Source organism: Prolixibacter denitrificans (genome assembly GCF_003014495.1).
GTDB classification, from domain to species: domain Bacteria; phylum Bacteroidota; class Bacteroidia; order Bacteroidales; family Prolixibacteraceae; genus Prolixibacter; species Prolixibacter denitrificans.
In genome coordinates this window covers 576714-746294 of sequence record NZ_PYGC01000002.1, presented here as the reverse complement: position 1 = coordinate 746294, position 169581 = coordinate 576714, and the positions used below count along the sequence as shown (strand labels likewise).

Below are 169581 nucleotides of genomic sequence, written 5' to 3'. Positions count from 1 at the left end.
GCGTTGCAAAGATAGAAATCTTTTCGCGTTATCTCCAAATCTTTTTTCGCCTTTTTCTCAAAGCTTCAGTACCCGGAAATCAACGCCCGTTTTTTCAAACGTGGCGGCAAAGATAAAACCTTTTATCCCGACTTTCCAAATACTTTTTCAAGATTTTTTTCAGTGATGTTTTCGATGCGTAACCCGGCTCTTTCCTGCCAGGATTATCTCGCCATCCCGGTTGGACTCCCAAACAGTGAAAAAACCTTTCACGTGGTCCGAAACATCTCTTTTCATCACCTTCTGAACGCTGCCTCCCTTTCGGAAAGCGGATGCAAAGAAAGCGTATTTTTTCGTATTACTCCAAACCTTTTTACAGTCTTTTTTGACATAAAATCTCAAGTGCCTGATTAGATGGACTAATTTATTTCAAAAAAATACTTAAATGATGTTGCACAGGGGAAGGTGGTGGGGAAAACGGCTTACAGAAACGAAGGGATTTAAAACCCGGGACAATCCACTTCAACCGGTGCGCAAATGAAGACTGTTTAGTACTCTATCCCTACTGTATCTGTACTTAAAATCTACTTTGGGGGTACTTTTCCGTTGCCGGGCATGCTTCAGGAAACTGTGTGCGGCGCAACAGCGTCTTTTTTTATTCAACTCCGTTGGAGTTGCTTTCTATTCAGGTTGCCAATCCTCCGGCTTCGCCGAAGGTGATGAACATCTTTCCCTGGCGGGAAACTCTTTGACCGGCCAACCCGCTTTTCGCCTGACGGCGAAGTGGGGGGCGAACCTTATTGGAAGACTTTTTCCTTATTGGAGAACAAACAACAGAAACATTTCCAACAATAGGAACAACAGAAACCGCGAAGCGCAACCCGGAACTTGAAATTTTGAAACCTGAAACCGAACTTACCCAATCACCACATCCAGTTGGCGGCCTTCTTCAAATTGCTGATCATCGGTTTGTAGTATGCACACTTGCTATAGCATCATAAGTCCAACGAGGATTATTTTGTATCCCTGTTTTTAAAGTAATGCTCTGATTTTCCCCATAACCTTCCGGCTTTCCGAAAAAGCTTTTTTGTGGCATTTTCAACAGATTTGTTTGCTTTCCGGTACGTTTCGCTCTCATGTATTTTGTCTGCGGTATCGTCCATAAATTCTTCCGCTTTATCGATCCATTGCTCTGCTTTATCCTGAAAAGTCTTCTCTTCAGGTTTCTTGTTTTCGTCGTTTTCCATAGTTTGCTTTTTTTTTCCAATAAATTCTTCTACATCTCACTGCCCTGCCATTGCATCGTGTGGTACTTAAGATACAATTGAGGAGCAACTGAGGCTACAAACCGAATCTGCCGATGCTTATTCTTCCTCATCCGGACCTTCAAACGGCTGCACCGTGCATTCATATTCCAGGTTCACAAAATCGTCTTTGGTCAGCCACTTTTCTGAAATCGTCATCGAGTAAGCATCGTCTCCCTCATTTTGCAAGCTCCACACAATTCCTTCAGCCTCGGGAAAGGATGTTCGTCCCTCCAGTTGGTCGCTTAGTAAGCGGTTGAGCAAATTATTGTCTGAAAGGCCGTAACTTAGCGCCTTCAACGCAATTTCCTTTGTGAGTTCCTCAGAGCCATTGTCTTCGCCCTTTATTTCGAATTGTACGATGTTCACTTTGCCCGGGGGGAACTTTCCGTTGTAGGCTTGGTAAAGCAATTGATTAATGTTGAACAGATCCTGGTGAAGGTCGATCTCAGAATAATTTTCAAAGACTTTTACCCTTAGCATCTCGTGCGAAAGATTATCAATTTGCCCTTCAGCAAGTACATCCGAAAGTTTGTAGTCGAGAAGAATCGCAGCCGCCTCATTGGGTTCGAAGTCCGAAATGGCCATAAAAAGAAATTCCTTCAATTCGGTTGGTTTTAATTGCTCCGCATCGGGGTACTCAAATCTTGCCAGCAACTCCTTATAGTCGTCGTTGTTCCAGGCTCCTTCCAGCTCGTCGGTCGATTTTACATCGTTTATCTTTACGAAATATTTCATTCAACTTGTTTTTTGGTCTCTACTCTACTTAACTCCCGGCTAGGATAATTGTTTCATTTTTATTGAAATCCAACAACTTCTGCTCGCAGACCCGCTAATCGGGATTGTTTCTCTATTCGGGGACGGCCTCTCCTGACGGAGGCGGAAGATGCATCTTCAGAGAAGGACAACAGAAACAATTCCAACAATAGGAACGACAGAAACCACAAAGCGCAACCTGAAACTTGAAATGTTGAAACCTGAAACCAACTCCCGCGGCCGGGCGAAGGCCGACAGCCGGACGAAGCGGGACCGGTTGGACGAACGGGAGTGACGGGGCGATTGGAATGAGCCCCCGGAACGACCGGTGAGACCCCAGGACTGCGAGTACGCTACAGGCCGCAGACCTTGAAGCCGCCCTAAACACTTTCTGTCTCGGTAGCATACCGTAACCGGTCGCGCAACATGCCGGGCGTTACATTTTCGAGTTGTCTGAAGGCGCGGGACATGGATACGTTGGAACCAAAACCGGAACGGATGGCCACTTCCTCGAGCAAGAGGATGGGCTGACTGGAGAGCAGTCGCTTGGCTTCATCGACGCGGTACTGGTTAACGAAGGTGTTAAAGTTCACGCCGTAACTGCGGTTGATGGCCTGCGACACATACGTGCGGTTGGTTCCCAGCTCAAGGCACAGGTCGGCCAGCTTGAAATCGTTGTTCAACCAGGGCTTTTGCTCCTGAAAAATCGTTCTGATTTTTTTGATGATGACCGAATCGGGTTCATCGTGCCCCTCCAGTCTTACGGCCAGGCGGTCGCGTTCATCGAAGAGCGGCTTTTGGCGGAACCCCAACACACCCAGCGCCCAGATAAGCAATCCCAGCAAAAACAGCGGGATGACCAGGTAGCGGTCGTCGCCAAATAATTTAACCGGATTGACGGAATAGAAGAAAATGCTGAGAATGGCCATGCCGAAAAAGAGTCCGTTGAACAACCACATCCACTTGAGGCCGATTTTCCCGTAGTCGGCAAACCAGTTGACGGCTTCGTAGCGATGCTTTCGAAGCAGCCGGAACGACAAAACAAAGTAGAGGAAGATTTGCACAAAGAGGCAAACGATATTGAGGAAACGAACCACCAACAGGTAATTCATCAGCGGATTGGAAAAATCGGGGGCAAAGCGGTACTCCGACATGAACTGTACCCGCTCCTGCACATCGAGCATGAGATAGAAAACCGGCGCACTCAGGAAAAAGAAAACAATGGACGGCAGGAAATGAATCCAGGCACGCACCTTTTTCCCGGGAGGCGATGTGAGTTTTAATATGTACGTGTAGATGAACGGGTAAGCCGCCAGCACCGACGAAATGTGCAAACTGTGCAGATAAGTATAGATTTCGTAATGCTTCTGGAAATAAAAGTAGTTGGCCAGAAACAGGAAAGCTGCATTGAGCATGCCCCATCCCAGCCACACCTTGCTGTGATCATCTTTTCCGGCCGAAAAGAAAAGAACGACCGACAAAATCAACGGCACATAAACCGGGCTTAACAAACCGAGGTCTCGAAAAAGTTCCAAAGGCTATCAGGTTAATCGTTTCGATAAAAATACTAAAAAACGTTAATCACAGTCCAATACCCCGCTTCGAACCACAAAGAATAATCTTATCTTTACCGGACACAAAAAAAGTTTAATTGTGCCAGACAGCGTAGTAATTATTCCTACATACAACGAGAAAGAGAATATCGAGCGGATGGTCCGCACGGTATTAGGCCTCGAGCATCCATTCCATCTGTTGATTATTGATGACAATTCGCCCGATGGAACTGCCGACATTATTAAACGTTTGATGCCAGACTACGATGGCCGCCTGCACCTGCTTCAACGAGAAGGGAAGCTAGGGCTTGGAACCGCCTACATTACCGGTTTTCACTGGGCCATCGAACACGGCTACAACTATGTTTTCGAGATGGATGCCGATTTTTCGCACGACCCGAAAGATTTGCTCAGGCTGCATGACGCCTGTGCCAACAAGGGTGCCGATGTCGCCATTGGCTCGCGCTACATTACCGGAATTAACGTGATTAACTGGCCGCTGGGCCGTGTACTGATGTCGTATTTTGCATCGGTGTATGTGCGCACGGTTACCCGAATGCCGGTGATGGATACGACTGCCGGGTTTAAGTGTTACCGGCGCGAAGTGTTGGAAACCATCAGGCTCGATAAAGTCAGGATGAAAGGTTACGGATTTCAGATTGAAATGAAATTCACTGCCTGGAAATTCGGCTTCAACATCGTGGAAGTTCCCATTATTTTCACCGAAAGGCAGGAAGGATCGTCGAAAATGAGCGGCGGCATCTTCGGAGAAGCCTTTTTCGGGGTGATGAAGATGAAGATGAGGAGCTGGTTCCGAAGTTACAAACGAACTTAAATTGCTTAAGATACAGGACAAGAGCAGCTCGCGAGGTTGCTCTTTTTTATGCCACGCAATAAAATAAAGGAGAAAATAGTTTTAAATTGGAAGCTCGTCATGACAACTGATTAAATCAGGCGCTTTCAAATCCATCGAAAAATGCTTACTTTCAACCGACAACCAGTGGAACACATGCCACTACCAAATAATTAAAAACAAAATCAATCAAACTCAAAAATGAAGGACATTGTCATCAGGGATGCCAAGGTAGTGAATGAAGGAAAAATCATGAAAGGGACAAGCATCCTGATTCGAAACGGAAACATTGAGAAAATCTTTCGCAACGAAGTACCGGAAAGCGTGTTGGCGAAAGCTGAAGTCATTGATGCTTCCGGAAAACTACTCCTACCTGGCGCTATCGATGACCAGGTTCATTTCCGGGAACCCGGGCTCACTCACAAAGCCGAAATCGCCACCGAATCGAGAGCGGCTGTAGCCGGCGGCATCACCTCGTTTATGGAAATGCCCAACACCGTTCCGCAAGCCACCACGCAGGAATTACTCGAACAAAAATATGCCCGCGCCGCCGAAGTTTCGATGGCCAACTACTCGTTTTACATGGGCGCCACCAACGACAACATCGACGAAGTACTGAAAACCGACCCGGAAAAGGTTTGCGGAGTGAAAGTCTTCATGGGTTCGTCCACCGGGAATATGCTGGTTGACAATCCCGAGACGCTGGCCAATCTGTTCAGCAAATCGAAAATGCTGATTGCCACGCACTGTGAGGACGAGCCAACCATTCAGGCCAACCTCGCTTCCGCCAAAGAAAAATACGGCGAAGACATTCCGATTAGCGAACACCCGAAAATCCGTAGTGCCGAAGCCTGCTTCCTGAGCACTTCCAAAGCGGTTGAACTGGCGAAAAAGAACGGAGCCCGGCTACACGTGCTACACCTTTCTACCGCCAAAGAGATGGCGCTGTTCGATAATAACATCCCGTTGAAGGATAAGAAAATCACGGCGGAAGCTTGTGTGCATCACCTTTGGTTCAGCGATGCCGATTACGAAAAGTACGGCACACGCATCAAATGGAACCCGGCGGTAAAAACTGCCGACGACCGCGAGGCCATTTTAAAGGCTGTGAACGAAGGCCGCATCGACGTGATTGCCACCGACCATGCCCCGCACACCGAAGAGGAAAAAAATAACAAGTACCTGAAAGCGCCATCCGGCGGACCGCTGGTGCAACACGCGCTGGTTGCCATGCTGGAACTGCACCGAAGAGGCAAAATCAGTATCGAAAAAGTTGTCGAGAAGATGTGTCATGCCCCGGCCGAACTGTTTGGCGTGCAAAAGCGCGGCTACATCCGGAAAGGCTACAAAGCCGACTTGGTGTTGGTAGAACCCTCGCGCTGGACCGTTTCGAAGGATAACCTCTTCTACAAATGTCAATGGTCGCCTTTCGAAGGTGAATCATTCTCTTACCAGGTCACCCACACCTTTGTGAATGGCAACCTGGTGTACGAGAATACCAATGCCGACGGAAAAGGAAAATTCAACGAAGAATTCCGTGGCGAACGTCTAACTTTTGACCGAAGATAAGTGAAAAGAAGCCTCTTCATTCTTGCTGCTCTTGTACTCATCTTTTCAGGATGCAAACAGGAGAAGAAAGAACAACAAACAGCGGCGACGCCTGCCCCCCAAGGTGCGTCGATGGGAAAGATTACGTATGATACCATCATACTGAATCCGAACAAAGATGACACGTGGACGACGGAATGCCTGAGCAAGTTCGAACGGAAGAAACTCATCGATGACATCTTCGATGCCGTTTATGCCGGCAAACTGACGGCCATGGATTATTTTACCCGGAAGAAGTATTCTATACAGGAAGTGAAAGCGATGGAAGCTTCCGGCGAATTTACCCGCGATAAAATCGGGAAAATACAGTTCGACGAGCAGTGGTACTGGGACGAGAAGAACGACCGGTTACGAAAGAAAGTCACCGCGATGACACTCGGTTACGAAGTTTGGAATAACGACAGTACCCTCCGTGGTCACAAACCGGTTTTCCGGATAGAGTTTAACTGAAATTGAATAATTCAAATAGAATAAAGAATCCCGGCGATTGCCGGGATTTTTTTATGATGATGGTTGGGCTAAAGCCCTTACATGCCCGCCATTTATTCCGGCTTTAGCCTAAGGTCTGAAATCCCAAAGCCCGGGGCAATACTCCGGGTAAAAGACCAATAGACGTATGGAAGCCTGAAGGGCTTCAAGCATCAGATCCTGAGAATTGGTACGGATGTGCCAGCCCTACAGGCTGATTGGTTGTATTATACGCCTTTGTCCCGGGCGTTGCCCCAAGTTCTGGAATCGGAGCCTTTCAGGCTCAAAAAAGACTACTGCGGGGACGTACATCCTCACGATACCATCTTTCTAACAACATGCCACCCCTTCCCGAATGGAATATTCATCAACTCCGGATGATAATTGAAGATAATCGGGAACTCAACCCGAATCATCTTTCCCTTAGCTCCACGCATCCAGTCGTTCCCTCCAATCTGAATTAGTAATATTTTAACGCGACAATCTGATTTAGCATTCGGTTTTTCGGCTACTTTTGCAGCTTACTTCCAGAAATCGATGCAGAGCATTTTCAAACCCAAATTCTTTACCATCCTGAAAGGTGGTTATTCCCGGCAAACGATTGTGAACGATCTGTTGGCCGGTGTGATTGTTGGTATTGTGGCGATTCCGTTGGCCATTGCCTTCGCGGTTGCTTCGGGCGTTTCGCCTGAAAAAGGATTGGCAACAGCTATCATAGCGGGTTTCCTGATTTCCTTTTTAGGTGGGAGTCGCGTGCAGATTGGCGGGCCTACCGGAGCGTTTATCGTTGTGGTGGCCGGTATTGTCGGAACCTATGGCATCGAAGGCCTGGCCATCTCGACAATGATGGCGGGCGTTATACTCATTTTGTTTGGATTGCTCCGGTTGGGAGCCGTACTGAAGTTTATTCCGCGACCGCTAACGGTTGGCTTTACCTCCGGTATTGCCCTGGTGATTTTCACCACGCAGGTGAAAGATGCCCTGGGACTGCATCCCGAACATTTACCAGCCGGCTTCTTGCCGAAATGGGGTGTGTATCTGACATCACTCAACCAGGTAAACCCGGCTGCAGTCATCATTACCATAACCACTATATTGATCACCATATATGGGGGGAAGCTTCTGAAACGAATTCCCGGTTCATTCCTGGCGATTCTGATCATTACGCCCATTGTGGCGCTGTTCCATCTCCCTGTTCATACCATTGAGAGCGTGTTCGGCGAAATCCAGGGAAGCATTTCATTCCAAATTCCACATTTGGACTGGTCGAACCTACAAAACTATGTTCAGCCTGCTTTGACCATTGCTATGCTGGGTGCTATTGAGTCGCTGTTGTCGGCGGTGGTAGCTGATGGAATGATTGGCGGACATCACCGTTCGAACACCGAACTGATTGCGCAGGGAATTGCCAACCTGGCATCACCGCTCTTTGGCGGAATTCCGGCTACCGGAGCCATTGCCCGGACAGCTACCAATGTAAAAAACGGTGGACGCACGCCGTTGGCGGGAATGATTCATGCAGTCACATTGTTGCTCATCATGCTTTTCTTTGGGAAGTGGGCCAAACTGATTCCCATGCCGGTGCTGGCCGGTATTCTGATGGTAGTGGCATATAACATGAGCGAATGGCGTTCATTTCGTTCGGTATTGAAAGGCTCGAAATACGATGTGTTGGTATTGCTGACGGTTTTCTTCCTGACCGTATTGGTCGATCTGACGGTTGCCATCGAGGTCGGGATTGTGCTTTCAGCCTTGCTCTTTATGCAGCGGATGGGCAAATTGTCGTCGGTGGAACCGATGGAGCAGGATACCGATGTGATTGAGAACTATTCGGCCTTGCCCCGCGGTGTGGATGTATACGAAATCAGTGGCCCGTTCTTCTTCGCGGCGGCACAGGAATACCGCGATGCATTGCGAAATATTCATTATAAATCAAACGTGTTGATTCTACGGATGCGACATGTGCCTTTCATCGATTCGACCGGGATTCACAATTTCGTTGAGCTGTTGAAGGAGATGGAGAAACGGGGTATCCGGGTCATCCTGTCCGGAGTAAAACCGGAAGTACGCAGAGAACTGGGCTTGTTTGGTATCGATGAGATGGTGGGCGAAGAGTACATTTGCGAAACCTTTGCCAACGCACTTAAACAGGCCGGACTGCATATCGCTTTCACCGAGATGCCGCACGTGCGTCAGGTGATGAAGTAAAAGTACACACCAAAAGCAATCAGCAGTAATGCGGCTTCCCAACGATCGAGCTTGCGTACCTTACCGGTGAACATGGCAATGAACAGGAAGAGCGTTCCGCCGATGAGCAACAGAATGTCGCGGTTGAAGGAAACGTCGAAATGAATGGGGCGAATGAGTGAACTGATGGCCAGGATGAAGAAGATGTTGAAGATGTTCGACCCGATAACGTTCCCCACAGCAATGTCATTGTTCTTGCGTATAGCGGCTACCACCGATGTAGCTAACTCAGGCAGTGATGTTCCCGCGGCAACAATCGTCAGGCTGATGATTTGCTCGCTAATTTGGTAATGCCGGGCAATATTCACCGCGCTATTGACGATCACCTTTCCACCAATGATAAGGATGACCAGCCCACCCAAAATATAGGCTGCCATCTTCCAGTTACTCATCGAAGAGGTTTCGGGTTCTGCGGGTGAACTGAGTCGTTCTTTTTTCACCTGCCGGAAAAGATAGAGCCAGAACAAAGCGAAAAAAAGAAGTAGAATTATGCCATCCGTTCGCGAAATCACATCGATTGCATGCCCGGTCCATTGGTCGTTGGCTAAAATCAATAATACCAGTGCAGCCAGCAACGAGAAGGGAATCTCTTTCCACACGGTGGTGCTTTGTACGCTTAGCGGAAGAATCAATCCCGAAATTCCGAGGATGAGAAACAGGTTGAAGTTGTTACTCCCGATGATGTTCCCCAAAACAATGTCCGGGTGATTCTGGAACGCGGCGAAACTATTAACAACCAGCTCGGGTGCCGATGTTCCGAATGAAACAATGGTTAGCCCGATAACCAGATCAGGAATGCGGAAACGGCGCGCCAGGGCAGATGCCCCGAATACCAGCCAGTCGGCACCTTTGATAAGAAATACCAAACCGAGAATCAATAGCAAAAAACTGGTTGTCATGAGCTGTGTGTATTACTTTTTGTGTGAAACAATCTTTTCTGCCGAAAGGCTCAAAAAGCAAGGCAATTTTATAAAATCTTTTTATGCTTACCGTAAGCCAAACAATAAGTTACCACTGACAGGGACACTTCTTCTGGTACGCATTTGGTCATCCTAAGCGAAACAAATTGGTTTACAAGCCATAAATCATCCTATTCCGGTATGATATCGTAATGAAATATCTTTCAAATAATAAACGTTTTCTATACATTTGTTGCAATTTTCCGCCATCCACCTATTTCGAGCTAACTATGAAAAAAGGGTCTATTCCGTTTTTACTGTATTTTATTGCACTTTTTCTGCTGGTTGTTCCTCTTCAGCGGGTTGTTGGGAAGGAGCTTCCCGGTAAGGGAAGAAAAGAAGGTCCGGTGCGTTTGTACCTGGAAGGAAATATCGTTGATTTTAATTACATCCGCCGAAATATTTCGTTTGTCGATTTTGTAAACGACCCGAATGCTGCCGATGTGCATGTAATTGTCAAGAAGCGGACCACCGGAAGTGGCGGTGCCAACTACTCCATGGCTTTCTACAGCGTCATGTTCGACCAAATTGGCGATTTTACTTTGAACTGCAATACCTACCCGTCGCAAACCTGGAACCAGGTGCGTGATGTTTTTCTTCGTACCCTGAAAATGGGCGTAATGCCATTTGTGAATGAAGCAACCGGCGCTGAATCGGTGAATATCAAAGGAAATAAAAAAGATACCGCTTTCGCGGACACCAAACCATTGGTTGACCCGTGGCACAACTGGGTGTTTCGCATCCAGGGAAACGGCGGGCTGAGCATGGAGGAACGGAAGAAGAACTTCGACTACTCGTTCTCAGGACGTGCCTCTAAAGTGACCGAGGAATGGCGGGTGCGGAATAACATCAATTACTCCAGCCACATCCGCGAGTATAAAAAAACGGTAGAAACCGATACCTCAACCTACGATGAGACGGTCCGAACAGAAAATATTTACAAGGGTTTTTCATCCAGTGTTGTCAGGAGTTTATCGGACCGTTGGTCGTTCGGCGGATTCTTCAATCTGTATTCCAGCACCTATCGTAATATCAAGTATTCCTACAGCCTGAAACCGGCAGTTGAGTATAACTTCTTTCCGTGGGACGAAGCGGATAAACGCACCTTCACGGTTGCTTATTATGCCGGCGGCGAAACGGTGGGCTACAATGAAAAGACCATTTTCGATAAAACAAAGGAGTGGTTGTGGAAACATACCCTCGCGGTCGATTTCGAGATGGTGCAACAATGGGGCGGCATCGAAGCACGGGTGCGGGGAAATCAATACCTGGAAATGCCCGAGAAGTACAGTCTGCAATTCAATACCGGCATTAATTTCCGGGTGGCCAAGGGCCTTTCGGTGAATTTCGGTTTCAATGCCGAAAGCATTCATGACCAGTTGTATCTGCCGTTAGGTGATATTTCAGACGAGGACTTATTACTGAACACGCGCAAACTGCCCACATCGTTCGAGATTTCGAGCGGCATCGGGCTACGTTACCAGTTCGGTTCGATATTCAACAGTGTAGTAAATACCCGGCTGTAGTGGAGCCGGGTTATATGTGTGGGCAAACAGCTTATTCTCCCTTATTGAGAAACTTTTCGTAAACCTCCATGTTGCGGTTAATGTGTGCCTGCATACGTTCCGAAGCACGTTCACCGTCTTTTTCCCGGATAGCATTCACAATTTCCTTGTGATAACCCAGGGTGATTTCCTTCTCCCCTTCGATACTACCATAAATCAGGTTACGCATACGCGGAAGCAAGTTGTGAATGGGCTCCATGGTAACGATAGCAATCGGGTTACCGGTGGCACGGGCCAACAGAATATGGAACCGGTTATCGATATCCGATTCTAACTGGGTATTATCCGGATCGCACTTATCGAACTCAAGCAGGTTCTTCTCCATCTGTTTGAGATCTTCTTCCGTCCGGTTTTGGGCAGCCATCATCGTAATCTGGGGTTCGAATGCTTTTCTCACTTCGATGATCTGCTTGATAAGGTTATTGTCGAACTTCAGGTCGTAATACAGATTCAGCGATTGAATAGCATCCTGCATTCCCAGCTTTGTCACATACATACCGCTACCTTTCCGGATTTCGAGGAGACCACGGGCACTTAAACGTCTCAACGCTTCACGCAAAGCCGTACGGCTGACAGCAAACATTTCGCATAATTCACGCTCGGAGGGAAGACGGGAACCAACTTCCAGTTTCTTATCACGGATAGCCTTCTCTATATTCCGTTCGATCTTCTGACTGAGGGTCTGAGTTGTTCCAATCTTTTTAAAAATCTCGTCCATGGTTCGGTTTTAGTGAGAATACAAAGTTACTCAAAATATAACATACATATGACCAGTTACTAAATGCAGCAAAAATTATTGCATTAATTTAAATTCAGTCCCGTTTATCTGTATGAGTGGCGAAAGAGCACTTTCGTTGTTCAATCTGTCGATGGTTGATACGCGGAAACACTCGTCAACCAGCTTCTTACGCATAGACGGAGGGATAAACAGCTGACGTTGTTCCGTTACTTCAAAAACGTCAGTTATCGGATTGTTTCCCGTCGTATCTTTTTTTACACGATAGACTACATAATGGACACGATCGTCATTATAGTTAGCCGGCAGCTTCCATTTCAGCCAGGTTCCATTAATGGTCGACTCGAGCCTGAAATGGCCCGGAACGGGTGGAGGAACACTATCGAGCCAGGCCATCTTGGGAACAATAGCCGGTTCTTCTTTTAGCTCCTGCCGTAAGCGGCTAACCTGCTCCTGGCTCAAATCGAGCAAATGCGAAGCGCTGAAAAAGGCAAAGCCACGGGCATTGTTCATCTGCCGGGCAATATCGATTTGTTTTTCAATTTCGTTGGGGTCTTGCCATCCGGGTGCCGAGCTGGCAGCCTTATAAAGTGCTTGCCCGAAATACAGATGTCGCTTATCGACATTGTTGTTCCACCAGCGGGCCAGCGTATCGAAATCGCCGTAAGCATTTCCTCTCTCCCAGTACAACTGGGGAATGATGTAATCCACCCAGCCGTTCTTCACCCATGTACGGGCATCGGCGTATAAATCGTCGTAGGAGGATAATCCGCATTTCCCGGCGGAGCCATCCGGATCAAGCGCCAGGTTCCGCCATACCCCAAAAGGGCTGACGCCCAGTTTGACCCAACTCTTTTCCTCTTTTATCTTCTCATTTAACTCACTGATGAACAGGTTAACGTTGTTCCGGCGCCATTCTTTCAACTGGTTGGGGTAATCATTGCCACCGTATTTTTTAAAAGAAGCTTCGTCATCAAAGGTCAGTGATTTTACCGGATAGGGATAAAAATAGTCGTCGAGGTGAACGGCATCGATGTCGTAGCGTTTCACCACATCCATTATGATGTTAATGACATATTCGCGGACTTCCGGAATGCCGGGGTCGAGATAGCTCTTTCCGTTATATTTGACTATCCAGTTACTGTTTTTCCGCAAGGGATGATTAGGAGCCAGATGGAGATAACTGCTGGCCGTTACCCGGAATGGATTGAACCAGGCGTGAAATTCGAGTCCGCGCTGATGGCAAAGATTAATCGCAAAACGCAGTGGATCGTAATAAGGCGTGGGCGCTTTGCCTTGTTCGCCGGTTAAATAATACGACCAGGGTTCAGTAGGTGATGGATAGATGGCGTCGGCAGCCGGCCTGACCTGAAGAATTACCGCGTTTAATCCGGTATTCTCAATCCGGTCAATCAGATGAATCAGTTCCTTTTGTTGTTGGTCTGCAGGCAGACCCGGTTTAGATGGCCAGTCAGTGTTGTTTACCGTCGCAATCCATATCCCTCTGAACTCCTCTTTCACCAATGGTTTCGCCATTCGGGGGTTCCGGCCCGCTGCCTGAAATGCAATGACCAGAACCAGCAGGAGTGTGGGAAAAGCTTGCCGGGGTTTCATTGTTCTAATTGATAATCATAATTTAAACAAATGTAACGAAATATAAAGGTACAAAAAAAGCCTTCCCCGAAAGGAAGGCTGAAACTTATCAACGGATCGTTGAAATCTCTCACGGATAGTATTTAACAAAGGCTTCCATGGCTTCGTACTCGGCCATTCCCAGCTGATCGTAAAGGCTTGCTGTTGCCCTGTTTCGCTGTTCGGCACGTTGCCAGAATTCCCGCTCGTCTTCGCCCATAAACATGGCACCCTCTTTTTGAGATTGGTGGCGCAAAATGGCTTCGCGTTTCCGGGCCAGCTCAATTGGACTAATGGGAACAGCCATCTCGATTTCGTCGGCTTCCCACTCGGCCCAGGCACCACGGTAGAGCCAAACCCAGCAGGTTTTCATCCAATCTTTATCGGTCCGCAAGTGCTCGAGTGCGATAAAAATGGTATCGAGACAAACCCTGTGTGTTCCGTGTGGATCGGACAAATCGCCGGCGGCAAAAATCTGGTGCGGTTCTACCTCATTCAGCAGGTTCATGACGATTTTGACATCTTCTTCGCCAACCGGATTTTTCTGACGTCTTCCACTTTCATAAAAAGGAAGATCGAGGAAATGGATATGCGAATCGGGAATACCGAAATACCGCAAAGCGGAACGCGCTTCCATCCGGCGAATCAAACCTTTGGCTTTCCGAACGTCCATGATGTCCACTTCATCGTCCTTTTTATTTTTCAGGAACGAAAGAACTTTCTCTTTCTGTTCTTTGGCTTTTTCGTTTCCCGGATTATAGAACTCAGCATATTCGTGATGGAAATCGAGGTAACGTGAAATGTATTCATCCGCTACCGCGAAATTACCCGATACCTGGTAAGCCACGTGTACATCGTGGCCCTGTTCCACCAGGCGAAGCAGTGTTCCTCCCATCGAGATGACATCATCGTCGGGGTGGGGACTGAAAATGACAATTCGTTTTTTCGCTGGTTCGGCTCTCTCGGGACGGTTCGAGTCGTCGACCTCCGGTTTTCCGCCGGGCCACCCGGTGATGGTATGCTGCAAGTCGTTAAATACCTTGATATTGATTCGGTAAGCCGAACCGACCGTGGCCAGCAAATCACTCAGGCCAAAATCGTTGTAGTCCTTACCGGTCAGCTTCAGGATGGGCTTCTTTGCTTGTTTACACAACCAAACCACCGCTTTCCGTACCAATCTGTCGTCGTTCCAGTCCATGTTGTCGACCAGCCATGGCGTGCGTACCCTAACGAGTTGTGAACTCGCACCACTGTCGAGCACCACTTTTACATCGTGGTGTTCTTGAATGAAGGATGCGGGAACATCACTATCCGGATCTTCTTCCACGGTTTTCTGGATGACACTGGCTTTCGATTCGCCTAAGGCTACCAATATAATTTTCCGGGACTCCAGAATGGTATCAACTCCCATCGTAATGGCGCGTCGGGGTACGTTGATGAAACCCTGAAATTCGGTGGCTTCTTCCTGTCGGGTGACCGGATCGAGCGTGATAATCCGGGTGCGGGTATTCCGTCCCGAACCGGGCTCGTTGAAACCAATGTGACCGGTACGCCCAATACCCAACAGCATTAAATCGATGCCGCCAGCCTCCTTGATCATCTTTTCGTATTCACGACAGTAATCGTGCACCGAGTCGAACATGATCGTGCCATCCGGAATATGAATATTTTCTTCCGGAATGTCGACATGCTCATAAAGATGACGCTGCATGTAGTTGTTGTAACTGTGGATGGAATGCGGAGACATCGGGTAGTACTCGTCAATGTTGAAGGTAACAACATTGCTAAAGCTCAGGCCTTCTTCCCTGTGCTTACGCACCAGTTCGGCATAAATCCCCAACTGCGTCGAACCGGTAGGCAGCCCCAAAACACATTTTTCCCCTTTCTTTTGTTTCTCTTTAATGAAATCGGCAATCTCGTCAGCTACTGCCTGCGAAACATCTTTTCCTTCAGGATAAATGTACGTGGGAGCTTTTTCATATTTCGTGAGCATGTCCCTGTGGGTGAGGTTGGTTGGGGCATACTCGCCAAATCCGTAAAAAACCGGATTGTCGCTCTGCAACTTTTTACTTAAGTCCATGATAGGCTTTCTGGTTTATTTTGAACTAGTAAAAATAAGCGAATCCGGACGTAAAAAAAAAGTTCTTAAAAAGTTTTAATAAGTGATTTTACTTTCTGTTAATGAAACTCTCCGGCTTCGTACCGGCGAAGGATATGTTCGAGCATGGCATCCTCTTCCGGATCGAAATCCGATTTCAGGCTGGAACCCGTTAGAAACGCCAGCGAGTTCCACAGAAAGGCCTGTCCGCCGCCGCGGTACTCTTTCAGCAAATCGTAAGCTGTTTCGCCTGTTTCCCGGTCGATGAGTTTAAGCAACAGCCTCCCCTGGCGCAGATTCAACGTCTTCAGGGTATCCATGTAAGTCTCCTTGATGTAATGCTGGTACCATTTCATGTATTTCTTCCGGCGGGCGGGGGAAGTATAAACCTGGTCGAGTTCTTTTTTCACGCGGTTCAGCTCTTTGCTGACAATCATGGCCAGCGGATACGTCTTCTTCACATCCTCCACCAACTCATCATATTTCTTTTCCTGATGATGGTTCTTGAATTTAAACGGAGGAATAATGTCAATCGATTTCAGATTGACGTGCAACAGACTATCACTGGTCAAATCATTTTTAGTCAATACGGTATCAACGTGAGCCGAATAGCTTGTAGCCAAACTATCCTGCGCTGATACCCTGCTGAACAAACCGGTGCTCAGAATCAGACAGACTGTAGAGGTCAGTATTAATTGGTGTATGCGATGCATCGTGGTCTTTTTCTTTGGGGGACAAAGTTAATGGATTCTGGTGGATGTGTAACGCTAAAGGCTTAATTAACAATTTTTATCAATTGGCTTTTACCCGTTCGGGGATGACACTTTCTGCAATTTCACTTAACAGCGTAACGGCATGTTGAATGGAAGTTACCTCGCTGAAGATAATGCTGAGTTTTCCCTTCGACTCCTTTATCCGGCATTTCTTCGGATGGGTCTGAAGCCATTGCAGGATATTCCCGAAAAGGCCCGTCTGGTAAAACGGCGATTGCTGGTCAGACGGAAAATAGCAAATCATCTTTTTGTTCTTCAGAATGATCTTCTCGAGGTTTAGTTCGATGGCTGTCCAGCGGAGGCGAACCACTTCCAGCAACTCAATCGTCGAGTCGGGCAGTTTGCCAAAGCGGTCGATGAGCTGTGCGCGGAACTGTTCCAAAGCATCGTTGTCCTCGATATTGTCCAGTTCGCGGTAGAGCAACATGCGCTCCGAAATGCTGGAGATGTAGCTTTCGGGGAAGAGCAGTTCCAGATCGGTGTCCACCTGGCAATCATTCACAAAACGCAGGTTCAGGAAAGCTTCGTTGGCTTCGCGCGATTCTTCCTCTTTGTACAGTTGCTGGAATTCTTCGTGCTTCAATTCCTGAATCGCTTCATTGAGGATGCGGTGGTACGTCTCGAAACCGATATCGGCAATGAAACCGCTTTGTTCGGCTCCCAGCAGGTTTCCGGCTCCCCGGATATCCAAATCCTGCATGGCAATGCTGAATCCGCTACCCAAATCGGAGAACTCTTCGATGGCCTGTAGCCGTCGCCTTGCTTCAGGGGTCATGCTGGTCATCGGCGGTGCGAGCAGGTAGCAGAACGCTTTTTTGTTGGAACGTCCCACGCGTCCGCGCAACTGGTGCAGCTCGCTCAAACCAAAGTTATGCGCCTGGTTGATGATGATGGTATTGGCATTCGGAATATCCAGTCCCGATTCGATGATGGTCGTAGCGATGAGCACATCGAACTCGCCGTTGATGAAGTCGAGCATCACTTTCTCCAGCTGCGAACCTTCCATCTGGCCGTGGCCAACTACGGTACGCACGCCCGGCACAATCCGTTTGATGAGCGCCTCGACCTCGTAAATATTTTGAACGCGATTATTGATGAAGAAAACCTGACCACCACGTGCTACCTCGTAGGTAATTGCCTCGCGGATGATATCTTCGTTGAAACCGTGTACTTCGGTGTTGATGGGGAACCGGTTGGGCGGCGGTGTATTGATGATGGACAAATCGCGCGCTCCCATCAGTGAAAACTGCAGTGTTCTCGGAATCGGTGTCGCGGTCAGCGTCAGTGTGTCCACATTCACTTTCAGGTGCTTCAGTTTTTCCTTCACGGACACCCCGAATTTCTGCTCCTCATCGATAACCAACAGCCCGAGGTCCTTGAATTTGACATCCTTCCCTACCAGCCGATGCGTTCCAATCACAATATCCACTTTCCCTTCGGCCACCTCTTTCAGAATGTGCCGTACCTCGGCAGGCTTACGCAGCCGGCTGATGTACTCAATGCGGCAGGGAAAATCGCTCAGGCGTTCATTGAATGTTTTGAAATGCTGAAACGCCAGAATCGTGGTCGGAACCAAAACGGCAACCTGCTTGCTGTCGGTGACCGCTTTGAAGGCAGCCCGGATAGCTACTTCGGTTTTACCGAAGCCAACGTCGCCACAAATAAGCCGGTCCATGGGCATGGTTTTCTCCATGTCCTCCTTAGTGGCAACCGTAGCTTTCAACTGGTCCGGCGTATCTTCGTAGATAAAGCTGGCTTCCAGCTCCTGCTGCAGGTACGAGTCGCGGGCAAAAGCAAAACCGTCTTCCGCTTTACGGTGTGCATACAAACCAATCAGCTCGCGGGCAATGTCCTTAACCTTCTTCTTGGTTTTGTTCTTCAGATTTTGCCAGGCAGCCGTTCCCAGCTTGTTGATCTTCGGTTCGGTGCCGTCCTTCCCTTTGTATTTCGAAATGCGGTGCAGCGAATGAATGCTCACCAGCAACGAATCGTTATCACGATAAATGAGCCGGATAGCTTCCTGTGTTTTGCCATCCTCCTCGGTTCTTACCAAACCCGCAAATTTCCCGATACCGTGATCGACGTGAACCACATAGTCGCCCGGATGCAACTTGGCCAATTCCTTAAGTGTAATGGCCTGCCGCGCCGATTTCTTCGAACGCAGTTTGAAACGGTGGTACCGTTCGAAAATCTGGTGGTCGGTATAGCAGCAAAGTTTCAGATCGTGATCGATGAAACCTTCCTTCAGTGCAAACGGAAGATGATCGAACTCCTGGGGATCGCCTTTGTCTTCGAAAATAGCGTGGAGGCGTTCCACCTGCTTCTCGCTCGACGACAGGATAATATTGATGTAACCCAGCTGGGAATTTTCACGAAGATTATCGCCCAACAGGTTGAAATTCTTGTTGAAAACCGGTTGCGGTTTGATGTGAAACGGAATCTCTTCCGATTTGAAATGCGCTTTCGGCCCAATTTCGATGCAGGTCAATGCTTCAGCCCGTTCCAACAGGGCGTTTCCACTAATGACCAAATCGTCTACCAGTAAGTCGGTTTCCAGATTTTTCTCCCGGGCACTTTTGTACATTTCGGTCATTCGCTCGGCGCTGAAACGCAGATCGTCGGTGATCAGCAAGGTATCATCCTTCAGGAATTCGAAAAATGAAATCCGCTCTTCCTCCTGCAATCCTTCCTGGATATTCGGAATGATGGAGATCTTTTTCAGGGCGTCCTTCGAAATCTGGTTCTCAATGTCAAACGTGCGGATAGTCTCCACCTCATCGCCGAAGAAATCGATACGGTACGGGTCCTCGTGCGCAAAAGAGAAAATGTCGACAATGGAACCGCGGATGGAATATTGCCCCGGCTCATACACAAAATCAACCCGCTCGAAACCATATTCGAACAGCACTTCGTTGACAAACGAGATGGAGAGCTTTTCACCTACACGAACGGTCAGGGTGTGTTTTTCCAGTCCCTTTCCGGAGATGACCTTCTCCATCACCGCTTCCGGGTACGAAACCACGATGAACCGCTCTTCGGCTTCCACCAGTTGGTTCAGCACATCAGTCCGCAAAATGATATTTTCGCTCTCGATTTTTTCGTATTGAACGCTGCGCTTGTACGACGACGGAAAAAAGAGGACGTGCTCTTCCAGGCCCAACGTCTGCAAATCGTCGTAAAAGTAGGCTGCCTCTTCGCGGTCGCTCAGGAGCATCAGGGCGCCAAACGGTTTCTTCTGAAAGAGCGCTGCCATGGCCACCGACGGCGCCGAACCGTTCAGGCCTTTCGCGTGTAGCTTTTGTCCGAAAGGCGTAGCAAGTTGCCCCGCCAGGGCTTGCACCCCCGGATGTTGCGCATAAAAATCAATTAACTGTTCGCGTTTCAATACGATGCTGTTTCGTTATCCGGATGCAAAAATATAAAAAACTACACCGGATGGAGAATAACGGCTCCCGGGCTTAACAATCTTTAATTTTAACTTAAGCTGTAGTCAATGTCTTTATGCCCAATCCTCCCCCTTTGATTCCCCCTCCAAAGGGGGACAGCCCGCCAACCGGGGAGCCAGATTAAGTTATTTTACGTTCATCAATCGTGTAAACCTATTTCAGGACACGACACCCCTACGGGGCAATCGGAGTCTACCGTTTAGTCGAAGCCCATCCGTGTGAATCCGTGGATAAAATCCGCGGGAATCCTTTTTCCCCTTCTTGCCGAATTCTCCCGATTTTTCTATCTTCCATCTTTTCATAACTAATCATTATGCTGACAATCCGAATGGCGTCGGGGGCTGATGTGCCCGCCATAACCCGCATTTACAATCATGCCGTGCTGCATTCGACGACTACCTTCGATACGGTTCCCCTGTCGGAAGAGGAGCGACGTATGTGGCTGGCCCTGCACAACGAAAATTATCCTGTGCTGGTGGCCGAGGTCGATGAGGAGGTGGTGGGTTATGCGTCGCTGTCGAAATGGTCGGAGAAGCAGGCATACGACAAAACGGTGCAGTTTTCCATCTACCTCGATGAGAACTTTCGGGGGCAGGGCATTGGGCTGCGGCTAAGCGAAGCCATCCTGAAATATGCGAAAGAGCAAGGAATTCATTGTGTTGTTTCTCTCATATCGGAAGGAAACGAAGTGAGCTTCGCGCTGCATCGGAAGCTGGGATTTCAGTTAATGGGCATAATGAAAGAGGCCGGCCGGAAATTCGACCGGTACATCGATGTACACTTTTATCAACTCCTTTTTTGAGAAAATTTCCTGAATACAAATCGTTGCAGAAAACGAATTAACCAGCATATTTGCAGAACAAAGACCAGCAAAAATTTAGTTGAATGACCAGTAGAAAAGTTCGTTTTGGTATAGCGCTTAGTGGTGGAGGAGCCCGTGGATTTGCACACATCGGGGCATTGAAGGCGCTTGAAGAATTCGGCCTGCAGCCTGACGTGGTTTCCGGGACGAGCATGGGGGCGCTGGTGGGCGTTTTGTACGCGGCCGGTTATGCTCCCGATGAGATTTCGGAAATGATCCGCCATGAAAAGTTCTACCGGCTCATCGATATCCGGTTACGGAAAGGCGGGCTGCTGAACCTGAAGAAAGTGCAGGACTTGCTCACCGAGAAGATTGAAGAGAACGACTTTTCAGCGCTGAAGAAACCGTTTTATGTATCGGTGGCCAACCTGAATACCGGGGCGAACGAAGTCCGGCATAGTGGCCGCCTGTTCGAGTTCGTGATTGCCTCCAGCTCCATTCCGCTCGTTTTCACGCCGCAAAAAATCGACGGTCAAACCTATGTGGACGGTGGGCTGTTCAATAACTTGCCGGCCGACGCCATTCGCGACAAGGTGGATGTGGTTGTTGGCATTCATGCGAACCACAATTCGCCGGTGGAAGAGATAAGCGGCACCCGCGAAATTGCCGAACGGTGCTTCCAGTTGAGCATTGCGCAAAATGTGGCGAAGAGCCGGGAACTGTGCGATTATTTTATCGATCCGCCGGAGGCACGCCGGTTCGGAACGTTCGACTTTCCGCAAATTGACCAGATTATGGAGGTCGGTTACCAGGAAGCTGTGCGGGTGCTGAAGGAGGAAATCGTGCCCGACGGCTGGCTTCCGGTGATGAGAGAGGAACTGTCAGCAAAGCAAAACGATTTGCCGGCAAACAAACAGAGAGGGTGATATGATTATTTGTTTTTTACCCCACCCCGAGAATTCGGGGCCTGAAGGGGCTTAAGGGTAGTGCAAGCGTGCAATTGCAGTGCGCTTATCTAATGAGGATGAAATTTTTGATATTTTGCTGAATCCATCATCGAAGAGATTGAGAAGGGGCTCACTGCAAAATTAAAACTTACAAATTGCAACCGGACCTTCCGTTTACCCCTCCAAACCTCCCCTAAAGGGGCGGCTTAAAGTCCCCTTTAGGGGATTTAGGGGTGAAATTCTGATGGTTACTTTCAATTTGATAGTTTTTAAATGTTTGATCTCTTTTTCGGAACCCCTCTTTAGGGGTGAAGTAGCAAAAGCATCGTTTTATAGTGAAGTACCTTTAGGGCTCCAGTAATTCGGGGTTCGGGTGACAAAAACCTTAGGGAAATGAAAATATTCAAATTTGGTGGTGCCTCGGTGAAAGATGCCGCGGCCATTCGTAACCTGGCAACTATTTTACAATCCTTCCGCGACGAAGAGCTGGTGGTAGTCGTTTCGGCCATTGGGAAAACGACCAATGCGCTGGAACAAGTGGTGCGCACCTATTTTTCGGGCGACGAAGCGTTGTGGGAGCACATCGAAACCATCAAATCGGAGCACTTCGCCATTATCGACGAGCTGTTCCCCGACACGGAAAGCCCCGTACGCAACGAGGTAAACGACGAATTCGAGCGGCTGGTCAGCAGTGTTTCAGTACCGCCTTCGCTAAATTACGATTACGAATACGACCAGATTGTCTCGTTTGGTGAGTTGTTGTCGACCCGCGTTGTCAGTGCGTACCTGAACGAGAACGGATTTCCCTGTCGCTGGATGGATGCGCGTGGTTGCATCCGCACGGACGACACCTGGCGGAAGGCTGTCATCGATTACGAGCTGTCGGAAGAGCTGACCAAAGAGATGGTTAATTTCCAAGATGAGGAATGTTACGTCACCCAGGGTTTCATCGGGTCAACCACTTCGAATCTGACGACTACGCTCGGGCGGGAAGGTTCCGACTTTACGGCGGCTATCTTCGGTCATCTGCTCGATGCCGAAAGTGTGACCATCTGGAAAGATGTGCCGGGTATCCTGAATGCCGACCCGCAGTATTTCGATGCCACGCTGAAGCTGGAGCGGTTAACCTACCGGGAAGCGGTGGAGTTGACTTATTTCGGTGCGAAGGTGATTCACCCGAAAACCATGAAGCCGCTGTTCGAGAAGAATATTCCGTTGTACGTGCGGTCGTTCCTGCAGGCCGGCGAAATCGGGACGGTGATTGGCGGCGAAATGCATCCCGATGAACACACCCCGATTTTCATTCTGAAACGAAACCAGGTGCTGCTCACCATCTCGCCCAAGGACTTTTCCTTTATGGGCGAGGCTTCCATCGGCCACATCTACTCCACGCTGGCCGGCTACCGCATCGAGGTGAACATGGTACAGCAGTCGGCGCTGAGTTTGTCGGTGGCGGTGACCAAGCCCGACCACGACTTTGAAACCCTGATGGAAGAGCTGGAGGAAGATTTTGACGTGCGCTACAACAACGGCCTCGATCTACTCACCATCCGGAATTACACCGACGAGGAAATCGAGCGGCACACCTCCGGGCGCAGTATTTTTGTGGAGCAGCGCAGCAGAAGGACCGCGAGGTTTTTACTGAAATAAGTTGTTTACCCCTTGCTGAGGGGTGATTCGTCTGAGCGCATAAAATGAACGGTAGTGGAAAATTGTCCGATTTTCCGCTGTGGCATTGAGTTTTATTAATTTGAATTAATATCCGAATAGGAAAATCTGAGGTAATTATTTATTTAAGCTGTTTGGCGCTTGCCAATCTAGGATTCAGTACTTTCATTCAGGATTTCTCTCATTTCGTTAATTGGTAAGAAGACATTAGTATACAGAATGACTTCTCCTTTTGAGTTTTTCTTGATATCGCGAGCTAAAAAAACCATTCCTCTTTCACTACTTTTATTTTCTATCATACACAAAACTTCTTTCAAGGGTAGTGAAAAGCTTTTCCTAATGTCTTTTTCTACCACTTCCGCAACTTTTAAAATGGAATCAGTCATTTGTTCTATAATTGACATTAAGGGAAATGTTCTTTTTTCTCTGAGTAAATCATCCTCAACAACGCCCCAATCTGAATATTTTGTTAATAACTCGTCTCTATCGAAATATGGTGTAAGAGTTCTTCGGATTTCTTGACTTTTCATAACTCTTTGAGTTTCATATCCAATTTTTGAAATTGGAAGCTCAATATGTTGGGCGTAATTCCTCAGTTTATAAATAAACCTATAAGCAAATTTATTATCATAAAGCTTATTTGTACTCTTTTTAAAATTGTCAAATTCTGAAGAAGACTTACCATACCTTTTTTTCAACTTAGTTTCAGAATGATCTAGGTATGTCCGGATGGATGAAAGATAATTCATTAGTAATCGATTCAATTCTATTTTTACAAACTCGACATCTGTACTTTTGATATAATCTACTGAAAACTTAACCTCCGTTATTTTTTTAGGAGAATTATCTAGAAAAGCAGTTATTTCCTTAAAATTTAAGACAACAAATTCTTTTAATCTTTTATAATATCGAAATTCACTTACTAAATTTAATGAAGTCTCAATTTTATGGTAATCTTCATCGGATAAAGGTTCGTAAAATTCTACATGAGTTTCTTCCTCTGGTAGATAATAATGCATCTTTGCAAGACAACTTAGCATATTTTAGTCTTATTTCCAGCTTGCACCTAACTTATTTGTAACCCAGCTAGGTTGAATTATCTTCGTTTTTGTCTCAATACTTCTTCTAATAGTTCTGCGGGCAAGGCGTCTAACAGGACCGCTAATTGATTTTCAGAATTTTCATCTGCAAATTCAATAATTCCATGTTTGATAGTACGATCCAATGTCATAAAATATTCGTCAAGAATAAGAATCATCCCATGCACACATCTCATTAATTGTTTTTTTGTCAATGTGGAATCTTCAATGGGAAATTCAATAATTGGTCTAACCTCTCCGTCAGTATTGTCGTACTCGAATTGGATAAGTTTGGTTTTCCACTGAATCATTCCACATACTTGGGCAAATAACGATGCCTTATCTTGGGGAACTAAGAATGCGTTTGGGGCAAAAATTTTAATGTATTTGCCATCCTCTTCGAGTTTCACTACCATTAATAGATTTTTCTCCCCATCTGGATTGATATAATTTGAAGTTGCAAATCCAGAGATGATCGAATTATCATTTTGATTTGTTTTGAAGCGCAAATCTTCTTCATAAAAGAATCTTGAGATTTCATTTAAGTTACTTGCCATTTTTACCCGGTTTTACTTTTGTTAGTTAATTTTTCGTATTAGACACAATTGCATGTTGCAATCAATAGTCTTGTCAAAGAAAATTGTGTATAAATTTCCTGATAGTAGTAAGTTCAAGCTATATTTGCTGTACTTTTCAGTCAAAAGTTTTATAATTTAACGCTTTACTCCTTTCTTTTCGTATTTACTTTTCAACACTTTTCAGTTGATAGCCAAATTTGAGACTGAAAACTCCCATAAACAGCGGCCATATCCTATCCCACCTAGCCAAAAACTGCTTCAAAACATAAGAAACCCTTTATCCTTACGAATGTCTGTTTCGGACCTCTCAAAGCTATTCTCAAAGTGGGTTCTTCAAAAGACACTTATTGTTAAATCAAGCATGGTAGCTCCGACGAAGGAAGAACGAAGGAACGACGAAGCTACAGCCTACCTCCAAATACAACATTACGTAAAATAGAGGGAGCGAAATTTTAAAATTCTGATGGTGTTTTTTCATCCCGGATGGGATGTTATGTTGTTAAAAAACGGAACAGGAAATCGATGTGCGACCCCGGCTGGGGTCGAATGTTTGTCGAGAACGAATGGATTCTAACAATATGGGACTCCGGAGGAGTCTTTCCGGCTTCTGAATGATTAGGCTAAAGCCAAAGAAAAATTTAATGCTCCCAATACCCCCGACTAAAGTCAGGGGCAATTCAAGTTTTCTGAAAGGAGAACTGTTTCGATGTATTGAATCAATTGCCCCCGGATTCATCCGGGGGTGAAAAGGATGCCTTTGTATTGAAGGGCTTTAGCCTAATCTGTCGAGCCTGAAAGGCTCCAAATCCATAGCTTGGGGCAACGCCCCAAGACAAAGGTGTATGATATAAACAACCAGCCTGTAGGGCTGGTATGGTCTGTGTGATTCCAAACCTGACAGGTTCTCGAAAACCTGTCAGGGTTTTTTGTGCCTGTTGCAACCACCACCGTCAGGGTTTTTAACCACTGACGGGGTTGTCCGAAACCACAAACATGTTACCCTGAAAAGGATGACATGGTCTCAATACTTGGCGTCGCTTTTTGATATCATCTTGGTTATTCCTTTTTTCCCAAGATTGGCATGTCGGACGTAGGCCCGTAAATGGCCTTTGCTAACATAGTTTTTATACCCCAAACCATTATCCTCGGCACCAACACTGAGAAGTTGACCATTTTCGCAATTAACCACGTACTGACTCATTATGCCGTTGGCGTATCCAAAGGGCGCTAATTCTACAAAAGCATCGTCCTTATTTCGGGACAAATAGGCTTGCTCTATCTCCTTTTGATCGACTATTTTAAATGGATACGGATAGGTGTCACGAATGTCTTGTTCAGTTAATTTTTTATCCATATCCTTTCTGGCAATGAGTAAGGTTTTGGTGGCCAGTTTTCCAGAGTTGGCAAGAGGTTCCCAGGCAATCGTCAATCGCTGCTTTCCTTCGAAGCGAGCAATGAGGTGATTCTGAATTTGATCCAATGCAAACAGAATCTCCTTGTCATCCAAATCAAATGGGTGCTCCGCCTTATCCCTCTTGAATAGCTTGACTTTTTTTGATTGCCGGTCTTCATCGGAATAGGCAACATCTTGATAATATACCGCTCTCCTTTTATTCAGTTTTTCGCCCAGCTTGATTGAAAAACGAATAAATTTATTTCTGAATACGGGTTGACCCCATTTGTTCGTTTCTGTTACTAGCACTCTATTAATCAGCAATACTGCGTACTTTGTCTCCTTCTCATTGAGCGTTTTTTTCAGGTCATCGGATGCGACAAATACAATATTTCTGCTAAATGTCCAGTATTTATGAACTACGTAATTAATCTTTTGGTCAAAGTCCGGATTATCGGTTAAGACCACGAGTAGCGTACGGTCTTTAATCATTTTGGCATCTTCTATTTTGGCCTGCCGGGAAGGGCCTTCTGTGGTTCTCGAAGTTTGTCCGTATGCTACGGCTGTTGAACTTACTGAAAAGACTACAAGAGTAAGCAAGTAAATTAGATTCTTTTTCATTTTCATGGTAATGCATTTTCGCTAAAGAGCGCGTTTGATTTGAGTTATGTTGTTGTTTGCCAATTATTGGTATAAATAGCTTCGGCATTATTTTTATAATACCTAAAGAGCTGGTTGCGCGTTGTTAATCGACGGACTGTAGGCATGTTTGGTCTGATCCCAGATTACTCTTAATACTTATCCGGGTTTTTTTATGTTAACGATCATCCTTCTTCGATTCGTATATTTTTCTTTGATTTTATGTTCAGAAGTTTTCAACAGAAGGAAGTTGATATCGGAATAGCAGGCGGGAATAGTAGTGAAGAAGGGGGTATTAAATACCGGTTTAGTGGGTTAGTAAAATTGAATCCCGGCGGGTTATAATAGCCTGTCGGGATTTTTTGTGCTACCCTGTCGGTGGTTGGAAACCCCGACAGTGGTTTTCATACTGGGCGAGTTTGGATAAATATCCGGCAGGATGAGCCTGAAAGGCTCACATCACAAAGCTTGGGACAACGCCCCAAGACAAAGGCGTATGATATAAACAACCAGCCTGTAGGGCTGGGACTTTCTTCGAATTCGTTTCGAGATGTTGAAGCCCTTCAGGCTTCGAATTGCATTATCGTCCTTTACCCGGGGCGTTGCCCCGGGCTGTGGAATTCCAGACCTTCGGCCTGTGTTGCCCCACCTGTCAGCATGGTTACAAACCTGACAGGTTCTCAAAAACCTGTCAGGTTTTTTGTGTCCGTTGCAACAACCACCGTCAGGGTTTTTAACCGCTGACGGGGTGTTTAGCTCGCACTATATGAAATTCAAATCCTTCAGGCACGAATGGATCAAATTGTACGTGCTTTCGATATCGTGATCCAGGCCTACCGAGAAACGAACCAGGCCGGGCGACATGCCCATAGCATGCTGCACCTCTTCGGGCACTTCGCTGCTGGTGATTTACCGGAATTGCTGAACAGGGTTTTGAAATAGCCCAGGCTGACGGCATGATAACCAACGCCTCGTTGCTGCATCAACTCCATGAGACTGGCTGCCCGCTCGGCCGTTTCCATATCGATGGCAATCATACCGCCGTAGCCAAATTCTTCATTCCGGATGCTGTTGATGAGTTCATGGTCGGGATGTTCGGGCAAGCCCGGGTAGCTGAATTTCAAACCAATTTCCCGGAACCGTTTGGCCAGGTACATGGCGTTTTTGCTGTGTTGCATCATCCGCACATGGAGTGTATGCAGGTTTTTCAGGATACTGGAAGAACGCATCGGGTCCAACACCGGCCCCAGCAACATGGCGGTTCCGTCGTTCACATCGCTAATGGCTTTGATGAACTCATTGCTGGCACAGATAGCCCCGGCAACGCCATCGTTTTTCCCGTTGATAAACTTGGTCATCGAATAGACGACAATATCGGCTCCCAACAGGAACGGGGAGAGAATCATCGGGGTAAACGTGTTATCGACGACCAGTTGGATGTCGTGCTTTTTGGTTATCTCGCTCAGTTTGGGAATGTCGGAAACCTGCAACATCGGGTTGGTCACACTTTCGGTGTAAATCAATTTCGTGTTGGGGCGAATGGCCGCTTCCACCGATTCCAAATCGGAGATATTCACGAACGTAACGTCGATATTGAATTTGGGCAGGTAGTTTTTCAGAAAAGCATAGGTTCCTCCGTACGTGGTGACACTGGTCACGATGTGATCGCCGGCATTGCACAACTGCAGCAGAACGGTGGTAATGGCACTCATCCCCGAGCCGGTTACCCAGGCGCCTTCGGTGCCTTCCATAGCCGCCACAGCATCCGATAAAGCTTTGTTGCTGGGATTCCAGTGGCGCGAATATAAAAAGCAGCCTTCGGTTTCACCATGAAAAGTATCTAACATGGTTTGCGCATCCATAAAGGTAAACGTGCTGCTATCGGTAATGGAAGGATTGACGCCTCCGAACTCACCAAAATTCTCCAGCCGCTGAATCCGGGTAGCCGGATCAAATTTCTTATTTCCCATTCAGTTTGAATTTAATGGAACCAAATACGGGAATGTATTCAGTTCGTCCTGTTCGTTTATTGCTTTCGTTTTATTGGTGCCCTTTTAAACAAGCCTGATATGGGTTTAGTTTCGCTGAATCCCGCGTATTCCGGTAGTTGTATAACATACAGACTATGACATTTTGAGGGTATTGACAGTGAGTCATTTTATTTCTTTGGGATATAAACTGATCGTAGTTTTATGCCTGACAACGTCGAAAAGGCTTGAGGAAATTGTTTTTATGTCCTTTTGTCTTGACACAAAAGAACCAAAAGGTCAAGTCAAAGTGATCCTTCAGCCCGCGTCATGGTTTTGCTTTGCGAGCCCACATCCCTGAATTCCCGCGCAAAACCATTCCCGCTCTCTCCGGCCCGGGCGACTTTGACGGGCCCGCACACTTATCGCCTATCGGCGATTTTGGGATTTCAAACCTTCGGTCTGAGTCGGGTTTCGCCGGAGTAATGAACATATCATCGCTTAGGGATAACGACCTCTGCCCAACCACTGTCGGGGTTTGCAACCACCGACAGGGTTTCCTTTCTAAACGCCGATAGGTCTCAGGACACTGTCAGGTTGGCGAATTTACAACGTCACTAAAACTTTTCCTACGGTTCGGCCACTTTCAACCTGCCGATGGGCATCGGCCAGCTGGTCGAACGGGAAGGTATGTGAGATATGGGGTTTGAGTCGCCCTTTTTCGAGCATATCGGCAATGACCTGCATATCTTCGCGGCCCGAAAAAACCTGCATAAAGAAACTGCCCTGAAGCTGTTTATCCTGCGCCTTTTGTTTCTCCTCTTCAGTCAATCCGGAAGGAAGATTGACAATGGTCCCGCCTTGTTTTACCACTTCTACCGAACGCCCGAAATTTCCCCTTCCCATGGCTTCGAGGCAAAAGTCGATGTCTGACACCACCTTCTCAAAGGGCTGTTCACGGTAGTCGATGTGTTCATCGGCGCCCAATTGCAACACAAAATCGCGGTTTGGCGCCGAAGAGGTTCCAATCACATAAGCGCCCAGGTATTTGGCTATCTGAACGGCAAAATGACCGACACCGCCCGATGCGGCATGAATCAGGGCACGGTCGCCTTTTTTTAATTTCCCGAAATGGGTAAAAGCCTGCCAGGCGGTGAGGGCCGCCAAGCAACTGGCCGCTGCTTCGCTGTGAGAAATCCCTTTGGGCTTCTTCACGAGGTGCGCAGCCGGAGCTGCCACATATTCGGCGTACGCCTTGCCATGTCCCATAAAATTGACCATTCCGAAGACCTCATCTCCTATCCCGAACTGGTCAACTCCCGAGCCGGTTTTGACCACCACACCGGAGATATCCCATCCCAGTATAACCGGTTTGCATTTGGACAAGATGGAATTCAGTGAATAACCTTTCCGGGCCTTTACATCCACCGGGTTAATGCTAATGGCCTTCACCTGGACCAGTACTTCGTCCCAGGCAACGGTCGGAGTCGGTATATCCACCATTTTCAGGTTCTCCACTCCTCCGAATTCTTCTAATATCATTGCTTTCATATGCGTCGAAATTAAATTGAGCATTCATTCGGCTAAAGCCCGAAGAAAACCGGTTATCGTTATCGGCAACCACAACCGGTAATCACTCCTCCCATGAAATTGGGAAGGGTGACTAACTTTTAACAGCGTACGCCCGAAACGGGTTGAATTATTCCGGATGAATAGTTGAATTTTCCTGATTCAGATCCTCCGGGTTGTTTTCCGGTCTGGTTAGCTATTCGACCGATCTCGGAACAAACTACTGTCGGGGTTTGAAACCACCGACAGGGTTTCCTTTCTAAACGCTGACAGGTCTTCCGACGCTGTCAGGTGGGTAGTGCTACACTCTTCGGTTTCCACTTCTCCCATTCTCCGTTTCTCACCTTCTCACTACTTCACCTCTTTGATATCCATATGATAGTTCCACTGATCGAAGTATAAATTGCCACCGCTCCATTCCACTTCGCCGCGCTGGAAATCGATGGGTTCGCTGCGGGGAAATTCCTTGGCGGGTGTGAAAGGCTGACTGAAACCGTCATTGACAATCATCCTGTAGCCATCGTAACCGCCGAAGTAGAAATTCTGAACTGCTTCCTGCGGTACGTTCAACCGACCGAAAGACGGGTCAACCGGCACCCAGCCGATTCCTTCGAAATAGACTTCGCACCAATCATGCAGGTTCAGCTCCACCGGATAGATCATCCAGCCACTCTGCCATTTGGCCGGAACACCGGCGAACCGCGCCATCGTCATGAAGAGCAACGTTTGCATGCCACAATCGCCATGACGGTATTTCAGCACATATTCGGGAATGTTGTCGAACGTGGAATATTCAAGCGCACTCGCCCAGGGGATGTTGCTGTCAATCCAGTTAAAAATATCTCTCGCTTTTACGATGGGATTGGTTTCGTCGCCCACAATTTGGTTCGTCAGTTTCCGGATATCATCACTGAAAATAATTTGCGGTAGCCGCTGGGCGGTGTAGTTCCGGTAAAGTGCACTGGTGGTATCGTACGGTTCGGCTTCCGCCGGATTGAGCGAAACCAATTGCGTATGCGTATCAAACGAAGCTTTGTAGCTAAAAACCACCGGTGAATCCTGCCGGGCAAATTGCTCCATGTAGAGTGAGCGTTGCAGGTTGTCCTTATTCACGGCCAGTTGAAAATCCTTCTGTGAAGTGGATATCAGCTTCACATCATCCTGCCGCGGCTCCGAAATGCGTGGGAAAGGCAGCCAGCAACGAACGACCTGACCGCACGGAACCTCATTCGGCTTGACCGTTATGGTGTAGGTGAACTCGAAATGTTTGGTAAGCGGTTTTCCTGCCTCCACTATTTTCTTGTCATAAACCTTGCAGAATTCGCGGGTTGCATCGATAGCCGGGCCATCCACTTTTAGCTTCACTTTCGCTTCCGCAGAATCGATGCGAAACAGGTTGGGCACGGCATTCCGGAAGAATCGCTTTTGTCCGTCAATGCGGCGCATCTCCAGCGCACCTGTTTGCTCCCAGGCATTCATCTGGCTGTCGGTCAGTGATGGATAGTAACGCTGTAGCTCACTTCGCACCTGTTCTTCGTTCTTTGAGAAGTCCAATTTAATTCGATGCATCAAATCTTTCAGGTAAACCGCTTTCGCGGAATCTTTTCCTGTCAGGGCACCCGACTTCACCAACGAATCAATCATCGAGGATGCTTTTTTGAAGTGCCCCTCGTGTACCATCTGTTTCAAATCCTTCACTTCAACTTTTTTTTGAACAGGTGTCTGGCAGGCTGAAGCCATCACAGTCAACACCAACAGGAAAAGAAGTTTTTGCATAATGCTATTGTTTATTCCTTTTAAAGATAAAAAAACGGGCGCAAGGTAATGCTCAATACTACCCCGCGCCCTCTCAATTAACCCCAAAAAAAGATCTTATATCTCGATGTCAGAAAAATTTGTCACCCCTAAATCCCCTAAAGGGGACTTAAATTAGCATCCATTCTCAACAGGTTCTCCTTTAGTAGTTTAGATGCGCTATTAAAATTGATGCATCATACTCCCGGCTTATACAAATCCTAAATATCGATATCAGAGACTTTTTGAATGCCAATACCCGGCGCGTCAGGCAGAACAATTTTTCCATTCTCCACTTTCAGGCCTTCGAACACATCGTTTTTGATGAGCAGGTTACCGTCCAGATCGGCCCAATCGACAAACGGCGAAAGCTGTGCACCGGCAGTCACCGCACATGAAGTAGCCGTCATACAGCCAATCATCACCTTCATATCGAGGGTGCGGGCTGTGTTCATCATCATGTGTGCATGACGCAAACCGCCGCATTTCTCGAGCTTGATGTTCACGCCGGAATAGACGCCGTATATTTTTTTCATGTCAGCCAGGTCCTGAACTGCCTCATCCGCCATAATCGGCAACGGGCTGTTGGCCGTTAACCAGGCCACATCGTCCGGTTGATCCTTCGGCATTGGTTGTTCGACAAACACGCAGCCGTTCTCATTCAGAAAATGAACCATATCGAGCGCTTCCTGCTTGTCTTTCCACCCTTGATTCACATCAACACAAACCGGCACATCGGTTACCGAGCGCACCGCTTTGATGATTTCGCGATCGGTTCCGCGCCCCAATTTTATCTTCAGGATATTGAAGCCGGCGGCCTCACGGGTTTTTTCCTTCACCACTTCCGGTGTATCAATACCAATGGTAAAAGAGGTAGACGGCGCTTTTTCCTTCGAAAATCCCCACAAGCGGTACCACGGCTCGTCGAGCATCTTCCCAACCAAATCGTGCAATGCGATATCGATGGAACACTTGGCCGCATGGTTTCCGGGAGCGATGTTATCGACATAATCGATAATCTCCTCCATCCGCATCGGGTCGTTGAACTGCGTCAGATTTAACTTGCGATAGAAGGCAGCAGCCGTTTCGTGCGATTCGCCCAGGTACGGCGGCATCGATGCTTCGCCATAGCCCACGTAATCACCAAACCGGATTTTCGTCAGCATCACCGGGGTAGTGGTCCGCGACGAAGAAGCCAGCGTAAATACGTGTTTCAGCTGCAATTCGTATGGTTGAAAACTAAATTCAAGTCGGTCACCAGGCTTCATGTTATTTCTCTTTTCAGTTGACTGGCACGACTGCAAAACGGGAGCAGCTGCTACGCCGGCTCCGGTCAGCAATCCCGCCTTTAGAAAGTTACGACGGTTCGTTTGCATTAGACGTTTTTTTGTTAGTTGGTTTGAACGATTAATACCAGGGATGGTTTTTTACAGAAACAATCCCTTTGGTATCAATGGAATCAATCACATCGCGCATACCGACCATGTAACCGGGAGCGTATGTGAAGTAATTGCTTTTGGTGCTGTCGAGACTATTTAAGCGTACCCGACCCGCGGAATGCTCGATATTCATATCACCCAGATACAATCCGGTATGAGTAACGCGCGGTCCTTTTTTCCCGTGGTATCCGAAGAAAAGCAGGTCTCCCGGCTTAGCGTTTTTCAGTGTAACTGGTTTGCCATGCCTAACCATCAGCGATGCGTCGCGGGCCAGAATGATACCGAAATTAAAGTAGACGGTTTTCACAAATCCACTGCAATCCATCGCTTTGGGTGAAGTTCCTCCCCACAGGTACGGACGCCCGACAAACAGGTGTGCCAGCTTGCAAATCGCAGCCCGGTCGGGCTTGACAGTATTTTCCCATTCGGTGAAATTTCTTAATTCGGACTGCGGCAAATATCCTTTTCTTCCATCCGGGAAACTCACCTCTGCATACTTGCCGTTTGTTGCCGTTTGTTCCAAAATACAGCCCATTACCACATCCGAAACCGGCTGACTGGTTGCATCGGGTTGGGTGCGTATCAAACCATAATCAGCGGTAAAGATGACCCGTTTGGCATTTCGCCACTGGTTCATCCCGGCTTCGTTTTCACGATGAATGCCCCAACTGTCGACCCATCCCAGGTAGTTATCAGGTGTTTGGATGTAATACCATCCATGGTGTTTTTTCAGTACCCTGACCGGCGTTCCTAAAAGCGCCTGTGTGGCTAATTCCGCCGAGTGTCTCGGGTTACTGCGAATATTCGCCACCGACAGATTGACCAGCGCCCAATTGCGATCGCCCAACTGTTTTTGCGGAAGCACCTCGATGGAATCGACCGTTTTCACTCCGTTATCACCGAGCGTGTTCATCAATTCGAACTTCGCATCGGGTAAATTCGTTTCCCCTTTTAAAATGACCTCATCACCTTTCTTTTCCGAAGTCACCTGAAAAAGCGCCTCCCGGTGATCGGGCGCATATTTTTCCTGTACCGAGGAAATTATTTTTTGCACATTCTCCTGTTCAGCAGGAGAAGAACAAGCGGCCAAAAAGGCCAGCAAAAGGATAAACCAAAATTTGTTCATTGTATCTAATTATTTCTTCCGTAAATAACCAAGTATCTCTTTCATCACCACAGCACGTTGCTCCGGAGTCGTAATCGTTTCAAACGGGAAGCCGAGCGTCACTACCCGATAACCTTTATCGCAGGCTACTGCCGCACTCTTATTGTTGGCAACATACCGCAGAATGGTCGTTCCGGTGCTGTCGGCCGGTTCGATGGCATCGGGCGATTCCACCCGGTACATATCCGGACGGTATTCCATATTGAATCCAAACTTGCCGTCGAATGCCGGAAGCGGGCTGCCTGTAGTGGCTTTCACCAGAGGTGAATCTGTAGCATGATCGGTTCGTCCAAAGTAGCCGAGGACATTTCGTACAAAATTCTTCTCCTCTTCGGTCACATCGCGGTGTTCCGACTCGAATGAGTCACTTCCCACATAGGCGCCACTGATGAACAAGCGGGCCGATGGCGAACTGCAATAATCGGTCAGTGCTTTCTGCATTTCGGGCGTAAACAACGTATATTTTTCAACGCCACCCGGTTTTTCGGTGGTTTTCTCTTCACCAAAAATCACGTCAACCATTGGATATCCCGTGAGGGAAACGGTTCCGTTTTCCAATGTTTTTCGGCTGCAGGAAACGAAATTGTAACCGGCTTCCTGAATGGCAACTCCATGACTGTACACATGATCGAAATTATTTCCCAGCGGTAACATCGCCGTACGGTTCTGGTAACTGGCACCATGTCCCGGCTCATCGTTATCGATCCACGGCATCAATTGATTGAAATTGTATTGTGAACCGATGGTCGAAAGGTCATTACCCCAGGCCACACCTTCGTCAAGCCATCCGGCAAAACCGGTAAAGTTACCTTGATTGATCACTTCCGGGGCCGAAACGCGATCGAATGCATCGACCACCATCACGGTCGTATCACTTCCATTGTTACAAACCGACAGGATGTTGGAAGGGAAGCTCTCGCCTCCTTCGTTCACTGCGGTGATTTTGTAACTATAAATTTTGCCCTGCTCCAAAGCCGGCGTTTTGTATTCCGGCTGATCGACCAGCACACCGTTATCCCATCCACTGTCGCCAATTCGGGTATACACCACATACTGTTTCGGCTTGGCTGTCGGCTCCAACGGATCGTCCACCGGGTGCCACGAAAGTTCTGTTTTACCGCTATCCAGTTTGGCACTGAAAGCATCAACCGGCAACGGCTGCACGATATATGGAACTTCGTGATAAGTCGCCAGGAATTTCAGCATCGATTTGTAAATGGCGCGTGCCACCACAAACCGGAATTCCGGGTCATTTCCTGAAATCATGTCACCCAGGTTTTGGTGCGACAGCAGTTCCAACAATGCTGACGGAATCGTTGCATAGGTAGCTTCGCTGTACCGTTTGTCCCACAACTCACGCTGCGTCCAGTTGGGCTGCTCGTTCGCCCGGATATCACTCACAATCTGAGTGGACAACATATCGGCAAAGTCGCGATTCGTCAACCGGCTGCGACCGTCGGGATACTTCTTATTAAATTCTGCGTCACGGGTGCTGTAAATGGCGAGTGTTCCCACAATGGTATCTGTTCCCAGGTGATGACCGGCATCGGTATGGAAAGCCAGGCTCAAATCGATTGGGATGTGTTCACCCGGAACGTTTTTCTCTTTCGTAATCCAGGGCTCCATGTATTTTCCGCCGTGCAGGTAATTTACCCAACGGGCGCGACTGCGGTAATCATCCACATAATCGTTCTGTCCTTCGTTGAAGCTATAGGTCAACGAATCCGGGAAACCGCAATACTGCAGATAATAGCGGGCGCCTTCCGTCCAGCGGGGACGACCACTCACTTTCCCGCCACGCGCAACATTTCCCATTCCCCCGCCAAAACGGACAGCGTCTGCCGTAAGGACTTCGCCTTTTACACCATTCGCAAGTAAAGTTACGCTACCTTGTGCCGGGTCCGTTCCTTTTTTAAACTGAAAAGTTCCGAGGTACACCCAGGTACTTCCGCCCATTTGCTGGTCGACAACAAAGTGAGTGGTTCCGCCTGCATGGCGCACCTCGTAATGCGCTTTATCCGAACTATTCGGTAACGTTTTATAGGAAACATACACGGCATACTTCCCTTCAGCGGGAATATTGGGTGTCCAGCTGACTTGCGCTTTTGAACCGGGTTCGAGATTTAAAACTCTGTAATCCCCTTTCTGAAATGGATTTTGTCCTGCTACATAAGGCGGTGTTCCTACACCAAATCCGGTTCCTTCGCCGGTTGTAAATTTATTTTGGTAAGCCTCTTCCCGGTAGGAAGAGTCCTGATTATCGACAATAACCTCATGAGGTTGCGTATCGCGCTCTCGCGGAAGGTACACATTGGCGCCTGCATTTTCGAGCATCGGAACGAGAAACGGAAGCACAAATGATGTTGGTAGCACGTCTTCTACGGTCGTAAACACCGGTGCGCGCTGCCATTCCCAACGATCCTTTTTGTTATTGTAATACCATCCGTGACTGTTCCACAAAGCAATGTGGCGATGGTTCAATCCTTCAGTAATGCGGTAGGGTTTCGAAATATCCTGAACATGGATGGGTTGATTTAGACTGTCAGGCATTAGTCGCAAAGGATCTTTGTCTTCACGGTAGTAATTGGGCACCAGGCGCGAAAGTTGGTAGCCTTTCACCACCACTTTTACGGGATGGCGCCGGGCCAATCCTCTCAGCTTATCGTCCAGCTGAGCATAAATATCTTTCACCTGCAAAGTACGCAGGGTTTTGTAACCAAATTCATCTTTGAATTGAATAACGAGTGTATCGCCACTAAAGAAGAGGGTATCAATTTTCGAACGTTCAGGCGGGGTATATTTGAAGTCACCTTTGACCGCATCGTCGAGGTAACGGCTGGTCCGGCGATAAGCTCTTTTCACCTTACCAGGCAAGGTGTTAACTTTCTCCTTGTTGTAATATGACTGCGCCCTGGCGGGAACAATCATAAAGAAAATCAGCGTGCTAAGCAGAAGAATTTTCATGCGTTGGTAACTTTATTTGTTACAAGCTTCCGGCGATTTCAGCGAGCTGGCAGAAAAACTCAACCGCCGTGAGATAAAGGGAATTGATACGGTTTATTCAAATATCGCAGAAAAAGAGCAATCATAAAAGACAAACCTCCTTTTCCTCAACGACTTAATTGCTTAAAAAAAGCCGGAAGCGGCAGATAGTATAAGCCTGCCTGCCATCCCCCGGCTTTTATTTCATCTATGAAAAAACGTTAAACTATTTTAGTTACCACCAGTCGTATAACCTGGGTTCTGAGGAACATCACCTGATGTAATATCCACCTCAGCCTGTGGTACCGGCCAGTATTCGTGTGCTTTTGTCCAGTTGGGCAAAATGTTGGCACGTCCGGTACGAACCAAATCAGGATACCGGTCGTTTTCCATCGCCAGTTCGAGACGACGCTCAGTGTAAATGGCCTGGAGCAGTGCATCGCCTGATACATTCTTATCAGGAAGATTCACCCGTTCGCGAACCATATTCATTTTCGCCAATGCTTCAGATTCATTTCCTAAATGATATTCTGCTTCAGCATACATTAACAGAACCTCAGCGTAACGCATCACGCGGGTATTGTTTCCATTGTTACGGATATGGACAGCGCGATGTGCCGGATCTACATAAATCTTCTGGTTGTAGAAACCGGTACGGTCGAAAGTGAGCTTGGTTTTTCCAGCAGCCAAATCAGCTTGTGCCTGGTCGATAGCCGCCTGGTCACCGCTTTGTTCAGCCTGATCGAGAGCTGTGTACAGATCAGCCAGCTCGTTGTGGAATACCTCTGTTGTATCCAACAACGTTGCCTGCATACGAACTGTATCGTTTTCAGCCATGAAGGCGTTGTACAAGTTCTTAGTCGGCTGGTTGATACCGTAACCGTAGGTGATGTTACGCGGCAGCTGGAACAGTGTCTGGAAGTTACCGTTGTTACGATACGCCGAAGTTTCGGTTGGTGAATCGTAGAACTGGATTTCGAAAATCGATTCCATTCCGTTTTCGCCATCGAAAGAGAACTGATGCGCATAGTTGGGATCCAACTGGTATTCGCCGGAATCGATGATCTTTTTCGACCATTTAGCTGCATCTGCCCAGTTTTTCCGGTAAAGATTCACCTTTGCCAGGAAAGCGTCGGCAGCACCTTTGGTTGCACGGCCAATGTCAGAGGCAGCATATTCGCTCTTCAGCGGAAGATCGGCTTCAGCAGCTTCCAGGTCCGATGCGATAAAATCGTATACATCCGAAATAGAAGAAGGAGCAATCTTCTCATCTGCTGTTTTAATCAGGTGATCCACAATCGGAACTTTTCCAAATGCAATGACCAGATTCCAGTGATAGTAAGCGCGAAGGAAACGTGCTTCTGCAATCAGTCGTTTTTTCAGGCCCGGCGTGGTGAACAAGTCGTCGTTCATCGCCTGGATTCCTTCGATAGCCTGATTGGATTTGTTAATTCCGCGGTAGCACAACTCCCACTTATACCGAACCTGATACATGTCGGCCGTACCATTGAAATCTTTCAATGGCTGGAACCCGCCACTATCGCCGTCAGAACCACTGTAGATGGCATTATCACTCAATGTTTCACCGAAGGCCCACTGAAACCAACCGAAACGATAGTCTTTCAAGTCGGAATAGGCAGCCGTAACGGAGTGGATAGCTTTATCCTGGCTGTTGAAGTAAACCTCAGAGGTTTCCTGTCCCAGCTTTTTCTTGTCGAGAAAGTCCGAACAACTCATGACCGACAAGCTAAGGCATCCAATAAGCAATGCCTTTGTATATGTCTTTAATGAAATTTTCATAACAATAAATCCTTATTCAATTAGAATCCCAGTTTTACACCGAATACATAGGTCTGCGCCTGCGGGTAGGTACCAATATCAACACCGCGACTCAGATAGTTCGTAGTTGAATTCTGTCCGATTTCCGGATCCGCACCTGAATAGTTGGTAATGGTAACCAGGTTCTGACCTGACACATAGAACCGCAATGAAGCAATACCTGCTTTCTGAACCAACGATTTAGGAAGTGTGTATCCCAGCGTGATGTTCTTCAGACGGGCATATGAACCATCTTCCACAAACCGGTCAGAAGTACGGTTGGTGTTGTTCTTGTCATTACCGTTCAGACGAGGCATATCCGTGTTGGTATTGCTCGGAGTCCATGAGTTCAGCATATCTGTCGACTTATTTGTTTCGTCGAAGTTATACAGGTGTGTCTTCATTGCATTGAAGATTTTATTACCCTGTGATCCCTGAACAAATGCGCTAAGATCAAAAGCTCCGTATGTAATACCCAGGTTGAAACCATAAGTAAATTTCGGAATCGGGCTTCCCAGATAAGTTTTATCCTCATCGTTTACAACACCATCTCCGTTCACATCGACAAACTTCAGGTCACCGGGTTTCAAATCTTCATTGCTACTTCCTTCCTGAACCGGTGCATTGTTAATTTCCTGCTGTGACTGGAAAACGCCATCGGTTTTATATCCGTAGAAGTATCCGATAGGCTCGCCTTCTTCCGTGCGGGTTGCGTTACCACCATAATAGTAACCTCCGGCAATTGGCTCACCATTACCCAGACTGAGTACTTCATTCTTCACGGTAGCAATGTTGAAGCCTACATTGTAAGAAAGCTTGTTTGAAATCCGATCGCGATAGCTCACAGAAACCTCAAGACCGTTGTTTTTCACCGAACCTACGTTAGAAGTCGGTCCGCTCTCGTAACCATAGTAGTAAGGAATCGGCACGTTAACGAGCATGTCCTTGGTTTTCTTGTTATACCAGTCGATGGTTGTTTGCAAACGGTCGTCGAAGAATGATGCATCAACACCAAAGTTCAATGATTCAACCGTTTCCCATTTGATAGACTGGTCAACCATTCCGGTTACAACATAACCCTGATCGATGGTCGGAGTCATTCCGAAGAGGTAGCGGTACTGTGAGTTACCGTTCATTGTTTCCTGATAAGGATAGCTTCCGATATTCTGGTTACCAATTTGTCCCCAACCGGCACGCAGTTTCAGGTTGGTCAACCAGGTTGCATTCTCCAGGAAAGACTCTTTTGAGATTTTCCATCCAAGTGCTACAGACGGGAAATATCCCCAACGATTTTCTTTCGGGAACTTAGAAGAAGCATCAGCACGGAAGTTTACCGTTGCCAGATATTTGTTGTCATACGAATAGTTGATACGTCCGAGGAAAGACATCATGGAAACGGACGATGCACTACCGGATGCCAAATCGCCGTCGGCTGCAGCATCGAGATACCACATCGAAGGATCTTCGTTCGGAATATTGGTTTTCGAAGCAGAGAACCATTCGTAGTTTCCTTCTTCCATGGTGTAACCAGCCAGTGCTGACAGGCTGTGTTTTCCAAACGTACCATCGTAGTTCAGGGTGTTTTCCCATGACCAGTAATCGCCACGGTTGTAACCCCGATACACTTTGTTAACCAGATTCTGCTGGTTAATGTTGACCGAGTAAACCGGAGTGAAGTTGTAGGAATCGGTCCGGTAGCTACTCTGACCAAAACTGGTTTTTGCCTTCAAACCTTTCGCCAGTTCCAGCTCACCATACACGTTTCCTACCAGCTGCAGTTTTTCTGAATGACTGTTGTCATACTGAATCGCTGCTACCGGGTTCGGATAGTCGGTAAACTTGGAATAATCATACACATGATTGGCTTTGTCCTTCCATACCGGAATTACCGGCTCAATCTTAATCGCTGTATTAATTACTCCCACGTGGTAGTTTTCCTCGCTGATGGAGTATTTCTTACTGTGCTCGATATTCAGGTTTGTACCGATTTTAAATCGTTTAGAAACCTGGTAATCGACATTCAATTTACCGGTCGTACGTTCGAAGCTACTTCCTTCAACCGTACCTTCCTGGTTCAGGTGACCGATGCTCAGCGCGTAAGTCATTGCCTTGCTACCTCCGGTTACACCGAAATTGTAGTTCTGCATAGGAGCTACACGTGTAATGGCATTGAACCAATCGGTGTTCTGGTTTTTGTCGACCAGTGAAAGATCGATAGGGCTGGTACGCGTCTTGTTCAGCTCTTGCTGAATGCTGTACCACTCCGGACCGGTAGTGGTTTTCCAGTTGTTGATTACTTTCTGTACACCATAGTAAACATCAAGATTTACACTGGCTTTAGAATTCAACTTACCTTTTTTCGTGGTAATCAAAACCACACCGTTAGCACCTCTTGAACCATAAATAGCAGAAGCCGAAGCATCTTTCAAAATTTCTACCGAAGCAATATCATTCGGGTTCAAAAAGTTGATGTTACCAACAGGAAGGCCATCGACAACGTACAACGGATCGGCATCGTTAATCGTTCCGATTCCGCGAACGCGGACAGAAATAGAACCACCGGGAGCTCCGGAATTGGAGGTAATCTGAACGCCGGCTACGCGTCCCTGGAGAGCCTGGTCAACTGAAGAGACCGGCTGGCCTTTAAGGTCATCAGCGCTCACCGAAGCCACAGCCCCGGTAATGTCACTTTTTTTCTGGGTACCATAACCGACGACCACAACTTCGTCGAGTGATTTGGTATCCTCTTTCAGTTGTACGTTAATCACACTGTTGGAGGCAGGAATTTCCTGAGGAATATATCCCAGGAATGAGAATTTCAGTACATCCGATGCTTTCGCATCCAACTGATACTTACCATCAAAGTCGGTGATGGTACCATTAGTGGTGCCCTTGACGACAATGTTTACACCGGGAAGCGGCGCACCGCTTTGGTCAGTGACCATCCCGGTTACAGTCCTCTTTTGGGCAACCGATGAGAAGGCAACCATCATGGCTGCCACAAGCAATAGAAAACGTCTCATGGTACTAGTAGTTTAGATTTTAAAATTTAGCCTAGGGGTATATTTCTCCCTCCGTCCTTTCATGAAAAGGCATATAACTCACCCTTTCCGGAGGATTACACCCTTCGGACTGATTAAAAATGAGAACTCAAAAAACTTTCAAACTATAAGTCAAAATATAACCTAGCTATTTACGGTATTCGTCGAGCGCTTTCTTCACAGAACCGTGTATGAGCAAGAGATTCCTGGCTTTATCCTGTTCCAGTCCTAACTCTTCCATAATCATTCGGGTTCCGCGCTCTATCAGTTTTTTATTGGTTAATTGCATATTAACCATCTTGTTACCTTTCACTTTTCCCAGCTGAATCATCAGCGTGGTTGTGATCATATTCAGAATTAATTTTTGTGCTGTACCGGATTTCATGCGGGTGCTTCCGGTTACGAACTCAGGGCCAACAACGGCTTCAATCGCAATATCGGCATGCTTAGCCATCTCGCTGTTGGGATTACTGGTTACGCAAGCAGTAAGAATATTGTTTTCGCGCGCTTTTTTCAAAGCACCTACTACATAAGGTGTTCTTCCGGAGGCGGCGATACCTACAATGGTATCCATTTCGGTGAGGTGATATTTTTGCAAATCTTCCCAGCCCATCGCCTCGTTATCTTCAGCTGACTCCACAGCTTTGCGAATGGCTGTATCTCCTCCGGCAATCAAACCGATAACCAAATCATAACCAACCCCGTAAGTTGGGGGAATTTCCGACGCATCGAGAATACCCAACCGTCCACTGGTTCCGGCTCCGACATAAAACAATCGGCCACCTTTTTTCATTCGCGGAGCAACCGCCGTTACTAACGCTTCGATTTGTGGAATGGTTTTCTGTACAGCCGGGAGAACCTTGCGATCCTCTTCATGAATTGACTCCAGCAACTCACGCACACTCTTCTTTTCAAGATCGTTATAAAGCGATTCTGATTCCGTTATACTCATTTTCGTTTTTTTCAATCCCGGAATTAAGCCAGGTAAAGCAAATTTTTAACTATGATAATCAACCAATGCCTCAATCGGATCGCGCACAATGCGTCCCGGGTTAAGGCCCTCTTCTTTTAAAACTTTCTCCAGTTGCTCGGAGAAATACCAGGCAACCGACCCGGCAAAATTCACCGGCAAACTCTTGTAGTTAGGATAATGCACCAGGTTTCGCTGAACAAATTCACGAAAACTCTCCTCTACAAGCTGACTGCAATAAGGTTCTGTAATGTTTTCACTCAAAAAACGGGTAAACTGAGCGAGAAAACGATTAGGATAGGGTTTTCGATAGACCCGATCCATAATTTCAGGAGCTGAAAGATGATACATTTCTTCGAACTTTTCCCTAAGATAGCCCGGCATCATCTCCTTCAAATAATCGGCAACCACTTTCCGACCAATTACACCGCCGCTTCCTTCGTCTCCCAGAATCAATCCCAGTGGAGAAACATTTAGCTTCACTTCTTCTCCATCGTAGTAACACGAGTTCGAGCCCGTTCCCAAGATGCAGGCAATCCCCGATTCATGTCCGCAGACAGCGTGAGCCGCGCCAACCAAATCGCTGGCAACTTCGATAGTTGAACCGGGAAAAACTTCGCGTAATGCGTTGCTTACGATGGCACATTTTTCCTCATTTGCACATCCTGCGCCATAAAAAAACACTTCATTCACCCGTCCTTTTATATATGGGAGCAAACTTTCCTTCAATGTGGCGACCATTTCTGCCGACTCCTGATAAAAAGGATTCAATCCCTCGGTTTCAACCGATTGAACTCCTCCTTCTGCGTCAATCAGGCGCCAGGCTGTTTTTGTCGATCCACTGTCTGCAATCATTTTCATGCACCAAATATATAATAAAAAAATAATACATTAAGACATATTATATAACATGTATTACCAATCTTGCATCAATCATCAATTGATTATATTTTTGAAACTCATTTAAATTTAAGAAAGAAACCATGGACTTAAGCAAGAAACTTCAATCACCCGACAGTCTTTTTGCAGACGAAAATCTATTTCCCGCTGAAAATCCAACAGAGAGAGAACTTCTGACCAAATATGAGAATGCCCCGGCATATATTTACAAAGAAGCAACAGACGCTTCTGTCGCTGTGGCGAAAGAAATCGCAACCCTTATTAAGGAAAAACAAGCTGAAAATAAACAATGTATTTTAGGATTGGCCACAGGCTCGACACCGCTTGGCGTATATAAAGAGCTGGTCAGGATGCACAAAGAAGAGGGACTCAGTTTTCAAAATGTCGTATCGTTCAACCTGGACGAATATTTCCCGATGGACCCGTCTTCTAGTCATAGCTATCACCACTTCATGCACAAAAACCTGTTCGACCATATCGATATCCTACCGGAAAACATTCACATCCCGGCAGGAAACATTCCGCTCGACCAGGTACACGATTTCTGCATGAAATACGAAGAAAAGATTAAGAATGCCGGCGGCATCGATATACAGTTATTAGGAATTGGACGCACGGGTCACATCGGATTCAATGAGCCGGGAGCCCGTTCCAATTCGCGCACACGCATCATTGTACTGGATACACTGACACGCCGCGATGCAGCTAACTCCTTCAACGGCATCCGGAATGTACCGCAACGGGCCATTACGATGGGAGTTAGCACGATTATGAATGCGAAGAAAGTAATCTTGGTTGCACTGGGCGAGAATAAGGCCTCCATCATCAAAAAAGCAGTGGAAGGCAACGTGACACCATTGTTACCGGCTTCTTTCCTGCAAAATCATCCCGAAGCGAAATTCATTCTCGATTCCAGCGCGGCAAGCGAACTTATCCGGGTAAAAACTCCGTGGTTAGTAGGTTCGTGCGATTGGGACGATGAACGCCTGGTTCGCAAAGCAGTGGTATGGTTATGCCAGAAAACGGAAAAGCCCATTCTGAAGCTGACTGATAAAGATTACAACGATAATGGTTTAAGTGATTTGATTGTCATTTTCGGCTCAGCCTATGGATTAAATATCAAGGTGTTCAACGACCTGCAGTCAACCATCACCGGTTGGCCCGGAGGAAAACCCAACGCCGACGATTCGCGCCGGCCCGAAAGAGCCGAACCAGCTCAAAAACGCGTAGTTGTTTTCAGTCCGCACCCCGACGACGACGTAATTTCCATGGGCGGAACGCTAATTCGTCTGGCTGACCAGGGCCACGATGTGCATGTCGCTTACCAGGTTTCCGGTAATGTGGCTGTTTCCGATGAATATGCCACCCGGTTCATCTCGTTCCATAATTCTTTCTCCAACTACATCGACGAGGGCAACGAAAAACAAAAAGCGATGTACGATAAACTCGTTACTCATCTAAACGAAAAAGAGGAAGGTGACATCGACCTGCCCGAACTTCGAAAACTGAAAAGTCTTATACGGCGGATGGAAGCAAAAGCCGCCTGTCGTTATTCAGGGGTACGAAGCAAAAATGTTCACTTCCTCGATCTTCCGTTTTACGAAACCGGAAAAGCCCAGAAAGCACCTATCGGGGAAAAGGATGTACGCATCGTGATGGATTACCTCAACGAAATCAAGCCCCACCAGATATTTGCCGCCGGCGACCTGTCGGACCCACACGGAACGCACCGGGTCTGCCTCGACGCTATCCTGATTGCACTGGAGCAGTTGAAAGACGAAGATTGGATGCAGGAATGCTGGATCTGGTTGTACCGCGGTGCCTGGGCTGAATGGGATATCGACCAGATTGAAATGGCTGTGCCTATCAGCCCGCAGGAGTTGCTCAAAAAGCGGGAAGCGATTTTCCGTCACCAGTCGCAAAAAGAAGGGGCGATGTTCATGGGAAATGACGACCGCGAATTCTGGCAACGTGCCGAAGACCGGAACCATGCCACAGCCGAACTATACAATCAGTTGGGAATGGCCGAATACGAAGCCATCGAAGCTTTCGTTCGCTACTATCCGTGATTTCAGCGGTTCGACCGGGCAGTTACGGGGTAAGTTGATTAATTTGCATAACGAAACAATAACCAACCATGGGAAAAACCAAACGATTAGTTGCTCTGGATGTTTTGCGCGGATTCACCGTCGCTCTGATGATTACCGTTAATAATCCGGGAAGCTGGAGTCACATCTATGCCCCGCTTGAACATTCCAAGTGGAATGGCTGTACCCCGACCGACCTGGTCTTTCCGTTCTTCCTATTTGCGGTAGGAACGGCCATGTGGTTTGCTTTCAAAAAGTTCAATCACAACCTGAGCGGAGACGCGACAAAGAAAGTGCTGAAACGGACGGTGCTCATATTTCTGATTGGATTGGGCCTAAATGCCTTCCCAATCTTCGGCATCGACTATAGTCACCTGCGAATTATGGGCGTACTGCAACGCATTGCGCTGGCCTATGGTATCGCCTCATTCATTGCCCTTGCCGGGAAACGAACCGGAGTCTGGATTGCACTTCCTATTCTGCTACTTGGTTATTGGGGCCTACTGATGCTGGGTGGTGAAGGAGCGTTATCGTTGCAGGGCAACATTGTTAGAACCGTGGATTTGGCCATTTTCGGTGTTAACCACATTTATCATGGCTACGGCATCCCATTCGATCCCGAAGGCTTACTCAGTACCATTCCGGCCATCGGCACCGTGTTGATAGGTTACCTGGTGGGCAGGCAAGTTGATGTAAGAGCCGACAAATCGCGCGCTGTCAAAGATTTAATTCTGGTAGGTGCAGCGATGACGCTTGCCGGGGTGAGTTGGAGTTTCGTTTTTCCGCTCAATAAACCCATCTGGAGCAGTTCGTATGTGCTTTACACAGCCGGATTAGCAACCATCTTGCTTGCCTTCTTCATTTGGATCATCGATATTCGCGGATACAAGAAATGGTCGAAGCCAGCGCTCGTTTTTGGAATGAACCCGCTGTTTATTTTTGTCCTTTCGGGAATAGTCGGACGGCTGTTGTTTATGATCAAATTTTCCGCCAGAGGCGAAACGGTTACGCTCAAAGGATGGATTTACGAACACCTTTTTGCATCGTGGGCCGGCAACCTGAACGGCTCGCTGCTTTTCGCGTTAACGCTGATTTTCTTATACTGGATACTGGCCGACGTACTGTATCGCAAAAAAATATTCATCAAAATCTGACCTGTCAAATGAAACCTTGTCGACACGCATTTATTCTGTTTATCGCTGTTCTCCTGTCTATCCCGGCTTTTGCCGGAAATAGGAACCCGGAAACACCGGTACCACCTAAAAGAGAATTCCGGGGCGTTTGGGTTGCCACGGTCGCTAACATCGATTGGCCTTCTAAACCGGGTCTTCCGGTTGCCAAACAAAAACAGGAGATCATCGATCTGCTGAACATGAACAAAAGGAACGGCATGAATGCTGTTATTGTGCAGATCAGGCCGTCGGCTGATGCCTTTTACCCGTCTGAACTCGAGCCATGGTCGAAATACCTCGAAGGAACACAGGGCGTAGCGCCAAAGCCTTTTTATGACCCGCTGGCCTTTTTCATCAAAGAGGCACACAAACGCGGTATGGAGTTTCATGCGTGGCTGAATCCCTATCGGGTAAAGAACGACACGCTCGATACGCTGGCCGCATCCAACATCGTCAACCAACATCCGGACTGGGCGTGGAACTACGGCAAGAAGATGTATTTCGATCCTGGAAATCCACACGTACGCGATTTTGTTACGGCGGTTGTTCGCGATATTGTGAAACGATACGATGTAGATGCGATTCACTTTGATGATTATTTCTATCCGTACCGCGTGGCGAACCAGGAATTTCCTGATTCGACTACTTTCAAAAAATATCCGCGTGGATTTGCACCCGACCAGATTGATGATTGGCGGCGCGACAATGTTGATTTGATTATTCAGCAGCTGAGCAAAGCCATTAAAGAGGTGAAGCCGTGGGTGAAATTTGGCATCAGCCCGTTCGGGGTGTGGAGAAACAAAAAAGACGATCCGGATGGTTCGAACACCAATGCCGGAACCACTAATTACGACGGTTTGTATGCCGATATTATCAAATGGCAGCGCGAGGGTTGGATTGATTACACGTTACCGCAGCTTTACTGGCGCATTGGTCACCCGCTGGTCGATTTTGACGAACTGGCGCACTGGTGGGCACGTCACACCTATGGTCGCAGCATGTACATTGGTCAGGCCGTTTACCGGCTCGATAAACACTCAAAAATTCCGGATTGGCGAACTCCCGCTGAACTGACCAACCAGATTAAAATGATTCGCTCCATTCCCGGACTGGAAGGAAGCGCCTGGTTTAGTTCCAAACATTTTGCGCGTCATCTCGAGGGCTTTCAAAAAGAACTTAGGGACGACTACTATAGAACTCCGGCGATTGTTCCCGCTATGCCATGGATTGACGATAAAGCGCCCGATGCACCTTCAAATCTGCAGGTAGAAAAAGTAAAACACGGTCGTGAAATTACCTGGAAAGCACCGCAAACAGACGACGAGATGAATAAAGCACGCTTTTTCGCGGTGTACCGTTGTGGGAAAAATGACAGCATCGATGTCAGCAACCCGGAATATTTGATCGATGTGACAGGTGAAGATGGATACTTTGTGAAACGTCGCTTTCTGCACATTTTCCGTAAGAAATATTACTACAAAGTAACCACACTCGACCGCCTCAACAACGAGAGCGTCCCGAGTGAACGAATGATGTTCAAACAATAATTCAGAAATTTTTAAATCAAAGCATAAAAATGAAAACCGATATTTTTCTCGCTTTTAGCGGAGAAGAGGCAACAAAAAAATCAGTGGCCGAACTGAAAGAAGCCACAAATGTGAATACCATTTACGTGCTCGCTCCCGAAGGTGCAGTCATTCCGGAAGGAACCGAAGCCATTACCGTGAAAAGCATCCATGGAACCGAAGCCATGAAAGCCATAGCCGGCAAAGCCGAAGCTGAATTTACCCTGCTTTCGCTGAAAGATACCGAGCTCGAAATGGGCCAGTTTGGATTGGAGCGCCTGACACAGGCAGCAACGTTCACCAACGCAGCGATGGTTTACGCCGACTATTACGAAATCAAAAACGAAACACGTTCTGTGCATCCAACCATTGATTACCAGGTTGGCTCTTTGCGCGACGATTTCAACTTCGGGCCGGTACAACTTATCCGCACCACTGACCTGAAAGAGTGGGCTGCATGGGAAACAACCAATTATGATGCAGCCGGATTCTATTCGCTGCGTTTGTTCGTTTCCCAGAAAGGAGAATTCATCCGCGTACCGGAACCGCTTTTCACGATGGTGGAATCGGACACCCGGAAATCGGGCGAGAAGCAGTTCGACTACGTAAGCGGAGCTGCCCGTGCTACTCAGATTGAGATGGAAAAAGCGTGCACTGTTCACCTGAAAGAGATTGGCGCTTATCTGAAACCTGAATTCAAAGCCGTTGATTTTGAAGAAGGATTCCCGGTAGAAGCATCTGTTATTATTCCGGTGTTCAACCGCGTAAAAACAATCCGCGATGCCGTTGAATCAGTACTAAAGCAGAAGACAGACTTTCCGTTTAACCTGATTGTGGTCGATAACTATTCTACCGATGGAACAACCGAGGTATTAAACGATTTCGCGGGAAGCGATAAACTCATTCACGTTATTCCGGATAAAAAAGGATTGGGAATTGGCGGTTGCTGGAACGTCGGAATTTTTCACGAGCAGTGTGGCCGTTTCGCCGTTCAGCTCGACAGCGATGACATGTACAGCGACGAAAATACACTGCAAACCATCGTCGATAAATTCCACGCCGACAAGTGTGCCATGGTGATTGGCTCGTACCAGATGACCAACTTCCAGCTGGAAGAAATTCCCCCGGGCATCATCGATCACAAGGAATGGACCGACGATAATGGCCCAAACAATGCATTGCGCATTAACGGACTGGGCGCACCGCGTGCCTTCTACACACCGGTGTTGCGCGACCTGCGGGTTCCCAACTCCAGCTATGGTGAAGATTACGCGCTGGGTATCGCGATTTCGCGCGAGTATAAAATCGGCCGCATCTTTACGCCGGTATACCTGTGCCGTCGCTGGGAAGACAACTCGGATGCATCGCTCGATATCAACAAAATGAATGTGCACAACAGCTATAAAGACCGCCTGCGGACACTGGAACTAAAAGCACGAATTCTGAAAAACCAAAACGAACAATGAGCAATTCGGTAAACCTGGATGACATAATTATTTCAAAGCGTGCGCTCAATCTGTCGGAAGACAGTTCACTGGATCAAATGGCCGACGCCCTGCAAAAACAACAGCAGGGCGTTTGGCCGCTTTACGCCGACAATGCCAAAGGGCTGGAACAAGTGCAAGTGAAGACGTTTCACTACGCCCAATGCGACGTGAAAGTCCAGTTCAATCCGGCACGTATCAAATCGTCAGCGGCCAAAGTCGACAACAAAAGCATCAGTGAGCGCAAATGCTTTCTTTGTACCGACGCTCTTCCGCCGCAACAAAAAGGAATCCCGTTCAACGACGAATACCTGATTCTGGTTAATCCATATCCCATTTTTCCGCGCCACCTCACGATTCCCAGGTTGGAACATGTCCCGCAGCTCATCGAGCCCTATTTCCGGGATATGCTGGAGCTGAGCCGCGCGCTCGAAACCTACACGGTATTTTACAACGGCCCAAAATGCGGTGCATCGGCTCCCGATCACATGCATTTTCAGGCTGGAAACAAAGGATTCCTTCCGGTAGAAACCGAATACAACAAACTAAAAGTTACCACCAACCGGAAGTTATTCAGCAACGATCACCTGGAAATATTCGCGGTAAGCGATTACATGCGGAAATTCATCGCCATCGAATCGGGCGATATTACGTTGCTGCATACTGCATTTGGATGGCTTCACGAACTGCTGGAACAGCGCCAGCAAGAACCAGAGCCCATGCTCAATATCCTTTCGGGATACGAAAATGGGAAATGGCGTGTGTTGGTCTTTCCGCGTGACAAGCACCGTCCGGACCAGTATTTTGCTGAAGGAGATGAGAACATTTTGCTCAGCCCGGCATCAGTCGATTTTGGAGGCGTTTGTATCACTCCCCAGGAAAAGGATTTCCATAAAATTAAAGCGGCTGATCTGACCGATATTTTCGCTCAGGTTTCAGTTAACAATAGCTACTTCGACGAGCTCTGCACTGCTTACGCGAAACGCATGGTGGAGTGAGCGAACAAGAATGGGAGAAGATGAGAGGGTGAGAAGTGGAGAAAATGTGATAGGGAGCCGGTTGCGATAATCCGGAATCAGTTGGAACTACTCACCGAATCGTTGGAACATCACGGTGAGCGGTTGGAAGAACTCCGCAAGTGGTTGGAACAACTAATCTGGGCCTTGGAACTACCCGTCCACTCGTTGGAACATCACGGCGAGCGGTTGGAAGAACTTCAGTGGAAGTTGGAAACAGTTCCGCTTGTGTTGGAACTCTTCTGCAATAGCTGGAAGAACAACCCGGTTAGCGGGAACTACTCCGGGCACAGCGGGATGAACTTGCCGGGTGACGGAAAGTCAGTCGCGACTGCCGGAATTTCGGTCTGCTATAAAGGAATGAACACAGCATACAGCGGAAACATATTCATCGGCAACGGAAACACGATCGCATAGAGCGGAAACTACTTCCGAGTCAGCGGGAAGATGATCGTATGCGGAGGAAACAACTTCAGCAGGAGCGGAATGGTCACGGCGAGGGTCGGAAGAGTAAATCACCCCTCCAAACCTCCCCTAAAGGGGCGGCTTAAAGTCCCCTTCAGGGGATTTAGGGGTAAAAAAATATAGAAGTTACTTACATGTTGGCAACTTGTTATAAAACTTTTTGATAGGAGCTCCGAATCTCTTTTAGAAAGAAGAGCACAAAACGATTAAACTCGTAAAATATTAAACCAGGCATCATGCAATACAACAACGGCAACGAACCCGATATCCGCGTGGGCATTATGGCGGAGAAAACCATTGAAATCGAACTCGAAGGGGTTTACCAATGTGGAAGCAAGGAAGTCACCGGCAAAGGCTCGGCTTTCTTTTCCGGTAACGAGATCCATGTGAAATTCGACTCAGGTATTTCTTTCGAAGGCGAAAAGCTGGTATTCCAACCAACCGATCGCGAGGCTTGCAGTTTGCTGCTCCACGACGTGACCATTGGTATCAACTTCCACTGGGAGCGCAAGGAAGACCAGAAATTCCGCGGAGGTTTGGAGCTCATTCGAGAAGGCGAAAACATCCGGGCCATTAATTTAGTACCGGTTGAACAGTATCTCGTTAGTGTTATTTCATCGGAAATGAGCGCCACCAGCAGCATGGACCTCTTGAAAGCTCACGCTGTAATTTCGCGCAGCTGGTTACTAGCCCAGGTAGATAAGCATGATGAGCTGCAAAGCGAAGCAGAAAAATATGTGACCACGCTTGAAACCGATGATGAACTGATCAGATGGTACGATCGGGAAGATCACACCGACTTCGACGTCTGCGCCGACGATCATTGTCAGCGTTACCAGGGAATCACCCGGGTGGTATCGGAAAATGCCGCTACCGCCATCCGCGAAACCTTCGGCGAAGCGCTCACTTCGAACGAACGCATTGCTGACGCGCGTTTCTCGAAGTCTTGCGGCGGAATATCCGAATCATTCGAGAATTGCTGGGAACCGGTGCATCATCCGTACCTGGTAAAAATTATCGATAATCCGGAAACGCCCGAAGGATTTGATCTTGACCTTACGGTGGAAATCAATGCCGAGCGTTGGATTCGGTCCAATCCGCCAGCTTTCTGTAACACCACCGATGCAAAGGTGCTAAGCCAGGTTTTGAACAATTACGACCAGGAAACCACCGATTTCTATCGCTGGAAAGTAGAGTACAGCCAGGAAGAAATCAGTGCGCTCATCAAAAAACGCACGGGCATCGATTTTGGAAACATTAAAGCATTGGTGCCGGTAGAACGGGGCGATTCAGCCCGTCTGATCAAGCTGCGCATCGAGGGAACAAAGAAAACGCTGACCATTGGCAAGGAGTTGGAAATCCGGAAAGCGCTGTCTACATCGCACTTGTACAGCTCGGCTTTTGTGGTGGATACCGAAGGAGAAGAAAACGGCCTTCCGGCGAAGTTTATCCTGACCGGAGCCGGTTGGGGACACGGCGTTGGTCTCTGCCAAATTGGTGCGGCCGTCATGGGAGAGAAAGGTTACACTTACCAGGAAATTCTGGCGCACTATTTCAAAGACGCTCTGCTCGAAAAAGTCTATTCGTAAACCAAACCATACCAAACCATGAACCGATATCTGCTAATTCTGAGTTTCCTATTGCTGGCTTTCGCCGGAACAACACAGGCGCGCGGAGTTATCCGCGTCAACCAACTGGGGTATCTCCCCGATGACATCAAAGTGGCTGTTTTTCTTTCACCGGAAGGAGATTTGCCCCACGAATTCGAGTTGGTTAATTCCCTCACCGGGAAGACAGTCTACATGGGGCAACCGGAATTGGCAGATGGCAAACCCTGGGGAATGCCCAGCGCTGCCCGGCTCAACTTTAGCAGTTATACCAGGCCTGGTGGTTATTTTCTCCGCATCGGGAAACTGGAATCACCGCAATTCAGCATTTCTGAACATGTGTACGACGGCACCGCCGACTACATCCTGAAATATATGCGGCAGCAGCGGTGCGGGTTTAATCCGTTCCTCGATGATTCGTGTCACACGCACGACGGTATCATTGTCGATCATCCAACCCGTTCAGGTCAGTTCATCAATGTCACCGGCGGCTGGCACGATGCCACCGATTATCTGCAGTATGTCACCACTTCGGCAAATGCAGTAGCTCAAATGCTGTTTGCCTACCGGGAAAATCCGGAAGTGTACGGCGACCATTACAAGGCGAACGGTTTGCCCGGTTCGAATGGTGTTCCCGACATTCTGGACGAAGCACGCTGGGGCATCGACTGGTTGCTAAAAATGAATCCCTCGGATAACGTGATGTTCAACCAGATTGCCGACGACCGCGATCACATTGGTTTTCGGCTTCCTGACAAGGACACCGCTAACTATGGACTGGGCAAATGCCGCCCGGTTTATTTCGTTACCGGAAAACCGCAGGGATTGGGCGAGTTCAAAAATCGCACGACCGGAGTAGCTTCTACGGCCGGAAAGTTTGCATCCGCTTTCGCGTTAGCCGCCGACATTTACAAAAAATCCGATCCGGCTTTCGCTGACACATTGATTCGAAAAGCCAAAGCCGCCTTTCAATTCGGGGTATCGGAGCCCGGAGCCTGTCAAACGGCTTGCTATGTTTCGCCCTATTTCTACGAGGAAGACAATTACGTCGACGACCTGGAGCTGGCGGCAGCAGCCCTCAACGAGGCGACCGGAAAGAAAAAATATTTGCAGGATGCAGCTTACTGGGGAAAACTGGAGCCGGTGACTCCGTGGATGGAACTGAACCGCGCCCGGCATTACCAGTTCTACCCTTTCATGAACTTAGGCCATGTCTACCTGGCCGCTCACGGCGATTCCTCGCAAGCGAAAGCCTTTGCTTCCGACCTGAAGCAAGGACTGGCCGACATCTACGCCCGGGCAAAAAAAGACCCGTTCCTCATGGGTATACCGTTTATCTGGTGCTCCAACAACCTGGTCACGGCAGCGGCCACACAGGCCCGGTTGTATCGCCAAATCACCGGCGACCAAACCTACCGGGAAATGGAAGCGGCATTGCGCGACTGGCTCTTCGGATGCAACCCCTGGGGAACATCGATGGTCGTAGGCTTGCCGGCTGGTGGCGATTATCCGGTCAATCCGCACTCATCCTATAAAGTGATTTTAGGAAAGCTGACTTATGGCGGATTGGTTGACGGTCCCGTTTATACGTCGATTTACAAAAACCTGCGCGGCATCCAATTACTGCACAACGATGACTACGCCGCCTTCCAGAATGGGCGCGCTGTGTATCACGACGACGAAGGCGACTACTCGACCAACGAACCTACTATGGACGGAACGGCCAGTCTTAGCTATCTTCTCTCCTCGCTTCAGAAAGAGGGCATGAAGAGCAAGACTTACGAAAATGTCAAGAAGATTCAGGGCGGCATTGTCCGGATGGATTCGCTGAAATCGACCGTTTACCTCGTTTTTTCAGCACACGACACCAACGATGGCGGAAAGACCATTGAGAAAATATTACGCCGGAATCATGTAAAAGCTTCGTTCTTTTTCACCGGCGACTTTTACCGGAATCCGGACAACCGGAAACTTATTGAGCGTCTCCGCGAAGACGGCCAGTATCTTGGCCCGCATTCCGACAAACACCTGCTGTATGCCGACTGGACCAACCGCGATTCGTTGCTGGTGACCCACGATGAGTTTACCGACGATTTGCGCAACAACATCAAAGCGATGGAAGCCGCCGGCATTCCGGCCAAAGAAGTAACCACGTTCATGCCGCCTTACGAGTGGTACAACCGGGCCATTGCCGACTGGAGCCGTGATTTGGGGCTGACGCTCGTCGATTTCACGCCGGGCATTCGCACCAATGCCGATTACACCACACCCGACATGAAAAATTACCGCAGTTCGGACCAGTTGTACAACGATTTAGTGAAGTTCGACCAAAGCAATCCGGGAGGACTGAATGGCTGCATAATCCTCATTCATCTCGGAACATCGCCGGACAGGAAGGACAAGTTTTATGAACAGCTCGGCAAAGTCATCCATTTTCTGAAGGAAAACAATTATCAACCCAATAGATTCTAACGCATGCGACAAAATGCAACACCAACCAAAAGAAATCCGTGGGCGTGGATTCCCACACTTTATTTCGCAGAAGGGCTTCCCTACGTTATCGTAATGACGGTTTCGGTCATCATGTACAAACGACTGGGAATTTCCAATACCGACATCGCTTTGTACACCAGCTGGCTCTATTTGCCGTGGGTTATCAAGCCGTTGTGGAGTCCGGTGGTCGACGTGTTGCGCACCAAGCGCTGGTGGATTGTTATCATGCAGTTGTTGGTCGGTGCCGGCCTGGCTGGTGTAGCCCTGACGATTCCCATGCCTAACTTTTTCCGCTATTCACTGGCATTCTTATGGCTCGTGGCGTTCAGTTCGGCCACACATGACATTGCTGCCGACGGCTTTTACATGATGGGCCTCAACCAGTACGAGCAAACCTATTTCGTAGGCATCCGCAATACCTTTTACCGTTTTGCCATGCTCACCGGACAAGGCCTGCTGGTGATTCTGGCCGGTTACCTCGAAACAGCCACCGGTCTTCCGGAAACGAATATCGCCTTTCATTCCGTACCTGGAAAAGAGACAACGATACAATTCCAACCCAGTAATATCAGTTTTCCGGAAACGAAAAGCAGCGATTACGTTTTAGTTCCTTCTAAAAAAGACATTCAAATCGGCACTCTTCCGGTTTCCCGGGAAAAAGCCGACAGCATCTTCACGGCAGTGAAAGAATGGAACATCAGCCATGGATTCTATTCGGAAAAAACTTCGCTCAAAGGAACACCCGATGGTTCAAACGGCACAACATCCGGGTTTGCCCTGGTAGCTTACAAACTGAGCCAGCCACCGAAAGACGGCAAGGAAGTGGTGTTGAATTTCGGCATGAACTCAGGCAACAAAAGCTTTCACCTGAAGGAAGGAACCCGTTTTGTTTTCACCGACAAGAACTGGAACGAACCAGCATTTGCCATCGTGCAGGTTGATCCGAAGTTGACGAAGAAAGCGGAAGCTACGTTCTCCGGACGAGCCGGTAATATTCCGCTGGCCTGGAGTCTGACCTTTATGGTGCTGGGCGGATTGTTCATCTTGTTCTTCCTGTGGCACCGGTTCATTCTTCCCCGTCCGGCTGAAGATACCGACAAGCACGAAAAAACCTCCTTATCCCGAGTGATGCACGAAGTGCTCGAAACATTCGCCTCGTTCTTCCGCAAGAAAAACATTTGGGCCGGACTTGCCTTTTTGCTGCTCTTCCGCCTGGGCGAATCGCAGTTGGTTAAACTCGCCTCACCATTCATGCTCGACGGACGCGCTGAAGGAGGACTGGGACTGACCACCGGTGACATCGGTTTGATTTACGGAACCATCGGCATGATTGCCCTGACTGTCGGTGGAATTTTAGGTGGCTTTGTGGCCGCCAAATGGGGCCTGAAGAAAACCATCTGGTGGATGGCCGTAGCAATGAACCTGCCCAACCTGGTGTATGTGTACCTGGCCTATGTGCAACCGGACACCATGCTGCCCATTGTAACGTCGGTCGGCATTGAGCAATTCGGCTACGGCTTTGGATTTACTGCCTACATGTTGTACATGATCTACATTTCGGACGGCGAACACAAAACGGCTCACTATGCGTTGTGTACCGGTTTTATGGCCCTGGGCATGATGCTTCCTGGCATGGTCAGTGGCTGGATTCAAGAAACGGTCGGCTACCAGCATTTTTTCGTTTGGGTCATGCTCTGTACCATTCCAGGGTTCATTCTCATATCGCTACTAAAAATCGATCCGAAGTTCGGAACCAAAGCAAAAGCATAAAAACAAGTCCCCGCTTTCCGGCGGGGATTTTTTTGTCCTAACTTTATTTCTCAAACGGGAAATAATGAAAACAACAACACCGGCAACACTGGAAGAATGGAGACAATGGCTAAAGGAAAACCATGTAAAAGAGACCGAAGTATGGCTGGTTTACCACAAGAAACATACTGGCCAGTCCTCCGTTGCATACGAAGATTCGGTTCAGGAAGCACTGTGCTGGGGCTGGATTGACAGTCTGATTAAGCGGTTGGATGAAGATCGGTATGCACGGAAATTCACCCCCCGGAAACCGGACAGCCAATGGTCAGCATCCAATATCAAGCGGATTCAGTTACTCAAAACCACAAAAAGGCTACAACCAGCCGGTTTGGATGTTATTCCTGAAAAAGTGATGAAAGGTGAAATACCGGAACAAGAATCCAAAACGGAAATGTGCCTGGAATTCCGGGAAGCGCTATCGCAAAGTCCCAAAGCCCGCGAGCATTTTGAGAACCTGACTGAAAAGCAGAAAGACCTTTTTGTCCGTTGGATTGCTTCGGGCAAACAAAGCGCAACAAGGCAGAAACGATCAACAGAAGCCATCAATTTATTAACAAAAGGTAAAAAGCTGGGAATGAAATGAATCTTCTATGATGCAATTTTCGTAAATTGTGTAGAACAAATAAAAATAACCCCGATGCGCCTCTTTCTCTATATAGCCGGATACTTCCTGATGCTGCTGGCCCTCATTGCTGCATTACTGTTTTTATCCGTTTGCCTCGAAAGAATACACCTCAGTAAAGCCATGATTGCCACTCTCCTCTTTGTAGCTCTCTTTTTCTCCGATCATGGACGTTATTTGATCCATCGTGAGCATCGGTCCCGCGAATAAATTCACTCCTCGATCTCTATTCATCCCATTTTTTCGACATTTCTGTTTTTGGAACAATAACACACCCAGACATTTCAGATACCAACATCCCTTTTTGTTGGATTTTTTAATTTTCTGATTAAACCAATTCCTCTTTTTACCATCCAAAGAACCGTGAAACAAAACGACAGGAAATTCTCTCTATGAAAAAGATATTACTCATTAGCATAGTCATTACAGGACTCACATTTCAGTTATATGCCCAACCGGCTCCTGCCCCCGGTGCTGCAGGGAATCCGCCTGCAACATTTCCGGGAGTCGTAAAGGGAAAAATCGTGGAAGCCGGCACCAAAACCCCTATGGAATATGCCAATGTGGCTATATATTCACAACAGGATTCCTCGATTGTTGGAGGAATTATGACACAAGCCGATGGGTCGTTCCAGATAAAAAACGTTCCCCCGGGGAACTACTATCTTCAGGCCAACTTCATAGGTTATGAAAAACATACCCTTCCGGGAATTAGTATCAATCGTTCCGGTTCAGTCGCCGATATTGGTACACTGGAACTGAAACCGGCTTCAAAAGAACTGGAAGGTGTGGACGTGGTGGCCGATAAAGCCCGGGTGGAATTTAAACTCGACCGGCGCGTGGTGAACGTTAGTCAGGAAATCAGTGCTGCCGGAGGTTCGGCTGTCGATGCGCTGGCCAATACCCCATCAGTGGATGTTGACATCGAAGGGAACGTATCGGTTCGCGGCAGTTCCGATTTCACCGTACTCATCGATGGTAAGCCCAGTGTGCTGGATGGTAGCGATGCATTGAAGCAGATTCCGGCCAGCGATATCGAAAGGATAGAAGTTATCACCAATCCTTCGGCCAAATATGACCCCGAGGGCGTCGCAGGAATCATCAACGTGGTGATGAAGAAACACATCAAAGGGTCGTTCAGCGGCGTTGCCAACCTCAGCGCGAGTAACACGAATAAAACCCGTGGAGATTTGACCCTGAACTACCGAAATGACAAGTGGACATTTATGCTGGGAGGGGATTTCCAAAACATGGTTTTTAGTGGCGAAAGAAATGTACATCAGGAATTGTATAACGCCGACACAACGACGGTTATCAACTCGGTTGGTAACATGGACCGAACCTGGAAAGGAAAAGGAGTGCGCGGCGGTATCGATTATCACATTTCTGATAAAACGACACTTAGTATGAGCGGACGCGTTGGCGACTATACTTTCCAGCGGAACAGTCTGTCTACGCAGCACACCTACGACAATTTTGGCACCGACAATTACATTTTCGAGGATAATACTTCTGCCCGAAAGGGGAACTACTGGAATTCCGATTTCACTTACAGCCATAATTTTAACAAAGACGGACATAAGTTAATCGCTACTTTCTATGCCAGTGGTCGTCAAGGTCCGGATAATGAGTACCAAATTCGGTATCCCAGCGACGCCAATGGTAATCCTATTGACCAGAATCCGGACAAAATCCGGACAGTCGAAGCATCGAATGACAATGAATACCGGCTTAAAGCCGATTATACCCTTCCGGTAAACGACGAAAATAAATTCGAAGCCGGATACCAGGGACGTGTCAACCGGGAATCAGAAGATTACCTTTTCGAAAATTTTGACTACACTAGTGATAGCTGGGTCAATAATCCGAATTTCAGTAGTGCTTTCGATTTTAGCCGCGATATCCATGCGCTTTATGCAATCTGGTCACACTCGACCAAATCGTTCTCCTGGCAAACCGGATTAAGAGCGGAATATACCAAGCGCGAAATGGATCACACGGCCTCTTCCGATCCGTATATCATCGACCGGGTTGATTGGTTTCCGTCTGTCCATCTGTCTCAAAAATTCGGAAGGGATATCGAATTGCAATCCAGTTACAGCCGACGCATCAGTCGCCCGAGAGGCTGGGATTTGGAACCATTCCCATCCTACATGGACCCGTACAATATCCGGGTAGGAAATCCGGCTCTGGAGCCTGAATACACCGATTCATATGAATTATCGGTATTAAAGCGCATCAAAAAATCATTCATCTCGCTGGAAGGCTATTATCGCCGTACCAATAACCTGATTACCCGTATTCAGGAGTTACACAGCGATGGAATCATTTACCACACACGGGCGAATATGAACAGCGACCAATCGTTGGGAAGTGAATTGATGGCGAACCTCGATCTCTATCCCTGGCTTCGGATAATCGCCAGCGGAACCGTTTTCTATTACCGCCTGGAAGGAAGCGTAAACGGAGAGAGTGTCGACCGGAACAGCACCAACTTTAACTCCCGCTTAACAGCTGATGTCAAATTCACTCCAACTACCCGCTTTCAGTTGATGTCTATCTATCGCGGTCCTTCCGTTTCGGCGCAGGGAGAGTACAACGGAATGGCATTCGCCAATGCATCATTGAAGCAGGAACTGTTCAACAAGAAACTATCTGCAACCTTGCAGGTTCGTGACATTTTCGGCACGATGAAACGAAGCGGGACATCGTATGGCGATGGTTTCAAAACCGATTTTGAATTCAAGAGAGAACCAAGGGTATTTCAGTTAACTCTAAGCTACATTATCAATAATTACCGGTCGAAGTCGAGAAACGGCGGTGGACAGGAAGGCGGCGGCGACGACATGGGCTCAGAATACTAATTGTAAATCAAACTAACTAATAGGGGCATCCGTCATGGATGCCTTTTTCTTTTCCGGCAACCAGATAAAATTTAGAAACTGTCTAAACAACAATAAGCCAATCTGCGAAGTCTTTCAAAAATCAGCCTGGCATACCGACAACACCAGTGAATTGTTGCCGAGTCAACTGACCTTGTGAGCTAAAGAATACTTCAATTTTGAAAATCCATGAATTAAAAATTATATTTAGAGACCAATATCCGACTTCATACTAAAACTAATTAAAATGACAAAAGCTAAAAAGAACCAAAGCAACGTTTCCCGACGTGCTTTTCTCGGCACGTCCGCAGCGGCCGCTGCAGGATTTACTATTCTTCCCAGTAACACCATCGCCGGTTTGGGGCACAAAGCGCCCAGCGATAAGCTGAACATTGCCGGAATTGGTGTGGGCGGAATGGGCCGTACCAACCTGAAAAACATGAATACGGAGAATATCGTTGCATTGGCCGATGTTGACTGGAAATACGCCGGTAAAACATTCAACGATTATCCAAACGCGGTCCGTTACAAAGATTTCCGCGAATTGCTCGACAAGCAGAAGGATATTGACGCCGTGATGGTCGCTACTCCTGACCACGTGCATGCCCTGGCTGCTTACGAAGCCATGAAACTAGGTAAACATGTGTACGTTCAGAAGCCGTTAACCCACTCGGTTTACGAATCGCGCCTGCTGACCAATACGGCTAACGAAATGGGCGTAGCCACCCAAATGGGAAACCAGGGTAACTCAGGCGAAGGAATTCGTGAAATTTGTGAATGGATTTGGGCCGGAACTATCGGCGACATCAAGGAAGTACATGCCTGGACCAACCGTCCAATCTGGCCTCAAGGTCTCGAGCGTCCTACTGAAAAAGTCCGCGTACCCAGAACCCTCGATTGGGATCTGTTCCTCGGCCCGGCAGCTTACCGTCCGTACAACCCCATCTACACACCGTGGAACTGGCGTGGCTGGTGGGACTTTGGAACCGGAGCATTAGGCGACATGGCCTGCCACATTCTCGACCCGGTATTCAAAGCACTGAAGCTGAAATACCCGACTGCTGTTGAAGGCAGTTCTACGCAAATCAATACCGAGTCGGCTCCTGAGGCACAAAAAGTGACTTACTGGTTCCCCGAAAGGGATAACTTACCCAAAGTAGCCATGCCGGCTGTTAAAGTTACCTGGTACGACGGCGGTCTGTTACCCGAACGTCCTGAAGAGCTGGAAGACGGCGAAATGATGGGCGACTGGGGTGGCGGTGTCATCTTCGTTGGTTCGAAAGGAAAAATTATGTGCGGTACGTATGCACGTAATCCGCAATTGCTTCCTACCAAGAAGATGGAAACCTTCAAACAACCTGAAAAAACATTGCGTCGTATCCCGAAAGCAATGGAAGGTGGCCACGAGCAAGATTGGATTCGCGCTTGTAAGGAAGACAAGAGCAACCGTCTGGAAGCCTCGTCCAACTTCAACTATTCAGGACCGCTGAACGAGATGGTGGTAATGGGTGTGTTGGCTGTTCGTCTACAGGATCTGAAACGTCGTCTCGAGTGGGATGGTGAAAACATGAAGTTTACCAACATTGGCGATAATGACCAGATTCGCGTGGTAACCTCCGACAAATTCGAAGTAGTTGATGGCGACCCGAAATTTGATACCAAGTACGATACCATGAATGCCAAGAAAGCAGCGGAAGAGTGGATTCGTCACCACTACCGTGAAGGCTGGCAACAGATTTGATTCGTATAAATTTATTTCGAGGATGAGGTTGTTTCTGAAAAGAGGCAACCTCTTTTTTTGTATGAAATACAATTTAAAATTTTTGTAGAAACCGGTAAATAAAAATAAATTTAGAAATCCTAGTTATAACCAATTAATTAACCAGATTTATGAATCGAAAGAATAATGTCTCCCGTCGGAGATTTTTGGGAACATCCGCTGCCGCTGCTGCAGGGATAACCATCCTTCCCTCGAACACCATCGCAGGACTTGGACACAAAGCACCAAGTGACAAACTGAACATTGCTGCTGTAGGAATCGGCGGAATGGGTTTTGCCAACCTGAAGAACATGGAAACCGAGAATATCGTAGCTCTCTGCGATGTCGACTGGGGGTACAGTAAACGGGTTTTTGATTATTTCCCTAACGCCAAGCGTTATAAGGACTGGCGCAAGATGTACGATGAAATGAGCGATCAGTTTGATGCTGTTCTGGTGGCTACCGCCGACCATTCACACGCTGCTGCTGCTGCGCACGCCATCACATTGGGCAAACATGTTTACGTGCAAAAACCGCTAACTCACTCGGTTTACGAGTCTCGTCTGCTAACCAAGCTGGCCGATAAATACAAAGTTGCGACCCAGATGGGTAACCAGGGTTCGTCAGGCGAAGGCGTTCGCCAGGCTTGCGAATGGATGTGGAACGGAGAAATTGGTGATATCACGAAAGTGGAAGCTTTCACCGACCGGCCCATTTGGCCGCAAGGACTGAACCGTCCCAAAGAAGTAATGCCTGTTCCGGATACGCTGGATTGGGATCTTTTTATCGGCCCGGCTGCTTTCCGTGAATACAATTCCATTTACACGCCATGGAACTGGCGCGGATGGTGGGATTTCGGAACCGGCGCACTGGGTGATATGGCCTGCCACGTTTTGCACCCGGTATTTATGGGACTGAAACTCGGATACCCGACAAAAGCACAGGGAAGTTCCACATTGTTGCTGACGGATTGTGCGCCTAATGCGCAAATGGTTAACCTGACCTTCCCCGAAAGGGAAAAACCAAAAGATGTAAAAATGAATCTTCCGGAAGTGGAAGTTACCTGGTACGATGGCGGTCTTCAACCGAAGAAGCCGGAAGGTTGGCCGGAAGGCAAGAACATGAACGATGCCGGCGGTGGCGTGATTTTCCATGGAACCAAGGATAAACTGATTTGTGGTTGTTACGGAAAAGACCCGTGGCTGCTTTCAGGAAGAACGCCGAATGTTCCGAAAACGCTTCGTCGCGTAGAGAACGCTATGCAAGGCGGTCACGAACAGGATTGGATTCGCGCCTGTAAAGAAAGTCCCGAAAACCGGGTTCAACCTTCCTCTCCGTTCAGCGAAGCCGGGCCATTCAACGAAATGGTTGTGATGGGCGTACTCGCCGTTCGTCTGCAGGGTCTGAACAAAGAACTGGATTGGGATGGCGCCAATATGCAATTCACGAACATTGGTGATACTGACTCATTGCGCATCTGCGTTGAAGATAATTTCACCATTAAAGATGGCGACCCGACCTTCAACAGGGTATGGACGGATCCAATGAACGCAAAAGCTTTTGCCAATGAATTGATTAAGCATACTTATCGTGAAGGTTTTACTTTACCTGACATGCCTGCTTAATCTGCATTGATTGATTTATAGGTTATGAAAAGAAAGGGGCGACCTTATTGGTTACCCCTTTTTTCATTTTAGGCAATTTAGCTATTACTGTTACTTCGTTTCTTTCGATTGAAATTCAAACTCCTGCACCTTCTCATCCTTTGGAACTTTGCGGATAATAGTAATCTTCTCCCGTCCGTTACTCAGCTTCTTCCGCTGGTAAGAAATAACATTCTTATCGCCTGAATCGAAAGAATAACGGTCGAAATGAAAACCATGCATCATCACTTTCGGTGGCATAGGCGGGAGTTTGGGCATCGGTGGAACCGGTGGAATGTTAATTTCCCCATTCCAAACGATGACATCGCTGTCATTTTTTCCTTTATGCACAAACACCTTCATCGAATCTCCTTCAACAACTTCGACCCGGTATTGAAGCAAGGAATCTCTCAATGCCTTGTCATGGAATACCCGAATGTGAGACTTCGGCATACTTTTCTGCATGATGATTATTTCCTTTCTCAGCGAATCGATTCGGGGTTTCATCATCGATTTCATCGAATCGGCAAAAAATTTCATCTGCACATTGAATTCCTTTTTCGCCACATCATGCTCCTGCATGAATTTGTCGACCTCCTGTTGGATTTCTTCATCCGTCATTCCGGTGAAAACCGTGTCCAGCTTAGCTGTTTTTCCGTTTTCGTCCACCTTAATCGTTACATGGCGGGTAACTTCTTTCTTCTGCGGTTGAAACGCCTCCTCCGGCATTGGAGCAGACGCACTAAAAGTAAAAGCAGAAAGAATCAAAATCACGGCTGCTCCGGTTGGTAAAAACATCAATTTCCTTTTCATATCTATGGTTATTAGTGAATGGCACTTGTTGATACATCTTTCACAATCAAAATTACGAACAGACTGACGAATAGCCGGTTAATGCCTTGTGAAAAACAGTTAAGGAAAAGTTAAAGCCAAATTTCGGCTGCAGATATTGACTATCTTTACGTTATGAACAAGAAGCGATTTATCGGTTTGGTTGTATTAATGGGAATCTCCCTGCTAGGAATTGTTGCCGTACAGTATTATTGGTTTCACAGTGCGGCCAAGGTCCGCAATGAGCTTTTCGACCGTTCGGTGAATGAAGCTTTAACCAGCGCTTCGAAGCGGTTGCAAACCATGCAGGATTATCCGATAGTCAACCAATACTTTTTCAACGATTCGCTCCAATGGACTCCCGATCCCCCACCTCCACCTCCTCCACTTCCGAAGCATAAAATACATGCGCGGGGAACCACCAGCTATCGAATAAAGATCGAACCGAAGATGAACAAAATTGAGAATGAAATTCAGGTGTTTACGTCGAAACGGGATTCGATTATAACCTTACATAAAACCCATGTAAACGACAGCCTGATACAGTTTATCACGCAAAAAAAAATTGAGAAAAGTATACAGGACAGCAACCTGGCCAGAATTATTGTGAAAGACTCGATGATACTTCGTCCGGAGTTTGAAAAACGAATTGAAGACAAGGCTAAGCAATTAAAAGATCTGGCCAAACAGATGGTGGTTGAAATCAAAGATTGGCATGCAGGCCGCGATCTGGACATGAAACAAATCCATCATGTACTGAAAGAAGAATTCGAACGAAAGGATATTCCCATCGATTTCCATTTCACAGTCTTGGCCAATGACAGCGTGATTGGCGGCGATTTGCCTGAAAATGTCATCCCGGAAAATGCGCAAACCTATCAGACGGGATTATTCCCCTACGATGTATTCAGGCAAAACCTGAAACTAACTGTATTCTTTCCTGACAAGGATTCATTTGTGGGCCGCAACATGTTTTGGCTGCTGGGGCTTTCGCTTCTTTTCACCATCGTCATCTTGCTGACTTTTACCTTGAGCATCCTTTTCATTCTAAGGCAGAAGAAAATTTCTGAAATGAAATCGGACTTCATCAATAACATGACACACGAATTTAAAACACCTATAGCCACCATCGGGGTTGCAGCTGATTCCATCGTGAATGAAAAAGTGATTTCGGACGAAGAGAAGCTGCGTTATTTCGCCGGGATGATCAAGAAAGAAAACCGCCGGATGAACTCGCAAGTCGAGAAAATCCTCCAGATTGCCCGCATGGATCGCAATAACGGCGATTATCACTTCGAAGCAGTCAACGCACACGAACTGATTGAAAAAGCGATCCAGAGTATTTCCCTGCAAATTGAAAAACGCAAGGGACAGATTGACACCTACCTGAAAGCTTCCAATCCGGTGGTGGTGACGGACGCAACGCATTTCACCAATGTGATATACAACCTGCTGGATAATGCCGTTAAATACTCATCCGATAAACCGGAGATCGTTTTACGAACCTCCTCGGTCAGCAAAGGGATTTCCATAACGGTAGAAGATCACGGTATTGGAATGAACCGCGCTGTTCAGGCAAAAATATTCGAGCGCTTTTACCGGCAACCTACCGGGAATATTCACAACACCAAAGGTTTTGGACTGGGGCTCAGCTACGTAAAAGCTGTTGTCGATGCCAACAAGGGAACCATTACAGTTCACAGTGAAGCCGGCAAAGGCAGCCGCTTCGTCATTTTCATTCCTTATACGCTGGAAAATGGATGAGAAGAAACACATATTTTTCGTTGAAGACGATCTGAGTTTCGGAGCCGTTCTGAAATCCTACCTGGAAATCAACAACTACGATGTGACCTGGGTGGATGATGGCAAGTACGCCGTCGAAAAATTTCACAGCGGCGATTATCAATTGTGCATCCTCGATGTAATGCTACCCAACGTGGATGGTTTTTCCATTGGCCGGGAAATTCGCACCCTTTCTCCGACAGTGCCGATGATTTATCTAACCGCCAAGGCACTCAAAGAGGACATCCTCAACGGATACAAAATCGGGGCCGACGATTACATCACCAAACCATTCGATACGGAAGTGCTGCTCTGTAAAATAGAAGCCATCCTGAAAAGGGGAAATGAACGAACCACCGACCCCGATCAGGCACTATCGATTGGCCAGTACGTTTTCGATCCACATCTGCGAACCATCGACCTCAACGGAGATATTCGCCAGTTATCGCCCAAAGAATCGGCGCTGCTCCATCTACTTTGCGAACATAAAAACCAACTTCTTCCAAGAGAAGTGGCATTGAAAAGGATTTGGGGAGAAGATGGTTACTTTACCACCCGCAGCATGGATGTATTTGTCACGAAATTAAGGAAATACCTGAAAGACGATCCGTCCATCGAAATCAAAAATATTCACGGAAGTGGGTTCATTATTACGGACGAATAGGTATTTCTTTTACTGAAAATACATTAACTTTATCACAGCGTTTTATGCTATTCTATCATTATTAATCATTCGTCACGTCACGTGTAATTAGTCGGATTTAATATCATAAAACATGGAAAACGTTGAAAATGAAAAAGCTTTAACGGAAGCCATAACTGCCTGTACCAATGAAGATGGATGGGCAAACTTGGCAGAAATCGGAGGCGTACTGAGAGAGAATGGAGTTAAATACGGCAAATTATCCAAATTCATCTCCCGGTTCCCCGAATTAGTTGAGACCCGTATTGATGAAAGCCGGCAACCGCCTGTGGTTTACGCCCGGCTGATAAATCAGACTTAAAAGAACAAACCCGGCTGTTGTCAGCCGGGTTTGTTCTTTTAAGCCAACAGCCTTTTAGTTAGACTGCGCCCCCTCTGTTTCGCCGTATTCCGAAATAATTCCACCGGTAATTCTCATCAGTGAAACATCCGACTCAATCAGATTGTAAACGGCCTGTAACTGACTCAGTGCTGCATTGGCATATATAAGCTGCACATCACGATAGTTAAACGAATTGATGGCACCGTTCCGAAACTTTTCGCCGGCAATCTGCATATTCAGTTTAGCCGCGTCGAGTGCTTCGTTCGCTACCGTCATCAACTCGTTGCGAACATTGTAATATTCGTACAAATTAAGCAGCTGGTTAACCAAACTGTGTTTCAGCGATTCGACATCAATCTGTCCCAAATCCTGGTTGATTTTGGCAATCTGCAATGCCCGGTGACGCACTCCGCCATTATACAGGTTATAGCTCAGGGTCAGGTTACCATAGTAACTCCACGAATTGGATGTGCTTTCGCCCTGCGCATCGTAATTCCTCCGGTTGTGGTTTCCGTCGATTCCGCTGCTAAGCGACAACCTCGGAAAATACCCTGCTTTGGCAAGTGCCACTTCGCGTTCCAGCAATGACTGGTTCAGGAATTGATTTTTCAGGGTATTGTTATCGCTCAACATCTTTTCTTCCAGATCGCCCAGTTGATAAGCCTTCGTTTCCGGTTCAAATTTGTCTGTCAGCTTCCAGTGTTTCTGTGCTTCCACGCCCATCAGGTAATTCAAATCACGCAAAGCACTGCGATAGGCCACCTCCTGGCTCATGTAATTGGCTTTGTCGACCAGGTAAGCGTTTTGCGCCTGCAACACGTCGAAGGTCACCGAACTGCCGATTTCCTGTTTTGTTTTCTCGTAATTATACCGGTCTTCCGAAAGCTTCATAACGCTTTTCAGTACATCCAACTGTTTCCGGGCCAACAGTACTCTGTAGTAACCCAAAATAATCGACTGAATGGTCCCTTCAACCACCACTGCTGTATTCCCGGCTGACAGTTGTTCTAAATCCCCCAACCGGGCTTTCGAAATATTAACCGTAAATCCGTTAAACAAGACCCAATTTAGCGCAACGCCGCCACTAAGCGTATTCTGCGTATAATCGTCCTGCTCATTATTATTCCGCTGATTGAGGGAATTGGCACTGAAGCTAATCGTTGGGTACCGTCCCGCAGTTCCCCAGCGATTACGCAACGCGGCAATTTGCTGGTCACCTTTAATCAGGCGGATATCGTAGTTCTTTTCCAGGGCAACCTGAATCGCGCTGGTCAGGCTCAACGAATCTTGCGCCTGTGCCGGCAATATCTGCGAAATCAAAAGCAGGAAAAGTAAACCAACTGTGTATTTATGTATGTTCATTTTCATGATGAAACGTCAAACTAATTAATGATTACTCCAATTCGAGGTCACCGACCACTTTATTCACATCCGGTGCTTCATCTTCTCCGTCAATACGTCGCTGACTGTGAATAAGCGCAATTTCCACTTCTTCCCGCTCCGGTTTCACTCCATTCCACAAATGATACCGTGCTACGCGCAGGTCATTCAGGATAAGAATCAAAGCCGGGAAGAAAATCAGAATAAAGAATGTTCCGATAGCTACACCATACGCCAGCGAAATCGCCATAGGAATCAGGAACTGTGCCTGGAAACTCTTTTCCAGAATCAACGGATATAATCCTACGGTAGTCGTAATGGTCGTCAGCAAAATCGGGCGTAACCTCGATTTACCAGCCTCGATGATGGCTTCCTTCACGGGAAGTTTTTGTAACAACAAATCGTTGTACCGCGACAGGAAGACGACAGCATCGTTGATGATTACCCCCGACAGGGCCACCATTCCCCACATCGATAACATGGATACCGGTTTTCCGACGATTCCGTGTCCCCAAACTGCACCGAGCAACGACATCGGAATCATCGCTAATACCAGAAGTGGCTGTTCGAAAGACTTAAAGTGAATCATCAGGATCATGACAATGATGAAGAAAGCAATACCGTAGTAAAGGAAGATAACCTGCATGGCTTCGCGCCCTTCTCGTTGCTGTCCTTGCGCCACCATTCTAACACCCGGGAATTTGGCATGCAATTCCGGCAAAATCTCGTTCTCCACCTGATTGAGGATGTCTGTTACCGATGCGTTCCGGTCTACCACATCTGCTTCCACCCGAATTTCGCGCATGCCATTATACCGCTTGATGGCAACCGGTCCACGCTCCATTTTATAAGTTGCCAGCTCATTCAACGGATATTCGCCCTGTGGCGTCATGATCTTCATGTTCTCCAACTGACCAATTTTCTCGCGGTCTTTCCTGGGGAAACGCACCCAAATACGCAATTCGTCGCGACCTTCCTGCAGACGCTGTGCCTGACCGCCGTAAAATCCCTGGCGAACCTGGTTAGCAATGGTCATTTCGTTGAGTCCTAACAAATAGGCTTTCGGCTTCAGTTTCAACCTGATTTCCTGCTTACCCATGGCATTGTTATCGACAATATCCTTGAGCTGCGGCATGTCGCCCAGCTTTTGGAACATGAAATCGCGGGCCTGTTCCAATTCGTCAATATTCCTTCCCAATAAGGATAAAGAAACCGGTTTCCCGAACATTACCCTTCCGGCGACCGTCATTTTCTCTGCCTCCGGAACTTGTCCGATTTTTTCCCGGACACGGTTGATTATTTCGTATGAACTGATTCCTGTACCCTCCAGGTTTCGCGGGAATACCGAAACCTGTCCGGCATGAGCCCCACTCTCCAGTCCATCGAAGGCCGAGCCCAGATTGACGAAGGTATGATCGATGAAAGTGTGAGCTGTATCAATTTTATTTCCGGTGAGTTTGCTCCACAAGGTCGGTTTGACATCATCAAAAGCGTGGGGATACTCTTTCAGCATGTCATCGTTTACTTCCCAGACGGCTTTTTCAAATTTCTTCAGATAAGCCATCGTCTGTTTTTCGCCCGAACCTGGTGTAAACGCAATGTTTATCTCGAAACTGTCAAACTCCATTGCCGGGAATATCGTGGTCCGGATTTTTCCTGAGCCCAATAATCCGATGGTAATCAGGAACAGTGCAACAGGCACGCCCAACATCAGGTACCGGTAATGCAGAATCCATTTCAGAGCTCGTTGATAAACCCGATCACGAAGCCAGCGAATAGCATTCTCCAGGTACTTTTTCAAGCCTCGACTCTCGTTGGTTATCGCTCGCGGATTAAGGACCCGCGGATTGGAAAGGTGCGCAGGAAGTACGAAGAAAGCTTCCAGCAACGAGAATAAAAGACTCAGAATAACAACGATAGCCATTTCGCGCATTCGCTCCATCTGGTTCCTTAGGAAGAGAAGCGGCATAAAAGCAACGATGGTCGTTGTCACCGATGTAACAACAGCCGGCATTACCTCCATTGTACCATCAACCGCCGATCGCATGGGAGACTTCCCTCGCTCGAAGTGCTGGTAAATATTTTCCCCGATTACAATTCCATCATCCACTAGAATACCAATCACCAGGATCATCCCGAAAAGGGAAATCATGTTCATGGTGATGCCAATCTGGTTGGCAACGATAAACATGGCCAGGAACGATGAAGGAATTCCCCAGGCAACCCAAAGTGACAAGCGGAAGTTAAGGAAAAGTGCCAGTGAAATAATAACCATGATCAGTCCGGTCATTCCGTTATAAAGCAACAGGTCCAAACGACTTCTCAACAAATCGAGGAACGAAAATTCGACTGACATTTCCACTCCATTATTCCGGGCATTGAAACTTTTTGCGTAGTCCTCGCAATACTGGGTAATCTCTTCCAGGTCTTCCGAGTTCAGCTTACTGACCCGAAGTGAAACAACCGGCTTTCCTTTTTTCAGCGACTTCTGCGGAACATCGGCAAACTGTTTTTTCACTGTTGCCACATCGCGGATGCGGATGTAACCTCCATCCGGCGTTCCCCGCAAAATGATGTTTCCAATTTTATCGGGATCGGCACTTCGCGACCGTAAGCGTATCAGAATATCCTCATCTTCTGACCGAATTTGTCCTCCTGATATATCCCGGTTGTTCGCCGAAATCGCCTGCATAATCTGGTCGAAAGTGATACCGTAGCGAACCAGGTTATCCTCGTCAACCTCTACCGAAATTTCAGGGGATGGATAACCGGACAAGGACACCTGACTGACAATTCCGGAATTCAGAAAATCTTCCTCGACCCTTTGTCCGTATTCTTTCAGGGTCATCAAATCGACATCTCCCGAAAGGGACATAAAAAGGGCCATACTGGTCGTTCGTTGTTTATACACAATCGGACGTTCGGCCGCCGTTGGAAAAGATGAAATACCATCGACGGCATTTTTCACCTCCATCAATGTTTCATCGATATCGTATTCACCTGTCGTTTCAATACGAACACTGGTCATGTTCTCCGACGAGGTGGAAGTGGTTTCTTTAATACCAACAATCCCCCGAATGGCTTCCTCAATGCGGGTAGTCACCCCCTCTTCCATCTCCAGCGGTGACGCTCCGGGATAAAACACCGTGACATAGATGTAACGGGACTTTACTTCGGGAAAGAAAGACTTCTTCATGGTCATGATGCTGATACCACCGGCCAGAAGAAGTGATGCTATGATTAGGTTGGCGTAAAACGGAAACTTGACAAATTGTGATACAAGTTTTTTCATGTGCTTACAAATTAATTAGGCTCACATGAAACGCGCCGTCGCAAGCGGTTAGCTGTAGTGAAATAATTGCTTTGGCTCGTTTCAATGAATAACAGGTTCAGCTTTGGTGTTTACCTGATAATCTCTACCTCGGTTTTTTCCTTCGCATTAATTAATGGTTCCACCACGAGTTCAGTTCCCGGTTCCAAACCGTTGAACACAATTGTCTCCTCGTTGTACTTAATCAGGTTGATAGGTTCCTTTTTTAACCGCCCGTCCACTACCGTGAAAACGATATTGGAATTGAAAACGGCGCTTCGCTGAATCTCCATGGCATCGGGAATTTCCTGTCCTTTAAATTCCACATCCAGGTATTCGCCCGAAAGAACATCGCGTGCATTATCCGGATCGACCTTTACAAAGATGCTCCTTGACTGTGTACTAGAAGCGACAAAATCCGCTTTGCGAACTACGTGCCCCTGCCAGTTTTTATTGCGGCTGGTTGAGTGAATAATGGCCGGAGAGCCCACTTTAATCCATTCACTCTGTCGGTTTTCCACCGGCACTTCAACCTCCAGATTGTTTGTACTAATCATTTTTGCCAGTTGCGTGCCCATATTCACAAAAGCGCCCACTTCAAAATTCACTTGCGTAAATGTTCCGTCAAACGGAGCATACAGCGTGTAACGCTTCAGCGCCATCTCATCTTTCTTAATGGAATAGTAATCGCTCAGAATATTCCGACTGGCCAGGAAAACTTTTAACTGCTCATTATTCCCGATAGCCACGGTAGGCAGATTCGGCAAATCGCGGTCCAGGCGAACTGATGAGAAAAATTGCTGGAATTGATCATAAAAATCAGGATAGTCAATTTTAATATCCGGAAGCATATTGGCCAGGCTATTCAGGAATTGAGATTTTCGCGAACGCAGTGCCATCTCGGCCTCATCTTTATAGATATTCAATAGTTTCTGCCCTTTCCGAAAACGGGCTCCTTTCTTCAGGGCTACTTCGCCCGGTTCAATCCGCCCCGAAGCTTCAGCAACCAACATCACTTCCTTTGTTGCCAGTACCCGTCCCGGTGCTTTCACCGAAGCAGTAACCGTGTGGTAGGCAACTGGTTTAGCCTTCACAAATCTTTTCACAACTTCCTCGGCTTTTCTCGGAGGTTCAGGTTTCATTCCCACCAAAACCTGCATCAGGACAAACGAAAAGCCCAAAAGTACAATCAGGCCAACGCTGACAATTATTATTCTTCTCTTCGACATGGTTAATTTGATTATGAGGAATTTAAATCAGTTACAATCGTTAGTTTCTATTCTTACAGAAAAACAAGCAATCCTTCCGGCAGCTACGTATCAGTATAACCTGAGCTGTTTCAGTTACAGGCTATAACAAAAAAATACGCCGAACTCCGGATTGGTATTCGGATTCACAGAAAAACAACTATTCAGAGAAGGAGCTTTTAGCGACTGGTCAAAAAACGGAAAAGCAAGCCGACCACTCCAACTTCTTCATAAACAATCGCAACTGAATCTCTCTCCTTATTGGAGAGTCTGCAGAATGCGAAAGCATACGGGAGACAAATTACTACAATTTAGTCTGGTTATTTCAATTGCAAATGTAGTGTTTTATGCCCCTAAAAAATGTTGTTCATTGCCAAAAAAACAAACACCCCACCCACTTCATGTGTTGATAAAGAGAGAAGGTTCATTTTTTTATTCCCTGCTTGGATACAAAAAAGACGCATTGGTTTAAAACTGTTGCAGAAATGTTATTTTTGTCGGGCGTTGATTTGGATGACCTTAAAGCAATTGCATGAAGACCCTTGAATTTGATTTTGTTATTATTGGCAGCGGACTGGCCGGATTAATTTCTGCTTATCATGCTGCTAACCATGGAACTGTTGCTTTAATTTCCAAATCAGAGCTGGATGTGAGTAATTCATATCACGCTCAGGGAGGAATTGCTGTAGCCATTGACAAAGACGACCGCCCTGAGAACCACTTTCAGGACACGCTGACTGCCGGCAGAGGCCTTTGCGATCACGATGCTGTGGACATTTTAGTCAGAGAGGGCCAACAGTGCATTCAAGAGATCATTTCCTGTGGAATGGAATTCGACCACGATGAAAGCGGCGAATTATTTCTGGGTCTGGAAGGAGGTCACACGCACCGGCGGATTTTGCATGCCGGCGGTGATGCTACCGGAAAAATGATGACCAGCTTCATGCTGAAAAAAGTCCTCGAGAAGAAAAATATTTCCACTTTCGAATACACAGCAGCTGTTCGCATTCTGGTCGACGAAAATCGTTGCCACGGAGTACAGACACTACAGTTCATCAATGGCGAGAATATTCTCTTTAAGGGGAAAGCTACCGTGATGGCTACAGGCGGATTGTCCCGCCTTTACACCCGATCAACCAATCCACATACAGCAACCGGAGACGGAATCGCGTTGGCATGGCGCGCCGGAGTAAAAGTGGCTGATATGGAGTTCATCCAGTTTCATCCATCTGCTCTTTCCCTTCCGGGAGAAGACGCCTTCCTGGTAAGTGAAGCAGTTCGTGGCGAAGGTGCCAGGCTACTCGATGTGAATGGCGAACGGTTTATGGAAGGAATTCACCCATTGGCAGAACTGGCACCACGCGATGTAGTAGCAGCGGCCATCTTCCGGCAGATGAAAAAAACAGATTCCTCCTATGTTTATTTGAGTCTGAAACACCTCGATGCTGAATACATTCGCAACCGGTTCCACTCCATCGATGCGCATCTCACCAAATTGGGAATCGATATGACCCGGGATTTAATTCCGGTAGCACCGGCTGCTCATTATATGGTTGGCGGTATTCGCACCGATTTGTGGGGACAAACCAGTCTGTCCGGTCTATATGCGTGTGGTGAGGTGGCTTCAACGGGTGTGATGGGGGCAAATCGGTTGGCAAGCAACTCTCTTCTCGAATGTCTCGTCTATGGAAAGAGAGCCATCGAAAAAGCACGAAGAAATTTGCAGGAAATCAAAACAACAGAAGATCCGGCCCCCATCTTTCTGAACAAGGAAACAGATCAGGAATTCCTTTCGGTGAAAAATGAGCTGGCTGATTTAATGAATTCGCATGTAGGCATTTTGCGCAACCACGAAGGTCTGAAGTCAGCTCTTGAAGAGGTCAACCAATTGTCGTCGAAGTACGATAGCCCGTCAAATGACTACAATCACCATAAGATTAAGAATCTGACAGACATCTGCCGGTTAATCATTCAATCGGCAATCCTGAGAAAAGAGAGCAGAGGTGGTCACATTCGTGAAGATCATCCGGAAGAAGTTGCAGAACAGGCAAAACACATCATTCAGCAATTAGGAAAAGATATCCAATACGAACCTGTAAGAATAAAAAAGTGAAATGAGTATACTGAATTTTGACGTCATCGATCCCAGCATTGACTATGCGCTAAATGAGGATATCGGTGACGGCGATATTACCACAAATGCAGTGATACCCGGAGAAATGCAGACAACTGCGACCATGACAGCCAAAGCGGATGGTGTGGTTGCCGGGCTTCCTGTTGCTGAAAGGGTATTTCGTAAACTGAATCCGGATATTGAATGGACCACTTACATTGAAGATGGCAGTTTTGTGAAGAAAGGCGATGTACTCGTTCAGGTAAAAGGTTCTTTTCGTGCCCTGTTGACCGGAGAAAGGCTCGCTCTTAACTTCCTGCAACGGATGAGCGGAATTGCTAGCGAAACATCCAGGTATGTAAAAGCCGTGGAAGAATACAAGACCGAAATTCTCGATACCCGGAAAACAGTTCCCGGACTCAGATTACTGGATAAATACGCTGTAAAAATGGGTGGCGGCACCAATCACCGCATTGGTTTATACGACATGGTGATGATTAAAGACAATCATATCAAGGTAGCCGGAGGAATTACCGAGGCAGTTGAAGCCATCAGACCAACCATTTCCGACAACATTAAAATAGAGGTCGAAACCACCAATCTCGAAGAAGTGAAAGAAGCCATTGCCGCCGGTGCCGATATCATCATGCTGGACAACATGGACAACGAAACGATGAAGCGCGCCGTGGAACTGGTCAATGGCCGGGCCAAAGTAGAAGCTTCGGGTAATATGACACTGGAACGGTTGAAAGGAGTTGCCGCTACCGGAGTCGATTTTATTTCCATCGGAGCCCTGACCCACAGTGTGACCGCACTGGATATTAGTATGAATATCGATGTAAATCAAAAATAAAGCTCCTGTTGAATCTGGTAATCGACATAGGAAATAGTCGCACCAAACTGGCCGTGTTTGACCAGGACAAGTTGGTTGAAACTGTTCAACTGGAAGAGTTCGACCGGGAAGTGATTTCTCAACTGAAGACCAAGTACTCGCAGTTGGACAAAGCTATTCTTTCGTCGGTAACCCAACATGATTCAGCGCTACTTCAACTCCTGCAAACGGAGTTCTCTTATTTTTTGGAACTTTCAGCGACAACGCCTGTACCAATCAAGAACAATTACCGGTCAAAAGCAACACTCGGTCTCGACCGTTTGGCTGCAGCCGTAGGTGCGGTTACTTTGTTTCCTGGTAAGGATCTATTGATCATCGACGCAGGAACCGCCATTACCTACGATGTAGTCGACAAGGAGAAAGGCTTCCTTGGTGGAAATATCTCACCGGGCCTGCGAACCCGGTTCCGTTCGTTGCACCATTTCACCGGGCGCCTTCCGTTACTCGCGCCAACAGACCAATGGCCCGACATCGGCACAACAACTGAAGAAGCCATTCACAGCGGGGTTCAAACCGGTATTATTTCGGAAGTGGAAAGCGTGATTAACAAGGTGAAATCCAGCTGGCCGGATTTAAGAATAATTATGACCGGGGGCGATGCTGAATTCTTTGATAAAAAGTTAAAAAGTTCCATCTTTGTAAAATTTGAAATTACCCTGCTGGGGTTGAACCGAATCCTCGAATATAATGTCAAAAACGATTAGAATAGTAGCTACGGTTGTTGTTGTATTTGTAACCTCTGTTGCCGCAATGGCACAACAAAATAATGACACCAGCTCTCCGTATTCAAGGTACGGATTGGGAAAACTGCGTGATTATGGGCAGGGGCGCTCCTCTGCCATGGGCGGGATTGGAATTGGAACACGTTTTTCCGATCAGATTAATACGGCCAACCCGGCTTCGTACACCGCCATTGATAGTATGACCTTCCTAATGGACTTTGGACTTAGTTCGCGCCATACTGAATTCAAATCAGCGACGAGTAAAAACGGTGATAACAATACCAACTTAAGCAACATTGACATCTCATTTCCGATTACGCACTGGTGGGCGACCGTATTGGGTATCATGCCTTATTCCGACAAAGGCTACCAGGTTAATCTCACTTCCGAGGTTGAAGGCAATCAGATTGCGACAGATTTCAACGGCAAAGGAACCCTTACTAAAGTATTCTGGGGAAATGGTTTTAATATTACTCCAAATTTCTCGTTAGGCTTTAACGCATGGTACCTGTTTGGAACCTTAAGCGACAATATTTACCGAAATTACCTTACGGACCCGAATATGTACGATTACTCTGAAGTTAAAAGCCTGATGATTCACGACTATGGTTTCAATCTCGGAGTACAATATCATTTCAAAACCAAGAGCAATAACCAATGGGTAGTGGGAGGTACTTTTGAGCCTTCTCAGAAATACCAGTCAAAATATACGCTTCACCAGGAAAAAGCCCTTTTCCGCGGAACATCCAATCAAATCACCGATACACTTACCCATATCGAGGATCGTTCACAACTAACGAAATTACCCGTAACATATGGAGCCGGAGTTTCTTATGTTATCAAGAATAAAATCACGCTGGGTGCCGATTATTATCACCAGTCGTGGTCGCAGGCCACTGTATTCGGGCAAACACCGTCCTACTTAACCGACAGGAATCGTTATTCAGCCGGTGTTGAATGGAACCCGAACCAGTATTCTATCAGAAGTTACTGGAATCGAGCCTACTATCGCATGGGAATGTTTTACGAGAATTCCTATCTTTACCTCAACGGGACACAGATTAACAGTTATGGCATGACCTTTGGTATAGGTTTACCACTGAGCCGTTCCCGGTCTACCCTGAACCTTTCAGCTGAATTCGGAAGATTAGGAACGACGAGCAATAACTTGTTGAAAGAAGACTATGCGAAACTGACTTTGCATTTCTTGCTTAACGAACGATGGTTTATTAAACGTAAATTCGATTAACAATTACACACATATTGGTATGGATATGAAGACGATTATCAGAACAGCTTTAGTACTCATCCTGACCTACACGTTGGGAATCGCTGGCGCAATGGCACAGCGAACGGTTACTGGTACGGTATATATTGATGGTAAACCCGCTGCGGGTGTTACTGTTACTGCCAACCGTACAAACGATTCATTCTTTACAAGTTTCGACGGCAAATACAAACTGCAGATAAGTGACAAGACCAAATATCTGAAATTCAGTTATCCTGCCGGCGAAGAAAAACTGGACATCGAAGGAAACAATAAAGATGTCATCAACATGTACATCGGTAAAAAGCCGGACAAAACAGAAGAAAATGAAGCCGGAGTTGACCTTCGTACTCAATCGCAGCTGATTAAAGCCAAGGACAAGGATTACATGAGTAGCTACTCATTGTATGACCAGTTCTACCAGATGAAAGACTATAAATCGGCACTTAAGCCATGGGAACATATTTACAAGAAGTATCCTAAATCATCTGTCAATGTCTACATCGTAGGTATCAAGATGTACGAGGATATGCTTTCCAAGGCTTCCGATTCAGAAAAACCGGCTTTGCTTGACAAGTTGCTGTCTATCTACGACAAGCGAATGAAGTACTTCGATGACAAAGGATTCCTGTTGGGACGTAAAGCCACTACATACCTGAAATACAAACTTGAACACGCAGATGAGCTAACAGACGACCAATTGAATGAAATTTACAAAACCGGTTACGATTGGTTGCAACAGTCGTTGGAGCTGCAGGGTAATAAAACAGAAGCAGCGGTGCTGGTTCAGTTGATGCAGGGTACTTCTGTTCTTTTCAAAACCGGTGAATTCCAGTCGGATAAAGTAATGGAGGTGTATGACAAAACGTTGGCTGTAGCCAATGCAAACCTGGCTAAAGACCCCAACGACAAGGCATACCAGATAGCTGCGGATAATATTAATACCATCTTCGAAAACTCAGGTGCTGCCGATTGCGAAACCCTGATCAAGCTGTATACGCCGAAATTCGAGAAAAATCCGAATGATGTTGACATGCTGCGCAAGATGTTGTATTTGCTGAACAGTGAAAACTGTACCGACAGCAAGCTTTACGAAAATGCAGCCGATAAGCTTTATCAATTGGAGCCGTCTGCACAGTCTGCATTCTCAATGGCACGTTTGTACATCAAAACAGAGGACTTTGCCAAAGCCATAAAGTATTACAAAGAGGCTATCTCGCTGGAAAAAGATGCGAAACAAAAAGCACTTGACCTGTACGAACTGGGTACTGTTGAGCTGAGCCAGAAACAATACCAGGCTGCACGGAATGATGCTCGCGAAGCCATCAAGCTGGAACCGAACAACGGTAAGCCTTACCTGTTGATGGGAAGCATTTATGCTGCTTCAGCGAAAACTTTCAGCGATAAGGACTTTGAAAAAGCAATGGTATTTGTATTGGCGGTTGACTACTTTGAAAAAGCAAAAGCAGTAGACCCGTCAGTTGCGGCAGAAGCCAATAAGAATATCAACATTTACAAACAATATTTCCCGAACAAGGAGAATGCTTTCTTCCAGGGATACAATGCCGGAGATACTTACAAAGTAGGAGGCTGGATTAATGAAACAACAAAAGTACGACTCCGTTAATACTACGGCATACAAATTTAAAATACTGATTAAGTCAAGCATTGCTGCCCTTTCATTAGGAGCAGCAATGCTTCTTTTGTCTTGTCAGTCTAAGGTTGAAGCTGACCTCCCGTCAAAACTGATCGAGCAGGAGGAATTACCGACAGTTGATGCCAACAATTTCGAGATGACTTACACTGACTCAGGCGTGGTGCGTTACCGACTGACAACCCCGCGTTTGCTTCAGTACGACAATAAAAAAGAACCTTACACCGAATTTCCTGACGGCTTTCATATTGTTGAGTTCGATAAGAACGAGAAGATTACTTCCGGCATTTCAGCCAACTACGGCAAACATTTCGAAAAAGAGCAGAAATGGGTGGCTATTGGTAATGTGGTGGCAGTGAATGCTGACGGGGATACGTTGAAGACCGAAAAACTAACCTGGCTGCAAAAAGAAAAACGTATTTTCTCCGATAAATATGTTCGCATCATCCGAAGTGACCAGGTGATTACTGGTATCGGTCTCGAGTCGGATGAAAATCTAAAAAACTGGAAAATCCTTCAACCGAAAGGAACACTTTACGTAAACGAAGATCAATAATTGCTGAACCTGCCTAACATGAACGTTTTTCTAATCATATTTGGAACACTTGCCGCTTCCGCCTTTTTTTCAGGGATGGAAATGGCATTTGTATCTTCCGATAAGCTACGCCTTGAGTTAGAAAAAAACAGGAACTTTTTAAACAGCAGGTTACTCACTCTGTATACCCGGAAACCAGGGCATTACATCGCCACGATGCTTCTTGGCAACAACGTGGCACTGGTCGTTTACGGTATCGCATTTGCCAAAATGCTGGATCCCATCGTCACTCCCATTGTTACCAACGACACGCTCTCGTTAATAACTCAGACACTCCTCTCAACTCTCGTTATTCTTTTCGTGGCTGAATTCCTGCCCAAAACGCTTTTTCGGTTAAAACCGAACCTAGCCCTTAACATTTTCGCCATCCCGGTAGGTATTTTTTACCTCCTTTTCTATCCAATCACCTGGTTCACCATGGAGATATCCAGGTTACTGCTCAGGAAAGTATTCAAAACAGAGATTGTACAAGAGCAGGAGCAATTGGTATTTGGCCGCGTCGATCTGAATAAATTCATCGGTGAAAGCGAAGCTTCGGCAGGGGAAGTTTCCGAAACAGTTGAAAATGAAATCAAGCTATTCAAAAATGCACTCGATTTTTCGAAAGTAAAATTGAGAGAATGCCTTGTACCGCGACCTGAAATTGAAGCAGTAGAAGTTGATACGCCAATGGATGATCTGCGCCAGCGTTTCATCGAAACAGGTTTTTCCAAAATCATTGTTTTCAACGAAAGCATCGATAATGTCATCGGCTACTTCCATTCATCTGACCTCTTTCACAATCAGGAAAACATTAAAACTTCTCTCCGAAAAGTCATCTTTGTACCGGAAACCATGGAAGCCAGCAAGCTGCTAACGAAATTTCTGCATGAGCACAAAAGCCTGGCCGTTGTAGTTGATGAGTTTGGAGGAACCGCAGGCATCGTTACCACCGAAGATATTTTGGAAGAAATTTTTGGAGAGATTGAAGATGAGCACGACACCGTTGAGTTGGTCGAACGCAAGATTGACGACAAGCATTACATCTTTTCGGGTAGAATGAAAATCGACCAGATCAACGAAAAATATTTCCTCGGTTTACCGGTTGACGACAACTACGAAACCATCGCCGGATACATTCTGCATCAGTACGGAAGTATTCCCACCATGAATACCATTATAGACATCGACAAATTTCAGTTTAAAGTATTGAGAGGATCCAAGACGAGAATTGAGCTCATTGAACTGAAAATATTGGATAACACGTAATTTTGATTCCATCAAAAGCGATGGGTACTCTAAAATTATTATCTTCGTAGCCCAAAGAATTAAACAAAAGATTTTAATAAATAACCTGAACATTAATGGCAACATTACAGAAAATTAGGAACCAGGCTGGTGTTCTGGTTGCAGTAATTATTGGTTTGGCTCTGTTGGCGTTCATTCTGGGCGATATGCTTCGTTCCGGACGTTCCCTTTTGCGGGGAAAACAGATGGAAATTGCTGAGATTGCCGGAAAAAGTATCGACTACAAAGAGTTCCAGCAGAAACTTGACGAACTGACCGAGATTTACAAAATGAATTCGGGAACGAATTCCGTTGATCAAAAAACACTGGATCAGATTCGTGAGCAAACCTGGCAAAACATGGTCCGTCACTACGTGATGACCGGTATTTATAAAGACCTGGGAATCGGTGTAAGTTCTGATGAACTTTTCGATATGGTTCAGGGAAATAACATTAGTCCCATTGTTCAACAGCTTTTCCGCGATCCGCAAACCGGCCAGGTAAACCGTTCGGCTGTCCTTCAATTCCTGAAACATCTGGAAACGAATGGAACAGCACAGCAAAAAGCATATTGGCTGTTCATGGAAAAACAAATTGTTTCGCAACGTGAATTCACGAAGTACAACGATTTGGTATCAAAGGGACTTTATGTTACCACCGGAGAAGCGAAGCAAGATGTAGCCAACAAAAATCATCAGGTTGACATCAATTTTATTGCAAAAACATACGCATCCGTACCCGATAGTGCTGTCACTGTATCCGATGCTGCAATGCAGACCTACTACAACAATCATCAGGAATTGTACAAGCAGGATGCTGCGCGCCGGATCGAATATGTGGTCTTCCCTGTCGAGCCCTCAGAATCGGATAAGGCAAGTACTCACCAATGGATTGAGAAAATCAAAAGTGAATTTGCCAGTGCCAACGATGACGTGGCATTTGTCAATGTCAATTCCGATGTTCCGTTCGATGATTCCTATTACAAGAAAGATGAATTGTCACCAGAACTGGGTGATTTCGCTTTCAGCGGAAAAGTAGGTGATATTTACGGTCCGTATAAAGAGGGCGAAACCTGGAAACTGACCAAAATCGAAAAATTTGAAAATCTTCCCGATTCAGTTAGGGCTCGTCACATTTTAATTCGTGTTACCAGTCAGGCTGACGCGCCTAAAGCACAGGCTTTGGCCGACAGTTTGAAAACATTGATTCAGAAAGGTGCCAACTTCGCTACGCTGGCAGAGAAATACTCACAGGACCCGGGTTCTGCCAACAATGGTGGAGACCTTGGTTGGTTCCGTCGCGGAACAATGGTGAAAGCCTTTAATGATGTAGCCTTCTCAGCTAAAGTAAACGACGTGAACGAAGTGAAAACACAGTATGGTATTCATTTGCTTCAGGTTACCAAGCGCGGGAAAACAGCTCCAAACGTTCAGTTGGCCACTATCAGCCGTAAAATTGAGCCGAGTAGCCAGACTTACCAGAATGTTTACTCCCAGGCTTCAAAATTCGCTGGAGAGAACCAAACAGAAGATGCTTTTAACAAGGCTGTCGCTAAAGAAGGACTGGATAAACGATATGCAACCATCAAAGAGGACCAGCAAAATATCAATGGCCTCAAAGACGCCCGTATACTGGTTCGTTCAGCATTTAACAATTCCGACGTAGGAAAACTCATTGTCAGCTACGAAGGAACACCAATCTTCGAACTGGGTGACAATTTCGTTATCGCTGTAGTTACAGGAATCCAGGAAAAAGGTATTGCTCCTTTCTCGGCTGTAAAAGACCGTGTTGAACTCGCCGTAAGGAAGCAGATGAAAGGTGACTACATCGCTAAGCAAATGGAAGGCAAATCCAACCTGGTAGCGTTAGCAGCTGCATTAAATGTGAACGAGAAACAGGCTCAGAACCTGACCTTCAATTCATATTCAGTTCCGGGTGCCGGTGTTGAACCTGCAGTCATCGGAGCAGCTACCACACTTGGTCTGCACAAAGTTTCGAATCCGATTAAAGGTAACAACGGCGTGTATATGCTGGAAGTGACCAATATTAAGCAGGGTACGGATACTGACGTTGCCGGAGACAAAGCTCAGATGATGATGACTCAGAGCTACCAGGCAAATACGCAGGCTTTCGAAACACTGAAGAAAGAATCTGACATCGTTGACAAACGGTCGAAATTCTATTAATGAAATTTCTTCCGGACAACCGGAAAACATAGATATAAAAGAAAACCCCGCAATTACTTGCGGGGTTTTCTTTTTATCAACTCCGGAATAAAAAAGCTGCGAAACTACGATTCCCGGAGGAAAGAAAGGTATGGTTAATAAAACAGACGATGGCTGACAATCATCAGGAAAGCAGACTTTTCACTTTAGTCGCAATATCTTTTCCTTCAGCACGTCCAGCCAGCTTCGCATTCGCAGCTCCCATAACTTTTCCCATGTCTTTCATCGATTCGGCACCAAGTTCAACGATAATTTCCTTCACGGCAGCCGTCAATTCCTCATCGCTCATCTTCGACGGAAGATAAGCTTCAAACACCTTCACCTGCTCCATTTCCTGGTCATACAGGTCTTGCCGATTCTGTCCTTTGTAGATTTCGGCAGAATCTTTTCCCTGCTTAGCCAACTTGGCAATGGCTTTCAAAGCAACATCATCCGACAGTTCTTCCTGTCCTGCTTTTGCAGTTTTGGCTTCAAGGAGTACTTTTTTTATGTTCCGCAAAGCTTCCAGCTTCGCCTTCTCGCGGGCAAGCATAGCCGCTTTAATATCGGCATTGATTTGATCGAACAAACTCATGATTATTGGGTATTAATGCGTTAATTAATCAGCTTTGTCATGTAAGAAAGAGTTGTTTCGCCGCAGCTTGGGCCCTTCATCTTTATTATCCGAAAGCGAAAAGCGGGAAACCTCGGCCGCCTTTCTCTTTTTCTCATTCTCCAGGCGCATCATTCGGCGCACATAGGCAGGCTCGTTACTTATCTTGTCAATCTCATCATCCGAAAGCGTAGAAAAATCGACCTGCATTACTTGCTTACGTTGCTCCACGACACGGCTGTTTCCGGGCTTTTTTTCCTTCTGAGAAGGTCCATATAACGGCGCGAACTCATCTTCCGGTTCACCTTCAAAAACCGGGGTGCTTGATTTCTTCAAATCCTTATCATCATCCGACAATCCTACCTGACCAGTAATATTGGTGGGTACTTTTTCCTTTTCGTCCCGCAAGGAAACTTTTTCAGCTGGTTCTTTCTTATCAGTCCTCAACTCAGGAATCGAGCTCGTTTTAAATCCGGTAGCAATCACCGTCACCGAAATAGAATCTTCCAACGATGGTTCGATAGCTACACCATAAATCAAATCAGCTGAATTCCCGGCTTTTTCCTGCACATATTCGTTGATCAGGTTCATCTCGTCCATCGTCACCTCTTGCTTGTCGCCGGAAGTAATATTCACCAGAATATTGCGTGCGCCCCGAATGTCATTATTATTCAGCAACGGCGAATTCAAAGCTCCCTGAGCCGCTCTTAAAGCTCTCTCTTCTCCGGTTGCCCGGAATGAGCCCATTACGGCAACACCTGACTCTTTCATCACCGTTTTCACATCCTCGAAGTCCACGTTGATAAAACCGTGATACGTAATGATTTCAGCAATACCTTTGGCGGCAATGGCCAACACATCGTCGGCTTTGGAAAAGGCTTTTGAAATAGGAAAATCACCATACATCTCACGGATTCGCTCGTTGTTAATGACCAGCAACGAATCTACATTGCCTTCCATTTCCCGAATGCCTTTAATGGCCTGCTCAATACGTCTTCTTCCCTCATTCCGGAAAGGAATCGTCACAATACCAACCGTCAGCAAATTCAGCTTCCGTGCTGCTTCGGCAATTACCGGAGCAGCTCCCGTTCCGGTACCACCGCCCATACCAGCGGTAATAAAGACCATCTTTGTACCATGCGAAAGAATCTCTTCCACCTCTTTTATATTCTCCCGGGCAGCTTCCCGCCCCACGTCGGGTTTGTTACCAGCGCCGCGTCCTTCGGTCAGCGAAGCACCCAGTTGTACTTGTGTAGGTACCGGGCTGCTCGACAATGCCTGTGCATCGGTATTACAAACAGCAAAATCTACATCTTTTATCCCTTCCCGGAACATGTGGTTGACCGCATTTCCACCGCCTCCTCCAACACCTATTACCTTAATGATGCAATTCTGCTTCTCCGGCAATTCAAAATTCATCAGTTCGGCCATATCTCACTCTTTTAGTTTAATTCTACCTAATTCAAATATTATTCATCCATTTCCATATCGTTGTCACTGAAGAACGTATTGAACTGCTTGACAAACCAATTGGTAATGGGTTCTGCTGTCACTTCTTCCTTCTCTTTTTTGCTGCGATGCTTCTTCTCATCGCTCTTCTTCCGCTGGTTCTTCTTCTGATAGGAAGGTCTCTCCGGTTCATCTCGAAAATCATTTTCTACCTGAAGATCATCTTCATCGAGATAACTTTTTTGCCTTGACACCGGTTCAAAAATTTCCCCCTCCGGCTCGATGTGTTTTTCCTCGATAAGCGGAAGTTTCATCTCCCCGCTTGTGGATTCAGTTTTTGCATCCTGCAACGAAACTTTTGTAGGTTCCTGTTCCGGATCCATCCGACGATTCGGGTTTGTTTGGAAACCGGTAGCAATCAGTGTTACACAAATCTTAGAGCCCAGTTTTTCATCCCGACCGTTACCCCAGATAATATTGGCGTCATCGCCCGCTGCATCCTGTAGGTAATCGATGATCTGCCCGATCTCGCCCATCAGGATTTCCTCATCACCTGAAGTAATATTCAGTAGTATATTTTCTGTTCCATAAATATCATTGCTATCCAGAAGCGGAGAAATCAACGCCTCCTTCACCGCCCGCATGGCCCGGTCCTCACCATCGGCAATTCCCGACCCCATGATGAAGACGCCACTGCCGCGCATCACGGTATTCACATCGGCAAAATCAATGTTGATATTACCATGCAGGGTGATGATCTCGGCACAACCTTTCACGGCTGTCGCCAGAATATTATCCGCCTGGGCGAATGCTTTTGATGCTGGTAGATCGCCGTAAATCTTATGCAGATTCTCGTTGCTGATCACCAACAAGCTGTCTACGAATTTCTTCAGTTTGCCAACACCGGCCATAGCTTGATCAAACCGTCGCTTTCCCTCTTTTTCCGACGGAAGTGTCACTACTGCAATGGTGAGAATATCCATCTCACGAGCCAGCTGAGCAATTACCGGGGCAGCACCCGTTCCGGTTCCACCTCCCATTCCAGCGGTTACAAAAACCATCCGGGTATTATTCGCCAGCACCTTCCGAATATCAGCCAGGTTTTCGATGGCAGCCTGTTCACCCTGCTCGGGTTTGTTACCTGCCCCACGCCCTTCGGTCAGCGAGACTCCCAGCTGAACCTTTACGGGAACAGGACTATTCTCCAGCGCCTGCGCATCGGTGTTGCAAATGATGAAATCGACGCCGCTGATTCCATTCCGGTACATGTAGTTCAGCGCGTTTCCACCGCCTCCACCAACACCTATGACCTTAATAATGGAATCCTGGTTATGCTTAAAACCAAAATTGAGCAGATCTTCTTCTGATGACATACCGTATTGCTTTTGGTTGTTTTACCTCCTAGTCTAATTCATTTCCATATCTTCATCCGAGATCAGGTTTCCGAGACCATCCCGGGCTTTTTCGAACAGATTGTTGAATACGCCTTTAAATCCGTTTCCATTCTGCCTGTGTTGCTGACGATGGTTGGTTGGTCTTTCCTCTTCTTCGTCTTCATGAATAACCATCGCATCGACGTTACGCATTCCTTCGCGCTTCTTCAATCCCTTCACCAACAGACCGAGAATATTAGCCGCTTCCGGTCCATTCACCTGTTCAGCAAAAAGTAGTTCTTTCATCGGAATCACCGGGCGTCCAAAACGAACATCCAGACCAGTTTTAAAGCTGATGAGCTTCTCCATATCGGCCATTCCTGCTCCACCTCCGGTTATCACGATTCCTGCCCCTAGCTTATGCATCAGTCCTGTTGATTCGATCTGGTAACTGATACCTTCCAGAATTTCTTCCATCCGGGCCTGAATGATATGAGAAAGGTTCTTGAAACTCACTTCCTTGGCAGGCCATCCGTCCGATTCTGGAATCTGCACGACTTTATTGTCGGGTGCCAGCTCAGCCAGTGCTCGTCCAAACTGTACCTTTAAAAGCTCAGCGTGCCGGGCAATAATGTTGCATCCTTCTTTGATATCGCGGGTAACGACGGCACCACCAAAAGGCAGTTCAGCGGCCAGTCGGAGTCTGTTCTCATAGTATACTGAAACGCCAGTCGTTCCGGCACCAAAATCAACCAAAACAACACCGGCTTCTTTCTCGTCCTCGGTGAGATAAGCCTCTCCCTGCACAAAAGGATTGACAAATACACCGGCCAGCTCGAAACCAGCTTTTTCGGCACAACGACGGAGATTGATACGGTAAGAATCGGGAGCCAGAATCAGATTGAACATGGCATCGATGCGATTACCGGCCATCCCAACAGGTTGCTGAATTCCCATTTCTCCATCCACAATGAATTCCTGGGGAACCACGTGAAAGATCTTTTCGCCGGGCTGAAGAGAGTATCGTCCCACTTCTTCGTACAGCGATGACACCAGTTCGCGGGTAACTTCACCATCCTCATCAATCATCCGGTAGCCGCTGGCCGACCGGGTACGAATCTTCTGTCCCGACAAACCGGCATAAATGCTACGAACTTTCAGTTTCAATCCGCGGCAAGCCACATCCACCGCTTCACGTATCGATTGTCCGGCTTCTTCAATATTCACCACAACGCCATTCCTGACACCGCGGGTATCCGTACTTCCATAGCCAACGACCTCCAGTTTCCGATCAATGGTATAGCGACCAATGATGGCAGTCGTTTTCGCAGTACCTATATCTACTGCAGCGGTCATTTCTTTCATTGAACTCATAGGAAGTTATTTTTTTGTGCACACTATCTGATTTCTGTATTTGAGGTTAATGGTTTTGTATTTCGACCATCCTCCATGTCGAAAACCTTCAGTATATAGCGCCTTCAGATTCCTGAACTTAATCCGGTAATCATCGGCTTTTCCAAATTCAATTCGTTGCTCACCAATTCGTGGAATCAAGGTCAAATCGCTGTCATCATCCACGTAAATCTGGTCAATCTGGGCTTTCAGGAAATCATCCGAATCGATGTACGACACCAACGGAACCAAGGTCTCCTTGGCAAATTTCCGGGTAACCGAACCGCCCACCAGGATAACCCTTGCCGTATATTTGGGTGTCCAGTTCATCACATTTCCTTCTTTGTCCATATAGTAATCCAGACCGCTGGTAAACACTCTGAAAATGGGGCGACGCTGCTCGATATGCACAACCAGCGAACCGCCTTTGTCTCCTGTATTGCTCGACAAAGTCGTATACACCTGCGCCTTCCCAATGGCTTGCAACTTCTCCAAGCCATCCTCAATTGTCCGGGTGTTGATGGAATCGAGCCGTTTACCAAAAACCCCGTTATATTTCTTTTGTATCCATCTCTCCACATCATCATTGTCGATGAACCGGTACTGAGCCGAATCACTCACATCGACCACCAGCCCGACACAACGCGTCTGCTTGTATTTTCGTGCGGAAAACCCCAGCGAAAAGACAATGAGCACAATAGCCGCGCCCCACAGAATGATATGCAGAAACTTCTTAAACATCTTCTTTCTTCTTCAATACTTCCACAATCGGTTCTACCCACTGGTCGATATCGCCGGCGCCCAACGTCAGTAAAACACCGGTTTCGAGTTTTTCAACTACTTCGGGTAATTCCTCTTTATGGCAAAGTATTTTATCTTTTATCGTTACTTTTTCCAGTATTAATTGCGAATCCACCCCCGGAATCGGTTCTTCCCTTGCGGGATAGATATCGAGCAAAATCAATTCGTCCAACAAACTCAAACTCGCGGTAAAGTCTTCTGCCAAATCCCGTGTCCGGGAATAAAGGTGTGGCTGAAAAATCCCTGTCACTTTCTTATCAGGAAACATATCCTGAACCGAATGAATCGTCGCCTCCAGCTCTTTCGGATGATGCGCGTAATCGTCTATGTATACCACCTTCTTTCCGCGAAAACGAATATCGAAACGACGAACAACACCCACATAGCTGGCTAACGCTTCCCGAATTTCATCACCGGTCACACCGGAAAGCAAAGCCAATCCGCAAGCGGCCACCGCGTTCTCCACATTCATCAGTCCCGGGTAAGCCAGTCGCAAATCGGCAAATTCACCGAAAGGTGTCACCAAATCAAAATGATAGGCTCCGTCTTCCACCCGGATATTCGTCCCATAAAAATCGGCTTTCCCTTTAATGGAATACGTGTAGAACTTAGCCTCCTCATTCCAGGCTGCCTCTACCGGAAGTCCCTTTTTGTACAATACCTCTCCGCATTTGTTCACCTGCCCGACAAAACTTTTGAATGCATCGAGCAGATGCGAAAAGTCGCCGTAAATATCCAGGTGATCCGGATCGATTGAGGTAATCACTGCCCTTTGCGGGAACAACCGTAAAAAGGACCGATCGAACTCATCAGCTTCAGCCACTACCACATTGGTTTCCTTTTCGGGAAGGATGAGGTTGGTATGGTAGTTCCTCGAAATTCCTCCCATAAAAGAGGTGCAACCAACGGATGACTGATGCAGCAAATGAGCGGTCATGGTTGTTACCGATGTTTTGCCATGTGTTCCGCTTACTGCGATGCACTGACTCTCGGCAGCAATAATGCCCAACACCTGAGAACGTTTGTATATCGCCGTTCCGGTTTTCCGGAAGAACTGTAACTCAATGTTTGATTCCGGGATAGCAGGCGTATAAATCACCAGCGTATTATCCAATGCGTTAAATGGCGGTACATATTTTAAGTCGGCCTCGTAGTGAACGTAAATTCCCTCCTCTTCCAACTCACGGGTCAACTCCGTTTCGGTGCGATCGTAACCTTCCACGCGCATTCCGTGAAAACGGAAATAACGTGCCAGGGCACTCATCCCGATGCCGCCGATACCCAGCAGATAAACCCTATGTACCTTCTCCAGATTCATGACTCTCTTTTTTCGAGCAATTCAGCAATAACCTCTACAATATCGCGGGTCGCATTGGGCAAAGCCATTTTTGTGCTGTTCGCTGCCAGTTTCTCCAACTGGAGCTTATCAGTGATCAACTTCAAAGCCTCAGGAACCAGCTTCTCTTTTGCTTCGCTGTCTTTAACCAATACGGCCGCTTCTTTTTCTACCAACGCCATGGCGTTTCGGGTCTGGTGATCCTCTGCCACGTTAGGCGACGGAACCAGAATGGATGGTTTGCCTACCAGACAAAGTTCAGATATCGTTCCCGCTCCGGCCCGTGAGATGACCAAATCGGCCACAGCATAAGCCAAATCCATTCGCGGGATAAATTCCATCAGATGAATGTGGCCGGGAAGTTTTCCTTCCAGCTTTTCGCTGATGGTTTTATAATAGAATTTTCCTGTTTGCCAGATCACCTCTATTCCGGAATCTTTCAATGCATCAAACTGCACCAGCAAACTGTCGTTGATGGAACGGGCTCCCAAACTTCCGCCGACAATCAACAGAACGGGTTTGTTTTCTTCCAACTGGAAAAATTTCCGCGCCTCCTCAATATTCTTCTGCCCTTCAAGCAGGTTGCTTCGTATTGGATTTCCGGTGAAAACAATCTTCCCGGCCGGGAAAAAGCGCTCCATCTTATCGTAGGCCACGCAAATCTTATCGACTTTCTTCGCCAGAATTTTGTTGGTCACACCCGCAAAAGAATTCTGTTCCTGAATAACTGTAGGCAATCCTTTGTTGGTGGCAACCCTGAGCACCGGGCCGCTGGCATAACCACCTACGCCAATCACACAATCGGGGCGAAACGAAGTGACAATTTTACGTGCTTTCATCATCGAACGAAGCAACTTGAACGGAAACGACAGGTTGCGCCAAATCTCGCCGCGATGGAAACCCGCTACCCGCAGACCTTCGATGGTGTAACCAGCCGCCGGAACTTTCTCCATCTCCATTTTGTGCTCAGCTCCCACAAACAGGATCTCACAATCCGGATACCGTTGCTTCAGACCGTCGGCAATGGAAATTGCCGGAAAAATATGACCTCCGGTTCCGCCTCCGCTAATGATGAATTTGTATGTTTTCATTTTCTTCCGATTCAAAAAACTTATTCCCGGCAGGAAACAGTTAAACCGTTTCTTCTTTCAACTGCACATCCTCATCAGGCAAATCTTCCGTCGAGTGGAACTTGTGCTCAATCTCCTCACGACGTTCTTTGTTATTTTGGGAGCTTACGCTCAGCAATAGTCCAAAAGCAATGGCCGTAAACAGCTGTGATGTTCCTCCCCAGCTTATCCAAGGCAACGGCTGTCCGGTTACGGGCAAAATCCCCACCGACACCCCCATATTGATCATGGCCTGCATAAACAGCAGCACTGTTATTCCGGTAGCCAGAAAAGCCGGGAACGTCCGGTTACTCTTCTTCAGCAAAATTCCTCCCCTCGTCAGCAACATGATGTAAAACAACAGAATGACTCCTCCGCCAAACATTCCATATTCCTCAATAATAATGGAATAAACGAAGTCATTATAGGCCGCACTCATAAAATTACTCACCGTGCTATTTCCGGTACCTACACCGCCAAATCCACCGCGGTGAATCGCAATTTTTGCAAAATCGGCCTGCGTCAATCCTTTCTCCGAGCGTTTATCGCCGTGTATGTAGCGCTCAATCCGGGCCCGCACGGTTTTGATACGTCCTGAACGACCTCCATCGGGAAGATGAGGCGCAATAAAATATAGTATAGCTACCAACGCGACTCCGGCCATAGCAAGCAGCATCATGTATTTGAAAGGAACGCGCCCAACAAACATCATGATGACCACTGTTGTAAAAAGCAGGCCGGCAGTTGAAAAGTCGGCCACGGCAATCGGGGCACAAATGGCGGCTGCCCCCAACAATGTTTTTCCAAACGCTTTTTTCAAGCTCTCTTTACTGGTCTGGTTGTTGGCCAGAATACGGGACACCCAAATAACCAGCGCCACTTTCGCCAGCTCGGCTGGCTGGAAAGTGATAAATCCAAGCGGCAAGGTACGTCCTGTTCCACCACTAGCCCGGCCAAAAACCAATCCCATGATGATGAAAAAGAACGCGGTTAGCATACCTAAATTCGCAGTCCGGTTGTAAAACTTAACAGGAATGATATTGACCATCACCAGGATAATTCCAAATCCGAGCAAGTGCATCAACGTCTGGCGAATCAGGTAGTGAGCGGTGTTTCCACCTGCTACACGAAAAGCCAGTGCTCCCGTCGAGCTGTAAATAATCAGCATGGAAGCTATGGAGAGCGCCACCAGCACTGCCCAGATGATGTTATCGCCTTTGAAATATTTCCGGTAAACGCCAAATCCCATCTTTCAATCCGGTTAAAGGTTTCGTACAGCCTGTTTGAACATCTGGCCGCGTTCTTCATAATTCTGAAACAGGTCGAAACTGGCACAAGCCGGGGACAACAAAACGGTGTCACCTTCGCCGGCCAGGAAATATGCATTCCGAACCGCTTCTTCCATGCTATCCGTGTCGATAACGTCTTTTACCATACCGCTGAATGCATCGACAATCTTCCGATTGTCTTTTCCGAGGCAAACAATGGCTTTCACTTTGGCCTTCACCAAATCGTAGAGCATCGAATAATCGTTGCCTTTGTCGACTCCGCCAACGATCCATACTACCTGCGTATTCATGCTTTCCAGCGCATACCAGGTTGAGTTGATGTTGGTGGCCTTCGAATCGTTGATGAATTCGATACCATGTACCCTGATGAAGCGTTCGAGCCGGTGTTCCACTCCCTGAAAGTCGGTGAGACACTGGCGAATCTTCTCTTTTCGTAACCGGAAAACGACTCCCGACAAACCTGCCGCCATGGAGTTGTACATGTTGTGTTTTCCTTGTAAAGCCAAATCGAATATGGACATTGCGAATGAATTATGATTAATGCTAACTTTTAGTTCATTGTCTTCAATCCAGGCCCCGAAGGCCAGTTTATTTTGAATGGAAAACGGAATCATCTGTGCGTGAATATCCCGATCTTCAATCTCGGAAGTGATGTTCTCATCATCGGCACAATAGATGAAATAGTCTTCCGGCCGCTGGTTTTGCAAAATGCGGAACTTCGAATTCACGTAATTCTGCATCTTGTAATTATAGCGGTCGAGGTGGTCGGGAGTGATGTTCAGAAGAATCGCCACATCAGCCCGGAATTCATACATCCCGTCAAGCTGAAAGCTGGAAAGCTCAATCACATACAGGTCGAAATTTTCTTCAGCGACCTGCCACGCAAAGCTTTTACCCATATTTCCGGCAACGCCTACATTCAATCCTGCCCTTTTCATCATATCGTAAATGAGCAGGGTAGTGGTTGTTTTTCCGTTGCTTCCGGTAATGCAGATGGTTTTTGCCTGCGTATACCTTCCGGCGAATTCAATTTCTGAAATGACCGGAACTCCTTTTTCCACCAGTTTTTGCACCAATGGTACCTTTTCGGGAATACCCGGACTTTTCATCACCAAATCGGCCGACAGGATTTCAGTCTCAGTATGCTGCTTTTCCTCCCACCGGATTCCATTCTCGTAAAGAACGCTTTTGTATTTATTTTTTATCGTTCCGCTATCCGAAACGAACACGTCAAATCCTTTCTTCTGACCGAGAATTGCAGAACCAATTCCGCTCTCGCCTGCGCCTAATATGACCAGTTTTTTTGGGGTCATGATTAACGCATTTTCAATGTTGCCACGGTCAGTACAGCCAGTAAAATCCCGATAATCCAGAACCGCGTAACGATTTTGGCTTCAGGAATGCCTTTTTTCTGATAATGATGATGAAGCGGCGACATCAGGAAAACTCTGCGCCCTTCACCGTATTTCCGTTTCGTATGTTTGAAATAAGCCACCTGGATCATTACCGACAGGTTCTCGACCAAGAAAACACCGCACAACAGCGGGATCAGAATTTCCTTCCGGACGATGATGGCGAACACGGCCAGAATTCCTCCCATGGCCAGACTTCCTGTATCGCCCATGAAAACCTGCGCCGGGAAAGAGTTATACCACAAAAATCCGATAGCCGCACCGATGAAGGCTGCCATAAAAACGGTCAGCTCACCAACCTGTGGTATATACATAATATTCAAGTAATCGGCATATATCAGGTTACCACTGAGGTAGGCAAACACCCCAAGCGTTGTCCCGCTTATCGCGGAAGTCCCTGTCGCCAGACCATCCAGACCGTCGGTGAGATTGGCACCGTTCGACACAGCGGTTATAATAAAAATGATGACCAGGGCATAAACGAGCCAGCCCCACTCAGAAGCTTTATTGCCCATGAACCAAACCAGCCATTTGTAATTGAATTCGTGATTCTTCACAAATGGGATCGTAGTTTTAGTCGATTTCACATCGCGGGTTACCTGGCTGACCTGTTGTTCACCCGTCATACTGTTCACCAGAATTTCTGTTTTTACCTTTCCATCAGGATTCATTACCCGCTCTCGGATGACCACGTCCTTGCTGAAATAGAGCGTAGCTGCTACAATTAATCCCAGTGAAACCTGTCCCAGAATCTTAAATTTGCCGGCTAAACCTTCTTTATCTTTCAGGAATACCTTGATGTAATCGTCTACAAAACCGATGAAGCCAAGCCATACGGTTGTGATAATCATCAGCAGGATGTAAACATTATCAAGCTTGGCGAACAAAAGCACCGGCACCAACAACGACGATAGGATAATAATTCCACCCATGGTCGGCGTTCCCCGTTTCTGCAATTGTCCCTCGAGACCCAGGTCGCGAATTTCCTCGCCAATTTGCTGGCGCTGCAGAATGCGGATGATTTTCTTTCCCACGAAAGTGGAAAACAACAGGGCGGTGATGATCGCCAGGGCCGACCGAAACGAAAGATACTCGAACATCCCCGCACCCGGGAAATTCAACGATTCAAGATATTTAAACAGGTAATAGAGCATATTAAATTAGTTTTGTCCGGTTACACCGAATATTTCCCGAATAACTTCACGATCATCAAAATGGTGTTTCACTCCTTTAATTTCCTGGTACGTTTCGTGTCCTTTCCCGGCCACCAGGATAATATCGCCGGGCCGCGCCATCATGGCCGCTGTGCGAATCGCCTCTTTCCGATTCGATATCGCCAACACTTTGTTTCGTTGATGTGCTTCCACACCGGTCATCATATCGGCGATAATTGCTTCCGGATCTTCCGAACGCGGATTGTCGGCCGTCAGAATTACACGGTCACTGGCAGAAGCTGCTTCCTGGGCCATCTCGGGCCGCTTCGTCTTATCGCGATTTCCTCCGGCTCCCACTACCGTGAAAAGCGTTTCATTCCGGGTACGAATTTCATTGATCGACGAGAGCACATTCTTCAAGGCATCGGGCGTGTGCGCGTAATCGACTATGGCGAAAACACCCAGCGGAGAACGAATAATTTCAAATCGACCATCCACTGGTTTCAGCAAACTCATTTGCTGCAATACTTCGTCTTTCCCCGCCCCCAGCGAAACAGCGGTTCCATATACAGCCAGCAAATTCATTGCATTGAAGTTGCCGATAAAATGCGACCAAACTTCCGTTCCGTCTACACTCAACAACATCCCATCGAAATGACTTTCGAGTACTTTCACCCGAAAATCAGCCAACGAACGCATCGAGTACGTCAGCTTCTGCGCATCGGTATTCTGAAGCATCACCATACCATTCTTATCGTCAGAGTTGGTCAATGCAAATGCTTCTTTACTCAGTCCATCGAAAAACATTTTCTTGGCGTTCCGGTATTCGATGAATGTTTTGTGATAATCGAGATGATCGTGTGTCAGGTTTGTAAAAATTCCTCCATCGAATTGAATGCCGGCAATGCGCTGCTGGTGAATAGCGTGCGAACTCACCTCCATAAAGCAATAGTTGCAACCGGCTTCTACCATTTCCGCCATCAGCTCGTGAATCTGAACCGGATCGGGCGTGGTATGCGTCGATGGTCGCTTTTCATCACCCACATAATTGCAGATAGTTGAAAGCAAACCCGTTTTATAACCGAGCATTCCGAAAAGCTGATACAACAATGTCGCGATAGTGGTTTTCCCATTTGTCCCGGTTACGCCTACCACCTTCATTTGCGCCGATGGTTCTCCATAAAAACGAGAAGCAACTTTACCCAACACCCTGGCAGAATTTTCACATTGAATCCATGCCACATCCGGATTCTGCTTCTCCGGCAAACGCTCACAAATAATAGCTACCGCTCCATCAGCGATGGCATTTTCAATAAACTGATGGCCATCTACCTGTGTTCCGGGTACAGCAACAAACAAAAACCCCGGCTTCACTTTACGTGAATCAAAAGCAACGCCAGCAACCGGAATATCCGTGAATCCGGAAACTTCCAGCCCGCTTAACCCCGATAATATTTCGTTTAAATTCTTCATTTATTCTCCTAATCTTAATCTCACCGACTGCCCGGTTTGGTATTTCGTTCCAGCCGGTATCGACTGCATCAGCACTTTACCACGACCGGAAACAGAAACACGCAGGCCCCGGTTTTCCAAAATGTAAACAGCATCCGATGCACCCATGCCTGTCACTTTGGGCATCACGCCCGGAACAACCTTCAACGGATTCAGCTCCACATCATGGTTGGTGGTATCCATTTCGGCCCATTCGCTGCTACCGTGAAACCAGCCATGCAGTAAATCGGCATCATCCAGCACCTCTTCCAAATCTTTTCGTTTACCCGAAACTTCTCCGGGATAGTCCTGTTTTCCGGCGAAAGCCGAAATATCCAAATCATCGTGCATCCGCAGGTCGCTGGCGTACACGTTGTCCGAGATTTCGCGGAAAACCGGTCCGGCAACCGAGCCACCGTAATAAGCGCCTTTCGGGCCATTGATGACCACAATACACGAGTACCGCGGTTTATCAGCCGGAAAATATCCCACGAATGACGCCTGGTAAATCCGTCCCGAAGCATGGAAGTATCCTTCGCTTTGGTTTGCCACTTGTGCTGTACCTGTTTTTCCCGCAATTTCGTACGCCGGTGTATTCAACGATTTGGCCGTTCCCCGCACCACGACGCCGCGCAACATATCGTGCACCTTATTAAGCGTTTCGGAAGAACAGATTTTCGGATTCATCACCTTCGTTTTAAATTCCTTGACCTCACGTCCGTTTCTCTCGATTGCCTGCACCAACCGTGGCTCGACCATCCGTCCGTTATTGGCAACGGCATTATAAAAAGTCAGCATCTGCAACGGAGTCAATTTCAGCTCATACCCAAACGACATCCAGGCCAGTGTAACTCCAGACCAGCCATTACCGCCACCGGGATACTTGATGAATGGCTTCGCCTCCCCTTTGATGCCCAAATCGACGGGCTGATTCAAGCCAAAACTGTAAATCCGGTCAACGAAATCCCGTTCGTGACCGGCATAAGCCTTGGTAATGATTTTGGCAACCCCAACATTCGACGACAACTCGAAGACCTGTTTCATGGTAATTTTTCCATGTCCTCCGTGTCGCCAGTCACTGTCGTACACCGTTCGGTCCTTATATTTCCACACACCGTTTCCGGTGTCCACTATCGTCGATGTATCGACTTTTCCATCTTCCAGCGCCGCCATCAGCGATACCAGCTTGAAAGTCGATCCTGGTTCAGCATTTCCGGAATTACCGATGGCATAATTTTGATAGCCCTCAACCAAATCGCCATTGTCATCTCGCCCGTAATTCGCAATCGCCTTAATATCGCCGGTTTTGACATCCATCAGAACGGCCGTTCCATATTTAGCCCTACTATCAACCATCTCTTTCTTCAAGGCATGCATCACCATATCCTGAAAATTGACATTGATGGTTGTTATCAAGTTGTAACCATCCTGTGGATCTTCCTTGCTCACGTACAACCATCTTCCCGACAAATTGCGTTTCAAAGCCAGACCGTCTTCACCTTTCAGGTAACTTTCGTACGCTTCTTCCAGTCCGTAGTAACCAACGCTTCCATGGGTTCCACCATACACCGTACTACTCATTCGTCCCAGCGTTCTTGTAGCCATATTCCCAAAAGGGTAAACCCGAAGATTTTCCTGCTCGGCGATTAGGCCACCCCGGTTTCGTCCGCGACGGAAAATGGGGAACTTCTCAATTTTTTGCAGCTCCAGGTAATTCACTTTTCGTGGATTGATCAGATGATAGCGGGCTCCCTGACGATAAGCTGAGCGCAATTCGTGCCGGTAAGCTGCTTCCGATTTATCCTTGAAAAAGTGGGCCAGGCAATAAGCCAACGAATCAACCTTCGCGTTGAAGACCTCTTTCACACCCGGCGCCGCTAAATCCATTCGCAACTCATAATAAGGAACCGATGTAGCCAGTGGCCTCCCGTCGTCGGCACAAATATCACCTCGCCGGGCCGGGATTGTCACCTCTTTTACGTCAAGCCGCTCACCTTTCTGATCCCAGCTTTTATCCTGCTGAATAATAAAAATATTGCCCATCAGAAGGAGGGCAAAAATTATTGCAGCCACGTAAAACAGGCTAAATCGGGTTAGTATGGTTTTCCGGATTTCCATCCACCACTATTCTTTATCTACATACAATCTTCTGGGAGGTTCCTTCGATACCTCGAGCCCCAGGTTACTTTTCTCCACTCGGTCCATCACTTCCGAAGGCCGGCTCATTTTCATCAGCTCCGCGGCCACCGCAACAGATTCAGAACGCAATTCCTTCAGCGAATCCTGAAGGGCGGTAATATGCCTAATGGTTTTCTCCGACTTATACCGAATGGAGATATTAACCAGCAACATGACCACCACGACAAAAATCAACAACCGGTTTCTCCTCAGCCAGTCACTTTCCAGGATACGGCCATTCAAAATGGTCCGTAACGAAACTCGGTATCTCTTTCGGTTGTTCTTTTCCGGCATAATTATATTCTTTCTGCAATCCGCAATTTGGCACTTCGCGCCCGCGGATTATCGTTTATCTCATCTTCATCCGGCACAATCGGCTTCCGGTTGACCGCCTTCACCGGGACTTCATAATTTCCGTACAAGTCCTTCTCAATCGTTCCTTCTACCTTGCCACTCCTGACAAAGTTCTTCACCATCCGGTCTTCCAGCGAATGATATGTGATGGCAACGAACCGACCTCCGGGATTCAACACTTCAGGAATGGCTTCCAAAAAATCTCTCAGCACATCCATCTCCCGGTTTACCTCAATTCGAAGCGCTTGAAATACCTGCGCCAGGTATTTTTTCTCAGTTTTCGCCGGCACACAAGGTTCAATCACTTTCAGAAACTGACCAATCGTATTAACCGGCTCCTCTGATCTTGCATTTGTGATTAATGAAACCAACCTTCTGGCATTTTTAACTTCTCCGTAGGTTCTGAAAATTCGCATCAACTCACTCTCCTCATACTCATTCACAATCGATGCCGCATCTTTTTCAGCGGTTTGATTCATCCGCATATCGAGTTTTCCGTCGAAGCGAAAGGAAAAACCGCGATCTGCCTCATCGAATTCATGCGACGAAACGCCCAAATCGGCCAATATCCCATCCACTTTCTCCAATCCGTAGTAGCGGAGGAAATTCTTCAGAAACCGAAAATTATGCTGAACAAATATGAGACGATCGTCATCAATGAGGTTTTGCCGGGCGTCCACATCCTGGTCGAAAGCCAGCAGCTTGCCGCCCTCCAGTTTTTCCAGAATTCTGCGCGAGTGTCCTCCTCCGCCAAACGTCACATCCACATATACGCCACCCGGTTTCAGCGCCAAACCATCAACACTTGCATCCAACAACACGGGTACATGGTATTCACTCATCACTCAGCAATTTGAAGGGTCAAAAACTATCGGCCGGACCACCGAGCAACTCTTTGTAAAGCCGCACAAAGTCTTCGTCAGAAATCCGTGAAGCTTCATGTCTGGCAGGTTCCCACAATCTCATCCGTTCGCCCTGACCGGCAAAAATGGCTTCTTTGCCGATTCCTGCATAGTCCAGCATTTCGTTGGGAACATTGAGCCTTCCGTTATCAGCCATATTTACTTTCACCACTTCTTCGAAATAACGGGAAAGCATTTTGCTATGAAGCGGATCGTCCATATTAACCCGCTGACGAAGTTTATCCACTTTCCGGCGCCAGGCCGAGAGCGGATAAACGTTCAGGCATTTGTCATAGATATCCTTCTCGACCACGTACACCACCTCCAACGCGTCTCCCATCTCCTTCTTGAAAGGAGCCGGAAGCACGACACGGCCTTTACCGTCAACATTTACAGGATATACGCTGGTGAAAGAGATCATGGCTCAAATTACCTACATTTTCATGTAAAGGTATCTTTTTTACACTATCTGACAAAGTATGACACATTGAGACACTTAGCAAATTTGTCAACATTTTGTTGACATCAATGTTCATAACCATGTTGATAAACACCTTGCAATTGTTGAAATCTTAAAGTTGAGAGAGGTTTTTCTGTCTTTGGATTTCAAAGATACACTTCATTTGGGAAATCCATTCTACAACGGCTTTAAATTGTCGACCATTCTTCGCACGATCAATTTTTTAGTAAATTTCGCCACAGTTGAACGACAATTCCTATGGAGCAAAGAGAACCGGTTCAAAAGTTGAAACCGATTGTACTAAAAGAGCTTATCGCGGATAAAAGCCCTAAACTGGCGTCCCGGATTCCGGGATTTGTGTATCGTTATCTGAACTACAAATTACATATTAAGGAGGTCAACCAGATCATCCGGGATTATGGACACCTGACAGGAGTAGAATTCTGTGATGCCGTTATCAGTGATTTTAAAATCAAATTCGATTTTCACGGACTCAATAATCTTCCCGGGGAAGGACGATACATTTTTGCATCGAATCATCCACTGGGTGGCTTCGACGGACTGCTACTCCTTAGCCAGGTAACGCACCAAATGGGACCTTCCAAATTCCTGGTAAGAGATGAGCTAACAAAGATTCCACCGCTGGCTCCTGTTTTTGTCCCGATCAACAAACACGGCAGTCAGCGAAAAGCCGCCAAAGTGATACAGGATGCGTATGAATCGGACAACCAAATACTTATTTTTCCATCAGGACTGGCTTCGAGACGAATCAATGGGAAAGTAGTCGATTTGGCATGGCACAAACACTTCATACAAAAATCGATTCAGTATCAGCGAGATGTGATACCGGTTCACATTTCCGGCCGAAATTCCGGATTTTTTTACCGATTCGCCAATTTCCGCAAGTTCATCGGTTTGAAATTCAATATCGAAATGTTTTTTTTGCCTGACGAAACATTCAAGCAGAGGGGAAAAGAGGTAAGTATTACATTCGGCGAACCCATTTCGTGGCAAACTTTTTCAAAAGAAAAGTCGCAAAACAATTGGGCAGCCTGGGTAAAATCGAAGGTTTACGATATGGCACCGAGTACTCAAAAATAAGTGTACTTTACACATATCCTGTCTATTATTTCTTATTTTTGAAACCTTAAATCAAATGTTCGAAACATGAAGGAAATCATTCCTCCCGTTCCACGGGAGCTAATTGAGTCGGAACTTACCGAGGATAAATTCCAACGCAAGACGAACAAAGCCGGGAACGAGATTTACATATTCACCTATCACGAGGCTCCGAACACGATGAAGGAGATAGGTCGACTGAGGGAACTTACTTTCAGACAAGCAGGGGGCGGAACCGGCAAAGAAATTGATATTGACGATTACGATACCTGTGAAAATAATCCCTACAAGCAATTGATTGTTTGGGATCCCGTCAGAAGAGAAATCCTGGGAGGCTACCGTTACATTCACTGTAAAGGTCTGCCGCGCGATGAGAATGGTGAAGTACAACTGGCAACAGCCCGTCTTTTCCGTTTTTCAGAGAAGTTTATCGACGAGTACCTGCCCCATGTAATTGAACTGGGCCGCTCATTTGTGCAACCCGATTACCAGTCGAGCAAAGCAGGGGCCAAAGGTTTGTTTGCGCTCGATAACCTGTGGGACGGACTTGGCGCCCTGACGGTAGACCATCCGGAAATCAAGTACTTTTTCGGAAAAGTAACGATGTACACGCACTTCAACACGGAAGCGCGCAACCTGATACTTCACTTCTTCGAGACCTATTTCGCCGACCCGGATGAACTGGTACGGCCTAAAAAACCGATGCCGACCCATCGGAATATCGAAGCACTGAATGCGTTGTTCGAAGGAAAAGAATATCAGGAAGCGTATAAAATCCTTTCACAGGAGGTGCGTAATTACGGCGAAAATATTCCGCCGCTCATCAATGCTTACATGAATCTTTCTCCATCGATGAGGACATTCGGTACAGTTGTCAACGACCATTTTGGTGACGTGGAAGAGACCGGCATCATGATCAACATTGACGAGATGTACGACGCCAAAATCGACCGGCACGTTTCAACTTACCTCGAAGAGCTGGTTGAAAAGGGAGAAGATCCGAAAGTAAGATTCCAGTAAAAGAAACAGAATCAACGAATACACAATAAAGCCTTCTGAAATTTCAGGAGGCTTTTCTTTTTGCCATCAAACCCCTAACAGAAAGGAAACTATAGCATTCCGTATTTGTATCTACTATTTTCTTAGTAGAATTTCTAAGAAAATAGTAGGAATTAACAAACACATCTACTATGTTTGTAGTAGACTTTGAAGTAAACGTGTATCCTCATGGAAATAAAACAGCTGACAAATGCCGAAGAGCAAGTGATGCAGATTGTATGGCGACTAAAGGAAGTAGTGGTAAAGGATGTGGTTGAGCAATTCGACGAACCCAAACCCGCGTACACAACGGTGGCCACAGTACTAACTGTTTTGGAGAAAAAGGGATTTGTGGAAAAACGAAAAATCGGGAATACCAATTTATTCTTTCCGCTGGTTAACAAAGCCGAATACACCAAATTCCAATTTACGTCGCTGCTGAAAAACTATTTCAACGGTTCGTTTCCGAAGATGGCTACATTTTTCGCTCGCGAGAACCAACTGGATATTCAGGACCTGGAATCGATCATGAAACAGGCCGAAGAGGAACTCAGAAAAGACCAATCTAACACCGATTCGTAATGGAAAACTGGTTCGACTTTTTATTTCATGCCTCTGTTGGCCTCAGTCTCTTCTTCGTTGTATACTGGCTGTTACTACGGCAATCAACGCATTTCACGGCCAACCGGATCTACTTGGTGCTTTCGGTATTGCTGGCACTGATAATTGCTGCTTTTCCGTTTCACTATACGGTAACACTCACACCATCTGCGAGCACTCCCCTGTCCAATTTATCGGGTATTCTTAGCCACCAGATCATTTCCGGAAGCAAGCATATTCCTGAAAATAATGGAGTCAGTTGGTCCACGGTTTTACTTTACGCCTACCTGACCGGTACTGCTCTTTTCGCGTTGCGACTACTCATTCAAACATGGAGACCGCTTCGGGTTATCTACTCTTCAGAACCGAAAATACGGGATGGCTATTACATTCATGAAAATGACAAATACGCCCTTCCATTTTCGTTCTTCAACCATATATTAATCAATCCGAAATACCTGAAACAGGGAGAAATCAGTGAAATTCTTTCTCACGAACAAGTGCACATTCGCGAGCGTCACTGGGTCGACCTGCTTATCATAGAACTGTTGACAGTCGTTTTCTGGTTCAATCCATTCATTTGGTTATTTGAACTGGCTATTAAACAAAATCACGAGTACCTGGCCGATCAAGGTGTGATATCCCGGGGCCACTCACCCGTCAGGTACCAGGCATTATTAGTTAATCAGCTAATGGGCATGCAGGTCATTGGAATCACCAACAATCTGAATTTTGCCCTTGGCCCAACCCGTTTAAACATGATGAAAAGACAAAAAACATCGAAAAAGAAGCTGTTCCATATGGCTTGGGGAATTCCCGTCCTGGCTTTTATGCTGGTGGCATTCGCCGAACCTCAATATGAAAAAGCTGCTCCTGCGACCAATACAGCCCAGTCAGAAGCAACCAAAACAATTCATGGAACAGTTGTCAATGAAAAAGGAGAACCATTGACCGGGGCAACCGTTTTAATACGGCATACGACCAAAGGAACCGTAGTAGATCGAAGTGGAAAATTTTCACTTGAAATCCCTGTAGATGGATGTGAGTTAGTCATTTCTTTTGTAGGCTACGAAACAATTGTCAAAAAAGTCTCACCGAAAAAAGACAACCTGAGATTCCGGATGGAAAGGACGATAATCGCTATTGATCCGGGAAGTAGCCAGGCAAAGAAAGAAGTGCCTGCTTCACCGCCGCCAGCAGATTTAAAACAAGCTGACAGCAAGGCCCAAAAAGATGGCCCGGTTTTCTTTGTCGTAGAGGATATGCCAAAGTATCCAGGTGGCGATGAAGCATTAAAAGAATACATTGAAAGCAAAAAGGAAGAAATGCTTAAACAAGCGGAATCCGAAGGAAAAACACTAAAAGGGAAAGTCTACGTTAATTTTGTCGTTCAAACCGATGGTTCCGTTGCAGAAGTAAAAATTGTAAGAAGTAGCGGCTCCCAATATCTCGATGAAAATGGGATCGGAATTGTTAAGGGAATGCCAAAATGGACTCCCGGAAAACAGAGAGGCAAGCCTGTATCAGTTAGCTATACGCTTCCGATTACCTTTTAGATAGCACAAATTTCAAAAAAAAGAAGGATGTCGTTTCTACATCCTTCTTTTATATTTTAGCAAGGTCCGGTTTAATAGGCCCGACCTTTGATTCCTTCGATATAATTAATGAATGAGGTATTCACTACTTTGTTTCCACCGGGTGTTGGATAATCGCCGGTGAAATACCAATCTCCCAAATCGTTCGGGCACGCCTTGTGGAGATTATCCACCGTTTGGTAAACGATATCCACTTCCGCATTACAATCGACCGGCTTCAACAACTGGGCGATTTTATCCGAGACCTCCTGATCGGTAAAGGGACGATAAATTTCCTTCACATAGTTCACAATCTCTTCCTTCGGCAAGTGTTGCTGCTCTTTACATTTCTTGTAGGTCTCATCAATCACGTGTCCTCTGCCAGTTTCCTTGAGCAACGTGATGGCCGCTTCAAAAGCAATGAACTTGCCAAGCTCCGCCATGTCGATTCCGTAACAATCGGGATACCGAATCTGCGGTGCCGACGAGATAATGACAATCCGTTTCGGATGCAACCGGTCGAGAATACGCAGGATACTTCGCTTGAGTGTCGTCCCCCGAACGATGGAGTCGTCGATGACTACCAGTGTATCCTTCTCATTCTTAACAACGCCATAAGTAACGTCGTACACGTGACCTACCAAATCATCCCGGCTGGAATCATCCGTGATGAAGGTTCGCATCTTCACGTCCTTAATGGCAATCTTTTCAATACGAGGCTCAACCGAGATAATTTCAGCAATGGCTTCTTCCGTCATGTTCTCGCCAAGCGCGTGAATCTTCTCTTTTTTCCACTCCAACAGCAGGTCGCGAATGCCCTCCATCATTCCCGAAAAGGCGGTTTCAGCCGTGTTGGGGATATACGAGAAAACTGTATTCTCCAGGTCGCCATCCACAGCATCCATAATGGTTGGTGCCAACAAGTGCCCCAACTTTTTTCGCTCGAGGTAGATATCGCGATCGGAACCACGGGAAAAGTAAATCCGCTCGAAAGAACACGATTTCCGCTCCTGCGGAACACGGACCATTTCTTCGGACAAGGTTCCGTCTTTCTTCACAATCAACGCAGATCCGGGCTTCACTTCCTGAACACTTTTCCAGGAGACGTTCATCACGGTTTGAATCACCGGACGCTCAGAAGCTACCACCACAATTTCATCGTCGGCATAGTAATACGCCGGCCGGATTCCCCACGGGTCGCGCAGCACGAAAGCATCGCCGTGGCCAATGATTCCACCAATAGCGTATCCTCCGTCCCAATCGCGACTGGAACGTTCCAGCGTTTGTCTCAAATCGAGGTTTCGTTCGATCAGCGGAGATATTTCTTTATTGGAGTGACCTTCGTTTTTATACTTGCGGAAAAGCAATTCATTCTCTTCATCCAGAAAATGGCCTACTTTCTCCAGGACAGTCACCGTATCGGTATACGCTTTCGGATGCTGCCCCAAATCGACCAGCAGATCGAACAACTCATCGACGTTGGTCAGGTTGAAGTTACCAGCCAGCACCAGGTTCCGCGAACGCCAGTTATTTTGCCGCATCACGGGGTGGGTAAATTCCACACTGTTTCGACCGAACGTACCATACCGCAAGTGCCCCAGGTAAAGCTCGCTGACAAAGGGCAGGTTATTTTTGGCCCAGGCCGGATCATGATATGTTTTCGGGAAATTGGTTTTAGCATGGTTGAATTCGCCAAAAACATTGTCGAACACATCTTTAATCGGATTCGCATCCACCGAACGGTGACGATGAATGTAATCCTGTCCCGCCGCCATGTCAATCTTCACACTAACGACTCCGGCTCCGTCCTGTCCCCTGTTGTGTTGCTTTTCCATCAACAGGTAAAGCTTGTTCAAACCGTACTGCCAGGTTCCGTATTTTACTTTGTAATACTCAAGCGGTTTGCGAAGCCTTATCATCGCTATACCACACTCATGTTTTATTAGCTCGCTCATCTCAGCTTATTCTGCTTTTTTATCGTTCTGACGTTGAATTGCTGTTAAGGTCTGGAAACTGAATATTGTCGGGTACAATAAAAGCATTGGGATAATCCCGGGCAATCTTTTTTTGCAACCGAAGTGCGTCGCTCCGTGTGCGAAAATCGCCAACCCTAACTTTAAAATCGGGCGATTGGTATATGATATAGGCTTTTACATCCGGGTACGAGGAAAGGAAGTCGGTTTTCACCTTCATGGCCCGCAGTCGCGCTGAGCTTCCGGAACCAAAATAAATCTGCACCCTGTACCCCGGCGTGGTTTGATCATTCTTATTGAGCTGTATTTTTCGCTCAAGCAGTTCTTTCGTTTTCGGGTTCTGATGAACATCGAGTCCTGTCCAGATCCGGGTCGTATCGTTCGCCGAAAGCTGACCGTATTCGCTGACCGGCGCCGGCTTCTGTGCCAGCACATTACCCCAAAAGAGCAGAAGGACAACGAAAGTTGAAAGTATCCTCTTCATGAACTGTTTTTCTTTAAGGATGCAAATATAACGGAAAAAGAAATGGCCGGGAAATTCCGGCCATTGTCAAATCTTTAAATATTATTCTGATTCAAGCGCTTCCTGCAATTCGTCTGTCATCTCGAGGTTGTGGTAAACGTTCTGAACGTCATCATCATCTTCCAGCGCCTCGACTAATTTCAGGACTTTTTGAGCAGAATCCACATCCAACTCCTTGGTATCGTTGGGTATTCGCTGCAAATCGGCGCTCGCTACCTCGATGTTCAAATCTTCCAACTTTTTATTCAGGTTACCGAAATCTTCCATCGCAGAGGTCAGAATAATAAAGCCGTCCTCTTCTTCAATATCCTCAACACCCGCGTCAATCAAATCGAGTTCGACCTCCTCGAGGTTAATGTTATCGGCGGCAATACGGAAAATTCCCTTCCGGTCGAACAAAAAACTTAGTGAACCATTCGTTCCCAGGCTTCCACCGTACTTATTAAAAATGGAACGTACACTCGAAACGGAACGGTTATTATTGTCGGTCAAACACTCTACAAAAACAGCAATTCCGTGCGTGGCATAACCTTCGAAGGTTACCTCCATATAGCTTTCAGCGTCAGCGCCGGCAGCCTTCTTAATCGCTCTTTCGATATTGTCCTTCGGCATGTTCTCGCCCTTGGCATTCTGTATGGCCAGGCGTAAGCGGGGATTTCCATCCGGATCAGGGCCGCCCTCCTTCACGGCTATTGAGATTTCCTTGATAAGGCGGGTAAATATTTTTCCGCGTTTCGCGTCAAGTGCGCCCTTTTTTCGTTTAATCGTCGACCATTTACTGTGTCCTGACATAATTCGTTTTTTTGGGTTGACTATTTTGAAATCGTCGGGGCTGTAAAGATAAGAAAATCCCATTTTTTACAGAAAATCCTTCAGGAAAGGACAATTAAGTCTTATTTAGACAGCACCTTATTGTCCAAATTCAAAATATGATGGTAAATTTGCCCAACTAATTTTCTCAATTGATTTTACCGTAATGGCGAACAAGAAATTATATATCGAGACGTACGGTTGCCAGATGAATGTGGCAGACAGCGAAGTGGTGGCAGCCGTATTGGGAGAGAAGGGATATGACCTGACCGAAGACCATCAGGATGCCGATGCCATATTAATTAATACCTGTTCCATTCGTGACAACGCCGAGCAGCGCATTCACGCCCGGTTGGATTTGTTTCAGAGTCATAAAAAGAAAGCACCTGAAAAAGTGGTTGGTCTGATTGGCTGTATGGCCGAACGAGTTGGCGACCAGTTGCTCGAAAAGAAGAAAATCGACCTAGTGGCAGGACCCGATGCTTACCGCGATCTTCCCTACCTGTTCGACAAAGTAAAGCGCGGCGAGGAAGCCATCAACGTGGATTTAACCACCAACGAAACATACGATTCCATCATTCCGAAACGTATTGGGAACAATAAAATTTCCGGTTTTGTATCCATTACACGTGGTTGCAACAACTTCTGCACGTTCTGTATTGTGCCTTATACCCGTGGCCGGGAAAGAAGTCGTGACCCGAAAGATATTCTCAGCGAAGTACAGGATCTCATCAGCAAAGGCTATAAAGAAGTTACCCTGCTGGGACAGAATGTCGATTCGTACCGCTTCCGTGCTCCCGGAACCCGTCCGGTGAAGTTTGCCGATTTGATGGAAATGGTAGCACAGATTGACCCGACAGTCCGGGTACGCTTTACCACGTCGCATCCGAAAGATATGTCGAACAAGCTGCTGGAGGTGATTGCCAAATATCCGAACATTTGCAAGTTCATTCACCTGCCCTTCCAGTCGGGAAGCTCGACGGTGCTCGACAAGATGAACCGGAAATACACCCGCGAATGGTATCTCGACCGCATCAAGGCCATCAACGAAATCATTCCCAACTGCGGCTTGTCAACCGACGTAATTACCGGCTTCTGCGGCGAAACGGAAGAAGATCACAAAGAGACGCTCTCGCTGATGGAGGAAGTTCGCTTCGACTCGGCCTTCATGTTCAAGTATTCGGTTCGTCCCGGAACCTATGCGCACGAACATTACGAAGACGATGTGCCGGATGAGGTGAAATCGCGCCGTCTGAACGAAGTAATTGCCTTGCAAAGCCGGATTTCGCAGGAGAATAACCGTCAGGACATTGGCAAAGTAGTGGAGGTGCTGGTAGAAGGTGTTTCGAAGAAGAGCGACGAGCAATACTTCGGACGCAGCTCGCAGAACAAGATGGTTGTTTTCCCGAAAGGTGATTTGCAGTTTGGCGATTATGTCCGGGTAAAAGTGAACGAAAGTACGCAGACCACGCTGATTGGCGAGGTAACCGAAAAAATAGGACAACCCACCGAATAAACTGAAATGAGCAAAATGATAGATGAATTCCGGGATTATCGTGCCCGGATGAATGAGAAAATTCTTTCCGCCGATAACAAGGTGATGAAGCGCATCTACAACCTCGACACCAATACTTATATGGAAGGTGCGCTGTCGACAAAAACCAAGGAAATGCTGGGACTGGTAAGTTCCATGGTGCTGCGCTGCGACGATTGCGTGAAATACCACCTGGAGAAATGTCATGAGCAAGGTGTTACCACCGAAGAACTCTTCGAAGTGTTTTCGGTAGCCAACCTGGTGGGCGGAACCATTGTAATTCCCCACACCCGCCGTGCCGTGGAGTACTGGGAAGAGTTGCAGAATGCAGAATAAATCAACAACCCAAACAAATAAAAAAGGGTCTTCGTTACGGAAGGCCCTTTTCTTTTATCTCATTCTCCGGGGAAAAGCTCCGGCCTGACAAACGGAATCAGCGCCAGACAAACGGCCTGTTCGTAAAGCAACGTCCGCGTGATGGCGTTGCGGGTGAGCAATCCTACCGCCCCGTTTTCCTGTTTCGAGTTAGTTTTCCCAAACACCTGGTCGTCGGCATCGCCCAGCTCCAGTCCTTCTTCCACCAGTTTCACCACTTCCGGCGGAAGCTGAAAAGTAGTGGTGCGCGATTCGCCAAACTGCCCGTCAGCGCAGGCGGCAATCCAGGCAAACGACTGCATCCCGCCGTTATGCCGCTCGATGCCGCCCTCTACGCCAAACCAGAAATCGGCGTGCGGCACTTTTTCCCGCGCATTGGCGGCCCGGTTATGCGCCCCATTCCGGGTTTCTTCATCGCTCATCGGTTGATCGGGAACCCCAGACTCAACGCTCACACCTTCTATTTTAATTTCCGTGTCCGGGAAAAGCTTTTCAAAGCCCCGCTTCACCGCCTCAATCTTCACCGGGTTATGCGAGGCTACCACAATATGTTTTATCATCATTCCGAATACTGTTTTTGTTCCTAATTCACTAGTCCGGCCAAAGCGTATACCAGCGCAGCCTGCCAGTTGATGGCAATTTCGTTGGTGGTATAATCCGACTGTTTATCCTGCCAGTTGGTGGCCGAACGTCCGCCGCCCACGAGGTAACCCGGCCAGGGTTCTTCAATCCCGTCGGCAGCGCTGCGCCGGTCATGCGGATGCATGGGCGGACGAAACCCGATGCCGGTTACGTACGAACGGTCATATACATTCCGTCCCAGCAAATGGTCGGCAATGGAGACCACTGCGTTGGTATAGGCCCGGTTGGGCGAAATGGCGTTGGCCACCTGCAGGTTGACAGCCTGCCGCGCCACCGTTCCGTTGCACCCCCAGTAATAGCGCCCTGCCAGTGGCCGTCCGTAAATATCCCTTCGTCCTTTTGCCACCAGGGTATCGGCATTCGCCAGAATCGCTTTTTGAACACGGTTCAGCAGGTCCGCGTTCCTTCCGTTCCTGCCGGAAAGCACATAGGTAAACAGGGCCAGGTTTTTCACATTGCCCCAGTCCCAGTCGCTGTCGATGAGCGGCGGATGAATGTCCGGCACCGCCGATTCGAAGTCCGCCAGGTAAGCCGGCTCGCCCGTTGTTTCCCACAACTCGGCTGCGGCCCACAGCCGTTCGCTTTTATCGCTCTTCACTTTGTAGGCACCCGTCTTGAAATCGCCCTGCTCAAACGGTTTCATCTCCGGATGTTCTTTCAGAAAGGCATAACTGTTCTTCGCAGCCGTCAGACACTTTTTCGCATACACGGAATCATACGGCTGAAAGTTGCGGGCCGCCATGGCCATTACCGCGGCAAAATCAGCGGTAGCTGCCGAACTCCATTCCGTGAAATAGCGTTTCCCCTTATCATCTTCAGGCATGATAAAACCGGCAAAGTTCGTGCGCGTCAACTTGTGCGACACCCGGCCCGAACCATCGGGGTATGGCATTTTCAGCAGCCAGTCGGTTTCCCACTTCAACTCTTCAAGGTATTCGGGGAAACCGGGAGCTGTCTCCGGTAGATTCAGCTTCACATTTTCCAGTGCCGGCCGGAACTGTTCCCATGCCAGAAACAATGTGCCCAACGTGATACCGGCGTTCACCGTGTATTTCCCATAATCGCCGGCATCGTGCCAGCCGCCGGTACCGTTACGGATAACGCCTTTCTGTCCTGTGTAATCGCCGTAAGCATCGTCGAGGTGACAGGCAGCGTGCGCGTAATGATTTCCGTTGAAATCGCCTTCCACGGCTGTGCCGCAACGCCAAAGATAAAAAGCCCGCATGGCCGTTTTGTACGGAAACCGGAAGATATCATCGCTGATGCGAAAGGCCACCGACCGTCCAACTCCGGGCACTTCCAGGTAGTAAGAACCAGTATCGGCGAATGCCGAAAAATCAGCCAGCCAGGCATTTTGGTTGACATCCTTCTGATGAAACGGCCCCGTAACCTTTCCGCTGAAAACCGTGGAGTCGTCAGCCAACCGTTTCACTTCGAACTGGCTGCAGGGTTGTATAATGGTGGCTATTTTGGCTTTCGCCGGAAGAAAACCGACGGAATTGAGGCGGACCGGGTACGTATCGCCCGATGGCCCGGCGCCGCAGGCAGTGAGCCACAACAGCAGCATCGTCAATAATTTTCTCATGAATCAGATCGTGTAAAAAGGTTTGGAAAAGTGGTCACGGTGCGTCACATTCAGGCTCTTCCTCCGACAAGCCGTAAACTCTCCCGGAGGGTTTCAACTTTCATTTCCAGGTCGTGGATTTGCTGGTTCAGCCCTTCCATCTCCTGTTTTAACAGGGTGGTCTCCTCCCGTTCCGGGTTTTCGATGGCCCGTGCTTTGGCAATCAGGGTAAAGAAATTAAAATCCAGCGCCTCCGATAGTTGCCACAACCGGCCTATCTTAACGTCCTTCGAGTTCAGGATGTAATGAGCCATCTGCTCCGAAACCCCCAGCCTGCGGGCAAACTGCGGAACCGTAAGTTGCCGTTCCGCCAGCCGCTCCCGGATGGCATTCCCGATGTGAAAAGGCAGTTTCAATTCGTTATTCATGACCAAATATTTTGTGGTGATATTCTCCGAAGCTTCGCAAAAGCCATCGGCTACTTAAAGTTACACAAAATTATTCTATTTTTCTAACAAAGAACAAGATTCCCACCACACAGCGTTAGATAGCCACCACATAGCGTTAGATACTCACCGAATAGTATTATATTAAAACTGCAGTTTAATTTATCTATACATCATTTTATTTTATGCTTATCTGATTTTAATTTTTCTGCTCCATTAGATATAATTATTATTGTTGTTTTATTATATTTTATGTAGTGACTATTTGTCTTCTTAATGGTTTTATTAGTCATATACCAAATTTTATTTACTATATATCAAATAAAATTTCACCTCACAGTAGAAGTGTAACAAATGCCATAGCCTGGGGCATCCCCCAGGGATCGGGCGCAACAGGCAAACCGCCAGCCTGTAGGGCTGGACCTGGTATTCGCCCGTCAAGAAGATCGTGGAAGCCCTTCAGGCTTCCCTCATTGTTCATGGATTTTTTCTGGGGACGATGCCCCCAGCTTCGGAATATCAGGCCTTCAGCCTGGACAGGGTCGGCAGGCCCTAAGTGAAACATCGAAGGAAACCTCTAAAGTTTGACGCTGGCACCCAATGAAGCTACGCTAGTGAATCTGTCATCGGTCCAAAAGTCTCCCCGGGTGGGGAGATTTAGAGGGGCGGAAAATGGAAGAACCACAATCCGGGTATTTCCATTTTTCCCGGTAGGATAATAAGTTTGTTTTGGGAATTGATGCCTCGCGAATATGCAGCGGTGCAAAATCATTAACGGCCGAGGAGTTTAAAGAGAAAAATAATAACTTGCCGTCAACCCTAAAAAATTCGGCCATGGTGAACACGAAATTATTCAGGATGATACGAGAGGGGGAACACCAGCAGCAGGATTTCAAGTTTTGTATCAACGATTCGCGAAAGATAGCCCGCTCGCTGGTTGCTTTCGCCAATACCGATGGCGGCCGGTTGCTTATCGGCGTAAAAGACAATGGAAACATTGCCGGCGTGCAGACCGAGGAAGAATATTACATGATTGAAGCGGCTGCTAAATTATACAGCAAACCCAAAATTGAATTTGAGACCCAACAGTGGCATACCACCGATGGGAAAACGGTTTTACAGATTGATATTCCGCCGAGCCCGAACAAACCACACTACGCTAAAGACGAGAACCAGAAGTGGTTGGCCTACATCCGGCACGAAGATCAAAACATCCTCGCCAACCGGATCCTGCTTGAAGTTTGGAAGAAAAAACAAAAGCCGCGTGGAGTCTTCATCCGGTATACCGAAGAAGAGAAAAAAATACTGCAGTATCTGAGCAATCACCAAAAGATAAATCCGGGTCGTTTATCCCGTTCCATGTCTATCTCGCGCTGGAAAACAGAACGAATCTTAATAAACCTCATAACCATCGGAGTTATTGAGATTGAACAAACGACAGATGGAGTACATTACCATCTGACAGACAATTTTATTCTTTCCGGGAATAATAAATAAAATCCCCTCTTCGTTTAAATAAAAAAGCCCCATGGTTCACCTTTTCAGAAAGAGAATCAGGGAAAGCTAATAAAAGGGGGTTGAAAAATGGGAAGGAATCAAATTTTGGCTTTAGCAAGTAGCTTTTTGTTGCTGCTAGCCGGATGTGCGAAAGACAATACAATAACTACTGAGTTTACTGCAAATGCAGAAAAAATCTCCAAAGAGAATGCTGACCGGGTTACCTATGTCAACGAACGAATCGATCTGGCTGGAAGCAGTTCACTGAAATCAGCTGAATCGCCGGAAGACTATACCTACACGCCGGCGGTTGATATCTACAACACTGTTTTCGATAAAATAATTATCCAGTCCAGTACGGCCACGTATACTGTCTATTCCGGGCAAACAGTTTTGTTGCCCAAAGGCTTGACATACGAGGGAAATATTACAGTAAATGATGGCGGAATGTTAGTGGTCGTTGGCAACCTAGCCGGCTCGACGCTCAGTGGAACAGGAACCGTGGTGATTAATCCAACCGGTGTCTTTTCGGCAAAATATCTAAATCTCAACTCTGGGGTGAAACTGGTTAACTACGGTGAATGGAATGCCGAAAAGAACGCCAACCTGAACGGCATCCTAGAAAATCATGGTATCATATCGTTCGATGCCATGAATAACAATAGTTCGGGGCACGTGGTCAACACCGGAAAAATTACGCTGTCCGCAGATCTCAACAACAACGGCGTCATAGACAACTTCGGGACATTTATTACCGATGGAACATTCAATCTGAACAGCGGCGCGAACCTCAACAACGCTTGTCATTTCGAAACGGCGAAGATGCAGTCGAACGGATTAACCCATTCCACCGGCTTCCTAAAAGTCAATGGCCTGTTAACGATAAACGGAGGCAGTGTTCTGATGCTGGGCTCCCACTCGGTAACCGATGTAGCTAACATTTCCCTTAACGGGAAAATTTCAGGCACCAACGACGACTACGCAGGTATCGTTATCCGAAACTCGTTTCAATCGAACTGGGGCGCACGGATAACCGGAAAAATTGACATCCGTTACGACAATGAAATCACCAGCTCCGATCCTGACTTGTTGGGCTCGCTGGTATCATTTAAATCCGTGTATTTCCCGGCTACCGGATGTGTTCCACAGTACGGTACCAACCCGGTAAATTCTTTTACACTGGTTGCAAATGTTAAGGCCCCAATCGATAGCAGAGGAAATACACTGAGTGCAACAAGTGTGGATATTCAGGGAGACTATGCATACGTTTCATACCACCTGCACGGGGCAGAATTTGGTGGCCTTATCGAGGTGTATGATATTACTGACCCTTCAACTCCTACGATCGTCAGCCAATACTGGAGCGAAAATGCCGACTTTAACGACATTGAGGTGGATGGTAACAAATTATATGTAACAGGCGGAGCCAATCCGGACAAAACCGGCGCTGATACTCCTGCGACTTTTACCATTATCGATTTAAAAAATGGTGAATTACCCAATGCTGCACCAACATTTTATTCCCTGCCCAGTTTTTCAGGCAACTGTGTACACCTCGCTGAAAACGGAAAACTTTATATCGCAACTGGAAATACCGGAGGTCAGTTTATCACTGCAGATGCTAATAATGGTTCGATTATCAGCAAACGAAATGCACTTACTGCCAAATATTTTGACAGTGAAGGAAACACCATTATCGGATTGCAGGGAGGTACCGTTGGCTTGCTGTCGGTATTTAACGAAAATAATGGCCTAAATCCGGTCAGATCCATCCCGGTGGGAAGCATTATTCCGGAAGACGGAAAAGCAGTAGCCCGCCTGAAAAACGGACTCGCTTATGTTTGTGAAGGCGAGGCCGGATTGTATGTTTTCGATACAAACGACGCTTCCGGAACGCCTCTGGAAATGTTTAACCCGCAAAGCGGCGACACCAATGGTGTCGATATTGATCATGGCCTGGTGTATGTAGCCAATGGAGCAGGTGGCTTATACGTCATCGACCAAAATACATTTAAAGTATACGGAAATTACAACTACGATGGCTCAGCCAACTTCGTAAGAGCTGTTGACAACTACATTTTTGTGGCTAACGGAACCGGAGGCCTCAAAATTTTGATGAGAGATAATCCCTAGTTTTTTTCATACCCAATTCAAATGAAAACAGCACGCTCAGGCGTGCTTTTTCTTTGTCATAAATACTACTTAAATATTTAGCCTTTTGTTTACAGAAGAGCATTACGTGACTTCTCACAGAAACTCTTAATTTTGTACCTGATATCCTAATCAATTAAAAACCTTACAGAAACATCAAGTAATGAGAAACCTTCTTATGAAAAACATCCGCTATGCCTTTTTGATTGGTATCATCATTGGCGGATTTACATTTGCCGGTTGTGCACAGAATGAGTATATGGATCCGGCCAACCGGAAGTTGCAGGAAGCTTATGTGGGTGGTGACTTCTATCCGGTAAAACATTATCAGCAAAGTACCCGTAAAAAACGTCCGAAGAATGTGATCCTGATGATTGGCGACGGCATGGGACTCGCCCAGGTTTATGCCGGACTTACAGCCAACGGCGGTCACCTTTACCTGGAAAATTTCAAACACATTGGTTTTTCAAAAACCTATTCTTCCGATAATTACATCACCGATTCAGCTGCCGGGGGAACAGCCCTGGCTTGTGGCGAAAAAACATACAACGGTGCGATTGGCGTAAATCCGCAAAAACAGCCGATTGTCAACATCCGTGAACTGGCTGAAAAGAAAGGTTTGGAAACCGGGCTCGTTTCGACATCGGCCATTACACACGCCACCCCGGCATCATTTATCGCTCATCAGCCATCACGAAACATGTACGAAGCCATTGCTGCCGATTTTATCAACAGCGGCATCGATGTTTTTATTGGTGGCGGCGTCGACCATTTTGAGAAGCGTAAAGACGGCCGGAACCTGAGTGATGAGTTGAGAAAAGACGGCTACCAGGTTTTGTACAACATGTATAATATCAGCCAGGTAACATCGGGTAAACTGGCCGGGCTCACGGCACCGATTCACAATCCCGCTGAACCCGAACGTGGCAATATGCTGGTTCAATCGACTAATACCGCACTGAATATCTTGTCCCAAAACAAGAAAGGTTATTTCATCATGATTGAAGGAAGCCAGATCGACTGGGGCGGCCACGCCAACAAAACGCCTTACGTAGTAGAGGAAATGCTCGACTTCGATCAGGCCATCGGGGCTGCACTCAAACATGCGGCGCAAGATGGTGAGACATTGATCATCGTGACAGCCGACCACGAAACGGGCGGAATGTCCATCAACGAAGGCGACATGGCAACCGGGAAAGTTGTTGGTGAATATACCACAGGGCACCATACAGGAATTATGGTTCCGGTATATGCTTTTGGACCGGGCGCTGAGCAATTTACCGGAATGATGGAAAACACCGATATTCAGAAAAAAATTAAAGATCTATTGGATCTGTAACTGCACTAACCAATTTCTGGTTATTTTAGAAGGGAAACCACTGCGTTTCCCTTTTTTAATTACGACCAATAGCGGGGTTATTGTTGCAACCTAATGTTTGAAACCACTCCTATTTGGAATGAAGCCATGCTTCTTCGAATAAAAAATAAGGTTACTCAGCGTTCATACATGACTGAAGGATTGATTAAAATCCGCCTGACTGCCCGCCCCGGAGATTCCTGAAGTTGCTGCCATTCTGCTGATTATTATTCTGGTTGTTGTTGTCCGGCGTAGCTGATTCGTCGATATGTTTGGCCCCTTCCATCTTAGGTGCTTTCGGCATCTTCTTCGTTCTCCACAACGGAATCCGGTAGTAAATACCGTATGAAAAATCCATCGGAATATCCACGTTGGTTTTCCCGAATCCGGGTACGATATAGGGCGACATATTCGGATCCTTGGTTTCGCTCACCATGAATTTCACGCGAACAGACCATCCGAGGAAAAAATTCTTAAAAATCTCCCCTTTCATCCCGAACACGAACTCGCCCCAATGAGCATTCATATTTCTTTTCGGAATGGATGTGTTATAATCGCCCCAGAAATTGGAATATTTGACATCATTGGCCTGTTGAGTAAAACGGCTGTAACCATAACGCGCACCTATAAACACCAAATCGCCGTCTTCGAGATTTCGGTAGCGCAAAATATTGAAATCCGTTCCCACCCGGCCATAAACACCATTTGCCTGGTAGTGGAAATTATCCCGACGATCATTCAACCCCATCATACCCACTTCAACCGTAGGAAACCAATATCCCTTAACAGGAATATCTCCCTGCAATTCCCAACCCCAACGGTCAGCCGATTGCAGGTATGTAGATGCAAACCGCGAGAGATCGACTCCGATACGGGGTCCTTCCACACGCCAAACATCCGCATTCTGTTTCTCCTGAGCCAGTGCTTTCAGCGGGCTACTGAGTGTTAGCAGGCAAATTGAAATATACAGTAATATTTTGCTCATTATTGGGCTTTTCAATAGATGTTGGGCCCACTGAGGGGTCCGAAATATTCACCGAGTCGATTCGGGACGTATATGAGAAACCTTTCAAGTTGTAATAGGGTGCAAAGCCACACGCCTCCGACACCAGTTTCATTTGCATGGTATGATAAATGAACAGCGTGTCAGCTTCTCCATTCACAAACAATACAAACGCAGTGGAATCATGTTCAAGCGAAAGCGGTAAAGGATAACGCTTGGATATGGAAGGCAGCGTATCGCGTACCCATCCGGTATCATTTTTGGCAACGCCCCAAATCATCAACGAATCAATCGTCGTTGAATCACTGTCGATGAATTTGGCCATGAGATAAGTATCTGTGGAATCGTAACACCTGTCCGCCTCGCTACACGAAACGACAATTGCCAAAAGCACCACAAGTAAAGGTAAAATGTATTTTTTCATATCCGGATACGGGTTTCCGCTTGCCTGACAAATATAAACAAAATGAGAGGAAACAAGCATGAAGCAAGATGTCAGATTGAAAAAGCGTAAACCAGGAACAATTGGCTTATCATCAACAAAAAAAAGTTATTTTCGTTAATTCCATTGCGGCACAAAAACATAAGTAAAACTGCCGCCGATCTTACATTGAACGACAATCTACTTTAAATATGCGAAACATGCAGTTTGCCATTTTCTTCGGAACCGTCATTTTAGTCTACTTTCTGGTCAATTATTATATCTATGTTCACGGATTAATGGCCTTCCAGGCGACCGGAAATTTTAAAACGATATACAAAATTCTTTTCTGGGTTGTCGCTTCCACTTTTATCGTTGGTGAAATACTGGAGCACACACATTCCAGTCTGGCCGGCGAATGGGTGTACCGAATAGGAGCTTTCTGGCTCTCGTTCATGCTGTACCTGTTTATCGCTGTCCTTTTCATCGACATCATCCGGTTACTGGACAAATTCTTTCACATTGTTCCGGCTGTGCTAAAAAGCAACCCGGACCAACTCAGGCTGTGGACCGGCGTTGTTGTTTTTTCCTTGGTAGCCCTGGTGGTTTTCTTCGGACACCTCAATGCGCTGAATACGCGGGTCAAGCAATTCTCGATTACCATACCCAAAAGTGTTACCGGTTCCCCGGATATGAAAGTGCTGATGGCTTCCGACATTCACCTCGGAGCACTGATTGGTGAACGCCGCGAACAAAAGCTTGTCGACATTATTAATCAGCAAAAGCCCGATTTGGTTCTCCTTTGCGGTGATATGGTGGACGGAGATATTGCCCCGGTCTTGCGAAAACACCTGGGAAGACACTTGCAGGAAATCAAGCCACCGATGGGCATGTTCGCTATTCCAGGCAACCATGAATACATTGGTGGGATAAAAGAAACCTTACCCTACCTGGAAAGCATCAACATCAACGTGCTGCGCGACCAGGTGATTACCCTTCCCAACGGCGTTCAGATTGTCGGGCGCGATGATTTGTCGGCACGCAATCGTGATGGGGGAAGAAAGGAACTTCCGGAATTACTGAAAGACGTGGACATGAGCAAACCGGTCATTGTGATGAACCACCAACCGTTCAACCTGGAAGAGGTTGCCCAGGCCGGTGTCGATTTACACCTGTCGGGACACACCCACGACGGGCAAATGTGGCCGCTCAACTACGTTACCGAAGCTATATTCGAAGACAGCTGGGGATTTCTGAAAAAAGACAAAACCAACATTTATGTTTCCTCCGGATTTGGTTCGTGGGGACCGCCCGTTCGCATCGGAAACACACCGGAAGTTGTGGTTTTCAATCTTCACTTTCAACCGAAGACGGCCGAGTTGTAGGCTGATTTAGTCATCGTACGACATGGGAAGCGGTTCCGGATGGATGGTCGTTATGATACCCAATTCCTTTTCGATGGCTTCTTCGATGACAGAACAGATATGATGCGCTTCATCCAGTGTCATCTCCGGAGGCAATTTAATGTGACAGCTTAATTCGGTATGGTGTCCGTAGCGGTGCATATGGAAATGATGGGGATACACCTCCCTGTCTACATTTAGCCGGACCAATTCCCTTATTTGGCCAATCATTGTAGGATCGGCACTTTCACCGAGCAGCAAGCTGAAATCATTTTTCATGACCTCATAAGCAGTATACGCAATCAGAATAGCCACCAGAATTCCCAGAACGCCGTCAATCCACCAGAAATAACCGCCGAGGAAAATACCTGCCAGGATAATGATGGAAGACAATGCGTCGGAACGGTGATGCCAGCCATCGGCTTTTAAAACCGACGACTTTGCTTTTCGTCCGACCCCAAAAGCATATTGAGCCAGACCTTCTTTCGCCAAAATCGAAACAACCGTTACAACTTTCGCAACCATTCCGTAGTGCACAGCTGTGTGCGATCGGAGTCGATCGACCGATTGCAGCAGGAACTCAAACGAGATAATAGCCAACAGCACCCCAATAATCACGGCGGCGATGTGCTCAGCACGACCGTGGCCGAACGGATGCTCGTCATCGGCAGGCTTACCGGCCAGTGTTGCACCGAAAATAACAATGATGGAAGAGACCGAATCGGAAAGAGTATGCCACGCATCCGCTACAATAGCAATCGAACCGGATACAATTCCGGCCCAGTATTTCAAGGCAAACAGCACCAGATTAACGATAATCGAGACCCATCCGGCCTTAACGATCATTCTGGTATTCTTCGATCTCATAAGCTTTGGCAGGTTTTTCAACTACTAAAGCATCAAAGCTAAGCGATTCAGCCTTAAAATCCGAGAAAATAAAAGGTGGTTGCGTTCTAAATTACGCGCTATGCATCTCGTCGTACCACATAAGGAATTTCTTAATGCCTTCGCGGAATGAAGTTTTCGGCTGATAGCCCAGTAGCTCTTTCGCCCTGGAAATGTCGGCATACGTAATATTCACGTCGCCATCCTGCATCGGGAGCTGATTGATAACGGGCTTAACGCCGGCCTCTTCGGCAATCGTTTGAATCATATCGCGGAGCAGCACCGGATGATTATTTCCGAGGTTCACGGTTTCGTACACATTCTCATTTTTCAACAAATAGTCAATCGCCGATTCAATGCCGGCAACAGTATCCGCTACATATGTGTAATCACGTGCCGTTCCTCCATCGCCAAACATGGGAATAGGCTCATTATTCCGAAGCAACCGGGTAAACTTGTGAATGGCCAAATCGGGTCGCTGCCGTGGACCAAACACCGTGAAAAAACGCATATTCAGAATATCCAGCTGATAAAGGTGATGGTAAGTGTAGTTGATAAGCTCACAACTCTTCTTGGTAAAAGCGTACGGCGAAACCGGATTAGAAACGTCCATATCTTCACGGAACGGTGTTTCCGGACAATTCCCATACACCGACGATGACGAAGCGAAGGCCATTTTCCGGATACCTTTTTCCTTCATGATATCGAGAATATTCTGCGTCGCTGTGATATTAGCCCGAATGTAGCCCGCCGGATCATCAATCGACGGCCGTACACCGGCTTTCCCAGCCAGGTGAACAATAATATCCGGAGATTTATCTTTCAAAAAAGTGGCCAGGTCATCTTTATTGGCCAAATCCAGCTCGGCAAACGAGCAATAAGGCTGACCGATGAAGCTAACCAGGTTTCGCTCTTTTATTACCCGACTATAAAACGGGTCAAAATTGTCGACTCCGATTACCCGGAATCCTTTATTCAAAAGACTTTCGCACAGATGTGAACCGATGAAGCCGGCACATCCGGTCACTAAAACAGTTTGCATTACGGCGTATCTTGTTTCATCCGAATTATGGTCACATAATTCGAGAATATTTTAATTCCATCTTTTTTCTTCATGTCGAGATCGTAATGTCCCAACGACTCAAAATCGTACTTCTCCTTAAAACTTTCGTTGAAAACGTCCTCGGGAGGTTCGTGTGTCATCACCACCAGCGGCGTAACAACCGGAGTTCCGGTCGCATTCGACGTATCCCAGTACTGAATCAGATGTCCGCTACTCCAAACCACCTGAATGAATTTTCCGGGTACGGGGCCATTGAAATAGAAAGGCATATTTTGCACTTTCTCCATGTGGCGCAAATCGTTATAAGGCCGGTAATCGGGATTTTTCTGGAAGAAATTACGCGCCGAGGGAATCACCAGCAAGCAAAATGCCATAATCAGTACCACCGTTCCACTCCACAGGCGGAACGCCTTTTTCCGGTAGGTGCTTCTTACCACATATCCGCCAATGGCCCAGAAAACAACCAAAATAATTATCTGCAAACCAAGTGATAAACCATCATTAAACCGGTGATTATGATACATCACTGCCAGCGGCAAAGCAAAACCAACCAAACCTACCAGGTATCCCTGGATGGAATATAAAATCGTATCGGCTTTGGTGTGCTCCTTCTCTTTGAAAGCATGCATCAAGTAACGGAAATAATAGGCCGTTATTAATGCCAACGGAATCAGAACCGGCATCAGGTAACGCTCTTTCTTTTCAGGAAATGAGGAAAGCAGAATAACCGCTGCCCAAACCCAAAGCGCCAAAAACTTGTAGTTGCCGAACTGTCCGATTTTCTTCCGTGCATAAGGGATAATTACAGCAGCCGCAGCCGGCAGTGCCCATATTCCGGATTGCACCGGGAAGCTCCAGTAGTGATACCACGGGTGTACACTCCTGTTCATCCATGCAGCCGATTCCTTTTCGGCCACATACGTGGAAAATTCGGGATGCAGGAAATAGATATACAACGGCCACCACGTACTGAACGCAAGCAAAATCCCCAATGCTACCATCAAAGGTTTCCATTGCAACTTCACACCGCTGAAACCATAGGCAACGAAAAACGCAATGAGGAAAGGCAACAGCAGCGCAAAGAACGAAACCGGGCCTTTACTCAGAAAGGAAAGTCCCATTAGTATACCCGCCCACATAAACTCTTTCCAGGCTTTTTCCTTTCGGTTCCAGCCGCGATATAGCATCCAGATGGCGCCCAACATAAAACTGTGACAGAAGATGTCCCAGGTAATGGTTCGCGCCATGAAAAATATATAGAAACTGGTTGCAACGGTTCCACCGGCCAGCAAGGGAAGATGTTCGTCACGCGTCAGTTCTTTCGTCAAGTTATACAGGAAGAAAACCAACAACATAGCGGAAAGGGCAGCCGGAATACGAAGAATCGCCAGACTGTCCTGCCCGAAAATATGCATCATAAAGGCTGCAATCCAGGTTGGCAACGGCGGTTTTTCCAGTCGCAACACACCATTCATAGTAGGAACTAACCAGTTGTGTGTCTGCAAAATCTCGCGGGCAGTCACCAGGTTTCGGGCCTCCATGATGTTGGCGTCCAATACGCCGTTATGAATCACAAAGGCGAAAAAAGTAATTACCAGCAATGCCAGAAGTTGACGGTTCTCTCTGCTCATGATCGTTTCTTTAATCGTGCGGCCACTTTCCGGATGACCGGACTTAAAAATCCGGGATGATTCAATCCCAGCAATAAATTACGTGAATAGACAAATGCTCCGGTTAACTGTCCCAGAAACAACACCGGATCGAGGCGAAAAATGGCGTAGCTGAATATCATCAACGAGCCCGCCAGGCTGATAATCCAAAATGTATTGGACAATACCGATTCGTTTTGTCGCTCGGAATCGATCCATTGATACACAAACCGGAAAGTAAATATTAACTGCCCGGCGCTACCCCAAAGCAACAAGCCGAATGATACATTTTCGTTTCCAAGTATTTCACGGATGTTGTTCGGTGCCCCGGAAAAAAGATAACCAAGACTGAAAGCCGGCAAAACATAAAACACCCACCGAAAAATCAATGGAATGGTTTTCCACCTATTCTTCAACTGTAAGTTTCGGATATAAACAAAGTAAACCAACAGCTGTCCAAGGACAATGGCAAAATCCTTCCGAAGTACGCCGTAAACGAACAGCAACATAGACGCGAAAAGGCTGAGCTGCCAGAAAATAGTAGGAGACAACGGTTTGCCCGCTTTTTCGGAGCGAAACCACTGAATAATCATCCGGCCCGAGAAAAGGATCTGTGCCAGGAAACCTACACCATATACCAGGAAGTTATCTCTCATCAACCGCGCTTCTTAATATCGTAACGGATATACCGGTTTTTCATCCAACTGTAAGCAAACAAATCCTTCAACGGACCTCCCAGTCGATTCCACAAATGGAATTTCGACTCGCCAGCCACCCTCGGGAAATGACGAACCGGAACTTCCTTCACGGTTCCGCCTTCGAGTTGAATCAATGCCGGAAGAAAACGGTGCATCCCATCGAAAAAGGGAATCTTCCGGGCCACCGGGGTTTGCATAATTTTCAACGGGCAACCGGTATCCGTAGCGCCGTCGTGTGTAATGGAACGACGAATGCTATTGGCCAGTTTCGACGACAGCTTCTTCACAAAACTGTCTTTCCGATCGACTCGTATTCCGGTTACCAGAGCAAAATCATTTGCAAACGGCAGCAACTTGTTAAAGTCTTCCGGCGACGTTTGCAAATCAGCATCGATGTATCCCACCAAAGGGGTTTCCGCCTGATCGATTCCGGCTTTGATGGCTGCACTCAGACCACAATTTTCGCGAAACTGAATAAATGAGAACGCCTCATTGCGCTCGCACATCGTTTCCAGCTGTTGTTGACTGGTATCGGTTGAACCATCGTTGACGAACAGAATGCGTGTCGGCACGGAAGAAATCCCGGCAAAAGCAGAAAGTTCTTTTTCCAGCCGATCCATGTTACTTTCCTCGTTATAAACGGGGACAACGACGGTCAGAATATTATTTTCCTTCATTTCTGTATAATTCGACCGGAACTCAAAAACCATTTCAACTGTTCCGGATTTGGCGGTTCAAAGTTAAAATATTATCAGGCACATCAATTATTGCGCGACTGCTTAATCGATAAATTTAGATGATCTGTCCGGTCCGAAAAAATCATGCTGTTGTAAAATCCTGAAATTAACTGTTTTTCCATAAGGAAATCAAGTAGATAAAAGCGTCGAAAGATAGCATATATCCGCCAAATATCCATCTGACAATGACCGTGAATTTTTCCCACTCGTTATCAAAAATTGAATATCTTTGCGTGACTTTGGAATAGACTTTTAGAATAAGAAAATCAGGACATAAGATATCATTTGCCCATGAATAACATCAGGAACTTTTGTATTATTGCCCACATTGACCACGGTAAAAGCACATTAGCCGATCGTCTCCTGGAAATGACGCAAACTGTCACCCAACGGGAGATGAAGCAGCAGGTGCTCGACAATATGGATTTGGAGCAGGAAAGGGGAATTACCATTAAGAGTCATGCCATCCAGATGAACTATCTGCAGGAAGGACAAAAATACACGCTCAACCTGATTGATACTCCCGGGCACGTCGACTTCTCCTACGAAGTTTCCCGTTCCATCGCTGCTTGCGAAGGAGCCTTGTTAATTATCGATTCTACTCAGGGAATTCAGGCGCAAACCATATCGAACCTGTACCTGGCACTCGAGCACGATTTGGAAATCATTCCGGTAATGAACAAGATGGACTTACCAAATGCCATGCCGGAAGTAGTGGAAGACCAAATCATCGACCTATTGGGTTGCGAGCGCGAAGACATTATCCGGGCATCGGGGAAAACAGGAGAAGGCGTTGGCGAAATTCTTACGCGCATTGTAAAAGATGTTCCGCCTCCCGTTGGTGACCCGGACGCACCCTTGCAATGCCTCATTTTCGACTCAGTCTTCAACTCATTCCGCGGTGTTATTGCTTATTTCAAAGTTACCAACGGAACCATCCACACCAACGATTTGGTGAAATTTGTGGCGACCGGCAAACAGTACCAGGCCGATGAAATTGGTGTGCTGAAACTGAAAATGAATCCTCGCGATGAATTGAGCGCCGGCGACGTAGGTTACATCATTTCCGGAATAAAAACAGCGCGCGAGGTAAAAGTCGGTGATACCATCACACACGTGAAGAATCCCTGCGATAAAGCCATTGCCGGTTTCGAGGAAGTGAAGCCGATGGTCTTTGCCGGTATCTATCCAATCGATAGCGACGATTACGAGGACCTGCGGACAGCCATGGAAAAGCTGCAGCTAAACGACGCATCACTTACTTTCCAGCCGGAATCATCGGCAGCTCTTGGCTTCGGTTTCCGATGCGGATTCCTCGGGCTTCTCCACATGGAAATTGTGCAGGAACGTCTCGATCGCGAATTCGACATGAATGTGATTACCACCGTTCCGAACGTTTCCTATCATGTTCATACCAAGGGCGGTGAAATACTGGATGTATATAACCCATCCGGAATGCCTGAAGCTACTTTGATTGAAGATATCGAAGAACCCTTTATCAGGGCACAAGTCATCAGTAAGTCCGACTTCATTGGTCCTATCATGACGCTTTGTTTGGAGAAGCGGGGCATTTTGAAAAAGCAGGATTATCTGACCGCCGACCGGGTTGAACTGACTTTTGATATGCCACTGGGCGAGATTGTATTCGATTTTTACGATAAATTGAAAAGTATTTCCAAAGGCTACGCCTCATTCGATTACCACATCACCGGATACCGCTCAGCCAAGCTGATAAAGCTGGATATTCTGCTGAATAGCGAGCCGGTCGATGCACTTTCAACGCTCATTCATTTCGACAACGCATATAACTTCGGACGACGTATTTGCGAAAAGCTAAAAGAGTTGATTCCGCGCCAGCAATTCGACGTGGCCATTCAGGCCGCTATTGGCGCCAAGATTATTGCGCGCGAAACGGTAAAAGCCGTTCGGAAAGATGTAACAGCCAAATGTTACGGAGGTGATATCTCGCGTAAACGGAAACTGCTGGAGAAACAGAAAAAGGGTAAAAAGCGGATGAAGCAGGTAGGTAATGTGGAAGTTCCACAGAAAGCCTTCCTGGCCGTTCTCAAACTCGATTAAAAATATTTCTGCAAAATACGAAGCCCGGATTCTGAATAAAGAATCCGGGCTTTTTGTTGATTAAAGTTTCTTGCACGAATATTTTATACAATCAGTTTATACCCCTTGCCGTGAACATTGATAATTTCAACACCCGGATCATCCTTCAGGTGCTTACGTAGCTTCGTAATATACACGTCCATACTACGGGCATTGAAATAATTATCGTCTACCCAGATAGTTTTCAACGCGAAGTTACGCTCCAACACTTTATTCACATTCACGCAAAGCAACCGCAACAATTCACTCTCTTTGGTCGTCAGCTTCTGCGTTTCCTTACCATCGGTAAGCGTTTGTTTCTGCGAATCGAAGGTGTACTTTCCTAGTTTGAAAACCTCCTGGTTTCCTTCCTGCCCTTCTCCTTCGGTTCGACGGAGGATTGCTTCGATGCGGAAGATCAGCTCTTCCATGCTGAATGGTTTTGTCAGGTAATCATCAGCACCCAGTTTAAAACCTTCCAACACATCCTCCTTCATGTTCTTCGCCGTAAGGAAAATCACCGGAATATCGGTGTTCACCATACGAATGTCTCTTGCCAGCGAGAAGCCGTCTTTTTTGGGCATCATCACATCAAGAATACAAAGGTTAAACTGGCTCTTCATAAATCCCTGATAGGCTGCTTCGCCATCGGGATAAAGCTCGGTGTCGAAACCTTTGGCTATCAAGTATTCTTTCAACAGCAGCCCCAGGTTTTCGTCATCCTCAGCCAGGAGAATTCTAGTCTTTTTTTCCATAATCTATTGTACTTTAACGGGCAGATAGATTCTGAAACGGGTTCCTTTACCAGATGCGCTGTCCACTTTTATCTGGCCGTTGTGGACATCGACTATACGCTTAACGTACGATAATCCCAGGCCAAAACCTTTGACATTATGGACATTCCCGGTAGGAACGCGGTAGAATCTCTCAAAAATTTGTTTCTGATGTTCTCTTGGAATTCCTATTCCATTATCTTTTACTGCAACCACTACCCAACCATTTTTGTTCTCGGTAGAGAGTTCTATTTCCGGATTTTCTGTGCTGTATTTCACTGCGTTATCCAGCAAATTGAACAACACGTTGGTAATATGAACCTCGTCACCTTTCACAATCGGACGATCGGCTGCAAAATTTGTATGCAAGACTCCGTTTTGCGAGCTAACCCTTATCTGGAAGTTTGATGCGACAGTGCCGGCCACATCATTCAGATTAATCTCCGCCATTTTAAGTTTCAGGCGGCCTTCGTTGAATACCGCCATCTGTAACACCTTCTCGACCTGATAACTTAGTCTTTTACTTTCGTCGAAAATTACACCCGACACGTGTTCAATCGTCTTCGGGGTATGAGTTACAGAAGTATCCTTTAGCATTTGCGACGCAAGCGAGATAGTAGATATCGGCGTTTTCAACTCGTGCGTCATATTGTTAATAAAGTCGTTCTTTATCAGCGAAAGCTTCTTCTGCCGCAAAATGATATGCAACGTTATGGCAAAAATCCCGATGATAATAAACGTCAAAAGAATTGAAGGGATAACCAGAAAACCGGTCGATTGTATCAAAAACCCACGCTGTTCGGGGAAATATACCGTCAGAAAATTGGGCTTAACGTTGATATCATTCTGGAACAACAATTTCCGGTATTTCGTGGCGTGGCTCGGATCAAACCCATCGCTTCCCATCAACACCGTTGACTTGCCACTTATCTGCGATTCGACAGCATACTGATAGTTAAGTGTAATTCCGCTGTTGCGGAGTTCCGTGTTCAGCAGATGCTTTAAATAATCAGGGTCAATTCTTTTGTTAATCGGGATACTGGAACGGTTCAGATTAAATTCCATCGAACGGATCACCCGCTCTTGCCGGGCAGAGCTTTGTTGGAACTTTTTCTGCATCATATTATCACTCGCTGCGGAGTTGTTCCCCAGAAACTCAATCGTGCCCATGCTGCGGTGTTGCACATGCACCTGATTCGAATCGCCAAATGAGATTTTGGTTTCAGTCTTCACTCCACTGCGGTAGGATGAAGCTGACATATTGTATGACAAACTCAGTTCCCCTTTGGCAACCTTTTCGTTCAAAGGCTTTATAGCGCCCGAGTTCGGAAAGAAGCCCGAGCCACCTCCCGGTGTCGAGGGATCGTCCTCTCCATACCAAAAGAGGTTCATCTCTTCGCTCTCGAGTTTATCGACAACATCCTCCAAGGCACGGTTAACCAACAGGTTAAAGTGTTCCTCCTTAAGCTGCGACGTGCGCTTAATTGCCATTGTCTGAAGCCAGATCAATGCCACAACAGCAATTGCCATTGTAAGGCTTAGGAAGTAGATCACCTTTCTGCTCATGGATACAAAGATAACTTACTTGGGTTATCTGCTAACCAGCACTTAACAATATTTAACAATATCTTAGATTGATTAGCAATCAGATGCATTTGAAATTAACATTTTAAACGAGACAAACACAGGGAAAGCAGGCAGGAAAAATGGGATGATGTATGATCAATTTTTAACTCGTTTTAACATATTGCCGATTGCATTTTAAAATAAAAAAACTATGTTTGTAACATAAAACGTGGTTAATAGGTTTTTAATTTTTGGGGTTAACTGAGTTTTTTCACAAGGTGAATTTAGGTTTTGGTTTAAAAGGCGGGTAGTTCCCGCCTTTTTCTTTCTACGACAATTTACGGGAAAATTTCTTAGTCCTGAATCTTCATCAAAGCCACCTTGGCAGCCTGTTGCTGTGATTCCTTTTTCGAATATCCATCGCCCTCGCCGAACAGCTCTCCTTCAACAATTACCTGCGAAACAAAAGGCGGCTTATCTCCCGTGGTACCCGGATTATCCTGGGTCTTAAACTGCACCTCTTTTTTATTCTTCTGTCCCCACTCAATCAACTGGCTCTTGTAGTTGGTATCCTTCTTTTCCAGTTTATGAATGTCGACATAGACCGACAAGATGCGCTTAACGATGAATTTCTTGGTCTGCTCGTATCCTTTGTCGAGATAAATGGCGCCAATCAGCGCCTCGAAAGCATCACCGTAGATGTGGCTGGTCTCGTTAGCAGAGTTGGTATTCGATTCAACAAAACGATTCAGACCCGTTTTAAAAGTAAGTTTGGTAAGAAAGCTCCGGTTGACCATCCGGGAGCGCAATTGGGTAAGAAAGCCCTCGTCTTTATGAGGAAAACGGTTGTAAAGATAATCGGCCACTACGGCACCAAGAATGGCATCACCCAGATATTCGAGGCGTTCGTTATTGACCGGATAACCGTGAGAATCGACCGTGGAAGCCGACTTATGAATAAACGCAATGTCGTAAAAGTGCAGGGTTCCGGGGTAGAACCCAAGCAATGATTTCAAAAACAAATAAAACTCTTTCCCCGGCGAGGAAAAGAGTTTTATTCTTTGCTTCAAAGCCTTTATCACTTTCTTATGACAATTTTTTGAAGATTACAGTCGCATTGTGTCCGCCAAATCCAAATGTATTGCTAAGTGCAAAATTAATCTGGCGTTCTTTTGCGTGATTAAAAGTAAAATCAATGTTCGGATCAACTTCCGGATCCAATTCAAATTGATTTATCGTTGGAGGTACAATGCTGTTCTGCATTGCCAAAATAGAGGCAATACTTTCAACTGCACCAGCCGCTCCCAGCAAGTGACCTGTCATCGACTTGGTTGAACTCACACTTACCTTGTAAGAATGGTCACCAAATACTTTCAGGATTGCTTTTGGCTCGGCAACATCTCCCAGCCCGGTAGAAGTACCGTGTACGTTAATGTAATCGATATCTTCAGGTTTCAGACCGGCATCGTCCAGCGCATGCTTCATTACCAGTGCAGCACCTTCTCCTTCGGGATCAGGAGCAGTCATATGGTAAGCATCCGTTGACATGCCAGTGCCAACCAATTCCGCGTAGATGGTCGCGCCACGGCGAACTGCGTGTTCATATTCTTCGAGGATGAGTGCACCAGCACCTTCTCCCATCACGAATCCATCACGATCTTTATCGAAAGGCCGCGATGCCGTTTTCGGGTCATCGTTACGCGTTGAAAGGGCACGCATGGCATTGAAACCACCAACACCCGCCTGGTTGATTGCTGATTCGGAACCACCGGCTACGAACATATCGGCTTTTCCGAGCCGGATATAACTCGCTGCATCAATTAATGCATGGGTTGCCGAAGCACAAGCAGTAACCGTGGTAATGCTGGGTCCCCGAAAGCGATATTTCAAGGCAATATTACCACTGGCCATGTTGGCAATCATCTTAGGAATGAAGAAGGGGGTAAATCGCGGATTTTCCGGATTTGAATTGAAGGAGGTTACTTCCTGAAAGAAAGTATCCAAACCACCAATACCTGCACCCCAGATCACACCAACCCGGTCCTTATCGATTTTTTCCAGGTCGATTCCTGAATGACTGATTGCCTGGTCAGCAGCGATGTAAGCAAACTGAGCATACATGTCATGTTTGCGAACTTCCTTGCGCTCGAGGTAATCATTCGGGTCGAAATCCTTTATTTCGCAGGCAAACTGCGTTTTGAATTTGGAGGCATCAAAATGAGTAATGGGGCCGGCACCGCTAACCCCATTCCTCAGGCCTTCCCAGAATTCCTGGATATTCTTACCGAGCGGGTTGATCGTACCTAAGCCGGTAACAACAACTCGTTTCAATTCCATGGTAAGTTTTTAAGACCTTTATTCAGTAATAATTACTTTCCGTTCTCTTCGATGTAAGCAACAGCTTCGCCTACAGTACCGATTTTTTCAGCCTGATCATCAGGGATAGCAATATTGAATTCTTTTTCGAATTCCATAATCAGCTCAACGGTATCGAGTGAATCAGCTCCCAAGTCATTGGTGAAAGAAGCTTCGTTAGTAACTTCGCTTTCATCAACACCAAGTTTGTCTACAATGATCGATTTAACTTTAGCCGAAACGTCAGACATAATTTCTAAATTTTAACGTTAATACTATGAATAAATTTAAACTATGATTTTTTCAAATCAACGGGTGCAAAGTAATAAAGAAACCCAATTATTTTCCAAATATTTGTTCCATAATATGGCTTTTCGTCAGGGTAAAACGGCTTCCTAAGCCTGTTTTCGAATTCATCAGTCGAATAGTCAATTTTCAAATAGCACACAAAACTCTAATTATGAAAAACATAGCCATACTTGCATCGGGTTCAGGAACAAATGCACAAAACATAATACAGTATTTTCAAGACCATCCAACCATCCGCGTCGATTCGGTTTGGAGCAACCGCTCAGACGCCTATGTGCTCGAAAGAGCAGCAAAATATGGAATTGAGTATGGCTCCTTTAACAGGAAAGAGTTTTACGATTCGGAAGATTTCCTGAATCGACTCAAAAGCCGCAACATCGATTTAGTTGTTTTGGCAGGCTTTCTTTGGTTGGTACCCACCAACCTCATCCAGGCTTTCCCGACTATTAATATTCACCCGGCCCTGCTACCAACGTATGGTGGTAAAGGAATGTACGGAATGAAAGTACACGAGGCAGTTGTCGCCAACCAGGAAAAGGAAAGTGGTATCACCATTCACATGGTCGATGAAGTTTACGATCACGGAACCGTTTTACGCCAGGAAAAGTGTCCTGTCCTCCCGGACGACACACCGGAGTCGCTGGCTAAACGCATCCACCAATTGGAATACCAATACTTCCCCGAGGTGATCGAAAATTTTTTAATGAAATAATCACCATAACTGGAAAATCCGTACCAAAAATTCGAAAGCTGTTATTGATTATCTGCAGGCGTGCTGTGAATGACATCGGCCACAGGAATTTGATCGGTTTCGTTGCCGGGAATCGGGATAGTCATTAACTCATTCATGAGTGAATCCCGATGCTCCTCAAAACGCACCATATTCTCTTTCTTCACCGGTTCTACAGGCGGCGCTTTCACTTTTAGCGGATCGACAGCTGTACCATTTTTATATACCCTGAAATCGAGGTGTGGCCCGGTAGCTAGTCCTGTCATTCCTACATAGCCAATCAACTGTCCCTGCTTAACACGCACACCGGGGTGCATGCCCCTGGCAAACCGCGAAAGGTGCATATAGGAAGTCGTGTAGACAGAGTTGTGTTTGATGTATAAGTAATTGCCGCCACCACGTGCCTGGTAACCCCGGCGCGTAATCACTCCGTCACCAATTGAATGAACCGGTGTTCCGGTCGGTGCAGCGTAATCAACTCCATGGTGCGGTCTTCTGATTCGTAGAATAGGATGATAGCGGCTGTTGGTAAAACGCGAACTGATGCGCGAATATTTGAGTGGAGCTTTCAGGAAAGCTTTCCGCAAACTCTTGCCGTCTTCGTCGAAATAATCGGCCCGGCCGTCCTGATCGAAATTGAACGCATAATAATCATCACCCATGTTATTAAAACGGGCGGCATAAATGGTTCCGATACCAATGGATTTTCCATCGACATAATTCTCATCGTATATTATCTGAAACCAATCTCCCCTCTGAACTCCAAAAAAGTCAATGGTCCAGGCATAAATCTCTGAAAGGTCGATAGCCAGAATCGGATTCAAATTATTATCCGTCATTGCGTTCCACAGGGAAGAGTTAATCTGACCAAATGCCACCTTGCGTTTGGTTATCACCGGTTTCTGACCGGCTTTCACGCGAAGTGAATCGCCGCTAAGATCGAATGTATAATAATCAACAGGTGAATCTTCGTAAATGAAATAACGGGGAGTATGCAAAGAATCGTGAGCCAGGAACATAGAATAGGCACTTCCTGCCTTGATCCGACGCACATCAAAAACGCCTTTTGCATTCCGGGCAAGCTGATCGATAGCCTGATACGACACGCCATATTTTACCAAAATATCCGAAAGGTTCTGATTGCGCCGCACCTTCTTATTTTCAATAACAAAGGAATCAACTGGCAGTCCAAACTTTAAAACTGGCGGCGGTAAAACCTTTGCTACGCTATCAATTGGTTGAGTAACCGATAAATCTTCCTGCCCCGATTTTGTATTCTTCCGGATGATAAAAAATCCCACAACAACAATTATCAAAACGGCCAAAACAATCCCCGGAATCCACTTTTTCATTTGCTTCTACTTTCCCTGATTTAACATATGATAATAATCACAACACAGACAAAGTTAATATTTGATTTGGTCAAATCCGTGACCAAATACACCCATTACGGAGTTCTGGGATATAAATGCATCAGGATCAATCTGTTTTATTTGTTTATAAATTGGAGAAGCCTCTCTTTTTCTGACTACCGTCATAATCACTTTTACATGTTTCCGGGTGTACCAACCTGTTCCGTCGAAAACAGTTAGTCCCCGATTTGCTTGATAAACAATATAATCCGCGATATCATCGTAGCGCTCGGAGAAGATAAACATCTGAACCGACTGCTTGGCACCGTTCAAGAACGAATCGACCGTATAAGAAACGACCCACATCGAAACGTAACCGTACACCATTCCCTCTACTGATTTCAGAACGAAAAACGAGGAAGCAATAATAATCACGTCGCAATACATAATAATACGTCCCGGGCTTACATTCCGATACTTATTAATAATCATCGCGATAATATCGGTACCACCGGTACTTCCTCCACGATTAAAGACAATTCCCAGGCCGGCTCCCCCCAGGATACCTCCCAGAACAGCAGACAAAAACTGATCGTCGATAATAGGGTGAGTAAATATCGACTGTAATACATTCAGAAATACGGCCATCACCGCCATACCGAAGATCGTCTTCACCCCGAAGCTTGTCCCCAGTATTTTGATGGCTGCCAAAACAAGGAAAATATTAATAATAAAATAGGTATACCCGGTTTCTATTCCCGTCGTGAAGTAAATAACCGTTGCCACACCCGTAATTCCGCCACCAATAATCTTAGCGGGAATTAAAAATGCAGCTACACCAAAAGCATACAGGAATAACCCTAAAACGATAATTGCGTAGTCCCGAACCTGATTATATACTTTTCCGCTCATCTCGATTAAAATTTGCGCAAAAGTAGAATAAAAAAAAGCACGGAAATCATGATTTTTCCGTGCTTTTTATGAAGATTGGATTCTTTACAATTACTTAACAACCACGTTGATAATCTTACCTAGTACGTAAATCAGTTTCACCACGGTTTTACCTTCCGTCCAACGTTTTGCAGCCTCATGTTCCAGTACTGCTTTTTCAGCATCATCTTTCGAAATATCTAACGGAAGTTCGAGTTTGAAGCGCATTTTTCCATTAAATGAAACCGGATACTCAAAGGTATTCTCAACCAGGTATTCTTCGTTCACTTTGGGCCATTCAGCCAAACTTACACTGGCATCGTTCCCGTAGAGGTTCCAAAGCTCTTCCGCAATGTGCGGAGCAAAAGGAGCCAACACCTGCATAAATGTTTCGGCAGTCAAACGGGAAACTTTGCCCGCTTTATAACAGTGATTGGTGAACACCATCATCTGCGAAATCGCGGTATTGAACTTCAAATCTTCTACGTCATCGCCTACCTTCCGGATGGTTTGATGTAAAAGCTTCAACGTCTCTTTGGTATCGTCTTTTTCACTGACATTGTCCAGGTTGGAGAAGAAGGTGAATACCCTTCTCAGGAAGTTATACACACCTTTCACACCGGTATCGGTCCAGGGTTTGGTGGCATCCAGCGGCCCCATAAACATTTCGTACAGACGCAATGAATCGGCTCCGTATTCTTCTACCACGTCGTCCGGATTGATGACGTTCTTCAGCGATTTGGACATCTTGGCCACAATCTGCTTCAGCTCCTCACCGGTTTCGATATGGAAATAACTGCCGTCACGTTCCTCCACCATATCAGAAGGAACTTTCGAGCCGGAAGCCGTTTCATAAGCAAAAGCCAGAATCATTCCCTGGTTATACAATTTCAGATAGGGCTCATCGGTAGAAACCACACCCAAATCAAACAATACTTTATGCCAGAAACGGCTATACAGCAAGTGAAGTACCGCATGTTCGGCACCACCGACATAAAGGTCAACCGGCATCCAATAGTTCTCTTTTACTTTATCGAATGGAGCCTCATCATTTTTCGGGTCGATATAGCGCAGGTAGTACCAGCACGACCCGGCCCACTGGGGCATGGTATTCGTTTCACGACGGCCTTTCCGTCCATTTGAATCGGTTACATATAACCAATCGCCGGCATTGGCCAAAGGAGACTCGCCCGTTTCTCCCGGCAGATATTTTTCAACATCCGGAAGAATCAGGGGCAGATCTTCGTCTGACAAAACAGAAACTTCGCCATCTTCCCAATGAATTACCGGGAAAGGCTCTCCCCAGAAACGCTGGCGGCTAAACAACCAGTCACGGATCTTGTAATTCACGGTAGCCTTACCCAGATTTTTCGACTCAAGCCATTCAATAACAGTTTTCAGGCCGTCCTCTTTGCTCATGCCGTCAATATCGAGACCTTCGCTTTCGTTAGCCGAGTTGATATAAGCTCCGTCTTCCGTCCAGCAAGCGTCTCCCTTAAGAACCTTTTCACGTAATTCAGGTTCCGCATCTTTCGGATCGAGAATGCAGACAATATCTAAACCGAATGTTTTCGCAAATTCAAAGTCACGGGTATCGTGTGCCGGCACAGCCATAATCGCACCGGTACCGTATCCCGTCAGCACATAATCGGCCACCCACACCGGAATTTTCTTCCCGGTAAGGGGATTAATAGCATACCGGCCCGTAAATACGCCGGTTTTATCTTTCGCCAAATCGGTCCGGTCCAAATCACTTTTCAGTGCAGCCGAGCGCACGTAATCATTAACGGCATCTTTGTGTTCCTCCGTAGTAATCACGTCAACCAATTCATGCTCTGGAGCAATGACCATATAGGTTGCGCCAAACAATGTATCGGGACGGGTAGTATACACCCTGATTTTCTCATCAACACCATCCAGCAGGAAATCCACTTCGGCACCGGTTGACCTTCCAATCCAGTTCCGCTGCATATCTTTCACGCCTTCCGGCCAGTCCAGATTGTCAAGGCCGGTCAGCAAACGCTCGGCATAATGCGGAATACGAAGCATCCACTGTTTCAGGAAACGACGCTCCACCTCTTTCGTACCGCACTTCTCGTGCGAGCCGTCGTTCAGCACCTCTTCGTTGGCACAAACCGTCTTACAATGACGGCAATACCAAACCTGTGCATTATCGTAATAAGCCAGACGCTTTTCATCAATATACTCGCGTACTGCTTCTTTTCCTTTACTTTCAATTTCTGCCGGAACAGACAGTTCTTCTATCGGACGACCTTTCTGCTGCTCCCCATCAAACCACGTATTATATAAACGGGTAAAAATCCATTGTGTCCATTTATAATATGCCGGATCGGTCGTATTGATTTCCCGGTCCCAGTCGTAGCTCAATCCCAACGACTGAATCTGACGGCGGAAGTTGTCACAATTCTTTTGCGTGGTAATCGCCGGATGGGTACCGGTTTGAATAGCATACTGTTCTGCAGGGAGTCCGAATGCATCCCATCCCATTGGGTGAAGGACGTTAAATCCGTTTGCCCTTTTGTAACGGCAAATGATATCGGTAGCCGTATATCCTTCCGGATGGCCCACATGCAATCCGGCACCCGAAGGATAAGGAAACATATCGAGGCAATAGAATTTCGGTTTTGAATAATCGTCTTCTGTTTTGAAGGTCTTATGCTCGGCCCAGTAATTTTGCCAGCTTTTTTCAATCTCCCTGAAGTTGTAATCCATCTTTATTGAGACTATTAAATTCTTTTTTCAACTAAAGTGCGAAAATAAGACTTTATTTTCTGACTGCCGGAAAGCTTCCTAAAAATCATGAAAATAACTTTTAGGTGCCCCGAAAATAAATCGGAGACCAATGAACGGGGCTTTTTCACCTCAAAACATCTAATCCTCAATGATATGTTAAAGAACACCCCGTGTTTAAATTGCATTTTCTACCTTATCATACCTTAATTAATAAAACAAACAGCTATGACAGCCACCGCCACACTTTCATCACCGACCAAACTGGTCGATGAATTCATGTCCGATTTAAGAAAAAAAGATCCGCATGAAGTAGAATTCCACCAGGCCGTTCATGAGGTCGTCGAATCGCTCGCCCCTTACCTGATGGCTCATCCCCAGTACATGAAAGCGAAGATTCTGGAACGAATGACGGAACCGGAAAGAGTCATCCAATTCCGGGTTCCATGGATGGACGACCGGGGAAACATTCACGTTAACCGGGGATTTCGAGTAGAAATGAACAGCGCCATTGGTCCTTACAAAGGTGGTCTTCGTTTCCACCCCAGTGTCAACCTCAGTATCCTGAAATTTTTGGCCTTTGAGCAGACCTTTAAAAACAGCCTCACCAATCTTCCTATGGGAGCTGGTAAAGGTGGTTCTGACTTTGATCCCAAAGGCAAATCAGATGCAGAAGTAATGCGGTTCTGTCAGTCGTTTATGACGGAACTCAGCCGACATATCGGGCCTTACACCGATGTCCCGGCAGGTGATATTGGCGTTGGAGGACGTGAAATTGGTTTCCTTTTTGGACAATACAAACGTCTCCGCAATGAATTCACCGGTTCATTAACCGGAAAAGGAATCGAGTGGGGTGGTTCGCTAATCAGACCGGAAGCAACCGGTTATGGTAATGTATATTTCGCCCGCGAAATGCTCAAAACGCAGGGTAAAGATTTCAAGGGCTTGACGGTTAGCATTTCCGGCTCAGGTAATGTCGCACAGTTCTCAGCTGAAAAAGTGATTGAACTCGGCGGAAAAGTTATTACGTTTTCCGACTCGAGCGGTTACATATATGACCCGGCCGGTATCGATCGCGAAAAGCTGGAGTACGTGATGGATTTAAAAAATAACCGACGCGGTCGAATTAAAGAATACGCTGAAAAGTACGGTGTAAAATACGTTCCCAATGCCCGTCCGTGGAGTGAAAAATGCGATGTTGCATTACCATCGGCTACCGAGAACGAAATTGATGAAAACGATGCCCGCATGCTGATTGAAAACGGTTGTTTCTGTGTAGCTGAAGGAGCCAATATGCCAAGCACGGCTGAAGCCATTCACCTGTACATGAAGCATAAAATTCTGTATGCTCCGGGCAAAGCCTCCAATGCAGGTGGTGTTGCCGTATCAGGTCTTGAAATGACACAAAACTCCATGCGCCTGAAATGGACCCGCGAAGAGGTTGACCAGAAATTGCTGCAAATCATGCAGAATATTCATCACACTTGCGTGAAATACGGTACGCAAAAAGATGGATTCGTCAACTACGAAGTAGGTGCCAACATCGGCGGTTTCCTGAAAGTTGCCAACTCAATGATGGCGCAGGGATTAGTTTGATTTTCTGTTTTCCAATCTATACCGATACGCTCCTTTGCTCCGGCAGAGGGGCGTTTTTTCTTTCTGGCTTTCACGCAATCAGCACCTCATTTATTCATAAGGCCAAAAATCCACTTTCAAAATTCTGACATAAGTCAAACTTCCGGTTTTTTGTGCTATTAAACATACTCCAAAAGCGATATAATCACCTGTTTTTTTGATGATTACAATATTCGTCTTTTTTGAATAATCATTAGGAAGATGAGAAAATGTTTTCTCTACCTTTGACTCTAACAAATTGAAACCGTCGGGGTGTAACTGTCTTCGGGCATTATACCCATACAGAGACGGAATCCATAGGGTTTTTACAAAAATATGTTATCATGAATACCGGTATAGATCAATTCATGGAGGCCTTAAAGGCCCGCACCAATGGCGAGAAGGAATTTCATCAGGCCGTTCAGGAAGTTGTTGAATCTGTTTGGGAGGTATACGATTCGAATCCTCGGTACAAACAGGCACGCATTCTGGAACGCATGGTGGAGCCGGAACGAGTCGTCATGTTCAGGGTTCCCTGGATGAATGACCGGGGCGAAGTTGAAATTAATCGCGGCTACCGCGTCGAATTCAACAGCGCACTTGGTCCATATAAAGGTGGATTACGTTTCCACCCCAGTGTTAATTTAAGTATTCTCAAGTTTTTAGGGTTTGAACAAACCTTTAAAAACAGCCTGACCACCCTTCCTATGGGAGGCGGTAAAGGAGGCTCCGACTTCAGCGCCAAAGGACGCAGCGACAACGAAATCATGCGTTTCTGTCAATCGTTCATGACTGAGTTGAGCCGCCACATCGGTCCGGATACTGATGTACCCGCTGGTGACATCGGCGTTGGCGGTCGCGAGATCGGCTACCTCTTCGGACAGTACAAACGGATTCGTAATGAATTCACCGGAGTACTGACTGGAAAAGGCCTGGGTTGGGGAGGTTCACTCATCCGTCCGGAAGCAACCGGTTACGGTGCCGTGTATTTCGTTCAGCACATGTTAGCCGAAATGGGCAAAGACATCAAAGGTCAGGTATTCTCAGTTTCCGGTTTCGGAAACGTTGCCTGGGGAGCCATCAGTAAAATCAACGAATTGGGTGGTAAAGTAGTTACTATCTCCGGTCCCGACGGCTACATTTACGATGCGGCTGGCATTACCGGCGAAAAGGTTGACTACCTGCTCGAACTGCGGGCAACCAACAACGACATTGTTGAGCCTTATGCCGAAGAATTTGGCGCACAGTTCTTCGCTGGTAAAAAACCATGGGAACAAGCAGTTGACATTGCCATGCCATGTGCTACTGAAAACGAACTGAACGAAGAAGACGCCAAGTTGCTGATCAAGAACGGCTGCTTCCTCGTTGGCGAAGTTTCCAACATGGGCTGTACAGCTGACGCAGCAGAATTGCTGACCAAAGAAATCGCGTATGCTCCGGGTAAAGCAGTTAATGCCGGTGGTGTTGCTGTTTCCGGCCTCGAAATGTCGCAAAACAGCATGCGTTACAACTGGACCCGCGAAGAAGTGGATCAACGCTTACATATTATTATGAAAGAGATTCACGAGACTTGTAAAATCCACGGACGTAACGGAAGTAAGATAAATTATGTCAAAGGTGCCAACGTTGGTGGCTTCGTAAAAGTTGCCGATGCCATGCTGGCACAAGGGCTTGTGTAAGCACCTATCCTAAAAAGCAGAAAGAGCCGTTTCCCTTCCGGGAGATGGCTCTTTTCGCATAAAGCAGGCTCAATTATTTCCAATGTAAATTGCACTTAGGATTCAGATAACATTCTGTTAATGGGTGGATGCTTCTGCTTTTGCTATTTTTGACCAAATTTCGAAAAATGTTTGTTGATACCCATTCACATATTTATTCGCCTGAGTTTAATATCGATCGGACGGAAGTTGTAAACCGTGCCACAACATCCGGAATTAAGAAAATAGTTCTCCCCAATATCGACAGCTCTTCCATCAAACCTATGCTGGACTTGTCAGCATCGTACCCGAATGTTTGCTATCCGTTAATCGGATTACACCCCACTTCGGTAAAGGAAGATTTTCGAAATGAATTGGAAATTGTTCGCTTTTGGCTCGACCGTCACCAGTTTTATGGTATCGGCGAAATCGGGCTCGACCTATTCTGGGATCAGACTTTCGTCGAAGAACAGACCGAGGTCTTTCGCGTTCAGTTGCAATGGGCAAAAGACCGTAAACTTCCGGTCGTTATCCACGTAAGAGATTCATTCGAAGAAGTATTCAACGAAGTAGGAAAAGCTGCGGACGAAAACCTAAGAGGCGTTTTTCACAGCTTCACCGGGACACTGAAACAGGCAGAACAGATTATTGACTGGGGATTTAAAATTGGTGTGAATGGTATTGTTACTTTTAAAAATGCCGGAGTCGATAAAGTAATCTCCCAAATCGATCCCAAACACCTTCTTCTGGAAACCGATTCACCTTATCTTGCACCCGTTCCATTCAGAGGGAAACGCAACGAAAGTGCACACATTGTACAGGTAGCTGCCAAAGTTGCCGAGCTGCACAACACTACTCCCGAAGAAATTGCAGAAATAACCACAAAAAATGCTGAAGAAATGTTTGGAATCTGACCACGCTTCGTTCCAATATTTCTAATTTTGAGGGCAATTTAACCGTGTAGACAAAGAAATCCGGGCCGAACCCGTTCGCCGGACTCAAATTACACGTATTATATTATTGTACTTCATCCAAATTTTCACCGATTCGGCAATTGGTGATAAAAACATTAGGTGTGAAAAACAACGAAAAGCCTTCAATTCATATTATTTATACCGGCGGCACCATCGGGATGCGGGAAGATCCCGACACCCACACACTGGCCCCGATGAAATTTTCCCACATTCAAAATGAAATTCCTGAGTTGTCGAAACTTGGCATAGAAGTGTCGGCAACTGCCTTCAATCCTCCCATCGACTCGTCCGACATGCAACCAGCCATTTGGGCCCGGATTGCCAGAACGGTGCGTCAGAACTACCAAAAATACGACGGCTTTGTTGTTCTTCACGGCACCGATACCATGGCGTACACCGCATCGGCATTAAGCTTCATGTTCGAGAACCTCGACAAGCCCGTTATCCTGACTGGCTCGCAGCTTCCTATTGGTGTTATGCGTACAGACGGGAAAGAAAACCTGGTAACGGCTGTAGAACTTGCGGCTGCCAGCCGAAACGGCCGGGCCATTGTTCCGGAAGTTTGTATTTATTTCAACTCCCGCCTTTTTCGCGGTAACCGCACAACAAAAGAAGATTCAGAGAAATTCAGCGCATTTATGTCACACAATTATCCGATTCTGGCCCGTGCCGGAGTGGATATTGTATACAGCTACGACCGCATTAATTATCCGAAAAACAAAGGAATACTAAAAGTCAACACCAACATCAGCGATAAAGTCATTATCTTGAAGATGTTTCCGGGGATGAACCGGCAGTATATTGAGCATGCGCTTAATCTGCCGGAATTGAAAGGTGTTGTACTGGAATCGTATGGTTCAGGGAATGTTCCCACACACCGTTGGCTGTTAAACGCCATCCGGAAAGCCATCAGGCAAGGGGTTATCTTCCTGAATGTAACACAGTGTTCAGGCGGCAGAGTACAGATGGGACAATACATGACCAGCTATGATCTGCTCAACGCAGGCGTTATAAGTGGAAAGGACATAACCGTTGAAGCAGCTATCACTAAGTTGATGTTTCTACTCGGACAAGAACTCACAACAGAGGAAGTGAAGACTCATTTACAACGGAGTCTGAGCGGGGAAATAACAGAATGAGTTGTTTTTTTTTCAACTTTTTTTTGTAATTTGCGTGCCTGAATTTTAGACCGATCCGGAATCTTTTTAAGCGGAAATAGTTTCATTTGGAAAGAGAAAACGGGGGGCTAATTGAAGAACGAAACAAGGATTTTTTTTTATTTGTTGGAAATTTATTGTAGATCAATAAATCGTAAATAGAAATTAATAGTAAGAACAATTTATTAATCAAAATTCAAAACCAATTATGAAAAAACTATTTGCGTTAATTGCAGTTTTCGGGATGCTTAGTTTTGGCGCATCGGTGGTTGCTTTCGCACAGGAGCAAGACACCACGCAGGCAGCTACTGAACAAGCGGCTACTGATTCCGTAACACAGGCTCAAGCTCAAAGTTCTGACTTGACAGCTGATCCTGTAGAGCAAGCAGCTGCCAAAGCTGAATCAGGCAAGTCTCTTCACAGCATGCTTAAGCAATATTTCATTCAGGGGGGTCCGAGCTTCATGGCATTCGTACTTATCGCCCTGATTCTTGGTCTTGCATTGGCTATCGAGAGGGTTCTTTATTTGAACCTCGCCACTACCAACACCAAAAAACTGCTGGCAAATGTAGAAGATGCATTGAATAGTGGTGGTGTAGAAGCTGCTAAGGAAGTTTGCCGCAATACCCGCGGTCCTGTTGCTTCTATTTTCTATCAGGGGCTCGATCGTTTCGATGAAGGAATCGACGTAGTTGAGAAGTCAATCGTATCATACGGTGGTGTACAGGCTGGTCTGCTGGAAAAAGGACTGAGCTGGATTGCACTGTTTATCGCACTGGCTCCGATGCTTGGTTTCATGGGAACTGTAATCGGTATGATTTCAGCATTCGATGCTATCCAGGTAGCTGGTGACATTTCTCCTTCTCTGGTTGCTGGTGGTATTAAGGTTGCACTTATTACGACTGTAACAGGTCTTATCGTTGCTATCATCCTTCAGATTTTCTACAACTACTGTGTTGCAAAAATCGATAGCATCATCAACAGCATGGAAGATGCTTCTATCTCTCTGCTTGACCTGCTGGTAAAACACAACCTGAAGAAGTAATTACAAAATTAATTCGTACCCATGAGTAGTAAAGTAACAAGAATACTGACTATTATTCTTTGGGTCATGTTGGCGTTGTCAGCAATCTTTATCGTACTACTGGTCGATAAGATTGACACACCGCAGATGGACTCAATGATAAATCTTAACCTTCGCTGGGCCTACATACTCTTTGGCATTGCAGCTATTGTTGCTGTCGGATTCTCCGTTTTCCATATGTTCTCATCTGGAGAAAAAGCCAAGAAGAGTTTGATGGCTATAGGAGTGCTTGCAGCAGTAGTCATTATTGCAAGCCTGCTGGCATCGTCAGAAATTCCGAATTTCTACGGAGCTCAAACGATGGTTCAGAAGGGAACATTGACCCCTGAAGTTGCTAAATTCACAGACACCCTGCTCTATACCACCTACATCTTGTTTGGCGGAGCCGTTTTGTCTGTTATTTATTCGGGTCTTTCCCGTTTCTGGAAATAAGATTTAAATCAGAATGAAAAAGGGTAACTTTTTCATCATAACTGAACATGAAATTAAATAAACATGCCTAGAAAATTACCGGAATATAATGCTGCATCTTTGGCTGACATTGCCTTCATGTTGCTTCTCTTCTTCCTGGTAACAACTACCATGGACGTTGATTCTGGGCTCGAACGTAAGTTGCCACCGCCACCTCCGCCGAATCAGGACTTGAGCAAGCAGCCACAAATTAAAGAACGTAACGTCTTTGTTGTGCTGGTGAACAAGAACGATCAGTTGTTGGTGGAAGGCAAACCGATGCGCGTCCGCGACCTTCGCGAAGCAGCGGAAAATTTTATGGCCAACCCAAATAACGATCCGACGTTACCGGAAAAAGAAGTGAAAGACGTTCCCTTCTTTGGTCCGACGGAAGTAACCAAGGGAGTCATCTCGCTGCAGAATGACGTAGGTACGACATACGGTACCTATATCGCGGTCCAGAATGAATTGGTAGGCGCTATCAACGACTTACGGGACCAGCTGGCACAACGGAAATGGGGAAAATCCTATGACGATCTCGATAGAGATCAGCAAAAAGCTATTCAGGAGATTTACCCATCACGTATTTCAGAAGCTGAGCCCAAAAAAGTTGGTAAAAAATAATTAGGAGGATTTAAAGAATGTCAAAATTCAGAAAAGACGACAAAAAGGAAACTCCACCGATTTCGACAGCAGCTTTGCCTGACATTGTATTTATGCTTCTGTTCTTCATCATGGTGTCGACCACCATGCGTGAGGTAACGTTGAAAGTACAAGTTAAGTTGCCCCAGGCAACTGAGTTGAGCAAACTGGAGCGTAAATCTTTGGTGAGTTACATCTACATCGGCCCTCCTCAACAGCAATACCAGGCACAGTTAGGTAGCGAACCGCGAATTCAGCTGAACGATTCATTTGCCACTGTTGGCGACATCCAGGATTTTATTGTATCCGAAAGGGAAGCACACGACGAGAACGAAGTTCCGTTGATGGTTACCTCTCTTAAAGTGGATCAATATACCAAGATGGGTATCGTTTCAGACGTGAAGCAGGAATTGAGGAGAGTTCAGGCTCTTCACATCAATTACTCAGCCAGAAAACGTACTGAGAAAAATTAAGATGTACACTAAATAAAAGAAAGCGGTCTGAAATTCAGGCCGCTTTTTTTGTGCCAATATTTTTACCTACAAAAAACGGCTGCTCATAAGAACAACCGTTTTAATTAGTAACGCGTACGCTAAATTTATTTCTTTTCTTTCTGCGGAACGACTTTCAGCGTGAGTTCTTCCAACTGTGCATCAGCAATGGTCGACGGACTGTCAATCATTACGTCACGCCCTGCGTTGTTTTTCGGGAATGCAATCACATCGCGAATACTGTCGAGTCCGGCAAACAGCGATACCAAACGGTCGAAACCGAATGCAATTCCTGCATGCGGAGGCGCACCGTATTTAAACGCATCCATAAGGAAACCAAACTGCTTCTCAGCCTCTTCTTTGGTAAAACCGAGTGTTTTAAACATTTTGGCCTGGAGCTCGCTGTTGAAAATACGAACAGAACCGCCACCAATTTCTACTCCGTTAATAACAAGGTCGTAAGCATTTGCATGAACCTTGCCCGGATCGGTATCCAACAAATCCACCTCATCCAATTTTGGCGATGTAAACGGATGGTGCATGGCAAAATAGCGCTGTACTTCCTCATCCCATTCCAACAGCGGGAAATCAACTACCCACAATGGACGGAAATCATCACTTTTAACCAGCCCTAACTGCTTGCCCATCTCCAGACGAAGTATTCCGGCAGCTGTTTGTGTTGCCACTTTATTGCCTGATAAAACGAGCAACAAATCACCTGGGACGGCCCCGAACGCATCGGCCCATTTCTTCAAATCATCAGCGCTGTAAAACTTATCAACTGACGATTTAAATGAGCCGTCTTCGTTATATTTCACATAAACGAGCCCTTTGGCACCAACCTGCGGACGTTTAACGAAATCAGTCAACGCATCCAGTTGCTTGCGCGAATAGGAAGCTGCGCCGGAAGCACAAATACCTCCAATATATTCAGCGTCGTCAAACACTTTAAAGCCATTTCCCTTCACCGTTTCGGTTAGGTCATGGATTTCCATTCCAAAGCGAATATCGGGTTTGTCTGAGCCATATTTTTCCATTGCCTCTTCATAGGGCATACGCGGAAACTCACCCGGGTCGAAACCTTTCAGTTCCTTGAAAAGATATCGGGTCAGTCCTTCAAACATACCCAGCACGTCATCTTGTTCCACAAACGACATCTCACAGTCAATCTGTGTAAACTCAGGTTGCCGGTCTGCGCGAAGATCCTCATCGCGGAAGCATTTTACAATCTGATAGTACCGATCAAAACCAGCAACCATCAGCAACTGTTTGAAGGTCTGCGGTGATTGCGGAAGAGCATAAAACTCGCCGGGATTCATTCGCGAAGGGACCACGAAGTCGCGGGCTCCTTCCGGTGTCGACTTGATCAGAACCGGCGTTTCTGTTTCGATAAAATCCTGATCATTCAGGTAATTTCTTACGTAATGGGCCATCCGGGCACGAAGCTCGAGATTCTTGCGAACATTTTCCCGACGTAAATCCAGGTACCGGTATTTCATACGAATTTCATCACCGCCATCCGTATCTTCAGCAATGGTAAACGGAGGAACAACCGATTGATTCAGAACCTTGACTTTTTTGAGCTCCACCTCCACATCTCCGGTAGGAATTTTGCTGTTCTTGCTCGCGCGTTCTCTCACGACACCCACAATCTGGATGACAAATTCGCGTCCCAAGTGATTCACAGCATTCTTAATTTCAGCCGAAGCAGTATCGTCAGCGACCAGCTGCGTGATACCGTAACGGTCACGGAGGTCAACAAAAGTCATTGCACCGAGGTTGCGGACCCTCTGCACCCATCCGGCAAGCGTCACTTCATTGCCAGCCTGGTTGATTCGTAATTCACCGCAATTATGGCTTCTGTACATCGATTATTCTTTTATAAATTTGAATGCAAAAGTACAAAAGTTCTAAAGAAAACAGGAAGCAATCAATCACAGGTTTAGGCGCCTCCTGAGAAATATGTCAGGAATCGAATTTGCCTGCTTTTGGAATCAGAATTACTTTTAAGCTAAAACTCATAATATGCTGGAACCATTTTCCGATGAATATTTCATGAAGCAAGCACTTAACGAGGCCCAAAAAGCATTTGATATGGGGGAAATCCCCGTCGGCGCTGTAGTCGTTTGCCAAAATCGTATCGTTGCGCGGGCGCATAACCTCACCGAAACACTGAACGATGTAACCGCTCATGCGGAAATGCAGGCCATCACGGCTGCCGCCAACATGTTGGGGGGCAAATACCTGAACGAGTGTACACTTTACGTTACCCTGGAACCCTGCGTTATGTGTGCCGGGGCATTGGGCTGGTCGCAAATCGGTCGAATTGTATATGGTGCTGAAGACGAAAAGAGAGGCTTCCAAAAGTTTGCGGCGAAAGCTATACATCCTAAAACAGCATTACTGGGAGGAATTATGGAAGCCGAATGCTCAACACTTGTCAAAGACTTCTTTTTGTCGAAACGATAAGCAAACGCTCGAAACACCTTTTTAAAAGTGATATCAGGTAGAAAACATTTTGCTATTTTGCCTGACAAACCAACTCTATTAACGACTAAATAAAAATTCGATGAGTATACACAACCAGGCTAAAAAAGGAGACATCGCTAAAACCGTTCTTCTCCCGGGTGACCCACTTAGGGCAAAGTTCATTGCTGATAACTTTCTCGAGGATACGGTCTGTTACAACGAAGTCCGCGGCATGTTAGGCTACACCGGTTATTACAACGGACAGCAAGTGAGTGTGCAGGGAACTGGCATGGGAATGCCGTCCATGTCGATTTACGCCACTGAGCTAATTGAAGAATACGATTGTGAACAGCTTATCCGTATCGGCAGCTGTGGTTCCATTCAACCGGAAGTACAACTCCGGGATATTATTCTCGCACAAGGTGCTTGTACCGATAATGGTATGAACCAGTTGCGATTCGGCGGGCTACAGTTTGCTCCGCTAGCCGATTTCGACCTGCTTCACAGGGCATACACTATTGCCCGGGGAAAAGATGTGAACCTTCATGTAGGAAATGTTTTAAGTTCTGACTTCTTCTACAACGATGAGCACATTGGTGACCCATTTGCCGTATGGCAGAAATTCAATGTTCTGGCAGTAGAAATGGAAACGGCCGCTCTTTATACAATTGCTGCTAAATACAAGAAACGGGCGCTTTCTATTCTGACCGTTAGCGACCACATTCCGGAGGGAAAATCAACTACCTCAGAACAACGGCAAACCACATTTACACAAATGATGGACATTGCCCTGAAACTAGTCTAAACACTTTGCAAACCGCACAAACAACTGCGAATGACGCGTTTTACAACATCACTATTGCTTCTCCTGTTTTTGAATCTGACGGCTTTTGGACAAACGCCAAAAGACAAGGGTCTACAAACAATTACCATGAAGAGCGTTAAAAGCCCCGTTCAGTTTCTGGCCAGCGACCAACTCGAGGGAAGAATGGCCGGAACAAAACAAGGCCAAATAGCAGGTGAATATGTAGCATCGTTGTTCAGCTTCATCGGTTTGGAACCAGTGGGCGACTCGGTTTCGTTCAAACCCGATCGATATCAAAAACTTTTGGGAGCGGAAAAAAGAAAAACCACGTCTTTCTCTCAACCCTTTCAGGCAATTGAAGTAACGCCAGATACAATACAGAAACTGGCATTAGTCACAACATCAGATAAGTCTACCCTTAAAAAAGAATACGCGTACAAAGCTGATTTTCGAGTAACAATTCCCAATGGAAGCAGTCAGATCTCAGCTCCGGTAGTATTCGTTGGCTATGGGCTAACCGATGAGAAAAGTGGCTATGATGATTTCAACAAAGTCGATGTCAAAAACAAAATCGTCGTCAGGTGGGCCGGCTTACCCGGCGATGGTTTTCAGAACAGTCAGGCAGCAAAAGCAATCACAGGACCAGAGGGCAGAGTGCTGGAGCGATTGAAAAATAAACAGGCAAAAGAGCATGGCGCATTAGCCATACTGGAAGTTGCAAGTGGTACACAAATCAGTCATTGGAACGCTAACCAGTATTATTTCCATAATACAATGTATGAAGGCGTGAAGAAGCGTAAATCGTTTTATGACAAACGGGTTTACCTACCGAACACTGGCGATGGAAATATTCCGGTTATTTACATCTCGCCTTCTGTATTCTCAGACATCATGGGACCGGAGTTTCAGAATACGCAAGCCCGTAAGAAAGCTTCCGAACTGAAAAATGTATCACAAGCCGTTAGTGGAAAGACAATTGAACTGGCAATAAACACCAGGAATCGAAGACTGCAGCTACGAAATGTGTTGGGTAAGATTGAAGGAAAGGAAAAGAACAAATTCATCGTCATTGGTGCCCATTACGACCATTTGGGCATCCACGATGGTTATATTTGGAACGGCGCAGATGACAACGCTTCGGGAGTTTCTGCGGTACTGAATATTGCCAAAGCGATGCTCGCCTCCAAAGTTCAACCCGAATACACCATTTTGTTTGCTTGTTGGGATGGAGAAGAAAGAGGACTGCTGGGTTCGCATTACTTTGTCAATCATTGGTCTAATATGGACGAAATAATGGCTTATCTGAACTTCGATATGATTGGCCGAAATGCCGGCCCGGAAGCACCGGACAACCAGGTAACCATGATTTATTCGAAAGCCTTCCAACCGGCAGTTACTCTATCGAAACAACACATCAGTGACTACAACCTAAATCTGGATGTTTCATACAACGGTTCGGAAAAGCCGGATAGTGGCAGTGATAATGTGTGGTTTGTCAAAGACAATGTGCCACTGTTCTGGTTTCACACTGGTGGTCAACCGGATTACCACCAACCGACTGATGTGCCGGAAATGATCAACTACACCAAGATGGCCAACATCATCCGGCTGAGCTATCTCGACATTTTTGAGTTGTCGACGAATCCTGAAAGCTGGAAATAGCAAAAAAAAACTTTTCCAGAAACATCAATCAGGTACTTCCTGAACTGTAAATCCAACTTGCTTCAAATCCTCGTAGAAAGCGGGATAAGATTTGGTCACCACCATGGGATCGGCAATCTTCAAGTTACCGAAAACCAAAGCAGCCGGAGCAAACGCCAACGCCATCCGATGGTCATGATAGGTTTCGATAGTAGCCTCACTCGCATCAACACTTTCATCCAACTTTCCATCCCAGGCAATTTCACCGAGCTGTAATTCGGTCAGTTTTGCTCCCAGCTTGGCGCATTCATTCTGCAATGCAGCAATCCGGTCAGTCTCTTTTATCTTTAGGGTATGCAAGCCCGTAAAGTGAAATGGTATCTGTTTTGCCACACACAAAACGGCAAAAGTCTGGGCCACGTCCGGATTTTCCACAAAGTTCAAGTCAAGGCGTTTCACATCCGGTTTTTCCTTTCGGGAAATTCGTACATCGTTGCCTTCCTGTTTTGACTGGATTCCGAAATATTGGTCAAACCATTTAGCTAACACAGCGTCGCCCTGCAAGCTTTGCAAGCGCAATCCTTTTAACAGGATATCGAAATCATCGGACATAGCGGCGATTTGATACCAGTAAGAAGCTCCGGACCAATCAGCTTCCACCGTGAATCGGATGGGCTTGTAATCCTGCTGCTCGATACGAATCTCACTCCCTTTCCAGGCATACCGCACACCAAATTTCTTCATCAGCTTTAACGTCAACTCGATGTATGGACGGGAAGTAATCTTGTTTTTCAACCTCAACGTCAAACCATTTTGGATAGACGGAGCAATCATCAGCAACGCTGAAATATATTGGCTACTCACACTTCCGTCGAGTTCCAGTACGCCCCCTTTCAGAGCGGTTCCGGTAATCTTCAGCGGTGGATAACCCTCTTCTCCCGCATACTCAATTACCGCACCTAACTCTCGCAAAGCATCAACCAATATGCTAATCGGCCGTTGTTTCATCCGCTCCGAACCGGTTAGCGTCCACTGCCCCATTATCTTCGAAAGAAAAGCCGTCAGGAAACGCATAGCCGTTCCGGCATGACCGATATCGAACTCGTTGGTCGAAGCGTTCAGCACCTTCTCCATCACGCGGGTATCGTCGCTATCCGACAAATTTCCGATAGTGTATGACGAATAACTCAGCGCATTGATAATCAACACACGATTACTAATACTTTTTGAAGCAGGCAGTTTGATTTCTCCTTCCAACCTGCTGGTGGGTCTGGTTATCTGGTAAAGCATCTATACAATTCGTTAAAGGGAAAGATTCCGGTAAAAATCAAGCGATTCAATGATTAAGTCGCGACTGCAATCCTGGTCAATCGCCACTTTTCCAACTTTCGGCAACAGCGTAAAGTTAATTCGCTTGCCTTCGTTTTTCTTATCATGACTCATCAGGCTCAGCAACGCATCGTAATCCTCTGACGTGATATCAAATTTTCCGTAGATGGTCATCAGCCAATACGAAAGTTCCTTCAAATCGCGACTTGACAACCCGGCCATTTTGTGCGACAGATACAATTCCGCCATCATACCGTAAGCCACTGCATAGCCGTGTAATATCGGTTTCCCGGAAGTCATGGCATAACTCTCGAAAGCGTGACCAATGGTATGGCCAAAGTTCAATGCTTTTCGAATATTCTTTTCTGTCGGGTCCTTATCAACAAAATAATCTTTGATGGCTACCGAGCGGGCGATTAGTCCGGCTAACGCTTCGTAGTTGAGCAAATCGAGATCGTAGTTGCGGACCTCCTTCAGATGATCGGCTGAACGAATCAAGCCGTGTTTCACCATTTCAGCAAATCCGGATACAAAATTCCGGCGGTCAATGGTTTTCAAAAAGCGAGTATCGATAATGACATCTTTGGGTTGATTAATCACCCCGATTTCGTTCTTAAAACCGTTGAAGTTAAAGCCGGTCTTACCACCGACCGAAGCGTCTACCTGCGATAGCAGCGTCGTTGGAACATTCACGAAATCCATTCCGCGTTTATAGGTCGAAGCCGCAAAACTTCCCAGGTCGGTTAACATTCCACCGCCCACGTTAATTACCAGTGATTTCCGGTCGGCCCCGTTTTGGCTCAGAAACATCCAGATTTTCTCGACCGAAGACAGCTTCTTGTTTTCTTCGCCTGCCGGAACTTCTGTTTTCTTCACCTTCTCCCATCCAATGACGTCCTGTAAAACAGGAAGACAAAATTGGGTCGTATTCGATTCGCTCACCAGAAAAACCTTATCTTCGGGATAACGGGAAATCAATTGAGAGAGAGCAGCTACAACATCATCAGTCACGGTTACTGCTGCATGGTATGATGGTAGATTGTTCATTTTTCGGATGTTTACCGGACAAAGTTAAAACTATTTGCTATTTTGAATTTCGAATTGCAAACTTCTACACTAAAATATACACAAAGATGATATACAGTAACCGGAAATATGCCGACAAGCTGAGAAAGAGAATTCTGCTTGGAGGAGTGCTCGTTCTGGTAAGTTTAACGGTTTTACTTCTGCTACAACTTTTTACCTGGCTGGCTATTGGTGCCGCCGTCTTTGTTGTCGCTTTTCTTTTCATCGCCGCACTCAATCTCCAGTACATTCGTATTTTCGATGAAAAAGAGAAGATCATCATCCGGTACTTCTCCGTCTTCACTATCAACCGCTTGTTTCAATCCATCGAATTTCCCGTTACTAATTTGATGAAAGCGGAAGCTGAAAAACATTTAGGCGGAATAAAGACCGACCTGATATTAACGGTCAGAACCCGGCAAGGAGTAGCCGTTTATCCGCCGGTTAGTCTTTCCGGCATTAAAAGAAAAGAGAGGCAACAAATCATTGAAGAACTCAATAAGTTAATTCCACGAAAAAAAGAGGGAGCATAAAAAAAGCGACCCATTTGGATCGCTTCTATCTGTTCACATGTATTTTATTTGATCAAACTTTCTTCAGGATATACAAACCTCCTGTTCCGGCTGCCAAAATAATGTAGTCATTCGTTCCGGCAACATAGTTCACCGAACCTTCCGGGTTGTAACTTCCTAAGATTTCCAAATCAGTTCCCTGCGCAGGAATACTGGCGACAACCAAACCGTCAGCTCCGTTGGCAATCATGATATCACCATTGAACAGCGTTACCGCATTCACATTTCCAACATTCTGATCGGTTAACAAGTACTGGTACACCGGAGTCGGATCGGTTTGACCAGCCGTCAAATCGAAAGCCTTCAAACCAACAGCTCCCAACGAAACGAATACCAGGTTACCGTCTACGGTAATCGTCGATTTCCCTTGATAATCGGGAGTTGTATGATTATCGGAGGTACCCGGGTTATTCGAATTACCGGGATAGTAGTAGTTACCGATATTCATCACGTCGTCCGATGAAAGGTCGGGTGCTAACACGTGCAGTTTAGCATCGGCAACACCTTCAAAACCTACCACTTTATCTACATTGGCAGCATAAACCGCATACTTTGCGTAAGAGAAGCGCACTCTTGCCGCTGTCGAGAAATCACTCAGGGCAATCTTCGTAATACCGGTGTTCAGAGTAATCGTTTCACCTTTACTATTCGTGATGGTCTTCTCTTCACCGCCGGCAGCAAAATAGAGATAGTCACCATGTCGGAAAACCGCATTGGAAGACGGAGCATCCAACACCTTATCGCGTTGAATAATCTTGTTTTTATTTTTCCCGGTAGGATAATAAATATCTCCATTAGCTTCCAGGTAAATTTCCCGAAGAACCGCACCATCTTTATGATCATCGCAGGCCAGCCAACAACGGGTTACTGTGCCCGCATCCGGATCGGAATAGGTTTGATCATCGACATTCAAGGCATTGAATTCCACGTTTCCGTACGTTAGCTGAGATGAAATTTTAGGATGCTTGGGAGCCGACATGTCAATTACCTCGAATGCTCCCTTCACAATATCATCCTGCCGGTGATAGGTTACATAAGCCTTATCGCCAACCACTTGAACGAAAGATGCACTCAACTTATCCGATTTCCCCTGATCAGCCAGAGGTGGATCGACATGAGCCACCAACTTCAATGTATAACTATTCGAAGGGACCACAGAAGCCGACTTCAGCGAAGATGAAGCCACGTTGACCACTTCATCCATTGTCGTTACCCTTGAAGTAAAAGCCGCGTCATCGTTAACAACGGTTATGTCTTCATCGGTGTTACTATCAAACGGCGATTTGCCGTCGTCCTTGGAACATGATGCCAACACCAGGGCAAAAAGAGCAATAATAATTCCAAGGACCCAAAGACTTCTAAGACTAGGTCTACTCATAAGGGGTTACTTTTGGTTAATAATTAGATCATTCCTAAGAAGAATAACGAAATTCTCCCTGATTTTGGTATATAGGAAAGCAACAATTTTCTATAAATCAATAAAGTAAACTAACCTTTGAAGTCGATTTTCTTGTGGGTGCCATCACAGAACGGCTTATTGGAAGAGCCTCCGCAACGGCAAAGAAAAATGGTTTTGGTTTCTGTGGCCTTATTGCCATACTGACCTTCCATCGTAACAGGTCCTTCGATCATGATCGGTCCGTTTTCCGTGAAAGTCACTTTGGTGGTTTTGATTTCTGATACCATAAATAGTCGGTTTTATAAAAGATTCGCACTTCATTTACTTATTAATCAAACAGCACAGGCATATCAAAAGTTTGATTAAAAAACGTAAGCTTTACCCTGTCATCGAATCCGTTTGTACGACTCTTTTTTCAGCACAACTGCGGTACGTGCAGGCAAATACAACCTCAGATAATGGTTAGAACTCAACTTAGAAACCGGCAGCGTGTAATAAATGATATCCTGATCAATCCGGTTTTGTCCGCCATAAGGATGAGCATCTGTGCTAAGGATTACCCTGAATTTCGACGGGTCCATCTGTATTCCGTATCCTTCAAATGATTTGTCGGGGTTGAAATTAAAGACAAACAGTAAATCACCGCGCTGAAAGGCCAGTATTTGATCGGCCTTATTGTCGGTAATCCAACGTACTTCCGGATTCTCGAGCAGCCTTTCTTCCCTGAGAATGTGAATCATATCCCGGTCGAAATCGAGCAGCCAGTGGTACCGTAATTCGGGGTCTTCAGCAATACTCCATATTCTCCTAGCATGTTGATACGACCAGCCATTCCCTTCGCGTGGAAAATCAATCCATTCAGGGTGCCCGAATTCATTTCCCATGAAATTAAGATAGGCGCCACCGGCACACGAAGCTGTTGCCAACCGGAGCATCTTATGAAGCGCGATTCCGCGTTCCACGGTCAGATTGGGTTGGTCTTTTCGCATGCTGAAATACATCTCCTTATCAATCAACCGGAAGATGATCGTTTTGTCACCTACCAATGCCTGGTCATGGCTCTCGGCATAGCTTACCACTTTTTCGTCCTGACGATGCGCTGTCAGCTCGTAAAAAATCCGGCCGACATCCCACTCCTCATCTTTCAGCTCTTTAATAATTTTAATCCAGAAATCGGGGACACCCATCGCCATACGAAAATCGAAACCGAGTCCACCGTCTTCCTGCGGTGAAGCCAGTCCGGGCATTCCACTCACTTCTTCGGCAATAGAAATAGCATTCGGCTTGATTTGGTGAATGAGTTTATTCGCCAACTTAAAATAAACAATCGCCTCGTAATCGATATTGGGCGTAAAATAATCGGTATAAGAAGAAAATGCTTTACCCAGACCATGATCAAAATAGAGCATGCTGGTCACACCGTCGAACCGGAAACCATCGAACCGGAACTCATCCAGCCAGTACTTGATATTCGAGAATAGAAAATGAAGCACTTCGGGCTTACCATAGTTAAAGCAATACGAATCCCAGGCAGGATGTTCCCCTCTTCCACCTTCATGAAAAAACTGGTATCGCGTGCCATCGTAACGGCCCAAGCCTTCCACCTCGTTTTTCACCGCATGCGAATGCACCAGATCCATAATAACCGCCATTCCCATTCTATGCGCTTCATCAATTAATGCTTTCAGCTCGTCCGGCGTACCAAACCTCGAAGACGGCGCAAAGAAACTAGACACATGATAGCCAAAGCTTCCATAGTAAGGATGTTCAGGAACCGCCATCAACTGAATCGTGTTATAACCCGCCTTCTTTATTCGAGGTAGCATATTCTTACGAAACTCGTCATACGTGTGAATCCGCGGCTCTTCACCTGCCATTCCCACGTGCGATTCGTAAATTAGCGGAGCTTCGGTTAAACCGGAAAAATCATTCTTCCATTCGTAAGGATTTTCGGGCATCCAGACTTTCGCATTAAAAATCAACGAATCCGGATCTTGAACCGCCCAACGGGTCCAGGCAGGAATTCGCTTCCCCTGTCCTCCTTCCCAGTAAACCGAAAGCGCGAACAGGTCGCCATGTTTCAATGCGTCCGGCGTCAATCTTAGCTCCCAGTTCCCTTCTCCAATAGATTGCAGTTCGAATTCCGGCAGTTCCTTCCAATCATTAAATGCTCCGATTAGAAAGATGCGGGTCGCATTGGGCGCCCACTCGCGTAACACCCATCCTTTCTCATCACGGAATAACCCGAAGTAGTGATGGCCTTCGGCAAAATCGACCAAAGATCTACCTCCGGTTAACTCTCTTTCTTTTTGTTCAGAAAGTTCTTTCCACTCGATAAACGTCCCCTCGAAAGGTTCGAGCCAGGGGTCGTTTTGTACAATCGGGATTCTGTCCATGATGATGATTTTTAACTATTCTCTGTAAGGAACTTCGAACTACAAGTATTTTTCTATTCCTTCAGCCAGTACTTTTTCTAAATCTTCCGGGGTATCGATACCAAAACTGTCGTAATTGGTTTCCTGGGTGCGGATACGATAACTATGCTCAAGCCAGCGAAGTTGCTCCAACGATTCCATCTTCTCCAAGCGTCCTTCCCGCAAACCAGTTAATTCATGTAAAACTTCGGTACGATACGCATACAAACCAATGTGACCGAAGAATGTGTGATGATTAATCCATTTATCCTGCTCGATATTTCGGGCAAAAGGAATTGGCGAACGACTGAAATATATGGCATCGCCGTTTTCGGCCAGTACCACTTTGGGTATATTCGGATTGAAAATATCTTCGCTTTTGGTAATCGGCTGCACCAACGTGCCAATCTGTGTCTCCTCTTCGTCAAACAAAGCAGCGACTTTATTTAACTGGCTGGGTTTAATAAATGGCTCATCGCCCTGAATATTTACGACCACATCAAAGCTTTTGCCAGTTGATTCACTCACATTCTTCACCGCTTCCGAGCAACGATCCGTTCCGCTGCGGTGCTCTTCTGACGTCATTACCGCCTTTCCTCCAAACGCCTCCACTGCGTCAAATATGCGCTGGTCGTCTGTTGCGACCCACACATCATCGAAAACGCTGGCGGCAGTTTCATATACGCGTTGTATCATTGATTTTCCCGCAATGTCAGCCAGCGGTTTCCCCGGAAATCTGCTGGAAGCATAACGGGACGGAATAATTCCGATTATCTTCTTCTGATTCGAATTGTCCATTTACGACTTTAAGCTAAATATTGTTACTAAATCGAAGTTAAAGATAAAAATAAGCATGTGTGTTTTTTCGTGAGTTAAGGTAAAGTAAATTTCCTCTGTTCAGATAGAACAAGTAACCTTGGCTATCGTTCCGATATTTTGGGGATTAATTATAAATTTGTAATCCAATATTAAAACGGGAAGATGGATATTCAGGAAATAAAACAACGTTTCGGCATTATTGGTAATGCTCTGGGGTTAAACCGGGCCATTGAAGTAGCTGTGCAGGTTGCTCCCACCGACCTATCGGTTCTGATATCCGGGGAGAGTGGTGCCGGTAAAGAGGCGTTCCCGCAGATTATTCATAACTATTCGCATCGAAAACACGGAAAATATATTGCTGTCAACTGTGGTGCCATCCCCGAAGGTACCATCGATTCGGAGCTTTTTGGTCACGAAAAAGGTGCCTTTACAGGAGCTTTGTCCGACCGGAAGGGATATTTTGAAGTAGCCGACGGCGGAACCATCTTTTTAGACGAGATTGGCGAGTTGCCACTTTCAACGCAGGTCCGCTTGCTCAGGGTACTCGAAGCCGGCGAATTCATCCGGGTAGGTTCGTCGAAGGTGATCAAAACCGATGTCCGCGTGGTAGCAGCAACAAACGTCGATCTGCCGACAGCTATTCGGGAAGGAAAGTTCAGGGAAGATTTGTACTACCGGCTGAATACGGTCCCGATTCACGTGCTTTCGTTGCGCGACCGTGGTGAAGATGCCCTGTTGCTGTTCCGCAAATTTGCCCTCGACTTTGCCGAACGTTACCATATGCCGCCCGTCAGGTTGTCGGAAGACGCACAACGTGTATTGCTAAGTTACCGGTGGCCCGGAAACGTGCGCCAACTGAAAAATATCACCGAGCAAATTTCAATCATCGAGCAGGAGCGCCAGATTGACGCCAATACCCTGAGGAATTATATTCCCGATGATAGCGGAGGTTCGCTGCCGGCGATCTATTCATCGGTGGACGAAAAAACATTTCACTCGGAAAGAGAGATTCTGTATAAAATTCTCTTCGAGATGAAAAGGGACGTGACCGATTTGAAGAAACTGGTCCACGACTTGCTGGAAGATGGGCATACGCCTCACGTACACGAGGACAATGCGCAAATCATCCGGAAACTCTATCAGAGTTCTGACGGGGAGTTCCAGCCGGAACCCAGTAACTATGGTTCCCCTGTTCCGTCTGCTCCGCCAAGTAATGATCATCATCAGATTGAGGACACAGAAGAGTTTGTTGAAGAATCGTTATCATTGGAAGAGAAAGAAATTGAACTGATACAGAAAGCACTGGAAAAACATAACGGGAAAAGGAAACTGGCCGCTGCCGAATTGGGCATATCGGAACGAACCCTCTACCGGAAAATAAAAGAATACAACATCAGCTAATGACGATTATGCCAAAGCATTCAGGAAAATTCCTGTTAACAACGCTGCTTGTTTCCATTTTAGTGGTAACAGGATGCACCATAAGTTATACATTCACCGGAGCATCGATTGCACCGAACGTGAAAACGGTTTTTGTTGATTATTTTCCAAACCGGGCGAGAGTAGTCAATCCAACGTTGAGTAATACCTTTACAGAAGGTCTGAAGGATAAATTTGTCAACCAAACCAGTCTGACTCTGAACAATAGTCAGGGCGACCTGGAATTCAGTGGTGAAATTACCGGCTACGATATCCGGCCGCTATCAATTCAGCAAAGTAACGATGGCCGCGATGTTGCATCCCAAAACCGGTTAACAGTGACGGTAAAAGTGAAGTTCGTGAACAACAAGGATCACGAACAGGATTTCAATTCAACCTTCTCGGCCTATTATGATTGGGATAGTACGAGAAACCTGAGCGACGTGGAAGATGCAGCTGTACAAGACATCACCGAACAGTTGGTAGATGATATTTTCAACCGCTCGGTAGCGAACTGGTAAAAACGAGTAGTTATGTCGATGAACAGAGAGCAAATGATGCGATACCTGGACGAACCGACTCAGTTAAATGAGAAGTCGCTGGGCGAACTGAAGGAAATCCTGGATGAATTCCCGTTTTTCCAGACGGCTCATATGCTCTATGCCCGCAACCTACTCAACGAAAAAAGCTTTCGGTTTACGAACCAGTTAAAAGTAGCGGCCGCCAACGTCACCGACCGGTCGATGCTCTATTTTCTGTTGCATCCCAAAGCCCGCCATGAAGCCGAGGTCTATGAACCGAAGCAGGAAACGGCCGACATAGAAATGCCGCCGCAATCAGTTGCCACGTCTCCTGAAGAAGAGAAAACCGGGACGGCAACGGAAGAGGATGAAGGCTTCTTCGAACTGGCAGAGGATGTAACACACGCACATCCGGAAAAAGAATCTCCGGTAGACGATCATTCAAATACGACAGATGACGAAGAGGGTGTTGCACAAAAACCGCCGCAAAAGTCATTCGATCTGCTTGACTTTGACGTTATGGAACCATCTTTTTATCAGCTCGATGAAGATGTAACCAGCATCAAAGGATTGTCAGATCTGAGTAAATCGATTAATCGTAACGCGAAGAAGGACAACAAGCCGGAGAAAGAAGAAGCGAAAGATAACCTGATTGACAAATTTCTGGAAACTAAACCCACTATCTCGCCGGCAAAGAAGGGAGACGGTCAGCAGGAAGATATCTCGGAGCGAAGCGCGGAAGAAACGGACGAATTTATGACTGAGACCCTTGCACACATCTACGTAAAGCAGGGATACTACGAAAAAGCCATCAAAGCTTTTCAAAAATTAAGTTTGAAATATCCCGAAAAAAGTATTTACTTTGCTCGGCAAATTGAAGATGTCAGGAAACTGCTAAATAGATAACCCGATATGTATACACTGATAACCGTTTTAATTTTCATAATCTGTATCCTCATGATTTTGATTGTGCTGGTACAGAACTCGAAAGGTGGAGGTCTGACTTCAACTTTCTCAGGCTCAAATCAAGTAATGGGTGTTCGTAAAACCACCGACTTTCTCGAGAAAGCGACCTGGTACCTGGCTGGTGCACTCCTGATTCTGTCTGTTTCTGCTTCGGCTTTTATTCCGCGCCAGGGACAACAGCAGCGTTCGGCTATTGAAAAGCAGATTGAAAATGCGGCAGACCCGACTGAATTGCCTACTTTCCCGCAGGCAGCACCTCAACAAGGGGATTCAGACAATACAACGCAACAAAGCAACGGTCAATAATATTACCCTGATAGAATTAGAGAAAGCTCACCAAACGGTGGGCTTTTTTTATGTCTGACATTTCCAAAACCAATCAAATGTCAGCTTGTCAGCCCCAACTGACAACAAGATAAAATCGTATCTACTTGATTTTATTTAAATTACAAAAACAACTTTTCCCAGTCGTCCACATCCAAATGATTTTTTGTCCTGAATACAGCCTGTAACAGGCCTGTACCCGCTTTGGCACGTAATATGATGAATAGCGGGTGTCAATGAAATAACTATTGTCTAACGAAAAATACAATACAAGATGACAGAACTGAAAGGTAGAATACTTGCCGGCAAGATTCTGGTACAGCCACAGGAGGCTGTGGAGAAGACCGCCGGAGGGATCATCATCCCTGACTCAGCCAAAGAAAAACCACAACTGGGAACGGTCGTGAAAGTGGGAGCGGATAAAAAAGACGAACCCATGGAGGTAAAAGTTGGGGACACTGTATTCTATGGTAAATATTCAGGCACTGAGCTTCAGATCGACGATGAAAACTACCTGTTGATTTCTCAGTCAGATGTTCTTTACATCGCATAGTGAAAAGACCGATTGTACAAAAATTAAAATGAAAAAATAACATGGCTAAAGAGATCAAATTTGAAATCGAAGCACGCGAGTTGCTGAAACAAGGCGTCGATCAACTTGCCGATGCAGTAAAGGTAACGCTGGGCCCTAAAGGACGCAACGTTATTATTGACAAGAAATTTGGTGCACCTCAGGTAACCAAGGACGGTGTAACTGTTGCCAAAGAAATCGAACTGTCGGATGCATATGCCAACATGGGCGCACAGCTTGTTAAAGAAGTAGCTTCCAAAACAGGTGACGATGCCGGTGACGGTACAACCACTGCAACTGTACTGGCGCAGTCAATCATCAATGTTGGACTGAAAAACGTAACTGCCGGTGCAAACCCGATGGATTTGAAACGCGGAATCGACAAAGCAGTTGCCAAAGTTGTTCAAAGCATCAAAGATCAGTCAAAAACGGTTGGTGACGACTACAGCAAAATCGAGCAGGTTGCCCGCATTTCGGCTAACAACGATTTCGAAATCGGTAAACTGATTGCCGAGGCAATGGAGAAAGTTCACAAAGAAGGCGTTATCACGGTAGAAGAAGCCAAAGGTACCGAAACCTACGTTGAAGTAGTGGAAGGTATGCAGTTCGACCGTGGTTACATCTCTCCTTACTTTGTAACCGACACCGAGAAAATGTCAGCTGAACTGGAGAATCCGTTCATCCTGATTCACGACAAGAAGATCTCAACCATGAAAGACCTGGTTCCGATCCTGGAAGCTACTCACCAGTCCGGTCGTCCGTTGATGATTATCTCTGAAGACATCGACGGTGAAGCATTGGCAACCCTGGTAGTTAACCGTCTGCGTGCCGGACTGAAAGTATGTGCTGTAAAAGCTCCCGGATTCGGCGACCGCCGGAAAGAAATGCTGGAAGACATTGCTGTACTGACCGGTGGAACCGTGATTACCGAAGAAAAAGGTATGAAACTGGAAGACACCTCTCTGGAAATGTTGGGACAGGCTGAAAAGATTACCGTTGACAAAGAGAATACCACTATCGTGAATGGTTCAGGCGAAGGTTCCAACATTGCAGCCCGTGTAGCTCAGATTAAAAACCAGATCGAATCAACGACTTCCGATTACGACCGCGAAAAACTGCAGGAGCGTCTGGCTAAATTGTCAGGTGGTGTTGCTGTACTGTATGTTGGTGCTCCTTCGGAAGTGGAAATGAAAGAGAAGAAAGACCGCGTTGACGATGCACTGAGTGCCACCCGTGCCGCTGTTGAAGAAGGTATCGTACCCGGAGGTGGTGTAGCGTACATTCGTGCTACCAACGAACTGAAAAACCTTGAAGGTGACAACGAAGACGAAACCACCGGTATCGAAATCGTGAAACGTGCCATCGAAGAGCCGATGCGTCAGATTGTAGCCAACGCTGGACTGGAAGGTGCTGTTATCGTCCACAAAGTAATGGAAGGCAAAGACGACTTTGGTTACAACGCCCGCGTAGGTGAATACCAGAACCTGTTCGAATCAGGCGTTATCGACCCAGCTAAAGTAACCCGTGTTGCTCTTGAAAATGCTGCATCTATCGCAGGTATGTTCCTGACCACCGAGTGTGTTCTCGTTGAAGAGAAAGAGGACAATCCTCCAATGCCGGCAGGCGGAGGAATGGGCGGAGGTATGCCCGGAATGATGTAATCGATACATCAAACAATATATAACAACCTTTTATTGGTTTTGAACAAGCCGTCCGGAAAATCCGGGCGGCTTTATTCTTGCTCGATTTTGCCCGATTCCCGCGGTTTTTCTATCTTCGTTCAAAATCTTTTGCATGGATTTACTGACCGTTTCGATTCTCGCTCTGGGCCTCTCCATGGACTCGTTTGCTGTTTCCATTAGTTGTGGTCTGGCCGAGCGAAAAATCTCCTTCCAACATGCAGTCAAAATCGCTTTGTCATTAGCTTTTTTCCAGGGATTGCTACCATTGCTGGGATGGTTTGTGGGTTCCGAAATCAAAGATTTTGTGGAACACATCGATCACTGGATTGCCTTCGCACTTTTATCCTATCTGGGTGGGAAAATGATTTTCGAAAGTCTCGATAAAGAAAACACCGAAGGAATGGCCAACGTATACTCATGGGGCAACATCCTCACCCTTTCCATTGCCACCAGCATCGATGCGCTGATTGTGGGCTTTTCATATGCGTTAGCTTCTCCCGGCGACCTTTTTGAGGGAGCTATCATCATCGGCGGCGTCACCTTCTTTTTCTCCATGTTGGGTATCCGGATTGGGAAGAATGTCGGCAACCGCTTCGGTAAACGGATGGAACTTCTTGGAGGAATTGTTCTGCTCGCCATCGGATTCAAAATCCTGCTGGAGCACCTCTTTTCGTAATCGCCTTACGGCACAAGACATTATCTCCGGCGCGGCTTCTTTTTTCCACGCAAGTGTTTACTCTTCGAATTGAAATCGAAATTATTCTTCTTGGCCCGCCTTTTCTTTTCATGAAAAGCCCCCTTGTAATCGGGGTCATTAACCCGCTTCACCCGGTCAATTTCGCGTGCCTGTTCCTGCAACTCCCGCCGGGTCGATTCCACCAACTCCACATCTTCCGGAACACTTTTTTCCGGAATCTCCATCCGGATAAGTTTTTCAATGCGTTCCAAATGATAAATCTCGGCCGGATTCACCAACGAAATGGCCTCACCTTCGTAACTGGCACGGGCTGTTCGTCCAATCCGGTGGACGTAATCTTCATCGTTGGGCGGCAAATCAAAGTTAATCACGTGGCTGATGCGTGACACGTCAATTCCCCGCGCCGAAACATCCGTCGAAATCAGCACCCTGACTTCACCTTTCTTAAACGCGTTAATCGCATTGATGCGCGTAACCTGTCCTTTGTTCGAATGCAAAATGCGCACTTCGCCTTCCGTCTTCCGCTTGATGACTTTGTAAACTCCTTCGGCATTCTCTTTTGTACGGCAGAAAATAAGCACGCGGTTGAATTTCTCTTCATCCCGCAACAGGTAATGAATCAGGTTAAGTTTACTGCGGTAGTTGGGAACATTGTAAAAATACTGCTCCACCTTTTCGGCCGGTGTCGCCGATGGCGCTACTTCCACACGCACCGGGAAATCGAGGAATTCATCACTCATTTTCTCCACCTTTCCGGAAAAAGTAGCCGAAAAAAGCAGGTTTTGCCGCTTGGGCGGAATTACCTCAAACAATTGATGCAACTGATGAATAAAGCCCATATCCAGCATTCGGTCAGCCTCATCAATCACCAGTGTTTTCACTTTCTTAAATGAAACCACACCGGCTTTGTACAAATCCCACAACCGCCCGGGTGTCGCTACCAGAATATCGATTCCCGGTTCCACCAAAGCAGCATGTTTCGTCCAGCCCACGCCTCCGTAAACAGCAGCATACCGGATATTGGAATAACTCGTCAGTTCCTCGATATCTTCGCCAACCTGCAGCGACAGCTCCCGCGTTGGAACCAAAACGATAGCGCGCGGATCGTTTCCTTCCGCCTTCACCAGCTTCATGAACAATGGAATCAGGTAAGCCGCCGTCTTTCCGGTTCCGGTTTGGGCAATCCCCAACACGTCCTGTCCCGATTTGATGGCAGGAATAGCTTTCTCCTGAATCGGAGTCGGCTCCTCGAAGCCAATCTCATCCAACGCCTTCAAAATCGATTTTCCTACACCTAATTCCTGAAAAGTCTTCATTATACTGGTATTCGTTTGCCTGCAAAAATACACTTTCCCAACGAATTGCTTCAACACATTGTTCCTCCTTTAACAAGAAGAACTGATTTGATGATATTGCCAGCGGAAAAAGGGCAATCGCCATATGTAACGACGTTTTTTTTCTTACAGGAAACTTCTGCAAACGGCAGATGGCTCTTGTCCGGACACGGGAGCAAACTACATTTTGTAGTTCGTTGCCGAAGCGATGCGGGGGGAAACTACAATTTGTAGTTACTGCCCGAGACAACGCAGGAAACAATTACAGTTTGTAGTTGGCTGTCGACAGTTCGCCGGGAGTAGCTACATTTTGTAGTCCTACCGGAAAACCAAGTGCAACCGTAATCAACATCCAACTTACAACAGCTTAAATACCTTACCGGGAAGTCCTTTCACCAGGCCGGCGAATTCCAGATTGAGTAATAAGGGAGATACTTTGTTCATCGGCATACCACTTTTGATACAGAGGATATCGATGGCCAGCGGCCCCTCTTCCTCCAGAATGGTAATCACCACTTTTTCATCTTCCGATAAATCGGAAAACAGGCGCGGCTGAACGGCATCGGGTCTGCCCTTTGCGGGCTCCC

135 protein-coding genes (1 of these 135 cut by a window edge) are annotated in these 169581 nt (G+C 46.6%); 64 read left to right on the top strand and 71 right to left on the bottom strand.

Translation table 11 applies throughout. The annotated features are described in order from the left end of the window. Positions 1-992 precede the first annotated feature (992 nt). The 3 genes from CLV93_RS06780 to CLV93_RS06770 all read right to left on the bottom strand — a co-directional run bounded on the left by CLV93_RS06780 (position 993) and on the right by CLV93_RS06770 (position 3574). Positions 993-1226, bottom strand: coding sequence for a hypothetical protein (locus CLV93_RS06780; protein ID WP_106541400.1), 234 nt, complete (start codon positions 1224-1226; stop codon positions 993-995). Positions 1227-1343: 117 nt separating this feature from the next. Next, on the bottom strand, positions 1344-2021 hold the full coding sequence (locus CLV93_RS06775; RefSeq protein WP_106541399.1) for a hypothetical protein: 678 nt from the start codon (positions 2019-2021) through the stop codon (positions 1344-1346). Positions 2022-2419: 398 nt separating this feature from the next. Further along, the gene (locus tag CLV93_RS06770; RefSeq protein ID WP_106541398.1) at positions 2420-3574 is read right to left on the bottom strand and encodes an AraC family transcriptional regulator; all 1155 of its coding nucleotides are present in this window, start codon (positions 3572-3574) and stop codon (positions 2420-2422) included. A 118-nt stretch (positions 3575-3692) separates the two neighbouring features. Here CLV93_RS06770 and CLV93_RS06765 point away from each other — a divergent pair, with 118 nt between their 5' ends. The 4 genes from CLV93_RS06765 to CLV93_RS06750 all read left to right on the top strand — a co-directional run bounded on the left by CLV93_RS06765 (position 3693) and on the right by CLV93_RS06750 (position 8729). After that, entirely contained in the window at positions 3693-4427 is a 735-nt protein-coding gene (locus tag CLV93_RS06765; RefSeq protein ID WP_106541397.1) for a polyprenol monophosphomannose synthase, read from the top strand. A gap of 219 nt (positions 4428-4646) precedes the next feature. After that, positions 4647-6014 carry a dihydroorotase gene (locus CLV93_RS06760; protein WP_106541396.1) on the top strand — a complete coding sequence of 456 codons (1368 nt, stop codon included), beginning with the start codon at positions 4647-4649 and terminating at the stop codon, positions 6012-6014. Then, positions 6015-6503 (top strand): hypothetical protein, encoded by a 489-nt coding sequence (locus CLV93_RS06755; RefSeq protein ID WP_146141969.1) that lies wholly within the window; start codon positions 6015-6017, stop codon positions 6501-6503. Positions 6504-7058: 555 nt separating this feature from the next. Then, positions 7059-8729 (top strand): SulP family inorganic anion transporter, encoded by a 1671-nt coding sequence (locus CLV93_RS06750; protein WP_106541394.1) that lies wholly within the window; start codon positions 7059-7061, stop codon positions 8727-8729. Here the strand turns inward: CLV93_RS06750 and CLV93_RS06745 are convergent. Beyond that, positions 8714-9667: a calcium/sodium antiporter gene (locus CLV93_RS06745; RefSeq protein WP_106541393.1), complete on the bottom strand. Its 954-nt coding sequence runs from the start codon at positions 9665-9667 to the stop codon at positions 8714-8716. The genes CLV93_RS06750 and CLV93_RS06745 overlap by 16 nt on opposite strands. 290 nt (positions 9668-9957) lie before the next feature. Here CLV93_RS06745 and CLV93_RS06740 point away from each other — a divergent pair, with 290 nt between their 5' ends. Then, positions 9958-11253 (top strand): hypothetical protein, encoded by a 1296-nt coding sequence (locus CLV93_RS06740; protein WP_106541392.1) that lies wholly within the window; start codon positions 9958-9960, stop codon positions 11251-11253. Between the two features lie 31 nt (positions 11254-11284). On the opposite strand, the gene CLV93_RS06735 is transcribed toward CLV93_RS06740, so the two are convergent. The 5 genes from CLV93_RS06735 to mfd all read right to left on the bottom strand — a co-directional run bounded on the left by CLV93_RS06735 (position 11285) and on the right by mfd (position 19916). Continuing rightward, positions 11285-12010, bottom strand: a complete 726-nt coding sequence (locus CLV93_RS06735; protein WP_106541391.1) for a FadR/GntR family transcriptional regulator — start codon at positions 12008-12010, stop codon at positions 11285-11287. A gap of 75 nt (positions 12011-12085) precedes the next feature. Continuing rightward, positions 12086-13642 (bottom strand): glycoside hydrolase family 10-like protein, encoded by a 1557-nt coding sequence (locus CLV93_RS06730; protein ID WP_106541390.1) that lies wholly within the window; start codon positions 13640-13642, stop codon positions 12086-12088. A 109-nt stretch (positions 13643-13751) separates the two neighbouring features. Continuing rightward, complete coding sequence (gene nagB / locus CLV93_RS06725; protein WP_106541389.1) at positions 13752-15740, bottom strand: glucosamine-6-phosphate deaminase; 1989 nt, start codon at positions 15738-15740, stop codon at positions 13752-13754. A gap of 98 nt (positions 15741-15838) precedes the next feature. Next, positions 15839-16471 (bottom strand): DUF4294 domain-containing protein, encoded by a 633-nt coding sequence (locus CLV93_RS06720; protein ID WP_106541388.1) that lies wholly within the window; start codon positions 16469-16471, stop codon positions 15839-15841. A gap of 79 nt (positions 16472-16550) precedes the next feature. Next, positions 16551-19916, bottom strand: coding sequence for a transcription-repair coupling factor (mfd, locus tag CLV93_RS06715; RefSeq protein WP_106541387.1), 3366 nt, complete (start codon positions 19914-19916; stop codon positions 16551-16553). 374 nt (positions 19917-20290) lie between these two features. Between mfd and CLV93_RS06710 the strand changes: the two genes are divergently transcribed. The 3 genes from CLV93_RS06710 (at position 20291) to CLV93_RS06700 (ending at position 23376) form a co-directional block, all read left to right on the top strand. After that, positions 20291-20779 carry a GNAT family N-acetyltransferase gene (locus CLV93_RS06710; RefSeq protein WP_106541386.1) on the top strand — a complete coding sequence of 163 codons (489 nt, stop codon included), beginning with the start codon at positions 20291-20293 and terminating at the stop codon, positions 20777-20779. Positions 20780-20862: 83 nt separating this feature from the next. Next, positions 20863-21705, top strand: coding sequence for a patatin-like phospholipase family protein (locus CLV93_RS06705; protein WP_106541385.1), 843 nt, complete (start codon positions 20863-20865; stop codon positions 21703-21705). A 414-nt stretch (positions 21706-22119) separates the two neighbouring features. After that, positions 22120-23376, top strand: a complete 1257-nt coding sequence (locus CLV93_RS06700; RefSeq protein ID WP_106541384.1) for an aspartate kinase — start codon at positions 22120-22122, stop codon at positions 23374-23376. Positions 23377-23543: 167 nt separating this feature from the next. Here the strand turns inward: CLV93_RS06700 and CLV93_RS06695 are convergent, their stop codons facing one another. The 13 genes from CLV93_RS06695 to CLV93_RS06635 form a co-directional block, all read right to left on the bottom strand. Beyond that, positions 23544-24413: a hypothetical protein gene (locus tag CLV93_RS06695; RefSeq protein ID WP_146141968.1), complete on the bottom strand. Its 870-nt coding sequence runs from the start codon at positions 24411-24413 to the stop codon at positions 23544-23546. Between the two features lie 77 nt (positions 24414-24490). Next, positions 24491-25030: a hypothetical protein gene (locus CLV93_RS06690; RefSeq protein ID WP_106541382.1), complete on the bottom strand. Its 540-nt coding sequence runs from the start codon at positions 25028-25030 to the stop codon at positions 24491-24493. Positions 25031-26072: 1042 nt separating this feature from the next. Continuing rightward, complete coding sequence (locus CLV93_RS06685) at positions 26073-27071, bottom strand: hypothetical protein (protein WP_106541381.1); 999 nt, start codon at positions 27069-27071, stop codon at positions 26073-26075. An 845-nt stretch (positions 27072-27916) separates the two neighbouring features. Further along, positions 27917-29053 (bottom strand): aminotransferase class I/II-fold pyridoxal phosphate-dependent enzyme, encoded by a 1137-nt coding sequence (locus tag CLV93_RS06680; protein WP_211297754.1) that lies wholly within the window; start codon positions 29051-29053, stop codon positions 27917-27919. Between the two features lie 603 nt (positions 29054-29656). Further along, complete coding sequence (locus tag CLV93_RS06675) at positions 29657-30601, bottom strand: NADP-dependent oxidoreductase (RefSeq protein WP_106541436.1); 945 nt, start codon at positions 30599-30601, stop codon at positions 29657-29659. A gap of 369 nt (positions 30602-30970) precedes the next feature. Then, positions 30971-32395, bottom strand: a complete 1425-nt coding sequence (locus CLV93_RS06670; RefSeq protein WP_106541380.1) for a transglutaminase-like domain-containing protein — start codon at positions 32393-32395, stop codon at positions 30971-30973. Positions 32396-32634: 239 nt separating this feature from the next. Continuing rightward, the gene (locus tag CLV93_RS06665; protein ID WP_106541379.1) at positions 32635-33789 is read right to left on the bottom strand and encodes an enolase C-terminal domain-like protein; all 1155 of its coding nucleotides are present in this window, start codon (positions 33787-33789) and stop codon (positions 32635-32637) included. A gap of 31 nt (positions 33790-33820) precedes the next feature. Further along, positions 33821-34978, bottom strand: coding sequence for a C40 family peptidase (locus CLV93_RS06660; RefSeq protein ID WP_106541378.1), 1158 nt, complete (start codon positions 34976-34978; stop codon positions 33821-33823). A gap of 9 nt (positions 34979-34987) precedes the next feature. Continuing rightward, positions 34988-37981, bottom strand: coding sequence for a golvesin C-terminal-like domain-containing protein (locus CLV93_RS06655; RefSeq protein WP_146141967.1), 2994 nt, complete (start codon positions 37979-37981; stop codon positions 34988-34990). A gap of 249 nt (positions 37982-38230) precedes the next feature. Continuing rightward, a complete protein-coding gene (locus CLV93_RS06650) occupies positions 38231-39799 on the bottom strand; it encodes a RagB/SusD family nutrient uptake outer membrane protein (RefSeq protein ID WP_106541376.1) in 1569 nt (522 codons plus the stop codon). 20 nt (positions 39800-39819) lie between these two features. Then, positions 39820-42840 carry a SusC/RagA family TonB-linked outer membrane protein gene (locus CLV93_RS06645; RefSeq protein WP_106541375.1) on the bottom strand — a complete coding sequence of 1007 codons (3021 nt, stop codon included), beginning with the start codon at positions 42838-42840 and terminating at the stop codon, positions 39820-39822. A 166-nt stretch (positions 42841-43006) separates the two neighbouring features. Further along, on the bottom strand, positions 43007-43810 hold the full coding sequence (murQ, locus tag CLV93_RS06640; RefSeq protein ID WP_106541374.1) for an N-acetylmuramic acid 6-phosphate etherase: 804 nt from the start codon (positions 43808-43810) through the stop codon (positions 43007-43009). Between the two features lie 45 nt (positions 43811-43855). Next, the gene (locus CLV93_RS06635; protein ID WP_106541373.1) at positions 43856-44689 is read right to left on the bottom strand and encodes an ATPase; all 834 of its coding nucleotides are present in this window, start codon (positions 44687-44689) and stop codon (positions 43856-43858) included. A 122-nt stretch (positions 44690-44811) separates the two neighbouring features. Between CLV93_RS06635 and nagB (CLV93_RS06630) the strand changes: the two genes are divergently transcribed. The 14 genes from nagB (CLV93_RS06630) (at position 44812) to CLV93_RS06565 (ending at position 65314) form a co-directional block, all read left to right on the top strand. After that, complete coding sequence (gene nagB / locus CLV93_RS06630; protein ID WP_106541372.1) at positions 44812-46797, top strand: glucosamine-6-phosphate deaminase; 1986 nt, start codon at positions 44812-44814, stop codon at positions 46795-46797. 68 nt (positions 46798-46865) lie between these two features. Then, positions 46866-47969: an acyltransferase family protein gene (locus tag CLV93_RS06625; protein WP_106541371.1), complete on the top strand. Its 1104-nt coding sequence runs from the start codon at positions 46866-46868 to the stop codon at positions 47967-47969. A gap of 8 nt (positions 47970-47977) precedes the next feature. Further along, the gene (locus CLV93_RS06620; RefSeq protein WP_106541370.1) at positions 47978-49534 is read left to right on the top strand and encodes a glycoside hydrolase family 10-like protein; all 1557 of its coding nucleotides are present in this window, start codon (positions 47978-47980) and stop codon (positions 49532-49534) included. A gap of 29 nt (positions 49535-49563) precedes the next feature. Continuing rightward, positions 49564-51018 carry a glycosyltransferase family 2 protein gene (locus tag CLV93_RS06615; protein ID WP_106541369.1) on the top strand — a complete coding sequence of 485 codons (1455 nt, stop codon included), beginning with the start codon at positions 49564-49566 and terminating at the stop codon, positions 51016-51018. After that, positions 51015-52034: a DUF4922 domain-containing protein gene (locus CLV93_RS06610; RefSeq protein WP_106541368.1), complete on the top strand. Its 1020-nt coding sequence runs from the start codon at positions 51015-51017 to the stop codon at positions 52032-52034. Before CLV93_RS06615 ends, CLV93_RS06610 begins: the two co-directional genes overlap by 4 nt. Positions 52035-52115: 81 nt before the next feature. Beyond that, on the top strand, positions 52116-52469 hold the full coding sequence (locus tag CLV93_RS06605) for a hypothetical protein (protein ID WP_106541367.1): 354 nt from the start codon (positions 52116-52118) through the stop codon (positions 52467-52469). Positions 52470-52753: 284 nt separating this feature from the next. Next, on the top strand, positions 52754-54106 hold the full coding sequence (locus CLV93_RS06600; RefSeq protein WP_106541366.1) for a SpoIID/LytB domain-containing protein: 1353 nt from the start codon (positions 52754-52756) through the stop codon (positions 54104-54106). A gap of 18 nt (positions 54107-54124) precedes the next feature. Further along, positions 54125-56596: a bifunctional glycoside hydrolase family 9 protein/polysaccharide deacetylase gene (locus CLV93_RS06595; RefSeq protein ID WP_106541365.1), complete on the top strand. Its 2472-nt coding sequence runs from the start codon at positions 54125-54127 to the stop codon at positions 56594-56596. Between the two features lie 3 nt (positions 56597-56599). Continuing rightward, positions 56600-58387, top strand: coding sequence for an MFS transporter (locus CLV93_RS06590; RefSeq protein ID WP_106541364.1), 1788 nt, complete (start codon positions 56600-56602; stop codon positions 58385-58387). 64 nt (positions 58388-58451) lie between these two features. Further along, on the top strand, positions 58452-59009 hold the full coding sequence (locus CLV93_RS06585; protein WP_106541363.1) for a YdeI/OmpD-associated family protein: 558 nt from the start codon (positions 58452-58454) through the stop codon (positions 59007-59009). Positions 59010-59063: 54 nt separating this feature from the next. Beyond that, a complete protein-coding gene (locus CLV93_RS20100) occupies positions 59064-59258 on the top strand; it encodes a hypothetical protein (protein ID WP_146141966.1) in 195 nt (64 codons plus the stop codon). Positions 59259-59440: 182 nt separating this feature from the next. Then, the gene (locus tag CLV93_RS06575) at positions 59441-61912 is read left to right on the top strand and encodes a TonB-dependent receptor (protein ID WP_106541361.1); all 2472 of its coding nucleotides are present in this window, start codon (positions 59441-59443) and stop codon (positions 61910-61912) included. A gap of 265 nt (positions 61913-62177) precedes the next feature. Next, on the top strand, positions 62178-63671 hold the full coding sequence (locus CLV93_RS06570; protein WP_106541360.1) for a Gfo/Idh/MocA family protein: 1494 nt from the start codon (positions 62178-62180) through the stop codon (positions 63669-63671). A gap of 149 nt (positions 63672-63820) precedes the next feature. Further along, positions 63821-65314: a Gfo/Idh/MocA family protein gene (locus CLV93_RS06565; protein ID WP_106541359.1), complete on the top strand. Its 1494-nt coding sequence runs from the start codon at positions 63821-63823 to the stop codon at positions 65312-65314. Positions 65315-65404: 90 nt separating this feature from the next. Here the strand turns inward: CLV93_RS06565 and CLV93_RS06560 are convergent, their stop codons facing one another. After that, entirely contained in the window at positions 65405-66145 is a 741-nt protein-coding gene (locus CLV93_RS06560; RefSeq protein WP_146141965.1) for a hypothetical protein, read from the bottom strand. A gap of 153 nt (positions 66146-66298) precedes the next feature. Between CLV93_RS06560 and CLV93_RS06555 the strand changes: the two genes are divergently transcribed. The 3 genes from CLV93_RS06555 to CLV93_RS06545 all read left to right on the top strand — a co-directional run bounded on the left by CLV93_RS06555 (position 66299) and on the right by CLV93_RS06545 (position 68949). After that, the gene (locus CLV93_RS06555; RefSeq protein ID WP_106541357.1) at positions 66299-67927 is read left to right on the top strand and encodes a sensor histidine kinase; all 1629 of its coding nucleotides are present in this window, start codon (positions 66299-66301) and stop codon (positions 67925-67927) included. Next, entirely contained in the window at positions 67920-68609 is a 690-nt protein-coding gene (locus tag CLV93_RS06550) for a response regulator transcription factor (RefSeq protein WP_106541356.1), read from the top strand. The genes CLV93_RS06555 and CLV93_RS06550 overlap by 8 nt, the downstream gene beginning before the upstream one ends. Positions 68610-68721: 112 nt before the next feature. Then, complete coding sequence (locus CLV93_RS06545) at positions 68722-68949, top strand: OST-HTH/LOTUS domain-containing protein (protein ID WP_106541355.1); 228 nt, start codon at positions 68722-68724, stop codon at positions 68947-68949. A 54-nt stretch (positions 68950-69003) separates the two neighbouring features. Here the strand turns inward: CLV93_RS06545 and CLV93_RS06540 are convergent, their stop codons facing one another. The 3 genes from CLV93_RS06540 to CLV93_RS06530 form a co-directional block, all read right to left on the bottom strand. Then, positions 69004-70338 (bottom strand): TolC family protein, encoded by a 1335-nt coding sequence (locus tag CLV93_RS06540; protein ID WP_106541354.1) that lies wholly within the window; start codon positions 70336-70338, stop codon positions 69004-69006. 25 nt (positions 70339-70363) lie between these two features. Next, entirely contained in the window at positions 70364-73642 is a 3279-nt protein-coding gene (locus CLV93_RS06535; protein WP_106541353.1) for an efflux RND transporter permease subunit, read from the bottom strand. 110 nt (positions 73643-73752) lie between these two features. After that, on the bottom strand, positions 73753-74889 hold the full coding sequence (locus CLV93_RS06530) for an efflux RND transporter periplasmic adaptor subunit (RefSeq protein WP_106541352.1): 1137 nt from the start codon (positions 74887-74889) through the stop codon (positions 73753-73755). 550 nt (positions 74890-75439) lie between these two features. Here CLV93_RS06530 and nadB point away from each other — a divergent pair. The 8 genes from nadB to CLV93_RS06490 all read left to right on the top strand — a co-directional run bounded on the left by nadB (position 75440) and on the right by CLV93_RS06490 (position 85602). Next, a complete protein-coding gene (gene nadB, locus CLV93_RS06525; protein WP_106541351.1) occupies positions 75440-77020 on the top strand; it encodes an L-aspartate oxidase in 1581 nt (526 codons plus the stop codon). 1 nt (position 77021) lies between these two features. Then, positions 77022-77873 carry a carboxylating nicotinate-nucleotide diphosphorylase gene (gene nadC, locus CLV93_RS06520; RefSeq protein ID WP_106541350.1) on the top strand — a complete coding sequence of 284 codons (852 nt, stop codon included), beginning with the start codon at positions 77022-77024 and terminating at the stop codon, positions 77871-77873. Positions 77874-77881: 8 nt separating this feature from the next. Next, positions 77882-78616 carry a type III pantothenate kinase gene (locus tag CLV93_RS06515; RefSeq protein WP_246187201.1) on the top strand — a complete coding sequence of 245 codons (735 nt, stop codon included), beginning with the start codon at positions 77882-77884 and terminating at the stop codon, positions 78614-78616. Beyond that, positions 78600-79883 carry a BamG family beta-barrel-assembly machinery protein gene (gene bamG / locus CLV93_RS06510; RefSeq protein WP_146141964.1) on the top strand — a complete coding sequence of 428 codons (1284 nt, stop codon included), beginning with the start codon at positions 78600-78602 and terminating at the stop codon, positions 79881-79883. Before CLV93_RS06515 ends, bamG begins: the two co-directional genes overlap by 17 nt. A 25-nt stretch (positions 79884-79908) precedes the next feature. Beyond that, the gene (locus tag CLV93_RS06505) at positions 79909-81528 is read left to right on the top strand and encodes a hypothetical protein (protein ID WP_170108880.1); all 1620 of its coding nucleotides are present in this window, start codon (positions 79909-79911) and stop codon (positions 81526-81528) included. Further along, entirely contained in the window at positions 81500-82111 is a 612-nt protein-coding gene (lptC, locus tag CLV93_RS06500) for an LPS export ABC transporter periplasmic protein LptC (RefSeq protein ID WP_106541346.1), read from the top strand. The genes CLV93_RS06505 and lptC overlap by 29 nt, the downstream gene beginning before the upstream one ends. A gap of 18 nt (positions 82112-82129) precedes the next feature. After that, positions 82130-83398 (top strand): hemolysin family protein, encoded by a 1269-nt coding sequence (locus CLV93_RS06495; protein WP_106541435.1) that lies wholly within the window; start codon positions 82130-82132, stop codon positions 83396-83398. A gap of 95 nt (positions 83399-83493) precedes the next feature. Beyond that, positions 83494-85602: a peptidylprolyl isomerase gene (locus tag CLV93_RS06490; RefSeq protein ID WP_106541345.1), complete on the top strand. Its 2109-nt coding sequence runs from the start codon at positions 83494-83496 to the stop codon at positions 85600-85602. A gap of 163 nt (positions 85603-85765) precedes the next feature. Here the strand turns inward: CLV93_RS06490 and CLV93_RS06485 are convergent, their stop codons facing one another. From CLV93_RS06485 to CLV93_RS06415, 15 genes are read right to left on the bottom strand one after another with little or no spacing between them, the layout of a single operon-like run. Next, positions 85766-86215, bottom strand: coding sequence for a GatB/YqeY domain-containing protein (locus CLV93_RS06485; RefSeq protein ID WP_106541344.1), 450 nt, complete (start codon positions 86213-86215; stop codon positions 85766-85768). Between the two features lie 24 nt (positions 86216-86239). After that, positions 86240-87664, bottom strand: coding sequence for a cell division protein FtsZ (ftsZ, locus tag CLV93_RS06480; protein ID WP_106541343.1), 1425 nt, complete (start codon positions 87662-87664; stop codon positions 86240-86242). Positions 87665-87702: 38 nt separating this feature from the next. Beyond that, a complete protein-coding gene (gene ftsZ / locus CLV93_RS06475) occupies positions 87703-89055 on the bottom strand; it encodes a cell division protein FtsZ (protein ID WP_106541342.1) in 1353 nt (450 codons plus the stop codon). Positions 89056-89088: 33 nt separating this feature from the next. Further along, positions 89089-90429: a cell division protein FtsA gene (ftsA, locus tag CLV93_RS06470; RefSeq protein ID WP_106541341.1), complete on the bottom strand. Its 1341-nt coding sequence runs from the start codon at positions 90427-90429 to the stop codon at positions 89089-89091. 6 nt (positions 90430-90435) lie between these two features. Beyond that, positions 90436-91188 carry a cell division protein FtsQ/DivIB gene (locus CLV93_RS06465; protein ID WP_106541340.1) on the bottom strand — a complete coding sequence of 251 codons (753 nt, stop codon included), beginning with the start codon at positions 91186-91188 and terminating at the stop codon, positions 90436-90438. Then, positions 91181-92566: a UDP-N-acetylmuramate--L-alanine ligase gene (murC, locus tag CLV93_RS06460; protein WP_106541339.1), complete on the bottom strand. Its 1386-nt coding sequence runs from the start codon at positions 92564-92566 to the stop codon at positions 91181-91183. Before murC ends, CLV93_RS06465 begins: the two co-directional genes overlap by 8 nt. Continuing rightward, positions 92563-93675, bottom strand: coding sequence for an undecaprenyldiphospho-muramoylpentapeptide beta-N-acetylglucosaminyltransferase (murG, locus tag CLV93_RS06455; RefSeq protein WP_106541434.1), 1113 nt, complete (start codon positions 93673-93675; stop codon positions 92563-92565). Before murG ends, murC begins: the two co-directional genes overlap by 4 nt. Positions 93676-93715: 40 nt before the next feature. Then, positions 93716-94942: an FtsW/RodA/SpoVE family cell cycle protein gene (locus tag CLV93_RS06450; protein ID WP_106541338.1), complete on the bottom strand. Its 1227-nt coding sequence runs from the start codon at positions 94940-94942 to the stop codon at positions 93716-93718. 12 nt (positions 94943-94954) lie between these two features. After that, entirely contained in the window at positions 94955-96295 is a 1341-nt protein-coding gene (murD, locus tag CLV93_RS06445; protein WP_106541337.1) for a UDP-N-acetylmuramoyl-L-alanine--D-glutamate ligase, read from the bottom strand. Between the two features lie 2 nt (positions 96296-96297). Further along, positions 96298-97548, bottom strand: a complete 1251-nt coding sequence (gene mraY / locus CLV93_RS06440) for a phospho-N-acetylmuramoyl-pentapeptide-transferase (RefSeq protein ID WP_106541336.1) — start codon at positions 97546-97548, stop codon at positions 96298-96300. A gap of 6 nt (positions 97549-97554) precedes the next feature. Beyond that, on the bottom strand, positions 97555-99021 hold the full coding sequence (locus CLV93_RS06435) for a UDP-N-acetylmuramoyl-L-alanyl-D-glutamate--2,6-diaminopimelate ligase (protein WP_106541335.1): 1467 nt from the start codon (positions 99019-99021) through the stop codon (positions 97555-97557). Continuing rightward, positions 99022-101157 carry a penicillin-binding protein gene (locus tag CLV93_RS06430; RefSeq protein ID WP_106541334.1) on the bottom strand — a complete coding sequence of 712 codons (2136 nt, stop codon included), beginning with the start codon at positions 101155-101157 and terminating at the stop codon, positions 99022-99024. A gap of 6 nt (positions 101158-101163) precedes the next feature. Further along, a complete protein-coding gene (locus CLV93_RS06425; protein ID WP_106541333.1) occupies positions 101164-101511 on the bottom strand; it encodes an FtsL-like putative cell division protein in 348 nt (115 codons plus the stop codon). A gap of 2 nt (positions 101512-101513) precedes the next feature. Continuing rightward, entirely contained in the window at positions 101514-102413 is a 900-nt protein-coding gene (rsmH, locus tag CLV93_RS06420) for a 16S rRNA (cytosine(1402)-N(4))-methyltransferase RsmH (protein WP_106541332.1), read from the bottom strand. Between the two features lie 19 nt (positions 102414-102432). Next, positions 102433-102894: a division/cell wall cluster transcriptional repressor MraZ gene (locus CLV93_RS06415; protein WP_106541331.1), complete on the bottom strand. Its 462-nt coding sequence runs from the start codon at positions 102892-102894 to the stop codon at positions 102433-102435. A 297-nt stretch (positions 102895-103191) separates the two neighbouring features. On the opposite strand from CLV93_RS06415, the gene glsA reads away from it, so the two are divergent. The 4 genes from glsA to CLV93_RS06395 all read left to right on the top strand — a co-directional run bounded on the left by glsA (position 103192) and on the right by CLV93_RS06395 (position 107246). Next, positions 103192-104034: a lyso-glycine lipid O-acyltransferase GlsA gene (glsA, locus tag CLV93_RS06410; protein WP_106541330.1), complete on the top strand. Its 843-nt coding sequence runs from the start codon at positions 103192-103194 to the stop codon at positions 104032-104034. Positions 104035-104100: 66 nt separating this feature from the next. Then, positions 104101-105072 carry a glycine N(alpha)-acyltransferase GlsB gene (glsB, locus tag CLV93_RS06405; protein WP_106541329.1) on the top strand — a complete coding sequence of 324 codons (972 nt, stop codon included), beginning with the start codon at positions 104101-104103 and terminating at the stop codon, positions 105070-105072. A 207-nt stretch (positions 105073-105279) separates the two neighbouring features. Beyond that, on the top strand, positions 105280-105672 hold the full coding sequence (locus CLV93_RS06400; RefSeq protein WP_106541328.1) for a BlaI/MecI/CopY family transcriptional regulator: 393 nt from the start codon (positions 105280-105282) through the stop codon (positions 105670-105672). Next, entirely contained in the window at positions 105672-107246 is a 1575-nt protein-coding gene (locus CLV93_RS06395; protein WP_106541327.1) for a M56 family metallopeptidase, read from the top strand. The genes CLV93_RS06400 and CLV93_RS06395 overlap by 1 nt, the downstream gene beginning before the upstream one ends. A gap of 71 nt (positions 107247-107317) precedes the next feature. On the opposite strand, the gene CLV93_RS06390 is transcribed toward CLV93_RS06395, so the two are convergent. From CLV93_RS06390 to CLV93_RS06380, 3 genes are all read right to left on the bottom strand, one after another. After that, entirely contained in the window at positions 107318-109219 is a 1902-nt protein-coding gene (locus CLV93_RS06390) for an amidophosphoribosyltransferase (RefSeq protein WP_106541326.1), read from the bottom strand. Between the two features lie 19 nt (positions 109220-109238). After that, a complete protein-coding gene (locus CLV93_RS06385) occupies positions 109239-109721 on the bottom strand; it encodes an SPOR domain-containing protein (RefSeq protein ID WP_106541325.1) in 483 nt (160 codons plus the stop codon). Positions 109722-109802: 81 nt separating this feature from the next. Next, positions 109803-110552, bottom strand: a complete 750-nt coding sequence (locus CLV93_RS06380; RefSeq protein WP_106541433.1) for a YebC/PmpR family DNA-binding transcriptional regulator — start codon at positions 110550-110552, stop codon at positions 109803-109805. A 184-nt stretch (positions 110553-110736) separates the two neighbouring features. On the opposite strand from CLV93_RS06380, the gene miaB reads away from it, so the two are divergent. Next, entirely contained in the window at positions 110737-112086 is a 1350-nt protein-coding gene (gene miaB, locus CLV93_RS06375) for a tRNA (N6-isopentenyl adenosine(37)-C2)-methylthiotransferase MiaB (RefSeq protein WP_106541324.1), read from the top strand. A gap of 6 nt (positions 112087-112092) precedes the next feature. Next, the gene (locus CLV93_RS06370) at positions 112093-112440 is read left to right on the top strand and encodes a carboxymuconolactone decarboxylase family protein (RefSeq protein ID WP_106541323.1); all 348 of its coding nucleotides are present in this window, start codon (positions 112093-112095) and stop codon (positions 112438-112440) included. A 59-nt stretch (positions 112441-112499) separates the two neighbouring features. Here CLV93_RS06370 and yjjX read toward each other — a convergent pair whose 3' ends face one another. From yjjX to CLV93_RS06355, 3 genes are read right to left on the bottom strand one after another with little or no spacing between them, the layout of a single operon-like run. Further along, on the bottom strand, positions 112500-113042 hold the full coding sequence (gene yjjX / locus CLV93_RS06365; RefSeq protein ID WP_211297752.1) for an inosine/xanthosine triphosphatase: 543 nt from the start codon (positions 113040-113042) through the stop codon (positions 112500-112502). 20 nt (positions 113043-113062) lie between these two features. Continuing rightward, positions 113063-114706 carry a glycoside hydrolase family 9 protein gene (locus CLV93_RS06360; protein ID WP_106541322.1) on the bottom strand — a complete coding sequence of 548 codons (1644 nt, stop codon included), beginning with the start codon at positions 114704-114706 and terminating at the stop codon, positions 113063-113065. 50 nt (positions 114707-114756) lie between these two features. Beyond that, positions 114757-115113: a helix-turn-helix domain-containing protein gene (locus CLV93_RS06355; RefSeq protein ID WP_106541321.1), complete on the bottom strand. Its 357-nt coding sequence runs from the start codon at positions 115111-115113 to the stop codon at positions 114757-114759. 876 nt (positions 115114-115989) lie between these two features. Here CLV93_RS06355 and CLV93_RS06345 point away from each other — a divergent pair. From CLV93_RS06345 to CLV93_RS06335, 3 genes are all read left to right on the top strand, one after another. Then, entirely contained in the window at positions 115990-116628 is a 639-nt protein-coding gene (locus CLV93_RS06345; protein WP_246187200.1) for an RNA-binding domain-containing protein, read from the top strand. Positions 116629-116715: 87 nt separating this feature from the next. Beyond that, entirely contained in the window at positions 116716-118761 is a 2046-nt protein-coding gene (locus tag CLV93_RS06340; RefSeq protein WP_106541319.1) for an LVIVD repeat-containing protein, read from the top strand. Between the two features lie 181 nt (positions 118762-118942). Further along, the gene (locus CLV93_RS06335; RefSeq protein WP_246187199.1) at positions 118943-120118 is read left to right on the top strand and encodes an alkaline phosphatase; all 1176 of its coding nucleotides are present in this window, start codon (positions 118943-118945) and stop codon (positions 120116-120118) included. 184 nt (positions 120119-120302) lie between these two features. On the opposite strand, the gene CLV93_RS06330 is transcribed toward CLV93_RS06335, so the two are convergent. Next, positions 120303-121121: a DUF6048 family protein gene (locus CLV93_RS06330; RefSeq protein WP_106541318.1), complete on the bottom strand. Its 819-nt coding sequence runs from the start codon at positions 121119-121121 to the stop codon at positions 120303-120305. Then, a complete protein-coding gene (locus tag CLV93_RS06325) occupies positions 121072-121563 on the bottom strand; it encodes a DUF6452 family protein (protein WP_146141963.1) in 492 nt (163 codons plus the stop codon). Before CLV93_RS06325 ends, CLV93_RS06330 begins: the two co-directional genes overlap by 50 nt. Positions 121564-121781: 218 nt before the next feature. Between CLV93_RS06325 and CLV93_RS06320 the strand changes: the two genes are divergently transcribed. After that, positions 121782-122945 carry a metallophosphoesterase gene (locus CLV93_RS06320; RefSeq protein ID WP_170108879.1) on the top strand — a complete coding sequence of 388 codons (1164 nt, stop codon included), beginning with the start codon at positions 121782-121784 and terminating at the stop codon, positions 122943-122945. Between the two features lie 6 nt (positions 122946-122951). On the opposite strand, the gene CLV93_RS06315 is transcribed toward CLV93_RS06320, so the two are convergent. The 5 genes from CLV93_RS06315 to CLV93_RS06295 form a co-directional block, all read right to left on the bottom strand. Then, positions 122952-123830, bottom strand: coding sequence for a cation diffusion facilitator family transporter (locus CLV93_RS06315; RefSeq protein ID WP_106541315.1), 879 nt, complete (start codon positions 123828-123830; stop codon positions 122952-122954). A gap of 91 nt (positions 123831-123921) precedes the next feature. Continuing rightward, positions 123922-124890 carry a GDP-mannose 4,6-dehydratase gene (locus tag CLV93_RS06310; RefSeq protein WP_106541314.1) on the bottom strand — a complete coding sequence of 323 codons (969 nt, stop codon included), beginning with the start codon at positions 124888-124890 and terminating at the stop codon, positions 123922-123924. Next, complete coding sequence (locus CLV93_RS06305) at positions 124890-126542, bottom strand: glycosyltransferase family 39 protein (protein ID WP_106541313.1); 1653 nt, start codon at positions 126540-126542, stop codon at positions 124890-124892. Before CLV93_RS06305 ends, CLV93_RS06310 begins: the two co-directional genes overlap by 1 nt. Beyond that, a complete protein-coding gene (locus CLV93_RS06300) occupies positions 126539-127216 on the bottom strand; it encodes a lipid-A-disaccharide synthase N-terminal domain-containing protein (protein ID WP_106541312.1) in 678 nt (225 codons plus the stop codon). Before CLV93_RS06300 ends, CLV93_RS06305 begins: the two co-directional genes overlap by 4 nt. Beyond that, on the bottom strand, positions 127216-127935 hold the full coding sequence (locus CLV93_RS06295; RefSeq protein ID WP_106541429.1) for a glycosyltransferase: 720 nt from the start codon (positions 127933-127935) through the stop codon (positions 127216-127218). The genes CLV93_RS06300 and CLV93_RS06295 overlap by 1 nt, the downstream gene beginning before the upstream one ends. A gap of 351 nt (positions 127936-128286) precedes the next feature. Between CLV93_RS06295 and lepA the strand changes: the two genes are divergently transcribed. Beyond that, on the top strand, positions 128287-130074 hold the full coding sequence (gene lepA, locus CLV93_RS06290; protein WP_106541311.1) for a translation elongation factor 4: 1788 nt from the start codon (positions 128287-128289) through the stop codon (positions 130072-130074). An 83-nt stretch (positions 130075-130157) separates the two neighbouring features. Here the strand turns inward: lepA and rprY are convergent, their stop codons facing one another. The 5 genes from rprY to CLV93_RS06265 form a co-directional block, all read right to left on the bottom strand. After that, positions 130158-130847 (bottom strand): response regulator transcription factor RprY, encoded by a 690-nt coding sequence (gene rprY / locus CLV93_RS06285; protein WP_106541310.1) that lies wholly within the window; start codon positions 130845-130847, stop codon positions 130158-130160. Between the two features lie 3 nt (positions 130848-130850). After that, positions 130851-132431, bottom strand: a complete 1581-nt coding sequence (locus CLV93_RS06280) for a sensor histidine kinase (protein WP_106541309.1) — start codon at positions 132429-132431, stop codon at positions 130851-130853. Between the two features lie 353 nt (positions 132432-132784). Beyond that, entirely contained in the window at positions 132785-133501 is a 717-nt protein-coding gene (gene rnc / locus CLV93_RS06275; RefSeq protein WP_170108878.1) for a ribonuclease III, read from the bottom strand. 16 nt (positions 133502-133517) lie between these two features. Then, complete coding sequence (gene fabF, locus CLV93_RS06270; RefSeq protein ID WP_106541307.1) at positions 133518-134768, bottom strand: beta-ketoacyl-ACP synthase II; 1251 nt, start codon at positions 134766-134768, stop codon at positions 133518-133520. Positions 134769-134800: 32 nt separating this feature from the next. Continuing rightward, complete coding sequence (locus tag CLV93_RS06265) at positions 134801-135037, bottom strand: acyl carrier protein (protein ID WP_025862964.1); 237 nt, start codon at positions 135035-135037, stop codon at positions 134801-134803. A gap of 209 nt (positions 135038-135246) precedes the next feature. On the opposite strand from CLV93_RS06265, the gene purN reads away from it, so the two are divergent. Beyond that, on the top strand, positions 135247-135807 hold the full coding sequence (gene purN, locus CLV93_RS06260) for a phosphoribosylglycinamide formyltransferase (RefSeq protein WP_106541306.1): 561 nt from the start codon (positions 135247-135249) through the stop codon (positions 135805-135807). A 41-nt stretch (positions 135808-135848) separates the two neighbouring features. On the opposite strand, the gene CLV93_RS06255 is transcribed toward purN, so the two are convergent. The 3 genes from CLV93_RS06255 to leuS all read right to left on the bottom strand — a co-directional run bounded on the left by CLV93_RS06255 (position 135849) and on the right by leuS (position 140840). Next, positions 135849-137177, bottom strand: a complete 1329-nt coding sequence (locus CLV93_RS06255) for a peptidoglycan DD-metalloendopeptidase family protein (RefSeq protein ID WP_106541305.1) — start codon at positions 137175-137177, stop codon at positions 135849-135851. A gap of 54 nt (positions 137178-137231) precedes the next feature. Then, the gene (locus CLV93_RS06250) at positions 137232-138089 is read right to left on the bottom strand and encodes a YitT family protein (protein WP_106541304.1); all 858 of its coding nucleotides are present in this window, start codon (positions 138087-138089) and stop codon (positions 137232-137234) included. 90 nt (positions 138090-138179) lie between these two features. Continuing rightward, positions 138180-140840 (bottom strand): leucine--tRNA ligase, encoded by a 2661-nt coding sequence (gene leuS / locus CLV93_RS06245; protein ID WP_106541303.1) that lies wholly within the window; start codon positions 140838-140840, stop codon positions 138180-138182. 246 nt (positions 140841-141086) lie between these two features. On the opposite strand from leuS, the gene gdhA (CLV93_RS06240) reads away from it, so the two are divergent. The 8 genes from gdhA (CLV93_RS06240) to CLV93_RS06205 all read left to right on the top strand — a co-directional run bounded on the left by gdhA (CLV93_RS06240) (position 141087) and on the right by CLV93_RS06205 (position 148949). Continuing rightward, positions 141087-142454, top strand: a complete 1368-nt coding sequence (gdhA, locus tag CLV93_RS06240) for an NADP-specific glutamate dehydrogenase (protein WP_106541302.1) — start codon at positions 141087-141089, stop codon at positions 142452-142454. Positions 142455-142816: 362 nt separating this feature from the next. Then, positions 142817-144151, top strand: a complete 1335-nt coding sequence (gdhA, locus tag CLV93_RS06235) for an NADP-specific glutamate dehydrogenase (protein ID WP_106541301.1) — start codon at positions 142817-142819, stop codon at positions 144149-144151. Between the two features lie 167 nt (positions 144152-144318). Continuing rightward, positions 144319-145083: a TatD family hydrolase gene (locus CLV93_RS06230; RefSeq protein ID WP_106541428.1), complete on the top strand. Its 765-nt coding sequence runs from the start codon at positions 144319-144321 to the stop codon at positions 145081-145083. Between the two features lie 161 nt (positions 145084-145244). Further along, positions 145245-146282 carry an asparaginase gene (locus CLV93_RS06225; protein ID WP_228492060.1) on the top strand — a complete coding sequence of 346 codons (1038 nt, stop codon included), beginning with the start codon at positions 145245-145247 and terminating at the stop codon, positions 146280-146282. Between the two features lie 226 nt (positions 146283-146508). After that, positions 146509-147345: a MotA/TolQ/ExbB proton channel family protein gene (locus tag CLV93_RS06220; RefSeq protein ID WP_106541300.1), complete on the top strand. Its 837-nt coding sequence runs from the start codon at positions 146509-146511 to the stop codon at positions 147343-147345. Between the two features lie 21 nt (positions 147346-147366). Further along, the gene (locus CLV93_RS06215; RefSeq protein ID WP_106541299.1) at positions 147367-147816 is read left to right on the top strand and encodes a hypothetical protein; all 450 of its coding nucleotides are present in this window, start codon (positions 147367-147369) and stop codon (positions 147814-147816) included. Positions 147817-147879: 63 nt separating this feature from the next. Continuing rightward, positions 147880-148458 (top strand): ExbD/TolR family protein, encoded by a 579-nt coding sequence (locus CLV93_RS06210; RefSeq protein ID WP_106541298.1) that lies wholly within the window; start codon positions 147880-147882, stop codon positions 148456-148458. Between the two features lie 17 nt (positions 148459-148475). Further along, entirely contained in the window at positions 148476-148949 is a 474-nt protein-coding gene (locus CLV93_RS06205; RefSeq protein WP_106541297.1) for an ExbD/TolR family protein, read from the top strand. 125 nt (positions 148950-149074) lie between these two features. On the opposite strand, the gene aspS is transcribed toward CLV93_RS06205, so the two are convergent. Next, positions 149075-150835, bottom strand: coding sequence for an aspartate--tRNA ligase (aspS, locus tag CLV93_RS06200; protein WP_106541296.1), 1761 nt, complete (start codon positions 150833-150835; stop codon positions 149075-149077). Positions 150836-150992: 157 nt separating this feature from the next. Between aspS and CLV93_RS06195 the strand changes: the two genes are divergently transcribed. The 3 genes from CLV93_RS06195 (at position 150993) to CLV93_RS06185 (ending at position 153903) form a co-directional block, all read left to right on the top strand. Beyond that, complete coding sequence (locus CLV93_RS06195) at positions 150993-151436, top strand: nucleoside deaminase (RefSeq protein WP_106541295.1); 444 nt, start codon at positions 150993-150995, stop codon at positions 151434-151436. Positions 151437-151536: 100 nt separating this feature from the next. After that, positions 151537-152241 (top strand): purine-nucleoside phosphorylase, encoded by a 705-nt coding sequence (gene deoD, locus CLV93_RS06190; protein ID WP_106541294.1) that lies wholly within the window; start codon positions 151537-151539, stop codon positions 152239-152241. 126 nt (positions 152242-152367) lie between these two features. Further along, entirely contained in the window at positions 152368-153903 is a 1536-nt protein-coding gene (locus CLV93_RS06185) for a M28 family peptidase (RefSeq protein WP_170108877.1), read from the top strand. A gap of 24 nt (positions 153904-153927) precedes the next feature. Here CLV93_RS06185 and CLV93_RS06180 read toward each other — a convergent pair whose 3' ends face one another. Together CLV93_RS06180 and aroB are read right to left on the bottom strand one after the other, a co-directional pair. Next, entirely contained in the window at positions 153928-155172 is a 1245-nt protein-coding gene (locus tag CLV93_RS06180) for a 3-phosphoshikimate 1-carboxyvinyltransferase (protein WP_106541292.1), read from the bottom strand. Between the two features lie 12 nt (positions 155173-155184). Beyond that, positions 155185-156258: a 3-dehydroquinate synthase gene (gene aroB, locus CLV93_RS06175; protein ID WP_106541291.1), complete on the bottom strand. Its 1074-nt coding sequence runs from the start codon at positions 156256-156258 to the stop codon at positions 155185-155187. Between the two features lie 86 nt (positions 156259-156344). Here aroB and CLV93_RS06170 point away from each other — a divergent pair, with 86 nt between their 5' ends. Next, complete coding sequence (locus CLV93_RS06170; RefSeq protein WP_106541290.1) at positions 156345-156809, top strand: hypothetical protein; 465 nt, start codon at positions 156345-156347, stop codon at positions 156807-156809. Positions 156810-156861: 52 nt separating this feature from the next. Here the strand turns inward: CLV93_RS06170 and CLV93_RS06165 are convergent, their stop codons facing one another. From CLV93_RS06165 to kdsB, 4 genes are all read right to left on the bottom strand, one after another. Continuing rightward, the gene (locus CLV93_RS06165) at positions 156862-158226 is read right to left on the bottom strand and encodes an LVIVD repeat-containing protein (RefSeq protein ID WP_106541289.1); all 1365 of its coding nucleotides are present in this window, start codon (positions 158224-158226) and stop codon (positions 156862-156864) included. 110 nt (positions 158227-158336) lie between these two features. Then, the gene (locus tag CLV93_RS06160) at positions 158337-158534 is read right to left on the bottom strand and encodes a CDGSH iron-sulfur domain-containing protein (protein WP_106541288.1); all 198 of its coding nucleotides are present in this window, start codon (positions 158532-158534) and stop codon (positions 158337-158339) included. 99 nt (positions 158535-158633) lie between these two features. Beyond that, positions 158634-160643 (bottom strand): alpha amylase C-terminal domain-containing protein, encoded by a 2010-nt coding sequence (locus CLV93_RS06155; RefSeq protein WP_106541287.1) that lies wholly within the window; start codon positions 160641-160643, stop codon positions 158634-158636. A gap of 39 nt (positions 160644-160682) precedes the next feature. Beyond that, positions 160683-161459, bottom strand: coding sequence for a 3-deoxy-manno-octulosonate cytidylyltransferase (kdsB, locus tag CLV93_RS06150; protein WP_106541286.1), 777 nt, complete (start codon positions 161457-161459; stop codon positions 160683-160685). Positions 161460-161642: 183 nt separating this feature from the next. On the opposite strand from kdsB, the gene CLV93_RS06145 reads away from it, so the two are divergent. The 7 genes from CLV93_RS06145 (at position 161643) to CLV93_RS06115 (ending at position 167639) form a co-directional block, all read left to right on the top strand. Next, positions 161643-162881, top strand: coding sequence for a sigma-54 interaction domain-containing protein (locus CLV93_RS06145; RefSeq protein ID WP_106541285.1), 1239 nt, complete (start codon positions 161643-161645; stop codon positions 162879-162881). Between the two features lie 8 nt (positions 162882-162889). Further along, positions 162890-163420 (top strand): LptE family protein, encoded by a 531-nt coding sequence (locus CLV93_RS06140; protein WP_170108876.1) that lies wholly within the window; start codon positions 162890-162892, stop codon positions 163418-163420. A gap of 12 nt (positions 163421-163432) precedes the next feature. Beyond that, the gene (locus tag CLV93_RS06135; RefSeq protein WP_106541283.1) at positions 163433-164326 is read left to right on the top strand and encodes a hypothetical protein; all 894 of its coding nucleotides are present in this window, start codon (positions 163433-163435) and stop codon (positions 164324-164326) included. Positions 164327-164377: 51 nt separating this feature from the next. Next, the gene (gene secG / locus CLV93_RS06130; RefSeq protein WP_246187198.1) at positions 164378-164692 is read left to right on the top strand and encodes a preprotein translocase subunit SecG; all 315 of its coding nucleotides are present in this window, start codon (positions 164378-164380) and stop codon (positions 164690-164692) included. 292 nt (positions 164693-164984) lie between these two features. Next, positions 164985-165263, top strand: a complete 279-nt coding sequence (locus CLV93_RS06125) for a co-chaperone GroES (protein ID WP_106541281.1) — start codon at positions 164985-164987, stop codon at positions 165261-165263. A 41-nt stretch (positions 165264-165304) separates the two neighbouring features. Beyond that, entirely contained in the window at positions 165305-166942 is a 1638-nt protein-coding gene (gene groL, locus CLV93_RS06120; protein WP_106541280.1) for a chaperonin GroEL, read from the top strand. A 133-nt stretch (positions 166943-167075) separates the two neighbouring features. Then, positions 167076-167639 carry a manganese efflux pump MntP gene (locus CLV93_RS06115; RefSeq protein ID WP_106541279.1) on the top strand — a complete coding sequence of 188 codons (564 nt, stop codon included), beginning with the start codon at positions 167076-167078 and terminating at the stop codon, positions 167637-167639. 20 nt (positions 167640-167659) lie between these two features. Here the strand turns inward: CLV93_RS06115 and CLV93_RS06110 are convergent, their stop codons facing one another. Further along, on the bottom strand, positions 167660-168976 hold the full coding sequence (locus CLV93_RS06110; protein ID WP_106541278.1) for a DEAD/DEAH box helicase: 1317 nt from the start codon (positions 168974-168976) through the stop codon (positions 167660-167662). Between the two features lie 375 nt (positions 168977-169351). Next, positions 169352-169581, bottom strand: partial view of a DNA-processing protein DprA gene (gene dprA / locus CLV93_RS06105; RefSeq protein ID WP_106541277.1) — the 3' portion only. 880 nt of this gene lie beyond the right edge of the window; the window shows 230 of its 1110 coding nt (coding positions 881-1110); the start codon falls outside the window, past its right edge; its stop codon occupies positions 169352-169354.

Bases quoted from the DNA above. Each gene is read 5' to 3' on its own strand.
- CLV93_RS06780 (WP_106541400.1), bottom strand. From the start codon at position 1,226: ATGGAAAACGACGAAAACAAGAAACCTGAAGAGAAGACTTTTCAGGAT.
- CLV93_RS06775 (WP_106541399.1), bottom strand. From the start codon at position 2,021: ATGAAATATTTCGTAAAGATAAACGATGTAAAATCGACCGACGAGCTG.
- CLV93_RS06760 (WP_106541396.1), top strand. From the start codon at position 4,647: ATGAAGGACATTGTCATCAGGGATGCCAAGGTAGTGAATGAAGGAAAA.
- CLV93_RS06750 (WP_106541394.1), top strand. From the start codon at position 7,059: ATGCAGAGCATTTTCAAACCCAAATTCTTTACCATCCTGAAAGGTGGT.
- CLV93_RS06745 (WP_106541393.1), bottom strand. From the start codon at position 9,667: ATGACAACCAGTTTTTTGCTATTGATTCTCGGTTTGGTATTTCTTATC.
- CLV93_RS06740 (WP_106541392.1), top strand. From the start codon at position 9,958: ATGAAAAAAGGGTCTATTCCGTTTTTACTGTATTTTATTGCACTTTTT.
- CLV93_RS06735 (WP_106541391.1), bottom strand. From the start codon at position 12,010: ATGGACGAGATTTTTAAAAAGATTGGAACAACTCAGACCCTCAGTCAG.
- CLV93_RS06730 (WP_106541390.1), bottom strand. From the start codon at position 13,642: ATGAAACCCCGGCAAGCTTTTCCCACACTCCTGCTGGTTCTGGTCATT.
- nagB (WP_106541389.1), bottom strand. From the start codon at position 15,740: ATGGACTTAAGTAAAAAGTTGCAGAGCGACAATCCGGTTTTTTACGGA.
- CLV93_RS06720 (WP_106541388.1), bottom strand. From the start codon at position 16,471: ATGCATCGCATACACCAATTAATACTGACCTCTACAGTCTGTCTGATT.
- CLV93_RS06710 (WP_106541386.1), top strand. From the start codon at position 20,291: ATGCTGACAATCCGAATGGCGTCGGGGGCTGATGTGCCCGCCATAACC.
- CLV93_RS06705 (WP_106541385.1), top strand. From the start codon at position 20,863: ATGACCAGTAGAAAAGTTCGTTTTGGTATAGCGCTTAGTGGTGGAGGA.
- CLV93_RS06700 (WP_106541384.1), top strand. From the start codon at position 22,120: ATGAAAATATTCAAATTTGGTGGTGCCTCGGTGAAAGATGCCGCGGCC.
- CLV93_RS06695 (WP_146141968.1), bottom strand. From the start codon at position 24,413: ATGCATTATTATCTACCAGAGGAAGAAACTCATGTAGAATTTTACGAA.
- CLV93_RS06690 (WP_106541382.1), bottom strand. From the start codon at position 25,030: ATGGCAAGTAACTTAAATGAAATCTCAAGATTCTTTTATGAAGAAGAT.
- CLV93_RS06685 (WP_106541381.1), bottom strand. From the start codon at position 27,071: ATGAAAATGAAAAAGAATCTAATTTACTTGCTTACTCTTGTAGTCTTT.
- CLV93_RS06680 (WP_211297754.1), bottom strand. From the start codon at position 29,053: ATGGGAAATAAGAAATTTGATCCGGCTACCCGGATTCAGCGGCTGGAG.
- CLV93_RS06675 (WP_106541436.1), bottom strand. From the start codon at position 30,601: ATGAAAGCAATGATATTAGAAGAATTCGGAGGAGTGGAGAACCTGAAA.
- CLV93_RS06670 (WP_106541380.1), bottom strand. From the start codon at position 32,395: ATGCAAAAACTTCTTTTCCTGTTGGTGTTGACTGTGATGGCTTCAGCC.
- CLV93_RS06665 (WP_106541379.1), bottom strand. From the start codon at position 33,789: ATGCAAACGAACCGTCGTAACTTTCTAAAGGCGGGATTGCTGACCGGA.
- CLV93_RS06660 (WP_106541378.1), bottom strand. From the start codon at position 34,978: ATGAACAAATTTTGGTTTATCCTTTTGCTGGCCTTTTTGGCCGCTTGT.
- CLV93_RS06655 (WP_146141967.1), bottom strand. From the start codon at position 37,981: ATGAAAATTCTTCTGCTTAGCACGCTGATTTTCTTTATGATTGTTCCC.
- CLV93_RS06650 (WP_106541376.1), bottom strand. From the start codon at position 39,799: ATGAAAATTTCATTAAAGACATATACAAAGGCATTGCTTATTGGATGC.
- CLV93_RS06645 (WP_106541375.1), bottom strand. From the start codon at position 42,840: ATGAGACGTTTTCTATTGCTTGTGGCAGCCATGATGGTTGCCTTCTCA.
- murQ (WP_106541374.1), bottom strand. From the start codon at position 43,810: ATGAGTATAACGGAATCAGAATCGCTTTATAACGATCTTGAAAAGAAG.
- CLV93_RS06635 (WP_106541373.1), bottom strand. From the start codon at position 44,689: ATGAAAATGATTGCAGACAGTGGATCGACAAAAACAGCCTGGCGCCTG.
- nagB (WP_106541372.1), top strand. From the start codon at position 44,812: ATGGACTTAAGCAAGAAACTTCAATCACCCGACAGTCTTTTTGCAGAC.
- CLV93_RS06625 (WP_106541371.1), top strand. From the start codon at position 46,866: ATGGGAAAAACCAAACGATTAGTTGCTCTGGATGTTTTGCGCGGATTC.
- CLV93_RS06620 (WP_106541370.1), top strand. From the start codon at position 47,978: ATGAAACCTTGTCGACACGCATTTATTCTGTTTATCGCTGTTCTCCTG.
- CLV93_RS06615 (WP_106541369.1), top strand. From the start codon at position 49,564: ATGAAAACCGATATTTTTCTCGCTTTTAGCGGAGAAGAGGCAACAAAA.
- CLV93_RS06610 (WP_106541368.1), top strand. From the start codon at position 51,015: ATGAGCAATTCGGTAAACCTGGATGACATAATTATTTCAAAGCGTGCG.
- CLV93_RS06600 (WP_106541366.1), top strand. From the start codon at position 52,754: ATGCAATACAACAACGGCAACGAACCCGATATCCGCGTGGGCATTATG.
- CLV93_RS06595 (WP_106541365.1), top strand. From the start codon at position 54,125: ATGAACCGATATCTGCTAATTCTGAGTTTCCTATTGCTGGCTTTCGCC.
- CLV93_RS06590 (WP_106541364.1), top strand. From the start codon at position 56,600: ATGCGACAAAATGCAACACCAACCAAAAGAAATCCGTGGGCGTGGATT.
- CLV93_RS06585 (WP_106541363.1), top strand. From the start codon at position 58,452: ATGAAAACAACAACACCGGCAACACTGGAAGAATGGAGACAATGGCTA.
- CLV93_RS20100 (WP_146141966.1), top strand. From the start codon at position 59,064: ATGCGCCTCTTTCTCTATATAGCCGGATACTTCCTGATGCTGCTGGCC.
- CLV93_RS06575 (WP_106541361.1), top strand. From the start codon at position 59,441: ATGAAAAAGATATTACTCATTAGCATAGTCATTACAGGACTCACATTT.
- CLV93_RS06570 (WP_106541360.1), top strand. From the start codon at position 62,178: ATGACAAAAGCTAAAAAGAACCAAAGCAACGTTTCCCGACGTGCTTTT.
- CLV93_RS06565 (WP_106541359.1), top strand. From the start codon at position 63,821: ATGAATCGAAAGAATAATGTCTCCCGTCGGAGATTTTTGGGAACATCC.
- CLV93_RS06560 (WP_146141965.1), bottom strand. From the start codon at position 66,145: ATGAAAAGGAAATTGATGTTTTTACCAACCGGAGCAGCCGTGATTTTG.
- CLV93_RS06555 (WP_106541357.1), top strand. From the start codon at position 66,299: ATGAACAAGAAGCGATTTATCGGTTTGGTTGTATTAATGGGAATCTCC.
- CLV93_RS06550 (WP_106541356.1), top strand. From the start codon at position 67,920: ATGGATGAGAAGAAACACATATTTTTCGTTGAAGACGATCTGAGTTTC.
- CLV93_RS06545 (WP_106541355.1), top strand. From the start codon at position 68,722: ATGGAAAACGTTGAAAATGAAAAAGCTTTAACGGAAGCCATAACTGCC.
- CLV93_RS06540 (WP_106541354.1), bottom strand. From the start codon at position 70,338: ATGAAAATGAACATACATAAATACACAGTTGGTTTACTTTTCCTGCTT.
- CLV93_RS06535 (WP_106541353.1), bottom strand. From the start codon at position 73,642: ATGAAAAAACTTGTATCACAATTTGTCAAGTTTCCGTTTTACGCCAAC.
- CLV93_RS06530 (WP_106541352.1), bottom strand. From the start codon at position 74,889: ATGTCGAAGAGAAGAATAATAATTGTCAGCGTTGGCCTGATTGTACTT.
- nadB (WP_106541351.1), top strand. From the start codon at position 75,440: ATGAAGACCCTTGAATTTGATTTTGTTATTATTGGCAGCGGACTGGCC.
- nadC (WP_106541350.1), top strand. From the start codon at position 77,022: ATGAGTATACTGAATTTTGACGTCATCGATCCCAGCATTGACTATGCG.
- bamG (WP_146141964.1), top strand. From the start codon at position 78,600: ATGTCAAAAACGATTAGAATAGTAGCTACGGTTGTTGTTGTATTTGTA.
- CLV93_RS06505 (WP_170108880.1), top strand. From the start codon at position 79,909: ATGAAGACGATTATCAGAACAGCTTTAGTACTCATCCTGACCTACACG.
- lptC (WP_106541346.1), top strand. From the start codon at position 81,500: ATGAAACAACAAAAGTACGACTCCGTTAATACTACGGCATACAAATTT.
- CLV93_RS06495 (WP_106541435.1), top strand. From the start codon at position 82,130: ATGAACGTTTTTCTAATCATATTTGGAACACTTGCCGCTTCCGCCTTT.
- CLV93_RS06490 (WP_106541345.1), top strand. From the start codon at position 83,494: ATGGCAACATTACAGAAAATTAGGAACCAGGCTGGTGTTCTGGTTGCA.
- CLV93_RS06485 (WP_106541344.1), bottom strand. From the start codon at position 86,215: ATGAGTTTGTTCGATCAAATCAATGCCGATATTAAAGCGGCTATGCTT.
- ftsZ (WP_106541343.1), bottom strand. From the start codon at position 87,664: ATGGCCGAACTGATGAATTTTGAATTGCCGGAGAAGCAGAATTGCATC.
- ftsZ (WP_106541342.1), bottom strand. From the start codon at position 89,055: ATGTCATCAGAAGAAGATCTGCTCAATTTTGGTTTTAAGCATAACCAG.
- ftsA (WP_106541341.1), bottom strand. From the start codon at position 90,429: ATGAGTTCAATGAAAGAAATGACCGCTGCAGTAGATATAGGTACTGCG.
- CLV93_RS06465 (WP_106541340.1), bottom strand. From the start codon at position 91,188: ATGTTTAAGAAGTTTCTGCATATCATTCTGTGGGGCGCGGCTATTGTG.
- murC (WP_106541339.1), bottom strand. From the start codon at position 92,566: ATGAATCTGGAGAAGGTACATAGGGTTTATCTGCTGGGTATCGGCGGC.
- murG (WP_106541434.1), bottom strand. From the start codon at position 93,675: ATGAAAACATACAAATTCATCATTAGCGGAGGCGGAACCGGAGGTCAT.
- CLV93_RS06450 (WP_106541338.1), bottom strand. From the start codon at position 94,942: ATGGGATTTGGCGTTTACCGGAAATATTTCAAAGGCGATAACATCATC.
- murD (WP_106541337.1), bottom strand. From the start codon at position 96,295: ATGACCCCAAAAAAACTGGTCATATTAGGCGCAGGCGAGAGCGGAATT.
- mraY (WP_106541336.1), bottom strand. From the start codon at position 97,548: ATGCTCTATTACCTGTTTAAATATCTTGAATCGTTGAATTTCCCGGGT.
- CLV93_RS06435 (WP_106541335.1), bottom strand. From the start codon at position 99,021: ATGAAGAATTTAAACGAAATATTATCGGGGTTAAGCGGGCTGGAAGTT.
- CLV93_RS06430 (WP_106541334.1), bottom strand. From the start codon at position 101,157: ATGGAAATCCGGAAAACCATACTAACCCGATTTAGCCTGTTTTACGTG.
- CLV93_RS06425 (WP_106541333.1), bottom strand. From the start codon at position 101,511: ATGCCGGAAAAGAACAACCGAAAGAGATACCGAGTTTCGTTACGGACC.
- rsmH (WP_106541332.1), bottom strand. From the start codon at position 102,413: ATGAGTGAATACCATGTACCCGTGTTGTTGGATGCAAGTGTTGATGGT.
- CLV93_RS06415 (WP_106541331.1), bottom strand. From the start codon at position 102,894: ATGATCTCTTTCACCAGCGTATATCCTGTAAATGTTGACGGTAAAGGC.
- glsA (WP_106541330.1), top strand. From the start codon at position 103,192: ATGGAGCAAAGAGAACCGGTTCAAAAGTTGAAACCGATTGTACTAAAA.
- glsB (WP_106541329.1), top strand. From the start codon at position 104,101: ATGAAGGAAATCATTCCTCCCGTTCCACGGGAGCTAATTGAGTCGGAA.
- CLV93_RS06400 (WP_106541328.1), top strand. From the start codon at position 105,280: ATGGAAATAAAACAGCTGACAAATGCCGAAGAGCAAGTGATGCAGATT.
- CLV93_RS06395 (WP_106541327.1), top strand. From the start codon at position 105,672: ATGGAAAACTGGTTCGACTTTTTATTTCATGCCTCTGTTGGCCTCAGT.
- CLV93_RS06390 (WP_106541326.1), bottom strand. From the start codon at position 109,219: ATGAGCGAGCTAATAAAACATGAGTGTGGTATAGCGATGATAAGGCTT.
- CLV93_RS06385 (WP_106541325.1), bottom strand. From the start codon at position 109,721: ATGAAGAGGATACTTTCAACTTTCGTTGTCCTTCTGCTCTTTTGGGGT.
- CLV93_RS06380 (WP_106541433.1), bottom strand. From the start codon at position 110,552: ATGTCAGGACACAGTAAATGGTCGACGATTAAACGAAAAAAGGGCGCA.
- miaB (WP_106541324.1), top strand. From the start codon at position 110,737: ATGGCGAACAAGAAATTATATATCGAGACGTACGGTTGCCAGATGAAT.
- CLV93_RS06370 (WP_106541323.1), top strand. From the start codon at position 112,093: ATGAGCAAAATGATAGATGAATTCCGGGATTATCGTGCCCGGATGAAT.
- yjjX (WP_211297752.1), bottom strand. From the start codon at position 113,042: ATGATGATAAAACATATTGTGGTAGCCTCGCATAACCCGGTGAAGATT.
- CLV93_RS06360 (WP_106541322.1), bottom strand. From the start codon at position 114,706: ATGAGAAAATTATTGACGATGCTGCTGTTGTGGCTCACTGCCTGCGGC.
- CLV93_RS06355 (WP_106541321.1), bottom strand. From the start codon at position 115,113: ATGAATAACGAATTGAAACTGCCTTTTCACATCGGGAATGCCATCCGG.
- CLV93_RS06345 (WP_246187200.1), top strand. From the start codon at position 115,990: ATGATACGAGAGGGGGAACACCAGCAGCAGGATTTCAAGTTTTGTATC.
- CLV93_RS06340 (WP_106541319.1), top strand. From the start codon at position 116,716: ATGGGAAGGAATCAAATTTTGGCTTTAGCAAGTAGCTTTTTGTTGCTG.
- CLV93_RS06335 (WP_246187199.1), top strand. From the start codon at position 118,943: ATGAGAAACCTTCTTATGAAAAACATCCGCTATGCCTTTTTGATTGGT.
- CLV93_RS06330 (WP_106541318.1), bottom strand. From the start codon at position 121,121: ATGAGCAAAATATTACTGTATATTTCAATTTGCCTGCTAACACTCAGT.
- CLV93_RS06325 (WP_146141963.1), bottom strand. From the start codon at position 121,563: ATGAAAAAATACATTTTACCTTTACTTGTGGTGCTTTTGGCAATTGTC.
- CLV93_RS06320 (WP_170108879.1), top strand. From the start codon at position 121,782: ATGCAGTTTGCCATTTTCTTCGGAACCGTCATTTTAGTCTACTTTCTG.
- CLV93_RS06315 (WP_106541315.1), bottom strand. From the start codon at position 123,830: ATGAGATCGAAGAATACCAGAATGATCGTTAAGGCCGGATGGGTCTCG.
- CLV93_RS06310 (WP_106541314.1), bottom strand. From the start codon at position 124,890: ATGCAAACTGTTTTAGTGACCGGATGTGCCGGCTTCATCGGTTCACAT.
- CLV93_RS06305 (WP_106541313.1), bottom strand. From the start codon at position 126,542: ATGAGCAGAGAGAACCGTCAACTTCTGGCATTGCTGGTAATTACTTTT.
- CLV93_RS06300 (WP_106541312.1), bottom strand. From the start codon at position 127,216: ATGAGAGATAACTTCCTGGTATATGGTGTAGGTTTCCTGGCACAGATC.
- CLV93_RS06295 (WP_106541429.1), bottom strand. From the start codon at position 127,935: ATGAAGGAAAATAATATTCTGACCGTCGTTGTCCCCGTTTATAACGAG.
- lepA (WP_106541311.1), top strand. From the start codon at position 128,287: ATGAATAACATCAGGAACTTTTGTATTATTGCCCACATTGACCACGGT.
- rprY (WP_106541310.1), bottom strand. From the start codon at position 130,847: ATGGAAAAAAAGACTAGAATTCTCCTGGCTGAGGATGACGAAAACCTG.
- CLV93_RS06280 (WP_106541309.1), bottom strand. From the start codon at position 132,431: ATGAGCAGAAAGGTGATCTACTTCCTAAGCCTTACAATGGCAATTGCT.
- fabF (WP_106541307.1), bottom strand. From the start codon at position 134,768: ATGGAATTGAAACGAGTTGTTGTTACCGGCTTAGGTACGATCAACCCG.
- CLV93_RS06265 (WP_025862964.1), bottom strand. From the start codon at position 135,037: ATGTCTGACGTTTCGGCTAAAGTTAAATCGATCATTGTAGACAAACTT.
- purN (WP_106541306.1), top strand. From the start codon at position 135,247: ATGAAAAACATAGCCATACTTGCATCGGGTTCAGGAACAAATGCACAA.
- CLV93_RS06255 (WP_106541305.1), bottom strand. From the start codon at position 137,177: ATGAAAAAGTGGATTCCGGGGATTGTTTTGGCCGTTTTGATAATTGTT.
- CLV93_RS06250 (WP_106541304.1), bottom strand. From the start codon at position 138,089: ATGAGCGGAAAAGTATATAATCAGGTTCGGGACTACGCAATTATCGTT.
- leuS (WP_106541303.1), bottom strand. From the start codon at position 140,840: ATGGATTACAACTTCAGGGAGATTGAAAAAAGCTGGCAAAATTACTGG.
- gdhA (WP_106541302.1), top strand. From the start codon at position 141,087: ATGACAGCCACCGCCACACTTTCATCACCGACCAAACTGGTCGATGAA.
- gdhA (WP_106541301.1), top strand. From the start codon at position 142,817: ATGAATACCGGTATAGATCAATTCATGGAGGCCTTAAAGGCCCGCACC.
- CLV93_RS06230 (WP_106541428.1), top strand. From the start codon at position 144,319: ATGTTTGTTGATACCCATTCACATATTTATTCGCCTGAGTTTAATATC.
- CLV93_RS06220 (WP_106541300.1), top strand. From the start codon at position 146,509: ATGAAAAAACTATTTGCGTTAATTGCAGTTTTCGGGATGCTTAGTTTT.
- CLV93_RS06215 (WP_106541299.1), top strand. From the start codon at position 147,367: ATGAGTAGTAAAGTAACAAGAATACTGACTATTATTCTTTGGGTCATG.
- CLV93_RS06210 (WP_106541298.1), top strand. From the start codon at position 147,880: ATGCCTAGAAAATTACCGGAATATAATGCTGCATCTTTGGCTGACATT.
- CLV93_RS06205 (WP_106541297.1), top strand. From the start codon at position 148,476: ATGTCAAAATTCAGAAAAGACGACAAAAAGGAAACTCCACCGATTTCG.
- aspS (WP_106541296.1), bottom strand. From the start codon at position 150,835: ATGTACAGAAGCCATAATTGCGGTGAATTACGAATCAACCAGGCTGGC.
- CLV93_RS06195 (WP_106541295.1), top strand. From the start codon at position 150,993: ATGCTGGAACCATTTTCCGATGAATATTTCATGAAGCAAGCACTTAAC.
- deoD (WP_106541294.1), top strand. From the start codon at position 151,537: ATGAGTATACACAACCAGGCTAAAAAAGGAGACATCGCTAAAACCGTT.
- CLV93_RS06185 (WP_170108877.1), top strand. From the start codon at position 152,368: ATGAAGAGCGTTAAAAGCCCCGTTCAGTTTCTGGCCAGCGACCAACTC.
- CLV93_RS06180 (WP_106541292.1), bottom strand. From the start codon at position 155,172: ATGCTTTACCAGATAACCAGACCCACCAGCAGGTTGGAAGGAGAAATC.
- aroB (WP_106541291.1), bottom strand. From the start codon at position 156,258: ATGAACAATCTACCATCATACCATGCAGCAGTAACCGTGACTGATGAT.
- CLV93_RS06170 (WP_106541290.1), top strand. From the start codon at position 156,345: ATGATATACAGTAACCGGAAATATGCCGACAAGCTGAGAAAGAGAATT.
- CLV93_RS06165 (WP_106541289.1), bottom strand. From the start codon at position 158,226: ATGAGTAGACCTAGTCTTAGAAGTCTTTGGGTCCTTGGAATTATTATT.
- CLV93_RS06160 (WP_106541288.1), bottom strand. From the start codon at position 158,534: ATGGTATCAGAAATCAAAACCACCAAAGTGACTTTCACGGAAAACGGA.
- CLV93_RS06155 (WP_106541287.1), bottom strand. From the start codon at position 160,643: ATGGACAGAATCCCGATTGTACAAAACGACCCCTGGCTCGAACCTTTC.
- kdsB (WP_106541286.1), bottom strand. From the start codon at position 161,459: ATGGACAATTCGAATCAGAAGAAGATAATCGGAATTATTCCGTCCCGT.
- CLV93_RS06145 (WP_106541285.1), top strand. From the start codon at position 161,643: ATGGATATTCAGGAAATAAAACAACGTTTCGGCATTATTGGTAATGCT.
- CLV93_RS06140 (WP_170108876.1), top strand. From the start codon at position 162,890: ATGCCAAAGCATTCAGGAAAATTCCTGTTAACAACGCTGCTTGTTTCC.
- CLV93_RS06135 (WP_106541283.1), top strand. From the start codon at position 163,433: ATGTCGATGAACAGAGAGCAAATGATGCGATACCTGGACGAACCGACT.
- secG (WP_246187198.1), top strand. From the start codon at position 164,378: ATGATTTTGATTGTGCTGGTACAGAACTCGAAAGGTGGAGGTCTGACT.
- CLV93_RS06125 (WP_106541281.1), top strand. From the start codon at position 164,985: ATGACAGAACTGAAAGGTAGAATACTTGCCGGCAAGATTCTGGTACAG.
- groL (WP_106541280.1), top strand. From the start codon at position 165,305: ATGGCTAAAGAGATCAAATTTGAAATCGAAGCACGCGAGTTGCTGAAA.
- CLV93_RS06115 (WP_106541279.1), top strand. From the start codon at position 167,076: ATGGATTTACTGACCGTTTCGATTCTCGCTCTGGGCCTCTCCATGGAC.
- CLV93_RS06110 (WP_106541278.1), bottom strand. From the start codon at position 168,976: ATGAAGACTTTTCAGGAATTAGGTGTAGGAAAATCGATTTTGAAGGCG.